This window comes from Bradyrhizobium japonicum USDA 6 (genome assembly GCF_000284375.1).
Taxonomy (GTDB): domain Bacteria; phylum Pseudomonadota; class Alphaproteobacteria; order Rhizobiales; family Xanthobacteraceae; genus Bradyrhizobium; species Bradyrhizobium japonicum.
Map to the genome: position 1 here is coordinate 6,485,687 of NC_017249.1, position 230,686 is coordinate 6,716,372.

Below are 230,686 nucleotides of genomic sequence, written 5' to 3' on the forward strand. Positions count from 1 at the left end.
CTCGCGCCGGTTCACGACGCGGTCGACGGTTGCGAGCGAAACGCCCGCCGCACGCGCGACGTCCTCCAGCGTGGCGCGAACCGCCGGCTGCGTCGAACCGGCTGTCATTCCCGCGCCGCCCACAGCATGCCGCGGGTCATCAACGTTCGGATCTCCGGCACGTCGAGCTCGTAAGCGCGGTGGCCGAGCGAGGAGTAAAACACCCTGCCCGCGCCGTATCGCTTCTTCCAGACCACAGGCATCACCACGCCGTCGATCCAGGGCGCGTGCTCGCCGGTGAAGGTCGTCGTCGCCAGCACCTCGTTGGCGGGGTCGACATGCATGTAGTACTGCTCGGAACGATGCTCGAAACTTTTCAGCCCCTTCATGATGGGGTCATCCGGCTTCGTCAAGTCGACCTTGTAGTCGATGATGTTGCCGGGATGCGCGACCCACTGCCCGCCGCACAGGAACTGGTAGTCGACGGACTCGCGGAACGCATCGCACATGCCGCCATGATGCCCGGCCAGCCCGACGCCGCCACGCACCGCCGCGCAGAGATTGAGCGCTTCCGCCTTCTCGATCTTCGACATGGTGTAGATCGGGATGATCAGCGACAAATCGTGGATCGCAGGATCGGCGAAAGCCGCCGTCGTGGTCTCGACCCGGACCTCGAAGCCTTCCGCCTTCAGCCAGCCGCGGATCATCGAGGCGCAGAGATCGGGGTCGTGTCCCGGCCAGCCGCCCCATACAATCATTGCCTTGCGCATGGTCATTCCCTCAGTCGATCTGTCCGGTTTCACGTCCGGCCGGCAGCATTGCCGGCCGCTCGACGCAGCTGCCGATCTTGACGCGGCGTCCTTCGTCGGCGGAGGTCTGGAACGCCTCCATCACCTCGAGCACATGAAAAGCGAGCGCACCGCTGGCGCGATGCGGGCGGTTATTCAGGATCGCGGAGGCCATGTCGGCGACACCGATGGAACGAAACTCGCCGTCGACATGATCGTGGGTCAGCGGCACCGGCTCCCATTCACCGCCAGTCTTCGCGACCTGCACCTCGCCGCCGAACCGGTTCGGGTCCGGCACCAGCATGCTGCCCTTGTCGCCATAGATCTCGATCGGCGCGTGCCGGTGCTTCGGTACGTCGAAGCTCATCGCGATCGAGACGACCGCCCCGCTCTCGAATTCGAGCGTGCCGGCGACATGGGTTGAAACCTCGACCGGGATAAGGGTGCCGTTCATCGGCTGGCTGGTGACCAGCCGCTCGGATTTCGGGCGCGCGGTCGAGCCCATCACACTCGCGACCGGGCCAAGCAGCTGCACGAGATCCGTGATGTAGTACGGCCCCATGTCGAGCATCGGCCCGCCGCCGCGCAAGTAATAGAAGCCCGGCGACGGGTGCCAGCGCTCATGGCCGGGACAGCCGAAGAAGACGCTGCCCGCCACAGGCGTGCCGATCGCTCCGTCGTCGATCAGCTTGCGCGCGGTCTGGTGCCCGCCACCGAGGAACGTATCGGGCGCGCAGCCGACGCGAAGGTCCTTCTGCGCGGCGAGATCCATCACCTTGCGGGCTTCCGTGACGTTGATGCCGAGGGGCTTCTCGGAATGAACGTGCTTGCCGGCGTTCAGCACCGCGAGGCTGACGTCGGTGTGGGCGAGTGGCACCGTGAGGTTGATGACGATCTCGACGTCGTCGCGTTTGAGCAGCTGGTCGACCCGCATCGCCGGCAGCCCGAAGGCGGCGCCCTGCCGCTCCGCCGCATCGCTGCGCATATCGGCGAGCGCCTTGATTTCCATGACCGGAAAGCGCTGGGCCGCCTTCAGATAGGCGGTGCTGATATTGCCGCAGCCGATGATTCCGATGCCGACTTTTCTCATTGTGATCTCCGTGAGGTATCGTTCATCCCTTGACCGCGCCTGCGGTGAGACCGGCGACGATGTGCTTCTGCGCCAGAAGAAACAGAATGATGGTGGGCAGGATGGTCAGCGTGATGAAGGCGAGGATCAGGTGCCACTCGGAGGAATACTCGCCCTGATAGACCATGATGCCGAGCGGCCAGGGATAGAGCGCATCGGTGTTCAGCATCACCAGCGGCAACAGATAGGCGTTCCAGCTGTTGACGAAAGTGATGGTCCCGACGGTCGCCAGGATCGGTCGCGACAACGGCAGCGTCACATAGCGGAAGAATTTGATGTAGCTGCAGCCGTCGACCAGCGCGGCCTCGAGCAGTTCATAGGGAATGTCCTTGAAGAAACGCCGCAGCAGCAGCACGCTCATCGCGAGGCTGAAGGCCACCTGCGGCAGTGCCACGCCAAAATAGGTGTCGAGCAGCCCGAGATCGCGCACCTTGATGAACAGCGGCAGCACCGCGGTCGCGGCCGGAAACAGCAGGCCGAGCGTCAAATAGCTCAGCAGCATCGATGAGCCGTAGAACCTGACATGGGCGAAGGTGAACGCCGCCATCGAGGCGACGATCAGGGTCAGGGTCACCGTGAGCGTCGAGATGATCAGCGAGTTGCGCAAGAGCTGCCAGTAGCGCGTGGAGAACAGGATGTCGGCATAGTTCTGCCACTCCCAGTGACGCGGCAGGCCGAACGGATTGACGCGCAGTTCGCCGAGCGATTTGAAGCCGCCGAGCAAGGTCGCGAGCAGCGGCACCAGCACGAAGACGGCAACGACGGCGAGGAACACCGCCTTGAACAGCACGGCGGGATCGAACGGCGTACGATTGGTCTCGGTGCTACTCATCCCGCATGAACCATCGCTTGTACGTGAAGGCAAACGTCACGCAGATCGTGAACAGAATGACCCCGATGGCACTGCCATAGCCGACCCGCATGCGGGAGATGCCGTTGTTGTAGAGGAAGCTCACCATCGTGTTGGAGGAATCCGCAGGCCCCCCGCGCGTCAGCGGCATGACGAGGTCGAACAACTGCAGCGAGCCGACGATGGCGAAGAACACCGAGAGGCGAATCGTCGGATAGAGCAAGGGGATGACCACGTGTCGCAGGGCCTGCGACCGCGTCGCGCCGTCGATGCGCGCGGCCTCGATCAGGCTCTTGTCGAGGCCCTGGAGCGCCGCGATGAACAGCATCATGTGGAAACCGAAGTATTTCCAGACGACGACGATCAGCACGGCCAGCATTGCCGTATCGGTCGAGGCCAGCAGATGCGGGGGCTCGGCGCCGAAGGTACGCCAGATCGAGGCGACAAGGCCGTAATCGCCATCGTAGACGAAGCTGAAGATCAGCCCGGTCGCGATCTCGGCCAGGATATAAGGCATGAAGAACAGCATGCGCAGCGCCACCGCCCCGCGAAAGCGTTCGGCGAGCATCAAGGCCAGCGTGAGCGCAAGCGGCAGCTGGATGGCGAGCGAAACAGCGATGATCAGCCCGTTGTTGCGCAGCGCGAGCCAGAAGGCGCGTGTCTCCAGCACGAAACGGTAATTGTCGAAGCCGATCCAGTTGACCGGCCTGCCGAACCCGTTCCAGTTGAAGGCCGAGTACCAGGCCGCCTCGCCAATCGGCAGCACCACGAACAGCGTGAACAGCAGCAGCGCCGGCGGCAGGAACAGGATCAGGACCGTCAGCCTGCCGTCCCAGCTCGGGCCGCGCTCGGCGACCTGCGGGACCAGCTCACCGGCAACATGCATCGCCGACACGCTCGCGGCCCGGCGTGCCACCGTCAGTTACCCTGCTTCCACGCCGCCTCGATCGCCTTGGCCGCGTCTTGCGGGCTCATGCTGCCGCCGGCGATCTCCGCGGTGACGTCGTTGACGACGCGGCCAACCGAGGGGCCGAGGCTCTGGTCATAGAAGTTCTGGTGGTAGTTCGACTTCGCCAGATTGGCCGCGATCAGCTTCATGAAGGCGTTGTTGAGACCGGCATCCGCGCCCTGCACCACCGGGATGATGAAGTTGCCCGCAGCAAGCCGCGTCTGCACATCCCTGGAGACGAAGTATTTCAGGAAATCGACCGCCTCCTTCGGCGAGCCCTTGGTGATCAGCCAGCCGGTGATTCCGCCGAGCGTATCGGTTGGCGCCCCCTTGCCGCCGGCCACGACCGGGAAGTCGAACCAGCAGATATTGTCTTCGCTCAATCCGACCTTGTCGGCGGCAAGCGCGCGCTGCAAATGATAGACCGTGCTGATGGCGAGCGTCATCGCCGCCTTGCCATCGCCGAAATAGCCGACCGCCTGCGGATTCTTGAAGCCGAGGAAACCATTCTGGAACGGCTGGAGATCGACGAGTTGCTTGAACAGATCGCCGGATTTCCGGAAGGTCTCGCCGGCGAAGCCACCATTCTCGCCGCGCAATGCAGCGTCGAAGGCCGGTTTACCGCCGACGCGCACCGCAAGATGCGTCCAATAGAAGTGCAGCGGCCATTTGTCGGCGCCGCCGACCACGATCGGCGTCACGCCGGCGGCTTTCAACGTTTTCACCGCGGCAAGCAGGTCGTCCCAGCTCTTGATCCCTGCGGGATCGACCTTTGCCTTCGCCATCAGCTCCTTGTTGCAAAGGAAGCCAACCTGCGACAGCGCGGTCGGAAGCCCGTAAACGCGGCCGTTGGCTGTGAAGGCGGCGAGCGCTGCCGGCGTGAGGCTGTCGCTGTATCCCTTCACCTGATCGGTGATGTCGTCGAGGACACCAGCCTCGATCTGCGTCTTCAGGACGCCGCCGGCCCAGCTGTAGATGATGTTCGGCCGGTCCTTGGATTGCAGGATGGTCGGCAGCTTGGCCTTGTAGGCCTCGTTCTCGAGGAACTGCATCTCGACCTTGATGCCGGGATGCGACGCCTCATAGGCCCGCGCAACCTCCTCCCAGATCTTCACCTGGGCCGGATTGGCCTCGATGTGCAGCCACTTGACCGTCGTGTCGGCCGCGGCGGAGTTGGCCCAAAGCAGGCATGCGGCGGCGGCGAGTCCCAGCTTCCCGAGCAGTCTCATCACATTCCTCCCAACCGGCTCTTATTCTTTGGCTGCAATCCTGCCTTCGATTTTTGAGGTACGCAACTAAAATTCTGATCTATGCACCTCACGCGGGGAATGGCTAAGTTTGGCGGGGACATTGGGCGGAGCTCGCTTCGCCGTTAACAAGCCGAGAGGTACCTATGACCGCTGTTTATTCCGACCTCGCCGGCCAGGTCGTTCTCGTCACCGGTGGCGCAGCGGGAATTGGCGCTGCGATCGTGCGGCGCTTCGCGCAGCAGAAATCCAAAGTCGTGTTCTTCGACATCAAGACGGACGAGGGCCAACGCCTCGCACGCGAACTGTCGGATCAAGGTCTCAGCGCGCATTTCATGCGCGTCGACCTGACCGATATCGCCGCGTTACGTACCGGCGTCGCGGAGGCGCGCAACGCGCAGGGGCCGATCAGCATCCTCATCAACAACGCCGCGCATGACGAACGGCACAAGACCGAGGAGATGACGCCGGAGTATTGGGACGATCGCATCGCGGTGAACCTGAAGCACCAGTTCTTTGCGGCGCAAGCCGTGTTGCCGGACATGAAGGCGGCGAACGCCGGCGCCATCATCAACTTCGGCTCGGTGTCGTGGATCGCCGGACAAGGCGGCATGGCCGCCTACACCGCCAGCAAGTCAGGCGTGGTCGGTCTCACGCGCTCTCTTGCGCGCGATTACGGTCCCTACAATATCCGCGTGAACGCGATAGCGCCGGGCTGGATCATGACCGAGCGCCAGCTCGAGAAATGGATGACACCGGCGGGCGAGATCGAACTCCAGCAGCGACAGTGCCTGAAGCGCCGGCTGGTGCCGGACGAGGTCGCGAAATTCACCGTCTTCCTCGCCTCCGACGAGGCCTCCGCCTGTACCGCTCAGCACTACATCGTCGATGGCGGCTGGGTCTGAGATGGTTTGAAGGTGATGGGCGGGACCAGAGCTCGAACTAGGGCCCCGCTGACTAAGAGGCAGCCCCTCTATGGGTATTACAGATACTTAGCTGTAAAAGCTCTCTCAGAGAGGTCATAAAACATGCCCTAGAATTTGCGCCTACCGGGGCTTAGTGCGCAACGAGTCCGGCGCCTCAGTATCGCTTTGGCGACAACGGATCGGGCATTCGAATGGCGGAATCAAAAGTGATTTCAAAGCGCATTTGGAAAAACTGGTCGAAACAGGCGCTAAGAGCGCCAAATTCACTGTCTGAGAGCCGTACGGTCCGCTGATGTCAACATCCGATCTCAACAGGAGTGCTCACGATCGACGACGACGAAGGTTGCTGATCGTGTTGGCTTTGGGATTTGTCGCCTTTGGCGCCGCTGGGGCCGCCCTCTTCTACGCCTTGCAGCCCGAGACCCTCCAGATCGCCGTCGGACCCGCAGGCAGCGACGATCATATACTTCGACAATTCCAAAATTCTGCTATACTGGCGGCTCGCTGGAACCGCCAGCGCACCCAGCAGCCTTCATGCGACCTCTCCGGTTTCGGTGCGGATCAATCCGAGATGATGAACCGGCTTTGGCGCGGCCACACCGTTCCGATTCGAAGCGCCTCTCAGCAGAAGCAGAGAAACGGCCGTTCTCAGGAGATAGCCGATGGCTCCGCCAGCAGACATCGCGTAGATGATATGCAGCGGATCCCATTTGCCGGAAACGCCGAGCAGGATAGGCGCGAACACAAGGAGGGCTCGCACCGAGTCGATTATGAGCCCGAGACCTTGCCGACGCAGCAGGCTCGGCACCTCCTGTACCGGAGTTGACAGGGCCTGCGCGGCGCCCGTCAGCGCCAGCGCTGTCATCAGGTTTCCTGTCGAAATCCAATCGGGGCCCAGTAGCGGGCCGACAAAATAAGGCGCCGCGGCTCCGATCGCCAATGCCGGCAAAGTTATGAGAGCGCCGGCGAGCAAGACAAGAAATACTCCACTCTTGTAGGAATGTTCACTTTTGCAGCGCTCGTTTCCCTTGGTTGCCTCGCTGACAAATACATTGCTGAGCGGCAGCGCAACCAGGCTGATGGGACTCGAAAACAACCGCGCGGCGACGCCGAAGTGTCCTGCCATGGATGTACCGAACAGCGACCCTATGAGAATGGCCGGGAGGTTGATTATCCCGAAATTCAGGATTGTCCCAGGCAAGTCGAACAGGGGAAATTTGTATTCGCCCCTGGCGACGGCCATCAAGTCCTTCCATGGAACTCGCGTCACGCGACACACCTCGTTCCATGTGAACACGCGGATGCTGAGAAAACCGATCAGCACCAGCTGGCTCAGTATGTGTGCCAGCACCATTGAATCGCCGCCCCACTGAAGGAGACCAAAGCTCACCTGCGATAACGCCATGAAAACCGGAGCGACAAGTCTGCCAATGGCAAAATCGCGAAGTCGACCGCGGCTGAGGCTCCAGCAGTTCAAGGCATCGACGATGCCCGTTGTTGCCATGCCAATTGGCACAAGATAGACGAGCGCAAGCAGCCGCTCCGGCGCTGACGACGCCAACAGAACGCCTGCCCCGGCGGTGAGCATACTCGTCGAGGCGATTGTCACAATTACAAGCTTGAACGCGGCATATGCCTGCTCTCCTACCACATAGAGCGATACGTTAAGCCGGAGTGCAGCGGCTGCCGCCAGGATATTCACGATCCCGAGATAGATGGTGAAAACGCCAAAATCCGACGGTGAATAGAGCCTCGTCAGGAGCGGAATGCTTGCAACTACCGTGAGCTGGCCGATGATGGAGAGAAGGGAGACACCGGATGCGGCATAGACAAGTCGTCCCATCAACTGACGAGTCGGACGGCTTTTCATTTCGGCAGCGCTTTCATCGGTAGTGGGCATCGAAAGACTATCGCGGGCGCACTCCTCGCTGGCATCATTCATTCGCATGAGGCGTCGATATCGGGATACCCATAATCTTGGGGCGGTCGGGCAGTGTGCTTGCCCCGCACCGCATTGGATATTGGCGGCCGGAACCATGCGGTGCCCGCTTGTCCCGGTTACTTCGTGTATGCACTTACGACCCGTCTGACTGAGAAGGATTGGCGACGATGATCAACGTCCAACTTCGGGGATTGCTCAAGCGGACCGTCAGACTCTGCGGCTACGACATTCACCGCTTTGACCCGGTACGATACGAGCCATACGATCAATCGAGTGTTACCGAGGGCAAGATCGTTCGATGTGCCATTGACGGGAGCGAGGTGTTTTTTTCGTGGTCGATGAGCAAGACACAATACAGCAAGAGCACCTGCATCAACGGTTCTATGAACCGGAAGAACTCGAAATCATCAAAGGCGCGTTTCGTGGCGGGGTCTTCCTGGACGTTGGAGCCAATGTGGGGAACCATTCACTGTTTGCGGCAATGTACCTTGGCGCATCCAAGGTGATCTCCGTCGAGCCAAACCCTATTGCCCACGGCATTCTTCGCGCAAACATCGCTCTCAACGGCCAACACGACAAAGTCACCCTTCTCCCCATTGGCTTGTCGGACGAGCGCTGCCTTGCGTCCATAAATATTCCACTCCACAATCTCGGTGGCGGAATGCTCGCTCCAGGCGCCGCCGATGCACGCATTCAGGTTTACACCGGAGACGAATTGCTGAGCGGATCAACTGTCGATTTCATCAAGATCGATACAGAGGGGATGGAACTGAACGTTATCAGGGGATTGGCAAATACGATCAGACGCGACCGTCCAAGTTTGTTTGTCGAAGTTGAAGACAAAAACGTCGATGCGTTTCTGCAACTGATGAAGACATTTGAATACACGATCAAAGGTCGGTATCGCCGCTACAACACCAACGAGAATTTCCTCGCTGTTGCCTGAGCAGGGCTTGCCGAACAGGTCTTGACTGACAGGTGTTGCTAAACAGGTGTTGGGGCATGCCGCCCGAGGTGGCGGAGATCCTCCACAAGGCCGTCGACAAGGCGGGGAGCAACCGAAGCTGGCGCCGGAAGCTGCTCTCAGCATCGACAACCTCCGCATGGAGGAGGCTGGCCGACGCGAACGTACAATACGGACCTTGATCGCGAGCCGGCGCGGTCCCTTGACTTTCCCCGCCTGGTAAGCGCCGCACGTTGCGCTTATCCGTGACCGATCCGGTAGCCTGAAAAGCTCGACGCGTGATGACCTGGCGCCACCTCTTCCGCCGCCCAATGCGAGCAACGAAGTAGCCGGTTGCCTTCCTGGCTTTACGATTGTCGATCCCGCCGAGCTTGACTTCGAATTCGTCGTCGACGCCGCGCGTGACGCAAGATCTTCTTGAGGAAGTAAGAGTCAGCGGGTGGCTCCGTCCAGGGGTTTGCACAAGCCGAGGCCGCGAAGCCGATTGGAAAAGATGCCAATGGCCCCTTCACCATATCGCCCCGATAGCGACCGTTCAGCCGTGTTGCTGCGCGGCGTCCGGACGTGCGGGGTGACGGCCTCGCGTATCATTCCGGCGACCAGCTTCGGCGCGGTGATCGGCGATGCATGATCGACTTTCTCGGAGCGAACCTGCGCACCCATCCGTCGTGCCAGGAATAGCTGTGTCGCCGGATTGATCATTCGATCCTCCTCGGCGACCAGGTACCACGACGGCTTTGCCTTCCATGCCGCTTTCGGAGCCTTTTCCTGGATTGCCGCGACGGCAATGGGACGCTGGATCGCAGCAAGGAGCGCAGCCTGCTCGGGTCGGGCATGCTGGCACCAGGCCGCGCCAAACCGGTCGTTCGGCATCCAGAGGAAACCATGACTGTCGGGGGTGAGTTTCGGCGCCTCCGGCGAAGGCTTGTCGCGATAGAATATCTGCGCGACTGTTTCGCCTTCGTCGGGGGAGAGAGCCGAAATGAAGACCAGCGACCGCACTCTGTCCTGCGTGATCGCACCTATCACGGCGCCGGCATAGGCATGCGCGACGAGGACAACCGGCCCGTCCGTCCGCTCCAAGGCGCGTTCAAGCGCCGCAACATCATCTGAAAGCGATGTGAGCGGAATCGGCGCCGCCATCGTCTTCAGTCCCTCGGACTGCAGCAGCGTAATGACGTGCGCCCAGCTTGAACCGTCGGCCCAGGCGCCGTGGACGAGAACCACGGTGGCGTCCATCCCCGCCGCTTGCGATCTTCCATTGACGTCGCGGACGACCTTCTTGCTCGCTCGGGTATTTGCAACCGCCGGCGCGATCACGCCGAATTGTGCTGCCGCAACCGTCGTTGCCGCAGCACCAACGAAACGCCGGCGGTCGTGGTTGATTTCGTCGGACATGGATCCTCCATTGCTCTGGCGGCTTGCGTCGACGCACCACCGCGCACCCTGACCTTCCGCTATTCGGCGACGCGACCACATTGGTTACAGGCGGAGGATCATTCCAGCGATCACTTCCCGACTGCCCCGCCTCTGCCCCGTCGCGCCAGCCGGATGACCGAAATCATCAGCACGAACGGTTCAGTGACGCTAATCCTGCGAAACCACGCTTCCACGCAGGTGCTAACATGTCTCACCGCGTCGTCATTGAGGGGCGTTTGCCAGGAGCGTCGCGCGAACCTCGAAGGACCTCAGGGATGACAGAAAAGACAAAGATCGAGCGCCGCACCTTCGTCCAGGTGATGACCGCTGCATCTAGCGCCGCTCTATCACTGGCGCTTCTGCCGCGGCGCGCGGCCGGCCAATCCCCAAACAACTCCGCCTCGAACGCTTCCGATCTCTTCGAGACAAAGGAGATCAAGACCGATGACAACACCATTTTCATCAGGCGCTACGGGAGCGGATCCCCACTGCTCATGGTCCATGGATTTCCTCGAACCAGCCTGATGTGGCGTCATGTGGCGCCGCATCTCGCCGGCAATCGCACGGTCATCTGCGTCGATCTTCGTGGATATGGCCGCAGCGGCGTTCCCCCATCCACGGAGGATCACTATCCCTATACGAAGCGGGCGATGGCGAATGAGCTTGTCGCCGTGATGGATAAGCTCGGCTTTTCCAAATTCGATCTGGTTGGTCACGATCGTGGCGGTCGCGTTTCCTACCGCCTTGCGCTCGATCACCCGGAGAAGGTGCAACGTCTCGCGGTGTTTGACGTGCTGCCGATCTCGGAAGCCTGGGGCCACGCCGACGCAAAGTTCGCCATGACGTACTGGCCATGGAGCCTCCTCTCGCAGAAGGCACCGCTTCCCGAAAAATACCTGATCGGTGCGCCGGACGCGGTATTCGACAATCCCTTCGGCCAGGGCTCATTCGGCCCCGAAGTGAAAGCGGAATACACCGAAACCTACCGCGATCCGGCTCGGGTGCATGCGATCTGCGAAGAGTACCGCGCGGCCGCAACCCTGGATATCGAGCATGACAAGGCGGACCAGAAGGAAGGCAGGCGCATCAAGTGCCCTATGCTGCACCTGTGGGCTTCCGGCGGCCCGCTCGATACATTCTACGAGCAGAATGGCGGCGCATTGGGAATTTGGAAGAAGTGGGCCGACAACGTACAAGGTCGGGCCGTCAAGGGCGGTCACTTCTTTCCCGAGGAAAACCCCGCCGACACAACGGAGCTTCTAACCAAATTCCTGTCGGCTTGAACGGCGGCTTCACCTCTGCGGCGATGTCGCCCTCGCCAATGAGGACGAATGTTCAACACGGTGAAACTGGTCCTTGAGCCGACGCCCGCGCAGATTTCGACCGGGCTGGCCACAGCCAGGCGATGGCCGGCGAACGAACCATCCTCGCCGGCCCAGCTTTGTTCAGCCGATCTCCCGCCGGACCATGGCCGCCGCATCGCACATCGCCTTCAGCTTTCCGAACGCGGTTGCGCGCGGCATGTACTTCATGCCGCAATCGGGCGCCGGGACCAGGCGGTCCGGCGAGACGTATTTCAGGCCGTTGCGGATACGGGCAGCCACGGTGTCGACGCTCTCGATCGCGGGGTCCGCGAGGTCGAGCACGCCAAGCATGATCTTCTTCGACGACAGGTCCTTGAGCACGCCGAGGTCGAGCTTCGGCTGCGCGGCCTCGATCGAGATCTGGTCGGCAATGGTGTCGTCGAGCTCGGCGAGGAAGGAATAGCCGGCCGGCTTGTTCGAACCCGGCACGACCGCGGCATAGCCGAAACAGAGATGCACGACGGTCGGCACCGTGATGCCCTGCAATGCGCGGTTGATCGCCTTGACGGCGTAGCGCTTGGCGAGATCCGGATTGTTGCGCACCCAGGGCTCGTCGAGCTGGATCACGTCCGCGCCGGCCTTTTGCAGATCGAGCGCCTCGGCATTGACGGCCTCGGCCAGGGCCATCGCGAGTTCCTCCTCGTCCTTGTAGAACTCGTTCTTGGCCTGCTGGCTCATGGTGAACGGGCCCGGTAACGTGATCTTGGCGGCGCGATCGGTATTCTTGCGGAGGAACTGCATGTCGTGCAGCTCGACGGGTCCCTTCCGCTTCACGGGACCCACGACGCGCGGCACCGGGGTCTGGGTGTTGCCGGTGCGCGCCACGATGATCGCGGGATTGTCCCCGTCGATGCCGTCGAGTGCGGTGGCGAAGCGGTTGGAGTAGCTCTCGCGTCGGATTTCGCCATCGGTCACGATGTCGATGCCGGCGCGCTCCATATCGCGGATCGCGACGATGGTCGCGTCGTCCTGCGCCTCCTCCAGATGCTCCGCCGGCAACCGCCACATGTCGTGCAGACGGGTACGCGGCACCACCTTCGACAGCATCGCGCGATTCACCAGCCATTCCGGCTGCGGATAGCTGCCGACCACCGTGGTCGGCAGGAGATGCTTTGGCATGGGCATGGGATTCTCCTTCTTATTGTTATCGAGCGCGGCTCTCACGCCGCGCGCGTCGTCGTGGCCGATCCCTCGTCCTTGACGGGATTGCGCAGGATGCCGATGCCGGAGATCTCGATCTCCACGACGTCGCCGCCCTTCATCCACAGCGGCGGCGTGCGATAGGCGCCGACGCCGCCGGTCGTGCCTGTGACGATGACATCGCCGGGCGCAAGCTCGGTGAACGTCGAGCAGTAAGCAATCAAGGCCTGCACGTCGAAAACGAGATCGGAGATCGGGGCCTTCTGCACCTCGACACCGTTAAGCCGGGTGATCAGCGTCTGCCTGGTCACGTCGGTCAATTCGTCGGCCGTCACCATCCAGGGCCCGAAGCCGCCGGTGCCGGCAAAGTTCTTGCCTGGCGCGAATTGCGAGGTGTGGCGCTGCCAGTCGCGGATGCTGCCGTCGTTGTAGCAGGCATAGCCGGCGACATGGCTCAGCGCAGCCTCGCGCGAGATGCGGCGGCCGGCCTTGCCGATGATGACGGCCATCTCGCCCTCATAGTCGAAACGTTCGGATTCCAGCGGCCGGATCATTGGCTGACCATGACCGACCTGGCTGTTGGCGAAGCGGGTGAAGATCATCGGATGCGCCGGCGTCGGGTGGCCGCTCTCGGCCAGATGCGTGGCGTAGTTGACGCCGATGCAGAAGATCTTGTCGGGATCGGGCACCGTTGGCAGCAGCGCGACATCCTGCAGCGCGTAGTCGGGCTTCTCACCGGCGAGTTTCTTGAGCTCGTCGAGCGATCCCTTCGCAAGCAGCGCCTTCAGCGTCGGATATGCCTTCAGGCGCTTGCCGGCATCTATGACGCCCTTGTCGGTGACGATGCCATAGCTCGCGGTGCCGGCGATCGTGAAGCTTGTAACTTTCATCAGTCAAACACTCTCTTCGATGGAGGAAACATAGTCGTTGATCGGAAGCGCAATCTCGCCGTTGCGGATCGGAACGCATTGCGGCGGGAAGTCCTGGCGGAACCGGGCGCCGGCCGCCTCGGCGGCGTCAAGGAACCGTTCGAGATGGTCCATCGCGCCGGTCGGGAGATCGTGCAGCACCATCAGCGTCCAGGGCTGCCGGTTGCACTGCTCGAGCGCTCGCTCGGTCCAGCCGTCGGGGTCGTCCCAGTCGCGCGGTATCGCATTCCAGAGCACGCAGCTGTGCTTGTTGCGGGCGAGATAGTCCACGACGGAGGGTTTCAACAGCCGCGCATCCAGATTACCGCCGCCACCGAATGGCCGGAACCAGCGCTGCGGATGCGCGAGATCGGAGATCGCAGACTGCGTGCGGCCGATTTCGTTCTCTGCCGTCTCGCGATCCGCCTGCTCGCCGAGCGGAATGGTGTGCGTGAACGTGTGATTTCCGATCCAGTGCCCCTCCCCGTGCGCACGCACCGCAAGGCCGCGCTGCGCGGGATCAACGAGCTTCTCGCCGATGACGAAGAAGGTTGTCTTGATGCCGCGCTCGGCGAGAATGTCGAGCACACGCGGCGTCACATCCGGATCGGGGCCGTTGTCGAATGTCAGGGTCAGGTCGTACACGCCAGTACCTCAGGTCGCCGGCTGCATCGCGCTCGACGCGATGTCGTCGTTGGCCTGACCGGCCCGTGTGCCGGTCTGCCAGATGGCCGCCTTGCGCTCGATCCAGCGGATCGCGGCGTTGAAAGCAATGGCGAGGAACAGCACGAGCAGCACGCCCGCGAACACGTGCGGACTGTCGAGAATTGTGCGGTAGCGCGAGATCAGATAGCCGATGCCGGCCGACGAGATCAGCATCTCCGAGACGACGACGCCGACGATTACCAGCGCGCCGCCGACACGCAGGCCCGACAGCACCGTCGGAATTGCCGCTGGGATGATGACACGGATCAACCGCTGGCTCAGCGTCGCGCCCATGCTGCGCGCGGCGAGCAGGAGCTGCGGGTCGATGGTCTGGATGCCGGCGGCGGTGGCGAGCATTGTCGGCAGGAAGCCATAGATCGAGGCAAACGCGATCTTGGACTCCGAGCCGATGCCGAGCCACACCGTGAAGACGGGATAAAGGATCACGAGCGGCACCGCATACAGGCTCGACACCATCGGCATGATCAAGACGCGCGGACGCGGCAGGCTGCCGACGATGGCACCGAGCAGGATGCCGCCGCCGCAAGCGAATGCCATGGAGACCACGACCTCGTAGAGCGTCACCGCGAGCGCATGACCGTATTCGGCAGCATCGGTCCATCCGGCGATCAGCGTCGACGACAACGACGGCAGGAACAGCTCGGGAATGAGCCCGGTGCGCGGCAGCAGTTCCCACAGCGCAATCAGGCCGGTCACGATCAGATACCGCAACGTTTTGGCGCTCATCTCCGCCTCACGCCGATTTGCGGATGTGCCGCCAGATGCGGTCGCGCAGCGCGCCAAAGGCGTCACCGCTCAGCATCTCGTAGGTGCGGGGTCGCGGCAGCTGGACCTGGAGATGGTCGACGATGCGGCCGGGCCGCGCCGACATCACGATCACCTCGTCGGCGAGATAGACGGCTTCGGTGAGGCTGTGCGTGACGAAGACGACCGTCTTGCCGGTCGCAGCCCAGATCCGCAGCAGCTCGTCGCCCATGGTCATGCGCGTCTGCTCGTCGAGGGCTGCAAACGGCTCGTCCATCAGCAGCACCGGCGGATCCTGCACCAGCCCGCGCGCAATCGAGACACGCTGCTTCATGCCGCCCGAGAGCTCATGCGGATGGCGCCTGCCGAAGCCGTCTAGGCCGACCAGCTTGAGGGCGTCCTGCGCCTTGGCGCGGCGCTCGGCCTTGGGCACGCCCCGCAGCGCCAGCGGAAACTCGACATTGTCCTCCGCCGTGAGCCAGGGAAACAGGCTCGCCTCCTGGAACACCACGCCGACTCGGTCGGGGTCGGGCTGGAGGATCGGCGCGCCGCTAATGGTGATCGTGCCGGAGGTCTGCTGGCGCAGACCCGCCATCATCATCAGAAGGGTCGACTTGCCGCAGCCGCTCGGGCCGACCAGCACGACGAAGCGGCCGGGCTTGACCTCGAGCGAGACGTTCTCCAGCGCGACGACGTCCTGCGATCTCGTCTTGAAGACCTGACCGACGTTCTTCACCTCGATCGCGCCAGCCCGCGCAGCGGGCTTCAACGGGGTCACGTTCGCCAATGGCTGCATCGCGTTTCCACCCATCTGACAAGTTCGTTGAAGGTCATGGCGATCGCGGCGACCATCACGACGCCGGCGAGGAGCTGCTTCATCTGGAAGTTCTCGCCCCAGGTCGCGATCTGGTGACCGATGCCATCACGCGAGGCGTACATCTCGGCCAAAATCACGCCGGTGAGGTTGAAGATCATGGAGATCCGCAACGCCTCCAGCAGCACCGGCAGCATGCTCGGCAGATAGACCCGGAACGCCGTCTGCCATGGCGTTGCGCCATAGGAGCGCGCCACCGTCAAATGCTCGACCTTGACCGATTCCACCGCCGTGGTGGTCGACATGATCACGATGAAGATCGTGGAAAAGAAGCCGAAGCCGACCTTCTGCGCAAAGCCGACGCCGAACACCAGGATGAACATCGGCAGGAAGATCGACTTCGGGATGCTGAAGGCGAAGAACAAAAGCGGCTTGGCCACCTCCGCGAAGTAGCGGTTCTCCGCGACCAGGAAGCCGATCACCGCACCGAAGGGCACGGCCAGCGCGAACGCGGCCAGCACCTCGGTCGCGGTCACCATCAGATCCTTCTGCACCGCCGCGCGCTGCAGCAGATCGCCGAGCGTTGCAAACGTATCGGACGCCGACGGCAGCAGGCGCGGATTGACAATGCCGGTGCGCGACAGCACCTCCCACAGCGCCAGGACCGCGATGATGATCGCGACCCGCGCAAGGTTGATGACGAACGTGCTTTGCATCGTTACGGCTTGGTCGGGACGGGCTTGAACTTGGCCGAGATCACGTCCTCGGCCGGCACGATGTCCTTGAGGCCGCCGAGCTTGGCGAGGTCGAGCGAGAGCTGCACGGCCGCATTGACGTTGGCCGCGCCCATGTCGCCGCTGGTCTCGAGCTTCATGATGGTGTTGTCGTACTCCAGGCCCGCGATCTCCGGCGGCATTTCATAGAGCTCGGCGATCAGCTTGACGGTGACGTCGCGGTTGGCGCGCATGAATGCGACCGCACCGTAGAGGGCGTTCACTGCCTTCTGCACCATCTGGGGCTTGGCCTCGGCGAATTTGTCGAGCACGATCCAGCCTGCGGTGAGGTTCGGCGGAACCGCGGTCGCGTAATCGAGGATGGTCTTGGCCTCGCCGGACTTCGAGATCTGGAAGCTCAGCGGCGAATAGACCACGGCCGCCTCGACATTGCCGGCCAGCAGGTTCGGCACCAGGCCACCGCCGCCGACGGGAACGCGCGTAAAATCGATCTTCTTGTCCTGGATGGTCCACAGCGCGAGCAGGTCGGAGCCGGAGCCGGCCGCGGTGATCGCCACCTTCTTGCCGTTGAGGTCCTTGACGTCGAGCGTCGACTTGGTCGGGACCATCAATTGCCAGCCGAAATTGCCCATCGCGGCATTGGCGACGATCCGTGACATCACACCCTTCTTGCGTCCGGCGGAGACCAGCGACGGCGGATCGAGAATGATGTCGGCCGCACCCGCCGCCATGCCTTCGAACGTCTCCGCGCCGCTGCGGTAGATCGTGAGCTCGGCCTGGATGCCTTCCTTCTCGAACAGTTTCTGCCGCACCGCCGTCTCGGCGATCGTCGTCGGCCAATAGGTTTTCGTCGGCAGGCCGACGCGGATGGTGTCGGCGGCGCTCGCAGGGCCCGCCAGAATTGCGGCGGCGATCAGCGACATCAGCGCGTGATTGATCTTCATTATTGGTTTCCTCCCCGTCTCTGTTTTTGGTGTGCCGGATTTTTCCGGATCGTCAGGTGGTACGGCTCACCTCCGCAATGCGAGAGGCGGCGAGCTCGACGAATTCTTTGGTGATGCCGAAGTGCTTTGACAACGCGCGAACTGCCGCATCAGCATCGCGCCTGATCACGGCGGCGACGATCGCCTTGTGTTCGGCTTCGACGTTGCGCAGCTTGCCACCGACCTCTCGGCGGATCGAGAGGCGGCGATATCGCTCGCTCTGCTCATGCAGCACGTCGCGGAAGCCGAGCAGCCATGGCGAGCCGCACGCGTTGACCAGCGCGCGATGGAAGATGCGGTGACGGACCACCCACTCCTCGTAGTGCACGGTCGGATCGTCGGGATAGCGATGGGGAACGGCCTTCAAATCCGCCCAGGCGGATTTCACCGATTCGAGCCAGGCCTCATCGCCCCGCTCGATCGAGCGACGGAGCGCAAGCCCCTCGATGTCGATCCGGGTCTGCGTCACGTCGGCGAGATCGGCGAGCGACACCGGGCTCACGCGAAAGCCGCGCTGGTCCGACGCCTGCACGAGCCCGTCCGCGACAAGTCGCGACAGCGCCTCGCGCACGGCGGCGAGGCTCACGGAAAACTGTTTGGCGAGCCCCGCGATATGCAGCTTCTGGCCCGGAGCCAGCCGCGTCGCCAGGATGTCGGCGCGCAGACGTTCGTGCAGCGCCGACGTCAGGCTGCGCGGACCATCCCCGGGGCTTCCGGACAACTGGAACTGAAGCGGACCCATGGTCGGATGATTGCAAGGCGGCGGCCGCGGGTCAACAGAAAATCGAAAATCGATTTTTCTAGCTTAGGTTACGCTACGCCCCGCCCAACCTCCTGGGAATGCGCGGCCCTGGACGGCGCCACGTCGAGACGAACCGCGACGCGCTCCAAATCCGGGCTTGGCGCCGGGTAGAGCTTCATGACGAGCGGATCGTGGCCGGGAACGATGTGGTCCGCGTCCGGCGCTGCGGCTCGCAGCTTGTCAAAGCCCACCAGCATGTCACCGACGTGAAATGCCGTCGTGAACGGACGCTCGCTCGTCATGTTCTCGTAGAAATGACTGACGTCCGAGGCGAGCACGACCGGGCCGCGGCGCGTGTTGACGCGGACGAACTGAAGACCGGCTGAATGCCCGCCCGCCGCGTGGACCGTCAGTCCGGGCGCGATCTCGGCGTCGCCGTCGTAGAACAGCACCCGGCGCGCATAGTTCAGCCGCACGATCCCGCAGACGTCCTCGACCTCGAAGGAATGCGACAGCCTCGGATACTGCATATAGCGCCCGGTGGCGTAGGCGAGCTCGCGCTCCTGAAGATGAAACCGCGCATTCGGAAACCGGTCGAAATTGCCGGCGTGATCGTAGTGCAGATGCGTGAGGATCACATCCTTGACGTCGGCCACGTCGATATCGAACGCGGCAAGCGTCTCCACCGGGCAGCGCAGGAATGTTCGCCTGCGCTGCTTTGCGATTTCGGCGTTGAACCCGGTGTCGATAACGAAGGTGCGGCCGCCTCCCCTCGCCAGCCACATGAAATAATCCATCGGCATCGGCCCGTCATGCGGGTCGCCGCCGATGAAGTGCTCGCTCCGCTGCGCATCCCGCGTTGCATAGCGGATGGCAAAGAGCTCATATTCCGGATCGGCCATGGGTCATCCAATCAAGCGGGCTCAGGAGCCCTTATCGACCTCGTTGAAGGCCTCGCGCGCGTTGCGGAAGGCGTCGATGCCCGCGGGCACGCCGCAATAGACCGCGACCTGGAGCAGGATCTCCTTGATCTCCTCCTTGGTCAGCCCGTTCTTCAGGGCGCCCTTGACGTGCAGCTTCAGTTCGTGGGGGCGGTTCAGCGCGCCCAGCATCGCCAGATTGACGATCGAGCGCGTGCGGCGGTCGACGCCGGGCCGCGTCCACAGCGCGCCCCAGCAGAATTCGGTCGACCACTCCGCCATCGTGCGCGTGAACTCGTCGGCACCGGCGATCGACTTGTTGACGTAGTCCTCGCCGAGCACCTCTTTGCGAACTTTGAGGCCCTTTTCGAACAGTTCGGTCTTGCTCATGATCGTCCCTTTCCGGTCTTGAGAGATTCTAGTTGGAAGTTATTTGGCGCGACGCCGATGGCGGCCGCAGCGATTGCAGCAGCGCCGCGACCTCGTCCGCCGTGTCGAGCCGCCAGACTGCATCGATGACGCGGTCCGCGTCCCAGTCGCTTCGACCGGTCCTCACGCCTTCGCGCAGCTTTTCCTCGAGGTCGCGACCTCCAAGCGGGGCAGCCCGGCTGCCGCGCGGCGAAGTCACGGTCTCTGTGAGAATTTCACCAGACGACAGGCGCAAGGCGATGCGCGCAGCGCCATCGGGCATCTGAGCATCAAGCTCCGCCCTCACCTTCTGCCGCAGCCGCGCGATATCGGGCCGAACCACGGTCTCCTGCGCGAACTCGGCAACGCCGGCCGTGCCGAGCAGCAGTCCGCAAGCCGCACAATGATGGATGCTGACGCGCGCATCGCGCTCGTTGTTGACCGGGCGATCACCGCGCGCGAGCAGCAGTGCCGAGCCCTGCACTGTCACCAAATCGATCTGGTCAACGCGTCGGCCAATTCGTTCGCGCAACAGCAGGCAGGCGTCGATGACCGAATGGAACACGATGCCGGCGGGATAGGGCTTGTAGGTGTTCTTCGCGATCTCCCAGGTCTTGCCGAGGCCATCGAGCATGCGGGCGAGATCCGGCTCGTCTCCCATGGTGCGCGCCCAGCCGAGCGGACCTTCGATGGCGCGGGGCGCAGCCTCATAGCCCTGCTGCGCGAGCAGCGCGGCGAACAACCCGTTGCGTGCGGCATTGCCCACGCTGACATTCTTGGCGGCGCTTGGCAGATTCTCGACATTGCCGGCCGACTGGCTCGCCGCAAGTCCGATCGCGTTCGCAATCCCTTCCGCTGGCAATCCCAACAGCTTCGCGCACGCCGCCGCAGCGCCAAAAATCCCGCAGGTCGAGGTGATGTGCCAGCCACGGGCGTAATGGCGCGGCGAGACCGCATTGCCGATGCGGCATTCAACATCCACGCCGAGGACGAACGCCGTCAGCACCGCGCGCCCCGTCAGCTTGCGCGTCTCAGCCAGCGCCAATATCGGCGCGGCGACCGGCGCGGCCGGATGGATGATCGTTTCAGGGTGCGTGTCGTCGAAGTCGAGCAGATTCGCCGAGACGGCATTGAGAAACGACGCGCACAGCGCGTCCATGGACTGCGAATGGCCGATGATTGTCGATGTCGCGGCGCCGCTGAACGGCGCCAGCGTTCGCATCGCGGCCGTGACCACCGGATCGCGTGCGGAGCCGAGCGCGGTCGCAAAGAAATTGAGGATCGATCGCTTCGCCTCGGCGCTCTGCGCCTCCACGTCTGCCCACGACGAGGACGCGACGAAATCGGCGAGCGTCTTGCTCACACTCGGAATTGAAGCTTGCGGCACGCGGGGCGTCTTCCTCGTTTTCCCGGACCTTATGACGATCCGCGGCAAACTGTCGACCCCAAATGTTATGCTTGACAGCTTGTCTGACAATCATAACAATCCGGCCCGTTGGCGCGGGATCCCGCAGCCACGACGACGGCGGCCGAGAAGGCCGGCCGGCGAATGCGTTTGACCAACGAGATCAAGAAGGCGCGCCCGTCACGGGTCGCGCGACAGGGAGTAGACGATGGCGGGAGAGATTCTCGGCGTAATCGGCACGGGCCGCATGGGCGGCCCCATGGCGGGGCGATTGATCGACGCGGGCTACTCGCTCGTCATATATGACACGCAGACCGAAGCGACCCAGCCGCTGGTCAAGCGCGGCGCCCAGCTCGGCAAATCGCCGGCCGATGTCGCCTCCCGCGCAGACATCGTGCTCGCGAGCCTGCCGACGCCCGACATCGTCAAGGCCGTCACACTCGGGCAAGACGGCATCAGCAGCGGCAGCCGCGCCAAGATCGTCATTGATCTCTCGACCTCCGGTCCCGGCGCGGCAAAGATCGTTGCGGAAGGCCTGAAGGCCAAAGGCATGACGCTGGTCGATGCACCCGTGAGCGGCGGCATCAAGGGCGCCGTCAACGGCACGCTGGCCGTGATGGTGTCCTGCCCGCAGGCGACCTACGAGACCGTGCAGCCGATCCTGAAGAATTTCGGCAAGCTGTTCTACACCGGCGACAAGCCCGGCGTGGCACAGACGGCCAAGCTCGCCAACAATCTGATGGCGGCCGCGGCGCTGGTAATCACGTCGGAGGCCGTCGCGATGGGCGTCAAGGGCGGCGTCAATGCCAAGGTGCTGATCGACATCATCAACGCCAGCAGCGGCCGCAACAGCGCCTCCGAAGACAAATTCCCCCGCGCGGTGCTGCCCGGCACCTTCGATTTCGGCTTCGCCACCGGCCTCTCCTACAAGGACGTCCGTCTCTGCGTCGACGAGGCCGAGGCCATGGGCGTGCCGATGGTCTGCGGCGCGGTGGTGCGGCAGATGCTCGCGATCACCAACGCCAAGTATGGCGCGTCGTCCGACTTCACCTCGATCGCCAAGGTGCTCGAGGAGTGGGCCGGGGTCGAGATGCGCGGCTGATCACGCAAGCCTTCGGGGAGAGCGATTGCGATGACGATCGGCCCGACCGGATCAGGCAAGGTCTCGCTCGCGCGCCAGATGGCGCGGAGCGGGCTTGCGCTTGATCTCGGAGATTTCGGGCCTGAAGTCGTCGCGAAGGCAAAACTCTGTCTGCTCGACTTCTTGTCCTGCGCCTTCGAGGCCGGCCATCATCCCTGGAGCCGTCAGGCGGTTGAGATCGCGCAGGCCGGCGGCAGCGCAACGATCATCGGCACCTCGCAGCTCTCCTCACCCGCCGATGCCGCCTTCGCCAACGCCGTGATGGGACACGGCCTCGTCCGCGAGGACATGCATGCGGCCAGCATCGCGCACCACGGCGTCGTGATCTGGCCGACGCTGCTCGCGCTGTCGGAGCAGACGCCGCTGCACGGAGCCAGACTGCTCTCGGCCGCCATCATCGGCTATGAGACCGGCGCGCGGATCGGCCGCGCGCTCCTGACCTCCGACCTCGCACGCCTCTATCGCCCGACTGGGCTGGTCACACCTCCGGGGGCGGCGCTGGCGGGAAGCTTCGCGCTCGGCCTGTCCGAGGACCAGGCAACCAGCGCCGTCGCGATCGCGGCCAATACGTCCAGCGGGCTGAACGAGTGGCCGCATGCCGGCGGCTCCGACATGTATTTTCATCCGGGTTTTGCGGCCAGCAACGCGATCAAGGCGGTCGGTCTTGCCGCGGCCGGCGCGTTCGGCTCGGAAGCCATATTGGAGGGCGAAGCCGGCCTGTTCGCCGCCTATCGACGCCAGGCCGCGCCCGACAGCATCACGCTCTTCCCCGATGGGGAGAGCGAGATCATGGCCGTCTACAACAAGCCGGTCCCGGCCTGCAATTTCGCGCAGACAGCGGCCCAAGCGGCGCTTCGTGTCTCGCACGAGCTCGTCGGCACTGAGGAGATCGACCGCGTCGTCATTCACGCACCCGATGCCGCCGTTCGCTATCCCGGCTGCGACTCCATGGGCCCCTATCGCAACGCGCTTCAGGCCAAGATGAGCATTCCGTTCAGCGTCGCTGCGACGCTGACGCGGGGCGAGATCGAGGAAGAGAACTATTCCGAACTCGATGATGCCGACATCATCCGCCTGGTCGCGGTCACCGATCTCAGGGCAGATCCCGGCTTCACCGCTGCCTTCCCCGGCAAGCAGGGCGCGGAGGTGACCGTGCATCTCCGCAGCGGCCGGACCATCCGGCACGCTTTGCCCGACGTCATCGCCGCAACGCCTTCAGATATTCGTGCGCGCTTCCGCGCCGCCGCGACCGGAGTCCTTGGCGAGGACCGCGCGCAGCGGCTCGAGCAACTCATCGACGGCTGCGAGCAGCTCGGCAATGCCGGCGACATCGCCGCGCAGTGTCGTTTGGATGCGCCGGAACGAGTTTTACGATCGGCATCATAAGAAATGCCAAACAATACGGGGGAAACATGGTCGACCGGGAGACCAGGCTAGAAGCGCCGACGGCGCACAATCGCCAGCCAGCCGGCGCTTGCGCCGCGCGGAGGCGGGGCTGATGGAAGGCTTCTTTCAAGCGCTCGCTGCGGGCCTTTTGATCGGCGCCGTCTACGGCCTGATGTGCGTCGGGCTCGGCCTGATCTTCGGCGTCATGCGCGTCATCAACTTCGCCCATGGCGATTTCATGATGCTCGGCATGTATACCGCCTTCTATCTCTTCACCGCGGCCGGCGTGCAGGCGGTGTTCGGCAATGCGGTCGGGCCGTTCGTCGCCATCCTGCTGGCCGGGCCCGTGCTCGCCGTGTTCGGCTATTTCGTCCATCGGACACTGATCTCGCACGTCTCGGGTACCCGCACCGCCTCGCTGGAAGGCGAAGGCCATTACGCCCAGCTGATCCTCACGCTCGGCATCGCCCTGATCCTGCAGAACGGCGGCCTCATCGTGTTCGGCTCGGTGCTGGCCTCGATCCGCACGCCGCTGTCGAGCTCGGCCTGGGAGCTCGGCCCCTTCTTCGACATGAGCATCTTCCTCAACAAGGCCCGCAGCATCGATGCGATCGTCTCGCTGGCGATCATGATCCTGCTTTCGCTGTTGATCACGCGGACCCGGATCGGCAAATCGCTCCGCGCCGCCGCCGACAATCCGACCGCCGCGACCTATATGGGCATCGACGTCGACCGCGCGCATCGCACCGCCTTCGCGCTCGGTTGCGGCATCACCGCGATTGCCGGCGGCCTGCTCGCGACCAACTATCCGTTCCATCCCTTCGTCGGCCTCGAATACGTCATCGTCATGTATGCCGGCGTCGTGCTCGGCGGCATGGGCAGCATCATCGGCGCCTTCTGGGGCGGCATGACGATCGGGCTCGTGCAGCAGATGTCCACGCTGATCCTGCCGACGCAATTGCAGAACGCCGCGATCTTCGCCGTGTTCCTCCTCATCATCTTCTTCCGTCCGCAGGGTTTCTTCGGGCGCATGGTCGAGAGGACGTGACCATGCTGCGGATGCGTTCACTGCTGCCTCCCCTGCTCTTCACGCTCGCTTACGCCGGGATCTCGCTCGGCGTCACCAACTCGTATTACCAGCTTATCTTGACGCTGGTGCCGGTGTGGGCGGTGTTCGGCCTGTCCTGGAACCTGCTCAGCGGCTACACCGGGCTGATCTCGTTCGGCCACGCCGCCTTCTTCGGGATCGGCGCCTATGCGACCGCGCTCGGGCAGATTTATTTCGACATCTCCCCCTGGCTGCTGATCCCGGTCGCCGCCATGCTCGGCGGCATCGCTGGTCTATTGATCGGATTTCCGACCTTCCGCCTCCAGGGCCACTATTTTGCGCTCGCGATGCTCGCCTACCCGCTCGCCATTCTCTACGTGTTCGAGTGGCTCGGCTTCCAGGAGGTGACGCTTCCGATCAAGCGCGACGCGCCGATCGCCTATATGCAGTTCTCCGATCCCCACATCTACACGCTGCTGGGGCTCGCCATCATGCTTGCCACCATCGTGCTCACGCAGGTGATCGAGCGATCCCGCTTCGGCATGGCGCTGCTCGCGATCAAGCAGAACGAGGCTGCAGCAGAAGCCGCCGGCATCAACACGCTGGCCTGGAAGCTGCGCGCGATCACGCTGAGCGGCGCGATCGCCGCCGCCATCGGCGGGTTCTATGTGCAGGTGCTGCTGGTCGTGACCCCGCAATCGGTGTTCGGCATGCTGGTGTCAGCGCAGGCATTGACGGTCGCGATGTTCGGCGGCGTCGGTACGGTCTGGGGGCCGGTCATCGGCTCCGTGATCCTGATCCCACTCGCCGAGATCCTGCACGCCGAGGCCGGTGCGCGCATCCCCGGCATTCAGGGCGTCATCTTCGGCCTGGCCATCGTTTGTGTCATCCTGCTCGCGCCGGAAGGCCTGTTCTGGAAACTGCGCGATCTCCTGCGCAAGCGAAATGCATCCAAGGCAACGGCTAGCGACACTCCGGAAGCGGCCGCCGCCAACGTCACGGCACTGAAGCCCGCCGCGCGGCAGCGTTCGGCCACCGGCGAAGTGGTGCTCGAGGTTCGCGACCTCTCGCGTTCCTTTGGCGGACTCAAAGCCGTTCAGGACGTCAGCTTCAAGCTGCACAAGAACGAGATTCTCGGCATTATCGGTCCCAACGGGGCCGGCAAGACCACGCTGTTCAACCTCCTCAACGGCTTTCTGAAGCCGAGCGAGGGCGAGGTGCTGATCGACGGCCGCAACATGTCCGGCCAACGGCCGCACACGATCTGCGAGGCCGGCGTCGGACGCACCTTCCAGGTGATGCGGCCATTCCTGCGCATGTCGATCCTCGACAATGTCGTGGTCGGCGCCTATGTGCGCGCCCGCTCCGACGCGGAGGCACGCAAGCTTGCCGCCGACGCGGTCGCCCGCGTCGGGCTCTCCGCCGTGGCCAACCGTGTCGCCGGCGAACTCTCGACCAAGGAGCTGCGGCTGATGGAGCTCGCCCGCGCGATCGCCGGCCAGCCCCGCATCCTGCTGCTTGACGAGACGCTTGCGGGCCTCGGCCACGGCGAGGCGGACGAGGTCGTCGCCGTGATCCAGCAGCTCGCACGCGACGGCATGACCATCGCTATCATCGAGCACACCATGCAGGCGATGGTCCGCCTGGTCGACAGATTCCTCGTGCTCGACCACGGCGCCGTCATCACCGAGGGCCTGCCGGAAGTGGTGACACGCGATAACCGGGTAATCGAGGCCTATCTCGGCAAGAAGTGGGTGGGCCATGCTGCGAATTGAGGGATTGAGCGCGGGCTATTCGGCAAAGCCCGTCCTGAACGACGTGTCGATCAATGTCGGTGCGGGCCAGTTCGTTGCGATCGTCGGGCCTAACGGTGCCGGCAAGACCACCCTGTTCAAGACGATCTCCGGCATCGTGAAGCCGAGCGGCGGGGCAATTACGTTCGACGGCGTCGACCTTCTTGCCGTGCCGCCGCCGCAGCGCGCCCATCTCGGCATCGCCCATGTCCCCGAGGGCCGCCAGGTCTTCCCGTCGCTGACGGTGATGGAGAACCTCGAAATGGGCGCGATGACCGAAAGCGGCCGGCGCGACTGGCAGGCCAACATCGAGCGCATCTTCGAATGGCTGCCGGTGCTGAAGGAACGCCGCAACCAGTTCGCCGGCACGATGTCCGGCGGCCAGCAGCAGATGCTCGCGATCGGCCGCGGCCTCGCCTCATCGCCGAAGCTGCTGATGCTGGACGAGCCCTCGATGGGGCTCGCGCCGTCGACCGCGGACTTCATCTTCGAACGGCTGATCGATATCCGGCGTCAGTCCGGCCTGACCATGCTGCTGGTCGAGCAGCGCGTGGCGGAGGCACTGGAGTCCGCCGACCACGGCTACGTCCTCGAAGCCGGACACGTCGTGCTCGAGGGCAACAACGACACGCTGCGCGCCGATGATCGCGTGCGCAAAGCCTATCTCGGCATGTGACGAACAAAAAACAAAGAGCAGGGAGACAACAAAATGAACAAGACATCGAAGGGCAGGATATCAAAAGGACTGACGCGCCGGACCGTGCTGTCGGGCGCTGCCGCTGTCGGCCTCGCCAGCGTGGCACGCGCACAGACACCGGCCGAGGTCAAGGTCGGACTGATCGTCCCGCTGTCAGGCATCTACACCCGCCCCGGCCAGGTGATGAAAATGGGCGCCGAGATGGGCATCGAGCACATCAACGCGCAGGGAGGCATCAAGGCGCTCGGCGGCGCCAAGCTGAAGCTGGTGGTGATCGACTGCGGCGACACCACCGAGAAGGCCAAGAACGCGGCGCAACGCATGGTGGCACAGGAGCCCGATCTCGTTGCCGCCACCGGCTCTTATCTCTCCTCCTTCACGCTCGCCGTCACCGAGGTCACCGAGCGCGCCGAACTGCCGGTGCTGACACTGTCCTATTCGGACCTGCTGACCGATCGCGGCTTCAAATACATCTTCCAGACCGCCGCGACCGCGAGCCGTCAGTCCGAGCTCGGCCTGCCGACGCTGATGAAGCTCGCCGAGAATGCGTCGGGCAAGAAGCCGAAGACCGTGGCGATGCTGATGGACAACACCGCGACATCCGTCGCCACAGCCAAGGCGCTCAAGGAAAAACTGCTCGCGCAGGAAGGCCTCCAGCTCGTCGTCGAGGAAGTCTGGACCCCGCCGCTGTCGGATGCCACCCCGCTGATCCAGAAGGTCCGCTCGGCCAAGCCAGACCTGCTGCTGTTCATGCCGAATGCGGTGTCGGACGCCAAGCTGGGGCTGGAGAAGATCAGCGAGTTCGGCCTCGGCCAGGGCAAGATCCCGACCGTGTCCTTCAGCATCACCATCGCCGAGCCGGACATGCTTCAGAGCGTGAGCCCGGAGACCGTGCAGGGCATCATGACCATCGTCGCCAACTGGGGCTCGAAGGGTCACGAGGCCCTGATCGCCGAGCTCAAGGCCAAATACAAGGAGCCCTGGATGACGCAGAACGTCATCTCGACCTATGGCGACATGTGGCTGATGAAGGAAGCGCTGGAGAAGGCCGGCAAGGCCGACCGCAATTCGGTCGCACAGGCATTCCGCACCATGGATGCCGGCCCGTCGAAATACTATCCGGGCGGCCAGCTCAAATTCGACGAGAAGGGCCGTCGCGTCGGCGCCGGCGTCGTGATCGCGCAATGGCAATCGGGCGTGCCTGTCACCGTCTATCCGCCCGAACTCGCTCAGGCGCAGCCGTTCTGGCCGAAGAAATCATAAAGGGGCGCGAGATTTTTCAGGGAGGAGAATTGTCATGACTGCAAAGACCAAAATCACGATCTCGCGGCGAACATTGCTTGCCGGCGCCTCCGGCACGCTGATCGCATCCCGCGCCTGGGCGCAGCAACCTTCCGAGGTGAAGGTCGGCCTGCTGGTGCCGATCTCCGGCCTCTACGCCCGACCGGGAACGGTGATGCGTGAAGGCGCCGAGATGGCGGTCGACCACATCAACGCGCAAGGCGGCATCAAGGCGCTCGGCGGCGCCAAGCTGAAGCTGGTCGTACTCGATTCCGGCGACACCACGGAAAAGGCAAAGAACGCCGCCCAGCGCATGGTCGCGCAGGAGACCGATCTGGTCGCGGCCAGCGGCGCATACCTGTCCTCGTTCACGCTCGCCGTGACGGAAGTCACCGAGCGCGCCAGCCTGCCCGTCCTCACCCTCTCCTATTCCGACCTGATCACCGACCGCGGCTTCAAATACGTGTTCCAGACGGCGGCCACCGCAGGTTCGCAGGCACGGCAGGCGTTGCCCCAGATCATCAAGCTGGCGGAGACGGCTTCAGGCAAGCGGCCGAAGACGGTCGCGATCCTGACCGACAACACGGGGGCCTCGATCGCCTCCGCAAAGGCGATGCGCGAGGGCCTGCTGGCGGAGAACCAGTTGCAGCTGATCGTCGACGAGACGTTCACGCCGCCGCTGGCCGATGCGACGTCGCTGGTGCAGAAAATCCGTTCGGCGAAACCCGATCTGCTGTTCTTCCTGCCGACGGTGATCTCGGACGCAAAGCTGCTGCTCGAGAAGATGAACGAGTTCGGCCTCGGCCAGGGCAAGATTCCGACCATCTCGTTCGGCATCGCGATCGCCGAGCCCGACATGCTGCAAACCGTCAGCCCCGAACTGCTCCAGGGCGTGCTGACCTGCGTCGCAAGCTGGGGCGCCAAGGGCCACGAGGCGCTGATCGCGGAATTGAAGACCCGCTACAAGGAGCCGTGGATGACGCAGAACGCGATCTCCACCTATGGCGACATGTGGGTGATCAAGGACGCGCTCGAGAAGGCCGGCAAGGCCGACCGCGTCGCCGTCGGCGAGGCGCTGCGCACCATGGATGCCGGCCCCTCGAAATACTATCCGCTGGGCGAGATCAAGTTCGACGAGAAGGGCCGCCGCGTCGGCGCCGGCATGACCATCGTGCAGTGGCAGTCCGGCGTGCCGGTGACGGTGTTCCCGCCCCAGCTCGCGCTGGCGCAGCCGTTCTGGCCCAAAAACTGAACTGAGAACTGACCTAAGAACTGACAACGCCCGAACGAGAAACGGAGAACAAGATGGACAAGGCGACCTACGACCGCGGGCTCGAAATCCGCAAGAGCGTGCTCGGCAACGAGTTCGTCGACAAGGCGATCGCATCCGCGGACGAGTTCAACCGTCCGATGCAGGACCTCACCACGGAGTATTGCTGGGGCTACGTCTGGGGCCGCGACGGCCTGACGCGCAAGACGCGCAGCTTCCTCAATCTGGCGATGCTCTGCGCGCTCAACCGTCCGCACGAGCTGAAGACCCATGTCCGCGGCGCGCTCGCCAACGGCGCCACCAAGGAGGAAATCCGCGAAGTCTTCATGCAGGTCGCGATCTATTGCGGCGTGCCGGCCGGCGTGGATGCGTTCCGGAACGCGAAGGAAGTCTTCGCCGAGCTCGACAAGAAATAACGGAGCGTGACGACGATGAAGGGCAAATGGGCACTCGTGACCGGTGCGACCGCGGGCCTTGGCCTCGCCGTCGCGGAAGGCCTTGCCGGCGCGGGCGCCAATATCGTCCTTCATGATCTCGTCGCGCCGAAGCAGGCCGCGGATGATCTCCGCGCCCGCTTCGGCGTCGAGGTCATCGCGGCCGGCGTCGATCTGTCCCGTCGCGAGGCGATCGAGGCCATGATGGCCGATCTGCTCGACCGCTGCGGCGCCATCGACATCCTGGTCAACAACGCCGTGGTCAGGCACTTCTCCGCCATCGAGCAGTTTCCGCCCGATCGCTGGGAGCAGGCGCTGGCCGTCAACCTGTCGGCTCCGTTCCATTTGATCCGCCTGGCGCTGCCGGCGATGAAGCAGCGCGGCTGGGGCCGGATCATCAGCATGGGCTCGATCTATTCGACCCGCGCAGTCGAGGATCGCATCGACTACGTCACCACCAAGACTGCGATCCTCGGTATGACCCGCGCGGTGGCGATCGAGACGGCGCGGAGCGGCATCACCTGCAACACGCTCTGCCCGGGCACGCTGCCGACGCCCGCGATCCTCAACAAGATCGCGACGATCGCGTCGAACAGCGGCCGTCCGGTCGACGACGTGACCAAGGAATATCTCGGCGAGCGCCAGCCGACGCAGCGTTTCGTCGAAATGAATGCGGTCGCCGCCATGGTCGTCTTTCTCTGTGGGCCCGCGGCAAACGATATCACCGGCGCCAGCCTGCCGATCGACGGCGGCTGGTCGGTCGCATGAAAGGATTGGGAGTGTTGCGATGACTGAACAATCGGGCCAGAGCGTCGTGCTGACGGGTGCCGCCGGCGGCATGGGACGCGCCATCACCAAGGCCTTGCTGGAAAGCGGCCGCCGCGTCGTGCTGGTCGATCGCGACGCCAAGGCGCTTCAGGAACTCGCGTCCTCGGCGGGCGACGCGGTGTTTCCGATCCAGCTGGACATTAGCGATGGGCAGGCCGTGGATCGCCTGCCGGACGCCATTCCCGCGCAGTTCAAGCCGGTCGACGTCCTCATCAACAACGCCGGACACGATATCGGCGGGCGGACGCGGTTCGATGCCGGCTCCGCCGACGACTGGTCCAACATCATCCAGACCAATCTGATCGGCCTGATGCGCGTCACCCGCGCGATCCTGCCCGACATGGTCAGGCGCAACGCCGGCCATGTCGTCAACATCAGCTCCATCAACGCGGTCCGGATCGTCCCCGATATGGCCGCCTACAGCACCAGCAAGGCGGGCGTGCACATGTTCACCGAGACGCTGCGGGGCGAGCTGGCGGAAACCGCGATCCGGGTCACCGAACTCCAGCCAGGCCTGACCCGGACCAACATCATCCTGACCCGCTATCGCGGCGACAGGCAGAAGGAAAAGGACTATTTCGACCAGTTCAGGATGGCGCTCGAGCCTGCCGATATTGCCCGTTCGATCGTCTTCGCCCTGGACCAGCCCGCGCACGTTCAAATTGCCGAAATGATGATTCTGCCTGTAAACCGGTACTGACTTTTCCCAACCAGGGTCCGGACATGGAAAGACGTAGCGAATTGCAGTCGACACTCCGCATCGAGGACGTCCCGACCGTCCGGGCGATGGTCGCGCAAAAGCTGCGCGAGGCGATCATGTCCGGAACACTCAAGCCCGGCCAGCGCCTGGTCGAGCGCGAGCTCTGCGAGATGATGGGCGTCAGCCGCCCCTCGATCCGCGAAGCGCTGCGGGCCCTCGAAGCCGACGGCCTCGTCAACATCGTTCCGCACCGCGGCCCCGTGGTCTCCACCATCAGCCTCGAAGAAGCCCGGCAGCTCTACGCGGCGCGCGCGGTGCTCGAAGGTTTCGCCGGCCGCGAATGCGCCAGACTCCACGATCCGGAAGTGGCTCGACGGATCGGGGAAGCCCTGGCACGGCTGAAGGCGGCCGCAGCCAAGCAGGACCTCGTCGGGAGCCTCGAAGCCAAGACCGACTTCTACGCCGCGCTGATCGGCGGCTGCCGCAACGCCTTCATCGAGCGCATGCTCAAGCCGCTGCACGACCGGATCCAACTGTTGCGGATCACGTCGATGTCGCAGCCGAAACGGATCAACAAGAGCCTGCGCGAGGTCACCGCGATCTGGCGCGCTATCCAGAACGGCGATCCGGATCTCGCCGAGCGCTGCTGCGTCGATCACATCAATGCGGCTGCGGTGGCCGCGCTCGACATGATTGAACGAAACGCCGCCAAGGAGGCGACGCCCTCCGACGACTAGAAAAACAAGAATTCAGGGAGTGTTCGATGTTGTCTCTGGTACGATCGCTGATCCTGTGTCTCCTGCTCTCGCCCTGTGGCGCGGCAATCGCAGACGACTACCCCACCCGCCCGGTCACGATGATCGTGCCGTTCTCCGCCGGCGGCCCCGGCGACGTCATCGCGCGGATTCTCGGCAACGCCATGAGCGCGACGCTGAAGCAGTCCATCGTCATCGAGAATGTCGTCGGCGCCGGCGGCACACTCGGCACCAACCGCGTCGCCAAGGCCGCGCCTGATGGCTACACGCTGCTCCTGATGCATGTCGGCCAGGCCACTGCGCCCGCGCTCTATGCCAAGCTGCCGTTCGATCCCGTCGGCGACTTCGCCATGATCGGGCTCGTCACGAACGTCCCGATGATCCTGGTGGCCCGGCCGAATTTCCCGGCCAAGGATCTCGGCGAGATGATCGCCCGCATCCGCAGCGAGGGCGACAAGATGACTTTCGGCAATGTCGGTCTCGGTTCGGCCTCGCAGCTCTGCGGCCTGATGTTCATGAGCACCACCGATACGAAACTCTCGCAAATCTACTACAAGGGCGGCGGGCCCGCGCTGAACGACGTCATCGCCGGCCATATCGACGTCTATTGCGATCCCGCGACGGGGCCGACGCCCTACATCCAGTCGAACACGATCAAGGGCTACGCGATCACGAGCAAGACGCGCGTCGCGACGCTGCCTGGCGTGCCGACCTCGGCCGAGGCCGGCGTTCCCGAATTCGATGTGACGACCTGGTATGGCCTCTACGCGCCGCGCGGCACGCCGAAGCCCGTGATCGACCAGCTCGTCGGCGCGCTCCAGACGGCGCTCAAAGACCCTGCTTTGATCAGCCGTTTTGCCGAGCTCAGCATGGCTCCGGTCGAGGCCGAGCGCGCGACGCCGGCTGCGCTCGAAGCCTTCCTGAAGGCCGAGATCGGCAAATGGGGACGGATCATCAAGGCGGCCGGAATCGAGCCGCAGTAGGTCAGCCTCACTCGTCCAGAAGCTCCAGGAATTCCTCGATCCGGCCGAACGGGTCCGCGTGCCCGCGGGCGGCGCAAACGACGCGATCGCCGTCGCGCTGGAGCGATCGCGCTCTGGATTTCCTCAGCCGCCCGGGGAGGAAGGTCGCGGCGACGGCCTCGGGCCCGACATCGAGCCTGACGATGCCACGCCGCTTGCAATCGATCCGGAGCCTCGCGGCCGCAAAGAAATCGCGCGCCTCCGGCGGGAGCCTGCCGAAACGTCGCGAGGTCTCCTCCTCCAGGTCTTCCAGGTCGTCGTCGCTCCGGCATCTGGCGGCGCGACCATAGATCTCGAGCCGCATTGCTTCCGATTGCACATAACCTTCAGGCAACATGTCGCCGACAGGCAGATTGAGATCGGGCACCCACAGAAAGGCGCCCGAGTCGTTCACTCTTTCCGAGGCGAGCTTCAGGAGATGACTGTAGAGCACCGGCCCGAACACCTGCACGTGCCCGGACTGCTGTTCGGAAAACAGATCGCCGGCGCCCCTGAGGTCCAGGTCGCGCTCGCTGATGGCAAAGCCGGCGCCGGGCTTGCTGAACTCCTCGAGGACGGCCAAGCGCTTCTCGGACTGCTCCGAGGTCGACTCCGTCAGCAGATAGGCGAAGGCGCGCGTTCCGCCGCGTCCCACCCGCCCCCTGAGCTGATGAAGCTGTGCGAGGCCGAACTTTTCGGGCCAGCACACCACGATGGTGTTCGCGCGCGGGATATCGAGACCGCTTTCCACGATGTTGGTCGCCAGGAGGACGTCCGCTTCGCCATCGACGAAACTCATCATGCGGTCGTCGAGGTCGTCGACGGGCATCTTGCCATGAAGGCAGACGATGCGGAGATCGGGCGCCAATGATTGCACGCGCGCCAGCATCGGCTCCAGATCCAGGATGCGCGGGCAGATCAGAAAACTCTGTCCGTGCCGCCGCCGCTCACGGAGCAATGCTCCGGCAATGGCCGCATCCGAAAGCGGAGCGATCTTGGTCACGATCGGAAGCCGGTGAACCGGCGGCGTCGCGATCACACTGAGATCCCGGAAGCCCGCAAGGCCGGCAGCGAGCGTGCGCGGGATGGGCGTCGCGCTCATCCAGAGCGTATGGGCATTCTTTGCCAGCCCTGAAAGCTTCGCCTTCTCCGCCGCTCCGAAGTGCTGCTCTTCGTCGATGATGACGAGGCCGAGATCGGCGAACTTCACATCCTTTGCAGAGAGCGCCTGCGTGCCTACAACGACTTTCAGCCTGCCGCTTCGCAGGCCCTCTTTGACCCCTCGCGTCTCCGGGCCGGAGGTCGCGCGCGACAGGCTTCCGACGTCGATACCGAGAGGCCCGAAGCGCTTGCGGAAGGTTTCGACATGCTGCCGTGCCAGGACGGTGGTCGGCACCGCGATCGCCACCTGTTTCCCGGACAGCGCCACGGCGGCTGCCGCGCGCAACGCGACCTCGGTCTTTCCAAATCCGACGTCGCCGCACACCACCCTGTCCATGGGGTGACCTGCCGCGAGATCATCGAGCACATCCTGAATGGCCTTCGCCTGATCGACGGTCGGGAAATACGGAAAGCGCGCAACGAACCTTTCATAGAGCGGCCCGGGTGCGACCAGTTTCGGCGCGCGGCGGCGGTGGCGCTGGCTGATGTGCTTTGCGAGCGCCTTGGCGGCGACCTGGATCTCCGCCTCGGCCTCGGTCCGCCGCGCCCACCATGTGCTTCCGTCCGCCTTGTCCCGTGCCAGCTTGCCGGGCTCGGCTGCATACGGCCAGATCAAGGCAAGATCGGCCGGCGGCACCAGAACGGCGTTGTCTCCCGCGAACGCAAGCCTGACCATCTCGCGCCGCGATCCCGTCCCCATGGCAAGGGTCTGCAAGCCGTCGAGCAGAGCGAGCCCGCGCTGCAAATGGACCACCGCCGCGCCGCGCTCCGGGACGTCGGGATGGTCGAACGCAGCCGTCCAGGCTCTCGCCATCGGCTGCGGATGATGGGCTCTGCTGCCGAGCACGTCGGACGCGGTGACGATGACGAGAGGCTTGCGGCCGGCCCCGATGAAGCCGGCATCGAAATCGGCCAGAAACGCCGTTTCGCGATCCCGTCCCTCTGTCGCCTCGCTCCAATCGGCGCAGCGCTCCGCCTTGATGCCGCTCATCCGCTCCATCGCTCGAAGGTCATCCTCGACGGCCGCGACGAACAGCACCCGCGACCCGGCGCGTTGCATGTCGTCGATAAATGCGCGGAGGATCTTTCTTGGCGAAGAGGCCTTCGAGAAATCGGGCGTCGGCGTGAAGGCCGATTTTTGCGGAAGCACGTTGATGCGCTTCTTCAGCCGCTTCCAGTCCGCCCGTCCGAGATACTCGCGCTCCGCATCCCTGCGGCCAGCGGCCTCCTCGATGGTGCTCAGCCAGATATCGGCATGGCCCAGCACGCCGGCATCCACGATCCACCGCGCGCGCGCGCAATAATCCGGCAGCGTCGCCCGCTGTCCGCGCTTGCCTCCGAGCGCAATCTGTTCGGACATCGGATCGATCAGCAATTCCCTGGTCTCGTAGACGACCTCATGCTCGACCGGATCGACGGCAACGATCTTGCGGATAACGCCATCGGAATGTTCGATCCTGAAAGGACCAAGTGCGCCCGCGGGAAACACCTCGAACGTCTTGCCGTGGAACAGGACGCCGCCCGGATATTCCGCCTCTTCGTCGAGGTCGTAGCCGAGCGCTTCCAGACGGTTCTCCAGCTCGGCTTCCGAATAGGCCGCGCCCACTTTCAGGGTGAGGCTGGTCTTTGACCAGCTCGCCGGCAGCGGCAGCCGCTCCATGATGGCCTCTGCGGTCGATACGAGGAAGACCGGCTTCCTTGCCTTGGCAATGCGCCGCAACACCGAGCTCCGCCTGCCCGCGATCTCGCGCGACGGCTCCAGACCATCGAATGGCAGATTGTTCAGTCGCGGGAACACCAGCACGTCGACCGAAGGGTCGAGCGCGTGGATCACGCCGCCCAGCCGCTCCGCCCTGTTCTCATTATCGCAGAGGAACACGAGGCCGTCGCGACCGGACTTCTCCCATTGCTCGCGCAGATGCAGCGCCAGCATGCCGAGCGGCGATGAGGACGAGACCGCAGAACGCGACGAGCTCTTGCCTTTCGAGCTCTTGCCCTTTGGGCTCAGGCTCTTTGGGCTCTGGCTTTTCGAGCTCTTGCTCTTAGAGCTCTTGCTCTTAGAGCTCTTGGCCTTTGTCTTTTTCGCGCCGGTCGCGGCCCGGGCTTTCCTGGTAGGCGCCAATTTGTATCCAACTTTGTTTCGCAAATAGAGGCGTGCGCCAACGAGCCCTCCCGTGAGCTCGGTCGATAACGCACATCGGGCCTAAGCGCCCAATGACGTCATTACAATTTCGCGATTGCGTTGGAAAGCAGAGACGCAAGCCCAGTCGACCGGCCTACACGCCAAAATAAGGCCTATTGCAGGACCTTCGGCAGCACCACGACCACGTCGACGCTCTGCCCGAGGATTTGCGTCGCGACCACAGCGAGGTGATGCGAGAATTCGTCTTCGATCTCGGCCGCGCAGTCCTCGTCCCGCGCGATAGCGAACAGCAGATTGCCGTCGACTTCGTCGAATCGGATACCGGCAAAAAGACGATCAAACGTCTCGGCGCCAGCGATGGATGCGATTCGCGCCTGGATGGCCTGATCTTCGACGAGTGACAGCTTCATCATAGCGGGAACATGGGGGCGCACCTCCCAAATGCAAGAGCGGAAGCGTGCTGGCGCGGCCCGCCGGGCGAACTATATTATTCGTGTCGTCCCGCCTGACCACCGTTCGCCCTTGAGGAAACTCTTGATTCTCTTCCTGCTGCTGGTGTTCGTGCCGATAGGACTGTCGGCCGGACGCTATTATCTGTTCGGCGATGGCCGGGGCAATTGGCAGACGGCGGATCGCTCGAGCGCCGGCTTGCTGCCGCCGGCATCCGCCAATCCGGACGCGCTGATCCGGGTCTTTGCCGCGCGCACGGTGCGGTGGCGCAGCATTTTCGCCGTCCACAGCTGGATCGTCGTCAAGGAGAAAGGTGCCAGCAACTACAGCCGATACGACTACACGGCGTGGGGCGACCCGATCCGGAACAACGGATTTGCACCCGACGGCCGCTGGTTCGGTGCCATGCCCGAAACCGTCGTGGCGCTCGACGGCGCGCGGGCCGAAGCGCTGATCCCCAAGATCCGCCACGTCGTCGAGACCTACAAGTTCCGCGCCTACGGCGATTACAGCGCATGGCCCGGACCGAATTCCAACACCTTCGTGCAGGCGGCGCTGGACGCCGTTCCCGAGCTTCGTGCTGTCCTTCCACCCACCGCGGTCGGCAAGGACTATCCGTACAGCGGACGCTGGGCCGGCATCACCCCTTCCCGCACCGGCGCCTACGCCTCGCTGTCGGGTTACCTCGGCATGACGGTCGGCTGGGTCGAAGGGTTCGAGATCAATTTCTTCGGCGCGGTGCTGGGCATCGACATCCGGCGGCCTGCGCTCAAGCTCCCCGGCATCGGCCGCCTGGGCGTCGCCGCCGGCCTGTAGAGCGCCCGCCGGGGCCTCGCCAAACAAAAAACTGAAAAACAACCCCATGCACAGTAGAACCGCCCTCGGCCGGTTGGTCGCGGCGGCGCGGCTTAAGTCGAGATGAGGCTTGGGTGAATTGACTTGCGCGCGCAGAACGAGAGGCATCTCTCCTGCAACGCGCGTCGAGCTGCTCGACGGGCCCGATTTCTTCAGAGCCCGGTCATTTGACTCGTCGGGCAAAACACTGGCAAAATTGCATCGTGGCAATCAGGCCAAGGATGCGCTCGACCAGGCCGGCCATGGGTCCAGCAAGCCTCCTTGAATCCTAGCCCCCAAGCGCCGGAATATTTTCGCGAAAGATGATCTCGCTGCGCGGCGCCTCGATGCCGTGCATGGCGCTGCGGCCGGCGCGCAGATTGTCGAAGATGCCGACACAGCTCATCATCGTGTTGAGCTGATTTTGAGTGATGACGGCATCCATCGTCCCATCGAGCAGAAAGCTGCGCGTATCCGAGGTCAGACCATGACCAATGAAGACCACGTCGCGCGCCCGGTTCATCTCGTTCAGGGCGCGAGCGACACCATCGGCGGCGCCGCCGATGTTGTAGATTCCGGCAAGATCCGGATGCTGGCCCAGCAGCATGCGCGTCTGGCGATAGTTGCGATCGGCGTCATCGTGGCCTTCGCGCAAACCCACGACCTTGATGGCCGGAAATAGTTCTTCGAAGACGTGCAGAAAGCCCATTTCGCGTTCTTCGTGCGCGCGGTAGCTGCGGCTGCCCGCGATCATCGCGACCTTGGCCGGACGCTCGCCCAGAAAGCGCGCGATCAGATAGCCGGCGGTGCGTCCGATCGAGCGATTGTCCAGTCCGATATAGGCCGCGCGGCGCGCGTTCAGGATGTCCGAGATCAGCGTCACCGTCGGCACGCCGTGCTCCGCAAGCCTATCGACGGCTTCCCGCACGACCGGATGTTCGAGCGCCATGAAAGCGATGCCGTCGGCCTTGTCGCGGGCCCGCCAGAGCTGGCGTGCCAGCCGGTCGGGATTGAAGCTCTTGATGGTGTCGACCTGACAATGGACGTTGAAGGGCGCGAGCCGGCCGTCGGAATGCGCGATCAGCTGCCCGAGCGTGGACAGGAAGCGGTTGGTGCCGGCCGGCAGCAGGAACAGCAGCCGCATCGGCTTGGGCCGCATCGCCGCCAGGAGGTTCTCGGCCGGCATGTAGTCGAGCTCGGACGCGGCGGCGAGCACCCGCTGCTGCGTAATCGCCCGCACACCGGGCCGGCGATTCAGCACGCGATCGACCGTCGCCGTGGAGACACCGGCCCGGCGCGCCACGTCAACGATGCGGCTCAGCGAAGGAGCGAGCGGTTTGTCCATCTCAAGGTCCAAACGTCAAAGACATCAAAAACCATCATCTTTATCGTTTGACATGATAGCTCTAAGTCGCAATTTTCGCATCAACATTGTCGCAGAAACATCAAATAACATCAAATCGCTGTTGGAGGAGAAGCCCATGTCCCTGACCCGTCGGCGCGCCCTGCAAGCCCTGTCCGCCCTGCCCGCCGCGGGCCTGATCGGCGGTCTCTCGCGCCCGGCCCGGGCGGCCGAGTTCTCGCTGAAATACGGCAACAACCTGCCGCTGACGCATCCCCTCAACATCCGCGCCCAGGAAGCGGCCGACCGCATCGCCAAGGAGAGCAATGGCCGGGTCGAGATGGTCATCTTCCCGAACAACCAGCTCGGCGGCGACACCGACATGCTCGCCCAGGTGCGCAGCGGCGCGCTGAACTTCTTCACGCCCTCCGCGCTCGTGGTCGCGACCCTGGTGCCGGTCGCCGCGATCAACGCGGTCGGCTTTGCCTTTGCCGATTACGATCAGGTCTGGAAAGCGATGGACGGTGGGCTTGGCGCGCATATCCGTGCCGCCATGGCCAAGGTCGGCCTCCATACGTTCGAGAAGATGTGGGACAACGGCTTCCGCCAGATCACCAGCGGCGCCAAGCCGATCGAGAGCGCCAAGGACATGGACGGCCTCAAGATCCGCGTGCCCGTGTCCCCGCTCAGCATCTCCATGTTCAAGGCGCTGTCGTCCTCGCCGACCAGCCTGCAATTCAGCGAGGTCTATTCGTCGCTGCAGACACGCATTGTCGACGCGCAGGAAAATCCGTTGCCAATCATCCAGGTGGCGAAGCTCTACGAGGTGCAGAAGTACTGCGCGATCAGCAACCACATCTGGGACGGCTTCTGGTTCATCGCCAACGCCCGCGCCTTCAACGCTCTTCCCGCCGATCTCAGGACCATCGTCAGCAACGCCATCAACGATGCCGGCTTGAAGCAGCGCGAGGACATCAAGGCCTTCAACGCGACCGTGCAGGCCGACCTCCAGAGCAAGGGAATGAACTTCACCAAACCTTCGCCGGACTCGTTCCGCGCCAAATTGCGCGACGGCGGCTTCTACGGCGAATGGAAGGGCCGCTTCGGCGACGAAGTCTGGGCGCTGCTCGAAGGTGCCGTCGGCAAGCTGGCCTGAGCGCGATGACGATCGCAGAGCATCAGATGACGGACTATCTGGCGGCGGCCGCGCACCCTGCTTCCGATAAGGGCACGCGCAAGCTTGCGAGAACCTTTGGCACCGTCGACCGCTGGCTCGGTGCGGTGGTCGAGACCGCCGCGGCCGCCGTCGTGCTGGTCGAGATCGGCATCATGCTCGCCGGCGTCATCATGCGATACGTCTTCCACAGCCCGCTGATCTGGTCGGACGAACTTGCCTCGATCCTGTTTCTCTGGCTCTCGATGCTGGGCGCGGTGATCGCGCTGCGCCGGGGCGAGCACATGCGCATGACAGGGCTCGTCAGCCATGTCGGCCCGGGCGCGCGCGCCTTTCTCGACACGATCGCGGCGGTGGCGCCGCTATTCCTGCTGGCGCTGGTCCTGCATCCCGCCTTCGATTATGCGAGCGAGGAACAGGTCATCGTCACCCCGGCGCTCGAGATCAGCAATGCCTGGCGCGCAGCCGCAATTCCCGTCGGGATGACCCTGATGGCCGTCGTCGCCGCGATCCGGCTCGCGACACATCACCGCCCCGCGTTGATCGTCGCGGCCCTCATCACCATCGCCGTCCTGATCGCCGCATTCTGGCTTGCCGGACCGCTGCTCGCCCAGCTCGGACGCTACAACCTCATCATTTTCTTCGTCGGCGTGGTCGCGGCCAACGTGTTCGCCGGCGTACCGATCGCCTTCTCCTTCGCGCTCGCGACCTTCGGCTATCTGGCGCTGACAACCAGCGTACCGATGATGGTGATGGTCGGCCGCCTCGATGAAGGCATGTCGCACCTGATCCTGCTCGCGGTGCCGCTGTTCATTTTCCTCGGCGCGCTGATCGAGATGACCGGCATGGCGCGGGCCATGATCCAGTTCCTAGCAAGCCTGCTCGGGCATGTCAGGGGCGGACTGTCCTACGTGCTGATCGGCGCCATGTATCTCGTCTCCGGCATCTCCGGCTCGAAGATCGCCGACATGGCCGCGATCGCGCCGGTGCTGCTGCCGGAAATGCAGCGGCGTGGCGCCAAGCCCGGCGACCTCGTCGCGCTGCTGTCGGCCACCGGCGCGCAGACCGAGACCATTCCGCCGAGCATCGTGCTGATCACCATCGGCTCGGTGACCGGTGTCTCGATCGCGGCGCTGTTCACGGGCGGGCTGCTGCCGGCCCTGGTCGTGGGCTCCGCCCTCTGCGTGGTGGTGTGGCGGCGCTACCGGCATGAGGATCTGAGCCATGTGCGGCGTGCCTCCAAGCGCGAGATCGCAAAGCTCACAATGGTCGCTCTGCCCGCCATCCTGCTGCCATTCGTGATCCGCACTGCCGTGGTCGAAGGTGTCGCCACTGCCACGGAGGTCTCGACCATCGGCATCGCCTACGCCGTGCTGATGGGCCTTGTGGTCTACCGCCAGTTTCCCTGGCGGCGGCTGAAATCCATGCTGGTCGAGACGGCCTCGCTGACGGGCGCGATCATCTTCATCATCGGCTGCGCCACGGCGATGGCCTGGGGACTGACGCAATCCGGCTTCTCGCAACAGCTGGCGAAAGCGATGGCGGCGATCCCCGGCGGCGCCTACGGCTTCCTCGCGATCTCGATCATTGCGTTCGTGGTGCTCGGCAGCGTGCTCGAAGGCATTCCGGCCATCGTGCTGTTCGGCCCATTGCTGTTCCCGATCGCCAAGCAGGCCGGCGTGCATGAAGTGCATTATGCGATGGTCGTGATCCTCGCGATGGGCATCGGCCTGTTCGCACCGCCGTTCGGCGTTGGCTATTACGGCGCCTGCGCGATCAGCAAGATATCGCCGGACGAAGGCCTCAAGCACATCTGGGGCTATGTCGCGGCGCTCTTCATCGGCCTCGCCATCGTCGCGGCCGTGCCGTGGCTGTCGATCGGCTTCCTCAAATTCTGAAGACAATGGGAATCATGCAATGAGCCGTTTTTTTGGTGAGATCCGGCAAGCCGGCTACGTCGTTGACGACATCGAGAAGGCCATGGATTATTGGAGCCGCGAGCTCGGCATCGGGCCGTGGTTCTATAATCCGCGGGTTCCAATCGTGAACTACCACTATCGCGGCAAGGCCTATGAGCCGCACAATTCGGTGGCGCTGGCCAACTCCGGTCCGCTGCAGATGGAGCTGATCCAGATCCGCAACGATGCGCCGTCGATGTATGCCGACTTCCTGAAAGCCGGACATAAGGGTCTGCAGCACGTCGCCTACTGGACCGAAGACTACGACGCCGATCTCTCCCGTCTCGAAGCCGAGGGTTTCAAGCCGGTCATGAGCGGCGAAGTCGGCGCGCGCGGTCGCTTCGTCTATTTCGACACGGAGTATCATCCGGGAACCGTGATCGAACTGTCTGAGGTCTCGGGACCCAAGGGCAAGATGTTCGATCTCATCCGCGCAGCCGCCAAAGGCTGGGACGGGCGCGACCCTGTGCGGCCGTTCCCCGATCTTACCAAGCTCTAGATTGTCTGCGCTCCCGTGACGCAAAATCCCGTTCGCATCGAAGCCGACTATCTGATCGAAACGCCTGAAGATCCGCGTCTTGCCGCGGAAACCATGGCGGGCGAGCAGTCGAGCGGCACGTTCGTTGCGGTGCCCGGCGAAACGCCGGAGCTGAAAGCGCGTGCGGCCGCCCGAGTCGAGAGCATCGCGTTGCTTGATGCAATCTCCACGCCGTCGCTCCCGGTCGCCCGCCCGATCAACCCGATGGTCCCTGGAATCGCGCGCGCGTGACGTTGTCATGGCCGCTCGACAATATCGGCGCGTCGCTGCCCAATCTGGTTACGGCGATCGCCGGCAATCTCTGGGAGTTGCGCCAGCTGACCGGCCTACGCCTGCTCGACCTGCGCCTGCCGCTCGCGTTTGCCGCGGCGTATCCGGGGCCGAAGTTCGGCGTCGCCGGCACGCGCGAGCTGACCGGCGTCAGCGGTCGTCCGCTGATCGGCACCATCATCAAGCCGAGCATCGGGCTGAGCCCGGCCGAGACGGCCTCTCTCGTCGCGACGTTGTGCGCGGCCGGCATCGACTTCATCAAGGACGACGAGCTGCAATCGGACGGCGCCTATTGTCCGTTCGACGCGCGTGTGCGCGCCGTGATGCGCGTCGTCAACGACCACGCCGATCGAACCGGCAAGAAGGTCATGATCGCCTTCAACCTTACCGGCGAGATCGACCAGATGCGCCGCCGGCATGATCTGGTGCTCAGCGCGGGCGGCACCTGCGTGATGGCGAGCATCAACTCGGTCGGGCTCACAGGCATGGTCGAGCTCGGCCGCCACACGCAGCTTCCCGTTCATGCGCATCGCAATGGCTGGGGCGCGTTGAACCGTCATCCCGCGCTCGGGTGGGATTATACGGCCTGGCACAAGATCTGGCGGCTGGCCGGCGCCGACCACATGCACGTCAACGGCATCGGCAACAAGTTCAGCGAGACCGATGACAGCGTGGTCGTCTCCGCAAAGGCGGCGCTGACGCCGATGTTCGCGCACAAGCCGTGCATCGCGATGCCCGTGTTCTCCTCGGGCCAGACGCCGGCTCAGGCGCTACCTACCTGGCGCGCGCTCGGCTCGACGGATCTGATCTTCGCAGCAGGCGGCGGCATTCTCGCCCATCCCGACGGACCGGCCGCCGGCGTTGCCGATTTGCGCGCAGCATGGGACGCCGCGATGGCGAGTCCGCAGCCGTGAACAGCGCGTCCGCCCTGCCCGACGGTCCACTCGTTGCCTTCTACGGCGACGATTACACCGGCTCGTCCGCGGCGATGGAGGCCCTCACCTTCGCGGGCCTGCCGACAATCCTGTTCCTGGAGACTCCGACGCCTGAACGTCTCGCTTCTATCGGTCAATACCGCGGTATCGGCATCGCCGGCACGGCGCGCGCGAAGGATCCGGCCTGGATGGAGCAAAACCTTCCGCCGGCCTTCGCGGTGCTCGCTGGTATCGGCGCGCCGATCGCACACTACAAGGTGTGCTCGACCTTCGACTCCTCGCCGCAGATCGGCTCGATCGGGCGTGCGATCGATCTCGCGGTGCCGCTTCTCGGCGGCAGCTGGCACCCGCTCCTCGTGGGATCGCCGGCGATGGGGCGCTATCAGATGTTCGGCCATCTGTTCGCGGCCGTGAATGGCGTCGGCCATCGTCTCGACCGGCATCCGACCATGTCGCGTCATCCGGTGACGCCGATGGACGAGTCCGATCTCGGCCGGCACCTTGCAAGACAGACGGCGCGATCGATCGGACTGATCGACTTCGTCACCATGGCCAATGGCGGCGCGGATCAAGCGCTCGCGCGCGCGAAGACCGCCGGTACCGAGATCATCTCGCTCGACGTGCTCAACCAGCCATCCCTGATCGAAGCCGGCCGCCTGATCTGGGAACATCGCGGCGAGCGGCTCTTCGTCGCCGGCTCGCAAGGTGTCGAGCAGGCCCTGGTCGCCTATTGGCGGTCGGCGGGCCTCATTCCCGACAACAAGCCCGATCTGCGCCTTGGCGGCGTCGAGCGCATCGCCTGCGTCTCCGGCTCCTGCTCGCCCGTCACCGCGGCGCAGATCGCCCATGCCGCGGACAACGGCTTCGACGTCGAACGGCTCGACGCGACACGCGCCGTCGACGCGGCCGGATGGACCAGGGAGATCGGCCGCGCCGCCGAACGCGCACTCACCGCACTCTCGTCGGGACGCGATGCGCTCCTGATCACCGCAAGCGGCCCCGACGATCCCGCCATCGGCGCGCTCAACGCGGCCATCGAGGCGAGCGGCGCAACGGCGAGCGCAGTGAACGAGCGCATCGGCGCGGGGCTCGGCCAGGCGCTGGACTCCATTCTGGAAACCGCGCGACTCCCGCGCGCCGTGGTCGCCGGCGGCGACACGTCCGGACATGCGCTGCAGGCAATGGGCATCTATGCGCTGACCGCGATCGCCCCTCTCGCGGAAGGCGCGCCACTCAACCACGCGTCGTCGGATCGCGCGCATGCGAACATCGAGATCGCGCTCAAGGGCGGACAGGTCGGCGGGACCGATCTGTTCTGCCGGGCCAGAGACGGCGGTTAGCCGTCACCGCAAGGCGATCGCGATCCAGCCGATATCGGCCGTGAACCGCGGCCTCAACGGGCCGGCGGGATCAGGGCGCGCAGGATGTCGGGCTTCCAGGCCTGACGGGCGCTGTCAAAGGCCGCGAAATCATGGTCGAACTGCCAATAGGCCCATGCCCAGCCGCGTCTGTCGGCGCTTCGCGCCACGAACGACAGGTATCTCTGGCGGCTCTCGGATGGAGCCCGCTCGTATACCCCGAACTCGCCGAGATAAATCGGGCGTTTCTCCCTCTCCGACCACCGGCTGACCTTCTCGAAATCAGCGGCCGCCTTGGCTTCGTCGTCCGGACTGCCCCAATCCAGCGGCCCGATGCGCGCGAACGTCTCGGACCATGGCGCACCCTGATGCGTGAAGCGTATCGGCGCGTAATAATGAAAGGTGACGATGAGGTTCCTGTCGTCGGCGGGGAGAGCCAGATCGTCGATGGGAATCTCGTCTGTGTTGAGAACGGCAGCAATGACCTGCCGCTCGGCGTTGGTGCGGCGGATGATGCCGATACAATCGTTGAGGAGCGAATTCCAGCCGGCGGACGTCATCTCTCCCCCCGGCTCGTTCAAGACCTCGAAGACGAGCCTGGGATATCTTCCGGCATAGCGCTCCGCGATCTGCCGCCAGAATGCCCTGAGCTTCTCGCCGCATTCGGATACATCACGCTGACAGACATGCGTGTCGTGCTCGTCGACGATGGGAACGAGGTTCCTGGCGAGGATTTCCTCGATGACGGCATCGAGCCTTCTCAGCACGACCTCATCCAGCACATTCGCGCGATCCATGAACTTGAAGCCGAAGAAATTGATCCTGACGTGCGAGAATCCGGCCTTTTTGATCGCCGTCAGATTGTCCAGACGGAACGGCGCGTTCTGACCGCCCTCCCAGATTCCATCATAACCGAGAATGTTGATCCCGCGCCCCAACCTTGCCGCATCGCGAGGCACGAGCTGGCCGGCGGCATGGACGTCGGAGAAGAACGATGCGACGACGAAAGCCGCGGCGGCAAGATTGAAGCTTCTCGACCAGCGAGCGCGGGGGCGGTCATCCTGCTTCCATTCCGTAAGGGTTAGAAATCGGTCTCCGGCACCGGCCTGCACGTTGCAAGGAGGAACGCCACGAGGAGCACCGACGTGAACATGGTCGAGCGAAGGAACGTCGTCTCGGTGAAATTGGTCTGAAAGCTGAGGGCGACAAATCCGATGATGAGGGCACAGTGCGCCCGGTGGATCGATCGCGCGGAAATCAAATAGAGCACCTTGTTCGAGAACAGAAGAACACTCGCGGCGAAAAGGACGTAGCCCAAGAACCCTGTTTCCATCAGAATCGCGATATAGCCGCTATGATAGTTGTCGAGCACCCAGCCGTGGTTCTGCTCGAAATAATCGTAGATCGACGGGATCGTCCAGAAGCCGTTGATTCCGAAGCCGAGCAGCGGCGCATCGTCGAAATGGCTTATCGCGTAGTGCCAGATGAAGGTCCGCTCGGTAAAATTGACGGTGGCATCGCCAATGTGGATCGCGTCGTATCCCGTCGCGTAAAAATAGACGATCAGGAGGCCGGCCATAACGCACATGACGAACGGCAGGATCGCATAGAGCCTCATGCAGCCGACCGACCACATCGACGTCACGAGCAGCGCACAAGCCGCCAGGGCGACAGCACCGGCGCCGCGCGATTCCGACGCGAGGACGCAGGTCGACGCCAGCAGGAACGCGACGAGGAACGCCAGCCACCCCTGCCCCGTCATCTTCCGGTAGCAGGAGAAGAACATCAGATACGCGCCGACAAAGCCCAGCGTCTGCTTCGATTCATAGACGCCCTGCCATTGACCATTGTGCATCCAGCTATGATCTACTCCGATATCGGGCACGACGAGTGCGCAAAGCGCCGATGCGGCGACCAATATGAAGAGCCCGGAGGACGTCGCCTTCACGACATCGTCGATATCGATCCGCGTGATCATACAGAACGCGCCAAACGTCGTCATTGCGAGAGCGGCGCTCTTCATGATGGCTGCGGCATTCAGGGTGGTCCACAACACCGAGGCGACCGCCAACGTGTAGAATGCGAGGAGCGCGATCAGATCGGGGTTGAACGCCAGCTGCAGGCGCGGGCGCACGAACGCGCTTGCGTAGATCAGGACGCTCCACATCAGCAGAGCGACCGCCTGTTGCAGATAAGTCAGTCCCGCCGGCAGTATCGCCGTATTGAATGTCCCCATCGACGCGACGACATTGACGGTGATCGATACGCAGATGACGAGCCTGGCAACCTTCTCGACGCCGGCACTGCGCGTCGTCCAGATCGCGCTCGTGAGTGCCTCGGAGTCTCTCTCGGTCTGCAGGATGGCCATGAGGTGACTTTCCCTTAAGCTTGGTTAATTATCTGCTACTGCGGGTTGATCTCCCGTGCCCCGGCACCATGAAATCTCGACACTTCGGGGGATTGATAACGATACGGCGCCTGCCCGATGCGTTAATGCAAATCGCACCCCGCTGGTGCCTCGGCCGTCACGACCCTGCTATACAAGCGCGGAATCCGGCTCGATCGATTTCTCCGGGTTATCTGGTTTCCGTGGTCACGCATGAATAAGCCGAGCAATACATTCGATATCGCCATCGAGCAGGCGTTCGACTTCCTGTCTCCGGAATACGCGGCGCTGTTCGATAGCTCTGCCGCGACCGCGTTTCAGCATCCGCTCTGGCTGGACAGCCTCTACGCCAGGCTCGCATCCCATGCAGGCGCGACGCCGCTGGTCGTCGTGGTCCGCCATCGTACGACGGGGGCGCTGGCGATGGTGCTGCCCCTGCTCCGAATCCGCCGCGGCCCGATCCGCACCATCGAATTCGCCGATCTGCGCGTATCCGACTATCTGGCGCCGGTCTGCAGTCCCGAGGTGTTCGCCAGCCTGCTGGAGGACGAAGCGGCCTGCGCGGAGATCAGGCGCCTCGTCCGCCCGTTCGACCTGCTCCGCATGACCAAGCTGCCCGACGGACGGCTTCCGATCGAGAGCCTCCTCGGCGCGCCACGCCGGGTCTCGATGGAGACGAACGCCTACGCGACCGTTCTCGTCGCGCCGTTCGAGCAATGGCGTGCCAGCGCGCTGGATCGCTCCTATCAGAAGGAGCTCGCCAAGAAATATCGCCAGCTCCAGAAGAAGGGAGCATTGAGCTTCTCGTGCTGCGACGACAGCGCCTCGATCTCCGAGGCGATGGACGCGATGAAGCAATATCGCGGTCCGCGCTTTCAGGCCCAGGGCGACGGCGATCTGCTCCAGCGCCCCGAATATTACAGCTTCTATTCCGACGTGGCGGCCCGTGGTCTCGGCTCGTTCGTCCGGCTCTACGCCATGAAGATGGATGGCGGCGTGATCGCCGCCGTGCTCGGACTGTGCCATCGCGGCAGCTTCCTCGTCATCATGAGCGCCTTCGATATCGACGGGTACAAGAGCCAATCCCTGGGCTCTCTGATGTTCGAGCAAGTGGCGAGGGATTGCATCGAGCGCGGCGATCAGATGCTCGACTTCACGATCGGCGACGAGCCGTACAAGAAATTGTTCGGCGGCCAGCCTTCGCCGATGTGGATGGTCACGCAGGCCGGCAGCACCGCGGGCGCCATCAGCCTGTTCGCGCTGAAGCAGGCGCCCTGGCTCAAGCTGGCGGCCAAGCGGCTGTCGTATTTCAGGCTATCGCCCGCGCGCACGCCGACGCCGACGCGCTGACCGAAGCGCAAGCGAGGGAGCGCGGAGCTCAGGCGCGGAGCGCGCCGCGGACGCGTCCAAGCCAGCCCGGGCGCATCTGATCGACACGATGGGTGAGACCGCGCCGCAGGAAGTGCAACCGCCGCCGCATATCCCATTTGATATCGTTGCGGGACGTCAGGGCCTGACGGAAGCGCGCCATTTTCAGCGACCGCTGGTCTGCCGCGAGCTTGTCGGGATCGGAATAGAACTGCGAGATCTTCTCCGTGCCCATGCCGGCGCTCGCGAGCCAGCGCGGCGCGTACTCCGTGCAAAGGCGATCGACGTCCACCAGCAGGCGGGCGACGCCCGTGCCGGCGGCGGGACAATTGGTCTGGAACGCATCGCCGATGAGGACGATTCCGGGCTGAAGGTGTCCCTCCACCACGGTCAGATCCATCACCCAGTTCTGCACCTTGTCGGTCACGTGGAAATCGCCGAGGTAAGGCCGCAGTCCCGGCAGCAGACGCAGGACGGTCGCTTCCGGTTCGCGGCGCAGCTCGCGCATGATCGGATCGGTCGGGTCGCGGAACATGAACAGATTGGCCCGCATGCCTGATGGCACCGGGAACAGGCTGAGATAGTCGATGCCGTCAGCGGTGCGCTCGCCGTAACAGGTCAGCGCCTGGAAATCGAACGGCGTGCCATCGCGGCGCGCGATCGTGAAGCCGAACGACACCGAATGGCGCTCGGCCAGCACGCGCCGCTTGATGCTGAGCTTGTAGCCGAGGGCTCCCGCCATGCCTGTGGCGAGCACGACGAGCCGCGCGTCCAGGCGTCGTCCGGACGCAAGCTCGATATGCTGGACATCGTCGCTGGGGTTGATTGCGGTGACTTCGTCGACGATCAGATTGGACGGATCAGGCAGCTGGCGGCGCGCCATGGCAACGAGGCCGGCGTAGGAAAACCCGTAGGCCTGGCCGACGCTGACGTCGACGACCTTGCCTTCCCGGATATTGAGCACCCGGTCATACCGGCAGGCGACGTTCTCGAGCGCATGGAGGAAGCCCAGCTTGCGGAACATGTCGAGCTGCTGGCCACCGAGCTTCTCGACCCGGAATTCGTCCGGATGCACGGCGCGCTTGTCGATGAGTGCGACGCGATGCCCCGCCCGCGCGAGCACGGACGCGGCGAGCGATCCCGCAAGGCCGCCGCCGACGATCACAATGTCTGCGACGATCGCCGCAGTCGCAGCTGCAGCGCTCGGCTCGGTCACGGGTTTATCCGTCGTCATGGTTTAGGGCTCCACGGTTAACGGTGGTTCCATGTGCAATTCTCTCGCCTGATGTCGTATCGCAGGGCCAAACGCGATCATTTCCGGCGATTGAGGTTAACGGGTCGCCGGACACATCCGTCCCGGCACGCGCCTTGCTCGGAACGACCTCGAAATACCGCGGTCTCGTCAGACCAAGGTGCCGAATTCGTTCCAGAGAGGCCATTCCAATGCTCGAACAGCCGCAGGCCGGCCGGCTTCGCCCCGCATCTTGCACCGGCACGACATCGCGCCGCTTTTCGAGCGACCCGGTGCCCGCTCAATCTGGCACATCACGGACGCCGCTGTTCCGCGGTGAAGCAGCGGCGCACGACCTTCGTCGACCATGGCCGACGGGACCTGAAGACCGCGCATTAACACTCGCATTTTTCCGACATGCTAGGCTCCCGTCGTCCTTGCAACGCCCATCTTCGGGGAACGCTCCGCATCTTCGATGATCGATCCCATTGTTCAATTTCTGCGGCGTGACGTCACGCGCGGTGTCGTCGGGACCATCCTCCTGAAGGTTGGCAGCGGCGCGCTCGCGTTTGCGTTGTTCTCGCTGGCAGCGCGAACGATGACGCCCGATGGATTCGGTATCTTTGCGACTTGGCTTTCGGTGGCCCAGATCGCCGCAGTCGTAGGACTGGTCGGTCAGGAAGCATTGCTGGTGCGATTTTTGAACGAGTATGAGGTCGGCGACAGGCCCGACCTCACCAAGGGCCTCCTGCTCTCCAGCTTCAGGATTTCCGCCGTCGCGATGCTGATCGCGATCGCCGCAGTTGCGCTGGTTGCGCATTTCAGAGGGGATTTGTGGCTGCTGATCCTCGCCGTCTCGGCCTACACCGCCGTGAGTGCCGGATTGATGCTCGGTAGCCAGATCGCGCGCTCGCTGGTCAGCATCATCATGGGCGAAGGCAACCGCGAGTTCTTCTGGCGGGTTTTCGTCGTGCTGTTTCTGCTCGCCATGCTGTTCGGACATCGGCAGCTCGATCCCGCCGAGCTGATCGCCGCAATGACGATCGCGATGTCGGTGGGCCTCGTCGCACAGATCATTGCGATCGCACGGGCGCTGCCGGATTTGCGCGCGACAGCAGCGAGTTCCGAAGCATCGCGCTGGCGATCGAGCGCGCTGCATTTCTGGCTTGCGTCCATCCTTGAAGTCGCGAACCAGTATTTCGACGTCATCCTGGTCTACTGGATGCTGGATCCGGCGACCGCCGGCATCTACTTCGCAGCATCACGCCTCGCCAACATCTTCGCCATGCTCTCCGCCGCGCTGTACTCGTTCGGCGCGCGCCGACTTCCTTCGCTCTACTTCAGCAAAAATCACCGGGAATTCGAGCGGACGCTGCAGCTCATGGCGGAAGTGACCGCGCTCTGCGTGGTCGCGGGCCTCGCGATGATCTGGATCGGCGGCCCCTATCTCCTCAACCTGTTCGGGCCTCATTTCACCGCGCAGCACTCGGTGCTGATCGTGCTCGCGATCGGAACAGCCATCCAGGCCGCGGGCGGTCCGTCGGCGGCGATCCTGCAGTTGACCGGCCATGAACGCATCTACGTCCCCGTCGTCGCCGCAAATGTCGCATTGAGACTGGTCGGATTCCTCGTCCTGATCCCCTGGCTCGGCGTGCTTGGCGCGGCGATAGCGGCCACCGTGTCGCTGGCGCTCACGACCGTCGCGCTCAATATCTTGTGCCGCCGGCGAACCGGGGTCGATCCTTCGGTTCTCGTGCTGTTGCGCTTCTCGGCGTTGCGACGCGGCCGCTATGCGGTTCGCGGCGCCGACTCCGCGGAATAGGCCTCAACCGTACGATCGGCCCGGTTGATCCGCGACGGCGCGCGCAGGTCCCGTTGGTTAACGCGCTCGCTGCGCACCATCCGGGAATCGGCAGAATTCCCGCGAGAACGCGGCAATCGGCGGTTCGCGCATTAACTCCGTTTGGTGCTAGTCGGTGTCTGCCCGATGCCTGCATGATAGGTACGGGGTTAAGAAGGTGAAGATTTCGTTTCTTTAGCGGTCGGGATCCGTGCTCCACTACCAGCCGAACAAGGAATTGGGCGAGACGACCGCGACAGAACTCGCGCGGCTGAACGGCAGCGAACGAAAGCTGCACGTCCTTCTCGTACAGACCCAGGCCGAGAACGCGGGCGCGCAGGAGATCTCCAGGCTTCTCGGCGCCGGCCTCTCCGCGCGCGGCCATCGCGTCTCCAACCTGTTTTTCTTCCGCAAATCCGATTCGTTCGACGAGCCGCCCGAGACGTTCTATTGCGCATCGAGCCGGCCGGGCAATCCGGTCGCGCTGCTGCGGATGCTGTGGACGCTTGGCGGCCATATCAGAGCCACGCGGCCCGACGCCGTCCTGACCTTCCAGCATTTCGGCAACGTCATCGGCGCGGGCGTGACGCGCCTCGTCAGCCGCGCCCCTGTCGTCGCCAATCAGGTTTCATCCGCGCTGTCGATGAGCTGGCCGATCCGCACGGCCGACATCGTCATGGGCAGCGCCGGCTTCTTCGACCGCATCACGCTGAACTCCAAGGACATGGAGCGCGAATATTCGCGCTACCCGCAGGCCTACCGGTCGCGCATGGTGCATGTCCCGCACGGCTTCGAGGACAAGGCCCTCATCCTGCCGAAGAGCGCCGCCCGACAGAAATTCAACCTGCCGCCGGACCGCGTCCTGCTCGGCTGCGCGGCGCGGCTGCATCCGCACAAGCGGCTCGATGCGGCGATACGCCTCCTGCCGGACGAGCCGTCGTGGCACCTTGCGCTCGCCGGCCAGGGCGCCGACGAAGCGCGACTGCGGCAGCTCGCGGACGAGCTGAACGTCTCGGACCGATTGCATCTGCTCGGCGAAATCGCGCCACGCCAGATCGCGGATTTTCTCGCCTGTCTCGACATATTCGTGTTTCCGACGCAGGCCGAGACCTTTGGCCTCGCCGCCGTCGAGGCCGCCAACGCCGGCGTTCCCTCGGTCGTCACCGATCTTCCCGTGCTGCGCGAGGTGCTGTCCTTCGAAGGAAAGCCCACTGCCCTCTTTGTCGATGCTTCAGATCAAGCGAAGCTGTCGGCTGCCGTCTCCAGACTCCTGACCGACCAAGCACTGAGCGATGAACTGCAACAAAACGCCAAAGGCCTGAGGCTGCGCTATTCGGTCGATGCGATGGTTGAGGAATACGTTCAAATCCTCAACCAGCTCATCTGAGCCGATGCGCTGGAATAGGTTGGCTCGACATGATCATCGAGTTTCGCTGCGAACGTAACCATGCGCGGCGGTGGATGCACCGCCAGACGCTGTCGATCGACGGCCGGGACGTTCCGGTTCAAATCGCGTGGACGGCGACGGCGGAACCGCGGCCTGCAGGTCTCGACGCGCTGTTCGGGCTGGAGCGCCTGGTGCTGCACAAAGGCAAGCCCGGCGACGCCGACCGACTGACGATCAATCCGGAACCGACGCACACCGGGACCGCCGACGTGATCGTCGATTTCACCGGTGCTCCGCGCGATCCGAACAGCCCTGCCCGGCTCTACCTCCGCCCGCTGTTCAATGGCACCGCAGGCGAGAACGCTGCGCTCGCCGCCATTCTCGCCGGCGATCTGCCGGTGATCGAGATCGTCAACGAGGTCGACGGTGCGGTGCTCGATCGCGGCCATCCGTCTGCAGAGATCGCGGCCGGTTTGAGCGGTGGGCTCGAAACGGTCATGGCGCGAACCCTGACCATGGTGGCGGCCGTCCTCTCGGGACGGTCGCGTATCGTGCCGCAGCTGGCACGCACGGCCCGAGCCGGCAACGGCCGGCGGCCGGCGGACTATGTCGTGCGCGGACTCGCCGTATCGATCGCCAAGGAGATCTACCGCCTCTGCTGCTATGCGCCGCACTGGCATGTCGGATGGCGTTTCAACGATGGCGCCGGCGTCTGGCAGACGGGAGATCTCTCCGGGCCTGGCTGGAACGTTCTCGCCGATCCCGGAAACCATTTCTACGCCGATCCCTTCCCCATCACATGGCAGGGACGAACATTCGTCTATTTCGAAGATCTCGATCACCGGGTTGGTAAGGGCATCATTTCGGCGGTCGAGTTCGGCGACGCCGGCCCGGTAGGCGAGGTCGTGCCCGTGCTGGAGGAGCCCTGGCACCTCTCCTATCCGTTCCTGATCGAGGACAATGGCGAGTTGTGGATGATCCCGGAGAGCTCGCTCCACGGGGACGTCGCGCTCTACAGATGCATTCGGTTTCCGGACAAATGGGAGCGGCACGCCACGCTCCTTTCAGGCCTCGAACTGGCCGATGTGACGATCACGCAGCACAACGGTTTGAACTATTTGTTCGGAGCTTGGCGAGACGGAACCGGCGGCTATTCGGATTCGCTTGCGATCTATTACGCCGAACACCTGCTCGGCCCCTGGTTGCCCCATGCCAGCAACCCGGTCCTGATCGATCGCGCAAGTACGCGACCTGCAGGCAATTTCGTCACCATCGATGACAAATTGTGGCGGCCGGTGCAGGATTGCGCCGACGGATATGGCGCCGCGCTCGGCCTCGCGGAAGTGGTCGAACTGTCTCCGACGACGTTCAAGCAGATCGTCCGCCACTCCCTCAGGCCCGGACCGGCATGGCCCGGCAGAAAGCTGCACACGCTGAACCGCTGCGGCCGGCTCGAGGTGATCGACGGATCGCGTGTTCAACCCAAGACCCGCGCTTTCGCAAGCAAATTTCCATCGGTCGTCTTGTCCCCGCGAACCAGTCCCCGTACCGCCTGCTAGCGCGTGGCACGACGGACGGCGTGGATCACAACGCCGCCCGTCATCTCGTGTTCAGACCGCTCCCGCGGGGGCGGCGTTCTACTGGGAACGATCCGAGGTCCAGCCCTTGTACTCGGCGACGTTGTCCCTGGTCACGAGCTTCGAGGGCAGGAGCTCGACGGTCGAGGCCGGCTTCTGGCCATTGAGAATGCCGACGCCCACCTGCACCGCGCGCCTCGCCATGAAGAACGGGTCCTGCGAAGCGGACGCCTGGATCTGCGGTGCCGCCGGATCCTTCAGCGCGGCCTCGATGTCGGGCGCGCCATCGACCGCGGTGATGACGATGCCGCTGCGGCTTTGCTGGCGCGCCGCGAGATCGGTGCCGATCGCCTGCGGATCGTTGATGGCGAAGATGGCGTCGATCTTGGGGAAGCGCGTCAGATAGCCCTGCGCGACGGTGAGACCGCCTTCACGCGAGCCTTTGCCGTCCTGGTCACTGGACAATACCTTGATCCCGGGATTCTTCGAGAGAACGTTCTTGCAGCCGACGACACGGTCAATCACGGCGGAGACCTGCGGCCCGTTCTCGATGATGACGTCGCCCTTGCCCCCCAGCTTGTCGACGATGTACTGGCATGAGATCTCGCCGGCCTGCACGTTGTTCGTGGTTATGGTGGCGTCAGCGCCTTCGGCTGCGGTGTCGACCGCGACGACCACGATGCCCGCCGCCTGCGCCTTCTTGATCGCCGGCCCGATCGCCTTGGGATCGCCGGGATTCAACAGGATCAGGTCGACGCCGGCGGCAATGAAATTGTCGATCTGGGTGACCTGCTTGCCGAGGTCGTATTCGAAGCCGACCGTCGTGATCTTCACATTGGGGTTGGTCTTCCTGGCCTCGAACTCGGCGCCCTTCGACAGCGCAACGAAGAACGGATTGCCCATCGAACCCAGCGAGACGCCAATCGACTTGAGTTCCTTGGCGAAGGATGGCGCGGTGCTTAGGGCAAGCGCCATCGCGGCGCCGGCGAGCGTGAACGTCTTCAACATTGGCTTCCTCCCTGGTCTGTATTCTTATCCGGCACGGCAGACCAGTTGCCGCAGCGGAACCTCGTATCACACCACGCGCACTCAGGTGCGCGCCGAACCCTTTCAGGTTCTGGCGGAGCCTTGCAGCCGGTAGCGGTCCAGCGCCACGGCGCCGATGATCACCAGGCCCTTGATCACGTACTGCCAGATGTCCGAGACGCCGACGAGGATCAGGCCGTTCGACAGGACGGCGATGATCAGCGCGCCGACCAGCGTGCCCCAGATCGAGCCGATGCCGCCGACGAACGAGGTGCCGCCCAGGATCACGGCGGTGATCGCATCGAGCTCGTAGGACTGGCCGAGCTGGAGACCGTTGGCCGCATAGAGCCGCGCCGCCTGCATGGCGCCGCCGAGTCCGGCGAAGAGTCCCGAGACGCCGTAGACGAAGATCAGCACGGCCCACACCTTGATGCCGGCAAGCCGCGCCGCGCTTTCATTGCCGCCGACCGCATAGATGTGCACGCCGAGCACCGTCCGCCGCAGCACCAGCCACGAGACGAGGATGACGAGCAAGGCGATCACCGAGAGCCACGGGATCGACGCCACGCCGGGAACGAGCGTCAGCGAGCCGTTGCCGATGAAGGCATAGGGAATCGAAGGATTGAAGACGGTGGTGTCGGCCCCGAGCAGTCGCGCCAGGCCGCGTACGGCGGTGAGAGAGCCGAGGGTGACGATGAAAGGCGGCAGGCGGAGGAGCGCAATCAGCGCGCCGTTGATGACGCCGAAGCCGAGGCCCGTGAGCAGCGCGGCCGGCAGCCACAGCATCCCGAGCTCCGGTAGCTTGGAGAGTGTCAACCCGGCCATCGCGGACGCCGCCAGGATCGAGCCGACCGAGAGGTCGATGCCGCCGGTAAGGATGACGAAGGTCATGCCTGCGGCGAGCACGGTGTTCACTGCGGCCTGCTGCAACACGATGCCGAGGTTTTGTCCGGTGAAGAAGCGGCCCTCCGACAGAAAATGGAAGCCGCCGCACAGGATCAACAACACCGGCAGCATGCCGGCGGCGCGGATCAGAAGCCGTATGCGCTGACGCTTGGTCTCCTGCGCGGCCGCGAGGCCCGTGGCGGCGGCAGTGTCCGTCTTTGGAGAGCCGTCATGCATCGAGTTGCTCCATCCCCGTGGCGAGCGCCATGATGTCTTCCTGGTTCAGGGGCGACGTCGCGCCACGCTCGATTTCACCGGCGATATGCCCCGCCCGCATGACGACGACGCGGTCGCAGATGCCGATGATCTCGGGCAGATCGGACGAGATGACGAGGATCGCGGTGCCGGATTTGGCAAGATTGTCGATGATCGAATAGATCTCGGACTTGGCGCCGACATCCACGCCGCGCGTCGGCTCATCGAGGATCAGGACCTTTGGCGTGGTGGCAAGCAGGCGCGACAGCAGCACCTTCTGCTGGTTGCCGCCGGACAATGCGCCGACGGTGACGTTGATATCGGCGGCACGAATGCCGAGCGCCGCGAACGCCCTGTTGGCGCGGTCGCGGGCCCTGTCGCGATCGAGGATGTAACCGATCCGGGCATCCCGGCCGAGCACCGCGAGGTTGATGTTGTCCAGACATGACATGTCCAGGAACAGGCCGAGCGTCTTGCGGTCCTCGGTCAGATAGGCGACGCCGATGTCGAGCGCCTCACCCGGCGTGCGGATATCGACCGGGCGTCCTTCCAGTTCGACACGGCCGGAGGTCCTGGGCGCCGCGCCGATGATGAGATGCGCAAGCTCGGTGCGACCCGCGCCGATCAGGCCGGCGAGGCCGACCACCTCGCCCGCATGCACGGTCAGCGAGCACCCCTTGACGCGCCGGCCATCGGCCATGTCGATCGCTGCGAGCACGGGATGCCCTCGCCCCGCCTCCGGATCATGATCCTTCTTGTAGAACGAGGAGACGTCACGCCCGACCATCAGCCGAACGATGGTGTCGGCGCGGATATCCTGCTTGTCGAGCGCCCCGACCAGCCGGCCGTCGCGCAGCACGGTGACGCGGTCGCCGAGCGCGTAGACCTCGTCCATGCGATGCGAGATGTAGATGATGGCAAGCCCCTCGGCGCGAAGCTGGCGGATCAGCGCGAACAGCCGCGCACTCTCGCCGGCCGACAACGCGGTGGTCGGCTCATCCATGATCAGGATTTTTGATCTGACGTGCAGCGCACGCGCGATCTCGACCAGTTGCCGCTGGCCCATGGAGAGGTGTGCCACCAGCGTCGACGGCAGAAAGTCCGCGCCCAGCCGTTTCAGGATGGAGCCGACGCCCTCGCGCATGGCGCCGCGCGCCAGCAAGCCTGCTCGCGACAGCTCCCGGCCGAGATAGATGTTCTCGGCAACACTGAGATTGGGAGCCAACGACAGCTCCTGGTAGATGATGGAGATGCCCGCCGCGCGGCCGCCGAGCGGACCTTCGATCCGTACCGGGCTTCCTTCGATGCGGATCTCGCCGCCGGGATCGGGCCTGTAGGCGCCCGACAAGATCTTCATCAGCGTCGACTTTCCGGCGCCGTTCTCACCCATCAGGGCATGAATTTCGCCGGCATAGACGGTGAGATCGACGGAACGCAGCGCCTTGATGCCAAAGAAGGATTTTGAGACCCCACGCATCTCCAGGATCGGATCGTTCATCGTGCCTCCCGACGCACAATGCGTTTCCTACCCGCGTCTCAGTGATTTTGTCAGCGCGGCTCACGCATTAAACAAAAGGCCGCGGCACAGAGCAATACCGAACACACGGGAATGCAACGTCGAGGCGATGCTAGTGGCGCGGCCGATACAGTTCGCGCCAGGCGGGAAGCCGCTCGGCATAAGCGCCGACCAGTCCAGCGTCGGGTTCGAACGTCTCGATGCGTTGCGGCCGCGTGCATACGGCGGCGATCGCCTCACCGGTGACAGCAAGCCGCCCCAATCTCGCCGCACCGAACGCCGCGCCGGTCTCGCCTCCGGCAAAGCGATGGATCGGAACATTCAGCACGTTTGCCAGCACCGAGAGCCAGAACCGGGACCGTGAACCACCGCCAATGGCGTCGGCTTCCGTCATCGCGATGCCGGCATCCGCGAGCGCGTCGCGGCAATCGGCAAGCGCGAAGGCAACGCCCTCGAGCACCGCCTGCACGATCGACCCGCGATCGGTGCCATGGCTCAAACCATCCAGCATGCCGTGCACGGCGGGATCGTCGTGGGGCGTCCGCTCACCCGCCAGATAAGGCAGGAAGCTCACAGCCGACGGCGCCTGCGGGCGCAATCCAAGCGGGGCCAGCAGCTCGGCCTCGGTGGCGCCGAACAGGCGCGCGATCCAGGCCAGGCAGGAGGCAGCCGAGAGGATCGCGCCGGCCTGAATCCACATGTCGGGAATGGCATGGCAGAACGTATGCACCGCGCGGTCCGGGTTGGCGGCGATTCTGCCGGTCGGCGCCAGCAAGGCACCCGAGGTTCCCAGAGACACGAACGCGGTTCCCGGCCGGATCGCGCCGATGCCGACCGCGCCTGCCGGATTGTCGCCGGCGCCGCCCGCGATCACCGGCTGTCCGGTCATGCCCCAGCGCCGCGCCAGCTCGCCGCGCAGCGTGGTCGCGGGCGCGCATCCCTCGACCAGACGCGGCATGTGATCGCGCGACAGGCCGGTCGCGGCCAGTGCTGCGTCCGACCAGTCCCGGCGCGCGGCGTCGAGCCACAGCGATCCCGATGCATCCGAGACGTCCTCGATGGCCTCGCCTGATAGCACCAGGCGCAGATAGGCCTTTGGCAGCAGAACGAGTTTCGTCGCCGCAAAGATCTCTGGCTCGTGCGTCGCGATCCAGAGCAGTTTTGGTGCGGTGAATCCTGCCATTGCCTTGTTGCCCGTCGTCGCGCGCAAGGCGGGCCAGCGCTGCTCCAGGATACGGCACTCAGCGGCAGAGCGTCCGTCGTTCCAGAGGATGCAAGGCCGTAGCGGATTTCCGCTCGCATCGAGCAGCGTGGCGCCATGCATCTGGCCGGACAGTCCGATGCCTTCGACGGCCGCCAGCTCGCCGGCATGCGTCGCCTTCAAGGCATCGAGCGTGGCGAAGGTTGCATCGATCCACTGCGCGGGATCCTGCTCGACATGGCCAGGCCGCGGCGAGAAGGTCGTCAACGGCCGGCTCTCGCTCGCAATAACGCGCTGGGCGCTGTCGACGAGAACGGTCTTGACCGCCGAGGTGCCGAGATCGATGCCGAGATACATGGCTGCTACCCGCTCACTTCGTCGCGTCCATCCAGATTCCCGGCTCCGAATGCTCGCGGATATGGGAGACGAGGAAGTCGGAAAAAGCCCTGATTTTGGCAGGCAGCCCGGCGCGGTTCTGGTAGGCGATGTTCATGGTGAGCAGCGGCAGCTCCCAATCCACCAGCACCGGGACGAGACGGCCCGCCGCGATGTCGCTTTGAACGATGTAGAGCGGCTGGATGAGGATGCCGAGCCCTGCCAGCGCCGCGCCGCGAATGACCTGGCCGTCATTGCTGTCGAGCGTCGGCGTGATGCGGACGGTCTGCGCGCCATGGCTTTTGCGCAGGCGCAGCGAATAGGGATCGTTCGCGAGATTGTAGACCAGCATGTTGTGGCGCGCGAGATCGGCGGGTTGCTCCGGCTCGCCGGCGCTTGCGAGATAGGAGGGCGCAGCGGCAAGCACGCGCCGCATCTGGCCGATGCGGCGGACGATGATGTTCGAATCCGGCTCCTGCTCGCGCGTCCGGATCGCGACGTCGATGCCGGCCTCGATGAAATCGGGATAGCGGTTGGCGGTCGTGATCTGCATGTTGAGCTTCGGATAGCGCGCGCGGAAGGCCGGCAGCATCGGCGCCAGATAGATCACCGCGAAGGACAGCGAACTCGTGACCCGCAACGTGCCCTGCGGCGACAGCGCGCGATCGCTGACGATGTCCTCGGCCTCGGCCAGCTCGCTCAGCACCCGGCCGGAGCGCTCCAGCAGTTCCTGCCCCGCCTCCGTCAACCACAGCCTGCGTGTGTTGCGCTCGATCAGCCTGACCGCAAGGCGCTCCTCGAGCGCGCTGAGATGGCGGCTCGCCGCCGCATTCGACATGCGCAAGGCCTCGGCGGCTTTTGACAGGCTGCCGAGCTCGGCCGTCTTGGAGAACACCTCCAATTGCAGCAGGCGATCCATTTTTCCACTTTTAGAAAAAGAGACTTACAAATATTGACCTTTATTTCCACATCCCGCAAGTCAAAATGGCCAGAACACAAGCAAGATTGCAGGCGAGGAAACTGGGAAATGTCGGGCCCGATCAGGCACATCGTGATGTGGCGGCTACGCGGGGAGACGCCCGCGGAGCGCTCCGCGGCGCGTTCCAAGGTCAAGACCCTGTTCGAGGGCCTGCGGGGCCGGATCGACGGCCTCACCCACATCGAGGTCGGCGTCGACGTCAGCGATGTCGACTACGCCTGCGACGTGGTGCTGTTCTCCGAATTCACCGACCAGGCCGCACTCGCCGCCTATGCCACCCACCCGGAACATTTGCGCGTCCGCGAGGCGCTGGGCGACTTGCGGATCGGACGCTTCCAGGTCGATTATCCCATCAAAGAGACCGGCGCATGATCGGTTCGTTCACCTTTGAAAACCTGCCCTGCCGCGTCGTGTTCGGCAGCGGAACGCTGGCCTCGGCCAAAGCCGAGATCGAGCGGCTCGGCGGCAAGCGCGCGCTGGTGCTGACGACGCCGCAGCAGGAGGCGCAAGGCAAGAGCCTCGGCGCAGCCCTCGGCCCGCTCTACGCCGGCATCTTTCCCGGCGCGACCATGCATACGCCGGTCGAGGTCACGGAGCGCGCGCTCGCGGCGATGAAAGCATGCGAGGCGGACTGCGTCGTCTCGCTCGGTGGCGGATCGACCACCGGCCTTGGCAAGGCGCTGGCCTTGCGCACCGGCATCAACCAGCTCTGCATTCCCACCACCTATGCCGGCTCGGAGATGACGCCGATCGTCGGCCAGACCGAGAACGGCCTGAAGACGACGGTGCGCGACGCCGCCGTGCTGCCGGAGACCGTGATCTACGATGTCGACCTCACCCTGACGCTGCCGGCGAGCCTGGCTGCAACATCCGGCATCAACGCGATCGCGCATGCGGTGGAAGCGCTCTATGCCCGTGACACCAATCCCGTGACATCGCTGATGGCGGAAGAAGGCATCCGCGCGCTGGCTCGCGCCCTGCCCGTGATTGCCGCCAAGAGCGATGACCGCGAGGCTCGCACCGAAGCACTCTACGGCGCCTGGCTGTGCGGCGTCTGCCTCGGCACCGTCGGCATGGCGCTGCATCACAAGCTCTGCCACACGCTCGGTGGCACCTTCGACCTGCCGCATGCCGAGACCCACACCATCGTGCTGCCGCATGCGCTCGCCTACAACGCGCCGGCGGTGCCCGATGCGATGGCGCGGATCTCGCGCGCGATCGGCGCGACCGATGCGTCCCAGGGACTCTACGACCTCGCGAAGCGGCTGGGCGCGAAGCTGGCGTTGCGCGACATCGGCATGCCCGAGAGCGGCATCGACAAGGCGGCCGATCTCGCCGTCACCAACGCCTACTGGAATCCGCGGCCGCTCGAGCGCAATGCCATCCGCGAATTGATTGCCCGCGCCTGGGCCGGCGAGCCGCCTGTTACCATCAAAGCGGCGGCCTGAAGCGATGCGGCGCACGCTGATCAAATCCGCGGTCATCATCAGCATGGATGAGGCGATTGGCGACCTCAACGCCGGCGATGTGCTGGTCGAGGGCAGCCGCATCGTCGACGTGCGTCCATCGATCGACCTCGGCAGCGGCGCTTCCGAAACCGAGATCGTGGACGGCACCGGGCGCATCGTCATCCCCGGCCTCATCAACGCGCACATGCACACCTGGCAAACCGCGTTGCGCGGCTATGCCGCCAACTGGACGCTGCTGGAATATTTCCGCCGCATGCATGCCGGGCTCGCGACCGTGTTCCGGCCCGACGACATCTACATTGCGACCCTCGCCGGTGCGCTGAACCAGATCAATTGCGGCACCACCACGCTGGTCGACTGGTGCCACAACAATCCGACGCTTGACCATACCGACGCCGCCGTGCGCGGCCTGATCGAGAGCGGCATCCGCGCCGCCTTCTTCCACGGCTCGCCAAAACCCGAGCCGAAGCCCGGCGAGCCGCATTTCTCCGAGATTCCGCATCCGCGCCGCGAGGTCGAGCGGCTACTGGCCGGTCCCCTCGCCGACCGCGATGGCCTCGTCACGCTCGGGCTTGCCATCCTGGGTCCGCATTATTCGACGCTCGACGTCGCCATGCATGATTTCCGTCTCGCGCGCGAACTCAACCTGATCGCATCCATGCATCAGGGCGGCGGTCCGGCCAAGACGCCCGGCGGCTGGGAGAAGTTGATCGAGGCCGGCCTCGTCGGCGCCGGCATCAACATCGTCCATGGCAACGATCTGCCCGACGATCTTCTCGACAAGATGGTCGACCTCGGCGTGTCCTTCTCGGTGACGCCCGAGAACGAGATGATCCAGGGCCACGGCTTTCCGATTACCGGGCGGCTGCTCAAGCGCGGCGTGCGACCGACGATCGGGATCGATCTCGAATCCGTGCTGGCCGGCGATCTCTTCTCCGTCGCGCGCGTCGCGCTGTCGATGCAGCGGGCTCTCGACAATGCGGAGTCGCGCACAGTGAGCGGCACCATTCCGGCGACGACCACGATTCCCGTCCGCGAGGCGCTGCGCTGGATCACGACCGAAGGCGCACGCATGCTCGGCCGCGAGGGCCAGATCGGCTCGCTGACACCGGGCAAGCTCGCTGATCTCGTCGTCATCGACGCATCGGATCTCAACCTTGTCCCGGTGCACGATCCCGTCGCGACCGTCGTGATGCAGACGAGCCTTGCCAATGTCGAGGCTGTGATGATCGGCGGCACCTGGAAGAAGCGGGACGGCCGGCTGCTGGTCGAGGGGCTGGAGACGAAGAAGGACCTGCTGGCCCAATCCGGCCGGCGGCTGGTACAGGACATCGAACGACAGGGACGCGCCGCCTGAAGGCGCCAACGGATGAAATCAATGACCGACGCTTCAAGGAATGTCGCTTTCATCGGGATCGGCAAGATGGGCCTGCCGATGTCGGCGCTCGTCGCCAAGGCCGGCTACGCAGTGACCGCATTCGATCAGAGCGCAGCCCGGATCAACGAGGCGCGTGCGCAAGGCATTTCGATTGCCGCTTCGCCCGCCGAAGCCGTGAGCGGCAAGGCCGCGGTCATCACGTCCCTGCCGGATGACGCCGCCTTGCGCGGCGCGCTGCTCGGCCCCGCCGGCCTGATCGCCGCGATGGCGGCCGGATCGGTTCTGATCGAGACCAGCACCGTGAGCGTCGAGGCTTCCACCGAAGTTGCGGCCGCTGCTCAAGCCCGCAGCATTGCCTATCTGCGTTCGCCGGTCTCCGGCAATGCCAGCATCGTTCACACGGGTGCGCTGACATGCTTCGTCTCCGGGCCGAAAGATGCCTTCGACAACGCCAAGCCGCTGTTCGCCGCCTTCACCCGCGCCCAGACCTATCTCGGGCCGGCCGAGGAAGCGCGCTACGCAAAGCTCTCGGTCAATCTGATGATCGCGGTGTCGGCGGCGATGATGGCCGAGAGCCTGGCACTGGCGCGCAAGGGCGGCATCGCCTGGCAGGACATCTTGAAGGTGCTCGACGATAGCGCGGTCGCCTCGCCGATGGTGAAGTACAAGACCGCACCGCTGCGGACACGCGATTTCGAGTCGACTTTCTCGTGCAAGCAGATGGCCAAGGATCTCGATCTCATCCTCGGCGCCGGCCACGCCGTAGGCGTGCCGCTGCAACTCGCGGCACAGGTGCGCGAGACCTATGGCTCGCTGGTCGCGCAGGGCGACGGCGACACCGACTTCATCGCGACCGTCAAGCACCTGGAACGTCTGTCCGGGCTTGGCGAGCCCAAACTCTGATCGCGGAGACACCGATGCGCAATTTCAACGAGACTACGATCACCGACGCGGTGCTGGAGCGGATCAAGGACGCAGCCGATCCACGCATCAAAGAGGTCAGCGAGGCGCTGGTGCGCCACCTTCATGCCTTCGTCCGTGAGATCCGGCCGACCCAGAAGGAATGGGAATACGGCATCGATTTCCTGACACGCACCGGTCACATGTGCGACGACAAGCGCCAGGAGTTCATCCTGCTGTCCGACACGCTCGGCGTCTCCATGCTGGTCGACGCGATCAACCATCCCGTGCCGGAAGGTGCGACCGAGACGACGGTGCTCGGCCCGTTCTTCGTCCAGGCCGCGCCGGAGAAGGACAGCGGCGCCGATATCTCGGGGCCGATGGAAGGCGATCCGATGCTGGTCACCGGCTCGGTCTCGACCGTCGACGGACAACCGCTTGCGGGCGCCATCGTGGATGTCTGGCATTCCGACGACGACGGCTATTACGACGTGCAGCAGCTCGACGACATCGGCGATCTCGCGATGCGCGCGCGCTTCCATACCGACGCCAATGGCCGTTTCCATTTCTGGTCGATCAAGCCGGCCGCCTATCCGATCCCGCATGACGGCCCCGTCGGCGAGATGCTGGAGGTACAGGGCCGCCATCCCTGGCGCCCCGCGCACGTGCATTTCATGATCTCGGCGCCCGGTTTCGAGCAGCTCGTGACCCATGTGTTCGTCGCCGGCGACAAATATCTCGACAGCGACGTGGTGTTCGGCGTCAAGGACAGCCTGATCCGCGAATTCACTGGCCACCCCGCCGGCCGTGCGCCGGATGGTCGCATGGTGGAGCGCGATTATTTCCACCTCAATTACGATTTCGGCCTGAAGCAGGTCGCGAGCAATGCGAGAGCCGCCTAGGCTAAACGAAGGACCAACAAGAGTCCGGCAACAGGGAGCAGACGAGGAGCAAGGATGGGACCGCGGGTCAGCACGAGCATATTGGCCGATCGCCTCACCGGCATGATCGGCCCGCGCGCGAGCGTTGCGCGCGGCGTGCTCGATCAGCACGGGCAGAGCGAATCGCATTATCGCAATTTGCCGCCGGACATCGTGGTCTTCCCCGAAACCACGCGGGAGGTTGCGGACATCGTGAAGCTCTGCGCCAGCGCGGGCATGCCGATCGTCCCGTTCGGTGCGGGCACCTCGCTCGAAGGCAATGCGGCCGCGGTCGCCGGCGGCGTCTGCTTCGACTTCGCGCGCATGAACAAGGTGCTGACGGTGCACGAGAGCGACATGGACGTCGTGGTGCAGCCCGGCATCACGCGAAAGCAGCTCAATGCGGAGCTGCGCGGCACCGGACTTTTCTTTCCGATCGACCCGGGTGCCGACGCCTCGATCGGCGGCATGACCTCCACGCGTGCGTCCGGCACCATGGCAGTGCGCTACGGCACCATGAAGGACAATGTCATGGCGCTGGAGGTGGTGCTGGCCGACGGGCGCGTGATCCGGACCGCAAGGCGCGCGCGCAAATCGGCCGCCGGCTATGACCTGACGCGGATGCTCGTCGGCGCGGAGGGTACGCTCGGCGTCATCACCGAAGTCACCTTGAAAGTGCACCCGGTTCCGCAGGCGATCTCGGCCGCTGTCTGCAGCTTCGACACCCTGCACGATGCCGTGGACACCGCGATCTCCGTGATCCAGTCCGCGATCCCCGTGGCACGCATCGAGCTGCTCGACGACGTCATGATGCGCGGCATCAACGCCTACGCGAAGCTCGGCTATCGCGAAGCCCCCACCCTGTTCTTCGAATTCCATGGCTCCGAGACCTCCGTTGCCGAGCAGGCCGAAGCCGCGCAGGCGATCGCCGCCGACCATGGCGGCCATGGCTTCGCCTGGGCCAAGGCGCAGGAAGACCGCAGCCGGCTCTGGCACGCCCGCGACAACACGCTTTATGCGGGCCTGGGCCTGCGGCCCGGCGCACGCGCCGTGATCACCGATGTCTGCGTGCCGATCTCGCGGCTGGCCGAATGCCTGACCGAGACCAGGCGCGACGCGGACGAGCACGGCTTTACCGCCCCGATCGTCGGCCATGTCGGCGACGGCAATTTCCACATGCTGATCCTGATCGACCCGGCCAAGCCGGACGAGGCCGAGGGCGCCAAGGCGCTTCAGGCCCGCATGGTCGCCCGCGCCATCGCCATGGACGGCACCTGCACCGGCGAGCACGGCATCGGGCTCGGCAAGATCGACTATCTCGCTGACGAGCTCGGCGAGGCCGTCGACGTGATGAAGTCGATCAAGACCGCGCTCGATCCTGATGGACTGATGAATCCCGGAAAGATCTTTGCGAGCGGAGTGCACGCATGAGCAGCGCCGCATTGGCCATCGAGCCCGCCTCACCCACGCCGCTGCTGGAGCTGCGCGGCATCAGCAAGGAGTTTCCCGGCGTCAAGGCGCTGGATGACGTGTCTTTCGCCGTCTTCCCCGGCGAAGTCCATATGCTGTTGGGGGAGAACGGCGCCGGCAAGTCGAGCCTGATGAAGGTGCTGTGCGGCGCCTACCGCGCCGATGCCGGCGAGTTCTATTATGAGGGCAACAAGGTCGCGATCTCTTCGACCGCGGATGCGCAGAAGCTCGGCATCGCCGTGATCTTCCAGGAATTCTCGCTGGTCCCCCATCTCGATATCGCGCAAAATATCTTCCTTGGCCGCGAGCCGAAGGGCCGCATTCCCGGCACCATCGACCGCCGCAAGATCCTGGCCGACGCGAGGCGCGTGCTCGGCACGATCGGATTCGACATCGATCCCTCCACCACCGTCGACAAGTTAGGGGTGGCACAGCAGCAGATGGTCGAGATCGCGAAGGCGATCAGCCAGAACGCGCGCATCCTGGTCATGGACGAGCCGACGGCGGCGCTGTCCGACCGCGAGACCGAGCTGCTGTTCGCCCTGATCGCGCGGCTGAAGGCCGACGGCGTGTCCATCGTCTACATCTCGCACCGGATGGCGGAGGTGTTCGCGCTCGGCGACCGCATCACGGTGATGCGCGACGGCCGCCGCATCGATGGCGTTCGCCCCGCAGACGTCACGCCGGACCAGCTCGTCCGCATGATGGTCGGCCGCAACGTCGACATGACCTATCCGCGCAGTTTTGCCGACAAGCCCGGCGAGCTGCTGCTCGAGGTCAAGGGCTTGAGCTCGTCGACCGGCATCTCCGACATCAACATCGAGGTGCGCCGGGGCGAGATCGTCGGCCTGTGCGGCCTCGTCGGTTCCGGCCGCAGCGAGGTCGCCCGCGCCATCTTCGGCGCCGATGCCGTGACATCAGGCGAGATCATTTTCGACGGCAAGGCCATCTCCGGCGAGCCTGACCTTGCCGCCCGCCGCGGCATCGCGCTGATTCCGGAGAGCCGCAAGAGCGAGGGCCTCGCCTTGCTGCGGTCGGTAAGCGACAATCTCGTCGTGTCGGCATTGAAGAAGCTGTTCCCGAGCGGCCTGTTCGATCAGCGCAGCGCGCAGCGCACCTCCGACAGCCTGATCCGGCAGTTGCGCATTGCCACGCCAAGCGCGCGCCAGACCGTCGGCCTGCTCTCGGGCGGCAACCAGCAGAAGGTCGTGATCGGCAAGTGGCTGGCGGCCGGCTCGAAGCTCTTCATCTTCGACGAGCCGACGCGCGGCATCGACATCGGCGCCAAGTCCGAGATCTTTGCGCTGATCGACCGGCTGGTCGCCGAAGGCGCGGCGGCCTTGATGATCTCGTCCGAGCAGGTCGAGATCTGCCATGTCTGCGACCGCGCTTATGTGATGCGCGAGGGTCGCATCGCCGGACACCTGACCCGCAGCGAGCTGACCGAGGAGAACATCGTGCGACTGGGGATGCATCATGCGTGAAGCCGCAGTCGTCTCACAACCCAATCCGCTGCAGCGCATTCCCGGCGTTGCCATTGTGCTGGTGCTGCTGATCGCGCTGTTCAGTGCGGTCGCGCCCGGCTTCCTGTCGGTCGCCAACCTCTCCAACGTGCTGGTGCAATCGACCATCCTGACCATGCTGGCGCTGCCGATGACCTTGATCATCATGACCGAGGGGTTGGACCTGTCGATGGGTGCGGTGCTGACGCTGACCTCGCTCTGCGTCGCCATCGTGTCGCTCGCGACCAAGTCGATGCTGCTGGGCCTCGGCGCCGGGCTTCTGGTCGGCGCAGCCTTCGGCTTCGCCAACGGCTGGCTGGTCGCCATCATCGGCATTCCGCCCTTCGTCGCGACACTCGGCACGCTCGGCATGGCGCAGGGCCTGTCGCTGATCGTCAGCGACGGCCAGAGCGTGGTCGGCATCCCCCACAGCGTGCGCGACATCTATTCGGCGACACTTCTCGGCGTGCCGATGCCCATCGTGATGGCACTGGTGACCTACGCGGCCTTCCACGGACTGCTCTACCACACCCGCTTCGGCACCTACATCTTCGCGCTCGGCGGCAACCGCGAGGCGCTGCGCTATGCCGGCCTCTCGCCAAACAAGCTGCTGATCGCGGTCTATGCGATCGGCGGCGCCATGGCCGGCATCGCGGGCCTGCTGATGACCGCGCGCATGAATTCCGGCCATCCCACCGCCGGCCTCGGCCTCGAATTCGATGCCATCGCAGCCGTCGCGGTCGGCGGCACCTCGTTCGAGCGCGGCAATGGCTGGCTGCTTGGCACCCTGCTCGGCGTGATCGCGGTCGGCGTGCTTCGCAACGGGCTCAACCTGATCTCGATGCCCTCTTCGGTGCAGGTCGCAAGCGTCGGCGTCCTCGTCATCGTCGCTCTGTTCCTCGACGGCCTCAGGAGCCGCGCATGACCGACATCTCCAAAGAGGCCCTCTCGCCGCCCCGCTCGTTCCTGTCGCAGGACGCGATCCAGGTGTTCTACCGCCTGCTCGCGGCGCTGCTGATCTGCGCGGTGCTGGCCGTGCTCAGCGATTCCTTCCTGAGCCTCGGCAACATCCTCAACGTGCTGAGACAAGCGAGCCTGACCTTCTTCATCGCCTCGGGCCTGACGCTGGTGGTGCTCACCGCCGGCCTCGATCTCTCCGTCGGCGCCAATGTCGCGCTGTCGGCCTGTATCGCCGGCACCGTGATCCACAAGACCGGCTCGCCGGCGCTCGGCATCCTCACCGGGCTCGCCTGCGGCGGCATCGTCGGCCTGCTCAACGGCATCATGGTCACCGCGCTGCGCATCCCCTCCTTCATCGCCACCTATGGCATGCTCTGGGTGCTGAACGGCCTCACCTACTGGTACATGGCGGGCGAAACCCTGCACGGCTTCCCGGCCGGCTTCCGCCAGATCGGCAGCGGCTATTTGTTCGGCCTACCGATCCCGGTCTATCTGCTGCTGGTGTTCCTCGGGATCGGGACGCTGTTCGCGCAACGCACGATCTGGGGTCAGGAGATCTATGCGATCGGCGCCAATCCGGTCGCCGCCCGCCTCTCCGGCATTCCGGTCGCACGGCGATTGCTGCTGGTCTACGCGGTATCAGGCACCATGGCGGGGCTGGCCTCGATCATCTTCCTGTCGCGCCTCAATTCGGCCGAAGCCGACATCGGCGAAAGCTTGACGCTGCCCGCGATCGCGGCCGTGCTGATCGGCGGAACCTCGCTGTTCGGAGGGGTCGGCACCGTGTTCGGCACCTTCATCGGCGCGCTGATCCTGACGCTGGTGCTGAACGGCATGAACCTGTTGTCGGTCAGCGCCAACTGGCAGCCGCTGGTCACCGGCATCATCGTCATTCTCGCGGTCTGGCTCGACATGAAGACCCGCCGACGCGCGCAATGAACTGTTAGAAATCCAACAAGCAAAATGAGGGATGGAGGCTACATGAAACAGACACTGGGTTATCTGGCGCTGCCGCTGCTGCTGGCGGCCGCGTTCACCACGCAAGCGCGCGCCGACGGCGAGACCATCGCCGTGTTCACAAAGAACCAGACCAATCCGTTCTTCCAGACGGTGCGGGTCGGTGCCGACAACATGGCGAAAGCGCTGAACGCGAAGACGCTGCAATACATTCCGACCAAGCCGGATTCGATCCCCGAGCAGCTCAGCCAGATCGAGGACGTCGTGGTGAAGAAGCCGAGCGCAATCGTCTTCACGCCGGTCGACTACAAGGCGATGGTGCCGGGCGTCGAGAAGATCAACGAAGCCAAAATCCCCGTCGTCAACATCACCGACCGCTCCGCCGGCGGCAAGTTCCTCTCCTTCGTCGGTGCCGACGATTACAGCCTTGGCCTCGAAACCGCGCGCTTCATGCTCAAGACACTCGGCGGCAAGGGCAACATCGTCATCATCGAGGGCGTCAAAGGCTCGCTGACCAATGTCGATCGCGTCCGCGGCTTCAACGACGCGCTGAAGGAGAATTCGGGCGCCAAGCTGCTGGCTTCGCAGCCCGGCAACTACCAGCGGCTGCAGGCGCTCCAGGTCATGGAAAACCTGATGCAGTCGAATTCGCAGATCGACGGGGTGCTGGCGGCCAACGACGCCATGGCGGTCGGCGCGATCGAGGCGCTCGACGGTGCCAATCGCAAGGCGCAGGTGATCGGCATCAACGGCACCAAGGAGGCGATCGACGCGATCAAGTCCGGCAAGCTGCTTGCGAGCGGCGACTACAACGGATTTGCGCAAGGGTGCCTGGGCACCATGATGGCGATCCGCAGCTTGCGCAACCAGCCTGTCATCGCCGAGATCGTGCTGAAGCCGACCGTTATCACCAAGGACAATTACCAGCCGTTCGACGTACCGCTGGAGCAGCGGACCTGCCCGACCTTCGAGGACGCCGGCAAGCTCGGCGCCAAGTAGCCCAACCGCTGATCACAAGCGCGGACGGCCGCCTTCGCGGCCGTCCCAAGAAGCGTCCCAAGAACACCGACACGTCAACGGAGACATCATGCTGTTCGCCATTCACGCCCTCGACCGCACCGGCGCGCTGCCGACCCGGCTCGCCAATTACGACGCGCACAAGGCCTTCCTGAGCGACACATCGCGCTTCGGCGTCAAGATCGTGATGTCGGGGCCGCTGGTCTCCGACGATGGCGCGAACATGATCGGCAGCCTGTTCCTGATCGAGGCGCCCGGCCGCGCCGAGGTCGAAGCCTTCAACCGCGCCGATCCCTTCGCCGCAGCCGGCATCTGGGAGAAAGTCACGATCACGGGCTTCCTGCGCCGCCAGGGTTGAAGGGCCTACGGCGCCTCTTCGAGGTGACAGGCCACCCATTGCTCAGGCCCGGTCGAACGCAGCGTCGGCTCCTCCGTCCGGCAGCGATCGAAGACGTATGGGCAACGGGTGTGGAAGCGGCACCCGCTCGGCGGGTTGATCGGGCTCGGCACGTCCCCCTTGAGGATGATGGGATTGCGCTGGGCGCCGGGCTCGGGCAGCGGGACCGCGGAGAGCAACGCCTTGGTATAGGGATGCCTTGGCGCGGCAAAGATCTCGCGGCGTGGCGCGACCTCGACGATCTTGCCGAGATACATCACCGCGACGCGGTGGGTCATATGCTCGACAATCGCGAGGTCATGGCTGATGAACAGCAGCGCCAGGCCGAACTCGCGCTGCAGGTCCTGCAGGAGATTGACGATCTGCGCCTTGACCGAGACGTCGAGCGCGGAGACCGCCTCGTCGCAGACGATCAGCTCGGGCTCGGCGGCGAGCGCCCGCGCGATACCGATGCGCTGACGCTGGCCGCCGGAGAATTCGTGCGGCCGGCGGTTGAGCGCCTCGCGCGGCAGCCGCACGGTGTCCATCAGCGCCGTCACACGGGTCTCTAGATCGGCTGCCGACTTGGCGAGGCCGAAATTGCGGATCGGCTCGGCCAGGATGTCGCGCACGCGCATGCGCGGATTGAGGCTCGAGAACGGATCCTGGAACACCACCTGCACGCGGCGGCGCATCTGGCGCATCGTGCTCGGATGCGCGTCGTCGATGCGCTGGCCGTCGAGGATCACCTGGCCCGCGGTGATGTCGAACAGCCGCAGGATGGCGCGGCCGACCGTCGACTTGCCGCAACCGGACTCGCCGACCAGCGACAGCGTCTCGCCCTTCGCGATTTCGAACGAGACACCGTCGACGGCATAGACATATTCGGACTTGCGGCCGAACAGGCCCTTTTTTACCGGAAAATGCTTCTTGAGGTCGTTGACCTGGAGCAGCGGAGGGCTCATGCCGCGATGGCCCCCTTGGCGGCGTAGTGGCAGGCGGCGACGTGGCGGGGCGCCTTCTCTTCGAGCCCAGGCGCATATTGGCGGCAGAGATCGGTCGCGAGCGCGCAGCGGCCGGCAAAGACGCAGCCGATGATGGGCTTGCGCAGATCAGGCACCTGCCCCGGGATTTCGGCCAGCCGCCGCGCGGTGCCCGTTAGAGACGAGCCGAGCCGCGGCACAGCGCCGAGCAGGCCCTGCGTATAGGGATGGCGCGGCGAGCGGAACAGCTCGGCCACCGGCGCCTCCTCGACCTTGCGGCCGGCATACATCACCATGACTCGCTCGGCGATCTCGGCGACGACGCCGAGATCGTGGGTGATCAGGATGATCGCCGCACCGACCCGGCGCTTGAGATCGAGCATCAGCTTCAGGATCTGCGCCTGGATGGTCACGTCGAGCGCCGTGGTCGGCTCGTCCGCGATCAGGAGTTTTGGATTGCAGGCCAGCGCGATCGCGATCATCACGCGCTGGCGCATGCCGCCGGAGAGCTGGTGCGGAAATTCGCGCACGCGCCGCTTCGGCTCGGGAATGCCGACCAGCGTCAGCATCTCGATCGCATGCGCCTCGGCCGCCTGCTTGTCGAGGCCCTGATGGATCATCAGCGTCTCGCGGATCTGGCGGCCGACCGTCAGAACCGGATTGAGGCTCGTCATCGGCTCCTGAAAGATCATCGAGATGTCGTTGCCGCGGATCGCGCGCATCTCGCGATCGGACAGTTGCAGCAGGTCCCTGCCCGCAAAGCGGACGGCGCCTGCGATCCTGCCCGGCGGCTCCGGAATCAGCCGCATCAGCGACATCGAGGTCACCGACTTGCCGCAGCCGGATTCGCCGACGATGGCGAGCGTCTCGCCTTCGTTGACATGAAAGGACACGCCGTCGACCGCGCGGTTGATGCCGCCGGGCGTGCGAAAGTGGGTCTGGAGGTTCTCGACTTCGAGCAAAGCCATCGCGATCAGCCTCTCGACATCAGAGGGTCTTGGCCATGCGCGGATCGAGCGCATCGCGAAGGCCGTCGCCGAGCAGGTTCACGGCGAGCACGGTGACGGAGAGAAACGCCGCCGGGAAGAACACGATGTAGGGCTTGACCTGCCACAGCGCGCGGCCTTCGGCCATGATGTTGCCCCAGGACGGAATGGTCGGCGGCGTGCCCGCCCCGATGAAGGACAGGATCGCTTCCGTGATCATGGCGCTGGCGCAGATGTAAGTCGCCTGAACCAGCATCGGAGCCAGCGTGTTGGGCAGGATGTGGCGCAGGATGATCATCGGCGTGCGCGTGCCACAGGCGACCGCGGCGTCCACATAGGGCTGCTCGCGCAGCGACAGCACCACACTACGGACAAGACGGGAAACCCGCGGGATCTCGGCGATGGTGATGGCAACGATGACGTTGCCGACACTGCCGCGCGTCAGCGCCATCAGCGCAATCGCAAGCAGGATCGGCGGGATCGACATCAATCCGTCCATGAAGCGCATCAAGATGCCATCCGCCCAGCGGATGAAGCCGGAGACGATGCCGATGGCGAGGCCCGCGGCGGATGCGAGGATCGCAACCGACAGGCCGACCGTGAGCGAGACCCGCGCGCCGAACATCACGCGCGAATAGATGTCGCGGCCGAGCACGTCGGTGCCGAACCAGTAGAGCGCCGAGGGCGCACGCGTGCGCTTTGCGGGCGCGAGTGCGGTCGGATCGACGGTCCAGAGATACGGCGCGAAGATCGCGATCAGAACCAGCGTCAGCAGCAGCGCACCGCCGATCGCGACGGTGGGATGGCCGCGCAAGAGGCCGATGAAACCGCGCCGGATCGTGACTGGCCGCAGGATTTCAGGCAGTTGCGGCGCGAGAACGAAGCCGGCCGGCAGCGCTTGCGGAGTGACGGTCGTATCGGTCAATAGCGGATCCTCGGGTCAACGAGCGTATAGACGACGTCGATCATCAGATTGACGAGGACGTAGACGAAACTGAAGAGAAGCACGATGCCCTGGATGACGGGATAGTCGCGGCGCAGGATCGCGTCGATCGTGAGCCGGCCGAGGCCGGGAATCGCGAACACGCTTTCCGTGACGACCGCGCCGCCGATCAGGAGTGCGATGCCGATCCCGATCACGGTCACGATCGGGACGGCGGCATTCTTCAACGCGTGAACGAAGAGGATGCCGCCCTGCCCGAGGCCCTTGGCGCGCGCGGTGCGGATATAGTCCTGCTGCAAGACTTCGAGCATGGTGGCACGCGTGATGCGCGCGATCAGCGCGATGTAGACGCAGCCCAGCGCGATCGACGGCAGGATCAGGTTTTGCAGCCATGGCCAGAAGCCCTCCGTGAGCGGCGTGTAGCCCTGCACGGGAAGCCATTCGAGCTCCAGCGCGAAGATGTAGGCCAGGACATAGCCGACGACGAACACAGGCAGCGAGAACCCGAACACGGCGAACGCCATGATGGCGCGGTCGATCAGGCTTCCCGCCTTCCACGCCGCCACCACGCCGAGCGGCACCGCGACCACGATCGTGAGCAGCAGCGTGACGGTCATCAGCGACAGCGTCGGTCCGAGACGCTGTCCGATCATCGCGGAGACCGGAAGGTTGGTGAAGATCGAGGTGCCGAGATCGCCGTGCAGGATGCGCCAGACCCAGCTTCCGAACTGGATCAGGAAGGGCCGGTCGAGGCCGAGGCCCTGGCGAATGCGCTCCACATCCTCCGGGCTCGCCTGATCGCCCGCGATCACCACGGCGGGATCACCCGGCGCGATGTAGAGCAGGCTGAACACGAACAGCGCGACGATTGCCATCACCGGCAAGGTCGAGACGATACGACGGAGGATGTAAGAGAGCATCTGGCTTCAGCGTACCATCATGCGGATTTCGACACGTTCCAGAAGAACGGCAGCGGCCCCTTGGTGATGCCGGAGACGTTCTTGCGCCAGGCCGTGTAGGTCAGGAAGAAGCCCGTCGGCGCGTAGACGACATCCTCGAGTGCCGCCTTGTTGACCTGCCCGATCGCGGCCTTCTCCTCCTCAAGATTCTTGGCGTCGAACCAGGCCGTGATCTCCTTCTCGGTGTTCGGGCTGTTGGGCCAGCCGAACCAGGCCTTGTCGCCATTGGCGCGGATGGCGGTGTAGGCGGCCGGATTGATGCAATCGGCGCCGGCGTGCCAGCTGTGGAACATATTCCAGCCGCCCTGCCCCGGCGGTGTCTTCATCGCGCGGCGCGCGCCCACCGTGCCCCAATCGGTCGCGACGAAATCGACATTCATGCCGAGCTTCTTGAGCAGATCCGCGGTGACGTCGCCCTGCGCCTTCGTGATCGACTGGTCCTGCGCGACCACGCATGTGACCGGCTGGCCGGAATAGCCGCTCTCGGCGAGCAGCTTCTTGGCCGCATCGAAATCGCGCTTTCCTTTCAGTATCTCGCCGCCCAACTCGGTGTAGAGCGGTGTGTCCGGCGTAAAAAAGCCGGGCAGCGGCTTCCACAACGTATCATCGTCGCCGACCAGCGCACGCATATAGTCTTCCTGGCTCAACGCCATCAGAACCGCGCGCCTCGCCTTCACATTGTTGAAGGGTGGGTGCAGATGGTTCATGCGGAAGGAGCCGATATTGCCGAGGGGATCGCCGATATCGACGTTGATGTTCTTGTTCTTCTTCAGCACGGGCACGAGATCGGAGATCGGGTTCTCCCACCAGTCGACCTCGCCGTTCTGCAAGGCGGCGGCGGCGGTGGCCGGATCCGGCATCACCAGCCACTCGACGCGATCGACCAGGATGTTCTTGCCGCCGGCAAGCCACGACGCCTTCTCCTGTCGCGGCACGTAATCGGTGAACTTCTCGAACACCGACTTGGCGCCGGGCACCCATTCGCTCTTGGCGAACTTCATCGGACCCGAGCCGACATATTCGGTGATCTGCTTGAATGGATCGGTCTTCGCGATGCGCTCGGGCATGATGAACGAGCACGGCGCGTTGTTCTTGGCCAGCGCGTACAGCATTTTCGGGAAAGGCTGCTTCAGGACCCATTTGAAGGTGCGGTCGTCGACCGCAGTCAATTCCTGCTGGATAGCGAGGATCATCAGGCCCATTGGATCGCGCGCGGCCCAGCGCGACAGGCTCGCGACGACGTCCTTGCTCAGCACGGGCTCGCCGTCATGGAACTTGAGACCCGGGCGCAGCTTGAAGGTCCAGGTCTTGCCGTCGTCGGTGGTCTCCTCGGACTCGACCATCTGACGCTGCGGCTGGAGCTTGGCATCGACGCCGTAGAGCGTGTCCCAGACCAGCGCTGCAGCATTGCGTACAACATATTGTGTACCCCAGATGGGGTCGAAATTGGCGAGGTTGGCTTGCGGCACGAAGCGCAGGGTGCGCGCAGAGGCGCCTTGTGCGATCGCCGGGGCCGAGATGCCGGTCAACGCCAGACCGCCTGCGCCGGCCAGTCCCTTCAATACGGTCCTGCGATCCATGAAATCCTCCCAGTAGTGCCGTGATGCCGGCCATCGTTGGCCAAAGGCAGGTGAAACCAGAACCCGTTGGCGTGCAAATGGTATGCCACTAGCCGGGCCTTCGCCAGCGGGATCTCATCGGGATTTCGACCGGTTCAGGCGTCAAAGCGCGGCCGCCAGCGCCGGTCCGGTCTCGATATGCGGAATCGCCTCGACCAGCTTGCGCGTGTAGTCGGTCTTGGGGTTGTCGAACAGCGCCCGGCTCTCCCCCTGCTCCACGATGCCGCCGTTACGCAGCACGATGGTGCGGTCGCAGAGCATGCGCACGACATTGAGATCGTGGCTGACGAACAGCAGCGCGATGTCATTCTCGCGGCGCAAACGGTCGAGCAGTTGCAGCACCACCGCCTGCACCGAAACGTCGAGCGCGGCGGTCGGCTCGTCCAGCACCAAGAGCCGCGGCCGGCAGGCGATGGCGCGGGCAATGCCGACGCGGGCCTTCTGGCCGCCGGAGAGCTGGTGCGGAAAGCGCGGCAGCAGATCGAGCGGCAAGCCCACCCGCTCCGCGCATTCCTCCACACGCTTGCGCAGCGCATCGCCCGCACGCATGCCGTCGAGCCGCATCAGGGGATGGGCGATGCAGTCGAACGCCGTGAAGCGTGGATTGAGGCTCTCGTTCGGGTCCTGGAAGACCATCTGGATGTCTTTGCGCAAGGGCGAACGGTGAAAGTCGCGCGAGGCGACGTGGCCGATCGACTGCCCGTCGAACACGATATCGCCTTCGCTCGGGTCGATCAGGCGGCAGATCATCCGCGACGTCGTGCTCTTGCCGGAGCCGGACTCGCCGACGAGCCCGACGCTCTCGCCGCCGGCCATCGTCATCGAGAAATCCGCGACCGCCGCGGAGCCCTGGTCAAAACGCTTGGCAAGCTTGCGCACCTCGAGGAGCGGCGGCGTCCCGTGCGGCAGCTCCTGCCTTGGCTTGCTGACGATCGTCACATGCCGCTCCCGCTCCTCTTCCGTCACGAGGTCCTCGATCCGCGACGTCGCGGTCGGCGATGCCGCCACGAGGCGGCGGGTATAGGCGTGCTGCGGTGCGCTGAAGAGCTTTTTGGGGCTCGCTTCCTCGACGATGCGGCCGCGCTCCATCACGGCGATGCGGCGGCAATAGCGCGCAGCGAGGCCGAGATCGTGCGTGATCAGGATCGTCGCCATGCCGCGCGCGGCGGCAATATCTGCGAGCAGATCCATCACCACCTTCTGGGTGGTGACGTCGAGGCCGGTGGTCGGCTCGTCGGCGATCAGCAGCGCAGGATTGCACGAGATAGCGATCGCGATCATCACACGCTGGCACATGCCGCCGGACAGCTCGTGCGGATAGGCGTTCATCCGCGTCTCGGGGTCGCGGATCTGGACGGCGCGCAGCAGCTCCAGCGCCTCGGCGCGTGCGGCGTCCTTCGATATCTTCTTATGCGTGAGGATCGCATCCGCGATCTGCAGGCCGATCGCGCGGATCGGATTGAGCGCCGCCCGCGGATTCTGAAAGATCATCGACATCGCGGCGCCCTGGAGCTGACGGAGGTCATCGCCCCTGAGTTTTGTGACGTCCCGCCCGCGAAACAGGATCTTGCCGCCGGTGACGCGCCCGGCCGCATCGAGCAGCCGCGTCGTCGCGAAGCCGGTGACCGACTTGCCCGAGCCGCTCTCGCCGACGAGGCCGAGCATCTCGCCCTTCCCGACCGAAAGCGTCACGCCGCGCACGGCCTCGACCATGCCGCGCCGCGTCGAGAACGAGACGTGGAGGTCGTTGATCCCTAGCAGTTCCTCGCTCATGTGCGCATCCGCGGGTCGAGAATGTCCCGCATCCCGTCACCGAGGAGATTGAAGCACAGCACGGCCATCATCAGCGCAAGACCCGGAAAGGCCACCAGCCACCACCGCCCGGTCGAGATGAAGCGCGCGCCCTCCGCGACCATGATGCCCCATTCCGGCGTCGGCGGCTTGACGCCGAGACCGATGAAGGACAGGCCGGCGGCATTGAGAATGGCCCAGCCGAGATTGAGCGAGATCTGCACCGCCATCGCCGGCAGGATGTTCGGCAACAGGAAGCGCAGCACCACCGAGAAATGGCTCTCGCCGCAGGCACGCGCGGCCTCCACCCAGCCGACATTGCGGCGGACGTTGACCTCGGCGCGCGCGAAGCGGATGTAGAACGGAAGATTGATGATCGCGGTCGCGATCACGATGTTCTCGATCCGGTTGCCCAGGGCGGCAACCATCGCCATCGCCAGCACGAACAGCGGAAAGGCCATCATCACATCGACGAAGCGGCCGACGCCGCGGTCGAGCTTGCCGCCGGCATAGCCGCAGAACGCGCCGACGACGGCGCCGATCACGAATGAGATGCCAACCGCGGAGACGGCAATGGCAAGATCGAGGCGCGCGGCGATGATGAGGCGGCTGAAGACGTCGCGCCCGAGCTGGTCGGTGCCGGCCAGATGCGCCGCGCTCGGCGGCAAAAGGGCCTCCGAGACATTGGAGACCACGGGATCATAGGGCACGATCCACGGCCCGAATATCGCGAGCAGGACGAACAGCGCAACGCCGGCCGCGGCAATGGCGGTGAGCGGATTGCCGCGCAGGATCCAGACCGAATGGCGGAGAGTTGCGCTGGTCATTCGATCGACACCCTGGGATCGGCGATGCCGTAGCAGATGTCGACCACGAGATTGACCAGCACGAACAGGCTGGCCATCAGCAGCACGAAGCCCTGCACAGGCGCATAGTCGGAGGATAAGAGCGCATCGAGCGCGTAGGAAGCGACGCCCGGCCAGGAGAACACCTTCTCCACCAGGACGTTGGCGCCAAGCATGGTCGAGAACACGATGCCGGCGATGGTGATGACGGGCAGGATCGCGTTCCGCAGCGCATAGGTGACGACCACCTTGCGCCAGGACAATCCGACCGAGCGCGCGGTGCGCACGAAATCGCTGCCGAGCGAGACCAGCATCGAGGCCCGCGTGATCCGCGCCAACGGCGCGATCACGAACAGGGCCATGCTCACCGCCGGCAGGATCAGCTGCTTGCAGGCGGCCCACCAGCCCTCGATATCACCCGCAAGCAGGAAATCGATCGACAGGAAGCCGGTACGCTGCGGCGGCAGCGAGGTGAAGACGTCGATGCGCCCGGTGGGATCCGGCGCGAGCCCGAGCAGGTAGTAGAAGACATAGATCAACAGCAGGCCCGAGACGAAGGTCGGCACGCAGACGCCGAGCGCGCAGAACAGCCGCACGCCGTGATCGACGATCGAGCCGGGCTTCAACGCCGCGACGACGCCAAGCGGCACCGCCGCGATCAGCGCGATCAGGAGCGCCGTGAAGGTGAGCTCCAGCGAGGCCGGCAGCCGCTCGCGCAGGTCCTTCAGCACCGGCTGTCCCGTCATCATGGAGCGGCCGAGATTGCCGTGGCCGATGTCGGAGAGATAGAACACGAGCTGCTCCGGCACGGACCTGTCGAGCCCCATCTGCTTGCGGATCTGCTCGATCTCCTCCTTGCCGGCATTGGGCCCCGAGGCGAAGAACACGGCGGGGTCGCCGGGCAGCACCCGCATCAGGAGAAAGGTGAAGACCAGCACACCGAACAACGCCGGCAGCGACGACAGAAGCCGCCTGCCCGCCCGCACCATGGTTGCACCAAGACCGGTCGTCACCTCTGGGAGCTCCTCTCGTTGTCCGATGTCACTTGCGGCTGACGTCGCGATAGTCGACCTGGCGGTGGAACTCGTAGGTGTAGCCTTCGACCGACGACGCCATCACCGCATCCTGGTTCGGCTGCCACAGCATGATCTGCGGCATCAGGTCGACATGCATCGCGTTGAGCTTGCGGCCGGCATCCTCATACTTGGCCTTGTCCGGCTCGAAACGCGCCTCCTGCGCGATTGCGGCAAGATCCGGGTTGTTGATCGAGCTGTAATTCCAGCGCTGATTGCCGGTGTAGAAGTTGCGGTAGAAGTAATCGGTCGACGGCAGCCACGCTACGATGCCCTCGGTGTAGAAGGGAAGCTTCTTCTCGTTGATCTGCGTCGACATCTGCGCATCCGGCAGTTTCTGGATGTCGACCTTGATCCCGATCTTGCCGAGCGACTCCTTCACCAGTGCGGCCATCGGCTCCGCGGTCGAGGATTGGCCGACGTTGAAGCTGAAGGTGGTCGAGAAGCCCTCGGGGAGCCCGGCCGCCTTGAGATATTCCCTGGCCTTGTCGAGGTCGAGCTTCACCGGCTGCTGGAACGGATAGATGCCGTTCAGCGGCTTGCCGTCCGGCCAGGTCGCGCCGAACAGCGGCGCGCCGCGGCCGAACAAAGCAGCCTTGAACATGTCGTCATAGGGCAGCGCGTAAGCGATCGCGCGGCGGACATTGACGTTGTCGAACGGCGGCATCTGGTTGTTCATCGAGACATAGGTGATCGCATTGTACTGCGGGGTCGAGACCACCTTGAGCTTGCCCTTGGCCTCGAGCGACTGCACGTCGCTAGCCTGAAGATCGACGACGAGGTCGGCATCGCCGCGCTCGACGAGGTTGGCGCGGGTCGCCGGCTCCGGCACCGACTGAATGATCACGCGCTTGAAGAACGCGGGCTTGTTGGCCGAACCGCGATTCCAGGCCTCATCCCGTTTGATGATGACCTGCTCGCCGGGCTTGAAGGTCTCGACCACATAGGCGCCGCTGCCGGCGGTGTGCTCCTTCAACCATGCGGTGGCCCAGGGGTCATCCGCCGTCGCGTGCTCCTTTGCCACCTTCGAGTTGATGATCATGGGATAGACGGTCGCCAAATTCGGCAGCGCAAGCTTGTCGGGCTTTGGCAGCGTCACCTCGATGGTGAGGGGATCGATCACCTTGAACTGGTCGGCCGAGGTCAACGACCCCGTCAGGAGCTGGGCCTTGCCGAGGATCGGCGCCGTCACGCAGCGATCGAGCGACCATTTCACGTCTTCCGCCGTGACAGGCGAACCATCCTGGAACTTGGCGTCCTTGCGCAAGCGGAAGGTCAGCTTCAGGCCATCGGGGCTGACGTCGTAGGATTCGGCGAGCTCGCCGGTGATCGTGTCGAGATCGAACACCCATTTGCCGTTGAGCTGCTTGCGGCCGAACGCCACCAGCCGATCATAGGTGCTCATGCTCAGCGCGAAGGATTCGCGCGTCGATCCGGGGATGTTGGGATCGAGCGTGTTGACGGCCGAGCCGGTGACATAGCGCAACGTCTCCGCCCTGGTCTGTGCCTGCGAAGGCGCGGTGGCAATGAGCAACAGCGCTGTGGTGGCGAGGACTGAGGCCGCGGGCCTGAAAGACACAAAACGCATTCGTTTTCCCCAAAATTTCGGCAAGTACGCCAGCAAGGCAGGCCAAGAAAGAAGCAAGTTGCGCGCCAATCCCGCGGAGGCGCTTCGTCGCGGCGGTGCATGGATGATCATCGCGATTCTCCTATGTTTCGCGCGGGCCGCGCAACTACGGCCTGCGGCACGTCATAGGCGCTGAGCGAAGCCCAATGACGTTCAACATCGGCGCGAAACAGGCCGCGCGTCAGGCCGTCGACCAGCTTGGGAACGGCCGTCGTCATCGCGTTGATCGACGATCCCGACGGACCAAAGCTCATGGTGGAGGCGATGGCGAACAGATGGATGTCGGAGATCCACGGCGTCTCGCCCGGCACGCGCTCGGTGAAGGCGTAATCGTCGTCGAGATAGGGAAAGCGACCGAGCCGCACGTTGTGCTCGCTCGCAGGCGGTTGGTAGCGGTCGCCCCAGGTCGCGATATTGCCGGCAAAGCGGCGCAGCTCGCCGCGGCCTGCAAAGTTCATGTCGATGCCGGTGCCGCAAATCACGAAATCCGCCGTGATCGTGCCGCGTGGCGTGTGCAATTCGACGCCGCCATCGGTCTGCCTGGCGCTCTCGACCGGCGCGCCCTCGTGCAGTGTGAAATTGGCGTGACGCGCGCAGCGATCGTAGGTCGGTTGCGGAAAGCCTTCGCGCATCTCAAGGATCTTGCGCATGAAGCGCCAGCGCCAGGCATCGTCGAGATCGCTGAGATGGCGCAGGAAGCCGCGAAAGGTCAGCCAGCGATAGGGCTGGATCACCTGGATCTGCGCGCGGCGGCAGAGCAGATGCACTTCGGCCGCGCCCGCCTCCAGCGCGGTCGCGGCATTGTCAAAGGCGGACGCGCCGGCGCCGATCACCGCGACGCGCTTGCCGCGCAGGCTTTCGAAGTCAATGTCGTCGGCGACGGTCGCGACAGAGCCGGCGGGTAGATCCCGCAGCGGCTCGGGGATCATCCAGTCGCCCATGCCCTCCTGCCCCGTCGCCAGCACGATCTTGCGGGCATAGAGCGTCTCGACGCCATCGGCACGCTTCACGCGCGCAGCGAGCAGGCCGTCTGATGCAGGCGCGATCTCCAGAAGCTCGCGGCCGTTGCGCACGGGCAGACCGATCGTGCGCCGCAGCCACAGCAGATACTCCGCCCAATGCTCTCTCGGGATCAGGTTCAGCGCCTGCCAGCTCTCCTTGCCGAAGCGGGCCTCGTGCCAGGACTGATAGGTCAGGCTCGGGATATCGAGGTCAGGTCCCGTATAGTCCTTCGGGCTGCGCAGCGTCGGCATGCGGGCATAGGTGAGCCACGGGCCCTCCTTCCCCTCCTCGGCCTTGTCGAGCAGCAGGATGTTGTTGACGCGCGAGCGCATCAGGCCGAAGCCGATGGCAATGCCTGATTGGCCGGCGCCGACGATCAGCACGTCGAGCGCGGGCTTGCCGTCCGGTCCCATCTTCGGTTCGAGCCACGCGGCGCCGGGATGCGCGATCTTGGCGAGATCGGCGCGAACGTCCGCTTCGAGGTCTGTCAGCACGTCGCTCATGCCGCGAGCCAGCCTCCGTCGACCACCATCACGGTGCCGGTCGTGAACGAGGACGCATCGCTGGCCAGATGCAACGCGGTCTGCGCGATCTCTTCCGCCTGGCCGAACCGCTTCATGGCGTGACGATTGCGGGAGGCTTCGCGCACCTCCTCCGAATTGGCGTGACGGGCGAAGCTGCGGCGCAGCATCGGCGTATCGATCGCACCCGGCGCAATCGCGTTGACGCGAATACCGTCGGCCGCGAAATCCACCGCCATTGTCCGGGTCAGGCTGACGATCGCGCCCTTGGCTGCGATATAGGCACTGTTGCCCTTGCCGCCGGCGATCGCAAGCTGCGATGCCAGCGTGATGATCGAGCCGCCCTTTTGCCGCTGCATCTGCGGCACCGCCGCCCGCGCCCACAGCCAGGTGCCGCCGACATTGGCGCGGAACACTGCGTCCCAGTCTTCCGGGCTCGTCGTCAGCACCGTCCCGCCGCAGGAGAAGCCCGCCGCGGTCATGAGGATATCGAGACGGCCGAGCCGCGCCATGATGTCGCCGACAACGGCCTCGGCGAAGCCGGCATCGCCGACGTCGCCGACATGCGTCGTCGCCTCACCCACAACGCTCAAAGTCTCCTGAAGGCCGGCGGCATCGCGATCGACCAAAGCAAGCTGGGCGCCTTCCTCCGCAAACAGCTTTGCGCTGGCGCGGCCAATGCCCGAAGCTGCTCCCGTGATGATGGCCGTGCGCCCCTGCAGCCGCATGTCAGATCCACTCCTTGTGCTGGGCCAACCAGGCGCTCATCGCCGCGGCGGACTCGGCACAGCCGAACCGCGCGCGCCAGCCGAACTCATCCGCCATCCGGTTCACCGCGAGCGCCGCGCGAGCCGGCCCGTGCAGCTTTATCGCGGTCTTTTCTCCGGGTGCCGCGAGCCGGCACTCCAGGCCGGGATGCAACGCCGCGAACGCCTCGCCCCATTGCAATGCGGGCCACACCCCGCCGTTCGAAATGTTGTACAGCCGGTGACGAGGGCGCTCTGCTTCGACCAGAATCGCGACCGCTTCGGCAGCGTCAGGCGCGTAGGTCCAGTCCCGCATGCCCGGCTCCGGCATGATCGCCGGCTCACCGCGAGCGAATGCGGCCAGAATCTGATACTGGAGGCTCGGTGTATCGCGCACTGAACCGGGGCGCTCCCACGGTCCGAACACCGCAGTCAACCGCACGCTCAGGAAATCGCCGCCAAAGAGCTCGGCATGGCGAGCGACAGAGCGCTCCGAGGTGAACTTGCTGATGGCGTAGAACGAGACCGGATCGCATGGCGTTTCCTCGTCGAGAATCTCGACCCGCGCGCCCGCGGCGCCATAGGCCGATGCCGACGAGAGATTGACGACACGGCGAACGCGATGACGTATCGCAGAGAGCAGGATCGGGATCTGCGCCATCACGTTGATCTCGAGGACGCGCGCGGTCGAGGCACGCTCGAGTTCATCGCCGGCCGTCACCGCGGCGCCCAGCACGATCGCATCGCAGCCCGCGGCAATGAGGGCGTCGATAGCGTCTGCGTCGGTGATATCACCCTGCACGGCCTTGAGCCGTGCACCGTAGTCAGCAAGCGATCGCCGCGCGGATGGCGGCAACTCTGCGCGGTCATACAGCGTCACGTCATGCCCGCGCGCGAGCAGCACCTCGGCAAGATTGAGGCCGACAAAGCCGGTGCCACCGAAGACGACGATCTTCATCGCGCGCGATCCGCCGTCACAGCAGTTTTGCCCCAAAATTCCGCTCGGGATCCATGTCGGCGACGAGCCGCCCCGTCGGCTTTGCCGCCTCACCGCCGCTCCGCGCCAGGAATTTTCCGCTGCCGGCAGTCGCGAGACACTTGTTGCCGTCGATGATCACCCGCCCGCGCGAGAGTACGCCAACCGGCCAGCCCTTCAGCTTGCGGCCCGCGAACGGCGTGTAGCCGGCGAGGTCGTGCATCATCTCGTCGGCGATCACGGTCTCGCGGCTGGGATCCCAGATCGCGATATCGGCATCGGCGCCGACCGCGATCGAGCCCTTGCGTGGATGCAGATTGTAGATCTTGGCCGGCGCCGTCGAGGTCAATTCCACGAACTTTTCCAGGCCGAGCCGGCCCTTCGACACCATCGCGTCGAACAGCAGCGGCAGCCGCAGCTCCAGCCCCGGCAGGCCGTTCGCGACCTGCTTGAAGTTCGGATTGGGGCCGGCGCGCAGCTTGCCGGTCTCGTCGTAGCGATAGGGCGCATGATCGGACGAGATGGTCTGGAGATCGCCGAGCGACAGCGCCTGCCAGAGCGCTTCCTGGTCGGAATGCGTGCGCGGCGGCGGGCTGCACATCCACTTCGCGCCCTCGGCGCCCGGCTTGTCGAGATCGTTTGCCGTGAGGAACAGATATTGCGGACAGGTCTCGGCGAAGACCTTCAACCCCTGCCCGCGCGAATCGCGGATGACCTTGGCGCCTTCGGCCGTGGACACATGGAAGATCATGATGGGCTGGTCGATCAGCGCCGCCATCCCGATCAGCCGGGTGAAGGCTTCCGCCTCCGACACGCGAGCGTGGCTGACGGCGTGGTATTTCGGCATGGTGTAGCCGCGCGCGAGCAGGCGCTTCACCATCCAGGCGATGATGCCGTGATTTTCGGCATGGGCGCACAACATCGCGCCCGACTGGCGTGCGGCCAGAAGAACGTCGAGCAGCGGCTCGTCGTCGACCTTGAGCCGATCATAGGTCATGAAGATCTTGATCGAGCCATGGCCCTGCTTCACCAGCGCTGGAATGTGCTCCTCGATTGTCTCCTTGGTCGCATCCGCAATGATCATGTGAAAGGCGTAGTCGATCACGGCGCCCTTCTTGGCCAGCGCGTGATAATCCTCGACCACCTGCGGCAGCTTCATGCCAACATGCTGGGCCGCGAACGGGATCACCGTGGTGGTGCCGCCGAACGCCGCAGAGACGGTCGCGCTTTCGAAGGTGTCGGCGTTCATGATGCCGGCCGCGGACAACTGCTCGATATGCGCGTGGCTGTCGACGCCGCCGGGCAACACCAGCTTGCCGCGCGCATCGATCTCGCGTTTCGCCGCCGGAAGCCCGCGGCCGATCGCTGCGATGGTCTCGCCGGAGATCGCAACATCGGCCTCGAACACATCGGTCGTGGTGGCGACGCGGCCGCCGCGGATGATCAGGTCGTAGGTGGGTTCAGTCATGAGGCACTCCGTGATAGGCTTACGGCACGTGATCGCAATTTCGTGGAAAGACCATCATGCCCCGGCCGCGCATTCTCGTCATCAATCCGAACTCCAACCCTGCGGTCACGCAAGGGCTGGAAGAGGCGCTGAAGCCGCTCGGTTTCGAGGGTGGGCCGGAACTGGTCTGCCAGTCGCTGGCCGAGGGGCCGTTCGGCATTGAAAGCCAGGCCGACGTCGACGGCGTTGCGATGCCGCTGCGAAAACTGGTCGAGGGCGACAACAGGTCGGCCGCCTTCGTCATCGCCTGCTACAGCGATCCCGGTCTTCAGGTCTGCCGCGAAGGCACCGATCGGCCGGTGTTCGGCATCGCCGAGTGCGGCGTGCTGACCGCGCTCGCCCGTGCCGAAACCTTCGGCGTCATCGCGATCGCCCAGCGCTCGATCCCGCGTCACATGCGCTATCTCAGGCAGATGGGATTGACCGATCGCCTCGCCGGCGAGCGGCCGCTCAACATGAGCGTTGCCGAAACCGCCTCGGGCGAGGGCACGCTGGCCAGGATGATCGAGGTCGGCCGCGCGCTGCGCGACGAGGACGGCGCCCGCGCCATCGTGATGGGCTGCGCCGGCATGGCGCGCCATCGCCGTCCGCTCGAAGACGCGCTTGGCATTCCCGTGATCGACCCGACACAGGCGGCCGTCACCATGGCGCTGGGTACGGTGCAGTTCTCGGCTCACTAGGCGTCCTTCAGCTCTCTGGCGTCCTGCCGCGCGAGCCATTGCGCGTGGCTCTCGCGCTCAAGCGCGAACGTATCCCGCTGCGTCGTGTAGAGATTGCCGAACATGCGGCCGATCGGCCGGTAGGCGTCGAGATCCACATACATGCTGGTCTCGTCGACGAGGCCCTCCCGGGCATGAACCCTGAGCACCTCGCCGACCAATAGCTCGCGATCAGGCGAAAAATTCAGCGCGACATGACGCCGGCATTCCAGCGCAAAGGGTGCCGCGGCCAAGCGCGGCACTTTCACATCGACCGAGGGAAGCGTCGCAAGCCCGGTCGCCGCGACCTCGCTGTCGCCGGAGGGAAAATCGACCGCGCAATCATTCATCGCGGCAGACAGCGCTTCGTCCACCATGTGAACCACGAACTCGCCGTCACGATGGATGTTGCGGGTCGTGTCCTTCGGGCTGTGATCCGGCTTGTGCTGGAGCCCGAGCACGATCAGCGCCGGACTCTCTGAAAACACGTTGAAGAAGCTGAAGGGCGCGGCGTTCACTGCCCCGTTCGCGTCCAGCGTCGTCACCAACGCGATCGGCCGCGGCACGACCACGCCGCACAGCAGCTTGTAGCGGTCGCGCGGATCGAGCTCGCCCAGGGAAATGCCGGATGCGTTGTTGCCTGCCATCGGCGTCACTTCTCGGGCGGCGGCACCGCGCCGGTTTGGCTGCTGATCAGGCCGTAATGCTCGATGCGGCGGTGCTGGGCAAAATTGAAGATCGTGGTCTTGCCGAACGTGGTGGCGTCGAGGTCGCAGGCGTGAACCAGGACCTCGTCGCCCTCCGTCTTGGCCTCGGCGACGATCTCACCATCGGGATCGACGATCAGGCTGCCGCCGAACAGCGGATGGCCGTCCTCGACGCCCGCCTTGGCCACCGCGACCACCCAGGTCGCGTTCTGATAGGCGCCGGCCTGCACCGAGAGGCGATTGTGGAACAGCCGCTTCTCGACGCCCTCCTCGCTCTTCTCCGCATTCACCGACGGCGTGTTGTAGCCGATCAGCACCATCTCGACGCCCTGCAGGCCCATGACGCGATAGGTCTCAGGCCAGCGCCGGTCGTTGCAGATGGCCATGCCGATGATGCCGCCCAGCTCGCGCCAGACGTTGAAGCCGAGATCGCCCGGCTCGAAATAGCGCTTCTCCAGATGCTGGTGCGAACGCGCGGTGTCGTATTCGACGTGGCCCGGCAGATGGACCTTGCGGTATTTGCCGACGATCTTGCCGGACTTGTCGGTCAGGATCGCGGTGTTGAAATGATGGCCGTCGGGCGTCAGCTCGGCATAGCCGAAATTCATCGCCATCTGATGCTGCGCCGCACGCTCGAACAGCGGCTTGGTCGCCGCATTCGGCATCTCGCGCTCGAACCAGATGTCGGCCTCCGCCCGGTCCTCCGAATACCAACGCGGGAAGAACGTCGTCAGTGCCAGTTCCGGATAGACGATCAGGTCGGCGCCTTTGGCTTTCGCCTCGTCCATCAGCGCGATCATGCGCTTGACCACGGCCTCGCGGCTGTCGGCCTTCTGGATCGGGCCCATCTGGGCGGCGGCAACAGTGACGATACGCATCAGCGAGTTCCTGATTTCCTGGTGAGGCTGGGGATCGCAGCTTGAGGGGCGTGCCGGCGCGCGCAGCATAACGCGGTCTTGCACCGTTTTTCCAGCCAAGCAGCATTCATGCCGTCCGCCCCCATTCGGCATCCTGCAAAAGCCGCCAGTTGATCTTGTTGCTGGCGGTGCGCGGCAGCTCATCGACGAAGACGACGGCGCGCGGCGCCTTGTAGCTGGCCATCGCGCCGCGAGCCCAACCGACGATGTCGTCCGCCGAAATCGTCGCGCGCGCGGCTTCATCGAGCACCACCAGCGCCTTGACGGTCTCACCGCGGTAGTCGTCGGGGGCCGAGACGATGCAGCATTCGCGGATGGCGCGGTTCTGGTACATCGCGGCTTCCACCTCGGCCGGCCACACCTTGAAGCCGCTGACATTGATCATCCGCTTCAGGCGGTCGACCGCGAAGAAATAGCCGTCGGCATCGCGATAGCCGAGATCGCCCGTGCGCAGGAACCGTTTTCCCGAGAGCTCGATGAAGGACTCAGCGTCGGCCCGCGGCCTGTTCCAGTAGCCTTGCAGCAGCTGCGGCCCGTGCACGACAATCTCGCCGACGACGTTGTCGTCGAGCTCGATCAGGCTTTCGGGATCGACGACCCTCGCATCGGTTTCGTGCACGGCAATGCCGAGGCACTGGCGCTTCGGGGCCGCCATCGGATTGAGATGGGTCGGCGACATCGTCTCGGTCATGCCGTAGCCTTCGACGAAATCGAGGCCGAAGCGGCCTTTGAGCCGTTCGGCCACCGCGGTCGGCATTGCCGCACCACCTCCGGTCAGCACCTTGAGTTTTGCAAAGCACCGATCGCGGAACCGCACGCTTGCGAGCACGTCGACGATCATGGTCGGCGCGGCGTTCCAGAACGTCACGCCGTAGGTCTCGAACAGATCCGGCAGCAGATCCTTGTCCCAGCGCGCCATCAACAGCAGCGTGGCGCCTGTGACCACAGCGGCATTCATCGAGCCCTGCATGCCCGCGACGTGGAACAACGGCATGAAGCCGGTCATCACATCGCTGCCGTCGAGCCCATACCAGCGTGCCTGCAGGATGGCCGTGAACAGCGCGCTGCGGTGGGTATGCATGCAGGCCTTGGGCTTTCCCGTCGTCCCCGACGTGTAGGGCAGGATCATGAGATCGTCCGGCCCCGCGGTCATTGCGCCTGGCTGCACGCCTTGCGCGATCGCAGATGTCCAGGAATGCCAGCCCGGCGACGGCGGCACCTCCGACGGCGCTTCGGTGATGCATGACGGCAACGTATAGGGCGTCGCGTCAGGGATCTCGTCGCGATACTGCGCGACGATCGTATGAGTGATAGCTTCGCCCGCCAGCGGCGCAAATATGTCGTTGAGCTCGCTTCCGATGATCGCGACCCTGGCGCCGCTGTCGGCGGCGAGATAATCGATCTCAGCCGTCTTGTTCATCGGATTGACCGGCACGATCACGGCGTCCGCCCGCATCACCGCGTAGTAGGCGATGACATATTGCGGCGAGTTTTGCAGCGCGATCATGACGCGATCGCCGCGCTTGACGCCGCAAGCGCTTTGCAGGAAGCCGGCCAAGGCATCGACCCGCTCGCGTAACTCGGCATAGCTCAGGCTCGCACCATAAAACACCGTCGCCGGATGCGATGGGCGATCCAGCGCGGCCCGAACAAGTGCGTCGTAAAGCGTCCCCTCCGGCATCGCGAGATGCCAGGGCTCATCCGCCGGCCAGGCCGGCGAGCGATGAGGTGTTGCGGGGTCTGCGCTCACCCGTGCTCCTCGTCTGCGATATCGAGGCCGTGATCGAGCGCATCCAGCAGGCGCTCGGCTTCATGCTCGGAGATCACCAGCGGCGGCGCCAGGAACAGCGATGTCTGCTCGCCGCTGGTGCCGATCACGGCGCCCGCCTCCAGCGCGCGCTCCGCCACGCGCGAGGCGATCGGCACCTCCGTGGTGTCGGCATGCCAGCTGCGCCAGTCCGGACCGTGCAGCTCCACCGTCCAGTGCAATCCCTGCCCCGCCACGCGCTGCACGCTCGGATGTTTTTGCGCGATCGCGAGCAGGCGGCGGGTGAACAGCTTTTCGAGCTTCTGGACGTGCTCCAAAATTTTGTCGTCGCTGACGACCTTCAGGTAAGCGCTGACGGCAGCCATGCTGATCGGATGGCCGCGCAGCGTGCCATAGTTCTGCCAGCTCGTGCCCTTGAGCCGCTCGACGATGTCTTTCGAAACCACGACCGCCGCGACCGCCGCCGCACCGCCGCCGAGCGATTTTCCGAGCGTCACGATATCGGGCCGGCTCTCCGCGCCCTGGAACGCGAACCAGCGCCCAGCGCGTCCCGCACCTGTGACGACCTCGTCCGCGATCCAGTACGAGCCAGCCTCCCGCGCGCAGCGTGCGACCTCGTCCTGATAGGCACCGTCGTAATAGATGCCGCCCTGGGTGTAGTCGATGATCGTCGCGGCCGTGTCCGAGAGCAGGCGCGTGGCATCCGCCAGATATTCGCGGGGCGGCGTATTGTTGGCCGGCGCACCGTAGATGGCGCCATCCGGCGCCGGGAGAATCCGCACCGGTGCCATAGGCGCCGGCAGCTTCGAGCCGCCCGCGTGCACCGCAAGCCCGCCATGCCATTGCGGCTGCACCGTCATGCTGCGCGACAGGCCGGTGATGCCGTGATAGGCGCGCTCGCGCGTCGCCAGTGCAGAGCGCTGAGTCAGCGCCTGGCAGAGCGACAGCGCCATGTCGTTGGCCTCGCTGCCGCTGATGCAGAAGCGCACCGCACCGACCCAGTCGTCCTCGCCTTTGAATGCGGTGGCCATCAGGTCGTCGGCGGCCTGCTCACGGCCGACCCAGGTCCAGCCCTCGTTCACGACCGGCGTATCTGCCGCGCGGCGGATCGCCTCCACCATCGCGGGATGGCGGTGGCCGAGGCCGCCGCCGGTGTTGCTGCCGTCGATCAGCTTGCGGCCGTCGGACAGGTGAAAATAGACGCCCTCGCCGCCGACGACGGCCATCGGCGCGCTGTCGCCTGCATTCAGCCCGGTTCGCAACAATTTGCTCATCGCAATCCCCTCACTCCGCAGCCGCGGCGCCGTAGCCGCCGCCGCCGCACATCTCGATCGTGACGAGATCGTCTTGTTGCAACACCAGGTTCGATTTGCCGTCGATGGCAACGTTAGCGCCATGCCTGACAAGCGAGATGCGGCAGGCCTTGCCGGATTCGCCGCCCTGCATGCCGAACGGCGCAATCACCATGCGCTCGATGCAGGTGGTCAGGTGCATCGAGGGTGCCAGGATGCGATAGGTGCGGACGGAGCCGTCACCGCCGCGATGGACGCCCGCGCCGCCGGACTGCCGGCGAATGGCCTGCTGCTCCAGGCGGATCGCGTAGTTCGCCTCGATCACCTCGACCGGCGTGTTCGACGTATTGGACAGATGCACGCGCGTCGCCGACATGCCGGCGCGATCATGCCGCGCGCCTTCGCCGCCGCCGTGAACCTCGTAGAGTATCTTCCACGAACCATTCTGTCGCGGCTCGGCAAAGAACAGCACGCCCGCGGTGGTCGCGCCTCCGGCCGACAGTCGTTCGGGGATGGTGTCCTGCATCGCGCGAAAAATCGCATCGACGATGCGCATCGACGTCTCGTGGTTGCCGGCGGCAACGGACGCCATCCAACCCGGCTCCAGGATCGAGCCCGGGCGCGTGATGATGGTCAGGGGCCGGAGCGCACCCGCGTTCTGATGCATGTCGCGCCCGCTCATGATGCGTGCCGCATAGGCGACAGCCGAGCGCGCCATGAACGGCGTCGTGTTGCAGAAATTGGAGACGCGATCGCAGCTTCCGGAGAGGTCGAAGGTCGCCTCGTCGCCGCGAATGGTGATTTTCACATGGATGCGCGCCGGTGCATTGTTGACGCTGCCGTCGTCGAGATAGTCCTCGCCCTCGTAGACGCCGTCCGGCAGCGCACGAAGCGCTTCGCGCATCTCGATCTCGGAGAGATCATGCAGGCGCGACTGCGTTGCCGTGAACACGGCCTTGCCGTGCTCGCGGCAGAGCTCGACGATGCGTTTCTCGCCGGCTTTCGTTGCCGCGATCTGGGCCAGCAGATCGCCCTCGCCGGATTCGGCATCGCGAATGTTGGCTTTGAGCAGCTGCACGATCGGCGTATTGACGCCGGCTGACGTGGCGATCAGCACCGGCGGAATCCTCATCGCCTCCTGGAAGGTGTCGATGGCTTTGGCAAAATAGCTGCCGGGCCAGGTGCCGCCGATATCGGGCCAATGCGCGAGGCTCACCGCGAACGCCACGATCTCGCCTTCGAAGAAGACCGGGCGCACGACCTTGACGTCGTTGAGGTGATTGCCGCCGAGCGGACCGACATTGTAGATCACGACGTCGCCGTCGTTCAGGCTGTCGCGCGGAATGACCTTCAGCAGCTCGGGGATCGTGTAGGCCATCGCGCCGAGATGGATCGGGATGTCGCGGCCCTGCCCGACCAAGCCGCCATGGCCATCGGTGATCGCGGAGGAAAGATCGCCGGCCTCGCGCAACAGCGGCGAGCGCGCCGAGCGCGTCATGACGAGGCTCATTTCCTCGGCCGCGGCCGAGAGCCCGTGCCTGATGACCTCGACGACGAACGGATCGAGCTTCATGCCGCCCTCCGCGTCAGAAATAGATTGCCGGCGGCGTCGGGTTTAGCTTGCCAGCCGGGCGGGACCACCACCGTCGACCATGCGTCCTCGATGATCGCGGGGCCGCTGACGACATCGGTCAATGTGGCGCGATCGATGATCGCGGTCGGGATATCGTGGAAGCCGTCGAATGAGCAGGCCCGCCTGCCTGACGACACCGCCCTCACTGCAGTCGCCGGCCGGCTCACCACCGTCGTCGACGGGCGCCGCGCCTGCACGCGCACAGATTCGATGACGCAGGGCTCGCTGGTCGCGTAGCCGAACAGCTCGTGATGCCGGGCCAGAAAGTCCTTCTTCAGCTTGGTCACGTCGAGCGGCAGCGTGAACGGCACCGGAATGGCATCATTCTGCGCCGCGTAGCGCATCAAGGCCACCAGCTCGACCTGGATCTCCGCCTGCGCAACGCCGTTGGCGATCAGCGGCGCCGATGCATCCTCAATCAACGTTCCGATCCGTTCCGACACGCGCGCGAGATCGATGCCGTCGAGGGCGGCGCGTAGCGTCTGCTGCTGGAGGAAGCTGAAATCAGCGGTGAGACAGCCCAGCGCCGAGAATGCGCTCGAGGCGCTGGGCACGACGACCTCTGCAATCCCGTAGAGATCGGCAAGGCCTGCCGCATGCATCGGGCCGCCGCCGCCGAAAGCGAGCAGCGTGCAGTCGCGGCCATCGATACCGCGCTCGACCGTGACGCGGCGAAGCGCACGGGCCATCGTCGCGTTCGCGACCTTGATGATGCCGAGCGCGGTTTCGGTCAGGCTCAGCCCCAGGGCGTGCGCGATCGGGTCGATGACGCGTTCCGCGGCCTTGATGTCGATGCCGATGCGGTCGCCAAGCTTGGTCTCGGGATTGAGATAGCCGAGCACGGCGTTCGCGTCGGTGATGGTCGGCTCAAGGCCGCCGCGGCCATAGCAGGCAGGCCCCGGCTCGGAGCCGGCGCTCTCCGGCCCGACCGTCAGGCCGCCGGGACCGTTTCGCACGATCGATCCGCCGCCGGCCCCGATGGAATGGACCGCAAGCATCGGCTGGCGCAGCGGCTTGTCGCCGAGCATGCGGCCGTCGGTCATCTCGGCCTGACCGTCGACGATCAGGCAGACGTCGGTCGTGGTGCCGCCCATGTCGAAGGTGAGCATCCGCGATGTGCCGAGCTGGCGCGCGATGCTGACCGATGCAGAGACGCCGGCCGCCGGCCCCGACATCGCCATCACCAGTGGCCGCCGCTTCACGGCCGAGATCGGGACCATGGCTCCGGCCGAATGAAACACCTGCAAGCCGGCGCCGATCGGCAGCCGCTGCTCCAGTTCGCTGAGATATTCGACGGCGATCGGCATCGCGGCCGCGTTGAACACGGTCGCCGACGTCCGTTCGTATTCGCGCGCCTCGGGATTGACCTCGTGCGACAGCGAGACATGGGCGACGACATCCTTGAGGCGCTCGCCCAGCATCTTTTCGTGGACGGGATTGGCATAGGCGTGAAGCAGCGCCACGGCGACGCTCTGCACGCCGGTCTGCTTCAGCCAGGCCACCAGGCGCTCGATCTCGGCCTCATCCAGCGCCTTCAGCACCCGGCCCTCGTGATCGAGGCGCTCGGCGAGCCCAAAACATCGTTCGGGCGGCACCAGCGGCGGCGATTTCGGCGGAATGTCGAGACGATAGAGATCGCGACGGCGATAGCGCGCGATCTCCAGCACATCGGCGAACCCTTCGGTCGCGACCAGCGCCACTTTCGGCAGCCGGTTCTCGACGATGGCGTTGGTGACGCGCGTGGTGCCGTGCACGAAGCGCCTGACCTCGCTCTTGCGCAGGCCCACCGCCTCGATCGCCTCCAGCATCGCCTGAACCGGTGCGTCGGGGCGCGACGGCACCTTTGCGATCCGCGCCTCCGCGGAGTCACGCCTGATGGCAATGATGTCGGTGAAGGTGCCGCCGATGTCGGTGCCGACTTCCCAGTGATCTTCGGAGGAGCTCATGTGCAGTCAGCTACGCGTGACGCCCGAACCGGACGCCGGTTCCTTGCCGTTCATCGCCACGTCCAATGCCAAACCGCGAGCGCTCATCATGCATCCCTTGTCATGCCACCGACAGAGAGCGTGCGACAGAGCGACTGGTTCAGGATAGGTCCAGAATTGTCGGAAACCACTAGACCAGCACGCGACCGCCGCTGCGCGGCGCGCCAGGCGCTGCACGTTTTGGTGCAGAGGTGCCCGCGCGGAGTGCAGACGAACGCGAACTGTTCCGGGCCCGAAACGTGCAGCGCACCACGGATTTCTCCGAGCAAATCGTCGCGCCCGCTGCACTGCAATCGGAGCGCTTGAAATCATCTGTCTAATTTGCAGGCGATTGGACGGCAGTGCGGGATAATCAGATGCCTACGAGCTATGCATAGCGGTCGGCTCAGCCTCTCTTTATTGTACGAACAGTAAGAGAGGATTTCGCCGGCTCGGATGGCGCATTGCGAGCGCCGCCGCCGATGCAAGCCGCGATTCTCGCAAGCAGCGGTGCGGCGTCCTCGACGTGCAGACGCCCGTAGCCGAACACCAGGCCCTCCCGCGTCGGCTGCTCCAGAAAGTTTTGCGAGAGCGGCTGGACGTGGATGCCGGCCTGCTTCAGGGCTGCGGCCGCCTCGCGGTCGCTCATCCGTGCCTGCATCGCGTCGGTGAACAGCGCCACCAGATGCAATCCGGTGACGGCGGAGGATACGGTGAGATCGTCAGGCATCAGCGCTGCGATCGCATCGATCAGCGCCTTCCGGCGTGCGGCGTAGATCCGCCGCATCCCGCGCAGATGTCGCAGCAGGTGCCCTTCCCGCATGAACTCGGCCAGTGCGAGCTGTCCGATGCCGGAGGTATGCACATCGATGCGCGCGCGGCCCCTGGAAAAGCCCTCGATGAAATGCCTGTTGGCGACGATGTAGCCGAGCCGCAAATTCGGCATCATGATCTTCGAGAAGGTGCCGAAATAGATCACCCGCCCCTCGCGATCGAGCGAGCGCAGCGAGGCGATCATGCTGTCCTGGTGCCTGAACTCCGAATTGTAATCGTCCTCGATCACCCAGACGTCGTTCTTGTTGGCCCAGTCGAGCAGCTCGAGCCGCCGCTCCAGGTGCATGCTGACGCCGAGCGGATATTGATGCGACGGCGTCACCACGATCAGCTTCGCGCCCGGCGCGCGCCGGACACCTTCGGAGACGACGAGGCCCTTGTCGTCGACCGGAATTGGAACGAGCTTCGCGCCGGCGGCCGTGAGCGCCCAGCGGGCCTCGACGAAGCCGGGCTCCTCGACCCAGACCTCGTCGCCGGGATCGAGGATCATGCGGCTACAGAAATCAAGCGCGCCCGATGTGCCTGAGGTAACGACGACCTCTTCCGGCGCGCAGACGAGCCCGCGCACCGAGCCGAGGAAGTTCGCGATCTCGCTCCGCAAGCGCGGATGGCCCTCCGAGGGAAGATCGAGACACTCCTGCTCTCTTGGATTTTGCCAGGTCTGGCGCAGCAGGCGCGACCATTCCTTGAATGGGAAGGTCGAGACGTCGGGTGCGCCGGGTGCGAACACAGACGGCCAATTGGTCTCGTAATCCAAACCAAGCAGCGAGCGCCAGCGCTCCGACATGTGGGCGGGCTTGGCCGCAGGCGGTATCGCGGACTTTGGCTCGGCATGTGGGGTCGCCACTGACGCCACCATGACACTGCCGCGCGGCATCGATTCAAGATAGCCCTCGGCGTAGAGCAGATCCCAGGCGGTCAACACCACCGTGCGCGAACAGCCCAGTTCGCGCGCGATCTCGCGCGAGCCGAGAAACTGCGTTCCGGCCGGAAAGACGCCACGCAAAATGCCGTCGCGGATGTGCGCCGCGATCTGCAGATGCAGCGGCACCGCCGAATTCCGGTCGATATGCATCCCGGCAAGGGACACGCGCTTGCTCGGGTGACGGCTGTTGTCCATGTTTCGCCCGTCAGGCAACGCAGGTCCTGTCCACCGTCATTCCGGGGCGCGCCACCTGGCGCGAGCCCGGAATCCATTCTCCCTCTTCACGCGCAGTGCGATGGATTCCGGGTTCGCGCTTCCGCCTTCGCTCTACGAGCTTCGGCGGACAGGTCGCACGCCCCGGAATGACAACGCGACCCTGTCTTACGCGCTCGCCTGCGTCACGAACTTCGTGTTCAGGTACCCCTCGATCGCCTCGAGGCCGCCCTCGGAGCCGTAGCCGGAATCCTTGATGCCGCCGAACGGCACTTCCGGCAGCGCGAGGCCGTGGTGGTTGATCGAGACCATGCCGCTCTCGATATCGGAGCCGATCGCCTGCATCGTCTTGGTCGAGGTGGTGTAGGCATAGGCCGCAAGGCCGTAAGGCAGGCGGTTCGCCTCGGCCACCACCTCGTCATAGCTGCGGAAGGAGGTGATCGGGGCAAGCGGCCCGAACGGCTCCTCGTTCATGATCCGGGCATCGCGCGGCACGTCGGTGATCACAGTCGGCTCGAAGAAGAAGCCTTCGTTGCCGATGCGCTTGCCGCCGGCCTGGACCTTGGCGCCGCGCTGCACAGCGTCGGAGACCAGACCTTCCATGGCGTCGACGCGTCGCGGGTTTGCCAGCGGACCCATGCGGGTGTCCTTGTCGAGGCCGTTGCCGACCTTGAGGCTCTTGGCCGCGGCGACGAACTTGTCGACGAAGGGCTGATAGACGCTCTCATGCACCAGGAAGCGCGTCGGCGAGACGCAGACCTGGCCGGCATTGCGGAACTTGTTGGCAGAAAGAATCTTGGCAGCGTTGTCGAGATCGGCATCCGCAAACACGATCGCCGGCGCGTGGCCGCCGAGCTCCATGGTGACGCGCTTCATGTGCAGGCCCGCGAGTGCTGCCAGATGCTTGCCGACCGCGGTCGAGCCCGTAAAACTGATCTTGCGGATGATCGGGTGCGGAATGAGATATTCGGACACTTCCGACGGCACGCCGAACACCAGCTGGACGACGCCGGCCGGAATACCCGCGTCGGCATAGGCGCGCACCAGCTTCATGCAGCTTGCCGGGGTTTCTTCCGGGCCCTTGACGATGATCGAGCAGCCGGCGGCGAGCGCGGCCGAGATCTTGCGGACCGCCTGGTTGATCGGGAAATTCCAGGGCGTGAACGCGGCGACCGGGCCGACCGGCTCCTTGGTCACGAGCTGGGAGACGTTGCCCATCCGCGGCGGCACGATGCGGCCATAGGCGCGGCGGGCTTCCTCCGAGAACCAGTCGATGAGGTCGCCGGCCAGCATGGTCTCACCCTGCGCTTCCACGACCGGCTTGCCTTGCTCCATGGTCATCACGGGTGCGATCTCGGCGGCGCGCGAGCGGATGATGTCGGCGGCCTTGCGCATCAGCTTGTAGCGGTCGAACGGCGAAGTCTTGCGCCAGATCTCGAAGCCGGCCTTGGCGGCCTCCAGCGCGCGGTCGAGGTCCTGGCGCGAGGCGTGCGGGGTCTTGCCGATCGGCTGGCCGGTGGCGGGGTTGAGGATGTCCTCCGACTTGCCGGAGGTGCCGTCGGTCCACTCACCGGCGATGAACATCTGAACTTTCGGGTACATCCCAGGTGTCTCCTGCATGATTTCGGCGGCGATCAGCATTGGCGCCCGGCCGCCTCATAAGTGGGCGCAGAGCTACACCGAAAGGCGGCCGGCGAAAAGGGATCAATGATGCCGCAGCAGCGCGAGGATGGTATGCGCAACAGACGGCATGGCGTCGTCCCGATGCGATTATTTTTCCGTCACACCAGGCTCGACTTGCCGCGGCTGAGCACCTCGCCCGCGCCCTTATCGCCGACGATCCTGCCCTGCTCGTACACCACGCGGCCCCGCGCGATGGTGGTGACGGGCCAGCCGGTGACGTCAAAGCCTTCCCACGGCGTATAGTCCGCGCCGTGGTGCAGGTCGGCCTGCCGGATCGGCTTCTTCAATTTGGGATCCCATAGGACGACGTCGGCATCGAAGCCGACGCCGATCGAGCCCTTGCGCGGATAGAGACCGTAGATCCGCGCGTGATTGGTCGCGGTCAGCTCAACGAATTTCTGCAAGCTGATCCGCCCCTTCGAGACGCCTTCGGAAAACAGGATCGGCAACCGGGTCTCGACGCCGGGGATGCCGTTCGGCACCCAGCGGAACGAGGTGCGGGAATTCGGCGTCAGCTTGCCCTTGGGATCGTCGTAGCGGAACGGGCAGTGATCGGACGAGAAGGTCTGGAACACACCCGTGGTGATGCCTTCCCAGATCGCCTGCTGGCTTTCGGGATCGCGCGGCGGCGGCGAGCAGACATACTTTGCTCCCGACATGTCCATGTTCAGGCCTTTCATGTCGTCGGCCGTCAGCGTGATGTATTGCGGACAGGTCTCGGCATGCACCGGCAGTCCGCGCTGCTGGGCCCAGCGCACCTGCTCCATCGCCTCGCGCCCGGAGACATGGACGATCATGATGGGGACGCCGATCACCTCGGCATGGCTGATGGCGCGGTGCGTCGCCTCGCGCTCGACGGCCTGCGGCCGCGAGGTGCCGTGATAATAGGGCGCGATATGGCCGTCGCGTTCGAGCTTGGCGGTGAGGAAACGGATCGCGTCGTAACCCTCGCAATGGACCATGACCAGCGCCTCCTCGCGGCGCGCGACATCGAACACCTCGAGCAGCTGCTTGTCGCTGAGCACGAGGTCGTCATAGGTCATGAACACCTTGAACGAGGTGTAGCCGTCCTTGACCAGCGCCGGCAGCTCCTGCCCGAGCACGACCGCGGTCGGATCGGAGATGATGAGGTGGAAGGCCGTGTCGATGTAGCACTCGCCCTCGGCGAGCTTGCGGTAATTCTCGACGCAGGTCCGCAGCGAGGTGCCCTTCTCCTGCAGCGCGAAGGGCAGCACCATGGTGTTGCCGCCGGCGGCCGCCGCGCGCGTTGCCGAAGCAAAATCGTCGGCCATCACCACGTCGGGGCCAGAGGCCTGGGAGATGTGGACGTGGCTGTCGATCCCGCCGGGCAGCGCCAGCAGCCCCGTCGCGTCGATCTCGCGCGCCGCGCCTTCAATGCGGTCGGCGATACTGACGATGCGTCCATCGCGAATGCCGATATCGGCGCGAAACTCGTCGCTGGCCGTCACGATGGTGCCGCCGCGAATGGCGAGATCGAGCTGCGTCACGGGCGTCTCCATCACTTGATGATCGCTGATGTCTGGAAGATCCGGCCCCATGCCGCAAGGGGCGCGATGTCGCCACCGGCGAGTTCGAGCGTCCGCCACAGCGTGACCGCGACCGAGTCCAGCACGGCGATGCCCAACTCCCGTTCGAGCGAGGCCGCCAGCGCGGCGCCGTCGAAATTGGTGCAGAGAATGACGACGGCATCGGCACCGTCCGCCGCGACCGCGCGGATCATGTCGGCGATCGTCGCGGGCATGACCTCACCAAAGGAAAAGTTATCGCGCAGGCCGAGATGCCGCTCGGCGTGAGGGGCGATCCCCTCCTCGGCCCAGACATCGCCGATCCGCCGTTGCACGTCGTCCGTATAGGGTGAGACCAGGCCGACACGTCCGGCGCCGAGCACGCGGACGGCGTCGATGCAGGCGAGCGTGGAGGTCGTCGCCGGGATTCCGGTCCGCGCTGCGATCGCTTCGCACAGGCTCCGGTCGCGGCCGATACCGAGCCAGCTCGCCGACGTACCGTTCCAGGCAATGGCATCGACCTTGGCGTCCGCCAGCAGATCCGCCGCCGGCAGCATCACCGAGGCGTCGAACTGGTTCAGCGCGGCGGCATCGAGCGCGATCTCGGTAACGCGGAAGCGCGAGAAATGAGCGGTGACGCCGGCAACGCCATGCAGCATGGAACTGGTGACGGGCTCCAGCACCGAGTTGGACGATGGGGTCATCATGCCGAGGCGCTTGCGCTGAATTGACATCGATCACGATCGCCCCATTGAGAGAGCGCACCGCTGCGCCCCCTCGGACGATCATCCGCGCCTGCCATCGCCCGTGCAACCCGCAATTTGCATGGCGCATATGATTTGTTCGATACGCAGCTCAATTGGCGAAGGTCGACCGCAAGCGCCGCCAGCCGATGACGATGCCAGTGACAGAAAATGCCAGCCCGAGCAAGCAGAGCCCGACGACCAGGATATCGCGCAGACGCGGATGCGCCATGAGAACGGGAAAATCGACCGTGTGAAGCGCGCTGTAGAACCAGCGATAGGCCCGCCGCGAGGCATCCAGTCTTTGCAGCACGCGGCCGTCGGCACCGTCGATGTCGAACCAGAGGTCGCCGCATCGGGAGCGATAGACGGGCGCTCCGGGGACGGCGGAGTGCGCGGGATAGTCGTCATTGTCGGCTAGAACGGACGGGGCGCCGCAGCCCGGCGCAAGGCGCATCGTCAGGTCATGGACATCCTTCTCGCCGAGGAATGCCACCTGCCGGCCGCGGATCGCCTCCCCCGTTTTGGTCAAGGCTTGACTGGCAAGGCCGGTCCGGTCGCGCCGGTAGACAACACCAGTGACGGCGAACCATTCGACTTCGCGAGCCGACGGCTGACCGACCGGCGAGGCCGTCGTCCAGTCCGGAGCGGCATACACCACGCCTGCTTCGGTGGGGGTCAGCTCACCGCGCGAGAACAGCCGGCCGTGATCCATCGAGAGCCAGCCACTGAAGCTCCAGGTCAGCACGAAAACGGTCGCGACGAGACCAATGATGTGGTGCAGTGCGTGCCAGCCGCGATAAGGCGACGAAACCCCGCACCTTCGAATCCTGATCCTGATAATTCCAAGCACCGCGCCGAGCGTCGCGGCGATAAAAGCCACCAGCGACAATGTCGAGACCACCTGATCCCAAAGGGACCAGTTGCTCCTCAGGACCGTCGGATAGATCCAGTGCAGGACGCTGCCGGCCAAATTCCATCCGCGCTCGCTGCGGGTCGTATCCAGCACGACTTCGCCGGTGCGCGAGGAGACATAGACCTCGGTTCCGGCCGCATCGCCAAGAGCGACGCGCAACAGAGGCCGGTGTCGATCAAACCCGTTCGGCACGCTCCATTGATCATAATCCGCGCCCGCCATCATCACCGCTCGCGCGGCATCGAGCCCGCGTTGCCGGGCATGATCGCGCGCGATAGCGACCGCGACGTCGGCGGACGTCACTGATGCATCCCGTCCGTCGGAGGCATGGACCGCGCCCACGCGCGACGGACTCGACACGACATAGACCGGCCCGTCGCTCCGCCGGAGCAGGCGAACGCGCGTGGCGTCCGCGATCCCGCTCGCGGCGACGGCATCCGCGACCGCAATCCTCACCTCTCCGCCAGCCACCGGCGCGAGCCCGGAAAAACGTTCCGCTTCCGTCAATGACGGAAACGGGACGAAGTGCATCACGATTCCGCTCGCGAACCACATCGCGAACAACAGGCAGAACGCGATCCCGAGCCAGCGATGTAGCAGGACGATCGCGTTCATCATGTGGTCAACGCCCTACCATTTGAACGCGGCCGAGAGCTCATAGGTCCTGGGCGCGCCGAGCAGGATCTGGTCGGGATAGAACGGATCGCCCCAGATCGCGTAGCGCTTATCAGTAATGTTGCGCACGCGGAAGGTCAGGCGGGCCTGGTCGACCGCGTTGAACACGGTCCTGGGGATGTCGACGAAGGCATAGACGTCAGCGACGGTATACGCCTTCATCGTCACGACGTTGGCGTCGGTGTTGTAGCGGTCGCCGACATAACGGCCGGTGATGCCGAGCTCTACCGGCCAGGGCGTGAAGAACCGGTACGACGCACCGGCATTGGCCACGACGCGCGGCACGTTCGGCGGCGTGTTGCCGGAGAACGAGCCGCCCACGAAGTTGTAGTCGGCATAGCGCGCGTCGACATAGGCAATATTGCCCCAGACACGCAAGGGATCGATCGGGCGCACCGCAGCGGCAAGCTCGACACCTTTCGATTCCTGCCGTCCCGCAATGTTGAGCGTCTGGCCGCCGGCTGCCGCATAGACGTTTTTGCGCACGATGTCATAGGCCGAGAACGACCACTCCGCCCGGTTGTCCCATAATAGATGCTTGACGCCGGTCTCGTAGGTGCGCGCGGTGGTCAGGTCCAGGTTCTGGGTCGGAGCAAGCAGGAAGATGTTGTTGGCCGAGATGTCGGCGCCGGTGGCATACTGGCTGAAGAAGGTTAAGCCGGGGACGGCGTCCCACGTGTAGCCGATACGGCCGGTGACGGGCGCCCAGCCCTTCGTGAACGGGAAATTCGCATTCACCAGGCCGTTCTGGTCAGTCGAGTTACGGTCAAGCCCGATATGCTCGACGCGCAGGCCGCCAATCAACGCGAAGGTCCGCGTGAGCTTCAGCCGGTCCTCGAACGACAGCGCCTCGTTATCGATGCGCGCGGTCTGTTGCTTGGTCGTGAGATCGCCGTAAAGGCCGCGATCAGGATCGACCAGCGAGACAAAATCGTTCGGGAAGTTCGCCGCGCCCGGCCTCACAAAGTCGAGGTAACTCGACGAGAGCGTCGTTGCCATGCGGTTGTCGAAGCCTGCGATATTGGCATCCCAGATCAGGTCCGTGATGTTGCCGACGAGGCGCTGGCTGTGCGCGACGTAGAAGCGCTCGCGATACACCTGGTTCTTGACGGAGTCGAACGCCTCGATCTCGTTGTTGAACCAGGTGCGCTCTGCGCCGTAACCATAGGCCTGGCTCTTCAGCGTCAGGTCAGGCGCCAACTTCAACTCGAAGCCACCGCGCAACCACACTTCCTGCGCGACGTTGCGGTTATCGAGGACGTTGTAATTGGTGTTGAAGGTGCGGTCGTCGATCGTGACGGCGCCAAGATCGGTCCTGTTGAAGTAGTTGCCCGAAACAATGCCGCTCGTCGCATGCGAGCCGCTGAAGGCGATCGGCACCAGCGGTGCGCCCCAATAGGCCTTCGAGCGATCTTCCCGGTACTCGATCGCACCCCAGATCTTGAGGCTGTCGGAGATGCGGTAATTGAGCTGGCCAGACACATCCAGCGTCTTGGTATTGGTGTCGTCGGCAAAGCCGTTGAGCGAGGCGCGGCTGACATCGAAGCGGTAGTCGAGCCCCTGCAAATTGGTGCTGCCGCCCGAGCCGTAATGGACGCCGAAAGAGTTCAGCGAATCCCAGGAGAAATCCGCCTCGTTCCGGATCGCCCCGGTGTGCGGCTGCTTGGTGACGAGGTTGATCGACCCGCCGGCCGCGCCCTCACCCGATATCAGCGAGGCCGGGCCCTTCAGAAATTCCACGGCTTCGAGATTGGCGGTGTCCGTGATCCGCGAGGTCATGTTCTGCGGACCGATCTTGATGCCGTTGTAGAGCATGTTGATCTGGCTGTTGGTGAAGCCACGCATGGAGAAAGCCGCGGGCTCGGCCGGATTGTCGCCGGAGGTGACGCCGACAGCGCCCTGCGCCACCTCGGACACGGTGCGATAGCCCTGCTCGCGCATGGTCTCGGCCGAGATCACCTCGACGGTCGCGGGTATCTGCCGTACGGTCAGGCCGAGCCGCGAGGCGCTTTCAGCCACAACATTCGTATTGAGGGGTGTCTGCACTCCCGCGCTCGCCGCGGCGGGCTTTGGCGCTGCTGTCGCCGCGGCCGCGGATCTGCGCGATTGCGCGCGGCGAGCGGTTTGCCCTTCCCGGCCTGCTGGCCTCGCCTGCTTGCGGGATTGGGCCGGCGACACCTCGACAGGCGGCAGCGGTTCGCGAGCCTGCTGCGCCACGGCGGCAGGCAGATCGAGGGCGGCAAAGGATGTGAGCGCGGCGGACGCGAGCAGGAAGCAACGCGGCCGTACAGGACGAATGGAAGACACAGTTCGGGACCTCGGTATGACGTCAGTGGCACGTCACAGCGAACCAGGTCCCACCTTCGGCCTTTCAGCCTTCCAATGAAGCCGAATGTCTGTACTCCCCGACCGACATCTTCGCGTGTGACCACGGCTGACGGCAGGTCTCCTGGCTCGCGGGTCAGTACCTTGCATCGCCTTCCCGGGACCGAGATACCCAGTGGCTCGTGACGCAAGATTCGCCGCTTACAGTTGCGGGGGCAGCCGCGGCATTGGGGACAAAATCCCCGCACCGCATTCCCTTTTCATCCCCACTCGGGGAAACCGTCAAAGCCATCTAGGATTACCGACAAGACAGAGTCAATGTGCCGGCGCGACGATATTACCACAGCGACCAACTTCCTTGGAGATAGGCATGGAAGGCGAAACCTTCCTCTGGCTGATACGGCATGCGCCCGTCGACGGCGTCAAGGGGACGATCCATGCGGCCGACGCGCCCGCCGACCTCGGCGATCGCGTGCAACTGCAGGCGTTGCGGCAGAGGCTCCCGCCAGATGCTGCGAGCTTTGCGAGCCCGGCGCGACGTACGGTTGAGACGGCGCGCGCGCTGGGACTCGAACCCGCGCTGGTGCCCGAATTCGGCGAGCAGGATTTTGGCGCCTGGACCGGCCGGCGGCATGACGAGCTCGCCGCGACTGGCGGCGAAGCCTATGTGCAGTTCTGGAGCGATCCGGCGCACGGGCGGCCGCCGGACGGCGAAAGTTTCGAGGATCAGGTCGCGCGCGTCCGGCTGGGTCTCGCGCAAATCGGCGCCGGCCCGGCGACGCTCGTCGTGCATTCCGGCACCATCCGCGCCGCGCTCTGCATTGCGCTGGATCTGACACCACAAGCGGCCCTGCGCTTCGTGGTCGATCCGTTGTCACTGACCCGGATCGACCGGCTCGCCGCGGGCTGGCGCGTCGTCGCGGTCAATCAGCGCGCGGCTTGAGCCGGATCAGGCCGGGCGATCCGGCACGTTGGCCTGCGCGAAGGTCGCCATGCCGTTGTGGAGGCTGCACGCGAGCCGCACCAGCGGCAGCGCGACGGCAGCACCCGATCCTTCGCCGAGCCTGAGATCGAGGCTGATCAACGGCTGCACGTTCAGCGCGCGCAGCACCAGCCGATGCCCCTGCTCCGCCGATTGATGCGACGGCAGCAGGAATGGCTGACACGACGGGTTCAGCCGCACCGCCGCCAGCGCTGCCACCGATACGATGAAGCCATCGATCAACACGGGAATGCGGGCTTGCGCAGCCGCAATGATGGCGCCGCAGATCGCCGCGATTTCGAGGCCCCCGACGCCGCACAGGATCTTTTCCGGCGAAGCGCCCGCAACGCCATGCCGCGCGATCGCAGCGTCGATCACGCGCGCCTTGTGCGCACGGCCGGCCGCATCGACGCCGGTACCGCTGCCCGCGATCTCCTCGGCACTGATGCCGAGCAGGCTCGCCGCAATCGCCGCCGACGTCGTGGTATTGCCGATGCCCATCTCGCCGAAGATCAGGAGATCGGGCCTGCCGGCGTCTGCGCGCGCGACTGCGCGCTGACCGGCTTCGAAGGCGAATGCCAGCTCCGTGGGGGTGAGTGCGGCTTCCACGCTGAAATCGCGCGTGCCCTGGCGCGGCTTGTCGGTGACGACGCCCGCGATCGCCTCTTGGGCCAGGGTGCCGGCGTCGACGACCTCAAGGTTTGAGCCGAGCTCACACGCCAGCACCGAGATCGCGGCACCGCCTGAGGCGAAATTCGCCATCATCGCGATGGTCACTCCTTGCGGATAGGCAGACACGCCCTGCGCGACGATGCCGTGATCGCCGGCGAAGATAATGATCGGCACCCGCGCGGCGCGCGGCTGCTCGGTCGCCTGCAGGCCCGCAAGCTCGACCGCAAGCTGCTCCAGCCGGCCGAGCGCGCCGGCTGGTTTTGTGAGTTGCGCCTGACGCGCGAGCGCCGCCTCGCGATGGACGGCGGAGACATCGGGGCATTTCCGGGTGACCCATTCAGGGAGCATGCTGCCTCGCTTACGGCCTGCGCTTGAGAATGTAGCTGTCCATGATCCAGCCATGCCGTTCGCGCGCATCCTGTCGCGCGGCGACGATGTGCGGGCCGATCTCGGCCAGAACGCCCGACATCACGATCTGATCGGGCATGCCGAGATAGGCGCCCCACCAGATGTGCAGTCTCGCCGGATCGAGCGACTGGAATGCCGTGCCGCCATCGAGCATCACCACCACGGTGTCGACGCCCTGCGGCCAGCCGCCTTCGCGCAAGCGGCGCCCGGTCGTAACCAGGAAGGGCTCGCCGATGTCGTTGAGCGGCAGCGCATGCGCCGCGCACAGCGCCTGGATCGAGGTGATGCCGGGCACGACGTCGATCCTTGGCAGGGGATCGAGCCGCCGCGCAATGCGCAGCGAGGAATCGTAGAGCGAAGGGTCGCCCCAGATCAGCAGCGCGACCTTGCCTTCACCTTCGAGCTGGCTCGCGATCGTCTGCGACCAGGCCGCGGCCACGGCGTCGTGCCAGTCGTCCACGCCCTTGTGATAGTCCGCTTCACCGGCATCGCGCACGGGAAGGTCGAACTCGGCAATGCGCGTCGTTTGATTGGTGAGCACATCCGCGCAGATCGTCCGCCTGAGATCTGCAAGATCGGACTTCGCCGTCCCCTTGCGCGGGATCAGGATGAGATCGGCCGCGTTGATGGCTTGAACGGCGGCGCGCGTGAGCTGCCCGGGATCGCCGCAACCGATGCCTATCAGGGAGAGCGTGAGCATCGCGCGTGCAGGGGCGGCCGTGACGGCCGCCCCTTTGTCTCTTAAGCCGCGTTGTGCAGGCGCGGCGTGACGAGGCCCGGCGCGGTGACGCCGCGCAGCGATTTCGCCAGTGCCAGCACGGCGAGATCGGCGAGCGGCTCGATCACGATGACGAGTGCGTAGGAGGCCGCGAAGGTCGCGATGTTGACGAGGTTGGTCGCACCGAAGCCGGAGCCATAGAGCGCCCAGAACGCGACCCAGGCGATGACGCCGGCCTGATACGTGGTCGAAAGCGCCAGCGCCTGGCGATAGCTGAGATCGACATAGGCGGTGTTGCGGGCAATAATCCGCGTGGCGATCGCCTGGATCGCGAACAGCGGCACCAGCAGCGTGGTGACGTTCATGCCGTATTGCGGCAGGTCGGGTGGCTCGAAGAACACGCCCTGGAACAGCAGGCCGAACGCGAGGCCGAAGGCCGCGGGCGCTGCCCCAAACAGCAGGAACAGGGTCGAGCCGAGGATGAAGTGCACCTCGGAGACGCCGACCGGGAAATGCGGCAGGATCTCGAAGAAGACGAACACGAGGCCCGTGGTGGCGAGCGTCCGCGCCGCGAACGAGGTAATGCCCTGCTCGCGCACGGTCTCGACCGCGAGCTTCAGCGCAACGCCGCCGACGGCGATGCCGGTTGCGTAACTCAACACGAGCTTGGCGCCCGAGACGACTCCGGGTTCGATATGCATGGTTCAGTTCCTTCCTGCCGTCACACCCGACGGCCTTGGCCACAAAACATGCACGGCCGGTCTCCTGGCTCGCGGTTCACTGGGGTTCTCCGGCCTTCCCGAGCCTCGCGGCCCAGTGGCTGATCGGAGCCCCTCACCGCTTACAGTCGCGGGGCGGCTGGGGTTTTGGGCGGCGCAACTGTCCGCCCACCCCCATTCCCGATTATGCTCCGGCGGTTTGCGCCGCCTCGAGCACCATGCGTCTCCTGTGTGCCCCTTTCGCCAGCCGGGCGTCAAGGGGCGAAGGGCGGCCGGGACGGTCATGACGGATAATCGCCCGCCAGCGCGCCGAACAGGATCACGGCGGCCGTCGAGGCAGCGCCACCCCGCGCAAGCTGTTCGGCCAGCTCGGCAATGGTGGTGCGGACCAGCCGCTCGTCGGGACGGCCGAGGGATTCGGCGAACAGGGCCGGGGTATCAGGGGCGAGGCCGTGCTCGATCAATTTTGCGACAAGCGCCGGAAAGGTGCGCCGGCCCATATAGACCACGGTGGTCGCTTCGGGATCCGCCAACGCCGCCCAGTTCAAATTCTGCGGCAGCTCGCCGGTGACATCGGCCCCGGTCACGAACTGCACCCGGCGCGAGGTGTGGCGCCGGGTCAGGGGAATGCCGGCTTGCGCGGCGGCGACACAGGCCGAGGTTATTCCGGGAATGATCTCGTAGCCGATGCCGGCTTCGCGCAGCGCCTCCAGCTCCTCCTCGAGCCGGCCAAAGATACCGGCATCGCCCGATTTCAGCCGCACCACACGGACGCCGGCCGCGGCATAGTCGACCAGCAGGCGGTTGACGTGGTGCTGCTTGGTCGAGGGCCGCCCTGCCCGTTTCCCGACCGCGACGAGATTGGCGCCGGGCCGGGCCAGATCGAGGATCGCGCCCGAGGCAAGATCGTCATAGAGCACGACGTCGGCATCGCGCAGCCGCGCGGCGCCTTTGACCGTGAGGAGCTCGGGGTCGCCGGGGCCGGCCGAGATGAAAGTGACAAAACCGCTCACCGGTCCTCCGCGATCAGATGGAAGAACGTGCCGGTGGCATAGCCGCGGCGCGAGCCGGTCTCGGCGATGACCGCGCCTGTTGCATCGTGCACGACCGCGAGCGGCGTATCCGGCTGCGCGACAATCGTCGAATAGTGGAACTCGTGGCCGCGCAGGCGGGCGCCGACCTGATGGCCCGGCATCGGCGCGGCGAGCGCAGCGAGACGATAGCCGAGATGCATGCGGCGCTTGGCAAAGCTCGTCTCCAGTCCGAGCAGGCCCGTCATCTCATGACGAATGCCGTCGGCATCGGTCAGAGCGGCTCCCAGCACCATATAGCCTCCGCATTCGCCGTGCACCGGCCGTGTGTCAGCGAAGGCGCGCAAGCCGCTGCGAAAGCGGGCATTGGCCGCGATCGTGCCGGCATGGAGCTCGGGATAGCCGCCGGGCAGCCAGCAGACATCCGCGCCCGCGTCAGGCGCTTCATCGGCAAGCGGCGAGAATATCGAGATCTCGGCGCCGGCCGCGCGCCAGGCCTCCAGCATGTGCGGATAGATGAAGGAGAACGCGGCATCGCGGGCCAACGCAATGCGCTGCCCGGGCGGCGTCACATTCATGCCGTTTGCCGCCGATTGCGGTGACCAGCTTGCTGCCGATCCCAGCACCGCATCGAGATCGACATGTTCGGCGACGAAGCGCGCGGCTTCGTCGATCAGCTTGCCGATCTCGGCCTGCTCCTCGGCCTGCACGAGGCCGAGATGCCGCTTCGGCAGGCTGATCTCGGCATGGCGCGGCAGCGCGCCGAACACGGCGATGCCGGCGTCGTTGAGCGCACGCCGCACGAGATCCTTATGACGTGGGCTGGCGACGCGATTGAGCACCACGCCGGCGAGGCGCACACCCGCGCGATAGTCACGAAGGCCTGCGGAGATCGCCGCCGCCGTCTGCGCCTGTCCGGAGGGATCGATCACCAGCAGCACCGGCCAGCCCAGCATCTCCGCAATGTCGGCCGTGGCGCCGGTGCCGGAGACGCCGCGCGCGGCGACGCCGTCGAACAGGCCCATCGAGCCCTCCGCGAGCACGACATCGGCGTCCGTGCCGCGACCGACGAGATGAGCAATCGTCCCGCGATCCATCGCCCAGCTATCGACGTTGACGGAAGCGCGCCCCGTCGCAGCGGCATGGAAGGCGGGATCGATATAGTCGGGTCCGCTCTTGAAGCACTGCACGTGCAATCCGCGATTGCGCCAGGCGCGCGCCAGCGCCAGCGTCAGCGTGGTCTTGCCGACGCCGGAGGCCGGTGCGGAGATGACGAGCCCTGCCGGCATCACGATGCCTCCGGAAAGCGCGGATCGGCGCCGACAGGCCGATAGCGGCGGTCGTAATCGGCGGCATAGAGACGGCTCTCGTCGAAATCCGCCGAGCCGAGCGTCTTGCCGACCAGGATCAGCGCGGTGCGCTCCATCTCGGTGCCGACGGCGGCATCGAGTGTCGCCAGCGTGGCGCGAACGATGCGCTGGTCCGGCCAGCTCGCGCGCCAGACGATCGCGACCGGGCAATCCGCGCCATAGTGCGGCGTGAGCTCGGCGACGACCTTGTCGAGCAGATGGATCGACAGATGGATCGCGAGCACCGCACCGGTGGCGGCAAACGCCGCGAGCTTTTCACCCTCAGGCATCGCGCTGGCGCGGCCCGGCGTGCGCGTCAGCACGACTGATTGGGCAAGACCGGGGAGCGTCAGCTCAGTCTCTAGTGCAGCTGCTGCGGCCGAAAAGGACGGCACGCCCGGCGTGACCGTGTAGGGAATACCGAGCGCGCGCAGACGTCGAAGCTGCTCGCCCATCGCCGACCAGATCGCGAGATCGCCGGAATGCAGGCGGGCAACATCCTTGCCGTCGGCATGCGCGGTCGCGATCTCCGCGATGATCCCGTCGAGCGACAGCGGCGCGGTGTTGACGACACGCGCACCGGGCGGGCAATGCGCCAGCACGCCCTCAGGCACCAGCGAGCCCGCATAGAGGCAGACCGGACAGGCCGCGATCAGGTCGCGTCCGCGCAACGTCAGCAAATCCGGAGCGCCCGGTCCCGCACCGATGAAGTGCACCGTCATGCGCCGTCTCCTTCCGCGATCGCGGCGGTCGCGGTGCGATCCCGCGAAACCGCCCGCGTCGCAATCAGGCGCGCGCGAGGGCCAGCGGCAACGAGCGCCACGGCTTCGGCGACCGAGCCTGTGCCGAATTTTTCCGCGACGAGCTCCGATTGCGTCGGCGTCTCGATGCCGGCCAGCGTGTCCGCCGGAACCGGCTTGATCGGTACGCCGCATTCACGCGCGAGCTGCTTCAGCGGCTCCGCATCGGCCTTGTCGCTGACAGTCGCGACCGCTGCGAGGCCTTCGAAACCACCGGCCGCCAGCAGCGCCTCGCGCAGCGAAGCCAGCGTGACATCCTTCTTGAATCCGAGACCAGCGATCTTCATCGGATCGCACTCCACTGCACCACGGGCCGCGACGCTTCCCAGGAGCGGTAACGGCCGAGCGGGCCGGCATGTGCGATTTCGACGCGCATCAATTCGCCGCCGTGACGCTGGTGCAGTTCGCCGAGCAGCGCTTCCGTTTCCAGCGTCACCGCATGCGCGACGAGCCGCGCACCCGGCGGGAGCCGTGACCAGATGGCATCGAACATTGCGATATCGAGACCACCGCCAATGAAGATAACATCCGGCGCTTCCAACGCAGCAAAAGCCTCCGGCGCGCTCCCCGTGATGACGGTGATCCGATGCGCCAATCCGAACGCTGCAGCATTGCTGCGGATATTCGCGGCACGATCCTCGCGCGCCTCGATGGCGGTCGCCGTCCCACCGCACAGAGCCCATTCGACCGAGATCGAGCCAGAACCCGCGCCGATATCCCACAGTCGCTCGCCGGGACGCGGCGCCAGCGCCGAGAGCGCCAGCGCGCGCACCGGCCGCTTGGTGATCTGGCCGTCATGCATGAAGAGATCGTCTGACAGGCCCGAGCTGCGGGGAATGCCTTGCCCGCCCCTCGCCTCGACGGCCACTGCGATCAGGTTTTCGGCGAGATCGCCCACAAAGCTGTCGGCACGATGCTCAGCGATGCTTTCGCGCGGCCCGCCGAGCGCGGCGAGAGTCCAGAACGTCGAGGCGCCCCATCCGCGCTCGTTCAGCCATTTGGCGAGCTCACCGGCCGCCTTGCCGTCACGCACAAGGCAAATGATGCGCGCACCTCGAACCAGATGCGGCAAGAGACGCTCGAACGGCGCGGCGTGAAGCCCGAGACAGGCAATGGCTTCGAGGCGCCAGCCGAGCCGCGCGGCGGCGAGCGAGAAGGTCGATGGCGCCGAATGCGCGATCCACTCGTTGGCATCGAGCTTCTCGGCGAGACTTGCACCGGCACCGTGCCAGAACGGATCGCCGGAGGCGAGCACCACCGTCGGCCGGCCGCGGCAGCTCAGCACGACGTCTGCGTCGAACGGCACCGGCCACGGGCGACCGCGCCCCCCCACATCGGCAAGCGCGAGATGACGCTCGCCACCAAAAACAGTTTCTGCCTTGGCAAGCGCCTTTCGGCTTGCCTCGGACAGCCCGGCGAGGCCATCTTCGCCGATACCGATGATGGTCAGCCAGGGATCAGCCATGACGCGCGCCCTCATTCTGGGCGGAACCGCCGATGCGAGCTTGCTCGCCGCGGAAATCGCACGCGCGCGCATCGACGCCGTGTATTCCTATGGTGGCCGAACCCGCGCGCCCGCCAATCAGCCGCTGCCGACCCGCATCGGCGGCTTCGGGGGCGTGAGCGGGCTTGCCGACTATATTCGCCTTGAGTGCATCACGCATGTGATCGACGCGACGCATCCCTTTGCTGCCGAGATGAGCCGCCACGCGGTCGAAGCGTGCGCGCAAACGGGAACGCCGCTGATCGCGCTCGAGCGCGCGCCCTGGACAAAGGCGCCCGGCGACATCTGGATCGAAGTCGCCGACGTCACCGCCGCGCTCGCCGCGCTGCCGGACACGCCGGCAAACGTGTTCCTCGCCATCGGCCGCCAGCACATCGCACCGTTCGCGGCGAAGCCGCAGCACGTCTACACGCTGCGGTTCGTCGACCCGCCCGAGGCGCCGCTGCCCCTTGCTGCGGACGTGATCGTCTCGCGCGGGCCGTTCACGTTCGACGGCGAGCTCGAAACGATGCGCGCGCGGGGCATCGCATGGATCGTCGCCCGCAATTCCGGCGGCGACGGCGCGCGCGCCAAGATCGACGCAGCCCGGATGCTCGGCCTGCCCGTAATCATGATCGCGCGGCCAAGACTGCCCGAACGGCTGCGGGTTGAGAGCGTGGCCGAGATCATGCAGTGGCTCGGTCATCGCGCCTGCCTCGGGGCATAGACCCAGCGACCGACACGGCGCGTCTGCGAATTGCCGACGATCACCAGCGTGCGCATGTCGGCCATCTCGGGCCGCGCGTCGTTCAGCGCAACAGTTTCGATCTTTTCATCTACAGCACTCACCGCGCGCGCAAAAATCACCAAGCGCTCGCCGCAGCCGGCGTGCTTCAGCACCGCAAGCGCGCGGCCAAAACCCTCCGGCCGGCTTGCCGAGCGCGGATTGTACATCGCAATGGCAAAATCGGCTTCTGCAGCGAGCCGCAGACGCTTCTCGATCACGGCCCAAGGCTTGAGATTGTCAGAGAGATTGATCGCGCAGAAATCATGGCCGAGCGGTGCGCCGGCGCGCGCGGCCGCCGCCAGCATCGCTGTAATACCAGGCAAAACGCGAATGGGAAGCTCGCGCCATTGCGGCGCCTGTTCGAGCGCCTCGAACACGGCCGACGCCATCGCGAAGACGCCGGGATCGCCGGAGGAGACGACGACGACCTGCCCGCCTTCGGCCGCGAGCCGCAGGGCCTCGCTCGCGCGCTGCAGTTCTTCGCGATTGTCGGAGGGGTGCAAGGTGAGCCCAACCCGCGGCGGTACGCGCGCAACATAGGGCGCGTAACCCAGAATGTCGGTAGCGGCGGCAAGGGCGGCGGAGACCTCGGGCGTCACCAGCGCATCGCTGCCCGGCCCGAGGCCCGCGATGGTCAGCGTGCCCGTCATTCGGCGGCGTCCAGATGCCGGCCCTTGCCGTGCACGAGCACGATCGCGAAATAAGGACAGTCGGCGGCATCGATCTCGGCGAGCCGCACCACGCGCTCGCCCGGCATAGTGCCGCGCTCGACCAGCCAGGCATCGTCCAGCCGGCCGGCGGTGGCGAGCGCGCGGCGCACCTTTGCGAGATTGCGGCCGGTCTTCATGATGACCAGCGCATCGGAATCGCGCATGCGCCGTTCGAGCTCGTCTTCGGGAAGCGTGCCCATCAGCACCGTCGTCACGTCGTCGCCGAGCGCGATCGGCCGGCCGACGCCGTTCCAGCAGCCGACCATGCCGGGAATGCCCGCGATCACCTCGATCTCGACACGGCCTTGCAGGCGCGTGTGCAGATGCATGAAGGAGCCGTAAAAGTAAGGATCGCCCTCGCAGAGCACGACGACATCGACCGCACGCGAAAGCCGCGCCAGCCGTTCCGCCCATTCGTCGTAGAAGCCGGCAAGCAGCTGCACATATTCCGGGCTGTCGAAGGCGAGCTCCGTCGTAACAGGATATTCCATTGCGTATTCGGTAACGTCGGAGGCCAACATGCCTTCGACGATCCGCCGCGCCTGGCCGGGCCGACCCTTCTTGCGGAAATAGGCGACATGCTTCGCAGCCCGCACCGTCCGGTCGGCGCGCACGCTCATCATATCAGGATCGCCGGGGCCGAGACCGCAGCAGATGATGCGTCCCATGGCTATTCGCTCCGGCTCGCGAGCGCATTCACGGCGGCGACCGTGATCGCGGAGCCGCCGAGGCGACCCTCCACCGTCAGCGCGGCGACCTTCGGATCGGCCATCAGCGCGGCCTTGGATTCGGCCGCGCCGACGAAGCCGACCGGGCAGCCGATGATCGCCGCGGGCCGCGGGCAGCCCGGGTCGTCGAGCATGTTGAGGAGATGAAACAGCGCGGTCGGCGCGTTACCGATCGCAACGATGGCGCCGTCGAGATGCGGCCGCCACAACTCCAGCGCCGCGGCCGAACGCGTGTTGCGCATCGACTGCGCGAGCGCGGGAACGGCCTCGTCGCCGAGCGTGCAGATCACGGCGTTGGCCGCCGGCAGTCGCGCGCGCGTAATTCCTTCCGAGACCATGCGCGCGTCGCACAGGATCGGCGCGCCTCTCTGCAAGGCCGCGCGCGCAGCAGTCGCCATGCCTGATGTGAAGCGGATATGCGCTTCAAGGCCCACCATGCCGGCGGCGTGGATCATCCGCACCACCACCTGCTCTTCGTCGGGCGTGAAGCGGGCGAGATCCGCCTCGGCCCGGATGGTCGCAAAGGACTGCCGGTAGATCGCCGCGCCGTCGGTCTCGTAGGTGTGCGGCATCAGTGCCCTCCGACCAGGATGGAGGGATCGCTGACGATGTCGGCACCGTTGAGGCCGCGCAGGACCGGCTCGTCGCGGGTCGAGCCGTCGCGGACGAGATCGAAGCCGGCGCTGGTCGCAACCAGCGTCACCGCGGACGCGCCGGAACGCGCGCAGCCCTTGGCGCAGCCGGAGACGTGAAGGCGCGTATCGAGGCCGATGCGCGGCGCAAGGGCGGAAGCGAGCGCGCGGGTGTCGGCATGCGCCTCGCGGCAACGCGGGGCGCCGCTACAAGCAATCACGCGCAACGCCGGATCGTAGGGCTCGGTGATGAGGCCCGCCCCGCTCGGCATCTCGCGCTTGCCTTCGCTCAGCACCATTCGCCATGGCGTCATGCGCAGCGCATGTCCGCAGCCGGAAAACTGATGGAGCGTCGTGTGCAGCATCTGCCCGAACGCGACGCCGACCAGGGCGCCGTGCGGATAATGCCCGGGTCGTGATGCGGCCATGACCGGAGCAGGCTCGGTTTCGCCGCTCAACGACTCCGGCAATACCGCGCCGGCCGCGACATGAGCCGCCATGCGCCCTCGCCCGCCCTTCGCGCCGCCGGACGAGATGAACCAGCTTGCGAGCGCGAGGGCCGTGCTCACGGCCTCTCCGCGTGCGACCGAGTGGCCCAGCCTTGCGCCATCGGCCCGCACCAGGAGCCGGCCGTCGCGATCGCGTTCGATGCGCACGTCGGCGGAATCGCCGGCGAGTACGCGCGACTTTCCATCATCGATGGCGAAGCCGAACTTTGTGGGAAGATCGAGCGCGCTGTCGGCGAGCGCTTCTTCAAGCTCCGCGGCGAGCGCCTGCGTCTCGTCAGCGCTGTTCCAGAACGGCGTCACCAAAATGTTGCGCCGGGCTTCGATGTCGGTATCGGGGTCGAGCAGCCGCAGCAACGCGAGTCCATCGAGCAGCCGGCGATGGCCCTGCTCGCTGACGCCCCTGATCTGGAGGTTGGCCCGACTCGTCACATCGATGAGACCATTGCCGTAGCGTTCGGCGAGCTCGGCAAGCCCGGCGACCTGCGTAGCTTCGAGGCGCCCGCCGAACGGGCGCACGCGAACCACGAGTCCGTCGCCCGATTGCATCGGGCGCAACGCGCCGGGACACCAGCCCTTGATCGCGGCCGCGCTCATGAGGCCTCCTTCAGCGCAGCCGCGATCGAATTGCGGCGCGTTCGCCAGAGCGAGGCCTCGTGCAGGCGCGTGAAGCAGGTCTCCATCGCGGCGAGCGCCGCCGGATTTTCGCGGGCCATGAAGGCGCGGACGTCAGCGTCGCCGAGCGTCGCGTCATAATAGAGATCGAACAGATGCGGCGGCACGGCGCCGGCCAGATGCGCGAAGGCGGCCATGTGCTCCAACGTCGCGGTGATCTCGGCGGCGCCGCGAAAACCGTGCCGCATCATGCCGGCGATCCAGGCCGGATTGGCCGCGCGTGCACGGACGACACGGGAGATTTCCTCGGTCAGCGTCCGCGCATGCGGCTGCTCGGGCCGCGCCGTATCGAGGTGATAGAGCGATGGTCCTGCCGCGCCGAGATGCGCTGCGGCGGCAGCGATGCCTGCTTCATGCGCGGCGTAATCCGCGGCGAGCAGAAGATCGGTCTCCGGCAGATCCTGGACGTGCACGAAAGCATCGGCGGATGCGAGCCGGGTCTCGATGCCGGCCCGATCCGGCTGCATCGCACCGTCCGCTGAGAACGCCCAGGACGATGCCGACAGCCAGGCTTCGCCGGCGGCATCACGCGTCTCGGCCGTGAAGGCATCCGGGATCGCCGAGAGGCCGACGCCGTATTGGCCAGGACGCGGCGCGAACACGCGCGAGGCGCGGTGGCGATAGGGATTCTCGTCGCCCTCATCCTCGCGCAACGCGAGCGCCTCGGCGGCGGCCTCGAACAATTGCGCGAGGCCGGAGAAGACATCGCGGAACAGGCCCGACACGCGCAGCGTGACGTCGATGCGGGGGCGCCCGAGCTCGGCCGGTGCGATGATGTCGTAGCCGGTGACCCGGCCGGAGGCGTGGTCCCAGCGCGGCGCAAGGCCGGCGAGATGCAGCGCCATGGCGAACTCCTCGCCGGCGGTGCGCATCGTCGCAGAGCCCCAGAGATCGACCACGAGGCCTTTCGGCCAGTCGCCGTGATCCTGCAAATGGCGACGCAGCAGCTCTTCCGCGAGCTTAATGCCTTGCGCATGCGCCGACGGGGTCGGCACCGCGCGGGGATCGACGGCAAAGAGATTGCGTCCGGTCGGCAGCACGTCCTGGCGCCCGCGATACGGCGAGCCCGACGGCCCCGGCGCAACGCGCCGCCCCGCGAGCGCGGCACGCAACGCATCGCGCTCCGCATCACCGCAGGCGCCGCGGCCGAACACGTGCAACCCGTCGCCGAACTGGCTCTCCTTGAGATCGCAGACGAAGCGATCGATCCGCGGGATCGCTTCCGCCGGTGCCGCCGCTGCATCGAGACCGAGATCGTCTTCGAGGCCCGCCGTGCGCGCCTCGTCGCGGATCGCGACGATCAGACGCTGACGTCGGGCGGGGTCGAGGCCATCGGCGGTCGAGTATTCGTCCAGCAGGCGTTCGAGCCGTCGCAGGCCTTCCGGCACCGCGGATTGTTCGAGCGGCGGCGGCAGGTGGCCGATGGTGACGGCACCGATGCGCCGCTTGGCCTGCGCAGCTTCGCCGGGATCGTTGACGATAAAGGGATAAATGACAGGGAGATCGCCGATCAGCGCTTCGGGCCAGCACGCGGACGACAGCGCCACGGATTTTCCGGGCAGCCATTCCAGCGTACCATGGGCGCCCATGTGCACGACGGCATCGATGGCCTGCCGGCGGAGCCAGAGATAGAACGCGACATAGGCATGGCGCGGCGTGCGGGCGAGATCGTGATAGTCGGCTTCGCGCGTGGCCGCATCGCCGCGCTCCGGCTGAACCGCGATGACCGACCGGCCACTTGCGATGGCCGCGAATTGAAATGCACCGTCGCGACAGCCCGGATCATCCTCCGGCGCGCCCCAGGCCTGCGCGAGATCATCCTGCAAGGCTTGCGGCAGGCGCGAGAGCGCGGCGCGGTAATCGGCGACGCTCCAGGTCAGTTGCTGCTTCAGCAATGTTTCGCCGAGCGCCTGAACCGGCGCAACATCGAAGCCGGCCTCCCCCAGATCGGACAACAGCGCCTCGACCGACGCCAGCGCATCGAGCCCGACCGCATGCGCGATCTGATGCGGACGGCCCGGGTAGTTCGAGAGCACGAGCGCCACCCGCTTCCCGGCGGCCGGCGTCTCGGCGAGGCGCCGCCGGGCCGCAACGCGCGCGGCGACGGCCTTGACGCGCTCCTCATCGGGCCGGTGCGCCAGATGCGAAAATTGCAGATCGGGATCGCGCTCCGCGGCCGATTTGAAGCTCACCACGCCCGCGAACAGGCGGCCGTCGACCTCCGGAAGCACCACGTGCATCGCGAGATCGCCGGGCGACAGGCCGCGCAGCGATTCCGCCCAGTCCTCGCGCCGTGCCGATGAGAGCGCGACCTGGAAGACGGGACACGATGCCGCATCGAACGGTGTCGTGCCGTCGTCGCCCATCGCCGAGAACGCCGTCGCGTTGACGATCGCGGCCGGAGGATTCGTCGCGAAATACGCCCGCAGCCAGTCCGCAACGCCGGGAGCCTTCAGCGAGGTGACGAACACGCCGTACGCGTCAAAGCCGCGCTCGCGCAGCGCCGCGATCAGGGCGTCGACCGGCCCGGTATCCGCGGCGGTGAGGTAGGAACGATAGAAGGTCACGAGCGCGAGCGGCCTTCCCTCGCCGGCCATCGGCGCAGCGATGACGCCACGCGCGGGCTCGTAAAAGCCCATCTCGGGCAGGTTCATCTCGCCGACGACCGGGCCCGCGTAAAGGCCCGAGGCCAGCGCGAGCTGCGCGATCGCGGCCTGGGCGGCAACGGGACCCCCGGTATCGCAGAGCACCTTGAGCCGGCGCAGCGTCGAAACCGGCAGGGTCGAATAGGCATCGAGCCGCGTGTCGTCGCGGCCGTCGGCCGGCAGCACGGCCAGCACAATGTTGCGGTCCTTCGCGAGCTGCTGCAGGGCCGCGAGCCCGTACGGCCAATAGGACTCACCGCCGATCAGGCGCACCAGAATGCCGCGTGCCTGCGACAGCGTGCGCTCGATATAGGTGTCGACCGACAACGGATGACGCAGCTCGGCGAGATTGGCGAGCCGCAGCGACGGCAGGCTGCTGCGGCCGCGCCGCCAGCCGGCCGCGAACGCCGCAAGGTCGGAATCCGAGTACGAGAGCACCACGAGATCGGCCGGGTCCTGGCCGATGTCCCTTGGCGTCGCGGTCTCCTCGAGACCGCGGCTCTCGCGGAAGACGACGTGCATCAGATACCAAGTCCTGAAAGACCAAGTCCTGCCTTGATCGCGGCCTCGTCGATATCGCCGTGCTCGCCGATCACGACGAGCTTCGACTGCCTGAGAGCTGCGCCCCAGGGCTTGTCGAACTGGTGGCGCACGCGCTCGCCGACCGCTTGCAGCAACAGGCGCATCGGCTTGCCCGCGACCGCGATATAGCCCTTGACGCGCAGCACGTTCTGCTCGCGCGAAAGACGCTGCACCGACGCGACCAGTACGTCGATGTCGCTGACCTCCGGAAGATCGATCACGACGGAGGCGAAATCGTCGTGCTCGTGATCCTCCTCGCCGTCGTGATGCGAGGGCCGCGCGGCGAGATCGTTCTCGGCGGCGGCGCCGAGGCCGAGGATGACGCGCGCATCGATCGCGCCATCGGTGACGGATAGCATCGGCACCCGGCGCGGCATCTCCGCGGTGATGGCGGCCTTGGCGGCTTCGATCCCTGCGGCCCCCGCAAGATCGGCCTTGGTCAGCAGCACGATGTCGGCGCAGGCGATCTGGTCCTCGAACACCTCCGACAGCGGCGTCTCGTGGTCGAGATTTTCATCCGCCGCGCGCTGCGCTTCCACGGCCGCCGGGTCCGGCGCAAAACGGCCGGCGGCAACAGCCTCGGCATCGGCGAGCGCGATCACGCCGTCGACCGTGATCCGCGAGCGGATCTCCGGCCAGTCGAACGCCTTCAGCAGCGGCTTCGGCAACGCCAGGCCCGAGGTCTCGATCAGGATGTGATCTGGCCGCACCGGCCGCGCCAAGAGCTTCTCCATGGTCGGAATGAAATCGTCCGCAACGGTACAGCAGATGCAGCCATTGGCGAGCTCGACGATGTTCTCCTCCGGGCAATTCGCATCGGCGCAGGATTTCAGGATCTCGCCATCGACACCCTCGCTGCCGAACTCGTTGACGAGCACCGCGAGCTTCTTGCCATCGGGGTTTGCGAGCAGATGCTGGATCAGCGTCGTCTTGCCGGAGCCGAGAAAACCCGTGACCACCGTCACAGGGACTTTTGCGAGCGAGTTCATTCGGCGGCCTCCGGCACAACGGCAATGGGGGGAATGCGGGCAAGCGATTGCTTGCGGAAGATTTCGGGACGGCTGCGCCAGGGCACGAGACCGTCGGGCGCGGCGGCATAGGCCGCGGCACCCGCGACCACGTCACTCGCATGGGCCTCCGACAGACGGCCATAGACATAGGACCAGCGGCCGGGCGCGCTGAGCGCAACCGAGCAGCCCTGGCTGCATGCCGACAGGCATTCAACGGGAACCACATTGACGCCCTCGGGCACGCCGGCGTCGAGGATCGCACCATGCAGGCGCTTGCCGGGCGTCGCCTCACCCTCGTCGAGCGTCTGGCCGGCACGGCAGGTAATACAGACGTGAAGTGTGACGGTCATCGCCTCTTCCAGGATAAACAGCGGGAGGCGAAGAGGCACACGGACCATTCCCCCGAAGGTCCGTTTCCCCGTCGCGGAACACCCCGTCCGCCGGTCCAAAACTCGTCCGCGCTGGCAGGTCTCCCGGCTTGCGGAGCAGGGCTTTTGGCCCTTCGATCCCCGCCTTCCCGATCCCCTGGGGGATCAGTGGCTTCGGGCATCTCTCCGGTCACGGTCGCGGGGGCGGCTGCAGTTTGGAGCCGAATCTTGTCGATTCGGACCCTATCGCATTCCCTCTTCGCCTGTCATAGGACAGGAACCAACGCCGGGCCACCATTTGCCCCCGGCCGCCTCTTGTCAAGCCGAAGGACCCTGTCAGATGACGCCTGAACCGGATACCCAAACGGCCGAGGAAACCGACGCCCGCCACGCCGCGAAAATGGCGAAAATCAAGGTCGCCCGCGACAAGATCATGGCGACCAAGAGCGGCGAAAAGGGCCTCATCATCGTCCATACCGGCGCCGGCAAGGGCAAGTCCTCATCCGCCTTCGGCATGATCGTCCGCTGTGTCGCCCATGGCTTCCCCTGCGCGGTCGTGCAGTTCATCAAGGGCGCCTGGGACACCGGCGAGCGGCGCCTGCTCACCGGCCATTTCGGCGAGCTCTGCCAGTTCCATGCGATGGGCGAAGGTTTCACCTGGGAGACGCAGGACCGCGCCCGCGACATTGCCGCGGCACAGGCCGGCTGGGCGAAGGCCAAGGAGCTGATATCAGATTCCAATCTTCGCATGGTCGTGCTCGACGAGATCAACATCGCGCTGCGCTACGATTATCTCGACATCGCCGAGGTCATCGACTTCCTGAAAACGCACAAGCCCCCCATGACCCATGTCGTGCTCACCGGGCGCAACGCCAAGGACGAGCTGATCGAGATCGCCGATCTCGTCACCGAGATGACGCTGGTCAAGCACCCCTTCCGCTCCGGCATCAAGGCGCAAGCCGGCGTCGAGTTCTGAATTCGATGGCGCGCGCATTGATGATCCAGGGGGCCGGCTCGGACGTGGGCAAGTCGCTCATCGTCGCCGGCCTCGCGCGCGCCTTCACGCGGCGCGGCCTGCGCGTGCTGCCGTTCAAGCCGCAGAACATGTCGAACAACGCGGCCGTCACTGTCGACGGCGGCGAGATCGGTCGGGCCCAGGCGCTCCAGGCGCTGGCCGCTGGCGTCGAGCCGCACACCGACATGAACCCGGTGCTGCTGAAGCCCGAAACCGATGTCGGCGCACAAATCATCGTCCAGGGAAAGCGCATCGCGACCGCGCGGGCGCGTGAATATGCGGCGATGAAGCCCTCGCTGATGGGCGCGGTGCTGGAGAGTTTCGAGCGGCTGAAGGCGCGCGCCGATCTGGTGCTGGTCGAAGGCGCCGGCAGCCCGGCCGAGGTCAACCTGCGCAAGGCCGACATCGCCAATATGGGCTTTGCGCGCAAGGCCGACGTCCCCGTCGTGCTGGTCGGCGACATCGACCGCGGCGGCGTCATCGCCCAGCTCGTCGGCATCAGGACGGTGATCGACCCCGACGATGCCGCGATGATCCAGGGTTTCGTCATCAACAAGTTCCGCGGCGACCCCTCGCTATTCGACGACGGCTACAAGCTGATCGAGCAAAAGACCGCGTGGCGTGGCCTTGGCGTGCTGCCCTGGTTCGCGCGGGCCGGCGAGCTGCCGGCCGAGGACGCGCTCGGCCTGAGCGACGCGCGCAAGCCGGGCCAGTGCAAGATCGCCTGCCTCGCACTGTCGCGGATCGCCAATTTCGATGATCTCGATCCGCTGAAGCTCGAGCCTGGCGTCGATCTCGTCATGGTGCGGCCGGGCGACGCCATCCCCGGCGATATCAGCCTCGTCATCATCCCCGGCTCAAAGTCCACCCGCGGCGATCTCGCCTTCCTGCGCGCGCAGGGCTGGGACATCGATCTCCTGGCGCATCACCGTCGGGGCGGCCATGTGCTCGGCCTCTGCGGCGGCTATCAGATGCTCGGGCGCAGCGTCACCGACCCCGGCGGCATCGAAGGCCCTGCCGGCGACACGCCGGGTCTCGGACTTCTGGACGTGGAAACGGTGATGAGCCCGCAGAAGACGCTGACGCGCGTCGCAGCCGTGCATGCCGCCACGGACCAGCCGATCGACGCCTACGAAATCCACATCGGCCGCACCGATGGGCCGGATCGCGCGCGCCCGTTTGCGAAACTGAACGGCGAGCCCGAAGGCGCGATCTCGCGCGATGGCCGCGTGCAGGGCAGCTATTTGCACGGCCTTTTCACCTCGGACGATTTCCGAAAGGCGTATCTCGCAAAGCTCGACATTCCGGCAGGCGAGGAGCCTTATCACAGCAGGGTCGGGAGTGCGCTCGACGCCCTCGCCGATCACATCGAACAGCATCTCGACGTCGATGGCCTGCTCGCGTTAGCGCGCTAGCGCCTCGGCAAGGCGCGTCCATTCGGCTTCGCTGCCGGGAAGCCCGAGGCGCAGCCATGCCGGCTCTCTCGCGAACACGCGCGACCAGATCTGGCTACGCGCCAGTTTCTCCTGCGCAGCAAGCGCATCAGGCGTCTCGTAGAGACGAAACAGCGGCGCACCACCGACGAGCCGCCAGCCTAGCGACCGCACGATGTCGTCCAGGCGGGCACAGTCGCGCGCAAGCCGCGCGGACGTGGCCTCGGCCCAGTGGTCGTCACGCAAGGCGCGGCACCCGATCGCGATCGCAGCTCCCGACACCGGCCACGGACCTGACGCCGCCCCGAGCTTCGCGATATCGGCCGCATGGCCGAGCGCAAACCCAAGTCGCAGGCCGGCAAGACCATAGAACTTGCCGAAGGAGCGCAGGACCAGCAGTCCAGGCCGATCCGCCTCGGATGCGAGCGACAGCAGCGGGGCAGCATCGGCAAAACTCTCGTCGATGACGAGACGGCCGACGCGCGGCAGCAGCGCCAGCAAATCCTGTGGCGCAAAACGCCGGCCATCGGGATTGTTGGGATTGACGACGACGGCGAGATCCGCGCCCGCCAGCGCGTCGAGCTCGCCGACCTCCTGGACATCCCAGCCTGCAGTCGACAAGACCCCGGCATACTCGTTGTAGGTCGGCGCGAGGATGCGCGCGCGGCCACGCGGCGCCAGTTGCGGCAGCAATTGAATGGCGGCCTGGGCACCACCCATCGCGACAATCGGTGCACTCGTGCGGTAGGCGTGCTGCGCTGCCTGATGCAGGCTCTCGATCTCGGCGCGCGACGGCAGCGCGTTCCATGCGCGCGCGCTCACCTCGCCCACGGGATAAGGCAGCCGGTTGATCCCGGTCGACAGATCGATCCAGTCCTCCGCGCGCCCGCCAAAACGCTGCTGGGCCAGATCGAGATTTCCACCGTGCTCGCGCATGCCCCGTTCTTTCACGCGAAGGCCAGGATCGCAAGGAGGCCGGCGAGCAGCAGCATGGCGCGGCGGTAGATCGTCAATCCCCGGCTGATGTCCGCGGCAAGCGGATCGCGCGCGCCTTCGTTGAGCCAGGGCTCGTTGGTGACGCTGCCGTGGTAGATGCGGGGGCCGCTGAGCCGCACGCCAAGCGCGCCCGCCATCGCCGCCTCCGGCCAGCCGGCATTGGGCGAGCGGTGACGGCGGGCATCGCGCGTCATGCAGGACAGCGCCTCCGATCGCCGCGACGCCAGCAGGACGAACAGAAAGCCGGTCAGGCGCGCCGGAATGAAGTTTGCGACATCGTCGATGCGCGCGGCGGCCCAGCCAAAAGCTTCGTGGCGTTCGTTGCGATGGCCGATCATGGAGTCCAGCGTGTTGATCGCCTTGTAGCCCAAAATGCCGGGCAGTCCGAACAGCGCGCCCCAGAACACCGGCGCCACGATGCCGTCGGAGGCGTTCTCGGCGAGGCTCTCGATCGCCGCGCGCGCGATGCCGGCTTCGTCGAGGGTCGCGGGATCGCGTCCGACGATGCGCGACACCGCTTCGCGCGCAGCGGCGATGTCGCCGGCCCGCAAGGGATTCGCAACCGCCGCGACATGATCGTGGAGTGAACGCAAAGCCACCAGCGGCCAGGCCAGCACTCCCGCCAGTACGATCTGCATCCATCCCCGGGGGAGCGAGGACTGAAGTACCCAGCCGATTGCGACCGAGATCGCGATCACCAGGAGCGCTCCGGCAACGCCCGCAGCACGGCGAAATGCCGGCGGATCGGACGCGCGATTCCAGGCGGCGTCGATGGCACCGATCAGCCGGCCGAGCCAGGTCACGGGATGGCCGATCCGCGCGAACAGCCACGACGGCCAGCCCAAGAGGGCATCCACCGCCATCGCCACCACCATCGCGCCCGCAAAGCCCACACCTGCCTCCTGTCCCGCCCCTGTTGCGCAAAGCGAAGGCGGAGCGCAAGCCCCTGCCCGCCTGATTTCGGCTTTGTCTTTGGCCGCGTTTGGTGATTAGTCAGGCCTACAGGAGACTTTGATGGCCGTCATCTTGATCACGGGCGGGGCGCGATCGGGCAAGAGCAAGCGTGCGGAAACGCGCGTCCGCGCGTTCCCCGGACAGCCCGTCTATGTCGCGACGGCCGAGGCGCTCGATGCGGAAATGGAAGCGCGCATCGCCGGCCACCGCGCGCGGCGCGGAACCGATTGGATCGAGCGTGAGGTGCCGCTCGATCTCGTGCCCGCGCTGGTCGCAAGCGATGGCGGTGGCCCGAGGCTGGTGGACTGCCTGACGCTATGGCTCTCCAACCTGATGCATGCCGGGCGCGACTGGGAACGCGAGGTAACAGAGCTCGCCAACGCCCTGCGCCGCTTGAAAAGCCCCGTCGTCCTCGTCACCAACGAAGTCGGCCTCGGCATCGTGCCCGACAACGCGCTGGCGCGCAGCTATCGCGACGCCGCCGGAATCATGAACCAGGTCATCGCGGCGGTTTCCGACGAAGTCGAGTTCGTCGTGGCCGGCCTGCCGATGAAACTGAAATGATGCCTCGCGCCGAGCTTTTCAAAGAGGTTATCGCCGATCTCAGGATGGCGGCATCGTTCGTGACGATCCTCCCCGTCGCATCATCGAGGTCCGCGGCTGACGGCGCCATCGCGCGCGCAACCTGGGCACTCCCCGTCGCAGGGCTGCTGGTCGGCCTCGCGGGCGCCTTGGTCTACAAGGTCTCCAGCCGGTTCGGACTGACACCGAACCTCGCCGCCCTGCTCACGCTGGCCACGACCGCGCTCATTACCGGCGCGCTGCATGAGGACGGCCTTGCCGATACCGCCGACGGGCTCGGCGGCGGCCGGACGCGCGAGCGCAAGCTCGAGATCATGCGCGACAGCCGGATCGGCACCTATGGCGTCTGCGCGCTGATCCTGTCGTTCGGTCTGCGCTGGAGCGCGCTCGCAGCGATCGCCAATCCTTGGGCCGTCGCGCTCGCGCTGTGCGCCGCGCACACTGCCGCCCGCGCGGGCGTGCCGGCTTTCATGTCGCTGGTCCCGCCGGCGCGGCCTGATGGACTGTCGGCAAACGCGGGCTCGCCGCCGGGCCGCAGCGTCGCCATCGCCTTCGCCGTTGGAACGCTCGCCCTCGCGCTCGCGCTCGGGCCTGGCAAGGCGCTGGTCAGCCTGATCCTGCTGTCCCTCGCCGGCTTGATGCTGGCGCGGCTTGCCATCCGCCAGATCGGCGGGCAGAGCGGCGACATTCTCGGCGCATTCGAGCAGATCGGCGAGATCCTCATTCTGCTGGTGGCGGCATCCTTCCGGACGGGAGGCTGATCCCATGGTCGAGTTCGACGACACCTTCCGCCAGCACTTGCGCGAGCTGTTCGTGTGGCGCCGCGACGTGCGCCGCTTCCGCGCCGATCCGCTGCCGGCCGGCGCCATCGATCGCCTGATCGAGACCGCCTGTCTCTCGCCTTCGGTCGGCCTGAGCCAGCCCTGGCGCTTCGTTGTCGTCGATGATGCCGCACGACGCCGCGCCGTGATCGACGACTTCAGGGCATGCAACGCCGATGCGCTGAATGCCTATGCCGGTGAGCGCGCCGCGCGCTATGCCACGCTGAAACTGTCCGGTCTCGAACAGGCGCCCGGCCACCTCGCCGTGTTCGCGGACAAGGCGAGCGACATCGGCCACGGCCTTGGCCGCGCGACCATGCCGGAGACGACGGAATATTCCGTGGTGGCCGCGATCACCGCGATGTGGCTCGCCGCGCGCGCCGACGGCATCGGCATCGGCTGGGTGTCGATCCTCAATCCGGAGCGCGTTCACACCACTCTCGACGTGCCTGAGACCTGGAAGTTCATCGCCTATCTCTGCATCGGCTATCCGCAAGTCGAATGCGACCAGCCGGAGCTTGAGCAGGCGAAGTGGGAGCACCGTCGCGGCGCGGGGGAATTCACGCTGCGGCGTTGAGACGCCGCGCCCCCGCTCCGTCCTCCGTCATTGCGAGCGTAGCGAAGCAATCCAGGCTGTCTCCGCGGAGGGATTCTGAATTGCTTCGTCGCACCAGCGCAAAATTGCTTTGCAATTTTGTCGCGGGCTCCTCGCGATGACGACGGAGAGAGAAGCGATCCGCCGCGCTACGACCTGCTCTTGCCGGCAACTGTCGCCACAGGCGCAGGGCTTTCCTGTTTCTGGAACATCAGCAGCGGCCGGAGAATGACGCGGCCATAGGCCTCGTAATGGTTCTGGGTCGAGACGGCCATCTTCAGCGGCGTCGCGTAATTCGCCTCGAACGTCATGAACGACGCGTAGGTCCATGAGAAGCCGACGCCGACCGAGCCCAGCTCGGTGATCCCCGGGAACGTCGAATAGACCGCACCCCAGTCGGTGAAGATGTAGGTGTCAAAGCCCTTCAGCCATTGCGACCAGTTGTAGTGCAGCTCGGCGTTGAAATAATAGCCGCTGTCGCCGGAAGCCGCGTTGGAGGGATAGCCGCGTACGGTGGTGGGACCGCCGATCGAAAAGACCTGGTCGCCCGGCAGCAGCTTTTCCTGCGTGTATTGCCAGCTCGCCAGCACGTTGGCGCTGAAATTCGCCGGTCCCGCGGCGCTGGTTGCGATCAGCGAACCAGTGTAGGTGTTGAACGTGCGGTTGTTGCTGAGCACATGGTCTTGCCACTCGATGTAGTTCACCGCCGGTGAGACCGTGATCGAATAGGCGTTGCCGGACTTCGTCACGGAGAGCCCGGCAGTGGCCTTGTCGTAATGGTCGTTGGTCACGTCGACCGTGGCAAAGCGGCTCACCGTCTTGCCCTCGGTCTCGGCGGCGTTGAACAGCACCAGCCAGTCCTGGCTCACCCAGAGCGGCTGGCTGAAATTGACCGCGGCCTGGCTCGAGCGTCCGGTGACGTCGAGCGCGACGAACGGGCCCTGGATGATCTTGATCTTGCCCTCGGTGTAGCTGACGCCGACGCGGCCGCCCCAGGGATTGACCGGAATATTGTAGGCGACATTGCCGTTGAGATTACCGTCGGCGCGGACGCCGTAGAAGGTCAGGCGGTCGTCGACGCCGAACAGGCCGTGGCGCTTGTAGAACGCGCCGCCCTCCCAACGCCCGGTGTTCTCGACGCCCTGGTTGTCGGTGAAGAGCTGCAGGGTGTCGACCGGCGGCTCGATCACCGCGAACTGGAGATCGGTCAGGCCGAAGCTCGTGCCGGGCTGGAGCAGCGCCTTGATCTGCACGTCGTTGGTCCGGTTGAACCAGATCACGTCGCGATTGAGTTTTGGAACGTCGAGAACCTCGCCTTCGGGCTCCCCAACGCGCCGAAGGATGTAATCGGTGCGGGTCTGCTTGTTGCCCTCGATGGTCGTCTTCTGGAGCCGGCCCTCGGTCAGCTTGATGCGGACGACCCCGCCCTTGGCATCCTGATCCGGCAGAGTCGCGATGCCCGTGACGATGCCGCGCTCGGTGTAGATGGCGTTGATGTCGGCAACGAGCTGCAACAGCGCGGCGATGTCGACGTTCTTGCCGACATACTTCTTCGCGATCTCGTCGAGCTCCGCCGGCGTGATGAACTTCGAGGAATCGAACTCGACCTTGCGTAGGCGGAATTTCGGCCCGCCCGGCTTCAGGAGCTGGGACTTCTCCCGCTCGCCGCCGATCACCGCAGGACCGGTGAGCTTGGGCGGCGCGCTCTGCTGTTCGAGCTGCCGGCGCTGCCGGTCAATGTCGTTCTGGATCACGCCGGGGTTGATCGACTGGGCGCGAGCGGAGGCGATGCAGCAAGCTGCAAGCCCCACTCCCAACGCTGCCCCCCAAATCCGCATCCCGAATCTCGTTACCATGCCTGTGCGAGACGGCCAACGGACGGCTTCGCCGTCTCGACCGCCGCATCCTTCCAGCCCGGACGACCCACGCGCTGCCCCTGACGGCGCAGCTTGCGCAGGTCGTTCAGTCCCTCGATGTTGACGGCGGGACCGGAGCCGATGGTCTCGACCGGACGCGGCGTCAGCAGCGCATCGAGCCGCGCCTGGCCGGAGAGGCCGAGCAGATAGAACGTCCCGCCATCCTTCTTCGCGAGCCAGGTCTCGATGGTCTCCTTGCCCTCGCCGTCGATCGCGATGTTGCGCACCATGCTGGCACCGGTGAAGTCGTAGCAGCAGGTGTGGCCTGGTCCATAGTTGGTGACGGTGGCCGAGACGCCGTCGGTGTAGAACACCACATAGGCGTTGCTGACATTGGCGTTGCCGATCTGGCTCATCGTGAACACGCCGCCCGGCTGGTAGAGCTGCAGCGTCGGCCAGCTGGACGGCGCCAGCGTGCGGTTGTTAAGCAGCACCTGCTGCGTGGCCGTGGTGAGCATCATCTGGCCCGGGACATAGCCGTTCAGGACCGCGACTGCTTGCGCATTGGTCAGAACATTGGCGTCTACCACCTTGAACTGGTTGAAGATGACGCTGGGGGCGTCGATCGAGATGTTGGCCGAGGTCGCGGCGCCGCCGTCGGAGCCCGTCACATTCACAACCAGCGGGATCGGCGGCGTCGAGCCGATCTGCTCGATGTTGACGTTGATCGTGGCCGCGGCGAGGTTGACCCCCTTCGTCGCGGTGATGGAGCGGATCGTCAGATCACCGGTCGAGCTCAGCTTGACAACGTCGCCGCTGATCCGGTCGAGCGAGAGCGGGCCCACCGAACTGAAACGTGTGTTGCCGTTGGCCGAGATCGATCCGCCGCGGATCGCGCCCACATCGGAGCGCAGGTCGATGTCGCCGGCGTCGCCCGGGATGCCCGTCGTGGTGAGCTGGCTGAAGACGATGTCGTTGACGGCATGCAGGGTCTGGGTGCCGCCGCTGATGGCGGTGCCGACGGTGATCCCTCCGGCCGTCGCGGTGACGTCGAGCGTGCCACCCACGTTGAGATTATCCCAACGAACGACGGTGCCGCTCAGGACCGCGTTGCCGGTCGTGGCCGTGAGGTTATGACCGGTGTTGGTCCCCGCCGCGATCAGCCGTGCCGAGCCATTGGCGGAGACCGAGCCCAGCGTCGGCACCCCGCCTGACATCACCGTCTGCGCCAGGATGAAGCCGTTGTCGGCGGTGACGTTGATGCTGCCGGCGTCGCCGTTGATGCCCGTCGCCGTCAGCGCGTTGAACGTCACGTTGTCGCGGGCGTGGATGGTCTGCGTGCCGCCGCTCTGCGCCGTCTGAAGCGTGATGCTGCCCTGGCCTGAAGTCACGCCCAGCGTCGTGCCGACATTGAGGACGTTCCAGTTGACCGGGCCGCTCGCGGTCAGCAGGCCCGAGCCGGTCGTGGCGGCGAGCGTGTTGCCCGTGATGGTCGTAGCAGCAAGCAGCGTCGCCGAGCCGTTGGCCGAGACCGAGCCCAGCGTGGTCACGCCGCCAGACGTCACCGTCTGCGCCAAAATGAAGCCGTTGTCGGCGGTGACGTTGATGCTGCCGGCATCGCCGGTGATGCCGGTCGTCGTCAGCGCATTGAACGTCACATTGTCATGGGCGCGGATGGTCTGCGTGGCGCCGCTCTGAGCGGTCTTGAAGTTGATGCTGCCCTGGCTTGCCGTCGCGCCCAGCGTCGTCCCGACATTGAGCGTGTTCCAGTCGATCGGGCCGGTCGCGGTCAGCAAGCCCGAGCCGGTCGTGGTGGCGAGCGTGTTGCCGGTGATGGTCGTGGCCGCCAGCAGCGTCGCCGAGCCATGGGCCGAGACCGAGCCCAGCGTGGTCGCGCCGCCCGATGTCACCGTCTGCGCCAGGATGAAGCCGTTGTCGGCGGTGACGCCAATGTTGCCGGCATCGCCGCTATTGCCGGTGGTCGCCAGCGACTTGAACGTCACGTTCTGGCTGGCATGGACCGTCTGCGAACCGCTGCTGTCGGCGGTGCCGATGACGATGCTGCCGTTGTTCGTGACCGCACTGAAGCTGCCGCTCGCGCCGGTCGCGGTCCCCGCCAGCACCTGGTCGAGCGTCAGCGCGCCGGTGCCGATGATGTCCACGTTGCCTTTCACCGCGGAGAGCAGGCTCGCCTCGGTGTCGGTCAGCGCCTTCAGGTAGATGCCGCCGGCGCTCGCGCTCGCCGACAATTGTACGGCGCTGAAGGCAATCCGGCTCGTCGCGCTGCCGATGCCGTTCGATCCGCTCAGCGACAGCTCGGCGCCCGCGCCGGATGCGACGAACTTGGTCTGGCCATCGCCATTGTCGAGGATCGCGCCGAGCGAGGCAACGCCGCCGGCGGTGACAATGATCGAAGGCGCGTTCGAGGCCGCCGCGTAGGACAGCGACGAATTCAGCTGGCCGATCGTCGCATCACCCGTGGTGGTCACCGAGATCAATCCGGCCGCGTTGATGGACGAATAGGCGCCCATCGTCAGCGTCGCGGCAACAAGGGTCACGCCGTCCGAGCTGCTGGTCGCAACCACCGGCGCCGCACTGGTGCCGGCCGCGAAATTCATGCCGCGGTTGGCGAGCAGCTGCATCAGGCCGCCGCTGGTGATGTCGGCATTGACGGTGAGCGCGCCGCGCGCAGCGTTCAGTGTCAGCGCGCCACCGGCCGTCAGCGTCCCATGGGTGCCGCTCGAGCCGACCATGAGATCGCCGGTGACGGCGAGGAGGCTGAGGTCGCCGACCGCAGAGCCCGTCACCGCGCCGGAGATGTTCACCTGGAGCGGCTGGAAGGACGAGCCGTTGAAGCCGATGCTGCCGCCGGCGCGCAGGTCGAGGTCGGCACCCAGGATGTGGATCGCGGTGCGGTCCGTGAACCCGGCCTCGGCATAGATGCTGCCGGTCGCGGCGAGCTGGATTGCGTTGCCCGCGGCGATGTTGCCGAGGATGAGATCGCCGGTGGTCTGCTTCACATAGATGCCCTGCGCCGACGAAACCTGGTCGAGCTGGTCGTTGGACGGATCGGCGAAGGCGATCTGGATCGCGTTCGCGTTGTTCGCAGGATTGCTTCCGGCAGTTCCCGAGGGAGCGCCGACATTGCCGTGCTCCGCGATCAGGGTCAGGTTGCCGATATCACCCGAGATCAAGGCGCCGCTCGCATTGTTGGAGATACTGTTGACGGCGTCGAGCTTGACGTCGCCGCGGCCCGTCACCTGGATGCCATTGGCCTGCGCGGCCGTGATCGGGCCGTAGTTCGCGGTGACGCCGCCGAGCGCGAGGCTGTTCTTGCTGCCGAGATAGATATTCGTCAGCGCCTTGGCCGAGATCGCGATCGGGTTGTCGACGACGACGAGGTTCTGCTGCGACAGGCTGACCGTATAGGTCGTGACATGGGTCGTCGGATCCGTGACCGCGCCGACGGTGAGCTGGCCGGGACCGGCCGTGGCGAGCAAGCCCCTCTGCTCCGGCGTCAGCGACGAGGAATCGACGCTGGTGAAGGTGAAGGTCTGGGGCGCTGCCGAATTGCCGACCGAGCCGCGCGGCGCGTAGAGCATGATCTGGTTGGCGCTGACATTGGCGACGACGTTCTCGTCGATCGGCGGCGGCGCCGCGCCGACGGCCGACGACGACACGGTGTAGGCGAGCTGGCTCTGCGTCCACTGCGAACCCGCGGTGATGATGCTGTAGACCCGCTCGGTCGATGCGAGCGTGTAGCTGTAGTTCGCATTGTAAGTGTTGAGCGCCGTTTGCAGCGCCGTGTTGCTCGGCATGCGCTGATTGGCTGTCGAAACGCCATCGAACAGCTTGGTGAACAGGGTCGTCGACAACGAGCTGCCGAACACGGTCCCCAGCGGATCCGCGGGCGCGGTGCCGAGCAACGTCGTCAGCGAGGTCTTGAGCTCGTCGGTGGTGATCTTGCCGAGCAGGAACTGGTCCCTCAGGAACCGCGTCGTGGCCTCGGTCTTCATCTGCGTCGTCGTGACGTTGGCGGGATCGATGCCGAGCTTGGCAGCCACCTGCGCCCGCAGCACCGTCTGCCCCACCGAGGTCGGGTTGTAGGTGCTGCCGTTCGGGAAGGCGATGTTCTTGAGCTGGAAGTAATCGTTGTAGGCCGACGTCACCATCGACTGGTAGCTGTTGACGGCGTTGGTGGCGGCGTTGCCGCTGAGCAGGTCGAGGCTCGCCTGGACGTCCTGGAGATGCTGGCTCTGCGCCTGGGTCAGACCAACCGCCGCCCGGCCGTTCAGGATGTTGGCCGGGTTGTTGTCGGAGCCCGCCGCCTCAAGGAAGACCGGGCCACCGGTCGACTGGACCGTGCCGAGGCGCAGATCGCCCTTGGACTGGATGATGTAGGTGCCGGTCACCGAGGCGCTGTCGAGAACGCCGCCATCGACGGCGCCGCTCGCCTGCGTCGTGCCCGTCGCCTGGATCACCAGCGGATTGATGTTGGTCAGGGTGGAGGCGCCGTTGACGACCGCGCTCGTCGCGCCGATCGCACCGGAGGTGGAGTTGATCTCGATGTTCTTGCCGATCACGATGGGATTGGCGATGTTGTAGGCGGACGCCGAGTTGATGTCGCCGGTCGCCGAGAGGAAGACGTTGCCCTGTGGCGTCGCGCCCGCCGAATTCACCTTGACCTGGTTGATCGACAGCGCGCCGATGGCCGAGATCGCGATGTCGTGGTCGATCGAGCTGGCGGTCAGGCTGCCGCCATAGATCTGCACCTGGACGGGAGCCTTGGTGGTGCCGAGCGTGCCGATGCCACCGTCACCCCGAAGCGTCACACTCGTCCCTGAAATCACCGGGTTGTTGGCATTGGCGCCGACGGTGATCGACGAGTTGGTGCCGGTGGCGGCAAGCGTCGTCGTGCCCTGCTGGTTGTTGATCGACCCGTTGATGACGATGCCGGAGGTCGAATTGACCACGACGTCGCTGCTGCTGCCGCCGATGAACTTGATGTTGATCGGGTTCGACGCCTTGACCGTGTTGGTCAGCGTGAGCGTCAGGTGATCATAGATCGCCTGGTACCAGTTGTACTGGGCGTCCGCGCCGCAGCACGCGTTGGAATGGGTGTTGAGTCCAACGGGGCTCCCATCCGGGTTCACGCCTCCCGCCCAGTGATAGCTGCCTGTGGCGGTGGTGACTTTCTGATAGTTGCTGCTCTGCGTGCCTGAAACCAGGCTGGTCGAGCGGGTCCAGTTCTCGCCGGTGACCTGATTGGGCGTGAAGCTCCAGCCGTAGTCGAACTGCGTGCTGGTGGGTAGACGATCCAGCGTCGCGGTGTCGACCCATTGATAGAGCATGTTCTCCTGCGTCGCGTACTGGACGCCCGCCGTACCGGTCCTGGCCGTAAGCATCGACGGGTCGATCGCGGCCGCAGTGACACTGTTGGTCTCGTACCGCGACACCTGCTGGCTGCTTGCAGCCTTGGGATCGTAAACCCACCACGTCGTCTTCCCCTTGAGCTGGTCGACGATCTCGACCACGCTCTGGGCAGTGACGCTGGTATTGATGGTGTTGGTGACGAGCTGGAGCCCGCTGGTGTTGTTGACGGTGACCGTGCCGGCGCCACCTTTGATCTCGATATTACCCTGGGTCTGGGTGTTGTCGGTCGAGGTCGAGATGATCTTGCCGTTGAGGTAGACGTAGCCGCCGGCGCCCTGCGCCACGCCATTCAGGATGAGCTGGTCGGTGAGAGCGTTGTACCTGACCCCGATCTTGGCGTCGCCGCTGGCCGACGCCGTCACGGAGCCCGAGATGTCGTAATAGACGCCGTTCCGCGCATTGGCCTGGGCCGCGGCAAAATCCGCTCCGCCGTTGCGATTCTTGAGGCCGTTGCCGCCATAGATGGCATCGTACGCCGCCGCGCCGATGTCGACCGAGTAATTGCTGCTCGAGCCGGCCTGGATGGTGCCGTTGATGTTGATCACCGACGCCGAGATGATGACCGCCTGACCGCTGATGGTCCGGGTGGCTGTCGCGGTGGCCGGCGCATCTGCGGTCTTGGGCGTGATCGCATCCGGCTGGATGTTGATCACCTGGAAGAAGCCCGAGCTGTCGCAGGCTGACGCACAGTTGAACGGCGTCTTGTACGGACCGCTATCGGTGTAGACGTTGCGGCCGTCATAAGTCGTTTTCTTCCACTGCGCGAGCACGACATTGGACGAGTCCTGCGACTGCCCCTCGATGATCTTGAGGGTCGCGATGTCAGGCACGCTGCCGGCATCGGGAGTGCTGGTGTTCCCAGGCGTACCCCTGCCCACCGGCAGGAAGATCGATGAATATAGGGAGAAGCCGTCGTAATACGTCATCAGCATGCGCGCGGTGAAGATCGTGCTGGCGTCGGCGTTGCCGACGGGTTGATACACGCCGTGGCTGCCGTCGGTGCAGCAGTAATAGAAATAGGGGTGATCGGTTCCCGAAGCGATATGCGGAGCGGAATAGTAGTCGCCGTAGGCGCCGAGATAGGTCGCCGCCGTCATCACCGCGGTCAGCGTGTCTTCCGGCCTGTTTTCAGTGGTGGCCCATTGCGAGGTGACCGCGCTGCCGCTGTCGTAGAAGCTCCCGATGCCGCCGAGGAAGGTGAAGGTGCCTTTGGGCACCACGATCTGGATGGTCGCGGCGCTGAGCGACTGCGATGCGACGACGCTGCCGAGATTGTTGATGATCTTGAGCAGGCCGTTCGCGTTGTTCACGGCGCCGTTGAAATAGATGTCGGGCGTGCGCGTCAGCACGTAGCCGTTCTGGTCGATGCCCTGGCCGCTGTCGGGATCCAGGCGGTTGTAGGTGGCGGAGACGTCGATGACCGGCGTCGCGCTCGGCATCGCGGTGAAGGTCACATTGGAGTGCGAATCCGGGTCGACATGGTCGATCTGGCGGTAGGTGATGTTTCCTCCGGTCACATCGGCGACCGTGAGATTGCCCAGGCTGATGAAGTCGAGACCCTTGTTCTCGATCTTGATCAAGGGCGAACTGCGCGCGATGACCGCGGGCGCGGCAGGATTCGTGCCGCTGTTTCCGGTCAGTTTCTGCGCCAGGATCGAGACGTTGCCGGCGGACACCAGAATGTCGCCGAACGCGAAAGCGTTGCCTGGCGCGTCGGAGGTGAACGGCGCCTGCTTGATCAGCGTGTCGATCTGACGCTGGATGTCGCCGGTCGGATCGGTCCCGGACGGCGTCATCGACGCGGGCGCCGTCGGCGTCGCCGCCGCGAGCTGCGAGCGGACCTGCGCTGCGCTCAGGCCGGTCAGCGTCGCCAGCTGGTTGACGACGAGATCGTAGGGATTGAAGTTGCCGACGATGGCATACTGGACCGTCTGGTGGTTCCAGCTCATCACCGGGCTCAAATTATTGGCGTTGGAGACCAGTTCGAGGACCGACGAAGAGCCGTTTGTCAGCAGGGAATACGGACTGGTCGTGCTCAATGTCGGCGTGGTTGCACCCAGATCAATCGTGATCGTCAGATCGTTGTTGACGCCGGCCACCACCAGGCCATTGAGCGCGACATCGCCGGTTCCGCTGGTGTGGCTGTGGTTGTCGCTGTTCTTAGCGCTGAAGATGTCCAGATACGGATTGTAGTTGCTGCCGTTGCCAGCCGCCGTGACCTGCCCCTGGGTTGCGCCCAGGTAGATGTCGCGCGCACCGAGCACGCTCGAGGTGGGCGCGAGCGTCAGGCTCGTGGTGTCGTCGGCGTTGGCCGTGCCACGGTAGAGCGCGGAGATCGGAATAGCGGTGTTGTTGTAGACGACCGTCGTGGCCGTCGCCTGCACGCTGCTGAAGACGCTGCCGTCACCGGCGAGGCCCGCATAGATGGTGATGTCGCGCCAGGCCGCGATCTTCGCGTTGTCGCCGACATTGACGGACTGGTTGGCGTGGACCCAGCTGTTGGTGCTGGCGCCGACGCCTGCGATCGCGCCGTAAAGGCTGGCATTGGCGTTGTTGGCCGCGGCCATCTTCGCAGCCGTGCCGATATAGATCTTGCCGACGCTGAAGAGCTCGCGGGCATTGATGTTGACCGCGAGCGTGGCGTTCGCGGTCATGTTGGATTCGGCGCCGCCGCCGGCGAAGAAGCTGGCCGTGGCCAGGCTCGCCGTGTCATTGGTGTTCAGCGTGTTGTAGGCCTCGATGTTGATATACGCCGCCGAGGTCTGCGGATCGCCGTTGAGGCTCAGCACCGTGCCGGCGCCGATATTGGTGTTGACGTGCTGGGTGACGGTCGAGGTGCTGAGCGCGGCAGCCCCCGAGAACGAGCCGCCGGAGCCCGACCGCGCGCCGCCGCCGCCCTGGTTGACGATGTCGTTGGCGATGACGACCATGTTGCCGCCCGCCGAATTGATGATCAGGTGCGTTCCGATCTCGGCGGTGGTGGTGGAGTCCACGTCGTTCTGCGCCTTGCCGGCCGAAACGCCGGCGGTGGACGCCTGATAGGCGTCGCCGCTCGCGGCATAATTCGTGGTGTGCTTGGCATTGATGCGGAGACCGCCGAAATAGAGCGTGTCATCGCTCGTGCCGCCGTCGAACCGCGCATCGGTCACGGCCGTCGAGCTGGTGGTCGCGACCGCCGCCGCGCCGGCATAGGTGCCGCCCGCGCCGACCGTCGCGTTGGAGACGTTGGTATCCGTTCCGGTCGCCGTGATGCGGAGGATACCCGTGTAGCTGCCATGGTTTAGAATATCCATGTCCGCGGGCGCCCCCAGATAGGCATAGGTGTGCGCGCTCGACGACGTCTGCGCGACGGTGGCGCCGAGGGCCAGGAAGCCGGACGAAAGACCCGTCCCTTCGGCGTATTGGGCGCTGTCGTTTTGAGCGGCGATGGTCACGTCGGCGTTGGGAAGCACGATCCCCGTCCCGCCATAGGCCTTCACCGTCGCGTTCTCGGATGCCACGGCCAGGCTGCCCTGCGCGCCGATCAGCGAGCCGCCGCCGCCGGCGAGCGCCTTGGCCCAGGTCGTCGTGCCGCTGGTGGGAACCAGCGCCATCGCGGTCACCCCGAGCGCACCGCCCGAGAAGCTGACATTATCGCCGACATCGGCCGTCACCGTGGCGCCGACCGTGGACTTGGCGATAGCGACGCCGACGGCGCCGCCGCCGACCGAAACGCCGATCGCCTCGCTCGAAAGATCGGGTGTGATCGACGCCGACACCAACGTGCCGACGCCGGACGCGGACGTCGTGATCGAGGCACCGGAGCCGATCTCCGCCAGCACGGACGAGTTCTCGTGGGCTTCCGCATCCGCACCGACGCCCGCGACGATGCCGCCGCCGAGCGCGGTGGCCGTCGTGGACAAGGTGCCGGCGCCGCTGGCGCCAACCGCCAGATTCGTGACGTTGACGGTGGAGCCGTCCAGAACCCGTGCTGCGACCGAGCTCGTCCGGCTTGCCATTGCGACCGAAGCGCCGACAGCCGCGGCGCCGGCGGTGACGCCGCCGGTGAAGACCACCTGGGTCGTTGAATCCATCGCCATGACGGTGGCGCCAGTGCCGGTGCCGCCCGCGCCGGTGATTTGACCGCCAAGCATCGCCACCACGGAGTTGGTGACATTGCCGACCGCGACAGCCGCCTGCGCGCCGAAATAAAGCGCCGCACCGCCGGCGATCGCCTCGGTGTCGATGGTCTTGCCGGCATAGGGTCCGGTGGTCGCGTCCTTAACGACCGCCGCAACGGTCACAATCGGCGCCGTGACGGCCAGGGGCGTATCCGCGGCCACCAGCGCGCCGGAACCGTCGCGCCCGTAGTCACTCAGATTGGCGAGGACGGTGCTGTTGACGCTGGTGTAGCCGATGCCGGCCCCGATGCCGACGTTCTTGGCGAAGCCGGCGCCGAGAAGATACATCTTGGCCGCATTGGCGCTGGTGGCAGTGACATTGACCTGCGTGCCCGTGACGTTGCCGCCCGCGATCTGCGCGACGACGGCGTCGTTGCCGCCGCTCAGCACGCTGCTGACGTCATAGGTCGACGTCACGTTGGCACTGTTCGGATTGCCGGCGGTGCCGCTCGCGACCGCGCCGCTGCCGTGCGCGTTGTTGGTGCCGCTGTTCACGGACGCGATGGTGCCGTTGTTGCCCTGGTTGAGCTGGCCGGTCTGCTGGCCCTGGGTGGCGGCATCGGCGGTGTTGGTGCCGATGATGATGACGCCGACCGTCGCGCCGATACCGACGCTGCCGCCGATGCCCGCGGTGACCGCGTAGGACAGCACCTCCTTGGTGCTGAGCGCATTGACGTTGATCGCGCCGGCCGAGTTCAGATTGCTGTTGCGGCTTTCCGCAATGGTCTGGCTCTTGAAGCTGATGACGTTGGCGGCGGCGCCGACGCCGACCCCTGCCCCGCTCGCCCCGACCGCGAGTGCACCTGCGATCTCCTTGATCGCGACGTCCTCGGTCGCGTTGATGGTCACCGCGCCGGCCGCTCCGCCCGTCACCGATTGCAATGTGGTGTCGTAGACGCCGGCGATGGTGGTGTTGTTGGCGATCTCGATGTTCGCCATGCCGGCGATCGCGGCCGTGCCGGTCGAGAGCGCACCGCCGATCGCATAGGCCTCGAAGCGGTTCTTGGTGGTGGCCTCGACGTCGAGCGCGCCGCTCAGATTGAGCGCGGTCGTATGCGCCGCGCCGTTGCCCTGATAGTGGAACTCGTCACCGACATAGGCTTCGGTCCGGTTCGAGGAGACCTGGACCAGGAACGCCGCACCGATCGCGGCCTGGCTGCCGTAGGCGCCGGAGCCGTTCGCGGAGAAGATGCCGGTGTTGTTGGTGGCGTTCACCGTCAGCGATGCGGCTGTCAGCGCGCCACCATCGACATATGCTTCCGTCGTCGCCTGGAACACGTTCAGCCCGACCGAGCCGGTGTTGAAGCCGATCGCGATCGAGGACGCGTCCTGCTCAGCATTGGCCTTCACGGTGACGGCGCCGACCGTCGCGCTCGACGACTGCACGCCACCGACCGTGGCATTGGTGATGGTGGCGAACGTTTCGCGCTGCATCGTGGTGCTGATGATGGTGGCGCCACCACCGCCATTGCCGGTCGGAGCCACGATGCCCGCACCGAACGCGCCGGAATAGGAGAAGCTCGACGCGGCCACTTCGATCTGCGGCGCCAGCGTCGTCGAGGTCAGGCGCGTGTCGATGGAAGCGCTGTCGATATAGGCCCGGGTCTGCCCGCTCATCACGTTGGTGATCGGGTTGATCATGATGGAGATGCCGCTGCTCGCGGCGACCGAGGCGACGTTGGTCACGACCGCCTGGTGCGAGCTCGCGACCACGGCAAGGCCGCGCACGGTGTCCTGGGTCTCGGTGAGGTCGGGCGTGGTGTCGGTCGGCGCGTGGGCGGTGCCGAGATCGAAGGCATGGGCGAGCGTGCCGCTGTTGACCGACAGCGTATCGGTGCTGCTGGTCCCGAGCGCGTCGACCTTGGTATTTGCCCCGCTGATATAGGCCGCGGTGGTTCCCGTGATCTGGTTGGTGACCAGCGAGCCCGCGCCGCCGGCGGCGCCCTTGCTGATCGACACGGCACCCGCAAACACGGCCGCCTTGTCGTTGTTGCCGGCGGTCACGCCGACGTTGTTGGTGGCGGTGACGTCGGCGCCGTTGATCCCGTTGGTGCCGGCGGCGGTGATGCTGGCGGTGACGTTGGTGCCCATCAGATTGGTGGCGACCGAGCCGGCGAGCCCGACCTGCGAGGACATCGCGATACCGACGGCAACGGTCGAGATGTTGGCGTTCGAGTTCGCACCGACGGCGACGTTGCCCGATGCGGTCAGCTTGGACCCGGTGACGCCGGCGCTGACATTGTTGGCGATGCTGCTGTAGACGAGCGCAAGGCCCGCGGCGCTGCCTTGCGTCGAGGCGCCCGCGACGGCGGCGGTTCCGGTGATGCTGGAATTGTCGGTCGCGTTGACGGAAATGTTGCGGGCCGTGACGGACGATTGTGTCGCGCTGGACAAATTGTTGCCGATGGCCGCCGAAACGGTGTTGGCAATCGAGCTGATCGTGGTGCCGCCGACGCCGGCGAACTGGCCGGTCGCAAGGCCGAAGCCGATCGTGACCGCCTGGATCTTCGAGGAGTCGACCGCGCTCACGCTGACATTGCCGTTGCTGCCGGCTGTCATCAGGACATTGGCGATATAGGCCGAATGCGTGGTCGCGATGGTGTTGTAGACGATCGAAGCGCCGACATTGTTCTTGCCGGCCTGGATCAGGCCCGCAACGGAGACGATGCTGGCGCCCGGACCGTTGCCCGTGCCATCGTTGAGCGCAGCCGCGCTGAAGTCGATGCAGTTCTGCCCGCCCGTGCCGCCGGCGACCGTGCAGGTATCCGTGGCGAGATGATTGTTGTTGGACTTCTTGACGAGGTTGCCGAGCGCGGTATCGAGCGCCGACACCGCGCCGCTGTCCGCCAGCACCGTCACGCGGCCGACATTGATGCTCACCGTCGAGCCGCTGTTGATATAGGCCGTCGTGGTCGGCGTGATCTCGCTGACGACGACCGCGCCGGCAAGCCCGTTGGCGCTGGCCCCGCCCCCGCCTGAGGCCGCACCGGCCGCAATCACGCTGGCGCTGTCGGCCATCACCAGCAGGGTGTCGTAGTTCGAGATCGCCGTGCTGCGGATATGCGCGTCGGTCGCGTTTCCGCCCGTGGGATCGGCGATCGACGCATAGGTCAACCCGATGCCGACGCCGGCCTGGCCACCCGAGATATAGAGCGAGCCGCCACCGATCGCGATGTTCGTGGTCTGGTAGGCGTCGACCTCGAGCGCGCGATTGACCCCGCTCGCCTGCCCCGTGATCGTCGAGCTCTCGATATAGGCGTTGGCGCTGTCGGTGATGATGCCGACGGAGGCCGACAGCGACGCCGAATTGGATTTCGATCCCGCCACGCCGATGGCGACGACGGTCTCCGAGCCGCCATTGAGCGCCTGCACCGTCACCGAACTCTGGTTGTTCATGGTGGTGCCGTAGATATAGGCGAGCGTCGCGTTGTTCGACATCGCCGCCGCGATCGCGCCGCCGATCGCAGCTCCCGTGGCGGACCCTCCGGCCAGATTGAGCGCCGCCGAGCCCGAACCATTGTTGAGCATGGTGTCGTTCAGCGCCTGAACAATCGTGTTGGTCACCACGGCGCCGGTCGTGGTGTATTTGTTGACGGTCGTGTTCTTGATGTAGGCGCTGGTGCCGAGCGAGACGTCGCTCACCGACGAGCTTCCGGCGAGATCGAGGCTGAAGCCGCTGGTGCTCGATCCCGAGGTCGAACCGATCTTGCCCGCCGCCGTCGTCACGCCGGCGGCGCCTCCGGTCGAGGCCGCGCCGGCAGCACCTGCCTTGTCGGAGAAACTCGACGACGCCGGGTCGGAGACGGCTGCCGCGACGGCGGCCGCCGTGATGCGCCCCGAAGTGGTCGCGCTGAGCGTGAGGTTGTCGACATTGACCGCCCCGCTTCCGCCGCTGGTGCCGGCGAACGGATCGTTGGCGCTGAACACGCCGGGCCGGATGTCGGAATGGTTGTCGCCGACATAGGCGGAGGTGTCGGTGTTTGCGCCGAGATAGGCGACCGACAAGCCGACCGCCGAACCGCCGCTCCCGTTATAGCTCATCGCGCCGGACAGCGTCACGACCGACAGATCCTGCTGCGCCAGGATGCCGACGGTCGGCGCGTAGACGGTGGCCAGGCTCGAGATCGACGCGTGCGTCGTGTTGTTCAGGAAGCCGAGCGAGGTGATGCCGTTCAGCGCCAGCGCGCCGGCAGCCTTGCCGGACGACGGTGCGACAGCGACGAACCGGTCGGAAGTGATCGCGTTGACGGCGATGTCGTCCGCCGCACGCAGCGTCGCACGGTCCGAAACGCCGGCGATGGTATTGGTGTTGAACTGGACGAGATTGAGCGCGCCGCCGACCGAGGAGCCGCCCGAGGTGTTGCCGAACAGGAAGCCGAGCGTGCCGACATTGCCGGCCGCGTCGATCGAGGCCATGGTCGTGGTCGCCGCGATCTGGATGGTGGCGTTGTAGGTGTGGAGGTCGCCATTATCCATCCCGACCGACCAGCTGCTGCCGCATGTCGCGGTCGTGCAGGTCGAAGTCAGGCTGGCGCTGCCGGCCACCCACGCGGTCGTGTTGTTGTTGACGACGAAATGGTTCAGCGAACCGGCGATGCCGATTGTGTCGCCGGCGTCCGCCGTGGCATTCGCATAGCTGGTCAGGATGTTGCCGCCGACGCCGAGATTGCCGTTGAGGTGGCCCAGAACCGCACCCAGCCCGTCCCATTTGAGCCAGGTATTGGTGATCGGCTGCTCGGTGGTGGCATCGACGGCGATGTTCGCCGCGTTGATCAGCGTGCCGTTGCCGACGTAGGCGTTCGAATTGTGGGTGAAGTTGCCCCAGGCAACGGCCGCGCTGATCGCGGTCCCCTCGCCTGTCGACACGTCCTTCGTGATCGCGCTGGACGTCGCATTGCTGCGAACGCCGCGATCGATGACGTTGCTGGCGACGGCGACGTTGCCGCTGGCATATATGCTCGGCGCGCCGCCGCTCGGACTCTGCGCGATCGCGGCGGTTGCGCTCTGCGTGCTGTTGGCCAGCGAGAGCGCGCCTGCAACCTTGAAATCGAAGCTCAGCGGCACCAGCGAGGTCATGTGGTCCATGACGAAGTGCGTCGGCGAAGCGACGTTCGAGACCGCGAATTCCTGGATCGCCGCGACCAGCGCCGGCAGGCCGGCGATGGACGAGGCCATCGTGGAATTGCTCGTGGTGTCGGACGTCGCCTCGACCAGAACGGAACCGTTCATCCGGTCGCCGGCACTGGTTCCGAGCGATGCGCCGAGCGTCGCGGTCGCGGACGTCGTGACGTCGCTGATGGCGACCGCCGCGCCGACAGCGCCGCTCGCATTCGGCCCGCTCGCCGCAACAGACGTTGCGCTGGTCGAGAACGAATTGTTGTTGATCGCGCGGACCTTCAGGGTGCTGCCGCTCGTGTTCACCGTGCCCGCCGCAATATGCGCGCCGGTCGCGACGTTGGCGGTCGTCGTCACCGATCCCGTGGAATAGGCCACTGTCGGGACGATCTGCGCGCTGGTCGACGCAGCGACGGCGGAGACCGCAATGGTCGCATCGTTGAGCGCCTTGATCTCGAGGTTGCCGCCGGCGTTGACCGTCGCACCCGAGGCCACGTTGGTCGTGGCAGTGCCGTCGATCTTGCCGACGACCACACCGGCCGCGACCGGCGTGAGGCTGCCGAGCAAGGTGGTGGCGACTGCCGGATCCGACACGGTCTCCGTGGCGTGTGCGGAAATGGTGACATCGCCGCGCCCGTTGATGTCGGCATGGCTGTTGATGTTGATGGTCGCCGTGGCGCTTGCGGCGAGATAGCCGCCATTGAGCCCGAGCACCGAGGCGGCAAGCGTCGAGCCGACGAGCGCGAAATCACCGGCCACAGAGCCGTTCAGGAAGCTCGACACGGCCGTCGAGGTTGCGGTGATCGAGACGATGCCGCCAGTGATCTTGCCGTCGACCGTGATCGACGTCGCGGCGGTGGCTTGGCCGGACAGCTTGATGTCGCTCGCCGTTGCCCTCAGCGTCACGTTGCCGTCGGCGTAGGTGGTCCCGCCGAAGTTGACTGACTGGGCCAGGATCTGCGCGCCATTCATGATCTCGATGTTCGGCGCGTCGATGATGACATTGTTGGCGTTGCCGGTCGAATGGCCGGAGCCATCGAGACGGCGGGCATCGATCATCGCATGCGCGGCGAGCGTGATGGAATGATCGGCCTGGATGAGGTAGTCGGCGCCGGCGCTGAGCCCGGCGAGCGCATTCACGATGGAGCTGTTCGACAGCGTCACGCCGGTGTCGCCCTGAGCGGCATCACCCACGACCACGTCGGTCGGGTCGATCAGCAGCGTGCCGGCCTTGCCGTTGTCCGCACTGAGATCGACCTTGATGCCTTTCCCAATGTCGATGATCCCGTTCGCGCTGAAGTCGACGAGACCGGCATTGCCCGTCTTCGCGCTGGCATCGAACCTGGCGCCGCCCGCGACGGTCAGGTTCTGCGCCGCCTTCAGGCGGATCTCTCCGGCATTGCCGTTTGCGCTTGCGATGTTGAGATTGGCCTTCTTGCCGACATCGATGTTGTTGCCGGCCTGAACCGTGATGTTGCTCGGCGTCGCGCTCTTGCTCTGCGCGGTCAGGCGCCCGTTGATCCTGGCGTTGTTGACGGCGCCGATATGGATCGAGCCGTTGCTGACGGTGATCGCGCTGGCGCTGCGCAGGCCCTTCGAGTTGACGGAGGCTGCGAATTTCGCGGCGTGATCGAGATTGGCGATGTCGCGCTGGCTGGCGCCGCCGACATAGACGTTCTGCCCGGTCAGGCGCACGCCGTCCTGGGCATTGACCCGGCCGTAGATGCGGATGTTGCCGTCAGGCGAGACCGGGAACGAGCCGGCCATGAGGTTGCCGACCGCCGATTGGTTGATCTGCCCGCCTGCGCCGATCAGGCTGTCGGTGAACTCGCGCGTCGGCGTCGAGACGTTGAGGCTGCCGACATTGACCGTGCCGGAACGGCCGACCACGAACCCCTTGGGATCGGCGAAATAGACGTTACCGCCGATCGCGCCGTTCATATAGGAGTTCAGCGTGCCGTTGACGTAAACTGGCGCGTCGCGAACGATGTTGACGAGGTTCTGCGTGCCGGTCGGCAGCTGCAGATTGACGGTGTTGCCCTGCCCGACGCTGAACTGCGAGAACGAGTTGAAGGCGTTGTTGCCCGAGATCGTCGACGTCGTGACGTTGGTCACGCTGCCGGAGGTTTGCAAGGACGTGCCCGTGCGGCCATCCGGGGTGATCACGTTCGCCGTCTGCGCCTGCAGGCGGACGCTGAACACCGGCAGGAAGACCATCTGCATCGCGCAGAGCAGCGACATCGAACGGAAGCGCGCCAGCCCCCGCAGCGTCGTCAGCTCGTCATTGTGTCGCGTCGCAGATGGTCCGCGCATTTCAGATCCTCTTCATCGGCATTCGCGCCGATCCACAACCGGGTGGGAGAATGTCGTGAGGTCGTCCGGTATCAGAACTGGCCGGGCGGCAGCTTGAAGATGTCGGGGCTCTTGGCGTCGGCCACGTAGAACAGCAGCAGGCTGGTCGGGGTCAGCACACGCTGGTTGTTCTCCTTGTTCTCGAACGTGCCCTGCAGAAGCAGGATCACCGAGCGATCCTTGGCGTCGCTGCCGCGGAACATCACGATGCCGCCGGCGACAGGCATGTTCATCGCGATCGAATCGGGCTTGAAGCCTTCGCCCATGAAATGGGCGCGCAGGATGTTGGCGTTGGAGAACAGCTTCTCCGGCGTCATCGCCGTGTCGGTCCCCTTCGACCAGACCGCGCCGATCTGGATCAGCGACTTGGACTTGTAGCCGAACACATAGGAGAGCTCGGCGGTGCCGCCGTTCGGCAGCAGCTCGGGAACGGAGAGCAGCAGGCTGTGCGTCAGCTCGGACGCGTTGTCCTGCGCCCTGATCGCGTCGGGCTTGGAGCTGAAGTCCTTGGTCATCGCCGCGCGCACGTCGGCTTCGCTCATGCCGAACTTGGCGGAGCGGAAGCCGTCGATCGCCTTGGTCGTCTTGTCGTCCGCACCGGCGGTCGGCGTCTCGGTCGCAGCAGCGACCGGCGCACCGGCGGCAGCCGGCGCCGCACCGGCAGCAGCGGCCCTGGGTGCCGGCGCAGCCTTCTGCTTCGGCACCACTCCCTGGGCCGCGAGCGGCCCGGCTGCAACAGAGGTCAGCAGGCCCACGAGGGCCGGAAGAAGATAGATTTTGCGCATCGAAAACCTTCGAAACAAACCTGAAACAACGCTTCAAAAAATCAGCCGCTCAGAAATCGACTTCTCCGAACTGTCGTCTCAACGAGACGGAAAATGTTGCAACGCCACAATGCGTTGCAGATCGTCACGGAGCAGACAAAGCTCGAAACAGCGACTCTTTGGCCGGGTAGGAATACGGTATCGGACTGCCGAATGCTGCGAATGAACATTCATAAGCGCATTTTTCATCAATTGTGGACACCGCCCTTTCGCGTTAAGCATCGGGCTTGGGACAGACCATCGTGCAAAGAATTCCATGACCGAACGGCCTTCCGCGTTCGGGCTCGATCGCCGCGGCTTCATTCGCCTTGCGGGTACAACCGCTGCAGGATGGATTGCGCTCGGCGCAACGTCAGATCGCATGCGGATCGTTGCCTCGCTGACGGGATTGCCGCTCGACGACGAACTGACCAGACGGAGCATGACCAACAGCCCGACCTCCCGCCTGGGTGGTCTCATCGTCGGCTTGAGGCAGCGAGGCTGGGTCGAAGGCGTCAACTTCCGCCTCGAACTTCGTTCGACCTTCGGCGGACCCGACAAGCTCAAGACCGCGGTCCAGGAGTTGCTAGAGCTCAAGCCGGACGTGATCCTGACCGGCTCGACCATCGAAACCGCCGCAGTCTTTGCCGCCACCAAAACCATCCCGATCGTTTTCGCGACCGCCAACGATCCGGTCGGCAACGGCTTCGTCGAAAGCCTCGCGCATCCCGGCGGCAACGTCACCGGCTTCACCAACAGCACCGCCGAAATGGGCGGCAAATGGCTTCAGCTCATCCGGGAGGCGGTGCCGGATCTCGCGCGCGTCGGCGTCCTCTTCAACCCGACTACCACGCCGCGCGCCGGGCGTTTCTTCCTCGACTCGATCGAGCAGGAGGCCGCGACATCAGGGGTGTCCGTGGCCCCCGCGCCCGTCAATGCGCCAACGGACATCGACGATACCATCAGGCGCTTTTCCGAATCGCCCAGGGCGGCGATGGTTGCGCTGGTCGACAGCTTCCTCGTGATCCACCGTCAGGCGGTCGTGGCGGCGGCGGCCAAACATCGCGTCCCCACGATCTATCCGTTCCATTATTTCGTGGATGCGGGCGGACTGATGAGCTACGGGCCGACACTGGAAGTGCGCTCGGCCGATTACGTCGATCTCATCCTGCGCGGCACCAAGGCCGGGGATCTGCCGGTGCAATCGCCACGGAAATACGAGCTCCTGATCAACCGCACGGTCGCCCGCTCGCTCGGATTGAACATTCCATTCACGCTGCTCGCGCGCGCCGACGAGATCCGCGAGTGAACGAGGCGATCGACCAGGGACATTTGCGGACGCCTCCGGGCCGGTTATTCCGAAAATATCTCTACTCGATCGTCGCCCTCGCCTTTGCAGCACTCGCCATCAACACCGGCTTCGACGTCTGGTTCTCCTATCGCGAGCAGAAGCAGCTGCTCGCCGCGACCCAGCGCGAGCAGGCTGCAAGCGCGGCCATTCAGATCGGCCAGTTCATCGGCCAGATCGAAAGCCAGATCAGATGGCTCTCGCGCCTGCCTCCGGAGCTGTCGAGCAACGAAGACGACCGCCTCAACGCCATCCGCCTGCTGCGCCTCTCGCCCGCGATCGCGGAGATTACCGAGCTCGACTCGCAGGGCCGCGAGCAGGTGCGCGTGTCGCGCCGCGTCGCGGACAGGGTCGGCAGCAAGGCCGATCTCTCGACCTCGCCGGCCTTCCGCGGCGCCAATGAAAGCCGGGCCTATTACGGGCCGGTCTACTTCTTCCGCGACACCGAGCCGTTCATGACGCTCGCCACGCGCGGGACCGGGCGGAATCCCAATGTGATCGTGGCCGACGTCAATCTGCGCTTCATCTGGGACCTCGTCGCCGGGATCAGGGTCGGCAACACCGGCAAGGCCTATGTGGTCGACCGCATGGGGGTCCTGATCGCGCATCCCGATCTGTGGCCGGCACTGCGCCGCAGCGATCTGTCCGGGCATGCGGACGTGCGCGCCGCGCTCGATGGCGTGGGACCGCCTTCGGGCGGCCTGGTCAAGGAGGATCTGTCGGGCCAGCGCGTGCTCTCGACCTATGCGACGGTCCCCTCGCTCGGCTGGCTGGTGTTCGTCGAGCTTCCGCTCAGCGAAGCCTACGCCCCGATCTATGCATCGATCGGACGCGCGACGTTTCTCCTGGTCGTCCTGCTCGCCTTCGCGGTCCTGGTGTCCCTCTGGCTCAGCCGGCGCATGACCGTGCCGATCCAGATCCTGACGCAGGGCGCGCGGCGGATCGGCAGCGGCGATCTCGGCCTGCGGCTCGCGATCAAGACCGGCGACGAGCTGGAAGCGCTCGGCGACCAGTTCAACCTGATGGCCGCTCACTTGCGCGAATCCTACGCGACGCTCGAGCGCAAGGTGATCGAGCGCACCTACGAGCTCGAGAAGGCCCGCGACCACGCCCTGGCCGAGCATGACGCGGCCGAGCGCGCGCGCAGGGCCGCCGTGCTGGCCAACGAGACCAAGTCGCGCTTCCTCGCCGTCGTCAGCCACGAGCTGCGCACGCCGCTGAACGGCGTCATGGGCGTGCTGCAGCTGCTCGACGACGGCAGCCTCGGCGAGGCCCAGCGCCGCCACCTCGCGACCGCGGAGGCATCGGGCGAAACACTGATCGCGCTGGTCGATGCCATCCTGGAATATGCCCGTCTGGAGGCCAGCACCGAAACTCTGGAGACGCGCGACTTCCGCCTCCAGCAGCTGATCGAAACCGCCGCGGAGCTGATGTGTCCGCAAGCCTTCGGCAAGGGCCTGACCTTCGACCTCACCTGCGATGCGACGGTCGACACCTCCGTGCATGGTGATCCGGTCAGGCTCAATCGCATCCTGCTCAATCTGATCGGCAATGCCATCAAGTTCACCCCGCACGGCGGGATTGCGCTCGCGGCGGCCGCCGAGCAACGTGACGATCATGTCATGCTGCGCGTCACCGTTCGCGATACCGGCATCGGCATTGCGCCCGACATGCACGAGCGCATCTTCGACGATTTCGTCCAGGCCGACGACAGCATCGCCCGGCGGTTCGGCGGCACCGGCCTCGGACTGGCGATCGCGCGCCGGCTCACGCGCCTGATGCGGGGCGAGCTGACGGTGGAGAGCACGCCGGGCGCGGGCAGCACGTTCACGCTTCAGGTGCCGCTCGGCCGTGCCGCAAGCGGCGTCGCGCAAGGCGCGGTCCCGCCGCCGTCGCGGCAGCTCCGCGTGCTGCTGGTCGACGACGATCCCGTTAATTGCGAGGTCGGCGAAGCCATTCTGAACCGGCTCGGCCATCGCGCGACGATTGCGAGAGACGGCGCGTCGGCCATCGCGCTCGCCCGCAATCAGGCGTTCGACATCATCCTGATGGATCTGCACATGCCCGACATGGACGGCGTCGAGGCGGCCTCGCGGATCGGCAAGCTCGATCTGCCAAAAATGCCGCGCATCATCGCCGTGACCGCCGACGTCTCCACCAGCGCCCGCGAGCGGCTCGCAGGCGCCGGCATCGCCAAAATCGTCAGCAAGCCGATCCTGATCAACGCGTTGCGCGAGGCGATCGAGGACGATCCAGCGCAGAAGACGCCCACGGCGCAGCTTGCGGCCGGCGCATTGATCGACCGGCATTTCCTCGACGACCAGCAAGAACTCCTGGGCGCCGCGCAAATCGAAAAGCTCCACCAGCTTCTTCGGCAAACGAGCGAACGACTGATCGACGACATCGCCAAGGCCGCGGAGATTGGCGATCACAGGCAGCTCGCGCGATCCGCGCACCAGCTCGGCAGTGCGGCAAGCGCGCTCGGCCTCGTCTGCCTGTTCGAGCGCAGCCGTGAGATCGAGCTGGCGGCGCCCTCGATGTCTCCCGCCGAGAGCGAGAGTGCCGCCCGCGAACTCGCTGCGCTTCGAGATGCGTCGATGAGTGCGCTCGACGAATTGCTCCGGCCGGCCGAGCAGCCTTCGGTCAGTTAGGGAGCCTCAGTTGAGGACCGCTTTTAACCCAAGGCCGACATGCGCGGCGCGAATCCTCTTCAAGGATACTTACGCTTTCCCAAGTCGGATATGGTGTTGACCAGAATCAAGGGGGCAAAGGTGCAATTTCCAATGAGGCAAATCATATTCTCAATAGTCGCTGTTTTGTCGTTCTCATCTGCGCGTGCTGAGATGGTCAAGATACCTTGGCATACTTCAGCGCAGTCCTTGCCTTGGATTCCCGGCAACGAATACATCGACGGCAGGTCGAAAAACTTCATGGACGGCACCGTCGAGGAAAAGGGCAAGGTAAAAGCCGAGGGCGAACTGTCGGCGGACATCATGCGGCCGCAGGGCGCCAAGGGACCAATCCCCTTCGTGATCATGCTGCACGGCTGCGACGGGTTCGGCCGGGTCGAGAGGAAATGGGGGCGCGACTACGGCGGCAGATTGGTCGGAGCGGGCTATGGTGTTCTCCTGCTCGACAGCTTCGGCAGCCGGGGATTGGGACCCGACGGCGTCTGCTCGGATCCCAGCCAGTTGACTTGGGCGCGGCGCCGGGCTGACGATGCGTATGCGGCGCTGGACTGGCTCATCGGACAGAAGATCGCCGATCCCAAGCGAGTCTACGTCCTTGGCCGCAGCAACGGTGCGACCACGACCCTGATCATCATGAACCGGGCGATCGGCGACCTGCACGAGCACATGTTCGCGGGCGGCTTCGCGATGCAGCCGTCCTGTTATTTGATGAAGAACGTCGAGTTCTACGCCCCGGTCCATCTGTTCCTAGCAGAGAAGGACGAGGCGACCAGCCCCATCCTCTGCGGCCAGATGGCCGAGAGCAAGCGGTCGATTCCCGTGAAGACGGTGCTGTGGAAGGGGGCGAACCACAGCTTCGAAGATCACGAGCCGATCCACGTTTTCCATGGCTACCATGTCGGATACAATGCCGCGGCTGCGGAAGGCACCATCAAGGCAATCATTAGTGCGTTGAACGAGGCCAAGAAAGCGGAAAACTGACCGCGCGGAGTCGCACAGCCTGTAGGTCTGCGACTCCGGCCGAATGGCGGCGGATAGATGCGGGAAGTCCGTCTGAACGACTTCCGCTCGTGGCCCGGAGGCGAAATCGCCGCACGTCCCCCTTCTCGGCGGCTGGCGGGGCGAAGCAGCCTTCGGCAGGATCACCGCTCGACGAGACCACGCCCCCAGCCTCAGCGCGTCCGCACGCCTGCCTCGTCCTCGCGGCCAAAACGTTCGACGAGGAAGTCAATGAACAGCCGCACCTTCACCGACAGATGCCGCGTCGGCGGATACACCGCGTAGAGCGCAAGCGGCGGCGCGGAATAATCGTCCAGCACCGTCCGCAGCTCGCCCTTCTTCAACGCATCGGCCGCGATGAACTCCGGCAGCAGCGCGAGCCCCCTGCCCTTGATCGCGACGTCGCGCAGCACCTCGGCGTTGTTGACGCAGAGCGACCAGGCCGGCTGGATCCAGTGATCGCCATCGGCGCCGGTGAGCTTCCACTGATTGCCGGTGAGCAGGAAGCCGTAGGTCAGCGAGGCGTGCTCGCGCAGATCCTGCGGATGCTTTGGCGTGCCGTGACGCGCGAGATAATCCGGCGAAGCGCAGATCATGCGCGCCACCGGCATGATTTTTCGCGCGATCAAGCTCGAAGATTCCAATTCCGCAATCCTCAAGGTCACGTCAAAGCCGTCCTGGACGGGATCGAGCAGATCGTCGCTGAGCACGATCTGAAGCTGAAGCTCGCCATAGCGCGCCATGAAGTCGGCCAGCACCGGTCCAAGTCGCATCGTGCCGAACGACATCGGCGCGTTAACCCGCAGCAAGCCGCGCGGCGCCGACTGGGCCTGCGTCACCGCCTGGTCGGCCGCCTCGATCTCCGAGAGGATCACCACCGCGCGCTCGAAATAGCGCTGGCCGTTCTCGGTGGGGCTTGCGTGCCGGGTGGTCCGGTTCAGGAGCTGAACGCCAAGGCTCTCCTCGAGGTCGGCGATGTATTTGCTGATCGCCGAGCGCGACAGCCGCAGCTGCCGGCCCGCCTCGGCAAAACTGCCGCTTTCGACCACTTTGACGAAGGCCCGGAGGCTGGCGACCTTATCCAAGGGCCGGCCCCGGCGATTGTTTCCAAATCGTAGACATAGACGTCATATTTGCATGGATTGTCTCCAATCCAAAGCGGAACGATATTTCCAGCCAGAGCAAGACCGCTCCCCGAATTCTGGAGGACGACAATGTCTGGACTGCACCACGTCACCGCGATCGCCGGCGACCCCATCCGCAATTTCGGCTTCTACACCCGGGATCTCGGCCTGCGCTTCGTCAAGAAGACGGTCAATTTCGACGATCCCGGCACCTACCACTTCTATTACGGCGACGAGACCGGCCGCCCCGGCACCATCCTGACCTTCTTCCCCTGGGCCGGCGTGCCCACCGGCCGCCGCGGAGTCGGCGAGACGCATCAGACCGCCTTCCGCGTGCCGCAGCGCTCGCTCGGCTACTGGACGCAGCGCTTCACGGAGAAGGGCATCGCCTATGAAGCCCTGGAGAAGCGTTTTGGCGAGTCCGTGCTGCCGTTCACGGACCCTGACGGCATGGCGCTCGCGCTGGTCGGCATTCCCGGCGCCGAGAACGAGCCTGGCTGGAGCAATGGCGACGTGCCGGCCGAGCACGCGATCCGCGGCTTCCACGGCGTGACCCTGCTGCTCGACAACGCGGCGAAGACGGCGGCCGTCCTCACCGACGTGTTCGGCTTCAAGGAGACCGGACGCGAGGGTTCTGTGATCCGCTTCAAGGCGCCGGGCAATGCCGAAGGCAGCGTCGTCGACATCTACGAAGCCAAGGGCTTCCTGCGCGGACATCAGGGCGGTGGCTCCGTCCACCACATCGCCTTCCGCGCGGCCGATGACGCCGAGCAGGGCCGGATGGCGCAAAAGCTCGTGAGCAATCACGGCCTGCACCCGACCGAGCAGAGGGACCGCAACTACTTCCGCTCGATCTACTTCCGCGAGCCCGGCGGCGTGCTGTTCGAGATCGCGACCGACATCCCCGGTTTCGCCGTCGACGAACCCGTAGCGACGCTGGGACGTGATCTGAAGCTGCCGAGTTTCCTCGAAGCGCAGCGCAAGCAGATCGAAAATGTTCTGCCAAGCCTGGAAGAAAGCGCGTCATGACCGAGAGCAAATTCATCCATCGTTTCGAGCCCGCGACCAACGCGGGCTCCCCCCCTCTGCTGCTGCTGCACGGCACCGGCGGTGACGAGAACGACCTTCTCGGGCTCGGCAAGATGATCTCGCCCGGCTCCGCGCTGCTCTCGCCGCGTGGCCGCGTGCTCGAGCACGGCATGCCGCGCTTCTTCCGCCGTCTCGCCGAGGGCGTGTTCGACGAGGACGACGTGCGCCGGCGCGCGCTGGAGCTCGGCGACTTCGTCGCGGATGCGCGGCAGCAATACGGCATCGCCGCGCCGGTTGCGGTCGGCTTCTCCAACGGCGCCAACATCGCAGCCGCGCTGTTGCTGCTGAAGCCGGACGTCCTGGCAGGCGCGATCCTGCTGCGTGCGATGGTGCCGCTGTCGGATCCGCCCAAAACTGATCTGCTAAAGCCGGAGCTTGGCGGCAAGCCGATTCTGCTGCTGTCCGGGCAGTCCGATCCGATCGTGCCGGCGACCAATTCGGCAAAGCTTGCGGCGCTGTTGTCGGAAGCCGGAGCGCGCGTCGACCACAAGGTGTTGCCGGCAGGCCATCAATTGTCGCAGGCCGACGTCACGCTGGCCCGCAACTGGATCGGCAGCGTCGACGCCAAAGCGGCATGAACCAAAGAGCGGCGCATCGTTCACGAACGGTGCGCCGCCCATTCGCCTTGCGAACCGTCAGGCAGATTTTCGAAGCGGTTGTTTCCTCGGTTGCGGTCTCGCCGCGCGGCCGGTGGCGGCGATCGCCTCCATCTCGTCGACGAGGCCGGACCGATCGATATCGACTTTCATGGCCTCGCCGAGGAGACGGGCCGCCTTCCTGAATTGCGGCTCTGCAATCAATCGGTTCACCGCCGCGGCAATTTCCGCTTCGGAGGCGGTTGGAGGCAATTGAAGCCCTGCCCCCTTCGCCTCGACGCGCGCGGCGTTGGCAGCCTGGTCCCGCCCCATTGGCAGGATGAGCTGCGGCAGTCCGTTGACGAGTGAACGCGTGGTGGTTCCGTGGCCGCCTTGCGAGATCACCACGGAAACATCCTTCATGACGAGGTCATGGGGAGCGCCGCGGACCAAATGCACATTGTTCGGAGTCCGGAGATCGGCGACGTCGACATTGGGACCGGCTGTTGCAAGGGCATCGATCTCGACCGCTTCCATCGCGCTGATAATGCGCTGAAACAGCTCGCGCTGACCTTGCGCGCCCGTGCTGCATGCGATCAGCCCGCGAGGACGACCCGACTGGGCCGACCATGGCGCTCGCCAAGCCTCCGTCTGCCGGGATTTTGACCAATTCGGTACATCGAGCAGCGGTCCGATGTAGCGGAAATTGTCGGGCAGCGAGTCAGCTTGAAAGTCGAACGCTCGACTGGTCGCCAGCAAGAGCCGGTTGGCCCGATCGAACAGATCGAAGACATCTGCCAGAAGCGGAAGACCCAGATCGGCACGCGCGCGGTTGAAACTAGGCAGAAACACATTGAGTGTTTCGGCAAGTCTGGCATTGGCGGCGTCGACTGCGGCGCGCTCTTCCGGCGTTTTCGGTTGACCCAGTCCGCCGACAGCCGGCGGCATTCCCGGCAGGGGCCGAATGCTGACATGAGGGGACAGAAGAGCGAAAGGCACGCCTGACGCCTCCGCCCCGAGCGCAGCACCAAACAGCACGTCGAGCACGAGAACGGCATCCGTCGGCATACGGCCGATCTCATCCCGGACATCGGCCGCGTAGAGCGCGGCAGGATCAAAGATGGCCTGGCGTAGAAAGTCTTTCACATCGGAGACGTCCACCGGATCCGCAGCCTTTCCGGTCGGGGCGCGGCGCCATGCTACAAATGCAAAACCGGAGGCCTCGACTTCAGAGCGCATCGCCGGATCCGCCATCACCCGGATGTGATGTCCATTCCGGTGCAACCTCCGCGCCGCAGTCAATAGCGGGCTCAAATTCCCGAGGGTCCCCCACGACACCAGCAGAAAATTATAAGACATCGGAGAACCCTTTCGTCACGGTTGCGAATTCGCTGTCGCAATCCATCCTGCACATCCCAATGCAGGCTTCCGGACCGACGCGCGGCCGCTTGTGTCTGCGCGGCCACGCCAAGAATGACGCGGCGCGCGCTACCGAACGATGTCTCCTCTGGGGGAGACGGTTACAGCCGTAAGGAGAGGATGGCCGCTTATGGGCCAAAGCGGACATTTGAGCTGATGGCCAGGTCCGCTAAGCGGCAAAAGCGGTTCAACAGTTCAGGACGCGGATTTGTCCGCTAAGGGCCACGCGCCGTGACTCAGCTCAGATCGCAGGAATTACGGTAATCTGGTGGACAACAATTAGAGCGGGGGCGGCTCCGGCTGCTTCGGCTTTGGGCCGAAAGCCCTCGCCGTATCCCGCTGAGGCCGGTTCACTTTGGATAGAGCGAGTTGCCGTGCATACTCCTGGTCACCAGTTACCTTGTACTGCGCGCTTGTCAGCGAGGCGAGGAACGCCACCATGTCATCGATCTCCGGCTCCGTCAGCGCTAACGGCTGCATGTCCTTGTCGAGCCAGGGGTTCGTGATTCCATCGCCCTTGTTGTAGTGATCCATTACGTCCCACAGGGTCTGCATCGATCCGTCGTGAAAATAGGGTCCGGTCACGAGAACATTTCGTAGGCCCGGCGTCTTGAACGACGCGATGTCGTCCTGCTTTCTCGTCACGAGGAAGCGCCCGAGGACAGACATCTCGCTCGTGATCGCCGCGGTGTCGATACCCGTCACATGTCCTTTCGCCAGCTCTCGCTCAGCCTGCTGCGCCAGGGGAACCACGTGATGCCGGAGGATGCCGATGCCAACGTTGTGAAAATCGCTATCCAAGAAGAGGGTTGCGTCCGGCTGGTTGTCCGTCAAAGCATGGCAGAGGTGGCAACGGGCCTTGGCGTTGAACAAATCCCAGCCGCGCCTGGCCGAGTCGCTGATGGCGTTGCCGTCTCCGGCGATGAAATGGTCGAACGGGGAATCGAAGGAAGCCAGTGTCCGTTCATACGCTGCGATTGCGCTCAACATATCCTGCTCGTTCACGTCCCGGCCGAAGGCCTGCATGAATTGAGCCTGATAGTCCTTGTCGCCGGCGATCCTGGACAGCGCATCGCCGATACTGGCCGAGCCCATCTCGAACGGATTCGTGATTGGCAGCGCAGCCTGCTGCTCTAGCGTATCGACCCGGCCGTCCCAGAATTGCGTTTTGTTATAGAGCGCATTCAACACGGTTGGGGCGTTACGTTGGCCGACGCGGCCATGGATACCGACTGCCAGGGGCCTGCCGTCGGTGAAGGCCCGCGCCGGATCGTGGCAGGTGGCGCAGGAGACCGTACCGTCGCCTGAGAGCCGAGGCTCGAAGAACAGCTTCTGACCCAATGCGACTCTGGCAGGTCTGAGCGTGGACGGCGAGATAACATACTCGGTCAAAACCGTGGGGAAGCCAACCTGAATTGATGAACGGGGCTGGGCTAACGGGCCCGGCTTGGGCAGGGGCGGTGCCTGCCCTGGCGCCAGTGCGGGCGGTGCGCCTGCACCGGCGTCTTGCTCTTGGGCTCGCGGAGCAACTACCGCGAAGGTATTCGATAGGAGCAATAGGATCACGAGAGATGTGGCGCGCATCATAAGTGGGCACCTCATAGCGGCGGCAGAGGCTCCAGCGGGCACACAAGGCGCGCGGGCGCGGTCGATGGGAATTGGAATGAGACCAGTCTTTCCCGACAACCGCGCGCACTCATGGGGGCAGACCCATGATGGGGAAAGTTCGCATGACCCTTTCGAGGTGTTCCGGCCTGTAAAATCGAGCGAGCTTTGGCGCGAGTGTGGAGACGCGCAGAGCCGGCCTCGCTTCCATCAGGCGCGCACCGATCACCCGGGCTTCCTCGACCCTTCCAGACATTGCGTGGCATGCCGCCAGAATGAATTGTGCGTTGAGATAGTTGGGCCGGTGCAGCACAGCCGACTTGGCCCATGATGCCCCGTCCTCATATCGATCCGTCAGGAAGTGCGCAAACGCTATGCCGGTCTGCATCAGGAAAAGAAACGGATCCATTGGGCTTAGACGCCCCCGGCATGGAACTGCTTAAGCGCCGCCTCTATGTCGCCGCGCCGTATGTGCTCCCAGCCGATGGTATACCGTGCGACAGCCAGGTTCGGGTTAAGTTCATACGCCCGGGAGACGAGGGCCACGCCATCGTCCATCTCGTATAATACGGCGGCAATCGCCTGCCCGGCTCTCACGAGTACGGTTGGATCATCCTTATCGAGCTCGATCGCACGCCTTGCCAACCGTCGGGTGTCGTTCAGTTCCTGATCCGCGTCGATCGTCCAGCCGAAGATCTTTCGTTGCAGATAGCAATAAGCACCAAGCGCGTATGCTGAGGCCAATCCGGGATCGATCTCGACAGCAAGCCGGATCAATCTGAGGGCCTCAATGTTCTGTTCGCGGGTGAATTCATAGAAGCTCGAGAGTGCACGAAGATAGTAGTCGTAGGCCTGAAGATTTTCGGTTGGCTTGCGCTTTGCGCGCTCTATCTCGGCGCGCTCCAATTGAGGAAAGAGTGCGCTAATCACGCTACTCGTCACTTGGTCCTGCAGATCGAAGATATCCTTGAGCTGGCTGTCGAACCGGTCCGCCCAAAGATGAGCACCCGTCGTGGCCTCGATCAACTGCCCGGCAATGCGAACCCGATCGCCGGATCTGCGCACACTGCCTTCGAGCACATACCGAACGCCCAGCTCGCGCCCGACCTGCCTGATATCGATAGCCTTGCCCTTGTAGGTAAAAGTGGACTGTCGCGCGATGACGAACAGCGACTTGGACCGTGAAAGGCCAGTGATGATGTCCTCGACCATGCCGTCGGCGAAGTACTCCTGCTCTGGATCGGAGCTCAGGTTGGTGAATGGGAGAACGGCCAGCGACGGCTTGTCGGGAAGTGCGAGGGCAGGTTTAACCGTCTCCCTCTGGATTTCTGTTCCTGCCACAGTCGGGGCGCCGTCAGCCTCCTGCACCATGCCAATAAAGCGATAGCCCTTCCTTGGCAGCGTCTTGATCAACCGCTGCTTCTCCCCGGAATCGCCAATTGCGGACCGAGCGGCATTCAGGCGGGTCGTCAGCGCGGCATCCGACACGCACCGTCCCTTCCAAATGGCTGTGATGAGCTCATCCTTGCAAACCACGCGCTCGCGGTTGCGGATGAGGTAGTCCAGAAAGTCAAAGGTCTGCGGCGCCAGGGCGACGACGTTTGTCTCGCGGTACAGCTCGCGGCGGCCGGGATCCAGTTCGTAGTCTTCGAAGAGATAGCGCAAGGCGCGAAATCCCTCTGGACGGTCTCCGGTCAGGCCCGGCAACACCTGGAAAGTAAAGAATAAGCCGTCCGTAAGGAAAATGTAAGCAGCGGATCAAGCGTGCCGGGCCGGATTTTGGCAGCATGTCAGGGTGGAAACAAGGTGCCCGAGGATGCTGCGATGAGCATGATTTATCAGACAACGGGCTTGGTCCAGACGACAGACTCTCAGCGACGCAATGTCAGCGTTTTCAGGAATTGCTGGAACGCTTTTCAAGAGTGGCGGAAATGGGAGCGGCTGCGGCGTGATCTTTGTAGCCTGAGCGATCAGGAGCTGAAGGATATCGGGATTACCTATGGCGAGATCGATTATGTGGCCTCGAACCGAAATACTGACCCGCGAGGCATACGATCGGCCGGATGATGTCGACCTCCGGCACCGCTTTTTCGAGTGGCCATAGTCAGACTCCACCGAGCGCGCAGCCACCTTTGGCGCGAAGCAGACAATGAACGATCCTGCTTGCCCTCGTTCCATCTGTCGGTGGTGAGCCTCCAGTCCTTTCCGTCCTTCTCCCAAACCCCGACATATTTTCCAGCCGGTTCCTGGCCGCCGGTCCCTTGGTGGCTGCCCGGCAGCCGCGCTCATTCAACCACCTCGTCGGCGCGTAGCAGGAATGACTCCGGTACTTTCAGACCGAGTGCCCTGGCGGTCTTCAGATTGATGACGAGGTCGAACTTGGTCGGCTGCTGGACTGGCAAGTCGGCGGGCTTCGCCCCGCGCAAAATCCTGTCGACAAAGGTCGCGGCAAGCCGCCATAGGTGGGTTGCGTCCACGCCGTAGGACATCAGCCCGCCCGCATCGACGAACTCCCGGTATTCAAACATCGTTGGAATTCGCGCGGTCAGCGCTCGGGGCGCAATGGCGAAGGTGAGTGGGACGCCGACGGCATAGAGTGCGTCCGCACGGTCCCTGAGGGCCTCGAAAGCCGATGCGACGTCGTCTGCGCGCCGGATTTCCAATATCGTCGCCTCGAGGCCGAGCGCGGAGGCCGCCGCCTGCACCTCATCCATCCTGTTTTTGAAACCGGGGCTATTGGCATTGACCATAACGGACAAGCGGCGGAAACCTGGGACAACCTCGCGCAACAGCTCGAGGCGCTTGCCGGCAAGACTGATGGGGTTGAGCGCCAGGCCGGTCGCATTGCCATCCGGTCTGGCCAAACTCGCGACGAGGTCGCTGCCGACAGGGTCGCCAGAAATGGAGACAATTGGGATGAGCGATGTCGCACGTTTTACCGCGAGGGTCGGAGATCCCCCCACCGTGACGATGACATTCACCTTGAGCCGGACGAACTCGGTCGCAATCTCGTTGGAGCGTTCGGTATGTCCCTCCGCAGAGCGATACTCGATCGCAACGGTCCGCCCCGCGATCCAGCCGAGTTCGCGCAACCGATCCTCGAAATCTTGGGCCGACCAGGCCGGACCCAAGAATCCGATGATGGGTAGCTTTCGCGACTGCTCCGCCCGCGCCGGGCTCGTGCCCATAACCGCGGCAACGCCGACGAGCGTGATGAACTCGCGCCGCCTCATGGAGTTACTCGTTTGAAGCGCCCGACTGAGGCATACAGCCTAGCATCTTTCAACCGGGAGCCGAGCGAGAAAAGGGCTGGCAGCCCGCCCTAACCGTGCGACGCAATGTCCGCAACGGGGTCACACGCGGAACAACTCAGGTTGAACGCATCGAGCCCGCTTCGCCCCCAAAGAGCGGACATCTGGCGGACATGTCGGGTCGGCAGCTTCGGGCCAAGAGCTGCTCTCCGCCCTCCACCAGCATTCTACCAGTTTAGCGAACCGGCGGAAATTTCCCGATCGACTGCGTCCCCGCTGACTTCCACTCGCGCTTGATGCTGATCGCGCTCAGTATCCGCGCGACGACGATCATCATCAGCACTCCGGCAACACTAACCACGATCTGCATCGCAAGCCCCTCCGAGAGGTCGAGCATCGTAAGTTGGCTGGCGAGCGCCAGAAGGACGCCGAAACAATAGATCGGCAGCGAATTCTGGCCACAGCACTTCGCGCAGCTCAACACCGGCGTCGATAGCCCTTCCCAATTCCGAGGAATGAATCGCAGCGCCACAATTGCAAGAGCCACAAAATGCAGCAGCCGCATCGGACTGAGATTCGATTTATCCGGTGGGGCCAGCAGATCCGTCAAGGTTTGCGGAACCAGCGGCTCGATGCTCCAACTTTGAGCAAGGACCAAGCCGACAATCAGATAAATAACGGCAAAAACAAGCGCCGGGCGCGACATTACCCAAGGCCGGAATTTCTCCCCCTCAATGACACACCATGCGCCCAGCACGATCAGAAGCTGCCAAGCCAGCGGATTAAAGAACCAGACGCCGTTGGGCCAGGCTGGAACTCTCCAACCGAAGACGTGCACGAGCGCGTAGAGCAGCAAGGACGCTCCGAGCGTCACATTCGGCGCTCGCAGCAGCAGCCACAGCAGCGGCGCGAACAGCACGTGAAAAATCACAAAGACTGGCAAGACGTCGGTGTTCACTGGCCGGTATTGCAGGATTGCGGCGTGCGCAAGCGTGGCGCCCGGATGCTCGAGCAGAATTCGCGTATTGCTCTCGTCGGCGAGTTCATTGCTGCCCGCAAGGTAGACGAGGATGGCGCAAGCGAGCGTGAGCAGTAGAAACGCCGCATAGATGTCCCATCCCCGGCGCAGTGAACGGCCGATCATGCCGCTCCAGCCCTCGCGCTCACGTGCCCTGCCGTAGGCCAGAGCGCAGGTTACGCCCGAGATGAACATGAATATCTCAGCCGCATCGCAGAAGCCGTAGTTTCGCGGCGTCAGCCAGCTCCCGATGTTATTGGGAACGTGATCGAGAAAGATCCACCATAACGCGATCCCGCGGCAGACATCGATACGCAGATCGCGGCCAGCCGCCCTGAACCCCGGCGGAGTCTCGCCGAACGATCGCGTCGAGGTGTGAACTCGATCATCCATCTGCCGGCCTTCTGCGTGCGCTCATGGAGTCGATAATGCGCGCCAGCTACCCGATGGATGATGGGGGCTCCTTCGCCCAGCTACTCCTCCGAGCGTCAGGGTCGGGAGGATCGTCGTCCTCCCAAGGCGCTTGCAGGAATTTGTCGCCGCCGCCCCGTATCAAGAGTTGCTTTCTCATTTCCGTGAGGCGGGCGCGGCAGTACTCGCGGTATAATATGTCGACTATGCTGGACATGATCGAACCCCTTCCTGATCACCACGGTTGACGTCCCATGTGACAGACCATTTCACCCGGCGACTGAAAAGGAGCAGTGCCGGGACGTAGTCTGTGTCCGACGGACCTTAATGGTGATGCAGCGATCAAGGCACGACAGGAAATCGGTATCAGAAAACAGTCTCGTTCTGCAGAACTTCTGCCCGCGGATCAATCAGCACGATTAGCCGCGAACAGCGTTGTTAAGTTGGATCTGGTCTTGCACCGTGCCAAGGATTTTAAATGGATCCGATGGCGGCAATTTGAAATAGAGCCATCACAATCACCTCCTCTTAAAGGAGATATTTGCACGCGACATTCGCAATCAAAGATTGTCGTAATTTTCTCGTCGCCACGTGAGCCAGTTCACATCAGCATCAATCACAGTTGAATGAGACTAGCAGACAAAGGATGTGGCTTCTTGGAATCCTGCGCACCTCAAGAGACGGTCGGTGCGCGAATTGCAAATTGCGGATACCGACAGCTGGCCTGTCGCAGCATTTGACCCGATGTCTTATCAAGGCCGGAGGTCACCATGTCTACGGACGTAGCCGATTTCGTCTCGCATCGGTTCTCGACGCGCGAGCATCCGGAGCAGATGCGACTTCCACTCTGGCGCGAGAGCTTTGTGCGGGGGATAGTCCACGCCGACGTCGAGCCTCTGGCGAACATTCCGTTTCGAGCCGACGCAACGTTGCAAGCGATCCGCGGTTTGCGCACGCTCGCACTGAAAGGCTCGCCCATGCGCTTCAAGCGCTTGCGGACCAGCATTGCTGACGGTGACGACTCGATCGGCCTCATCGTCTGCTCACCCGGCAAAAGTCGGCTGTCGCAACGTGGCCGGGACATCGAGCTTTGCGCCGGCGACGCAGTCTCGATTCTGCATTCGGAGCCCGCCACCGTCACCTATGTCGACGGATTACTATTCGGTCTGGCGGTGCCTCGCGAGGCGCTTGCACAGCGCGTGGCAGACGTCGAGGGCCTCGCCATGCGGCCAATCCCTCAGCGAAATGAACCGCTCCGCCTCCTCATGGCCTATCTGAAGTCGGCATTCAAGGAGGGGGCTCTGGCCGCCCCCAAGCTGCGTGATCTAGTCATGACTCACACCTGTGATCTCGTAGCGCTCGCAGTCGGCGAGTGCGCCCCTTTGGGCGAAAGCGACGCGAGTGCGGTCGTGGCCGCTCGCCACAGCGCCGTAATCGGCTACATCGCCGCGCACTTTAAGGAGCCGGGGCTCAGCGTCGAGACGGTAGCTCGTCGCCAAGGCATCTCACCTCGCTATCTGCAGCGCCTGATGGCGTTATCAGGATCATCGTTCACCGGGCACGTGAATGAGCTACGTCTCCAACTTGCGTTCAAACTGTTAACCGAAGCGCGCGTCAGCGCGCAGCTAATTTCCGATATCGCGCTGGAGGTCGGCTTCTCGGATGTTTCGCATTTCAATCGCCTGTTCCGATCTCGCTTCGGCGATTCGCCGCGTGGGGTTCGTTACGCCGGCAGGGATCCCGGCCGAGCCACGTGCCCCTGATCGGCGCGTGCGCGAGATCCTGCTAGCGAATCCGCATTGGGTTATAAGCTGCCCTCGGCTGCCTGCTTTACTTTGGTCGGCCCATCCCTCGGGAGCAGACATTGCGGGCGTTGATGAGCTCGTCCTTGCTGACGACGCGCTCCCTTCGGATCAGGTATTCGAGCAGATCGAACACCTGTGGTGTAATGGAAACGATCTCTGCCCCGCGATGAAGTTCGCGCCGGTCGATGTCAAATGCGAATTCCTCGAAGCGATAGCGCAAGTTGCCAACCCTCACGTTGTCCTTCCTTCGCAGGAAGGCATTTTCGCACGCCCAAAGAATATGCCGCTGGTATTAAAACTGTAAACCGAAGGTGGAGCGGGTTTTGAACTGTGGCATCGCATCTGACGCAGCGGAGCTCAACTTCCGGTTTGGCTCAAAACGGCGCTTGGGAGGTCGGCCGGTCACTTCCGGTCCGCGGACCGCTTCGCAGTTCGCTTGCACTTCGCGTTGGGGCCATCAGTAGAAGTAAGCCGTCCTCACTCGATCACTTCGTCGGTGCGGGCGAGAAGCCCTGGCGGTACAGCCACGTCGAGAGCCTTTGCCGTTTTGAGGTTGACTGCCAACCACAGCTTGCTTGGAAATTCGATGGGAAGATCGCCCGGGTGTGCCCCCCTCAGTATCTTGTCCACAAAATAGCCGGCGCGACGATAGCACCAGCGCAAGTCCACACCATAGCTCACAAGGCCGCCGTGGACAACGTGCTCGCGATATCCGAAGACGGTCGGCTGCCGCTTCTCGAGGGCGATAGCACCGATCTGCTCGCTCATGTTGAGCAGCAGGCTTGTCTGAAGGACAACGGTGACCTCCACCCCTTCGTTCGCCAGCGCAGCGAGCGCATTCGGAATGTCTTGCGCCGTACTGGCATCGGCTTCGACCACGCTGAGGCTCAAAGCCCCACAAGCTGCCCTCAAATCCCCGACTTGAGGCGGACCCTTGGGATCGTTCATGTTGGTGAGCAGTCCGACGCGCCTTGCCTTCGGCACGATTTCTCGCGCGAGTTCAATTTGCTTGGTCGGCAAACCCGCGATGTAGGGTTCAATGCCCGTTACATTTCCTCCCGGGCGAGCTTCGCTGGCAATCAAGCCGAGATGGACCGCATCGGCAAGCGCGGGACAGACAATTGGTATTGTCGATGTTGCGTTTCGGGCAGCGACGGCTTCCAGTGTTGCCGGCACAGCGATGATATCGGGTTTGAGCAGAGCCACCATCTCCTCAATCGATGGTACCCGGTCCCGGAAGATGTCCATTCGCCGAATGATATCGATGTTGCGGCCTTGCTCGTAGCCGAACTCCGAGAGCCCCTTAACGAAATTGCCGAACGCCAAGTCTACTATGAATTGGGGCAACTTCACCCCCGGAGGTGCAGCTCCTGCCCATGCGATGAGCGGACGTTTTCGCGCGGGCTGCGCGATTGAGCCTCGACCAAACAATGTCGATCCTGCTGTAGCGCCAAAAACGCCGAGATATCCGATGAACTCCCGCCGTCGCATGTGTCCCTCCTGTACGGGCCACGCTATTGGCTGGTGAGGTTAGCACCTTGCAGCGGTCTGTGCGGCAATTTAGCGAGCCCGTTGCCCAAGCCGCATTCGCCGGGGGATGGTCGAGATGGGTCAAAAGCCGACAGCGCGCCAACGCCCCAACACGTCAGCCTGGGGCACAAGCCGAAATCAGCATCGAGCAACGCCACGTCTGCGAAGGACCAGGAGCAGCCGTTGCACACCGGCCCATGAATGAGAGAGGTCGCCTCGCGAACGACCTCTCCTTCGTGCCCGGCAATGTACGCTTGTTGCGATCAGCGTTTTTGAACAGCGGCCGCGGAATGTCGTGCTGCCGGACATACCGATGTTCACGACACGGGTCTACGTCTTGCACGCATTCGGGCGGCAACTCCCCCCTGCGAGCCCGCCTGTTCATCGATTTTCTTGTCGAGGCCTTGGGCGTGTCGCGCAATTTGTCACTCTGAACTTTAGGAATTGGCCAGAACGCGGTCCGACGCGCGAGCAGGGATTTCCGCTACGGGCAAAAGCAGTCCTCAACCGACGTCGCTTGAATTGGCCAACACTTCAGACCAGCAATCCTGATCCTCTCGGCCCGGCGAAATCTAAAGCGCGGACAAGCCGGGCGGCGGCTTGCCCATGTTGGAGGCCTGCTCATAGGCATAGGCCAGACGCAGCAGCTTGTGCTCGCTCCAGGCACGACCCGCGAAGGTGATACCGAGCGGATAGTCAGGCGTGTCCCTGTCGTCGGCTCCCGAGATGAAACCGCCCGGCACCATGACGCTGGGATAGCCCGCCTTCGCTGATATCACGCAGCCCGCCGCGCCGGGAAACAGCACCGCGTCGAGCTTGTGCTGGTTCATGTATGCGTCCATGCCGCGCGTCTTGGCGGAGAGCAGGTCCATGGCCCGTGCCGATTTGTACTCGCGCTCGCTCAGATCGCCCCTGGTCATGTTGGCGGCGAGGAACAGGTCCTGGCCGAACCGCAGCGCCGTCTCCGCGTTCGCCTCGTTGAAGGCCACGATGTCGGCCATGGTCTTCATCTCTGTGTTCGTCGTCCAATCCCTGAGGTAACGGTTGAGATCGCGCTTCAGCTCGTAGAGGAAGACGATTGGCGGCGCCGCCAGATTACCCCTGTTGCGACTCAGGGGATTGCGGTTGAGCACATTCATGCTCGTACCAGGGCCGCCGATCCAGCCAGATGTTGGCATGTTGGCACGCACGATGGCGGCGCCCAGATCCTCGAGCACCTTGATCGCGTCGGCCATCACCTTGGCCGACCTTGGCGGCAGCTTGCCGTAGTAGCGATCGTTCAGCGGATCAGCCGGGTCGCTCGGCACACCGATGCGCGCGCCCTTCATCGCGTCGGTTGCGAGGTCGGCGGTGTAGTCGGCCGGCCGCCGCTGCCGCTGGGTCGCGGGGTCGAGTGGGTCTTCGGCCGCGAGCACGTTCAATAGCATCGCCGCGTCGCGCACCGTGCGCGTCATCGGTCCTGCAGTGTCCTGGCTGTGCGCGATCGGCACGATCCCGGCCCGACTGACCAGCCCGACGGTCGGCTTCACGGTGACGAGGCCGTTTTGGCTCGCGGGATACAGCAGCGAGCCCGACGTTTCGGTGCCGATCGAGGCTGCGCACAGGCCAGCCGCCACCGCGACGGCCGAGCCGGCGCTCGATCCGCCCGGCGGCACGACCGGGATGCCGCGATCATCCATCAGCGCCGGCGCGTAAGGGTTCTTCACCTGACCGCCTAGCGACGAATAGCCCGCGGGCATGTCGGTCGCGAGGATGTTGGCGAACTCCGTCAGGTTCGCCTTGCCCAGGATCACCGCGCCGGCCTTTCGCAGCAGCTTGACGACGGTCGCATCTCGTTTGGCGCTCGCGCCCTCCAGCGCCAGCGAGCCCGCCGTCGTCGGCTGCTTGTCGCCGGTCGCGATGTTGTCCTTCACCAGGATCGGGATGCCCGCCAGCGGCCGTTTGGCCGACGGCTTTCTGTCGTCGAGCTTGCTCGCGATCCCAAGCGCGTCGGGATTGATCGCGCGCACGGAGTTGAGCGCTGGCCCGTTGCGGTCATAGGTCTCGATGCGCGCGAGATAGGCTTTGGTCAGCGCCGTGGCAGTGACCTGCCCGCTGGCCAGCGCATGAGCGATATCGCTCATCGGCGCATTGTCGAGCTTCAGGGTGATCGGTGCTTCAGCGCTGACGGCAGCCGCGGCGATGCCGGCATCGCGGCGGGATGGCTTCTTCATGGCGTGCCTTGCCTGACGGCGCGTCCCGAACCATGACGCCGCGATGATCGCATATTGCCGGTGTTTTGCCCGACGGGTCAACCGCATCGCGCGGGCTCGGCAAGCCATCGAGCGGACCGTGCAAGCCAATGACGCAAGCCATTGAAATATCTAACCCCGGCTACTGTGCATGGGGTTGTTTTTCAGGTTTTTTTTTGGGTTGCCCAAAAAGATTGACCTCTCCCTGATGGGGAGAGGTCAACGTTGAAGCGACAGGTTCGACTTGATCGAACGGCCCCTACTCCCAGGACCAGGTCGAGAAATCGTTCTCGTATTGCGGGACGTCCTTCCAGACGCCCTTCAACTTCTTGTTGGTGATGGTGATGAGCTGCGGCTGGTACAGGAAGCCGGCGACCGCATCGGTGGCCAGCATGCGCTGGGCATCGCCGAGCAGCCTTGCGCGGCCGGCCTCGTCAGGCGTCGACACGATCTGCTTGTAGAGCGCGTTGAAGGCCTCATTGTTGTAGCCGAGGTAGTAGTCCGGCTCGGTGATCTTGACGAGGTCGAACGGCTCGACATGACTGACGATGGTGAGGTCGAAATTGTGCGGGCCGTTGCCGGCGAACACCTGCGACAGCCACTGCGCCCATTCGACATTCTCGATCTTGGCGATGATGCCGACCTTGGCGAGCTGAGCCGCCAGGATCTCGCCGCCCTGCCGCGCATAGGACGGCGGCGGCAGCTTCAGCGACAGTTCGAGCGGCGTGGTGACGCCGGCTTCCGCCAGGAGCTTCTTGGCCTTCTCGGGATCGTAGGGGTTGATGCCGGTGGTGTCGACGAAGCCGAGCGCGCCGGGCACGTAGAAGCTGCCGATCGGCGTGCCGAAACCGTCAGCCGCGCCGTCGATCATCGCCTTGCGGTCGATCGCGGCGAGGATGGCGCGGCGGACGCGGACGTCGTCGAGCGGCTTCTTGCGCTCGTTGATGCCGACGATGGTCTTGGCCCGGGAGCCGCCGACCATCACGTTGAAGCGCGGATCGGCCTTGAACTGTCCGATGGCGCGCGCTGCCGCAACGCGCGGGAACGCATCGACGTCGCCCGAGAGCAGCGCCGCGGTCTGCGCCGCCGGATCGGAGATGAAGCGGATCGTCACCTTCGACAGCTTGATCGCGGCGGCGTTGCGATAGTCGGCCCATTTGTTCAGCGTGAGCGAGGAACCCTTGGCCCAGGCCCCTAACTGATAGGGCCCGGTCCCGACCGGCTGCGTGCCGTTGGTCGGCGCGCTCTTCGGCTCGACGATCGATCCGCTCGCCTGCCCGAGCAGGAACGGCAGGTTCGGTTCGGAATATTTCACCATGATCACGACCGTGTCGGCGTCGGGCGCGTCGACCTTCTCGAAGGCCTGGAACAGGCTCTTGTCCTTGTTGGTGCTGGTCGGGATCGCGTTGCGCTCGAACGAGAACTTCACCGCCGCGGAATCGAACGGCTCGCCGTTCTGGAATTTGACGCCCTTGCGCAGCTTGAACGTGTAGGTCTTCAGGTCGGGCGAGGCCGTCCAGCTCTCGGCCAGCAAGGGCGACACGGAGCCGTCCTCGTTGATCTTGGTCAGCGTCTCATAGATGTTGTAGAGCGTCACTTCGGCGATCGCGGCCGCGGCGGCGATGGTGGGATCGAGCCCTGGCGGCTCCAGCGCCATCGCCATCACGACGCTGTCCTTCTTGCTCTGTGCCAGCACCGGCAGCGGTGCTGCGACAAGTGCGGCGGCAAATGCGACGATCGATAATTTCTTGAGCATGCGTAACTCCCCGGCCTTCTCTTGTCTCAGCCTACGCCAATTCCATAGGGGACACTAACCTTCCATGGCCGCGTGCGGCAATGCCATCACCGCCTCCGCCTTGTGGCAGGCGGCGAGATGGGCTTCGCCGACCGTGCGTAGCAAGGGCGGAACCTCGCGGCAATGCTGGTCGGCCAGCGGACAGCGCGCGACATAGGGGCATCCGCTTGCCGCCGCCGATTGCGAGGCGATCGCCTGGGCCCCGCGCCGCCGCCGGCCCCCGCCGGCGCGCGCCCGCGGCACGGCGTCCAATAGAGCCCGCGTATAGGGATGGGCACAGCGCTCGAACAGGTCCTCCGGCCTGCCCTGCTCGACGATCCGGCCGAGATACATCACCGCGACCTCGTCGCAGAGATAGTCGACCACGGCGAGGTCGTGGCTGATCAGGATGTAGCTGAGGCCGAACTGCTCCTGGAGGTCCTGCATCAAATTGAGCACCTGCGCCTGCACGGAGACGTCGAGCGCGGAAACCGGCTCGTCGGCGACGATGAGCTTCGGTTGGGTGATCAGCGCGCGCGCGATCGCGATGCGCTGGCGCTGGCCGCCGGAAAATTCGTGCGGATATTTGTCCATGTCCGCATCGCGCAGGCCGACCTGGCGCAGCACCGCGGAGACGCGAGCGCGAAAAGTGGTGCGGTCGGCATCTTCCAGCACGGTGAGCGGCTCGGCGACAATGCGCGCGATGGTCTGGCGCGGATCGAGCGATCCGTAAGGATCCTGGAACACCATCTGGAAATCGCGGCGCGCGCGGCGCAACTCGTCGGCCGAGATGCGGTTGAGATCGCGCCCGAGCAGCGCGACCTGCCCCGACGTCGGCCGCTCCAGCGCCATCACCACCCGCGCGAAGGTCGACTTCCCCGAACCGGACTCGCCGACGACGCCGAGGCTCTTGCCGGCTTCGACCCGCACGCTGACGCCGTTGAGCGCGCGCACCTGGCCCGGCGGGCGGAACAGGCTTTCGCGCGGCAGCGTGTAGCGCTGCTCGAGATTCTTGACGTCGAGAAGCGGCGCTGCGGTCATGCGGGCAGCGCTCCGACATTCGCGGCCATGGAGACATCGGTGCGCACGCAGCGCACGCCGTGACCGGGACCGACTTCGACCATCAGCGGCAGCGCCACGCGGCACTTGTCCTCGACCAGCGGACAGCGGTCGCCGAACGTGCAGCCGGCAGGCAAGTCCGCAAGTTCGGGCACCGTGCCCGAGATCGTCGTCAGCCGCGTCCCCTTGCGCGCGCCGAGCTTCGGCCGGGCGCGGAACAGGCCCTGCGTATAGGGATGACCCATGCGGCGGAACACCTCGTCGGTCGGCCCGCTCTCGACGACCGTGCCGCCATACATCACCATCATCCGCTGCACATTCTCGGCAATGACACCGAGATCGTGCGAGATCAGGATCATCGACATGCCGCGCTCCTCGACGAGATCGGCGATCAGGTCGAGGATCTGGCCCTGGATGGTGACGTCGAGCGCCGTGGTCGGCTCGTCCGCGATCAGGAGGTCGGGCTCGCAGGCCAGCGCCATGGCGATGGTGACACGCTGGCGCTGGCCGCCGGAGAACTGATGCGGATAGGCGTCGATCCGTCTTGCGGGATCGGGCAGTCCGACGCGGTCGAGCAAGGCGATCGCTTCACGCCGCGCCTGCGCCGCCGAATACCTCTTGTGACGCCGCAGCGGCTCGCCGACCTGATGGCCGATCGTGTGCATCGGGTTGAGCGCCGTCATCGGTTCCTGGAAGATCATGCTGATGCGGTTGCCGCGCAGCTTGCAATAATCCGCATCCGACAGACCGGCGAGCTCGCTGCCGTCGAGCCTGATGCTGCCGGTCACGACAGCACTGTCCGGCAAGAGGCCCATCAGCGACAGCGCCGTCACCGACTTGCCGCAGCCGGATTCGCCGACGAGACCCAGCGTCTCGCCGCGCTTGAGGGTGAAGCTGACGCCGCGCACGGCCTGTGCTGGTCCGCGGCTGGTGTTGAGGCGAACGCCGAGATTGGCGACCTCGATGAGCGGCAGAGTTGAGCGCTCCCCCATCGTCACCGCTCCCGCGCCAGTCGCGGATCGAGCAGATCGCGCAGTCCGTCGCCGAGCAGATTGAGCCCGAGCACGGCGATGGCGATCGCCGCGCCCGGATAGACCGCGAGCATCGGCGACTGGAACAGCAGGGTCTGCGCATCGTTCAGCATGCGTCCCCAGGACGGCTGCGGCGGCTGCGTGCCGAGACCGAGATAGGACAGCGCGGCTTCGGCAAGGATCGCGAGCGCGAACTGGATGGTGACCTGCACGATCAGGATCGACAGGATGTTGGGCAGCACGTGCTCGATGGTGATGCGGAATTTGCCCTTCCCCGACGCGCGCGCGGCCAGCACGAATTCGCGCGCCCAGATCGCGTTGGCCGACCCCCGCGTCAGCCGGGTCAGCGTCGGGATCTGGAAAATGCCGATCGCGATGATCGAGGTCACCATGCCCGGCCCGACGACCGCGGCGAGCATGATCGCGGACAGCACCGCCGGAAAGGCGAAGGTGAAATCGGAGAAGCGCATGATGATCTCTTCGGTCCAGCCGCGCTTGGCCGACGCAATCAGGCCGAGGCAGACACCGAAGGTGAGACCGATGCTCACGGCGATGATGCCGACCAGAATGGTCGAGCGGGCGCCTGCGAGCAGCAGCGAGACGATGTCGCGGCCGAAGGAATCGGTGCCGAGCCAGTGCGCCGCCGACGGCGGCCGGAGCTTCGAGGCGATGTCGATCTCGTAGGGCGACCACGGCGTCCACACCAGCGACAGCAGCGCCGAGGCGAGCACCAGCAGGCTCAGCGCGCCGCCCAGCACAAAGCTGCGGTGACGCAGCGCTCGGGCCCAGAAGGTGCGGGCCGGCGGCCGACGCGTTGCGATCGGGGCGTCGACCGAAGTGGTCAGTGGCGCGCTCACAAATCGTGGACCTTGATGCGGGGATCGATGAAGGCGTAGAGCACGTCGACCACGAAATTCACGATGACGACCATGGCCGCAAGCAGCATCACGCAATTGCGCACCACGATCAGGTCGCGGTTGGCGATCGACTGGAAGATCAGGCGGCCGAGGCCCGGCAGGTAGAATACGTTCTCGATCACGATGGTGCCGGCGAGCAGATTGGCGAATTGCAGCCCCATCACCGTCATCACGGGGATCATGGCGTTGCGCAGCACGTGGCTCCACAGCACCTCGCGCTTGCCGAGACCCTTCGCGCGCGCCGTACGGACGAAATCTTCACGCAGCACTTCGAGCACGGCCGAGCGCGTGACGCGTGCGAGGATCGCGGCCTGCACCACCGCGAGCGAGACCGCCGGCAGCAGCAGCGACTTGATGCCGAGCCAGATGCCATCCTCCCAACCGGGAAAGCCGCCCGCCGAGAGCCATTGCAGCCGCACCGAGAACAGGAGGACAAGGAGGATTGCGAACCAGAAGTTCGGCAGCGCGATGCCCACTTGCGTCAACGACATCACACCGACGTCGCCGAGCTTGTTGTGGTTGGCCGCGGTGTAGATGCCGGCCGAGAGCGCCAGCGTCACCGTGATCAGCATCGACATGATCGCGAGCGGGATGGTCAGCACCAGCCGCTCCGCGATCAGGCTCGCGACCGGCGTACCGTAGACATAGCTGTTGCCGAGATCGCCGACGAGGAGGCCCTTGATCCATTGCAGATAGCGAACCGCCAGCGGCTGGTCGAGCCCGAGCTTGACGGTAAGCGCGCGCACCGCGTCGGCCGAGGCATCGGCGCCCATCAGCATCTGCGCCGCGTTGCCCGGAAGAGCGTCCAGCACCAGGAAAATGATCACGGATGCGCCGACCAGCGTCGCCAGCAAGGTCAACAGACGTCGAAGAAAGAATACGCTCATGCGCGCTCGGCTTCAGGGCTCATCCGCCGCACGATCAACATGTCCGGGCGCCGGAGGCAAGTCCTTTGCGGCATGTGCCTCACCTCAGCCGGGCCGGCGGGACAGAAGATCGTGCGAGGCCTCGAACAGCGCGCTCACCCGCAGCAGTTCGGCATCGGCACGGAAGCGGCCGACGAGCTGAAGCCCGATCGGCAGGCCGTCGCGGCCGAAGCCGCAGGGAAGACTGATCGCGGGGTGCCCGGTCATGTTGAATGGCATGGTCCACGGGAACCAGTGCGGCCGGACGCTATCGAAGTGCTTGCCGTCGATCTCGATGGTGCCGAACAGGTCCTGGTCGATCGGCAGCGCGGTGCGGGTAAGGGTCGGCATCGCCAAAAGATGCCCGCGCGCAAGCAGGGATTGCACGCGGCGGAACAGCGCGGTGCGCGCGAACATCGCCTCCTGATAGGCGACGCCGCTGACATTGGTCGCGAGCGCGACCTGCTTGACGAAGGCCTCGCTGAGGACATCGCCGTGCTCGGCCACCAGCTTGGCAAAACGCGTGCGCCAGACGGTGTGGTTGATGGCGCGCCAGATCGGCTCGATGTCAAACCCCTCGCCGGAGAACTCCTCGAGCTCGGCACCGAGACCGGCCAGCCGGTCGAGGCTCGCCTTGAAGCTGGCCGCGACATCTGACGACACCGGGCGACCGAGCGGCGACGCACAGAACAGGATCTTTTGCCCGCGCAGATCGCCCCGAGGCGCGCCGGTCCCTATGAAATCGGGTACGGGCACGCCGATCGACCAGGGATCGCAGGAGTCCTCCCCGGCCATCGCCTGCATCATCAGCGCGGTGTCGGCGACGGTGCGCGTGGTCGGCGTGACGTAGGTCTGGTTGCCGAAGGCATCCAGCGCCTGGCTGTGCGCGATCACGCCGTTGCTCTGCTTCAGCCCGACCACGCCGTTGCAGGCGGCGGGAATTCGCGTCGAGCCACCGCCATCGGTCGCAATCGCAAGGGGCGCGATGCCGCTCGCAACGGCCACTGCGGCGCCGCCGGAGGAACCACCAGACGAGCGTTCCGCGCTCCACGCATTGCGGGTCCGGCCGAACAAGGGCGAGTCGGTCAGGCATTTGCTGCCGAATTCGGGCGTCGTGGTCTTGCCGATCAGGATCGCGCCTTCCGCGCGGAGTTTTGCGACCGCGACGGCATCCTCGGTCGGCACATTGTCCTTGTAGGGAACGGCACCGAAGGTGGTCGTCACGCCCCTGGTGTTGACGATGTCCTTGACGGTGACGGGAAGGCCGTGCAGCAGGCCAAGCGGCTCGCCCGCCATCACCTTGCGCTCGGCCGCGCGGGCCGCCGCCATCGCCTCGTCGCCGCAGAGCGTGATGAAACAGTTCAGCTCGGGCTGAAGCGCCTCGGCTCGCGCGAGCACGGCGCGGGTGACTTCGACAGGCGAAATCTTCTTCGTGGCAATGAGGCCGCGCAGTTCGGTTGCAGATAGCAGGCAGGGATCGCCGTTCATCGTCACATCACGCTCCGAAGCCGGCCCTCGTTGGCCCAGCCATTGCATTGACAGCGAGAATGACAGTTTTGTTAACTCGCCGTCCAATACGTTTTTGGACGCCAACCCATACGTTTTCGGTATGCCAATGGATCTTCGCCGGCTCCGTTACTTCGTCGCCGTGGCCGAGGCGCGTAGCGTCGGCAAGGCCGCCGAACGGCTGCGGATGGCGCAGCCGCCGCTCTCGGTCCAGATCCGCAAGCTGGAGGCCGAGGTCGGCGCGCCGCTGTTCCGCCGCGGCACGCGCGGCATGGACCTGACGGAAGCGGGCCAGGCCCTGCTGGTGCGCGCCGGCGAGGCGCTGTCGCTTGCGGCCGACGGCATCGAAGCCGCGCGCGCGGTCGCGGCCGGGAGTCGCGGCCGGATTTCCGTCGGCTACATGTTCGTGCTGGCGAACGCGATGCTGCCGCGCCTGATCCCCGAGCTGCGGCGATCCATTCCCGGCGTCGATCTCGACTTCGCCGAGCTCAGCGCCTCGACGCGCGAGGCGCGGCTGCTCGACCGCAGCGTCACCGTCGCGCTGTGCATGCCGGCGATCCACCATCCCGAGATCCAGGTGGCGCGGATCGGCGCGCAGCCGTTCATGCTGGCGATGCCGAAGCGCTCGCCGCTTGCGCGCCTGAGCACAGTGCCGATGGCGCGACTCCAGGGCCGCCCGCTGATCGCGCTGCCGCCGCCGGAGCAAGACCCCGCCTCCTCCGCGGTCTCAGCCCTGCTGCGGCGGCACCAGGTCGTGATGCCGATCGCGAGCCGGGTGGAGACGGTGCATTCGGCGATGAGCCTCGTTCTCGCCGGCGAGGGGCTTGCGATCCTGCCGGCCTGCGCGAAGCTCGGCGCGCCGCAGGGCATCGTGTTCAGGCCGCTGCGGGAGGCGAACGACTCCATCGATATCGCGGTGTGCTGGCGGCGGGATTCGCAGAGCCCGCTGATCCGCACCTTCCTCAAATGCGCCGAGAAGGTCGTCGCGCGGCTGTGATGCGGAGCCGGGCTAGACGCTCCACGTGACTTCATGGCTCCACGGCGGATCGGCGCCCGGGCGGGTACAGGTCAGGCCGGCGCATTTGGCGGCAAAGGACAGCGCGCGGCGAAGCTCGTCCGCGCCGGTGTCCTTCAGTTGCTGCCGGCCGATGCGGCCCTGCTTGTGCAGGGCGAACAGGAGCGCCGCCTGAAAACTGTCGCCGGCGCCGATGGTGTCGGCGATCTCGACCTTCGGCGCCTGAACTTCGATCTGCCCTGCGCTCGCGTGCCAGGCAATGGCCCCGTTGTTGCCGCGGGTGATGACGACGAGGCTCGTGCCCTGCCCCAACAGCACCTTCGCGCGCTGCTCGTGGGGCTCCTCGCCGAAGAGATACGCGAAATCGACATCCGACATCTTGATGAGATCGGCGTGGCCTGCGAACTCGGCCATGCGCGCGAGATAGGCCGGCTTGTTCTTGACCAGATTGGGCCTGCAGTTCGGATCGAAGGAGATCGTCGACGACGCGCGCGCGTCCGCGATCAGGGCTTTCGTCTCGGCCGCGCCCTGGTCGTTCACCAGCGTGGTCGAGCCGATATGGACGGCTTCGATACTCGCGAACGGAATTGCGCCGCGCCGGTAGGTCCAGTTTCGCGTCGCGGTCTCCGCGTCATAGAACGCATAATGCGACTCGCCCGCGACGATGCGCACGAAGGCGAGCGTGGTCTGGTGATCGCTGCGGGTGGCCAGCCCCAGTTCGACGTTCGACGCGGTGGCGTGGTCGGCGATCATGCGCCCGAACATGTCGGTCGAGACGCCGCCGACGAAGCCGGTCGGCGCGCCGAGCCGCGCCATGCCGATCGCGACGTTGAGACAGGAGCCGCCGACCGCCGGCATCACCGCCTCGCGCCCCTCAGTGTTTCGCGTCGGGACGAAATCGATCAGCGCATCGCCGCAGGCAATCAACATCCGTTTCAACCTCCAGCCCCCTCCCGCATCGCTTCGCGGCTGCCGCGATCGACCTCGCGCAGCAGCTTGTAGACCTCGCGCTTGCGGGCATGAAACGCGGCCATGCCGGGCGCGGTCGGCTCGCTCTTCCGTCCCAGCGCCGACATCTTCGCCATGGTCTCGCCGATCGAGGCATAGGCACCGCCGGCCACCGCGCCAAGCATCGCGGCGCCCAGCAGCACGGGCTCCTTCGTTTGCGGCAGCGCGACGGTGAGACCGGTGGTGTCCGCCATGATCTGCCGCACCAGCGGGCTGCGGCTCGCGCCGCCGCCCATGATCATGATGCTGGAATGGACGCCATGCGCGGCAAAGGCCTCGATCACCTCGGCGAGTCCATAAGCCAGACCGCAGAGGCCGGCGACGAACAGCCGCTCCATCGCACCAACGTCGCTGTCGAGATCGAGGCCCGCGATCACCGCGCGGGTGTCGGGGTCGGCGTAGGGCGAGCGGTTGCCGATGAATTCGGGAAGCACATGGACGTCGCGGGCAAGCAGCGCGGCGCGGCTGGCGTCACCGGGGCGCGCGATGATGCGCCGCTCGAGGTACTCGATGAGGTCGACGCCCTCGCTGCGCGCCGCCGCGCTCGCCTCGGCATGGCCGGGATGCGACTTGAGGAGATGGTCGATCGCCGCGCCGGCAGCCGACTGGCCGCCCTCGTTGAGCCAGAAGTCCGGCACCATGCCGGAATAATAAGGGCCCCATACGCCGGGCACGAAACACGGCTCCTTCGTCGTCGCCATGATGCAGGCCGACGTTCCCATGATGTAGGCGAGACGGTCGCCGACATCGGTCGCACCGCCTCCTCCGTCGCGCCCGCCGATCGCGCCGATGCCGCCGGCATGCGCATCGATCAGCGAGGCGCCGACCGGCGTGCCCGGCGCCAGGCCGAGCTCCGCAGCCGCCGCTCGGGTAAGGCCTTCGCCGAGCCGCGTGCCGGGCGCGACGATCTCGGTGCCGATGCGAGCGTATTTCTCGCTGACGAAATCGGAGAGGCCGATGCGCTTGAAGAACGGCGCGCTCCAGCCGCCGCCGTCGTGTGCGAGGTAGTTCCACTTGCAGGTGACCGTGCAGGTCGAGCGCTGCAGCGAGCCGGTCGCGCGCCAGGTCAGATAATCTGCCAGGTCGAAGAAATGACCGGCGGCCTCGAAGCTTGCGCGCATGTGCCGCTTCAGCCACAGCAGCTTCGGCATCTCCATCTCGGGCGAGATCGAGCCGCCGACATAGCGCAGCACCGCGTCCCCGGTCTCGTTGATCAGCCGTGCCTCGGCCGTGGCACGATGGTCCATCCAGACGACCACATTGCGCTGGCGGTCGCCGGAGGCACTGACGGTGACCGGCTCGCCTTGCCGATCGAGGACGACCAGCGAACATGTGGCGTCGAAACCGATGCCGCCGACGCTGTCGGGCGCGATGGCAGCTTCCGCCATCGCCGCTCGCACCGACTTGGCGCAGGCTTCCCAGATGTCCGAAGACGACTGTTCGACGATGTCGCCGGCCTCGTGCCAGATCCGGATCGGATGCTTGGCGGTGGCAAGGAGGGTGCCGGACTCGTCAAACACCCCTGCCCGCGTGCTTGTGGTCCCCACGTCGACGCCGATATACGCTCGCGGCATTGTCGCTCCCGGTCGCTCTCGTCAGTTTTGACGCAAGCCTACCAGCAAGTGTAGCCGCCATCCACCAGCACGATGCTGCCGGTCATCAGGCTCGCGGCCTCCGAGGCCAGGAACAGCACGACGGAGGCGATCTCCTCGACCTGCCCCATCCGCGCCATCGGGGTTCCACCGATCCAGGCGTCATACATTTTCGGGGTGCTTTTCACGAAAGCATTGAGCGGCGTGTCGATATAGGTCGGCGCCACCGCGTTGACGCGGATGCCGCGGGCGCCCCATTCGGCGGCCAGCGACTTGGTCAAATGGTGCACGCCGGCCTTGGAGGCGTTGTAGAAGCACTGTTCCTGCGGCTTGTTGACGATGAAGCCCGACATCGAGCCGACATTGACGATGGCGCCGCTCTTGGCCTTCAGCATGTGCTTGCCGAATTCGCGGCAGCACCAGAAGGTGCCGTTGAGATTGACGTCGATGACGTTGAGCCAGTGCTCGTCGGTGACGGTCTCGGCCGGCGTCTCGCTGCGGGCGATGCCGGCATTGTTGACGAGGATGTCGACCTTGCCGTGGCGGGCGACGAGGTCAGCCGCGACCTGCGCCACGCGCTTGGTGTCGGTGACGTCCATGATCGCCGTCTCGATGTCAAAACCCTTCGCCTTCAGGCTGGCCTTCGCGCTGTCGGCGACCTTGCTGTCGCGGTCGCCGATGATGACCTTCGCGCCGGCTTCAGCCAGCGCTTCCGCGCAGGCGAGGCCAATGCCTTGCCCGCCGCCGGTGATGAACGCGGTCTTGCCGCTCAGCTTGAATTTTTCGAGGTACATGGTGGTCTTTCCGTTTCTCGCCGTCTCTTGCCGTTTTTTGCCGTCTCTTGTCAGCCCCGAAGCGCGTTGCCGCTCTCGTCGAAGCGATGGATGCGCGCGGGATCCGGCACCAGCGATACACGGTCGCCGGCATGCAGGCTCAATTCGCCGATGTAGCGCGCCGTCAGCATGCCGAGCGGCCCGGCATCGACATAAAGGAAGGTGTCGCTGCCCAGATGCTCGGCAACCGCGATCGTTCCCTGCCAGCCGCCGGCACCGTCGCGCTCGATCTTGAGATGCTCCGGCCGCACGCCGATCGTCGCCGCGCCCTTCTGCAAGGCGTGCTCGCCAGTGACGAAGTTCATCTTCGGCGAGCCGATGAAGCCGGCGACGAAGAGATTGGCGGGCCGCTCATAGAGCTCCAGCGGCGAGCCATATTGCTCGATCTTGCCGCCGTTGAGCACGACGATCTTGTCGGCCATGGTCATGGCCTCGACCTGATCGTGGGTGACGTAGATCGCGGTGGTGCCGAGCTGCTTCTGGAGCCGCGTGACTTCTATCCGCATCTGCACGCGCAAGGCCGCATCCAGGTTGGACAGCGGTTCGTCGAACAGGAACGCCTTGGGCTCGCGGACGATGGCGCGGCCGATTGCGACGCGCTGGCGCTGGCCGCCGGAGAGCTCGCGCGGCTTGCGGTCGAGATAGGGCGTGAGGTTCAGCGTCGCCGCAGCAGCCTCGACCTTGCGGTTGGTTTCATCTTTGGAAAGGCCCGCCATCTTCAGGCCGAAACCGATATTACCGCGCACGCTCATATGCGGATAGAGCGCGTAGGACTGAAACACCATCGACAGCCCGCGCTTGGCCGGCGGCGTGTCGACGACGTTCTTGCCGTCGATCAGGATCTTGCCGCCTGAGACGTCTTCGAGCCCGGCGATCAGCCGCAGCAGCGTGGTCTTGCCGCAGCCTGAGGGACCGACGAACACCACGAAGGAGCCGTCGGCGATGTCGAGGTCGGCGCCCTTGATGATGTGCACGGGGCCGAAGGATTTCTGTACGTCCTGAAGTGTGATCTGACCCATGATCCGCCAGCCCCTTTACTTCACCGCGCCGAAGGTGAGCCCGCGCACGAGCTGCTTCTGGCTGAACCAACCGAGGACGAGAATGGGCGCGATCGCCAGCGTCGAGGCCGCCGACAGCTTTGCCCAGAACAGCCCTTCCGGGCTCGAATAGGAGGCGATGAACGTGGTGAGTGGTGCGGCGTTCGAGGTCGTCAAATTGAGCGTCCAGAACGCCTCGTTCCAGGCCAGGATCAGATTGAGCAGCATGGTCGACGCCAGCCCCGGGATCGCCATTGGCGTCAAGACGTAGACGAGCTCGCGGCCGATGGTGGCGCCGTCCATGCGCGCGGCTTCGAGGATGTCGCGCGGGATCTCCTTGAAATAGGTGAACAGCATCCAGATCACGATCGGCAAATTTCCGAGGCACAGGATGAAGACGAGGCCGATGCGGGAATCGAGCAGGCCGAAGGTCTTGAAGATGAGATAGATCGGCACCAGCACGCCGACCGGCGGCATCATCTTGGTCGAAAGCATCCAGAGCAGGATGTCCTTGGTGCGCTTGGTCGGCGAGAATGCCATCGACCAGGCTGCGGGGATCGCGATCAGCAGCGCAATGAGTGTCGAGCCGCCGGCGATGATGATCGAGTTCATCGCGTGGTGGAAATAATCGCTGCGCTCCTGCACGGTCGCGTAGTTTTCCGTGGTCCAGTGGAAGAACAGGAAGGACGGCGGAATGGCGAAGGCCTCTAACTCGGTCTTGAAGCTCGCCAGCACCATCCACAGGATCGGGAAGAAGATCAGGAAGCCGAAGAACCACGCTCCAATCGTCGATATCACCACCCGCTGCGTCGTTGCCATCCGCGCCATGTGTCACGCCTCCAGATTGCGGCCGACGATGCGGACGAGGAAGAAAGCGACGACGTTGGCGATCACGACCGCAACGAGGCCGCCTGCGGAGGCGCTGCCGACGTCGAACTGGATCAGCGCCTGCGAATAGATCAGGAAGGCGATGTTGGTGGTTTGCAGGCCCGGTCCGCCACCGGTGGTGACGAATATCTCCGCGAACACCGTGAGCAGGAAGATGGTCTCGATCAGGATCACCACGGTGATGGGCCGCGCCAGGTGCGGCAACGTGATGTAGATGAAGGTGGAGACGGCGCTGGCGCCGTCCATCTCGGCGGCCTCCTTCTGCTCCTCGTCGAGCGATTGCAGCGCGGTCAGCAGGATCAGGGTCGCGAAGGGCAGCCATTGCCAGGCGACAATCAGGATCACCGCGAGCAGCGGCGCGTCGGTGAACCAGTCGATCGGCGTCAATCCGACCAGCTTGGCGAGCCAGGCGAACAGGCCGGAGACCGGGTGCATCAAGAGGTTCTTCCAGACCAGCGCGCTCACCGTCGGCATCACGAAGAACGGCGCGATCACCATCAGCCGCACGATGTTGCGGCCGATCACGGGCTGGTCCATCAGCAGCGCCAGGGGGATGCCGAGCAGGATGGTCAGCGCCAGCACCGAGCCGACCAGCACCAGCGTGTTCTGGAGCGAGGCGAGGAAGGCGGGATCGGTGAGGAAGTAGCGGAAATTCTCCAGGCCGACGAACGCCTCGGAGCCGGGATCGAGCAGGCTGTAATGCAGGGTCGAGAAATAGATCGTCAGCGCCAGCGGAACGATCATCCAGATGAAGAGCAGCCCGACCGCAGGCGTCAGGAGCGAGCGCGCAAGAAACTGCGTCTGCCGGGTTGCCATCCTTGGCGTCTCCGCTGGAGGAAGAAGGCGGCCATCCATTCGGGGCTGGCTGGTGGATGGCCGCCAGTTTGAGCTCAGGAGGGAGAGCTCGGGTTCACTTGATGTAGCCGGCGCGCTTCATCTCGCGCTCGGTGGCGGACTGCGCCGCCGCCAGCGCGGCATCGACCGTCATCGATCCCGCGAGCGCGGCGGAGAATTGCTGGCCCACCTGGGTGCCGATGCCCTGGAATTCGGGGATCGCCGCGTATTGTACGCCGACGTAAGGCACCGGCTTCACGGTGGGCTTGTTCGGGTCGGCAGCATCGATCGAGGCCAGCGTCAGCTTCGCGAACGGCGCGACTTTCAGATAGTCCTCGTTCTGGTAGAGCGAGGTCCGCGTGCCCGGCGGCACGTTGGCCCAGCCCTCCTTCGACGCCACGAGCTTGGTGTAGTCCTTGCTGGTGGCCCAGGCGATGAACTTTTCGGCGGCTTCCGTCTTCTTGGAGCCGGCGGGGATCGCGAGGCTCCAGGCCCACAGCCAGTTGGCATTCTTGCCGAGGCCGGTGTTGGGCGCGAGCGCAAAGCCGACCTTGTCGGCGACCTTGGACTCCTTCGGATTGGTGACGAAGGACGCCGCCACTGTCGCGTCGATCCACATACCGCACTTGCCGGCGTTGAACAGCGCCAGATTCTCGTTGAAGCCGTTCGAGCTCGCGCCAGGAGGGCCGGCCTCCTTCATCAGATTGACGTAGGTCGTGAGCGTCGTCTTCCATTCCGGCGTGTTGAACTGCGGCTCCCACTTCTCGTCGAACCAGCGCGCGCCGTAGGAATTGGCCATGGCCGACAGGAACGCCATGTTTTCGCCCCACCCGGCCTTGCCGCGAAGACAGATGCCGTAGGTGCCGGCGCTCTTGTCCGTGAGCTTCTTGGCGGCATCGATGATGAAATCCCAGGTCGGCTTTTCCGGCATCTTCAGACCGGCCTTCTCGAACAGGTCGGTGCGATACATCACCATCGAGCTCTCGCCGTAGAACGGCGCGGCGTAGAGCTTGCCGTCCACGGAGACCGCGTCCTTGATCTTCGGCAGCAGGTCGGCGACGTCGTAATCGGCGCCGAGATTGGCGAGCGGCACCAGCCAGCCCTTCTTGGCCCAGATCGGCACCTCATAGGTGCCGATGGTCAAAACGTCGAACTGGCCGCCCTTGGTGGCGATGTCCGTGGTGACGCGCTGGCGCAGCACGTTCTCCTCCAGCGTCACCCATTTGACGGTGATGTCCGGGTTCTTCTTGGTGAATTCGCTGGTCAGCCCCTGCATGCGGATCATGTCGCCGTTGTTGACGGTGGCGATGGTCAGGGTCGTTTCGGCCATCACAGGGACGGCCAGCAACAGGCAAGACGCGCCGCAGACGGCGCCGAGGACGTGTTTCACGGTGACCTCCCTAGGATCGCGCTTCTGAGCATATGCCCACGCGTTGGGCGTATGTTCGGACGAGGTGCAGCGCTTGTCAAGCAGGCGCCGGGCGTTCCCGCAACTTATGAGTGCTGCGGTGCGGGAGGGATGGGAGGTGCTGCCTCACCCACACTGTCGTGCCCCGCAAAGGCGGGGCATCCAGTACGCCGTGTCGTGAGTGGCTTGCCTCAAGTGGGGCCGCGGCGTACTGGATCGTCCGCCCCAGTGCGCAATTGCGCACAAGGCGGACGATGACAGCGTTTGGTGGGGAAACACCGCCTGCTTCGCAGGCGCACGAAGAGCGACCGCCCGCCCTACCGCTCCAGAATCGCCCTTGCCGTCGCCTCGTCCGTGATCAGGCCGTTGATCAGGTGCCCGTTCAGTGCGGCCGCGATCGCCGGCACCTTGGCCGCACCGACCGCGGCGCCGATCGTCGTGGTCTTGGCCGGCACCTCCGGCGGAATGCTGGTGAGGCGCTTGTTGGTGCCGGCCTTGAGCAGGCGGCCCTTGGAATCATAGGCCCAGCCGGTGATTTCACCGATCGCCCCCTGCCGCATCATCTCGAACAATTCGTCGCGGGTAACGAAGCCGTCGATGTGGATTTGCGCCTTCTGGTCCATCTGACCGATGCCGACGAGGCGCAAGTCAGCCTTGGCCGCGACCGCCTTCACCTTCGCGATCGGCTCGATCCGCACCATCTTGTTGCGCTCGTCCTCCGACGACATCAGGAACGGCAGCGGCATCGGATAGTGCCGCGCGCCGGTGCGGTCGGCGAGCCGGCCGACAGTGTCGTAGAAGCTCGCCGAACCGTCGGCGGAGATGTTGCCGACCAGCGAGACGATCTGGTGGTTGGGCCGGTCGATCGGCGTCACGCGCTCGACCGCGGCGCGCACCGCCCGCCCCGTGCCGAGCGCGACGATGACGGGCGTTTCCGAACGCAACGTCGAATCCAGCAGATTGGCGCAGCGTTCGGCGATGCCCGCCGTGGCCTGCGGCGCGGCAGGATCGGCCGGCACCACCTCGCAATGGCTGAGGTCGAAGCGCGCCTTCAGGCGTGCCGCCAGTTCCATGCAGGCGGCGATGGGATGTTCGAGACGGAAGGTGATGAGACGCTCGGCGAGGCACAGCGAGACCAGCCGCTGCGCGGAGGCCCGCGAGACCTGGAGCATCTTTGCGATCTCGTCCTGGGTGTGACCGGCAATGAAATAGAGCCAGCCGGCACGTGCGGCATCGTCGAGCCTGGACTTTTCGTTCTCGACGGCCATGGCGGCCTATGCCTCCCAGAAATCGCTCATGTGCGCGAAGACCCGATCGGCCCCGGCGCCGGACAATATAGCCTGGCCGTCGCGCCCGCGATAATGGCTGCCGCCGACAAATCCCCAGACCGTCATGCCGGCGGCCTTCGCGGCCACCACGCCACTGACGCTGTCCTCGATCACCAGCGTGCGCGCAGGCCGCGCGCCCATCTTCTCCGCCGCGTGGAGAAAGAGATCCGGCGCGGGCTTGCCGTGCGTGACCATCTGCGCCGTGTAGATCCGGTCGCCGAAATGGGGCGCGAGACCGGTCACTCTCAGCGACAGCGCGACGCGGTCGAGATCACTCGACGAGGCCACGCAATTCGGTACGCGCAGGCCGGACAGGACGGTATCGGCATCGGGAATCGGATGGAGCGCCCTCTCGAAGGCGATCAGTACGCGCGACTTCAGCCGGACCGGAAAATCGGCTGGCATCGCCTGGCCGAGTTCGCGATAATGCTGCGTGACCGCGCTCGTGCTTCGTCCGAGAAACAGCTCGAGCGCCTGCGCAAGTGTCAGCGATATCCCAAATCCGGACAGCTCGTCCACAAGGCACTGGCAGCTCAAGAGCTCGCTGTCGACGAGCACTCCGTCGCAGTCGAAAATGACGAGATCGGGCCTTTGCCGGCTTCGGTCCATCCGGCCATTCGATCATATACCCATCCTTTGAGCAATAGTTCACCGAAGAGGGCGCGTGGCGGGTTCGCCGGGGTCAATGGGCGACCTGTCGATAGATCGCCGGCAACGCCGCAGGCAAGCGGCAGATGTTGCCGACGATGGCGTAGCCGCTGCGGCCGAACAGCGTCGGGACGTAGGATTGCGCCGTCGCATCGACCGTCACGCCGAAGACCGCGATGCCGAGCCGCCGCGCCTCCTGCACGGATTTGCGGGTGTCCTCGACCGCAAAGCGGCCCTCATAATGATCAACGTCGTTCGGCTTGCCGTCGGTGAGGACGAGCAGCAGCTTCTTGCGCTGCGGCTGGCGCGCCAGCTCGGCCGAGGCGTGACGTACCGCCGCACCGATCCGTGTGTAATAGCCAGGCTTCAGCGCGCCGATCCGGCGCTCGATCGCCCCACTCATCGGCTCGCCGAAGGCCTTGACCGTTTCGAGCCGCACCCAGGAACGCCGGCGCGAGGTGAAGGTGAGGATACTGTGGTGATCGCCGCAGGCCGACAGGCCGTGCGCAAGCACCAGCAGCGCCTCCTTCTCGACATCGAGCACCCGATAGCCGTCGACCCAGGCGTCCGTCGAGAGCGAGACGTCCACGAGCAGCGTGACGGCAAGATCGTCCCCTGGCGGTCGCATGGCGACATGGACGCGATCGAGACCGCCTCCGCCGCTTCCGGCGCGGAGATCGCACCGCGCGCGCACGAGTGCGTCGAGGTCGAGGTCGTGCCCATCGGCTTGGGCGCGCATCAATTCATGACGCGGTCGCAACACCTCGAAGCGGCGGCGCACCTGGCGGATATGCCGACGCATGGCGTCATCAGGCGTCCAGCCCTCACCCAGCTCGGAGGCCGCACCCGCGAGCACGCGGCAATGATCGGGCAGATAGGAGCCGCTGCGATAGTCCCATTCGGGATAGGTCAGGTCCGCGTGCAATCGCGATACATCGAGGGCTTCCGGTGGCAGGTCGAGATCGAATTTGAGCCGGCTCGCCGGCTTGCCGCTGCGGCGGCTGAGCGCGATCTCCTCGAGGTCGTCGGCTGCCTTCTGCGCATCCTCGTCCTCACTGTCGTCAGCCGGGCGGTCGACATTGATCATCTCGGCCATCGCGAGGATCTTTTCAAAGCGATTGAGCACGAAGGGATCGCGGCGATTGGTACCGTCTTCGCGCTCGCGGACGGCGAAACGCTTGCGATCGTCCGATGGCGCTGGCGCGCCGGTCGGCGCCCACTCGTCGTCGCCTTCATGTGTGGGCGACAGCGCCCGTGTCCAGCAATCGCCCCAGAGCGGGCATGGCAGGATCGAACGATAGCCCGGCGGCGCCCTGTCCGGCAGCGGCCCCGTCCCCATCATCGCCGGCCACAGTTTTCCCACCGGCGGCGTATCGGCGCCGAGCAGAGCAAGCACGATCTGCTCCATGTCCTGCTCGATACGCGGCAATGGCCGGTGTGGCCGCGCCATGGCCGTGGCCGCGGCCAACCGGGCGTAGTCCTCGGCAAGGCCGGGACATTCCGTCAGCACAAGCACCGCGATTTCGCTGGTCCGGCGCAGCGTCAGCAGATCGCGCCGCAGCGGATCGGCCTCGGCGATCGCGTCGACCGGTGCAAAGGCAAACCACGCGGCCAGCCACCGGTACAGCGCGGCATTCAGCCCGCGATCGGCGAAGATCGCGATGTTGTCGGGCAGGAAGATCGTCGCGGCATCGCGCCGGGGTTGCGCGAGCCGCTCGTCGCCGAGCCCGATGCGCTGCCGCCATCCAAGCCGATGCCCGGCCCGGCGGGCACTCGCGCTCGCGATCTGCACGCCTGTCTCCCCGCCAAGCGCGCGGAACATGATCGCGATCCGGCTGCGCACCTCCGCGAGCGACACCGCGTGTTCGGCATAGGCCGGATAGCTCGCGGTGCCGCCCACCAGGCGATGCCAGGCGCGACCGACGGTTTCTTCAAGCTCGAGGAAATCGAGCATCGCATCACTCTCAGGAGATAACGGCGCGTGCGACGTCGAGCAGCGCCGCCTTGACGTCTACGTCATCGGTGAGCGGTTCGATCATGCCGGCCAGCACCGCATCCGTAATTGAGGCTCCCGCCGCAATCAAGGTGGCGCAATAGACGACGAGACGGGTCGAAACGCCCTCCTCCAGGTCGTGCCCCTTCAGCGCGCGTAGCCGGCCGGCCAGCTGGACCAGCGGCCGCACATAATCGGGCGCGAGCCCGCTCTCGGCCGCGACCACCGCGATCTCCTGCTCCGGCGGCAGGAAGCCGAACTCGACAGCAATGAAGCGCTGCCGCGTCGACGGCTTCAACGCCTTCAGCAGGGTCTGGTAACCGGGATTGTAGGAGACCACGAGCATGAATCCCTTCGGCGCGACCAGCTCCTCGCCGGTCCGCTCCAGCGGCAGGATGCGGCGGTCGTCGGTGAGCGGATGCAACACCACCGTGACGTCCTTGCGCGCCTCCACGACTTCGTCGAGGTAGCAGATTCCGCCCTCGCGCACTGCGCGCGTCAGCGGACCGTCGGTCCACACGGTGTCGCCGCCCCTCAGCAGGTAGCGGCCGGTAAGATCGGCGGCAGTGAGATCGTCGTGGCAGGCGACGGTGTGAAGCGGCAATCCCAGCCGCGCCGCCATGTGGGCGACGAAGCGCGTCTTGCCGCAGCCCGTCGGTCCCTTCAGCAGGACCGGGAGCTGATGCCGCCAGGCGTGCTCGAACAGCGCGCATTCGTTGCCGCTCGGAGCGTAAGCCGGGAGCACGAGCGCGGGTGCCGACAAGGCGTGAAGTGCTGCTGTCATGGTTCTTCTCCGGAAATCATTCTGGAACGGCGGCCGCGACTTGCGCGGCCGCCTTGTGTCTATTCGGCCGGTTGCAAGGCGCCTGGGATAGTCGCCTGCTTCTCGCGGCCGGGCACCAGCACTGCCCAGACGAACATCAATGCAGAGATCGCGACGAACACGCCGGAGCCGAGCCGCACCCAGTAGAAGAAGGCAAGCTGGTCCTGCACGTCCATGTAACTCTGGCCAAGCACGCGCTGGAGATGGACCTGAATCACGCCGGCAAAGGTCAACGCGAAAGTCATGGTCATCATCGCCGTGCACATGATCCAGAAACTGGTCATGCTGAGCCACTGGTTATAGGGCGCACGTCCCTTGATCTGCGGGATCGCATAAGCCATCACCGACAGGTTCAGCATCACATAGGCGCCGAAGAAGGCGAGATGGCCATGTGCGGCGGTGACCTGCGTGCCGTGGGTATAGTAGTTCACCGAGGACAGCGTGTGCAGGAAGCCCCAGACGCCGGCGCCGAGGAACGCCATCACTGAGCAGCCGACCGACCACAAGAGCGCGGCGCGGTTCGGATGCTTGCGGCCGGCCTTCCAGGTCATCTGCACGGTGAAGATCACCATGGTGAAGAAGGGCGCGACCTCCAGCGTGGAGAACAGCGAGCCGATCCACTGCCAGTAACCGGGCGCGCCGATCCAGTAGAAATGGTGGCCGGTGCCGAGAATGCCCGAGAACAGCGCAAGGCCGATGATGACATAGAGCCACTTCTCGACCACCTCGCGGTCGATGCCGTTGAGCTTGATCATGAGATAGGCCAGCACGGAGGCCATGATCAACTCCCAGACGCCCTCGACCCAGAGATGCACGACATACCACCAGTACATCTTGTCGACCGCGAGATTGGCCGGATTGTAGAAGGCGAACAGGAAGAAGATGGCGACACCCCACAGGCCGAACAACAGGATGTTGGTGACCGTGGTCTTGCGGCCCTTCAGCGCCGTCATCGTCACGTTGAACAGGAACATCAGGCAGACCACGACGATCCCGACCTTGATGATGAAGGGCTGCTCGAGAAACTCGCGACCCTCATGGTAGTGGAAGAGATAGCCGGCCACAGCCACACCTGCCGCGCCGAAGAACATCCAGAACTGGATCTTTGCGAGCAGCGGGCTGTACAGCTCGGTCTCGGTTTCCTCCGGTAGCAGGAAGTAGGTCGCGCCCATGAATCCGATCAGCGACCACACGATCAACGCGTTGGTGTGAATCATCCTGACGATGTTGAACGGCAGCAGCACCGACAGCGTGTTGGGCAGGACGTAGATGGTTCCGGCAAGCAGGCCGAACAGGACCTGCGCCAGGAACAGCGTCAGCGCGCCGTAAAAGTACAGCATCGCGACTTTCTGGGTCTGATATTTCATCTCGGGTTCTCTCTGTCTTGAAGCGGATGCGGCGTGCTCAACCGGCCTTGTTCGGCGGCCATTCCTGGCGCTTGATCTTGCTGGTCCATTGCAGGAAGTCGGCGAGATCGTTGAGCTCCTGGTCGGTGAGGTTGAACTGCGGCATCTGGCGCCGGCCCTCCGCGCCCGATGGCTGCGATTGCATCCAGGCCTTCAACGTCTCGCGCGCACCGGCCGGATCCTCGTTGCCGCCCCAGCGATCCCAGACATTGCCGACTTCGGGGGCGAAATAGGCGCCCTCGCCCAGCAACGTGTGGCAATTGATGCAGGAGTTCTTCTCCCAGACATGCTTGCCGCGCGCGACCGACGATGTCAGCGTCGTCGCGTCCGTCGAGGTCGTCGCCATATAGTAGTGGCTGTGCGCCGTCAGCCCGATGAAGATGGCGAAGAAGAAGGCCGAGCCGCCGTAAAAGACGTTTCGAGCCGCCGACTTGGTCAGGCGTTCAGCCATTGCCAGTCCTTTCCGTTGTGAGTCCAGTCGTGAGGAAGCAGTGATGCTGTATCTTGCCGATTGGTGCCGACGGGTCTTTGTCCGGGCGCAATCAACGCTGCGTTGGCGGCGTCAGATCAATGCGATGACGGCGGAGGCGAGCCACGCAACCAGCACCACGATCAGGATCCATGCGCTCACCAGACCGCGCCAGAGCGCCGGCGCCGCGCGGAGATCCATGAAATCAAGCGCGATGCGGCGGCCCTTGATGGCGGCGAAGATCAGCAACAAAGCGTCGCCGAGCAGCGGTCGCGGCACCAGCTGTGGCACCAGCATGGTCGCCAGCGCGAGGCCGATCAGCGCTATCCAGGTGATGTCGAGGCGATCGGGCATCATCACCGCAGCAGATACAGAATCGGGAACATCACGATCCAGACCAGATCGACCATGTGCCAGAAGGCGGCCCCGGTCTCGACGCCCGATATGTCGGCGCGGCGGCAGACCACGGCGAGAATCACGATGCCGAGGCAGACGTGCAGGAGATGGAAGCCGGTCAGGAGGAAGTAGAGCGTGAAGAACGGGCTGGTCTCGAGGCCGATCCCACGACCGATCTCTTCGGCATATTCGGTCAGCTTGATCGCGATGAAGAGGCCGCCGAGCGCCATGGCGGTGAGGAGCCATCGGCGCGAGGCCTGCTTCTCGCTGGTCCGCGCGGCCTTCGTAGCCCGGGCCGCAGCCCAACCGCTGGTCACCAGCACGATTGTGTTGAGACCAGCGAGATTCGAATCGAGCACCGCCTGCCCCGCCGCGAACACTGCGGGGCGGATCGCGCGCGCGACCGTGAAGGCACCGAGAAACAGGCCGAAGGCGACGAGCTCGCTGAAGATCAGCACCCAGATCATGGGATCGCCGGGGAGATCTTCCAAGATTCCCCAGCCGGTTCCCTGTTGTTCGCAATCGGCCGCAGACATCGTCTTTCCGGATCAGGACACCGGCCAGACTTAGCTCAACCGTCCAGTTCGGAATTTGTCGCAGGACAAACTGGGCGGCCACCGGCGGAGATGTTTGCGCCGACGCAACGTCCCGCTCGCCGGAGCGCGGTACGAACAGACTCAGGGTTCGCAACGAGCGGTGAGCAATGACATGAGCGATGCACAGATCGGGCTAATGACCGCGACCCCCATCATCATCGCCTTTGCCATCGCGCTCCGGCGCATGGGCGTGCTGTCGACGGTGGCGACGGTATCGGCGGTGAGCCTCTCCGTCGCGATCGCGACGGTGCTGTTCACGACGCAGTAGCCGGGCACTGCCGATGAGGAAACGATCAGCTATCGCCGGTCGGGGGCCATTCTCGGCAGGATGAGCTGAAACCGCGTCCCCGCGCCGGGCAGGCTCTCGAGCCGGATCTGCCCACCCAGCCGGTCGACTACGATGCTGTGAACGATATGCAGACCGAGGCCGCTGGCGCCGTCGTGCCGGCGCGTGGTGAAGAATGGGTCGAAGGCCCGCCGTTCCACATCGGGAGCCATGCCGCAGCCGTCATCAGCAAACAGCAGCTCAACGTGGTCATCATTGAGCGCACGGACCGAGACGTTGATCGTCCCGGTCTCGCCATCGGAGAATGCGTGCGTCATCGCATTGACTGCGAGGTTGGTGAGCACTTGGCCGAAAGGCCCGGGATAGCTGTCCATGGCGAGATTCGTTTCGCAGTGGAGGCTGAACGCGATGTCGCGCACCCGCAACTGCCGCTCGAACTGCGACAGAACCTGGCCGGTCAGCTCGCCTGCGTCGAAGCTGCGCCGAAGCGACTCGGTCTGGTCAGCCGCCACCTGCTTGAAGGATTGCACCCGCTCGGCGGCGCGACCGAGATTCGTGACCAGCTGCGCCGACGCATCGCTGACCAGTTCCAGAAACCCTGTCAGGGTCGAGCGCTTGAGATTACCCCGCGCGACCTCCGCCGCGAACTGCTCCGCCTTGCGCTGGAGCGTCGATGCCACCGTCAGACTGCTGCCGAGCGGCGTGTTGATCTCGTGCGCGACACCGGCAACCATGCGCCCGAGCGCCGCAAGCTTTTCCGCCTCGATCAGGGTGTCCTGGATATCGCGCAGATGGCGAAGCGCGGTCTCAGCGGCGTCCCTCGCGCTGCGAATCTCCCGCTCGGCGCGCTTGCGTTCGGTGATCTCCTCCGCCGCCACGTTGACCGCGACAATCTCGCCATCGGGCATTCGCAGCGGGTGCCAATAAGTAACCCAGGAACGCTCCTCGACCTGATCGGCCCGCTGCCCCGCCACCTCGATACCGATCACGGGCTCGCCCGTCGCGACGATCGAGCGCACAATCTGCTCGACGGAATCCGCCAGGGCCGGCACGCAGTCCCTGACCGTACGTCCAAGATGGCCTTCGATGGATATGCCGCAGATCTCGGTCAGACGCTGGTTGATCAGCAAATAGCGGCAGTCCGGCGACAGACAGGCCAACCCGATCGGGGCGGTGTCGTAGATCAGCTGCAACGCCGGCAAAGTCGAGACCAGCATCACCTCCGAAGCCGGCGATAACCTCACTGTACTCGTCACTCAGGTTCCCCGTGGTCCCTTGCGTCGACCACATGAGATTAGCACGGAATTGGCGATCGGTTGATCTAGATCAAGAAGACGCGCCGGCGCCTCTCGTTCCGAGGCTCTGGAGTGAATTGCCTCGTTCAAAACAGAACAAAGGCGCCGATCAATAAACCTGCAGCAAAGGAGCCTAGCCCGAGGGTGCAGACGGAAACGATGCGCAAGAGGATGCGAAGCCGGCCCTCAAATTCATCGTCTGTCATCTCGTGGATATGAGCCGCCACTGGTGCTGCCCTGCCCGTGCCCTGCTCGGCACCCCCGGATCTAGCCCCCAAATCATGGTCATCGCGAGGCATCGGTTCCGGTCGCGATGCCATGATCGAAATTGACGAAAATTGTAGTCGCCTGGCGGGGCGGCGCCAGAGCCTCCCCCGCGACGTGATTTTGCGCCTACCGCCGCTGGTTATACACGTCGATGCACACGGCGCCGAGCAGCACCAGGCCCTTGATGACCTGCTGGTAATCGATGCCGATGCCGAGGATGGACATGCCGTTGTTCATCACGCCCATGATCATGGCGCCGACCACGGCGCCGCCGACGCGCCCGACCCCGCCATAGGCCGAGGCGCCGCCGATGAAGCAGGCGGCGATGACGTCAAGCTCGAAGCCGAGGCCCGCTTTCGGTGTCGCGGTGTTCAGCCGCGCGGCAAAGACGAGGCCGGCGAGAGCCGCGAGCACGCCCATGTTGACGAAGGTGAGGAAGGTCAACCGCTCGGTCTTGATGCCCGACAGGCTTGCCGCCTTGGCGTTGCCGCCGACGGCATAGATCTGCCGGCCAATCACGGTGCGGCGAGTGACGAAGCCGTAGAGCGCGATCAAGGCGCTCATGATCACCAGCACGTTCGGCAAGCCGCGATAGGTCGCGATCAGGTAGGTGAAGTAGAGCACGGCGCAGGCCAGCACCACGCTCTTGCCGAGGAAGAACGCGTAAGGCTCGACCTCGATGCCGTGCGACTGCTCGCGCGCGCGGCTCTTGGCGCTGGCATAGACCAGCCCCAGCGCCAGCACCGCGCCGATCAGCATCGAGGTCGGATGCAGCGTGCCCGCTTCGGGCAGGAACTCCGGAATGAAGCCCGACGACAATTTCTGGAAGGTCGGCGGAAACGGCCCGAGCGACTGCCCCTGCAACACCGCGAGCGCAAGTCCCTTGAACACGAGCATGCCGGCCAGGGTCACGATGAAAGACGGTATCTTGAAATAGGCGACCCAATAGCCCTGCGCCGCGCCGATCGCTGCGCCGACCACGAGGCAGGCGATGAAGGCGAGCGTATAGTCGACCTTGTACGTCACCATCAGCAGGGCAGCGACCGCGCCGACGAAGCCCGCGACCGAACCGACCGAGAGGTCGATATGGCCGGTGACGATCACGAGCAGCATGCCGAGCGCCATGATGACGATGTAGCTGTTCTGGAGCACCAGATTGGTCAGGTTGAGCGGCTGGAGCAGCGTGCCGCCGGTCATGACCTGGAAGAACAGCATGATCGCGATCAGCGACATCAGCATGCCGTAATTGCGCAAATTGTTCTTGATGAAACTACCGTTCCGGCGCTCCTCGGGCAGCGAAACCGTCTTGTCGGTCATGGCTGCAATCCTCCCATCTCCGCGGCCTCAGGCACGCCGTTTCCGTTGCTTCGTTCGTTGCGCATGATGGCGCGCATGATCTTCTCCTGCGTCGCCTCTGTGCCCTTGAACTCCCCGACGAAGGCGCCGTCGTTCATGACGCAGATGCGGTCGCAGATGCCGAGCAGCTCGGGCATCTCCGAGGAGATCACCACCACGCCGCGCCCGGCCTCCGCAAGCTCGTTGATGATACAGTAAATCTCGTATTTGGCACCGACGTCGATACCCCTTGTCGGCTCATCCAGGATCAGTACCTTGGGGTCGGTCATCAGCCATTTCGACAGCACCACCTTCTGCTGGTTGCCGCCGGAGAGCTGGCCGGTCTCCTGGTAGACGTCGGAGCAGCGGATGCGCATCCGGTTGCGGTAGTCGCTGGCGACTTTCAGCTCGGCGATGTCGTCGATCACCCGGCCGGGTGCGACCTGGTCGAGGCTGGCGAGCGTGATGTTCTTGCGGACGTCGTCGGCCAGGATCAAGCCGAGCTGCTTGCGGTCCTCGGTGACATAGGCAAGGCCGGCGTCGATCGCGGCCGCGACGCTCGGCAGCACGATCTCCCTGCCCTCTAGCCGGATCCGGCCGCTGATTGTGGTGCCCCAAGAGCGGCCGAACAGGCTCATGGCAAACTCGGTGCGGCCGGCGCCCATCAGCCCGGCAATGCCGACGACCTCGCCGCGCTTCACGCCGAAATTGACGTTCTTGATCACCTGCCGCTCGGGATGAATGGGGTGATAGACCGACCAGTTCTCGACGGTCAGGACAGGCTCGCCGATCTTGGCGCTGCGCTCGGGAAAGCGATGGGCGAGATCGCGGTTGACCATGCTGCGGATGATGCGGTCTTCCTGGATCGGCTCGCTGCGGCAGTCGATGCTGTCGACGGTGCGGCCGTCGCGCAGCACGGTGATGTGGTCGGCGACCTTGGCCACCTCGTTGAGCTTGTGCGAGATCAGGATCGAGCCGATGCCCTGCTCGCGGAAGGCCATCAGGCGTTCGAGCAGCGCGGCGCTGTCGGCCTCGTTGAGGCTCGCGGTCGGCTCGTCCAGGATCAGCATCCGCACCCGCTTGGACAGCGCCTTCGCGATCTCGACCAGCTGCTGCTTGCCGACGCCGAGATCGGTGATCAGCGTATCCGGCGATTCCTTCAGGCCGACTTGCGCCAGCAGCTCGCGGGTGCGCCGGTAGACCTCGTCGCGATCGATGACGCCGAATTTTGACGGCGGATGCGACAGGAAGATGTTCTCCGCGATCGACATCAGCGGGATCAGCGCCAGCTCCTGGTGGATGATGATGATGCCGAGCGCCTCGGAATCGTTGATGTCGCGGAAGCGGCGCTCCTCACCCTCGAAAACGATGGTGCCCTCGTAGCTGCCGGCCGGGTAGACGCCGCTGAGCACTTTCATCAGTGTGGATTTGCCTGCACCGTTCTCGCCGACAAGCGCGTGGATCTGCCCGGCCTCGACCGAGAAGTTCACGTCACGCAGAGCCTGCACGCCTGAAAAGCTCTTGCTGACGTTGCGCATCTCCAGCATGGCGGTCATTCTCATTGTCCTCTACTTCGCCTCTCCCCGCCTGCGGGGAGAGGCCGAAATGCGCGCGCAGCGCGGATTTCGGGTGAGGGGGAGTCTCCGCGAGGGCAGCTGTCACCGCCCCCGTGGAGAGCCCCCCTCACCCTAACCCTCTCCCCGCACGCGGGGAGAGGGAATAGACCTCTTACTGGAACTGCGACTTCTTGTAGTAGCCGCTGTCGACCAGAGTCTTCTCCCAATTGTCCTTGTAGACCACGACCGGCTTCAAGAGATAGGACGGCACCGTCTTGGCGCCGTTCTCGTAGGTCTTGGTGTCGTTGACGGTGACCTGCTTGCCGGCGAGTGCGGCGTCGACCATGTCGGCGGTCACCTTGGCGAGATCGCGGGTGTCCTTGAAGATGGTCGAGTACTGATCACCGCGCAGCATCGCCTTGATCGAGGGCACCTCGGCATCCTGGCCGCTGATGATCGGCATCGGCTGGCCGGCGCTGCCATAGCCCACGCCCTTCAGCGACGAGATGATGCCGATCGACAGGCCGTCATACGGCGACAGCACCGCGTTGACCTTCTTGTTGCCGTAGTAGGCGCTGAGCAGATTGTCCATGCGGGCCTGCGCGGTGGCGCCGTCCCAGCGGAGCGTCGCGACCTTGTCCATGCCCATCTGGCCGGAGACGACGACGAGCTTGCCGCTGTCGATGTACGGCTTCAGCACGCTCATCGCGCCGTTGTAGAAGAAGTAGGCGTTGTTGTCGTCGGGCGAGCCGCCGAAAAGCTCGATGTTGAACGGGCCCTTGCCGTCCTTGAGGCCGAGCCCCTGGACAAGCGACTCCGCCTGGAGCACGCCGACCTGGAAATTGTCGAAGGTCGCGTAATAGTCGACGTTCGGCGTGCCGCGGATCAGGCGGTCATAGGCGATCACGGTGATGCCTTTTGCCTTCGCCTGCTTGAGCACGTCGGACAGCGTGGTGCCGTCGATCGCGGCGATCACCAGCGCTTTCGCACCCTTGGTCACCATGTTCTCGACCTGCGAGAGCTGGTTCGGGATGTCGTCCTCGGCATATTGCAGGTCGGTGTTGTAGCCGCGCTCCTTCAGCACCTTGACCATGTTGTTGCCGTCGTCGATCCAGCGCGCCGACGATTTGGTCGGCATGGCAATGCCAACCGTTGCCTTGTCCTGGGCGGAGGCGGTGATGCCCGAGGCCATCGTCGCTGCGCCGGCAAGCGCCAGCGCGAGGAATGTCGTCTTCAGTTTCAGCATGTTTTACTCCCTTGGGTGTCAGACTGTTTCTTCGTTTCGTCGAGAACGCTGGTCGTGTGCGGCTTCGAGCCTCCTATGCGAGCATGACGTCAGGCTCCGCGCGGCCACGCGCAGATGCCTGTAACAGGAAAGTGCAGCCGGCCTGCGGATCGGCGGCGCGCGCCGCCGCGTCCATATCCTGCCAGGCCGACGTGACGAGGAGGCGCGACAGATCAGGGCCGACGAAGGCCGGGCAGCTCGACTGCTTTGCCGGCACGCGCAGCGAGCGCAGGCGCTCGCCTTGCGGAGAGTAGACATCGATCCGGCCCGCACCCCAGCAGGCGTTCCAGATCTGCCCGTCGGCGTCGCACACCGAGCCGTCGAGGCCGCCGATGCCGGTGTGGCGCAACAGAACGTCCGGCTCGCCTCGCGGCAAGCCGGTCGCCGGATCAAGCGGAACGGCGTAGAGCACGGCGCGCGCGGTGTCGGCGAAGTAGCCGGTCGCCCCGTCCGGCGAAAAGCAGATCGAATTGGGAATGGTGATGCGGGGGAACAGCATCGAGATCTTGCCGCGATGGAACGCGTAGATCGCGCCCGCTCCTGCTTCCGCATTGCGGCCCATGGTGCCGATCCAGAACGTGCCGGACTGATGCACGCGGGCATCGTTGGAGCGCGTCGCGGGATTGTCGGCTTCCAACGGACAGACCAGCGTCAACGCGCCGTCGGCGAGCTTGCGGATGTAGAGGCCGTCCTCGGCGACGATCAACTGGCGCGCGGCGTCGATGCGCCCGAGACCGCTCGCCATCCGGCCGAGCGCGTGGACGCGAATGCTGCCGCTGCCGAGATGCGCCTCGAACAGCCGCCCCTCGCGGATATCGAACCACCAGGCCGTGTCGGTGCTCAAATCATAGGTCGGCCCCTCGCCGAGATGGCATGGATCGTCCGAGAGAACCGAGGTCGGCACCTCTTCCATCATGGCGTCCTCACTCCAAAGCGATAGACCGTGTGATGGCGGTAGACCTCGCCGGGATTGAGGCGCGGGCTCGGAAAATCCGGCCGGTTCGGCGCATCCGGCCAGATGTGCGGCTCGAGACACATGGCATCCGACTGCCGGATGAGCTTGCCGCCCTTGCCCGAGATCGTGCCGTCGAGATAGTTGCCGGAATAGACCTGAAGGCCGGGCTGATTGGTCAGGAGCTCCATGATGCGCCCCGAACGCGGCGCCTCCAGCCGGGCCGCGAAAGCAAGCTTGCCATCTCGCCCGAGACGGTAGGTATGGTCGTAGCCCCTGCCGTTCCGCAATTGCTGATCGCTCTCGCGGATGCGCGCGCCGACGGCCTGGCCGTCGCGGAAGTCGAACGCCGTTCCGGCCACCGCGCGCGGGGGCCCAGGCAGCGGGATGGCGGTGGGATCGATGGCGAGGAAATGCTCGGCCGCGACCGTCAGCTTGTGGTCGAGAATGGGCGTGCCTGAGGTCGCGCCTTCCAGATTGAAGAAGCTGTGGTTGGTCAGGTTGACGACGGTCGGCCGGTCGGTTCGCGCCTCCATCGTCAACGACAGCTCGGCCGGGCCGGTGACGCGATAGGTCAGGCGCACGTCGAGCCGGCCGGGATAATTTTCTTCGCCATGCGGACTCGAATAGGTGAGCGTCACGCCCGGCTCCGCACCGTCGTCGATCCCGGCGATCTCCCAGAGCTTGCGATCGAACCCGTCGAGGCCGCCGTGCAGCGCATTCGGACCGTTGTTGACCGGAAGCTGCACCGTCTCGCCGTCCAGCGAAAATCGTCCGTTGGCAATGCGGTTGGCGTAGCGGCCGACCGTGGCACCGAAGAACTTTCGTTCGGCGAGATAACCGGCGAACGCGTCATGGCCGAGCACGACGTCGTCGCAACCGCCTTTGGCGTCTGGCGCGATGAGCGCCTGGATCACTGCGCCATGGGTGATGATGCGGGCTTCGAACCCGCCCTCCCCGCGCAGCACGATACGCTCGACGTTGCGGCCGTCCGGCAGCGTTCCGAAGATGTCTTTTGTTATTTTTGAGCCAGCCATGTTCAGTCCACAAACGGTTCGACGATGTTGCGCCTGCCGAGCAGGAAGGCATCGGCAACGAGACGCAGCGGCGCCAGGTCGACGTCGCGCGCGCCGGTTGCGACGAGCTTGACGAAACGCCCGTACAGCTCGCGATATTCCTGATCGGGCGCCTCGGCAACGGTCTCGCCGTCGATCACCATGCACCGGCCGCCGCCCGACAACGTCATTCGACCCTGGTCCGTTTCGACGAAGATATCCCAACTCTGCGGTCCGGTCTGGCGGAAATCGAACTCGGCGGTCACAGGCAGGCCGCCAATGTCGGTCAGCGTCAGGTTCGCGGCGATCGGGGCCTGGCAATTGGCTGGAAAGGCCAGCTCGGCTGCGGTGACGAACACCGGCCGGGGCAGAATACGGGTCAGGATCGAGAGCGCGTTGATGCCGGGATCGAACACGCCGAGCCCGCCCGGCTCCCAGATCCAGCCCTGCCCGGGATGCCAGACGCGAACGTCTTCCTTCCAGTTGATGTGCACTGACTTGATCCGCCGCGTGAGAAGCCACGTGCGCGCCGGCTCGACCGCGGGCGCATAGCGCGAATGCCAGGTCGCAAACAGCGTTCGCTTGGCCTCCTCCGCCATCGCGATCAGCGGGTCGAGCTCGGCGACGCCGGTGCCGGGCGGCTTCTCCAGCATCACGTGCTTGCCGGCAGCGAGCGCCGCGGCGGCCTGGGCACGCCGTACCTGAGGCGGCGTGCAAAGCGAGACGGCATCGATCGGCGGTCCCTTTTCCAGCAATTCCTCGATGGTCGCAAAATGCGGCACGCCCGGCAGCGATGCGTTGCGGCTCGCGACGGCCGCGAGCGTCGCGCCCGCCGTCGCGGCAATCGCACCGACGTGCTGGTCGCGCGCGATCTTGCCGAAACCGACGATGGCAATACGAAGTTCGGTCACGCTTTTTCTCCAGTATCCGCTGACGGCAGCGCCTCGGCCTCGTGGCGGCGCATACCGTTGTGAATGACATAAACCATCGCTTCCGAGGCGGTCTGGGCGTCGCCGGCGGCGATGCCATCGACGATCTTCTGGTGCCAGAGCAGCACGGTGTCACGGTCCTCCGGCTCGACCGGTGCGCTGAGCAGGAAGGAGGCGCGCAGGGCGGCCTCGATGACGTGGCCGATCGAGCGCATGAACAGATTGCCCGAAGCGCGCGCCACCGCAACATGGAGCGCGAGGTCGGCGTCGGCAAAGCCGACGGAATCGGAAGCCTCAAACCGCATGCGGTCCATGCAACGACGGAGTTCGGCGAGGTCGTCCTCGGACCGCTGCGCCGCCGCCAGCATGGCCGCGCGCGGCTCGACCGCGAGGCGAATCTCCGCGAGGTCGTTGAGGAAGCGCTTGTCGATGCCGGCGTCCAGATGCCAGGCCAGCACGTCGGCGTCGAACATGTTCCAGGCAGCGCGCTCGCGCACGACGGTGCCGACGCGGGCCTTGGTGGTGAGCAGCCCCTTGGCGACCAGGGTCTTCACGCTCTCGCGCAGCACCGGCCGCGACACGCCGAACATCGCAATCATCTCGGCATCACCAGGCAGGCGCGTTCCCTCGGCGTAGCGGCCGGCGATGATGTCGACGCCGATCGAGCGGGCCACTTCCGCATGGTTGGAGTGGGCCCGGCGCGTCGGGATGACGACGATGCGCGACGTCATGTGGCTGCTCCTGCGCGCTTCGCCGCCGGCCGCCGCGCGAGCGCGACCAGCCCCTGCTGCAAGGCGATGAAGGCGAACAGTAGCACGCCGGTCGCGATCTTGGTCCACCAGCTCGACAGCGTTCCGTCGAAATTGATGTAGGTCTGGATCAGGCCCTGGATCAGCACGCCAAGGAAGGTGCCGATCACCGAGCCCTGCCCGCCCGTGAGCAGCGTGCCTCCGATCACGACGGCCGCGATGGTGTCGAGCTCGACGCCGACCGCGGAGAGCGAGTAGCCGGCGCTGGTGTAGAAGGAGAACACGATGCCGGCGATGCCCGCGAGCAGGCTCGACAGCATGTAGATCTTCACCGTCATCTTGCCGACGGCAACGCCCATCAGGCTCGCGGTGGCCCGGCTGCCGCCGAGCGCATAGACATTGGCACCGAACCGGGTGAGATGCAGCAGCAAGGCGCCGCCGATCACGATCACGATCATAATGATCGCAATCGCCGTCAATCGCCCTCCGCCGGGCATCCGCAGCGCGAAGTCCGACACGGTGGAATAGACCGGCGCGGTGATCGGCACCGATTCCGTCGAGAGCAGGAAGCTCGCGCCGCGGGCCAGGAACATCCCCGCCAGCGTCACGATGAACGGCGGCAGATCGAAGACGTGGATCACCGCGCCCATCGCCGCTCCGAAGGCCGCCGAGAGCGCGAGGATCGCGACGAAGGCAAGCAGCGGCGGTACGCCCCAGCGCTCGATCGCAAGCGCGACGAACACCGTGGTGAAACCGATCACCGAGCCGACCGAGAGGTCGATGCCGCCGGAGATGATGACGAAGGTCATGCCGGTCGCGACGATGCCGAGAAAGGCGTTGTCGGTGAGGAGATTGCCGACCACGCGGGTCGAGGCGATGTTGGGGAATTGCACGGCGCACAGCGCAAAGCCGGCAACGAGCACGATGGCGGTGATGAGGACGGGCGGCAGGCCTCTCATGCTTTGGACCTCCGCAGCCGCGCGGCGATCCCGGCAATCCCCGAAAATTTCGGCGATTGCAGCAGCAGCACCGTCATCACCACCACGGCTTTGACCAGCAAATTGAACTCCGGCGGATAGCCCGACAGCAGAATTCCGGTGTTCATGGTCTGTATGATCAACGCACCGAGCACGGCCAGCACGAGGCTGAAGCGGCCGCCGAACAGGGAGGTGCCGCCGATCACCACCGCGAGGATGGCGTCGAGCTCCAGCCAGAGGCCGGCATTGTTGGCATCCGCGCCCATGATGTCGGCCGCTGCGATCACGCCGGCGAGCGCGGCGCAGATGCCGCACCAGACGTAGACCGCCAGGATCATCGCACGCGTGCCGACGCCGGCAAGCTCGCTCGCCCGCGCATTGCCGCCGGTCGCTTCGATCAGCAGTCCGAGCGCCGAGCCGCGCACCACCGCGCCGGTGAGAATCAGCATACCCAGGGCGATCGCAACCGGCACCGGCACGCCGAGCACGGCGCCATTGCCAAGCCAGACCAGATCCGGCGAGGAGAAGGTCACGATACGCCCCTCGGTAATGAGCTGCGCGATGCCGCGTCCCGCCACCATCAGGATCAGCGTCGCCACGATCGGCTGCATGCCGAGCACCGCGACGAGAAATCCGTTCCACAATCCGCAGATCAGGCCGGCGCCGAGCGCGGCCGCCAGCACGACGGCCAGACTGTGAGTGTCAGCAAGGCTCGCCGCGATCGCGCCCGAGATGGCCATGACCGCACCGACCGACAGATCGATGCCGCGCGTCGCGATCACCAGCACCATGCCGAGCGAGAGCAGCGCCACCGGCGTACCGCGGTTGAGCACGTCGATCAGGCTGCCGAACAGCCGGCCGTCCTGGAGGCGCAGATCAAAGAATTGCGGCGACACGATGCGATCGACCGCCAGGATGACGATCAACGCGAGGATCTGGGCAAGGCCGCGGCGCGGCAACAGCGCTGTCATGCCCGGCCCTCATGCGCGACAGCGGCGCCATCGGCGGCGATGGCCGCGAGGATATTGCCGACGTCGATCGCCTCGCCCGCGAGCTCCTCGACATGGGCGCGGTCGCGCAACACGACGACGCGGTCGGAATAGGTCACGATCTCATCCAGCTCGGAGGAGATCACGAGCAGCGCCAGCCCGTCGTCGCAGAGCTCGCGGATCAGGCGGATGATCTCGGCATGCGCGCCGACGTCGATCCCGCGGGTCGGCTCGTCCAGCACCAGGAGGCGCGGCGAGGTCGCGAGCCAGCGTGCCAGCAGCACCTTCTGCTGATTGCCGCCGGACAGCAGCCCCACGGCGCGCTCCTGATCGGGCGGGCGAATGTCGAGCATCTTGACGTAGCGGCCTGCGATTTCGTCCTGCTCGCGGCGCGACAGCGGCCGGTGCAGGCCGCGCTTGGCCTGGAGCGCAAGCACGATGTTCTCGCGCACGGTGAGCTCGGCGACGATGCCGTCGGTCTTGCGCTCTTCCGGGCAATAGCCAAAGCCGTGGCGCACGCCGTCGCGCGGCGATTGCAGCCGCACGGGCGCCCCCTCCACCCTCGCTTGCCCGCCATCGGCGCGCTCGGCGCCGAACACCAGCCGCGCCGTCTCGGTCCGGCCCGAGCCGAGCAGGCCGGCGAGACCCACGACCTCGCCATGGCGCAGCTCGAGATTGAACGGCGCGACATAGCCGACCTTGCCGTAGTTCTCGAAACTCGCGCAGACCTCGCGCGCCTGATGCTCTCCCGCCGACGCGCGGGCGCTGGTGGTCTCGGCCAGCTCGCGGCCGAGCATCATCCGGATCAGCTCGAGCCGCGGCAGCGAGGCGGTCTCGCGCTCGCCGACCAGGCGGCCGTTGCGCAACACCGTGATTCGGTCGGAGATCTCGTAGACCTGATCGAGGAAATGGCTGACGAACACGATGCCGATGCCGCGCTTGGCGAGCTGGCGCATGATGCCGAAGAGAATCTCGACCTCGTGACGGTCGAGGCTCGCGGTCGGCTCGTCCAGGATCAGCACGCGGGCGGAAAGATCGACCGCGCGCGCAATCGCGGTGACGTGCTGGATGGCAACAGAATAGCTGCCGAGCGGCGCGGCGACGTCGATATCGAGGCCGAAGTCCGTGAGAAGCGCCTTGGCGCGACGCCGCATCTCGCCTTCACGCACGATGCCGAAGCGCATCGGCTGTCGGTCGAGGAACAGGTTCTGCGCGACCGAGAGATTCGGCAGCAGATTGACCTCCTGGTAGACGGTGGCGATGCCGGCCTGAAGCGCGGCCTTGGCCGAGCGCGGCGCGACCTCCTCGCCGCCGAGCCGGACGATGCCGGCATCGCGCGGGAATACGCCGGTGATCACCTTGATCATCGTGGATTTGCCGGCGCCGTTCTCGCCGAGCAGCGCATGAATCTCGCCGACACGAAGCGTGAAGTCGACCTCCTGCAACGCACGCACAGCACCGAAGCTTTTGCTGATCCCGCGCACCTCCAGCAGGGAAGGAGCAGGATCGGGGCTGTTCTCCATAACGACGTCACTCCCACCGGTGCCCGCTTATGCTGCGGACACCCAGCCTATTCGTTCGCGCAACGGTTTCCAAAGAGGGGAGCGCCGGACCGCGGGGGAGCGGTCCGGCACGGCACCCCGCCTCAGTAACCGAGGCCCTTCTTGCTGTCGTAGATCTTCTGCGGATCGTCGGCCGCGGTATAGAGCTTGGAGTCGGTCTGGATCCATTTGGGCGGAACGGTGCCCTTGTCCTTGAAGGCCGCGATGGCATCGAGCGCGGGGCCGGCCATGTTCGGGGTCAGCTCGACGGTGGCGTTGGCTTCGCCGGCAGCCATGGCCTTGAAGATGTCGGGGACGGCGTCGATCGAGACGGTAAGGATCTCCTTGCCCGGCTTGAGGCCGGCTTCCTTCATCGCCTGGATCGCGCCGACCATCATGTCGTCATTGTGCGCATAGACGGCGCAGATCGACTTGCCGCCGCCTTCGGCCTTGATGAAGCTCTCCATCACCTCCTTGCCCTTGGCGCGGGTGAAGTCGCCGGTCTGGCTGCGCACCACCTTGAGGTTCGCATGCTTGGCGATGGCGGTGTCAAAGCCCTTCTTGCGGTTGGCGGCGACGCTGGCGCCGACCGTGCCCTGCAATTCGACGACGTTGCACGCCTTGCCGCCGACGGTCTTGGCCAGCCAGTCGCCGGCAACCTCGCCTTCATGCACGCTGTCGGAGGTCACGGCGGTGAGATAGAGCTCCTTGCCGGAGGGATCGATGTCGCGGTCGAGCAGCACGACCGGGATCTTGGCTTCCTTGGCTTCCTTCAGCACCGAGTCCCAACCGGTCGAGACCACAGGTGCAAGGAAGATCGCATCGACGTTCTGCGCGATGAAGGAGCGGATCGCCTTGATCTGGTTCTCCTGCTTCTGCTGCGCGTCGGCGATCTTGAGATTGACCTTTCGCTTGGCAGCCTCCTGCTTGGAGACCGACGTCTCGGCCGCGCGCCAGCCGGATTCCGATCCGATCTGCGAGAAGCCGATGGTGAGCTCGGCGGCGCTGGCCGGCAGCGCGAGCAGCAACGCGGCCGTGGCGCTGGCCGCAAAGAGGGCTTTGAGGGTCATCAGGCGTGTCTCCCAAGAAGTCATCTTGTGTTATCTCGGGCGCCGATTGGTAGCATGGCACCCGCAGGCCGGCCCTTGAGGCGGCGGGAGGGACTATTTCACGGAAGATGAGTTCCGACTAGTCATATTATTTGACTATTAGCACGAAACTTCGATTTGACGGGATGGACGGTTTCTATGACACGCCCAGAGCGATTTTGTTCCGTGGATGCAACGGGGAGATGAAGGTGTATGTACGGCTCGCTACCTCTCCTCCGCGTCATTGCGAGCGCAGCGAAGCGATCCAGAAACTGTCCACGGAGGGACTCTGGATTGCTTCGCTGCGCTCGCAACGACGGTGTGGATAGGGTTCGGCCTAGGTCGACCAAATCGACTCGCGGAGAGTCCGGCTCACCTGGACTGCATATTCGATGCAATCCGGCCTCTCCCCCGCGTGCGGGGAGAGGCGAAGGGCAGCGGAGCTAGATCAGCTTCCGTTGCGCGAGGTTCTTCATCAGCGCACCGATTCCAAACGTCCAGGGCTCGCACTCGTCGCTGGTGCGCATGCGGTTGACGAGCTTGCCGAGCTGAGGCGCTGCGATCGTGACGATGTCGTCGCGCTTGTGGGTGAACCCCTGCCCCGGCGCATCGCGATCCTTGACGGGGGCGAACATCGTGCCGAGGAACAGCACGAAGCCGTCGGGGTATTGATGGACCTTGCCGATCGTCTGCTCGACGAGGTCCGTCGGATCGCGGCTGATCATGCTGATCGAGGAATGGCCGTCGAGGACGAAGCCGTCCGCGCCCTTCACGTTCAGGCTGATATCGAGCTTGCGCGCGTCGTCGAGTGTGAAGGTGTCGTCGAACAGACGCAGCAGCGGGCCGATCGCGCAGGAGGCGTTGTTGTCCTTGGCCTTCGACAACAGCAACGCCGAACGCCCCTCGAAGTCGCGCAGATTGACGTCGTTGCCGAGCGCGCCCCCGACGATCTTGCCGCGGCTCGAGACGAACAGCACGAGCTCCGGCTCGGGATTGTTCCAGGTCGATTTCGGATGCAGGCCGGCATCCATGCCAGTGCCGACTGACGACAGCGTCGGCGCCTTGGTGAAGACCTCGGCATCCGGACCGATGCCGACTTCGAGATATTGGCTCCAGGCGTTCTGATCGATCAGCACCTGCTTCAAATGCATCGCCTGGTCGGAGCCCGGCTTGAGTTTTGACAGATCGTCGCCGATCAGCCGCGTCACTTCTTTCCGGATCGCTTCGGCCGAGGCCGGATTGCCCTTGGCCCGCTCTTCGATGACGCGCTCCAGCATCGAGATGGCGAAGGTGACGCCGGCGGCCTTCAGGGTCTGGAGATCGAGGGGCGCAAGCAGCCACGGCTTTTTCGGATCGCGCCCATCCGGCGCCGTGTTAGCCACGATCGCTTCGAGATCGCCGATGCGCTCGCCCTTGACCGCGGCGAGCGCCTTGGCCGGATTGTCTTCCTCGCAGAGCGCGCTGACGGTCGGAAACTTGGCGGTGACGTCGAAGACGCCGTCTCCACGGACGGCGACAACGGCCGGACCGTTCGCCTGCGGCAGCCAGACGCGGCCGACCAGCGTCCCCTTCGTTCCATCCTCGGGGAGAAGATCTCTAACAGTCAGTGTCGTCATGGCCGCGTCCTCGCTCTTTCTCGGATCGGCCGCGCTGAAATAGCAGCCGATCCCATTGGCGAAGACCAATAAACGTCTGGCAGGGGAAGTCCAGACCGGCCGCGAAGAGCCGCTATGCCCCTGCCCGGGCCTTTATGCGCCTGCTCGCGCTTTGCGCGCCGCGATCTGCTGGAGCGCCCAGCGCGCGTTCTTGCGAACGTCAGGGTCGGCATCGTCGGCGATGACGGCAAGGAATGCCTCGCCGTCGGGATGGGCAATCTCGCCGAGCGCGGCGGCCGCCTCCTTCCGCAAATTGGCCTGGTCGTGGTGGATGCAATTGCCGATCGGGCGTACCGCGCGCTCGATCTTCATCTTGCCGAGGCTGCGGATCGCCTTCAGCCGCACCTGCCAGAATTCATCGGCGAGCGAACCGACAAGCTGATCGGCCGCGAGCGAACCGTTGACGTTGAGGCCCAGCGTTTCCGCGGCCATCTCGCGTACCATCCAGTCCGGATCCTTCAGCCCGCGTGTGATCGTCTCGGCCGCGGGCTTCAACTGCGAGAACGCCAGCGCGCTCACCGCGGCGCGGCGCACATGGGCGTCGGGATCATTGATCAGCGCGGTCAGCGCGGGAATGGATTCCTCCAGCTTGAGGAAGCCGATCACGCCGATCGCCTGCACGCGAACGGCCGCATCTTGATCCAGGAGCGCTTCCAGCGCCGGCTTCAGCGTGTCCTTGCAGCGCAGCTCCTTCAGCGCGCGCAGCGCGCCCATGCGGACGAAGGCATGGGCGTGCTTGACCAGCGGCAGGATGATCTCGGCGCAGGCCGGATCCTTGAACTCGGCCATGCTGTCGGCCGCGGCCGCCGCCACGATTCTTTCGGGATCGACCAGCAGCTTGACCAGCCCACTCGCAGCCTCCGGCCCGTCGAACTCGCCGAGCGCCATCGCGACCTGCTGGCGCACGCCGGCGTCGGGATCTGCGACCATGTTGGCGAGATGTGCGACGGCTGCGGGATCTCCGGAATGCCCGAGCGCGATGATGGCGACACGGCGCTCGGCGGGATCGGCGGCCTGCAACCGTTCATCGGCGTCTTCGAGGTCGTCATAGGACTCGAACGGGCTCGACATGATCACCTCAGCAGATAGGGAATGTTGACGGTGACGGCGCCGGTCGGGCAATCGGCCTCGCACGGCATGCAATACCAGCACTCGTCATAGGCCATGTAGGCCTTGCCGGTCATGTCGCTGATGCGGAGCACGTCAAGCGGGCAGACGTCGACGCACACGGTGCAGCCCTTGTCGGCGATGCATTTGGCGTCGTCGACGACCACCGGAACCGATGTCTGATAGGACGCGAGAGGCATTTTATGTCTCCTGTTGCGATGTTGCGGTGGATCAGGCGGAGGCGCGGATGCGTTGCTTGTCGTAGAGGTCCTTCTCGTCGTCGGCGATCGGCACGACATAGGGCTCCACGGCGCGCTTCTCGCTGGTCATCTTGCCGTTCTGCTTGGAGAGCAGCGTGTGGCAGAACCAGTTCTCGTTGTCCTTCTCCGGGAAATCCGTGCGCCAGTGATAGAGGCCCCAGCGGCTCTCCTCGCGGTACAGCGAGGCGTGCACCGCCATGTCGGCGCAATCCATGATCGACTGCACTTCGAGCGCGCGAAGCAGCTCGTGTGCGTTGCGCGCGATCATGTGTTCCTGCATGTCCTGTCGCGTCTCGGCGAGGCGGCGCATGCCGAGCTCGTATTTGCGCGTGACTTTCGGCGGCTGGAGATAGTCGTTGACGAGGCGACGGGTCTTGTACTCGACCTGGTTCGGCGGAATGCCGTCTTCGCGTTTGGTCGGCGCCAGCACGCGGTCGCGCTCCAGCGCGACATCGGCCGCATCGAACTCCGCAAAGTCGTGGTTGTCGGCGAATTCCATGGCGTCGATGCCGGCGACCGAGCCGTTGGTAAAGGCGCCGAGCATGTAATTGTGCGGCACGCTTGCCATGTCGCCGGCGGCATAGAGGCCGGGCACCGTCGTGCGCGCATTGTCATCGACAAATACGCCGGAGGCGCTGTGGCCGGAGCAGAACCCGATCTCGGAGATGTGCATCTCGATCGACTCGCTGCGGTAATCGACCCCGCGCCCCTGCTGAAACAGGCCGCGCGTGGGACGCTCGACCTTGTGCAGCGTGGATTCGATCTCCGAGATGGTGTCGGGATGGAGATGCTTGAGCTGGAGGAACACCGGGCCCTTGCCTGACAGCAGCTCGTTGTAGAATTCCAGCATCATCTGGCCGGACCAGTAGTCGCACTCGATGAAGCGTGATCCCTCGTTGTTGGCGGTGAAGGCGCCGAAGGGACCGGCGACATAGGCGCAAGCCGGGCCATTATAGTCCTTGATCAGCGGATTGATCTGGTAGCATTCGAGGTTCGCCAGCGCTGCACCGGCGTGATACGCCATGGCATAGCCGTCGCCGGAATTGGCGGCGTTCTCGTAGGTGCCGAACATGTAGCCGGAGGTCGGAAGGCCGAGGCGGCCGGCGGCGCCCATGCAGAGGATCACGGCCTTGGCCTTGATGACGAGGATCTCTGCCGTGCGCGTGTTGACGGAGATCGCGCCGGCGATGCGGCCGTCGGACGATTTGAGCAGCCGCGTCGCCATGTAGCGGTTGGAGATCAGGATGCGGGCGCGGCGAAGCTGGCGATAGAGCGCCTTCTTGACGGTCTCGCCGTTCGGCATCGGAAGGACGTAGGTGCCGATATGGTGCACCTTCTTGACGGCGTAGTCGCCGTTCTCGTTCTTCAGGAAGCGGATGCCGAAACTGTCGAGCTCTTCGATGATCTTGTAGCAATTTTGCGCGTATTTATAGACCGCCTTCTGATCGACGATGCCGTCGTTCGCGATGGTGATTTCCTTGGTGTACTGCTCCGGGGTCGCATAGCCGGGAATGACGGCGTTGTTGAGCCCGTCCATGCCCATCGAGATCGCGCCGGAGCGCTTGACGTTGGCCTTTTCGAGCAGGACGACATTGGCCTTCGGGTTCTTCAGCTTCGCCTTCAGCGCCGCCATCGGACCGGCCGTGCCGCCGCCGATCACCAGCACATCGCAGGAAACCTCCGAAAGTCCGTCGACGATCTCATCTAGTGCCATCGCTTGCTCCTGGTTCGCCGGTCCGGCGCCTTCGCATCAGATTTGTTCAGGTGGTCGTCCGACGATAGCAATTAGTTGTCGCCGGGACGCGATTTGCGGCTCAGCGCTCGACGAAGGCCTTTTCAATGACGAAATGGCCGGGCTGGCTGTGATTGCCCTCGACAAAGCCGCGCGCGGAAAACATCGCGGGCAGTTCCTCGAGCATCGCCGGGCTGCCGCACAGCATGATGCGATCGGTCTCGATATCGAGGCCGGGTTGCCCGATGTCGTCGAACAGTTGGTTGGAGCCGATCAGGTCGGTGATGCGACCGCGGTTTTTGAACGGCTCGCGGGTCACGGTCGGGTAGTAGACGAGCTTGTCGCGGATCAGCGGACCAAAGAATTCGTGATTGCGCAGGCCGTCGACGAGGTGCTCGCCATAAGCGAGTTCCGAAACCTGGCGGCAGCCATGGGCAAGTACGATGGTCTCGTAATTCTCATAGACGTCGGGGTCCTTGATCAGGCTGGCGAAGGGCGCGAGGCCGGTGCCGGTCGAAAGCAGCAGCAGGCGTTTGCCCGGGATGAGGTTGCCGGTGATCAGCGTGCCCGTCGCCTTGCGGCCGACCAGGATGATGTCGCCCTCCCGGATCTTCTGGAGGCGCGAGGTCAGCGGGCCGTCCGGCACCTTGATCGAGAAGAATTCGAGCGCCTCCTCGTGATTGGCGCTCGCCATGCTGTAGGCCCGCATCAACGGCTTGCCCTCGACTTCCAGCCCGATCATCGCGAACTGGCCGTTCTGGAAACGGAAGCCCGGATCGCGCGTCGCCGTGAAGCTGAACAGGGAGTCGGTCCAGTGCCGGACTGACAAAACCGTTTCCTTCTGAAATGCGCTCATGGTCTCTCCTCAGCCATCGTTGGCGCACAAGGTTTCGGAGAGAGCAGAGTCCGGCAATTCGGAAGTGAAATTCCCGGTCGATTAGTTTCACATTTGGTGGGCGGTGACTGAAGAGGAGGCAGACGGCCACGCGTCCGCGCTGGCAATTAGTTGCTATTCGTGCGCGTCCGCGCCGACATAGAAGGAAGCTGGAGGTTCGTCATGACCATGACCTTGGTGGCGCCGACTGTGGCCGACTATGAAGCCAGCGCCGATCTCGCGACGCTCGTCATCCGCACCACACGGGACGATGCGGTCGGAATCACTGCCGAGCAGCTCCGCCTCTCCTGTAAATGCGCCCATTGCACACGCGCCCGCTTCGACGATCGCTTCCCCGAACGCTTTCCCGGCATCGCCATCACCGAGATCGGCGATCTCGGCTATGGGCTGAACATCTCGTTTTCGGATGGGCACAACAGGGGGATTTACCCGAAGCCGTATCTGCTGAGCTTGGCGGGGCGCTAGGCTCCGCAAACTCCGCCGTCATTCCCCGCGAAGGCGGGGAATCCAGTACGCAGCGCCCCCTCCGTATCCCATTGACGTCTCTGGAATACTGGATCGCCCGCCTTCGCGGGCGGTGACACCGATGTGAGCGGCAGCGGCGTGCTACAAGCGCCCCCCATCTGGCACGGACATTGCTCCTCTTTAGAACGATTTGAACGTTCCGGAGGCAGACGATGTTGCAGGCCGCCAATGTGGTTCGCGGGACGGTTCCCGCAACGGTCCGGCCGGCCGGCAGCTCGTCGCTGCTGCTCACCGAGAACCAGCAATGGATCGGCGGACCGCCGCCGCTGATGGACAAGCTGTCACCGCGCGAGCGGGAGCTGGTGCTGAAGCAGGGCCGGCGAAAGGTGCTCAACCGCGGCCAGACGCTGTTCAGCCAGGGCGGCAAGCATGACGGTATCTGGCTGATCGAGAGCGGCCGCATCCGCGTGTTCTACACCTCGCCGCTCGGACGCGAGATCACCCTGGCCTATTGGCACGTCGGCAATTTCGTCGGCGGGCCCGAAGTGTTCGAGGGCACCGTGCATCAATGGTCCGGCGTCGCATCCAGCAATTGCAGCGTCGTGCACCTGCCCGGAAAGGAGCTGCGGTCGCTTGCCGCAGAGATCCCCAACCTCGCCATCGGCCTCATTGAAGGCCTCACCTTCAAGGGCAAATGCTATTCGGCGCTGGCGCAGATGCTGGGAACACGCTCGATCACCCAGCGCCTCGCGCATCTTCTGCTGCATCTGGTCGAACTCTACGGCGTCGAGGATGCCGACGGCCGGGTGATCGCGGCGGCCTTCACTCATGCCGACATCGCCCACATGGTCGGCGCGACCAGGCAATGGGTCACGATCAGCCTGAAACGGATGCAGGAGAAGGGAATCGTCGTCACCAAGCGCTCGCAGATCGTGGTGTGCCGGGCCGACGCTTTGGAGGAGATGCGCGGCCAGAGCGGCGACTAGGGTCGATGCACAGGCAAGCGGCTTTATAGTGCAGGACTGCCCAAGGAGTATGCAATCAGCTTTTCCCGGCAACTAATCGACTGCGGCGGTCACTCCGGATTTGCCCTGCCCGCGGCCTCACCCAATCATGGCAACCACAGCACATCCAACCGAATGAGGATGAGAATGGTCCGCCATCTTCCCACGCTCTCGATCGCGATGTCGGTGACCTCGCTGGCGCTACTCTTGGCGCAGCCGGCCTTGGCGGAAACCGTCACGCTCGGCATTGGAACGCAGGACACCACGACCAACACGGTGACCGCCGGCGTCGTCATCCGGCAGCTGCATCTCCTCGAGAAATATCTGCCGAAGGACGGCAAATACGCCAACATCAAGTTCGAGCTGGAGTGGCAGAATTTCACCTCCGGCCCGCCCGTCACCAACGCGATGATGGCGAACAAGCTGCAGATCGGCATGATGGGCGACTATCCGCTGATCGTGAACGGCTTCACCTTCGAGAGCAATCCGGAGAGCAAGAGCCGCCTGATCGGCGTGGCCGCCTACAGCCTGTCCGGCTCCGGCAACGGGCTCGTCGTCCACAAGGACTCGCCCTATTACGATCTCGCCGATCTCAAGGGCAAGCTCGTCAGCGTGCCGTTCGGCTCGGCCGCCCACGGCATGGTGCTGAAGGCGATGCAGGACCGCGGTTACGCCTCCGACTTCTTCCAGCTCGTCAGCCAGAGCCCCGAGGTCGGTTCGACCAATCTGCAGGAGAAGAAGATCGACGCGCACGCCGACTTCGTCCCCTTCGCCGAGCTGCTGCCCTTCCGCGGCTTCGCGCGAAAAATCTTTGACGGTGTCGAGACCAATCTGCCGACCTTCCACGGCATCGTGGTCCGCACCGACTTCGCCGAAAAATACCCTGAGGTCGTCGTTGCCTACTTCAAGGCGCTGATCGCCGCCAACCAGTGGCTGCGCGACGATCCCAAGCTCGGCGCCGAAAAGATCCAGGAGTGGACCGGCATCAACAAGGAAGTCGTCTATATCTTCCTCGGTCCCAGCGGCAACATGACCACCGATCCCACGGTGAAGCCGGCGCTGATCGATGCAGCCGCGACCGACGTCAAGGTGCTGCAGAATCTCGGCCGCATGAAGGAGTTCGATCCGAAGAAGTGGGTGGATGATTCCTACATCCGCAAGGCCTATGCCGAGATGAAGCTCGACTATGACGCCCAGCTTGCGAGCACCAGGAATTACGAGATCACGGGCGAAGATTCCTTCTGCAAGAAGCCGATCACCGACCCGCGCAAGGCCGGCGAGGTCTGGGTCGACGATGCCGGCATCCTGCCGTTTGCGTCCGCAGCGTGCACATTAGGGGCCTATGCCGACTACAAGGCCAAAGGCAAGAAGATCAACGTCGCCTACGTCTTCGACACCACGCGCGGAATCAAGCTGTTCGCCGACCAGGCCTTCTTCGCGGTCGGCAACGGTGAGGTCGCGCCGTTCCTGCTGAAGAAGGACGCGGAAGCCCATGCCGCCAAGATCAATGGCAAGGTGCTCGGCTTCGACGACGCGGTGAAGGCGGCGGTCGGCGGAGGCAAGACGTGAGCAGTCCCGCCCTCGTCAGACATCCCGAGGACAGCATGCCGGCAGCAACAGCAATCGCCGAGGCGGGCCCCGTGCCCGCCCCTTCCCCGCCCGCGACACCGCCTTCGTTCGGCACGCTCGCGCTGCGCTGGTACCGGCTCAATCGGGCGGGGCTACGCGCGACGGCGATCGGCATCATATCTCTGCTCGCCTTCCTGCTGGTGTGGCACCTGCTCACGACCTATCGCGTCGTGTTCTTCGTGCGCTTCACCAACGTGCCCTCGCCGCTCGCGGTCTATGCGAGCTTCACCAAGGCGATCCACGATCCCAAATTCCTGCTGCACATCCTCTTGAGCTGCCGGCGCATCCTGTTCGGCTTCTCGCTCGCGGCGGTGGTCGGCGTACCGCTCGGCCTGATCATGGGCCGCTTCAAGCTGGTGCATGAAATCATCTTCCCGGTGGCGGAGGTACTGCGGCCGATCCCGGCAATCGCCTGGGTGCCGATGGCGATCATGCTTTGGCCGACCAACGAGCAGAGCATCGTCTTCATCACCTTCCTCGGCGCGTTCTTCCCGATCCTGGTCAACACGCTGCATGGCATGTCGCTGGTCGATCCCGTGCTGGTGCGCGCCGCGCAATGTCTCGGCGCGCGAGAACGGTCGATCTTCCGCGAGGTGTATTTTCCAGCTTCGATGCCGCACATCTTCACCGGCCTCACCGTCGGCATGGGCGTGGCCTGGGTGTCGCTGATCGCCGCCGAGATGATCTCGGGTCAATACGGCATCGGCTATTTCACCTGGGAGGCCTATTCCCTTGTCCAGTATGCCGACATCGCGCTCGGCATGATCGCGATCGGCGTGCTTGGCCTTGGATCGAGCCTGCTTATCAGGGGCGCCGGGCAGTTGGTGATGCCGTGGAGGCTAAAATGAACGAAATCCTGACCAAAGCACCGCAGGGCCATATCGAGGTCAGGAATTTCTCCCTCAGCTATGAGAGCATCGATGGACCGGTGCAGGCCGTCACCGATACGCAGATTCATGTGAAGCCCGGCGAGTTCGTCTCGATTGTCGGCCCCTCCGGCTGCGGAAAGTCGACGCTGCTCAATGCCGTTGCCGGCTTCCTCAAGCCGACCACCGGTGTAGTCACCGTCGACGGCGAGCGGGTCAACGGCCCCAGCGCCGAGCGCGGCATGGTGTTTCAGCAATATTCGCTGTTTCCGTGGAAGACGGTGCGGGAGAACGTCGAGTTCGGCCTGAAGATGCGCGGCATGCCGCGCTCCCAGCGCGAGCGCGCGGCGCGCACGCTGCTCGGGCTCGCGGGGCTCGAGGCCTTCGAAAAGCATTATCCGGAAAAACTCTCCGGCGGCATGAAGCAGCGCGTCGGCATCGTCCGCGCGCTCGCCACGGGCCCGAAGGTGCTGCTGCTGGACGAGCCCTTCGGCGCGCTCGACGCGCAGACGCGCGTGATCATGCAGCAGATCCTCACCAACATGTGGCAACGGCTGAAGATCTCGGTGCTGTTCGTCACCCACGACATCGACGAAGCCATTTTCCTCTCCGACCGCGTCTACTGCATGACGGCCCGCCCCGGCTCGATCAAGGCGGAAATCCCGATCCCGCTGGAGCGGCCGCGGCAGCAATCGATGATGATGTCGTCGGAGTTTTTGGCGCTCCGCCGCGGGCTGATGTCGCTGATCCGCGAGGAGAGCCTGAAGGCGATGGGCGGCGAGATCAGCGACATGGGCATGCAAGGGCTGAACATCGAGCTGCATGGGCATTCGCTGGCGGATGTGATTTAGGCGTTGCCGAGAGACGCGATCTCGTAGGGTGGGCAAAGCGGAGCGTGCCCACCAATCTTGTACATGTGCCGAATTGAATGGTGGGCACGGCGCTTCGCGCCTTTGCCCACCCTACGGCAGTTTCGCTTAATCACTTAAACCAGTGCACCAGCGCGATGCTGATGCCGAGCAGCAGCATCAGCGACAATGTCACCGCCGCGGTTACGCGGCCGCCGACATTCGCCAGCACCTTCACATCGACGCCCAGCCCCAGCGCGGCCATGGAGACGACGGTGAGGAAGCTCGTGATCTTCGTCACCGGTCCCACCACCGTGCCGGGCACGATCTCCAGCGAACGCAGGGTCGCCAGCGCAAGGAAGCCGAGGATGAACCAGGGGACCAGGCGGAAGAAGCCGACATTGGATTTCTTGGCGCCGGCATGCCAGCGCGAGGCGACCAGGGAGAGACCGACGACGACGGGCCCGAGCATCAACACGCGCATCAGCTTCACTAGCGTGCCGATCTGCGTCGAGATGAGCCCGGCCGGCACCGTCGCGGCCAGAACCTGCGGCACGGCGTACACGGTGAGGCCCGCGAGGATGCCGTACTGCGTGGCCGACAATTGCAGCAGCGGAATCAGCAGCGGCAGGCCCAGCACCATCATCACGCCGAGGATGGCGGTGAAGGAGATCGAGGATGCGATCTCGTCGCTGTTGGCGCCGATGATCGGCGCCACGGCTGCGATCGCGGAATTGCCGCAGATCGAGTTGCCGCAGGCGATCAGGATCGACAGGCGCGTCGACAGGCCGAGCAGCCGGCTGATCCCGAAGGAGACGCAGAGTGCGACCACGACGACCGCGGCGATCGAGGCGAGCAGCGCGATGCCGGAAGCCGCGATCGCAGCAAAGCTGATGGAGGCCCCCAGCAGCATGACCGCGACTTCGAGCAGCTGTTTCGCGCTGAAGGCGATGCCGGCCTGCCAGCGCGGCGCGGGTTTCCAGAAGCTGCGCAGCGCCATGCCGAGTAGGATGGCCATGACCAGCGCCTCGACATAGGGATGCTCGAAAACGCCCAGCTCCAGGTGCTCGAGCAGGGCCGAGACACCGGCGACGGCGATGCAGAGGAGGATGCCGGGAATCAGCGCGACGACGCGGCTAAGGGCAGTGGTCGGCTTGGCGTCGGTCGGGCTGGATGCTTGATTCTGCGACACAAATCTCTCCCAGAGGAGAAAGATTTATACGCACCACGCTCTCACTGGGGAACAAGTTTTCGGCATATCAGGGCCGAGAGAAATTCTCTCCTCAGCCCGGAATAAGCGGGATCAGAAGATCAGGCTCTTGGCGAGCGAGGCGACCCGGCTGAAGCCGTCATAGATGCCCGGCTCGAAGAAGGCCGCGCGCGCCAAAACGATGCCCGCGACCAGCGACCAGAACACCGTGGTGCCGGCCCGCAGCAGGAGCTTTGAGGCGCGCGACTTCGGCTGGGCGTCCGTTGCGGACACCAGCTGCTCGCCGAAGGGTTCAAATCCGGTGCGTTCCATGGCCGTCAATCCATCAAATCGTGATGGGAATGTCGTCGTTTCGGCCCCAAACGGCAATGGAAGCGATTGGCGTTTTTGCCCTGCGGAGGGGAAACTCCTTCCGTCGGGCACCCCCGAGGCAATAGTTTTCTTCTTTTGCCCTATTCGGGCACCGTAACCACGGCTTAGAGGGCCAGATAACGCCGCCGGATCGCGTCGTTGGCCTTCAGCTCGTCGATCCCGGCGGCATAGACGATCTGGCCCTTGTCGATGACCGTGGCGTGGCTGGCAAGCCCGAGACAGAAATGCATGTTCTGCTCGGCGATCAGGACGGTCGCACCGAGCTGGCGGAGCTGCCGCAACAGCTCGCCGATCCGCTGCACGATGATCGGCGCGAGGCCTTCGCTCGGCTCATCGAGCAGCAACAGCGCCGGGTTGCCCATCAGCGTGCGCGCGATGGCGAGCATCTGCTGCTCCCCGCCCGAGAGACGTCCGGCAATGCGATGGCGCAGCGGCTCCAGCAGCGGGAAGACGTCGTAGATGCGCCTGATCGGCCACTCGTCCTGGCCTTCCGGCCCCTTCTTGCGACCGATGACGAGATTGTCCTCGACCGTGTGCTCCGGAAAGATCTGGCGATCCTCCGGCACGAAGCCGAGACCGGCGCGCGCGATATGGTGCGGCTTCTGGCCCGAGATCACCGCGCCGCGCAGGCTGATCCTGCCCCGCCGCGGTGGCGCCAGTCCCATGATCGCCTTCATGGTCGTCGATTTGCCCGCGCCATTGCGGCCCAAAAGCGCCATGGTCTCGCCCTGCCGCACCGAGAGGCCGACGCCGAACAGGATCTGGCTCGTGCCATAGTAGACGTCGAGATCGGCGACTTCGATAATGGTCGCGCTCATGCGGCAGCCCCCGCATGTTCGGTGCCGAGATAGGCCTCGATCACGGCACTGTTGTTGCGGATTTCGTCGGGCGTGCCGGTCGCGAGGATGCGGCCGTAGCAGAGCACGACGATCTTTGGGGCGATCTTGAACACGATGTCCATGTCGTGCTCGATGAAGACGACCGTGATTTTCTGCGTCTCCCAGAGCTCGCGCACCTTGTCGATCATGCGCCAGCGCTCTTCCGGGCCCATGCCGGCAGTCGGCTCGTCCAGCAGCAGAACCTTTGGTTCGAGCACCAGCGCAAGTGCGATGTCGAGCAGTTTCTGGTCGCCATGCGACAGCGTTGCGGCCGTGCGATTGCGCTTTCCCGCGAGGCCCAGCAGCTCCATCACATGCTCGGCGCGGTCGCGCGTCTCGGGCAACGGAAAGCGCTTGTGCAGCACCGCGGACGAGCGCTGATCGGCGCTGACGGCGGCGAGCATGGTCTCTTGCACCGTCAGTGACTTGAAGATGCTGGCCACCTGGAAGGCGCGGCCGATGCCGTGGCGCACGATCTCCGGCGGCGAGCGGCCGGCGAGATCGATGCCGTCGAGCAGAACCTGACCGGAATCCGGCCTCAAGGCGCCCGTAATCAGGTTGAAGAACGTGCTCTTGCCGGCGCCGTTCGGGCCGATCACCGCGGTGAGCGAGCCGTCGGGAAAGTCGAGCGTGACGTCGTTGGTCGCCTTCACGCCGCCGAAGGATTTTGCGAGGTTGCGGATCTCGAGCATCGCTAGCGCCCCTCGCCTGCGTCGCGCCGGTGCGAAAACCAGTCGGCGACGAAATCCAGCAGGCCTTTGCGCAGGCCCAGCGCGAAGAACAGGATGACCACGCCGAGCACGATGCCGTGGTACTCGGTGAAGCGCGTGACGGTGTCGTTGAGCAGAAGCAGCAGCACGGTGCCGACCATCGGCCCCAGGAAGGTCGAGACGCCGCCGAGCATGTTGATGAAGATGCCCTCGCCCGAGATCGTCCAATAGGCGAATTCCGGATAGGCGCCGGAGACGAACAGCGCCATCACCATGCCGCCCATCGACGCGAACAGCGCCGCCAGCACGAAGACTGTCAGCTTTGCCCGCCAGACGTCGATGCCGAGGAAGCTCGCGCGCGCGGCGTTGTCGCGGATCATGCGCAAGGTGTAGCCGAACGGCGATTGCGCGATCTGGCGCATCGCGAGCAGGCCGAGGATCAGGAGCGCGCAGCTCGCGACATAGAGATGGACGTGGTTGGCAAGATCGATGCCGAGAAACACGGGTCGCGGAATGCCGCCGCGCAGGCCCTGGTCGCCGCCGGTGAAAGACGCCCAGGACAAGATGGTCGAGTGGATCAGCATCTGGAAGGCGAGTGTGACGAAGGCGAAATAGATCTCCTTCAGCCGCACGCAGATCGCGCCGATGATTGCCGCGATCACCGCCGTGATCGCCAGCGTCGCGATGAAGGCCACGGGAATCGGCACGCCCAGCTTCTGCATGATCAGGCCGAAGCCGTAGGCGCCAAGGCCGAAGAACATGCCGTGGCCGAACGAGGTCAGACCGGTGTAGCCGACCAGCAGGTTCAGCGAGGTCGCGAACAGGCCGTAAGCCGAGCAGCGGATGACGAAATCGAGCAGCGCCTTGCTGCCCGTGAACAGCGGCAGGCTCGCCAGCACGGCGAACGCGATCACGGCGATCAGGACGTCGCGATAGCGTTGCAGCGCCGCACCGCTGCGCACCGGCGCCAGCGTCTCGGCGCGTCCGGCCTCGAGCTCAGTCATGCCGCCTCCTTGCCGAACAGGCCGGTGGGCTTGGAGACCAGCACGATCACCATGAACAGATACATCAGGCCTTCCGTGAACAGGGGAAAGCCGAGCGAGCCGAAGGAGCGGATAAGGCCGAGCAGCAGCGCGCCGATCAGAGCGCCCAGGATCGATCCCATGCCGCCGATCACGGTGACGATGAAGGATTCGATCAGCACCGAAAATCCCATGCCGGGCGTGAGCGAACGCACGGGCGCCGCGAGCGCACCGGCAAGGCCAGCCAGCATGCCGCCGAGCGCGAACACGCCCCCATAGATCAGGCCGGTGTTGATGCCGAGCGCCGAGACCATGCCGGGATTATGTGCCGCCGCCCGGATCACCTTGCCGATGCGGCTGCGCGAGAGCCCGATGCCGAGCACGATCGCCGCGACCAGCGCGACGCCGATCAGCAGCAGGTAATAAGGCGGAACAACGCCGCCGGCGATGAACAGCGGCATCACCTGGAATGCCGCGGGCATGCCCATCGACCTGAATTCCGGCCCCCAGATGATGCGCACGACATCGTCGAAGATCAGCACGAAGGCGTAGCAGACGAGCAGCTGCATCAGCACGTCGGCGCCATAGACGCGGCTCATGAAGACGCGCTCGAAGATCAGGCCGAGAAGCGCGGTCCCGGCCGCCCCCGCGAGCATCGCAAGCGCAAAGCTCCCGGTAAGCTGATAGGCCGTCATCGCGAAATAGGCGCCGAACATATAAAAGGCGCCGTGGCTGAAATTGACGACCTTGAGCACGCCGAAGATCAGCGTCAGCCCGACTGCGACCAGGAACAGGAGCATGCCGATGATGAGGCCGCTGGTGGTTTGCGTCACCAGGCAGGCGGAGCTGGAGAGGCAGCCGGCGAGCGCGTCGAGATCCACGGGAGCACTTTCATTGCGACGCGCCGGACCTGGCGCGGAGAGCCAAATAGAAACGGCGGAGACGGTCGCCCGTCCCCGCCGCGCATCGGATCAGGTGTAGCCCTTGCTCTTCTTCCACTCGGCCTCGAGCTCGAAGATGGTCTTCCAGTCGCCGGCCCTGACCTCGGGCACGTAGGGCTCCTGCGGGATCGTGGTGCCCCAGCCGATGGCATAGCCGACCAGCGTGTGGTCGTCGCCGCGCATCGTTACGGTGCCGTCGGCGCCGAACGGGCACTTGATGGTGAGGCCCTTCAGCACCTCCGCGATCTTCTTGCCGTCGGTGGAGTTGGCCTTCTTGGCGGCTTCGGCCAGGAACATCACGGCCGTTGCGTTCTGCCACGACCAGTTGGTCGGGTACTCGTTGTATTTGGCCTTGTAGGCATCGCCCCAGGCGGCGTTCTCCGGCGTGGTCGGGAAGGTCTTGATGTAGCGGTTGCCGGAGTGGATGCCTTTGGGCAAGTTCTTCACCACGGTGAGCGCGGTGTAGTCGGCCATGTTGACCGCGAACACCTCCATCTGGCCGAACATCGCGTAGATGTTGGCCTGGTCGATATAGGAGGTGAGATCGCCGCCCCAGAGGCAGGAATACAACGCCTGCGGCTTGGCCTGGAGGATCTTCGTCACCACTTCGGTGTAGTCGGGCTGGAACAGTTTTGGCCAGGACTCGCTGATGATTTCGACGTCGGGCGCAAAGCGCTTCAGGTACAGCGTGAACTCACCGGTGGTGTCGCGGCCATAGGCATAGTCCGGCGAGCAGGTCGCCCATTTCTTCAGGCCCTTGGCTTTCGCGATCGAGGCGGCATAGCTGCCGCCGACGATGGAATCGTGGATGCCCTGGCGCACGCAGCGGAACGCGTTCGGGATGTGCTGCTTCGGATCAGCCGTGAGCGAGGACGCCTCCGAGCAGGTGTGGACGCAGAGCACACCGAGATCGCGCGCCACTTCGTGAACCGCAAACGATCCGGACGACGCCTCGCCGTCGATCAGCCACTCGCAACCATCCGTGTTGACGAGCTCGCGCGCGACGCGGGCGGCTTCCTGCGGCTGGCCCTTGGAGTCGCGGATCACCATCTCGATCTGACGGCCGGCAAGTCCGCCGGCAGCGTTGACCTTGTCGACCTCGAGCATCACCGCATTGCGCGACGATGTGCCGAGCTGCGCGACGCGGCCCGACAGAATCGTCGGCATGCCGATCTTGATCGTCTTGGCTTGCGCGCGCGCCACCCACGGTGCGGCAACACTCATCGCACCGGCACCCATCAGCGCCAGCGTTGAACGGCGGCTGATGCCCGGCATGCGGGTTCTCGTCATTTTCCCCTCCCTCTTTCGGGTCGGCGTTTCCTGGTCCCTTGCCGGAGATCGTCTCGTCTCCGTGTTCCCAACAATTTCAGAGGCAGGGGGTGACGTCAAGCCAAAGATGAATTACGAGTCATAATTCATCAAAGGAGGAAGCGAGGCCGGTAATCGGCCCAAAACCCGCAAAATGATCAATCTTTCGAGCTTCATCACCTTTCATGCCCGGCGCACGCCGGACCGGCCCGCGCTGAAATATCGCGGCGAGGAGATCTCCTACGCCGATTTCGATGCGCGCATCCGGCAAGCGGCCGGCTGGCTCGTCGCGCAGGGCATCGGCGCTGACGACGTCGTGGCCGTGCTGATGAAGAACAGCGCGGCGTTCCTGGAGCTCATCTTCGCCACCAGCCATCTCGGCGCGGTGTTCTTGCCGATCAATTTTCGACTGTCACGCGACGAGGTCGGCTTCATCGCCGGCAATGCCGGCGCGCGGTTGTTGATCGTCGATGAAGAACTCGCCGCGAATGCAGCGGGCGCGAAAATTGTCGTGCTGAACGAAGCCGCGCAGCAAAGCATCACGCACCTCGCGGGCGAGGCCGCACCCGCGCCGATGCACGTCCGCGCGCCGTCCGACCTGATGCGGCTGATGTACACCTCGGGTACGACCGACCGCCCCAAAGGGGTGATGCTCACTTACGATAATTTCTACTGGAAGTCCGCCGACCAGACCATCGCGCTCGGCATCAGCGCCGAGACCCGACTGCTCGTCGTCGGCCCGCTCTATCACGTCGGCGCGCTCGACCTGCCGGGCATCGCCGTGCTCTGGCATGGCGGCTTCATCCGCATCGAACGCAGTTTCGAGCCGGAGACCGCGCTTGCGGCGATCGCCGAGGACAAGCTCAACGCCGCATGGTTCGCGCCTGTGATGACCACCGCGATGCTCACCTGCCCCACCCGCGATCGCTACGACGTCTCCAGCCTGAGATGGGCGATCGGCGGCGGCGAGAAGACGCCGGAGGTGCGCATCCGCGCGTTCTCGGAGTTCTTCCGCCATGCGCGCTACATCGATGCCTATGGCCTCACCGAGACCGTCGGCGGCGACACTTTCATGGAAGCCGGCCGCGAGATCGAGAAGATCGGCTCGACCGGGCGCGCCATCGCCCATGTCGAGATCGAGATCCGTGACGAGGACGGAGAGAGGCTGCCGCCGAACGTCAATGGCGAGATCTGCCTGCGCGGACCGAAAATCACGCGCGGCTATTGGAAGGATTCGCAGAAGACGGCGGCGGCCTTCTTCGGCGATTGGTTCCGCAGCGGCGATGTCGGCTATCTCGACGAGGAAGGCTTCCTGTACCTGACCGACCGCAAGAAGGACATGATCATCTCGGGCGGCGAGAACATCGCCTCCTCCGAGGTCGAGCGCGTCATCTACGATTTGCCCGAAGTGCGCGAAGTCGCAGTGATCGGGCTGCGCGATGCGCGCTGGGGCGAGCGGCCGGTCGCCATCGTCGTGCTGGCCGAAGGCGCGAGCCTTGAACTCCCTGCCCTCACCGAGCACTGCCGCGCGCGCCTGGCGAGCTTCAAGGTGCCGAAGGAGCTCGTCATCCGCGACAGCCTGCCGCGGAATCCGAGCGGAAAGATCCTCAAGCGCGTGCTGCGCGCCGAGCTGGAGACCTCTGAATGACGCAAGCGAATGCCAAGGTCACAAAGCTCAACCGCGTCGAGCGCAACGCCTGGACCAAGCAGAAGATCTTTGACGCCGCCACGAAGGTCGTCGGCAAGCATGGCTACGCCGAGGCCTCCGTCGCCCGCATCACGGAAGAAGCCGGCGTCGCGCAAGGCACCTTCTACAATCATTTCGAGAACCGGCAGCAGCTGCTCGACCAGCTGCTGCCGAAGATCGGCCTCGACATGGTGGAATTCATCCGCGCCCGCACCGGCACCGCCGATGCCGCGCGGCAGGAGATCGCGCGCTTTTCCGCCTTCTTCGACTTTATCCGCGAGGTGCCGGAGTTCCTGCGCATCCTCAACGAGGCCGAATTCTTCGCGCCCATCGGCTACCAGAAACATCTCGACAACATCTCGGTCGCCTATGTCCGCATCTTGCGCCGCGCGCGAACGGCCGGCGCGATCGAGGATTACAGCGACGAGGAATTCGAGGCCATCGTCCACATGCTGATGGGCGCGCGCGGCTATCTCAGTCGCCGCTACTCCTATTCGGCAGGCGGCGTCACCGCCGTGCCCGACCACGTCATCTCCGCCTATCGCAAGCTGATGACGCGCGGCCTCTTCAGTGCATCCGGAGATCAGGACACGCCATGAACATCGCATCTCCACCAAAGCCGCTCGATCTCGTCTCCGCGATCGCCGAAGGCGATATCCGCTGCCTGCTGATGGTGCTGGTGCACATGACCGGCGATGAGCGCTGGCTCGAGCCGCCGTACCTGCCCAAGCGCGACATCCGCCTCATTCCCGATCCGGAAGCCGGCGTGCCCCGGGAGGTCCAGGACGAGATCCGCGCCGCAGTGGTCAAGCTGTTTGCCGGCGACACGCCAAAACCTGTCATCACCGATCCCGGCGAAGCGCTGCTGCTCAAGATGATGCGCGCCTGCCTCGGCGAGAACGTCGCGCCGGAATATGCACCGCTGATGCGCGAGGAGATGGGCTTTGTGGCGCGCGAGCCGCAGTGGACGAAGCGTCCTTCCGACGAGAAGCTTGCCGCCCAGCATGTGCTGATCGTCGGCGCCGGCGTCTGCGCCATCGCGCTCGGCGTCGCACTCGGCCATCTCGGCATCCCCTACACCATCGTCGAGAAGAACGAAGAGCTCGGCGGCACCTGGTGGATTAACCGCTATCCCGGCTGCGGCGTCGATACGCCGAACCATTCCTATTCCTACTCGTTCGGCTCGGGCAATGCATGGACGCGCTATTTCTGCCAGCGCGAGGAGCTGCTCGGCTATCTGCTGACAGTCGCCGAGGAATACGGAATCCGCAAGCATTTGCGGGTCAATACCGAGCTGACAGCGTCGCGCTGGGACGAAGGCAAGCGGCGCTGGATCTCGACGCTGAAGACCCAGAACGGCGAAGAGACTTTTGAATCCACCGCACTGGTCTCAGCCATCGGCCAGCTTAACGATCCCTCGCGCGCGCATTTCAAGGGCGAAGACAATTTCAAGGGTACGATCCTGCATTCGGCCCTGTGGTCGGACGACGTCAATCTCGAAGGCAAGCATGTTGCCGTGATCGGGACCGGCGCGACATCGATGCAGCTCGTGCCGTCAATCGCCGGCCGCGTCGCCTCCGTCACGATCTATCAGCGCAGCGCGCAATGGGCGCGCCCTGTGAAGGGCTATTCCGATCCGATCAGCGAGGGCGCGCGCTGGCTGCTCGCGCACCTGCCGTTCTATGTGCAGTGGTATCGCTTCAACATGTTCTGGCGCTATGGCGACGGCCTGCTGCCGTTCCTGCGCAAGGACCCGGCCTGGCCGCATCCGGAGCGCGCCGTCAACAAGGGCAATGACCGGCATCGCCAGGAGCTGACCGATTTTATCCTCACCGAGCTGAAGGACCGCCCCGACTTGATCGCCAAATGCGTGCCGACCTATCCGCCCTATGGCAAGCGCATCCTGCTCGACAATAACTGGTTCAGGACGCTCACGCGGGACAATGTCGGGCTCGTCACCGACACGATCGATCATTTCGATCGCGACGGCATCGTCACCGCTGACGGCGAGCACCGCCCCGCCGACATCATCGTCGTCGCCACCGGTTTCAAGGTGACGGAGATGGCGGCACGCCTCAACATCAGCGGCCGCGGCGGCAAGGATCTGCGCGAGGCCTGGGCCAACGACAATCCGACGGCGTTCCTCGGCCTCACCGTGCCGGACTTTCCGAACTTCTTCTGCATGCTCGGCCCGAACTCCGGCCCCGCCCATGGCGGCAGCGTCATCTTCCAGTCGGAATGTCAGAGCCGCTATATTTCCGCCTGCCTCGCCGACATGATCGAGCAAGACGTCGCCGCCATCGACGTCCGTCAGGACGTGCTCGACGACTACGTCCGCAAGGTCGATGCCGAGCACGAGGCGATGATCTGGACCCATCCCGGCATGAGCACCTATTATCGCAATTCGAGCGGCCGCGTGTTTTCGGCAATGCCCTGGCGGTTCGTGGACTACTGGCGCATGACGCATGACCCGGATCTGGGGCAGTATAGGCTGACGAAGGGGTAATTGTTGTCGCCACCGCCCAGCTATAGCGTTGGCGCTGCGCTCTCACCACGTCGTCATTGCGAGCGCAGCGAAGCAATCCAGAGTCTTTCCGCGGAGACAGTCTGGATTGCTTCGCTACGCTCGCAATGACGGAATATGCGGCATGAGCCTCCCGTATGGCAGGCAACGCCGCGCGTTCGAAAGGAAGTACGCCAATGCCCAGGCCGCTTGTCCGCATCTACACCGACTACAAGAGCCCTTACGCATTCGTCGCCAACAAGCGCCTGTTCGAACTCGAGGAGACGCGCGGCGTCGAGCTCGAATGGCTGCCCTATACGCTGCGCGTCGCCGAATTCATGGGGACGGTCGAGGAGCGCACGCCGCATTTCTGGCGCAAGGTGCGTTACGCCTATATGGACGCGCGGCGCTATGCTAATGCGCAAGGGCTCGTCATGAAGGGGCCACGCCGGATCTACGACGCCTTCTATTCCAGCGTCGGCATGCTGTTCGCACAACGGCTCGGCATCTTCCGCCCTTATCACGACACGGTGTTCCGCAAATTCTGGAGCCATGAGCTCGAGATCGACGATCTCGCCGCAATCACGGACGTCATCACCGCGTGCGGCGGCTCGGCGAGCGAGTTCGAAGCCTACGTCAACGGCTCTGCCCGCGTCGAGCACGACCGCATCATCGACGAGGCCGAGGCACTCGGCGTGTTCGGCGTGCCGACCATGGTGTTCAACGGCGAGCTGTTCTGGGGTGGTGATCGCATCGACATGCTGATCGAGCGGATCGAGCGTCCGGAAACGATCGAAGCCGCGCTTGGCAGCCGCCACCGCAAATCAGTGTAGCCATTACGCGGCGAGGCCGCTCTCGA

The 230,686-nt window shown here is 65.0% G+C and carries 190 protein-coding genes, 3 pseudogenes and 3 riboswitches (2 of these 196 cut by a window edge); of the genes and pseudogenes, 62 read left to right on the forward strand and 131 right to left on the reverse strand.

Annotation, left to right across the window (positions count from 1 at the left end):
• The 6 genes in view from BJ6T_RS30650 to BJ6T_RS30675 are tightly spaced (at most 22 nt apart) and all read right to left on the reverse strand, a layout consistent with a single transcriptional unit that may run on beyond the window.
• A protein-coding gene (locus BJ6T_RS30650; RefSeq protein ID WP_014496438.1) for a LacI family DNA-binding transcriptional regulator crosses the window boundary here: on the reverse strand, nt 1–108 show its 5' end (the start). Its footprint begins 942 nt before the window's first position; 108 of the gene's 1,050 nt are visible here — the first part of the coding sequence; the start codon lies at nt 106–108; its stop codon lies off the left edge, out of view.
• The gene (locus tag BJ6T_RS30655) at nt 105–749 is read right to left on the reverse strand and encodes a ThuA domain-containing protein (RefSeq protein WP_014496439.1); all 645 of its coding nucleotides are present in this window, start codon (nt 747–749) and stop codon (nt 105–107) included. Before BJ6T_RS30655 ends, BJ6T_RS30650 begins: the two co-directional genes overlap by 4 nt.
• A 10-nt stretch (nt 750–759) precedes the next feature.
• Nucleotides 760–1,857, reverse strand: a complete 1,098-nt coding sequence (locus tag BJ6T_RS30660) for a Gfo/Idh/MocA family protein (protein WP_014496440.1) — start codon at nt 1,855–1,857, stop codon at nt 760–762.
• A gap of 22 nt (nt 1,858–1,879) precedes the next feature.
• The gene (locus BJ6T_RS30665; protein ID WP_014496441.1) at nt 1,880–2,728 is read right to left on the reverse strand and encodes a carbohydrate ABC transporter permease; all 849 of its coding nucleotides are present in this window, start codon (nt 2,726–2,728) and stop codon (nt 1,880–1,882) included.
• Nucleotides 2,721–3,662 (reverse strand): carbohydrate ABC transporter permease, encoded by a 942-nt coding sequence (locus BJ6T_RS30670; protein ID WP_014496442.1) that lies wholly within the window; start codon nt 3,660–3,662, stop codon nt 2,721–2,723. Before BJ6T_RS30670 ends, BJ6T_RS30665 begins: the two co-directional genes overlap by 8 nt.
• Nucleotides 3,663–3,664: 2 nt before the next feature.
• Complete coding sequence (locus BJ6T_RS30675; protein WP_014496443.1) at nt 3,665–4,924, reverse strand: extracellular solute-binding protein; 1,260 nt, start codon at nt 4,922–4,924, stop codon at nt 3,665–3,667.
• Nucleotides 4,925–5,088: 164 nt separating this feature from the next.
• On the opposite strand from BJ6T_RS30675, the gene BJ6T_RS30680 reads away from it, so the two are divergent.
• Nucleotides 5,089–5,847 carry an SDR family NAD(P)-dependent oxidoreductase gene (locus BJ6T_RS30680; RefSeq protein WP_014496444.1) on the forward strand — a complete coding sequence of 253 codons (759 nt, stop codon included), beginning with the start codon at nt 5,089–5,091 and terminating at the stop codon, nt 5,845–5,847.
• Between the two features lie 316 nt (nt 5,848–6,163).
• Here the strand turns inward: BJ6T_RS30680 and BJ6T_RS49720 are convergent, their stop codons facing one another.
• A complete protein-coding gene (locus BJ6T_RS49720; protein WP_174770117.1) occupies nt 6,164–6,331 on the reverse strand; it encodes a hypothetical protein in 168 nt (55 codons plus the stop codon).
• A gap of 69 nt (nt 6,332–6,400) precedes the next feature.
• Nucleotides 6,401–7,810: a lipopolysaccharide biosynthesis protein gene (locus BJ6T_RS30685; protein ID WP_225894987.1), complete on the reverse strand. Its 1,410-nt coding sequence runs from the start codon at nt 7,808–7,810 to the stop codon at nt 6,401–6,403.
• 331 nt (nt 7,811–8,141) lie between these two features.
• On the opposite strand from BJ6T_RS30685, the gene BJ6T_RS30690 reads away from it, so the two are divergent.
• Nucleotides 8,142–8,756, forward strand: a complete 615-nt coding sequence (locus BJ6T_RS30690) for an FkbM family methyltransferase (protein WP_014496446.1) — start codon at nt 8,142–8,144, stop codon at nt 8,754–8,756.
• A 450-nt stretch (nt 8,757–9,206) separates the two neighbouring features.
• Here BJ6T_RS30690 and BJ6T_RS30695 read toward each other — a convergent pair whose 3' ends face one another.
• Entirely contained in the window at nt 9,207–10,172 is a 966-nt protein-coding gene (locus BJ6T_RS30695; RefSeq protein ID WP_014496447.1) for an alpha/beta fold hydrolase, read from the reverse strand.
• A 296-nt stretch (nt 10,173–10,468) separates the two neighbouring features.
• On the opposite strand from BJ6T_RS30695, the gene BJ6T_RS30700 reads away from it, so the two are divergent.
• Nucleotides 10,469–11,476 carry an alpha/beta fold hydrolase gene (locus tag BJ6T_RS30700; protein WP_014496448.1) on the forward strand — a complete coding sequence of 336 codons (1,008 nt, stop codon included), beginning with the start codon at nt 10,469–10,471 and terminating at the stop codon, nt 11,474–11,476.
• A gap of 162 nt (nt 11,477–11,638) precedes the next feature.
• Here the strand turns inward: BJ6T_RS30700 and BJ6T_RS30705 are convergent, their stop codons facing one another.
• From BJ6T_RS30705 to BJ6T_RS30755, 11 genes are all read right to left on the reverse strand, one after another.
• The gene (locus tag BJ6T_RS30705; protein WP_014496449.1) at nt 11,639–12,682 is read right to left on the reverse strand and encodes a 5-methyltetrahydropteroyltriglutamate--homocysteine methyltransferase; all 1,044 of its coding nucleotides are present in this window, start codon (nt 12,680–12,682) and stop codon (nt 11,639–11,641) included.
• A gap of 35 nt (nt 12,683–12,717) precedes the next feature.
• The gene (locus BJ6T_RS30710) at nt 12,718–13,587 is read right to left on the reverse strand and encodes a fumarylacetoacetate hydrolase family protein (protein WP_014496450.1); all 870 of its coding nucleotides are present in this window, start codon (nt 13,585–13,587) and stop codon (nt 12,718–12,720) included.
• Between the two features lie 3 nt (nt 13,588–13,590).
• Nucleotides 13,591–14,250, reverse strand: a complete 660-nt coding sequence (locus BJ6T_RS30715; protein WP_014496451.1) for a polysaccharide deacetylase family protein — start codon at nt 14,248–14,250, stop codon at nt 13,591–13,593.
• A 9-nt stretch (nt 14,251–14,259) separates the two neighbouring features.
• Nucleotides 14,260–15,057 carry an ABC transporter permease gene (locus BJ6T_RS30720; RefSeq protein WP_014496452.1) on the reverse strand — a complete coding sequence of 266 codons (798 nt, stop codon included), beginning with the start codon at nt 15,055–15,057 and terminating at the stop codon, nt 14,260–14,262.
• 7 nt (nt 15,058–15,064) lie between these two features.
• Nucleotides 15,065–15,871 carry an ABC transporter ATP-binding protein gene (locus BJ6T_RS30725; RefSeq protein ID WP_043900440.1) on the reverse strand — a complete coding sequence of 269 codons (807 nt, stop codon included), beginning with the start codon at nt 15,869–15,871 and terminating at the stop codon, nt 15,065–15,067.
• The gene (locus BJ6T_RS30730) at nt 15,850–16,605 is read right to left on the reverse strand and encodes an ABC transporter permease (RefSeq protein ID WP_014496454.1); all 756 of its coding nucleotides are present in this window, start codon (nt 16,603–16,605) and stop codon (nt 15,850–15,852) included. Before BJ6T_RS30730 ends, BJ6T_RS30725 begins: the two co-directional genes overlap by 22 nt.
• A gap of 2 nt (nt 16,606–16,607) precedes the next feature.
• Nucleotides 16,608–17,567 (reverse strand): ABC transporter substrate-binding protein, encoded by a 960-nt coding sequence (locus BJ6T_RS30735; protein ID WP_014496455.1) that lies wholly within the window; start codon nt 17,565–17,567, stop codon nt 16,608–16,610.
• Between the two features lie 52 nt (nt 17,568–17,619).
• Nucleotides 17,620–18,348, reverse strand: coding sequence for a GntR family transcriptional regulator (locus tag BJ6T_RS30740; protein WP_014496456.1), 729 nt, complete (start codon nt 18,346–18,348; stop codon nt 17,620–17,622).
• Between the two features lie 68 nt (nt 18,349–18,416).
• Nucleotides 18,417–19,250: an N-acyl homoserine lactonase family protein gene (locus BJ6T_RS30745; RefSeq protein ID WP_014496457.1), complete on the reverse strand. Its 834-nt coding sequence runs from the start codon at nt 19,248–19,250 to the stop codon at nt 18,417–18,419.
• Between the two features lie 21 nt (nt 19,251–19,271).
• Complete coding sequence (locus tag BJ6T_RS30750) at nt 19,272–19,658, reverse strand: carboxymuconolactone decarboxylase family protein (protein ID WP_014496458.1); 387 nt, start codon at nt 19,656–19,658, stop codon at nt 19,272–19,274.
• Nucleotides 19,659–19,686: 28 nt separating this feature from the next.
• Nucleotides 19,687–21,063, reverse strand: coding sequence for an MmgE/PrpD family protein (locus tag BJ6T_RS30755; protein WP_014496459.1), 1,377 nt, complete (start codon nt 21,061–21,063; stop codon nt 19,687–19,689).
• Between the two features lie 226 nt (nt 21,064–21,289).
• On the opposite strand from BJ6T_RS30755, the gene BJ6T_RS30760 reads away from it, so the two are divergent.
• The 12 genes from BJ6T_RS30760 to BJ6T_RS30815 all read left to right on the forward strand — a co-directional run bounded on the left by BJ6T_RS30760 (nt 21,290) and on the right by BJ6T_RS30815 (nt 33,397).
• Complete coding sequence (locus tag BJ6T_RS30760) at nt 21,290–22,183, forward strand: NAD(P)-dependent oxidoreductase (RefSeq protein ID WP_014496460.1); 894 nt, start codon at nt 21,290–21,292, stop codon at nt 22,181–22,183.
• Nucleotides 22,184–22,213: 30 nt separating this feature from the next.
• Nucleotides 22,214–23,608: an MmgE/PrpD family protein gene (locus BJ6T_RS30765; RefSeq protein ID WP_014496461.1), complete on the forward strand. Its 1,395-nt coding sequence runs from the start codon at nt 22,214–22,216 to the stop codon at nt 23,606–23,608.
• A gap of 112 nt (nt 23,609–23,720) precedes the next feature.
• The gene (locus tag BJ6T_RS30770; protein WP_014496462.1) at nt 23,721–24,656 is read left to right on the forward strand and encodes a branched-chain amino acid ABC transporter permease; all 936 of its coding nucleotides are present in this window, start codon (nt 23,721–23,723) and stop codon (nt 24,654–24,656) included.
• A gap of 2 nt (nt 24,657–24,658) precedes the next feature.
• Nucleotides 24,659–26,431 (forward strand): branched-chain amino acid ABC transporter ATP-binding protein/permease, encoded by a 1,773-nt coding sequence (locus BJ6T_RS30775; protein WP_014496463.1) that lies wholly within the window; start codon nt 24,659–24,661, stop codon nt 26,429–26,431.
• Entirely contained in the window at nt 26,418–27,125 is a 708-nt protein-coding gene (locus BJ6T_RS30780) for an ABC transporter ATP-binding protein (RefSeq protein WP_014496464.1), read from the forward strand. Before BJ6T_RS30775 ends, BJ6T_RS30780 begins: the two co-directional genes overlap by 14 nt.
• 33 nt (nt 27,126–27,158) lie before the next feature.
• Nucleotides 27,159–28,409 (forward strand): ABC transporter substrate-binding protein, encoded by a 1,251-nt coding sequence (locus tag BJ6T_RS30785; protein ID WP_014496465.1) that lies wholly within the window; start codon nt 27,159–27,161, stop codon nt 28,407–28,409.
• A 34-nt stretch (nt 28,410–28,443) separates the two neighbouring features.
• Nucleotides 28,444–29,679: an ABC transporter substrate-binding protein gene (locus BJ6T_RS30790; protein WP_014496466.1), complete on the forward strand. Its 1,236-nt coding sequence runs from the start codon at nt 28,444–28,446 to the stop codon at nt 29,677–29,679.
• Between the two features lie 53 nt (nt 29,680–29,732).
• On the forward strand, nt 29,733–30,113 hold the full coding sequence (locus BJ6T_RS30795; RefSeq protein ID WP_014496467.1) for a carboxymuconolactone decarboxylase family protein: 381 nt from the start codon (nt 29,733–29,735) through the stop codon (nt 30,111–30,113).
• Nucleotides 30,114–30,128: 15 nt separating this feature from the next.
• The gene (locus BJ6T_RS30800) at nt 30,129–30,899 is read left to right on the forward strand and encodes an SDR family oxidoreductase (protein ID WP_014496468.1); all 771 of its coding nucleotides are present in this window, start codon (nt 30,129–30,131) and stop codon (nt 30,897–30,899) included.
• A 19-nt stretch (nt 30,900–30,918) separates the two neighbouring features.
• Complete coding sequence (locus BJ6T_RS30805; RefSeq protein ID WP_014496469.1) at nt 30,919–31,659, forward strand: SDR family oxidoreductase; 741 nt, start codon at nt 30,919–30,921, stop codon at nt 31,657–31,659.
• Between the two features lie 23 nt (nt 31,660–31,682).
• Nucleotides 31,683–32,396, forward strand: coding sequence for a GntR family transcriptional regulator (locus BJ6T_RS30810; RefSeq protein WP_014496470.1), 714 nt, complete (start codon nt 31,683–31,685; stop codon nt 32,394–32,396).
• A 26-nt stretch (nt 32,397–32,422) separates the two neighbouring features.
• Nucleotides 32,423–33,397 carry a tripartite tricarboxylate transporter substrate-binding protein gene (locus BJ6T_RS30815; protein WP_014496471.1) on the forward strand — a complete coding sequence of 325 codons (975 nt, stop codon included), beginning with the start codon at nt 32,423–32,425 and terminating at the stop codon, nt 33,395–33,397.
• A gap of 7 nt (nt 33,398–33,404) precedes the next feature.
• Here BJ6T_RS30815 and BJ6T_RS30820 read toward each other — a convergent pair whose 3' ends face one another.
• Complete coding sequence (locus BJ6T_RS30820) at nt 33,405–36,509, reverse strand: DEAD/DEAH box helicase (protein ID WP_014496472.1); 3,105 nt, start codon at nt 36,507–36,509, stop codon at nt 33,405–33,407.
• Between the two features lie 362 nt (nt 36,510–36,871).
• Entirely contained in the window at nt 36,872–37,132 is a 261-nt protein-coding gene (locus BJ6T_RS30830) for a hypothetical protein (protein WP_039150621.1), read from the reverse strand.
• Nucleotides 37,133–37,253: 121 nt separating this feature from the next.
• Between BJ6T_RS30830 and BJ6T_RS30835 the strand changes: the two genes are divergently transcribed.
• Nucleotides 37,254–37,985 carry a DUF3750 domain-containing protein gene (locus tag BJ6T_RS30835; RefSeq protein ID WP_014496475.1) on the forward strand — a complete coding sequence of 244 codons (732 nt, stop codon included), beginning with the start codon at nt 37,254–37,256 and terminating at the stop codon, nt 37,983–37,985.
• A gap of 307 nt (nt 37,986–38,292) precedes the next feature.
• Here the strand turns inward: BJ6T_RS30835 and BJ6T_RS30840 are convergent, their stop codons facing one another.
• A complete protein-coding gene (locus BJ6T_RS30840; protein ID WP_014496476.1) occupies nt 38,293–39,348 on the reverse strand; it encodes a LacI family DNA-binding transcriptional regulator in 1,056 nt (351 codons plus the stop codon).
• A gap of 136 nt (nt 39,349–39,484) precedes the next feature.
• Between BJ6T_RS30840 and BJ6T_RS30845 the strand changes: the two genes are divergently transcribed.
• The 5 genes and pseudogenes from BJ6T_RS30845 to BJ6T_RS30865 all read left to right on the forward strand — a co-directional run bounded on the left by BJ6T_RS30845 (nt 39,485) and on the right by BJ6T_RS30865 (nt 45,560).
• The gene (locus BJ6T_RS30845) at nt 39,485–40,501 is read left to right on the forward strand and encodes a TRAP transporter substrate-binding protein (RefSeq protein WP_014496477.1); all 1,017 of its coding nucleotides are present in this window, start codon (nt 39,485–39,487) and stop codon (nt 40,499–40,501) included.
• 5 nt (nt 40,502–40,506) lie between these two features.
• Nucleotides 40,507–42,417: a TRAP transporter large permease gene (locus BJ6T_RS30850; protein ID WP_014496478.1), complete on the forward strand. Its 1,911-nt coding sequence runs from the start codon at nt 40,507–40,509 to the stop codon at nt 42,415–42,417.
• Nucleotides 42,418–42,436: 19 nt separating this feature from the next.
• Complete coding sequence (locus tag BJ6T_RS30855) at nt 42,437–42,976, forward strand: VOC family protein (protein ID WP_014496479.1); 540 nt, start codon at nt 42,437–42,439, stop codon at nt 42,974–42,976.
• Nucleotides 42,977–44,184 (forward strand): annotated as a pseudogene (locus BJ6T_RS30860) (ribulose-bisphosphate carboxylase large subunit family protein); the annotation flags it as partial. It abuts the gene before it with no gap.
• 11 nt (nt 44,185–44,195) lie between these two features.
• Nucleotides 44,196–45,560, forward strand: coding sequence for a four-carbon acid sugar kinase family protein (locus BJ6T_RS30865; protein ID WP_014496482.1), 1,365 nt, complete (start codon nt 44,196–44,198; stop codon nt 45,558–45,560).
• Between the two features lie 53 nt (nt 45,561–45,613).
• On the opposite strand, the gene BJ6T_RS30870 is transcribed toward BJ6T_RS30865, so the two are convergent.
• On the reverse strand, nt 45,614–46,516 hold the full coding sequence (locus tag BJ6T_RS30870; protein ID WP_014496483.1) for a glycoside hydrolase family 5 protein: 903 nt from the start codon (nt 46,514–46,516) through the stop codon (nt 45,614–45,616).
• A 143-nt stretch (nt 46,517–46,659) separates the two neighbouring features.
• The gene (locus tag BJ6T_RS30875) at nt 46,660–47,946 is read right to left on the reverse strand and encodes an O-antigen ligase family protein (RefSeq protein ID WP_014496484.1); all 1,287 of its coding nucleotides are present in this window, start codon (nt 47,944–47,946) and stop codon (nt 46,660–46,662) included.
• A gap of 231 nt (nt 47,947–48,177) precedes the next feature.
• Here BJ6T_RS30875 and BJ6T_RS30880 point away from each other — a divergent pair, with 231 nt between their 5' ends.
• Complete coding sequence (locus BJ6T_RS30880; protein ID WP_014496485.1) at nt 48,178–49,314, forward strand: GNAT family N-acetyltransferase; 1,137 nt, start codon at nt 48,178–48,180, stop codon at nt 49,312–49,314.
• A gap of 28 nt (nt 49,315–49,342) precedes the next feature.
• Here BJ6T_RS30880 and BJ6T_RS30885 read toward each other — a convergent pair whose 3' ends face one another.
• Nucleotides 49,343–50,566, reverse strand: a complete 1,224-nt coding sequence (locus BJ6T_RS30885) for an FAD-dependent oxidoreductase (RefSeq protein ID WP_014496486.1) — start codon at nt 50,564–50,566, stop codon at nt 49,343–49,345.
• 472 nt (nt 50,567–51,038) lie between these two features.
• Between BJ6T_RS30885 and BJ6T_RS30890 the strand changes: the two genes are divergently transcribed.
• The 3 genes from BJ6T_RS30890 (at nt 51,039) to BJ6T_RS30900 (ending at nt 55,349) form a co-directional block, all read left to right on the forward strand.
• The gene (locus BJ6T_RS30890; RefSeq protein ID WP_014496487.1) at nt 51,039–52,385 is read left to right on the forward strand and encodes a lipopolysaccharide biosynthesis protein; all 1,347 of its coding nucleotides are present in this window, start codon (nt 51,039–51,041) and stop codon (nt 52,383–52,385) included.
• A gap of 229 nt (nt 52,386–52,614) precedes the next feature.
• Nucleotides 52,615–53,790, forward strand: a complete 1,176-nt coding sequence (locus BJ6T_RS30895) for a glycosyltransferase family 4 protein (RefSeq protein WP_014496488.1) — start codon at nt 52,615–52,617, stop codon at nt 53,788–53,790.
• Between the two features lie 29 nt (nt 53,791–53,819).
• Nucleotides 53,820–55,349 (forward strand): glucosamine inositolphosphorylceramide transferase family protein, encoded by a 1,530-nt coding sequence (locus tag BJ6T_RS30900; protein WP_014496489.1) that lies wholly within the window; start codon nt 53,820–53,822, stop codon nt 55,347–55,349.
• Between the two features lie 78 nt (nt 55,350–55,427).
• On the opposite strand, the gene BJ6T_RS30905 is transcribed toward BJ6T_RS30900, so the two are convergent.
• The 5 genes from BJ6T_RS30905 to BJ6T_RS30925 all read right to left on the reverse strand — a co-directional run bounded on the left by BJ6T_RS30905 (nt 55,428) and on the right by BJ6T_RS30925 (nt 61,544).
• Complete coding sequence (locus BJ6T_RS30905) at nt 55,428–56,375, reverse strand: ABC transporter substrate-binding protein (RefSeq protein ID WP_014496490.1); 948 nt, start codon at nt 56,373–56,375, stop codon at nt 55,428–55,430.
• Between the two features lie 102 nt (nt 56,376–56,477).
• A complete protein-coding gene (locus tag BJ6T_RS30910; RefSeq protein ID WP_014496491.1) occupies nt 56,478–57,515 on the reverse strand; it encodes an ABC transporter permease subunit in 1,038 nt (345 codons plus the stop codon).
• Nucleotides 57,508–59,031 carry a sugar ABC transporter ATP-binding protein gene (locus BJ6T_RS30915; protein WP_014496492.1) on the reverse strand — a complete coding sequence of 508 codons (1,524 nt, stop codon included), beginning with the start codon at nt 59,029–59,031 and terminating at the stop codon, nt 57,508–57,510. Before BJ6T_RS30915 ends, BJ6T_RS30910 begins: the two co-directional genes overlap by 8 nt.
• A 130-nt stretch (nt 59,032–59,161) precedes the next feature.
• Nucleotides 59,162–60,607, reverse strand: coding sequence for a xylulokinase (gene xylB / locus BJ6T_RS30920; RefSeq protein WP_014496493.1), 1,446 nt, complete (start codon nt 60,605–60,607; stop codon nt 59,162–59,164).
• Between the two features lie 13 nt (nt 60,608–60,620).
• Entirely contained in the window at nt 60,621–61,544 is a 924-nt protein-coding gene (locus tag BJ6T_RS30925) for a LysR family transcriptional regulator (RefSeq protein WP_014496494.1), read from the reverse strand.
• A gap of 108 nt (nt 61,545–61,652) precedes the next feature.
• Here BJ6T_RS30925 and BJ6T_RS30930 point away from each other — a divergent pair, with 108 nt between their 5' ends.
• The 11 genes from BJ6T_RS30930 (at nt 61,653) to BJ6T_RS30980 (ending at nt 72,535) form a co-directional block, all read left to right on the forward strand.
• Entirely contained in the window at nt 61,653–61,976 is a 324-nt protein-coding gene (locus tag BJ6T_RS30930) for a Dabb family protein (RefSeq protein WP_014496495.1), read from the forward strand.
• Nucleotides 61,973–63,052 (forward strand): maleylacetate reductase, encoded by a 1,080-nt coding sequence (locus tag BJ6T_RS30935; RefSeq protein ID WP_014496496.1) that lies wholly within the window; start codon nt 61,973–61,975, stop codon nt 63,050–63,052. The genes BJ6T_RS30930 and BJ6T_RS30935 overlap by 4 nt, the downstream gene beginning before the upstream one ends.
• 4 nt (nt 63,053–63,056) lie before the next feature.
• Nucleotides 63,057–64,430, forward strand: coding sequence for an amidohydrolase family protein (locus BJ6T_RS30940; RefSeq protein ID WP_014496497.1), 1,374 nt, complete (start codon nt 63,057–63,059; stop codon nt 64,428–64,430).
• A gap of 21 nt (nt 64,431–64,451) precedes the next feature.
• Nucleotides 64,452–65,354 (forward strand): NAD(P)-dependent oxidoreductase, encoded by a 903-nt coding sequence (locus tag BJ6T_RS30945; RefSeq protein WP_028169619.1) that lies wholly within the window; start codon nt 64,452–64,454, stop codon nt 65,352–65,354.
• A gap of 14 nt (nt 65,355–65,368) precedes the next feature.
• Nucleotides 65,369–66,253: an intradiol ring-cleavage dioxygenase gene (locus BJ6T_RS30950; protein WP_014496499.1), complete on the forward strand. Its 885-nt coding sequence runs from the start codon at nt 65,369–65,371 to the stop codon at nt 66,251–66,253.
• A 54-nt stretch (nt 66,254–66,307) separates the two neighbouring features.
• Nucleotides 66,308–67,702, forward strand: a complete 1,395-nt coding sequence (locus BJ6T_RS30955) for an FAD-linked oxidase C-terminal domain-containing protein (RefSeq protein ID WP_014496500.1) — start codon at nt 66,308–66,310, stop codon at nt 67,700–67,702.
• The gene (locus tag BJ6T_RS30960; RefSeq protein ID WP_014496501.1) at nt 67,699–69,225 is read left to right on the forward strand and encodes a sugar ABC transporter ATP-binding protein; all 1,527 of its coding nucleotides are present in this window, start codon (nt 67,699–67,701) and stop codon (nt 69,223–69,225) included. The genes BJ6T_RS30955 and BJ6T_RS30960 overlap by 4 nt, the downstream gene beginning before the upstream one ends.
• On the forward strand, nt 69,218–70,168 hold the full coding sequence (locus tag BJ6T_RS30965; protein WP_014496502.1) for an ABC transporter permease: 951 nt from the start codon (nt 69,218–69,220) through the stop codon (nt 70,166–70,168). Before BJ6T_RS30960 ends, BJ6T_RS30965 begins: the two co-directional genes overlap by 8 nt.
• Nucleotides 70,165–71,142, forward strand: a complete 978-nt coding sequence (locus tag BJ6T_RS30970; protein WP_014496503.1) for an ABC transporter permease — start codon at nt 70,165–70,167, stop codon at nt 71,140–71,142. The genes BJ6T_RS30965 and BJ6T_RS30970 overlap by 4 nt, the downstream gene beginning before the upstream one ends.
• Before the next feature lie 42 nt (nt 71,143–71,184).
• A complete protein-coding gene (locus BJ6T_RS30975; RefSeq protein WP_014496504.1) occupies nt 71,185–72,159 on the forward strand; it encodes a sugar ABC transporter substrate-binding protein in 975 nt (324 codons plus the stop codon).
• A gap of 88 nt (nt 72,160–72,247) precedes the next feature.
• Nucleotides 72,248–72,535, forward strand: coding sequence for a YciI family protein (locus BJ6T_RS30980; protein WP_014496505.1), 288 nt, complete (start codon nt 72,248–72,250; stop codon nt 72,533–72,535).
• Nucleotides 72,536–72,540: 5 nt separating this feature from the next.
• Here the strand turns inward: BJ6T_RS30980 and BJ6T_RS30985 are convergent, their stop codons facing one another.
• The 13 genes from BJ6T_RS30985 to hydA (BJ6T_RS31045) form a co-directional block, all read right to left on the reverse strand.
• Nucleotides 72,541–73,518 carry an ABC transporter ATP-binding protein gene (locus BJ6T_RS30985; protein ID WP_014496506.1) on the reverse strand — a complete coding sequence of 326 codons (978 nt, stop codon included), beginning with the start codon at nt 73,516–73,518 and terminating at the stop codon, nt 72,541–72,543.
• Nucleotides 73,515–74,504: an ABC transporter ATP-binding protein gene (locus BJ6T_RS30990; protein WP_014496507.1), complete on the reverse strand. Its 990-nt coding sequence runs from the start codon at nt 74,502–74,504 to the stop codon at nt 73,515–73,517. Before BJ6T_RS30990 ends, BJ6T_RS30985 begins: the two co-directional genes overlap by 4 nt.
• 19 nt (nt 74,505–74,523) lie before the next feature.
• The gene (locus tag BJ6T_RS30995; RefSeq protein ID WP_014496508.1) at nt 74,524–75,447 is read right to left on the reverse strand and encodes an ABC transporter permease; all 924 of its coding nucleotides are present in this window, start codon (nt 75,445–75,447) and stop codon (nt 74,524–74,526) included.
• The gene (locus BJ6T_RS31000) at nt 75,444–76,385 is read right to left on the reverse strand and encodes an ABC transporter permease (protein WP_014496509.1); all 942 of its coding nucleotides are present in this window, start codon (nt 76,383–76,385) and stop codon (nt 75,444–75,446) included. Before BJ6T_RS31000 ends, BJ6T_RS30995 begins: the two co-directional genes overlap by 4 nt.
• A 17-nt stretch (nt 76,386–76,402) precedes the next feature.
• Entirely contained in the window at nt 76,403–78,004 is a 1,602-nt protein-coding gene (locus BJ6T_RS31005) for an ABC transporter substrate-binding protein (protein ID WP_014496510.1), read from the reverse strand.
• A 141-nt stretch (nt 78,005–78,145) separates the two neighbouring features.
• A complete protein-coding gene (gene nikE / locus BJ6T_RS31010; protein ID WP_014496511.1) occupies nt 78,146–79,816 on the reverse strand; it encodes a nickel ABC transporter ATP-binding protein NikE in 1,671 nt (556 codons plus the stop codon).
• Nucleotides 79,813–80,661: an ABC transporter permease gene (locus tag BJ6T_RS31015; RefSeq protein WP_014496512.1), complete on the reverse strand. Its 849-nt coding sequence runs from the start codon at nt 80,659–80,661 to the stop codon at nt 79,813–79,815. Before BJ6T_RS31015 ends, nikE begins: the two co-directional genes overlap by 4 nt.
• On the reverse strand, nt 80,658–81,692 hold the full coding sequence (locus BJ6T_RS31020) for an ABC transporter permease (protein WP_014496513.1): 1,035 nt from the start codon (nt 81,690–81,692) through the stop codon (nt 80,658–80,660). Before BJ6T_RS31020 ends, BJ6T_RS31015 begins: the two co-directional genes overlap by 4 nt.
• A 28-nt stretch (nt 81,693–81,720) precedes the next feature.
• On the reverse strand, nt 81,721–83,340 hold the full coding sequence (locus tag BJ6T_RS31025; RefSeq protein WP_014496514.1) for an ABC transporter substrate-binding protein: 1,620 nt from the start codon (nt 83,338–83,340) through the stop codon (nt 81,721–81,723).
• 107 nt (nt 83,341–83,447) lie between these two features.
• Entirely contained in the window at nt 83,448–84,884 is a 1,437-nt protein-coding gene (locus BJ6T_RS31030; protein WP_014496515.1) for an NAD(P)-binding domain-containing protein, read from the reverse strand.
• Nucleotides 84,881–85,630 (reverse strand): SDR family oxidoreductase, encoded by a 750-nt coding sequence (locus BJ6T_RS31035; RefSeq protein ID WP_014496516.1) that lies wholly within the window; start codon nt 85,628–85,630, stop codon nt 84,881–84,883. The genes BJ6T_RS31030 and BJ6T_RS31035 overlap by 4 nt, the downstream gene beginning before the upstream one ends.
• A 1-nt stretch (nt 85,631) precedes the next feature.
• Nucleotides 85,632–86,606: an NAD-dependent epimerase/dehydratase family protein gene (locus BJ6T_RS31040; protein WP_014496517.1), complete on the reverse strand. Its 975-nt coding sequence runs from the start codon at nt 86,604–86,606 to the stop codon at nt 85,632–85,634.
• Nucleotides 86,607–86,622: 16 nt separating this feature from the next.
• The gene (gene hydA, locus BJ6T_RS31045) at nt 86,623–88,092 is read right to left on the reverse strand and encodes a dihydropyrimidinase (protein ID WP_014496518.1); all 1,470 of its coding nucleotides are present in this window, start codon (nt 88,090–88,092) and stop codon (nt 86,623–86,625) included.
• A gap of 56 nt (nt 88,093–88,148) precedes the next feature.
• Here hydA (BJ6T_RS31045) and BJ6T_RS31050 point away from each other — a divergent pair, with 56 nt between their 5' ends.
• Nucleotides 88,149–88,811, forward strand: a complete 663-nt coding sequence (locus BJ6T_RS31050; protein ID WP_014496519.1) for an aspartate/glutamate racemase family protein — start codon at nt 88,149–88,151, stop codon at nt 88,809–88,811.
• On the opposite strand, the gene BJ6T_RS31055 is transcribed toward BJ6T_RS31050, so the two are convergent.
• From BJ6T_RS31055 to BJ6T_RS47555, 12 genes are all read right to left on the reverse strand, one after another.
• A complete protein-coding gene (locus BJ6T_RS31055) occupies nt 88,808–89,476 on the reverse strand; it encodes a flavin reductase family protein (protein WP_014496520.1) in 669 nt (222 codons plus the stop codon). The genes BJ6T_RS31050 and BJ6T_RS31055 overlap by 4 nt on opposite strands.
• Before the next feature lie 5 nt (nt 89,477–89,481).
• Entirely contained in the window at nt 89,482–90,414 is a 933-nt protein-coding gene (locus BJ6T_RS31060) for an N-carbamoyl-D-amino-acid hydrolase (protein ID WP_014496521.1), read from the reverse strand.
• Between the two features lie 106 nt (nt 90,415–90,520).
• Complete coding sequence (locus BJ6T_RS31065; protein ID WP_014496522.1) at nt 90,521–92,203, reverse strand: long-chain-fatty-acid--CoA ligase; 1,683 nt, start codon at nt 92,201–92,203, stop codon at nt 90,521–90,523.
• Nucleotides 92,200–93,495 carry a class-III pyridoxal-phosphate-dependent aminotransferase gene (locus BJ6T_RS31070; RefSeq protein ID WP_014496523.1) on the reverse strand — a complete coding sequence of 432 codons (1,296 nt, stop codon included), beginning with the start codon at nt 93,493–93,495 and terminating at the stop codon, nt 92,200–92,202. Before BJ6T_RS31070 ends, BJ6T_RS31065 begins: the two co-directional genes overlap by 4 nt.
• A 10-nt stretch (nt 93,496–93,505) precedes the next feature.
• Entirely contained in the window at nt 93,506–95,086 is a 1,581-nt protein-coding gene (locus BJ6T_RS31075; RefSeq protein ID WP_014496524.1) for a hydantoinase B/oxoprolinase family protein, read from the reverse strand.
• The gene (locus tag BJ6T_RS31080) at nt 95,083–97,092 is read right to left on the reverse strand and encodes a hydantoinase/oxoprolinase family protein (protein WP_014496525.1); all 2,010 of its coding nucleotides are present in this window, start codon (nt 97,090–97,092) and stop codon (nt 95,083–95,085) included. Before BJ6T_RS31080 ends, BJ6T_RS31075 begins: the two co-directional genes overlap by 4 nt.
• 424 nt (nt 97,093–97,516) lie before the next feature.
• Nucleotides 97,517–99,064: a MocR-like pyridoxine biosynthesis transcription factor PdxR gene (gene pdxR, locus BJ6T_RS31085; RefSeq protein WP_014496526.1), complete on the reverse strand. Its 1,548-nt coding sequence runs from the start codon at nt 99,062–99,064 to the stop codon at nt 97,517–97,519.
• A gap of 186 nt (nt 99,065–99,250) precedes the next feature.
• Entirely contained in the window at nt 99,251–100,684 is a 1,434-nt protein-coding gene (locus BJ6T_RS31090; RefSeq protein WP_028169617.1) for an NAD-dependent succinate-semialdehyde dehydrogenase, read from the reverse strand.
• A 179-nt stretch (nt 100,685–100,863) separates the two neighbouring features.
• Nucleotides 100,864–102,324, reverse strand: a complete 1,461-nt coding sequence (gene hydA, locus BJ6T_RS31095) for a dihydropyrimidinase (protein ID WP_085973059.1) — start codon at nt 102,322–102,324, stop codon at nt 100,864–100,866.
• On the reverse strand, nt 102,285–103,025 hold the full coding sequence (locus tag BJ6T_RS31100; RefSeq protein WP_014496529.1) for a maleate cis-trans isomerase family protein: 741 nt from the start codon (nt 103,023–103,025) through the stop codon (nt 102,285–102,287). The genes hydA (BJ6T_RS31095) and BJ6T_RS31100 overlap by 40 nt, the downstream gene beginning before the upstream one ends.
• Before the next feature lie 121 nt (nt 103,026–103,146).
• Nucleotides 103,147–104,568, reverse strand: a complete 1,422-nt coding sequence (locus BJ6T_RS31105) for a PepSY domain-containing protein (protein WP_014496530.1) — start codon at nt 104,566–104,568, stop codon at nt 103,147–103,149.
• Nucleotides 104,569–104,580: 12 nt separating this feature from the next.
• Nucleotides 104,581–106,932 (reverse strand): TonB-dependent receptor, encoded by a 2,352-nt coding sequence (locus tag BJ6T_RS47555; protein ID WP_028169615.1) that lies wholly within the window; start codon nt 106,930–106,932, stop codon nt 104,581–104,583.
• Nucleotides 106,933–107,047: 115 nt separating this feature from the next.
• A riboswitch (cobalamin riboswitch) is annotated at nt 107,048–107,249 on the reverse strand.
• Between the two features lie 71 nt (nt 107,250–107,320).
• On the opposite strand from BJ6T_RS47555, the gene BJ6T_RS31115 reads away from it, so the two are divergent.
• Nucleotides 107,321–107,893, forward strand: coding sequence for a histidine phosphatase family protein (locus BJ6T_RS31115; protein WP_014496532.1), 573 nt, complete (start codon nt 107,321–107,323; stop codon nt 107,891–107,893).
• 6 nt (nt 107,894–107,899) lie between these two features.
• Here BJ6T_RS31115 and cobT read toward each other — a convergent pair whose 3' ends face one another.
• The 8 genes from cobT to BJ6T_RS31155 all read right to left on the reverse strand — a co-directional run bounded on the left by cobT (nt 107,900) and on the right by BJ6T_RS31155 (nt 115,094).
• Nucleotides 107,900–108,952: a nicotinate-nucleotide--dimethylbenzimidazole phosphoribosyltransferase gene (gene cobT, locus BJ6T_RS31120; RefSeq protein WP_014496533.1), complete on the reverse strand. Its 1,053-nt coding sequence runs from the start codon at nt 108,950–108,952 to the stop codon at nt 107,900–107,902.
• A 10-nt stretch (nt 108,953–108,962) separates the two neighbouring features.
• On the reverse strand, nt 108,963–109,712 hold the full coding sequence (cobF, locus tag BJ6T_RS31125) for a precorrin-6A synthase (deacetylating) (protein ID WP_014496534.1): 750 nt from the start codon (nt 109,710–109,712) through the stop codon (nt 108,963–108,965).
• A 41-nt stretch (nt 109,713–109,753) separates the two neighbouring features.
• Nucleotides 109,754–110,431 carry an energy-coupling factor ABC transporter permease gene (locus BJ6T_RS31130; RefSeq protein WP_014496535.1) on the reverse strand — a complete coding sequence of 226 codons (678 nt, stop codon included), beginning with the start codon at nt 110,429–110,431 and terminating at the stop codon, nt 109,754–109,756.
• A 37-nt stretch (nt 110,432–110,468) separates the two neighbouring features.
• Nucleotides 110,469–110,685: riboswitch (cobalamin riboswitch) on the reverse strand.
• A 45-nt stretch (nt 110,686–110,730) separates the two neighbouring features.
• On the reverse strand, nt 110,731–111,462 hold the full coding sequence (gene cobA, locus BJ6T_RS31135; RefSeq protein ID WP_014496536.1) for a uroporphyrinogen-III C-methyltransferase: 732 nt from the start codon (nt 111,460–111,462) through the stop codon (nt 110,731–110,733).
• Nucleotides 111,459–112,769 carry a cobyrinic acid a,c-diamide synthase CobB gene (locus BJ6T_RS31140; RefSeq protein WP_014496537.1) on the reverse strand — a complete coding sequence of 437 codons (1,311 nt, stop codon included), beginning with the start codon at nt 112,767–112,769 and terminating at the stop codon, nt 111,459–111,461. Before BJ6T_RS31140 ends, cobA begins: the two co-directional genes overlap by 4 nt.
• Nucleotides 112,769–113,551, reverse strand: a complete 783-nt coding sequence (cobM, locus tag BJ6T_RS31145; protein WP_014496538.1) for a precorrin-4 C(11)-methyltransferase — start codon at nt 113,549–113,551, stop codon at nt 112,769–112,771. The genes BJ6T_RS31140 and cobM overlap by 1 nt, the downstream gene beginning before the upstream one ends.
• On the reverse strand, nt 113,548–113,916 hold the full coding sequence (locus BJ6T_RS31150) for a cobalamin biosynthesis protein (RefSeq protein WP_014496539.1): 369 nt from the start codon (nt 113,914–113,916) through the stop codon (nt 113,548–113,550). The genes cobM and BJ6T_RS31150 overlap by 4 nt, the downstream gene beginning before the upstream one ends.
• Nucleotides 113,913–115,094: a bifunctional cobalt-precorrin-7 (C(5))-methyltransferase/cobalt-precorrin-6B (C(15))-methyltransferase gene (locus BJ6T_RS31155; RefSeq protein WP_014496540.1), complete on the reverse strand. Its 1,182-nt coding sequence runs from the start codon at nt 115,092–115,094 to the stop codon at nt 113,913–113,915. Before BJ6T_RS31155 ends, BJ6T_RS31150 begins: the two co-directional genes overlap by 4 nt.
• Here BJ6T_RS31155 and BJ6T_RS31160 point away from each other — a divergent pair.
• A complete protein-coding gene (locus BJ6T_RS31160; RefSeq protein WP_014496541.1) occupies nt 115,093–115,839 on the forward strand; it encodes a cobalt-precorrin-6A reductase in 747 nt (248 codons plus the stop codon). The genes BJ6T_RS31155 and BJ6T_RS31160 overlap by 2 nt on opposite strands.
• Here the strand turns inward: BJ6T_RS31160 and cobJ are convergent.
• Genes cobJ through BJ6T_RS31195 form a run of 7 tightly spaced genes read right to left on the reverse strand, consistent with a single transcriptional unit; the run spans nt 115,815 to nt 123,737 of the window.
• Complete coding sequence (gene cobJ, locus BJ6T_RS31165) at nt 115,815–116,549, reverse strand: precorrin-3B C(17)-methyltransferase (RefSeq protein ID WP_014496542.1); 735 nt, start codon at nt 116,547–116,549, stop codon at nt 115,815–115,817. The genes BJ6T_RS31160 and cobJ overlap by 25 nt on opposite strands.
• Nucleotides 116,546–117,277: a precorrin-2 C(20)-methyltransferase gene (locus BJ6T_RS31170; protein ID WP_014496543.1), complete on the reverse strand. Its 732-nt coding sequence runs from the start codon at nt 117,275–117,277 to the stop codon at nt 116,546–116,548. Before BJ6T_RS31170 ends, cobJ begins: the two co-directional genes overlap by 4 nt.
• A 2-nt stretch (nt 117,278–117,279) precedes the next feature.
• Nucleotides 117,280–117,909, reverse strand: a complete 630-nt coding sequence (locus BJ6T_RS31175) for a precorrin-8X methylmutase (protein ID WP_014496544.1) — start codon at nt 117,907–117,909, stop codon at nt 117,280–117,282.
• Nucleotides 117,909–119,072 (reverse strand): precorrin-3B synthase, encoded by a 1,164-nt coding sequence (cobG, locus tag BJ6T_RS31180; protein ID WP_014496545.1) that lies wholly within the window; start codon nt 119,070–119,072, stop codon nt 117,909–117,911. Before cobG ends, BJ6T_RS31175 begins: the two co-directional genes overlap by 1 nt.
• Entirely contained in the window at nt 119,069–122,317 is a 3,249-nt protein-coding gene (cobN, locus tag BJ6T_RS31185; RefSeq protein WP_014496546.1) for a cobaltochelatase subunit CobN, read from the reverse strand. Before cobN ends, cobG begins: the two co-directional genes overlap by 4 nt.
• Nucleotides 122,317–123,366, reverse strand: a complete 1,050-nt coding sequence (gene cobW, locus BJ6T_RS31190) for a cobalamin biosynthesis protein CobW (protein ID WP_014496547.1) — start codon at nt 123,364–123,366, stop codon at nt 122,317–122,319. Before cobW ends, cobN begins: the two co-directional genes overlap by 1 nt.
• A complete protein-coding gene (locus tag BJ6T_RS31195; RefSeq protein WP_028155673.1) occupies nt 123,363–123,737 on the reverse strand; it encodes a DUF1636 family protein in 375 nt (124 codons plus the stop codon). The genes cobW and BJ6T_RS31195 overlap by 4 nt, the downstream gene beginning before the upstream one ends.
• Nucleotides 123,738–123,833: 96 nt before the next feature.
• Nucleotides 123,834–124,055, reverse strand: a riboswitch (cobalamin riboswitch).
• Nucleotides 124,056–124,095: 40 nt separating this feature from the next.
• Here BJ6T_RS31195 and cobO point away from each other — a divergent pair.
• Both cobO and BJ6T_RS31205 read left to right on the forward strand, forming a co-directional pair.
• A complete protein-coding gene (gene cobO / locus BJ6T_RS31200; protein ID WP_014496549.1) occupies nt 124,096–124,731 on the forward strand; it encodes a cob(I)yrinic acid a,c-diamide adenosyltransferase in 636 nt (211 codons plus the stop codon).
• Nucleotides 124,732–124,736: 5 nt separating this feature from the next.
• The gene (locus BJ6T_RS31205) at nt 124,737–126,185 is read left to right on the forward strand and encodes a cobyric acid synthase (protein WP_014496550.1); all 1,449 of its coding nucleotides are present in this window, start codon (nt 124,737–124,739) and stop codon (nt 126,183–126,185) included.
• Here BJ6T_RS31205 and cobD read toward each other — a convergent pair.
• The gene (cobD, locus tag BJ6T_RS31210; protein ID WP_014496551.1) at nt 126,174–127,139 is read right to left on the reverse strand and encodes a threonine-phosphate decarboxylase CobD; all 966 of its coding nucleotides are present in this window, start codon (nt 127,137–127,139) and stop codon (nt 126,174–126,176) included. The genes BJ6T_RS31205 and cobD overlap by 12 nt on opposite strands.
• An 11-nt stretch (nt 127,140–127,150) precedes the next feature.
• Nucleotides 127,151–128,092 (reverse strand): adenosylcobinamide-phosphate synthase CbiB, encoded by a 942-nt coding sequence (gene cbiB / locus BJ6T_RS31215; RefSeq protein WP_014496552.1) that lies wholly within the window; start codon nt 128,090–128,092, stop codon nt 127,151–127,153.
• Between the two features lie 121 nt (nt 128,093–128,213).
• On the opposite strand from cbiB, the gene cobU reads away from it, so the two are divergent.
• From cobU to bluB, 3 genes are read left to right on the forward strand one after another with little or no spacing between them, the layout of a single operon-like run.
• Nucleotides 128,214–128,717, forward strand: a complete 504-nt coding sequence (cobU, locus tag BJ6T_RS31220) for a bifunctional adenosylcobinamide kinase/adenosylcobinamide-phosphate guanylyltransferase (RefSeq protein WP_014496553.1) — start codon at nt 128,214–128,216, stop codon at nt 128,715–128,717.
• Nucleotides 128,714–129,496 carry an adenosylcobinamide-GDP ribazoletransferase gene (gene cobS, locus BJ6T_RS31225; RefSeq protein WP_014496554.1) on the forward strand — a complete coding sequence of 261 codons (783 nt, stop codon included), beginning with the start codon at nt 128,714–128,716 and terminating at the stop codon, nt 129,494–129,496. Before cobU ends, cobS begins: the two co-directional genes overlap by 4 nt.
• Nucleotides 129,497–129,500: 4 nt before the next feature.
• Nucleotides 129,501–130,133, forward strand: coding sequence for a 5,6-dimethylbenzimidazole synthase (gene bluB / locus BJ6T_RS31230; protein ID WP_014496555.1), 633 nt, complete (start codon nt 129,501–129,503; stop codon nt 130,131–130,133).
• A gap of 167 nt (nt 130,134–130,300) precedes the next feature.
• On the opposite strand, the gene BJ6T_RS31235 is transcribed toward bluB, so the two are convergent.
• The 3 genes from BJ6T_RS31235 to BJ6T_RS31245 all read right to left on the reverse strand — a co-directional run bounded on the left by BJ6T_RS31235 (nt 130,301) and on the right by BJ6T_RS31245 (nt 149,852).
• Complete coding sequence (locus tag BJ6T_RS31235; protein ID WP_014496556.1) at nt 130,301–131,989, reverse strand: ShlB/FhaC/HecB family hemolysin secretion/activation protein; 1,689 nt, start codon at nt 131,987–131,989, stop codon at nt 130,301–130,303.
• An 11-nt stretch (nt 131,990–132,000) separates the two neighbouring features.
• Nucleotides 132,001–149,028 (reverse strand): leukotoxin LktA family filamentous adhesin, encoded by a 17,028-nt coding sequence (locus BJ6T_RS31240; RefSeq protein ID WP_014496557.1) that lies wholly within the window; start codon nt 149,026–149,028, stop codon nt 132,001–132,003.
• Nucleotides 149,029–149,099: 71 nt separating this feature from the next.
• On the reverse strand, nt 149,100–149,852 hold the full coding sequence (locus tag BJ6T_RS31245) for a hypothetical protein (RefSeq protein WP_014496558.1): 753 nt from the start codon (nt 149,850–149,852) through the stop codon (nt 149,100–149,102).
• Between the two features lie 295 nt (nt 149,853–150,147).
• Between BJ6T_RS31245 and BJ6T_RS31250 the strand changes: the two genes are divergently transcribed.
• The 3 genes from BJ6T_RS31250 to BJ6T_RS42730 all read left to right on the forward strand — a co-directional run bounded on the left by BJ6T_RS31250 (nt 150,148) and on the right by BJ6T_RS42730 (nt 154,889).
• Entirely contained in the window at nt 150,148–151,179 is a 1,032-nt protein-coding gene (locus tag BJ6T_RS31250) for an ABC transporter substrate-binding protein (protein WP_028169614.1), read from the forward strand.
• The gene (locus tag BJ6T_RS31255) at nt 151,176–153,869 is read left to right on the forward strand and encodes a hybrid sensor histidine kinase/response regulator (protein ID WP_028169613.1); all 2,694 of its coding nucleotides are present in this window, start codon (nt 151,176–151,178) and stop codon (nt 153,867–153,869) included. Before BJ6T_RS31250 ends, BJ6T_RS31255 begins: the two co-directional genes overlap by 4 nt.
• Before the next feature lie 96 nt (nt 153,870–153,965).
• A complete protein-coding gene (locus tag BJ6T_RS42730) occupies nt 153,966–154,889 on the forward strand; it encodes a dienelactone hydrolase family protein (protein ID WP_160321082.1) in 924 nt (307 codons plus the stop codon).
• Between the two features lie 191 nt (nt 154,890–155,080).
• On the opposite strand, the gene BJ6T_RS31270 is transcribed toward BJ6T_RS42730, so the two are convergent.
• Complete coding sequence (locus tag BJ6T_RS31270) at nt 155,081–155,992, reverse strand: LysR family transcriptional regulator (RefSeq protein ID WP_014496562.1); 912 nt, start codon at nt 155,990–155,992, stop codon at nt 155,081–155,083.
• A gap of 129 nt (nt 155,993–156,121) precedes the next feature.
• On the opposite strand from BJ6T_RS31270, the gene BJ6T_RS31275 reads away from it, so the two are divergent.
• Nucleotides 156,122–157,060 (forward strand): ring-cleaving dioxygenase, encoded by a 939-nt coding sequence (locus BJ6T_RS31275; protein WP_014496563.1) that lies wholly within the window; start codon nt 156,122–156,124, stop codon nt 157,058–157,060.
• Entirely contained in the window at nt 157,057–157,698 is a 642-nt protein-coding gene (locus tag BJ6T_RS31280; protein WP_014496564.1) for an alpha/beta hydrolase, read from the forward strand. Before BJ6T_RS31275 ends, BJ6T_RS31280 begins: the two co-directional genes overlap by 4 nt.
• A gap of 57 nt (nt 157,699–157,755) precedes the next feature.
• Here BJ6T_RS31280 and BJ6T_RS31285 read toward each other — a convergent pair whose 3' ends face one another.
• From BJ6T_RS31285 to BJ6T_RS31295, 3 genes and pseudogenes are all read right to left on the reverse strand, one after another.
• Entirely contained in the window at nt 157,756–158,934 is a 1,179-nt protein-coding gene (locus BJ6T_RS31285) for a glycosyltransferase (RefSeq protein WP_225894988.1), read from the reverse strand.
• 459 nt (nt 158,935–159,393) lie between these two features.
• On the reverse strand, nt 159,394–160,455 hold the full coding sequence (locus BJ6T_RS31290; protein WP_197538864.1) for a cytochrome-c peroxidase: 1,062 nt from the start codon (nt 160,453–160,455) through the stop codon (nt 159,394–159,396).
• Between the two features lie 355 nt (nt 160,456–160,810).
• A pseudogene (locus BJ6T_RS31295) lies at nt 160,811–162,384 on the reverse strand (winged helix-turn-helix domain-containing tetratricopeptide repeat protein).
• Nucleotides 162,385–162,549: 165 nt separating this feature from the next.
• On the opposite strand from BJ6T_RS31295, the gene BJ6T_RS44020 reads away from it, so the two are divergent.
• Nucleotides 162,550–162,786 (forward strand): DUF1127 domain-containing protein, encoded by a 237-nt coding sequence (locus tag BJ6T_RS44020; protein ID WP_225894994.1) that lies wholly within the window; start codon nt 162,550–162,552, stop codon nt 162,784–162,786.
• 218 nt (nt 162,787–163,004) lie between these two features.
• On the opposite strand, the gene BJ6T_RS31300 is transcribed toward BJ6T_RS44020, so the two are convergent.
• Nucleotides 163,005–163,952, reverse strand: a complete 948-nt coding sequence (locus BJ6T_RS31300) for an ABC transporter substrate-binding protein (RefSeq protein WP_014496570.1) — start codon at nt 163,950–163,952, stop codon at nt 163,005–163,007.
• A 253-nt stretch (nt 163,953–164,205) separates the two neighbouring features.
• Complete coding sequence (locus BJ6T_RS31305) at nt 164,206–165,381, reverse strand: OpgC family protein (RefSeq protein WP_014496571.1); 1,176 nt, start codon at nt 165,379–165,381, stop codon at nt 164,206–164,208.
• Nucleotides 165,382–166,169: 788 nt separating this feature from the next.
• Here BJ6T_RS31305 and BJ6T_RS31315 point away from each other — a divergent pair.
• The gene (locus BJ6T_RS31315) at nt 166,170–167,162 is read left to right on the forward strand and encodes a helix-turn-helix transcriptional regulator (protein ID WP_014496573.1); all 993 of its coding nucleotides are present in this window, start codon (nt 166,170–166,172) and stop codon (nt 167,160–167,162) included.
• Nucleotides 167,163–167,268: 106 nt separating this feature from the next.
• Here BJ6T_RS31315 and BJ6T_RS31320 read toward each other — a convergent pair.
• The 9 genes and pseudogenes from BJ6T_RS31320 to BJ6T_RS31360 all read right to left on the reverse strand — a co-directional run.
• A pseudogene (locus tag BJ6T_RS31320) lies at nt 167,269–167,424 on the reverse strand (winged helix-turn-helix domain-containing protein); the annotation flags it as partial.
• A 257-nt stretch (nt 167,425–167,681) separates the two neighbouring features.
• Nucleotides 167,682–168,695 carry an ABC transporter substrate-binding protein gene (locus tag BJ6T_RS31325; RefSeq protein ID WP_063623572.1) on the reverse strand — a complete coding sequence of 338 codons (1,014 nt, stop codon included), beginning with the start codon at nt 168,693–168,695 and terminating at the stop codon, nt 167,682–167,684.
• 611 nt (nt 168,696–169,306) lie between these two features.
• Nucleotides 169,307–170,947, reverse strand: coding sequence for an amidase family protein (locus BJ6T_RS31330; RefSeq protein WP_014496576.1), 1,641 nt, complete (start codon nt 170,945–170,947; stop codon nt 169,307–169,309).
• Between the two features lie 277 nt (nt 170,948–171,224).
• Nucleotides 171,225–172,721: an ABC transporter substrate-binding protein gene (locus BJ6T_RS31335; RefSeq protein ID WP_014496577.1), complete on the reverse strand. Its 1,497-nt coding sequence runs from the start codon at nt 172,719–172,721 to the stop codon at nt 171,225–171,227.
• A gap of 54 nt (nt 172,722–172,775) precedes the next feature.
• Nucleotides 172,776–173,780: an ABC transporter ATP-binding protein gene (locus BJ6T_RS31340; protein ID WP_014496578.1), complete on the reverse strand. Its 1,005-nt coding sequence runs from the start codon at nt 173,778–173,780 to the stop codon at nt 172,776–172,778.
• Nucleotides 173,777–174,790 (reverse strand): ABC transporter ATP-binding protein, encoded by a 1,014-nt coding sequence (locus BJ6T_RS31345; protein WP_014496579.1) that lies wholly within the window; start codon nt 174,788–174,790, stop codon nt 173,777–173,779. Before BJ6T_RS31345 ends, BJ6T_RS31340 begins: the two co-directional genes overlap by 4 nt.
• A gap of 2 nt (nt 174,791–174,792) precedes the next feature.
• Nucleotides 174,793–175,686, reverse strand: coding sequence for an ABC transporter permease (locus BJ6T_RS31350; protein WP_014496580.1), 894 nt, complete (start codon nt 175,684–175,686; stop codon nt 174,793–174,795).
• On the reverse strand, nt 175,683–176,633 hold the full coding sequence (locus BJ6T_RS31355) for an ABC transporter permease (protein WP_014496581.1): 951 nt from the start codon (nt 176,631–176,633) through the stop codon (nt 175,683–175,685). The genes BJ6T_RS31350 and BJ6T_RS31355 overlap by 4 nt, the downstream gene beginning before the upstream one ends.
• An 84-nt stretch (nt 176,634–176,717) precedes the next feature.
• The gene (locus BJ6T_RS31360; RefSeq protein WP_014496582.1) at nt 176,718–178,139 is read right to left on the reverse strand and encodes an amidase; all 1,422 of its coding nucleotides are present in this window, start codon (nt 178,137–178,139) and stop codon (nt 176,718–176,720) included.
• A gap of 127 nt (nt 178,140–178,266) precedes the next feature.
• Between BJ6T_RS31360 and BJ6T_RS31365 the strand changes: the two genes are divergently transcribed.
• Nucleotides 178,267–179,154, forward strand: a complete 888-nt coding sequence (locus BJ6T_RS31365) for a LysR family transcriptional regulator (protein ID WP_014496583.1) — start codon at nt 178,267–178,269, stop codon at nt 179,152–179,154.
• A gap of 12 nt (nt 179,155–179,166) precedes the next feature.
• Here BJ6T_RS31365 and BJ6T_RS31370 read toward each other — a convergent pair whose 3' ends face one another.
• The 15 genes from BJ6T_RS31370 to BJ6T_RS31440 form a co-directional block, all read right to left on the reverse strand.
• Nucleotides 179,167–180,102: a carbohydrate kinase family protein gene (locus BJ6T_RS31370; RefSeq protein ID WP_014496584.1), complete on the reverse strand. Its 936-nt coding sequence runs from the start codon at nt 180,100–180,102 to the stop codon at nt 179,167–179,169.
• Nucleotides 180,103–180,107: 5 nt separating this feature from the next.
• Nucleotides 180,108–181,754: an FGGY-family carbohydrate kinase gene (locus BJ6T_RS31375; RefSeq protein ID WP_014496585.1), complete on the reverse strand. Its 1,647-nt coding sequence runs from the start codon at nt 181,752–181,754 to the stop codon at nt 180,108–180,110.
• Between the two features lie 38 nt (nt 181,755–181,792).
• Complete coding sequence (locus BJ6T_RS31380) at nt 181,793–182,566, reverse strand: SDR family NAD(P)-dependent oxidoreductase (RefSeq protein ID WP_014496586.1); 774 nt, start codon at nt 182,564–182,566, stop codon at nt 181,793–181,795.
• 50 nt (nt 182,567–182,616) lie between these two features.
• Nucleotides 182,617–183,624, reverse strand: coding sequence for an ABC transporter ATP-binding protein (locus BJ6T_RS31385; RefSeq protein ID WP_014496587.1), 1,008 nt, complete (start codon nt 183,622–183,624; stop codon nt 182,617–182,619).
• Between the two features lie 15 nt (nt 183,625–183,639).
• On the reverse strand, nt 183,640–184,470 hold the full coding sequence (locus tag BJ6T_RS31390) for a carbohydrate ABC transporter permease (protein ID WP_014496588.1): 831 nt from the start codon (nt 184,468–184,470) through the stop codon (nt 183,640–183,642).
• Between the two features lie 3 nt (nt 184,471–184,473).
• A complete protein-coding gene (locus BJ6T_RS31395; protein WP_014496589.1) occupies nt 184,474–185,346 on the reverse strand; it encodes a carbohydrate ABC transporter permease in 873 nt (290 codons plus the stop codon).
• A gap of 94 nt (nt 185,347–185,440) precedes the next feature.
• On the reverse strand, nt 185,441–186,694 hold the full coding sequence (locus tag BJ6T_RS31400) for an ABC transporter substrate-binding protein (RefSeq protein ID WP_202557055.1): 1,254 nt from the start codon (nt 186,692–186,694) through the stop codon (nt 185,441–185,443).
• A 395-nt stretch (nt 186,695–187,089) separates the two neighbouring features.
• Nucleotides 187,090–188,040, reverse strand: a complete 951-nt coding sequence (locus BJ6T_RS31405) for a sugar-binding transcriptional regulator (RefSeq protein WP_014496591.1) — start codon at nt 188,038–188,040, stop codon at nt 187,090–187,092.
• 6 nt (nt 188,041–188,046) lie between these two features.
• Nucleotides 188,047–188,709, reverse strand: a complete 663-nt coding sequence (locus BJ6T_RS31410) for an HAD family hydrolase (protein WP_014496592.1) — start codon at nt 188,707–188,709, stop codon at nt 188,047–188,049.
• A 73-nt stretch (nt 188,710–188,782) separates the two neighbouring features.
• Nucleotides 188,783–190,702 carry a nitric oxide reductase activation protein NorD gene (locus BJ6T_RS31415; RefSeq protein ID WP_014496593.1) on the reverse strand — a complete coding sequence of 640 codons (1,920 nt, stop codon included), beginning with the start codon at nt 190,700–190,702 and terminating at the stop codon, nt 188,783–188,785.
• A 10-nt stretch (nt 190,703–190,712) separates the two neighbouring features.
• The gene (locus BJ6T_RS31420; RefSeq protein WP_028169609.1) at nt 190,713–191,525 is read right to left on the reverse strand and encodes a CbbQ/NirQ/NorQ/GpvN family protein; all 813 of its coding nucleotides are present in this window, start codon (nt 191,523–191,525) and stop codon (nt 190,713–190,715) included.
• 59 nt (nt 191,526–191,584) lie between these two features.
• Nucleotides 191,585–192,931: a cbb3-type cytochrome c oxidase subunit I gene (locus BJ6T_RS31425; RefSeq protein WP_014496595.1), complete on the reverse strand. Its 1,347-nt coding sequence runs from the start codon at nt 192,929–192,931 to the stop codon at nt 191,585–191,587.
• 37 nt (nt 192,932–192,968) lie between these two features.
• Nucleotides 192,969–193,421 (reverse strand): c-type cytochrome, encoded by a 453-nt coding sequence (locus tag BJ6T_RS31430; protein ID WP_014496596.1) that lies wholly within the window; start codon nt 193,419–193,421, stop codon nt 192,969–192,971.
• Between the two features lie 111 nt (nt 193,422–193,532).
• Entirely contained in the window at nt 193,533–193,793 is a 261-nt protein-coding gene (locus BJ6T_RS31435) for a cytochrome C oxidase subunit IV family protein (RefSeq protein WP_014496597.1), read from the reverse strand.
• A gap of 2 nt (nt 193,794–193,795) precedes the next feature.
• The gene (locus tag BJ6T_RS31440) at nt 193,796–194,371 is read right to left on the reverse strand and encodes a cytochrome c oxidase subunit 3 family protein (RefSeq protein ID WP_028169608.1); all 576 of its coding nucleotides are present in this window, start codon (nt 194,369–194,371) and stop codon (nt 193,796–193,798) included.
• A 172-nt stretch (nt 194,372–194,543) separates the two neighbouring features.
• On the opposite strand from BJ6T_RS31440, the gene BJ6T_RS47560 reads away from it, so the two are divergent.
• The gene (locus BJ6T_RS47560) at nt 194,544–194,699 is read left to right on the forward strand and encodes a hypothetical protein (protein WP_085965373.1); all 156 of its coding nucleotides are present in this window, start codon (nt 194,544–194,546) and stop codon (nt 194,697–194,699) included.
• 29 nt (nt 194,700–194,728) lie between these two features.
• Here the strand turns inward: BJ6T_RS47560 and BJ6T_RS31445 are convergent, their stop codons facing one another.
• From BJ6T_RS31445 to BJ6T_RS31530, 17 genes are all read right to left on the reverse strand, one after another.
• Entirely contained in the window at nt 194,729–195,934 is a 1,206-nt protein-coding gene (locus BJ6T_RS31445) for a sensor histidine kinase (RefSeq protein WP_014496600.1), read from the reverse strand.
• 471 nt (nt 195,935–196,405) lie between these two features.
• Nucleotides 196,406–197,596 carry a multiple monosaccharide ABC transporter permease gene (gene mmsB / locus BJ6T_RS31455; protein ID WP_014496601.1) on the reverse strand — a complete coding sequence of 397 codons (1,191 nt, stop codon included), beginning with the start codon at nt 197,594–197,596 and terminating at the stop codon, nt 196,406–196,408.
• Nucleotides 197,593–199,170: a multiple monosaccharide ABC transporter ATP-binding protein gene (mmsA, locus tag BJ6T_RS31460; RefSeq protein ID WP_014496602.1), complete on the reverse strand. Its 1,578-nt coding sequence runs from the start codon at nt 199,168–199,170 to the stop codon at nt 197,593–197,595. The genes mmsB and mmsA overlap by 4 nt, the downstream gene beginning before the upstream one ends.
• A gap of 172 nt (nt 199,171–199,342) precedes the next feature.
• A complete protein-coding gene (gene chvE, locus BJ6T_RS31465) occupies nt 199,343–200,416 on the reverse strand; it encodes a multiple monosaccharide ABC transporter substrate-binding protein (protein ID WP_014496603.1) in 1,074 nt (357 codons plus the stop codon).
• A gap of 73 nt (nt 200,417–200,489) precedes the next feature.
• A complete protein-coding gene (locus BJ6T_RS31470) occupies nt 200,490–201,368 on the reverse strand; it encodes an SMP-30/gluconolactonase/LRE family protein (protein WP_014496604.1) in 879 nt (292 codons plus the stop codon).
• Nucleotides 201,368–202,444: an aldose epimerase family protein gene (locus tag BJ6T_RS31475; protein ID WP_014496605.1), complete on the reverse strand. Its 1,077-nt coding sequence runs from the start codon at nt 202,442–202,444 to the stop codon at nt 201,368–201,370. The genes BJ6T_RS31470 and BJ6T_RS31475 overlap by 1 nt, the downstream gene beginning before the upstream one ends.
• A 2-nt stretch (nt 202,445–202,446) precedes the next feature.
• On the reverse strand, nt 202,447–203,373 hold the full coding sequence (locus BJ6T_RS31480) for a Gfo/Idh/MocA family protein (protein WP_014496606.1): 927 nt from the start codon (nt 203,371–203,373) through the stop codon (nt 202,447–202,449).
• Complete coding sequence (locus BJ6T_RS31485) at nt 203,370–204,122, reverse strand: FadR/GntR family transcriptional regulator (RefSeq protein ID WP_014496607.1); 753 nt, start codon at nt 204,120–204,122, stop codon at nt 203,370–203,372. Before BJ6T_RS31485 ends, BJ6T_RS31480 begins: the two co-directional genes overlap by 4 nt.
• Nucleotides 204,119–205,099, reverse strand: coding sequence for a galactofuranose ABC transporter, permease protein YjfF (gene yjfF / locus BJ6T_RS31490; protein ID WP_014496608.1), 981 nt, complete (start codon nt 205,097–205,099; stop codon nt 204,119–204,121). Before yjfF ends, BJ6T_RS31485 begins: the two co-directional genes overlap by 4 nt.
• Nucleotides 205,096–206,088 carry an ABC transporter permease gene (locus BJ6T_RS31495; RefSeq protein ID WP_014496609.1) on the reverse strand — a complete coding sequence of 331 codons (993 nt, stop codon included), beginning with the start codon at nt 206,086–206,088 and terminating at the stop codon, nt 205,096–205,098. Before BJ6T_RS31495 ends, yjfF begins: the two co-directional genes overlap by 4 nt.
• The gene (locus BJ6T_RS31500) at nt 206,085–207,629 is read right to left on the reverse strand and encodes a sugar ABC transporter ATP-binding protein (RefSeq protein ID WP_014496610.1); all 1,545 of its coding nucleotides are present in this window, start codon (nt 207,627–207,629) and stop codon (nt 206,085–206,087) included. The genes BJ6T_RS31495 and BJ6T_RS31500 overlap by 4 nt, the downstream gene beginning before the upstream one ends.
• 122 nt (nt 207,630–207,751) lie before the next feature.
• A complete protein-coding gene (gene ytfQ / locus BJ6T_RS31505; protein ID WP_014496611.1) occupies nt 207,752–208,717 on the reverse strand; it encodes a galactofuranose ABC transporter, galactofuranose-binding protein YtfQ in 966 nt (321 codons plus the stop codon).
• A 461-nt stretch (nt 208,718–209,178) separates the two neighbouring features.
• Nucleotides 209,179–210,351, reverse strand: coding sequence for a fumarylacetoacetate hydrolase family protein (locus BJ6T_RS31510; RefSeq protein WP_014496612.1), 1,173 nt, complete (start codon nt 210,349–210,351; stop codon nt 209,179–209,181).
• Nucleotides 210,352–210,483: 132 nt separating this feature from the next.
• Nucleotides 210,484–211,461 carry a HEAT repeat domain-containing protein gene (locus BJ6T_RS31515; RefSeq protein WP_014496613.1) on the reverse strand — a complete coding sequence of 326 codons (978 nt, stop codon included), beginning with the start codon at nt 211,459–211,461 and terminating at the stop codon, nt 210,484–210,486.
• Between the two features lie 2 nt (nt 211,462–211,463).
• Nucleotides 211,464–211,697, reverse strand: coding sequence for a 4Fe-4S dicluster domain-containing protein (locus tag BJ6T_RS31520; protein ID WP_008141081.1), 234 nt, complete (start codon nt 211,695–211,697; stop codon nt 211,464–211,466).
• Nucleotides 211,698–211,728: 31 nt separating this feature from the next.
• On the reverse strand, nt 211,729–213,471 hold the full coding sequence (locus BJ6T_RS31525; RefSeq protein WP_014496614.1) for a fumarate reductase/succinate dehydrogenase flavoprotein subunit: 1,743 nt from the start codon (nt 213,469–213,471) through the stop codon (nt 211,729–211,731).
• Nucleotides 213,472–213,571: 100 nt separating this feature from the next.
• Nucleotides 213,572–214,345 (reverse strand): ferredoxin--NADP reductase, encoded by a 774-nt coding sequence (locus tag BJ6T_RS31530; RefSeq protein ID WP_014496615.1) that lies wholly within the window; start codon nt 214,343–214,345, stop codon nt 213,572–213,574.
• A 207-nt stretch (nt 214,346–214,552) separates the two neighbouring features.
• On the opposite strand from BJ6T_RS31530, the gene BJ6T_RS31535 reads away from it, so the two are divergent.
• From BJ6T_RS31535 to BJ6T_RS31555, 5 genes are all read left to right on the forward strand, one after another.
• Nucleotides 214,553–214,849, forward strand: a complete 297-nt coding sequence (locus BJ6T_RS31535; protein WP_028169606.1) for a gamma-butyrobetaine hydroxylase-like domain-containing protein — start codon at nt 214,553–214,555, stop codon at nt 214,847–214,849.
• A gap of 212 nt (nt 214,850–215,061) precedes the next feature.
• Complete coding sequence (locus BJ6T_RS31540; RefSeq protein ID WP_014496617.1) at nt 215,062–215,835, forward strand: Crp/Fnr family transcriptional regulator; 774 nt, start codon at nt 215,062–215,064, stop codon at nt 215,833–215,835.
• Between the two features lie 165 nt (nt 215,836–216,000).
• Entirely contained in the window at nt 216,001–217,422 is a 1,422-nt protein-coding gene (locus tag BJ6T_RS31545) for an ABC transporter substrate-binding protein (protein ID WP_014496618.1), read from the forward strand.
• On the forward strand, nt 217,419–218,330 hold the full coding sequence (locus tag BJ6T_RS31550) for an ABC transporter permease (RefSeq protein WP_014496619.1): 912 nt from the start codon (nt 217,419–217,421) through the stop codon (nt 218,328–218,330). Before BJ6T_RS31545 ends, BJ6T_RS31550 begins: the two co-directional genes overlap by 4 nt.
• A complete protein-coding gene (locus tag BJ6T_RS31555) occupies nt 218,327–219,199 on the forward strand; it encodes an ABC transporter ATP-binding protein (RefSeq protein WP_014496620.1) in 873 nt (290 codons plus the stop codon). The genes BJ6T_RS31550 and BJ6T_RS31555 overlap by 4 nt, the downstream gene beginning before the upstream one ends.
• Before the next feature lie 130 nt (nt 219,200–219,329).
• Here BJ6T_RS31555 and BJ6T_RS31560 read toward each other — a convergent pair whose 3' ends face one another.
• The 7 genes from BJ6T_RS31560 to BJ6T_RS31590 all read right to left on the reverse strand — a co-directional run bounded on the left by BJ6T_RS31560 (nt 219,330) and on the right by BJ6T_RS31590 (nt 225,619).
• Nucleotides 219,330–220,388 carry a YeiH family protein gene (locus BJ6T_RS31560; RefSeq protein ID WP_014496621.1) on the reverse strand — a complete coding sequence of 353 codons (1,059 nt, stop codon included), beginning with the start codon at nt 220,386–220,388 and terminating at the stop codon, nt 219,330–219,332.
• A 111-nt stretch (nt 220,389–220,499) separates the two neighbouring features.
• On the reverse strand, nt 220,500–220,718 hold the full coding sequence (locus BJ6T_RS31565; RefSeq protein ID WP_014496622.1) for a hypothetical protein: 219 nt from the start codon (nt 220,716–220,718) through the stop codon (nt 220,500–220,502).
• Between the two features lie 164 nt (nt 220,719–220,882).
• On the reverse strand, nt 220,883–221,596 hold the full coding sequence (locus BJ6T_RS31570; RefSeq protein ID WP_014496623.1) for an ABC transporter ATP-binding protein: 714 nt from the start codon (nt 221,594–221,596) through the stop codon (nt 220,883–220,885).
• On the reverse strand, nt 221,593–222,348 hold the full coding sequence (locus BJ6T_RS31575; RefSeq protein ID WP_014496624.1) for an ABC transporter ATP-binding protein: 756 nt from the start codon (nt 222,346–222,348) through the stop codon (nt 221,593–221,595). Before BJ6T_RS31575 ends, BJ6T_RS31570 begins: the two co-directional genes overlap by 4 nt.
• Nucleotides 222,349–222,350: 2 nt before the next feature.
• Nucleotides 222,351–223,370, reverse strand: coding sequence for a branched-chain amino acid ABC transporter permease (locus BJ6T_RS31580; protein WP_014496625.1), 1,020 nt, complete (start codon nt 223,368–223,370; stop codon nt 222,351–222,353).
• A complete protein-coding gene (locus BJ6T_RS31585) occupies nt 223,367–224,269 on the reverse strand; it encodes a branched-chain amino acid ABC transporter permease (protein WP_014496626.1) in 903 nt (300 codons plus the stop codon). The genes BJ6T_RS31580 and BJ6T_RS31585 overlap by 4 nt, the downstream gene beginning before the upstream one ends.
• 90 nt (nt 224,270–224,359) lie before the next feature.
• The gene (locus BJ6T_RS31590; protein ID WP_028169605.1) at nt 224,360–225,619 is read right to left on the reverse strand and encodes an ABC transporter substrate-binding protein; all 1,260 of its coding nucleotides are present in this window, start codon (nt 225,617–225,619) and stop codon (nt 224,360–224,362) included.
• 172 nt (nt 225,620–225,791) lie between these two features.
• On the opposite strand from BJ6T_RS31590, the gene BJ6T_RS31595 reads away from it, so the two are divergent.
• The 4 genes from BJ6T_RS31595 (at nt 225,792) to BJ6T_RS31610 (ending at nt 230,660) form a co-directional block, all read left to right on the forward strand.
• Nucleotides 225,792–227,285, forward strand: coding sequence for an AMP-binding protein (locus tag BJ6T_RS31595; protein WP_014496628.1), 1,494 nt, complete (start codon nt 225,792–225,794; stop codon nt 227,283–227,285).
• The gene (locus BJ6T_RS31600) at nt 227,282–227,923 is read left to right on the forward strand and encodes a TetR/AcrR family transcriptional regulator (RefSeq protein ID WP_014496629.1); all 642 of its coding nucleotides are present in this window, start codon (nt 227,282–227,284) and stop codon (nt 227,921–227,923) included. Before BJ6T_RS31595 ends, BJ6T_RS31600 begins: the two co-directional genes overlap by 4 nt.
• Entirely contained in the window at nt 227,920–229,830 is a 1,911-nt protein-coding gene (locus BJ6T_RS31605) for a flavin-containing monooxygenase (protein WP_014496630.1), read from the forward strand. The genes BJ6T_RS31600 and BJ6T_RS31605 overlap by 4 nt, the downstream gene beginning before the upstream one ends.
• A gap of 194 nt (nt 229,831–230,024) precedes the next feature.
• Complete coding sequence (locus BJ6T_RS31610; RefSeq protein WP_014496631.1) at nt 230,025–230,660, forward strand: 2-hydroxychromene-2-carboxylate isomerase; 636 nt, start codon at nt 230,025–230,027, stop codon at nt 230,658–230,660.
• Between the two features lie 3 nt (nt 230,661–230,663).
• Here the strand turns inward: BJ6T_RS31610 and ald are convergent, their stop codons facing one another.
• Nucleotides 230,664–230,686, reverse strand: partial view of an alanine dehydrogenase gene (ald, locus tag BJ6T_RS31615; protein ID WP_014496632.1) — the final stretch only. 1,093 nt of this gene lie beyond the right edge of the window; only the last 23 of its 1,116 coding nucleotides appear in the window; its start codon lies beyond the right edge, outside the window — the gene reads right to left on this strand; the stop codon is at nt 230,664–230,666.

Excerpts from the sequence above, each read along its gene's own strand:
- BJ6T_RS30655 (WP_014496439.1), bottom strand. The coding sequence starts at position 749 with ATGCGCAAGGCAATGATTGTATGGGGCGGCTGGCCGGGACACGACCCC.
- BJ6T_RS30660 (WP_014496440.1), bottom strand. The coding sequence starts at position 1,857 with ATGAGAAAAGTCGGCATCGGAATCATCGGCTGCGGCAATATCAGCACC.
- BJ6T_RS30665 (WP_014496441.1), bottom strand. The coding sequence starts at position 2,728 with ATGAGTAGCACCGAGACCAATCGTACGCCGTTCGATCCCGCCGTGCTG.
- BJ6T_RS30675 (WP_014496443.1), bottom strand. The coding sequence starts at position 4,924 with ATGAGACTGCTCGGGAAGCTGGGACTCGCCGCCGCCGCATGCCTGCTT.
- BJ6T_RS30680 (WP_014496444.1), top strand. The coding sequence starts at position 5,089 with ATGACCGCTGTTTATTCCGACCTCGCCGGCCAGGTCGTTCTCGTCACC.
- BJ6T_RS49720 (WP_174770117.1), bottom strand. The coding sequence starts at position 6,331 with ATGATCGTCGCTGCCTGCGGGTCCGACGGCGATCTGGAGGGTCTCGGG.
- BJ6T_RS30685 (WP_225894987.1), bottom strand. The coding sequence starts at position 7,810 with ATGAATGATGCCAGCGAGGAGTGCGCCCGCGATAGTCTTTCGATGCCC.
- BJ6T_RS30695 (WP_014496447.1), bottom strand. The coding sequence starts at position 10,172 with ATGTCCGACGAAATCAACCACGACCGCCGGCGTTTCGTTGGTGCTGCG.
- BJ6T_RS30700 (WP_014496448.1), top strand. The coding sequence starts at position 10,469 with ATGACAGAAAAGACAAAGATCGAGCGCCGCACCTTCGTCCAGGTGATG.
- BJ6T_RS30705 (WP_014496449.1), bottom strand. The coding sequence starts at position 12,682 with ATGCCCATGCCAAAGCATCTCCTGCCGACCACGGTGGTCGGCAGCTAT.
- BJ6T_RS30710 (WP_014496450.1), bottom strand. The coding sequence starts at position 13,587 with ATGAAAGTTACAAGCTTCACGATCGCCGGCACCGCGAGCTATGGCATC.
- BJ6T_RS30720 (WP_014496452.1), bottom strand. The coding sequence starts at position 15,057 with ATGAGCGCCAAAACGTTGCGGTATCTGATCGTGACCGGCCTGATTGCG.
- BJ6T_RS30725 (WP_043900440.1), bottom strand. The coding sequence starts at position 15,871 with ATGCAGCCATTGGCGAACGTGACCCCGTTGAAGCCCGCTGCGCGGGCT.
- BJ6T_RS30730 (WP_014496454.1), bottom strand. The coding sequence starts at position 16,605 with ATGCAAAGCACGTTCGTCATCAACCTTGCGCGGGTCGCGATCATCATC.
- BJ6T_RS30735 (WP_014496455.1), bottom strand. The coding sequence starts at position 17,567 with ATGAAGATCAATCACGCGCTGATGTCGCTGATCGCCGCCGCAATTCTG.
- BJ6T_RS30740 (WP_014496456.1), bottom strand. The coding sequence starts at position 18,348 with ATGGGTCCGCTTCAGTTCCAGTTGTCCGGAAGCCCCGGGGATGGTCCG.
- BJ6T_RS30745 (WP_014496457.1), bottom strand. The coding sequence starts at position 19,250 with ATGGCCGATCCGGAATATGAGCTCTTTGCCATCCGCTATGCAACGCGG.
- BJ6T_RS30750 (WP_014496458.1), bottom strand. The coding sequence starts at position 19,658 with ATGAGCAAGACCGAACTGTTCGAAAAGGGCCTCAAAGTTCGCAAAGAG.
- BJ6T_RS30760 (WP_014496460.1), top strand. The coding sequence starts at position 21,290 with ATGGCGGGAGAGATTCTCGGCGTAATCGGCACGGGCCGCATGGGCGGC.
- BJ6T_RS30765 (WP_014496461.1), top strand. The coding sequence starts at position 22,214 with ATGACGATCGGCCCGACCGGATCAGGCAAGGTCTCGCTCGCGCGCCAG.
- BJ6T_RS30770 (WP_014496462.1), top strand. The coding sequence starts at position 23,721 with ATGGAAGGCTTCTTTCAAGCGCTCGCTGCGGGCCTTTTGATCGGCGCC.
- BJ6T_RS30775 (WP_014496463.1), top strand. The coding sequence starts at position 24,659 with ATGCTGCGGATGCGTTCACTGCTGCCTCCCCTGCTCTTCACGCTCGCT.
- BJ6T_RS30780 (WP_014496464.1), top strand. The coding sequence starts at position 26,418 with ATGCTGCGAATTGAGGGATTGAGCGCGGGCTATTCGGCAAAGCCCGTC.
- BJ6T_RS30785 (WP_014496465.1), top strand. The coding sequence starts at position 27,159 with ATGAACAAGACATCGAAGGGCAGGATATCAAAAGGACTGACGCGCCGG.
- BJ6T_RS30790 (WP_014496466.1), top strand. The coding sequence starts at position 28,444 with ATGACTGCAAAGACCAAAATCACGATCTCGCGGCGAACATTGCTTGCC.
- BJ6T_RS30795 (WP_014496467.1), top strand. The coding sequence starts at position 29,733 with ATGGACAAGGCGACCTACGACCGCGGGCTCGAAATCCGCAAGAGCGTG.
- BJ6T_RS30800 (WP_014496468.1), top strand. The coding sequence starts at position 30,129 with ATGAAGGGCAAATGGGCACTCGTGACCGGTGCGACCGCGGGCCTTGGC.
- BJ6T_RS30805 (WP_014496469.1), top strand. The coding sequence starts at position 30,919 with ATGACTGAACAATCGGGCCAGAGCGTCGTGCTGACGGGTGCCGCCGGC.
- BJ6T_RS30810 (WP_014496470.1), top strand. The coding sequence starts at position 31,683 with ATGGAAAGACGTAGCGAATTGCAGTCGACACTCCGCATCGAGGACGTC.
- BJ6T_RS30815 (WP_014496471.1), top strand. The coding sequence starts at position 32,423 with ATGTTGTCTCTGGTACGATCGCTGATCCTGTGTCTCCTGCTCTCGCCC.
- BJ6T_RS30820 (WP_014496472.1), bottom strand. The coding sequence starts at position 36,509 with ATGCTGGCGCTGCATCTGCGCGAGCAATGGGAGAAGTCCGGTCGCGAC.
- BJ6T_RS30830 (WP_039150621.1), bottom strand. The coding sequence starts at position 37,132 with ATGATGAAGCTGTCACTCGTCGAAGATCAGGCCATCCAGGCGCGAATC.
- BJ6T_RS30840 (WP_014496476.1), bottom strand. The coding sequence starts at position 39,348 with ATGGACAAACCGCTCGCTCCTTCGCTGAGCCGCATCGTTGACGTGGCG.
- BJ6T_RS30845 (WP_014496477.1), top strand. The coding sequence starts at position 39,485 with ATGTCCCTGACCCGTCGGCGCGCCCTGCAAGCCCTGTCCGCCCTGCCC.
- BJ6T_RS30850 (WP_014496478.1), top strand. The coding sequence starts at position 40,507 with ATGACGATCGCAGAGCATCAGATGACGGACTATCTGGCGGCGGCCGCG.
- BJ6T_RS30855 (WP_014496479.1), top strand. The coding sequence starts at position 42,437 with ATGAGCCGTTTTTTTGGTGAGATCCGGCAAGCCGGCTACGTCGTTGAC.
- BJ6T_RS30875 (WP_014496484.1), bottom strand. The coding sequence starts at position 47,946 with ATGGCCATCCTGCAGACCGAGAGAGACTCCGAGGCACTCACGAGCGCG.
- BJ6T_RS30880 (WP_014496485.1), top strand. The coding sequence starts at position 48,178 with ATGAATAAGCCGAGCAATACATTCGATATCGCCATCGAGCAGGCGTTC.
- BJ6T_RS30885 (WP_014496486.1), bottom strand. The coding sequence starts at position 50,566 with ATGACGACGGATAAACCCGTGACCGAGCCGAGCGCTGCAGCTGCGACT.
- BJ6T_RS30890 (WP_014496487.1), top strand. The coding sequence starts at position 51,039 with ATGATCGATCCCATTGTTCAATTTCTGCGGCGTGACGTCACGCGCGGT.
- BJ6T_RS30900 (WP_014496489.1), top strand. The coding sequence starts at position 53,820 with ATGATCATCGAGTTTCGCTGCGAACGTAACCATGCGCGGCGGTGGATG.
- BJ6T_RS30905 (WP_014496490.1), bottom strand. The coding sequence starts at position 56,375 with ATGTTGAAGACGTTCACGCTCGCCGGCGCCGCGATGGCGCTTGCCCTA.
- BJ6T_RS30910 (WP_014496491.1), bottom strand. The coding sequence starts at position 57,515 with ATGCATGACGGCTCTCCAAAGACGGACACTGCCGCCGCCACGGGCCTC.
- BJ6T_RS30915 (WP_014496492.1), bottom strand. The coding sequence starts at position 59,031 with ATGAACGATCCGATCCTGGAGATGCGTGGGGTCTCAAAATCCTTCTTT.
- xylB (WP_014496493.1), bottom strand. The coding sequence starts at position 60,607 with ATGTATCTCGGCATCGATCTCGGCACCTCGGCGGTCAAGACCGTTCTC.
- BJ6T_RS30925 (WP_014496494.1), bottom strand. The coding sequence starts at position 61,544 with ATGGATCGCCTGCTGCAATTGGAGGTGTTCTCCAAGACGGCCGAGCTC.
- BJ6T_RS30930 (WP_014496495.1), top strand. The coding sequence starts at position 61,653 with ATGTCGGGCCCGATCAGGCACATCGTGATGTGGCGGCTACGCGGGGAG.
- BJ6T_RS30935 (WP_014496496.1), top strand. The coding sequence starts at position 61,973 with ATGATCGGTTCGTTCACCTTTGAAAACCTGCCCTGCCGCGTCGTGTTC.
- BJ6T_RS30940 (WP_014496497.1), top strand. The coding sequence starts at position 63,057 with ATGCGGCGCACGCTGATCAAATCCGCGGTCATCATCAGCATGGATGAG.
- BJ6T_RS30945 (WP_028169619.1), top strand. The coding sequence starts at position 64,452 with ATGACCGACGCTTCAAGGAATGTCGCTTTCATCGGGATCGGCAAGATG.
- BJ6T_RS30950 (WP_014496499.1), top strand. The coding sequence starts at position 65,369 with ATGCGCAATTTCAACGAGACTACGATCACCGACGCGGTGCTGGAGCGG.
- BJ6T_RS30955 (WP_014496500.1), top strand. The coding sequence starts at position 66,308 with ATGGGACCGCGGGTCAGCACGAGCATATTGGCCGATCGCCTCACCGGC.
- BJ6T_RS30960 (WP_014496501.1), top strand. The coding sequence starts at position 67,699 with ATGAGCAGCGCCGCATTGGCCATCGAGCCCGCCTCACCCACGCCGCTG.
- BJ6T_RS30965 (WP_014496502.1), top strand. The coding sequence starts at position 69,218 with ATGCGTGAAGCCGCAGTCGTCTCACAACCCAATCCGCTGCAGCGCATT.
- BJ6T_RS30970 (WP_014496503.1), top strand. The coding sequence starts at position 70,165 with ATGACCGACATCTCCAAAGAGGCCCTCTCGCCGCCCCGCTCGTTCCTG.
- BJ6T_RS30975 (WP_014496504.1), top strand. The coding sequence starts at position 71,185 with ATGAAACAGACACTGGGTTATCTGGCGCTGCCGCTGCTGCTGGCGGCC.
- BJ6T_RS30980 (WP_014496505.1), top strand. The coding sequence starts at position 72,248 with ATGCTGTTCGCCATTCACGCCCTCGACCGCACCGGCGCGCTGCCGACC.
- BJ6T_RS30985 (WP_014496506.1), bottom strand. The coding sequence starts at position 73,518 with ATGAGCCCTCCGCTGCTCCAGGTCAACGACCTCAAGAAGCATTTTCCG.
- BJ6T_RS30990 (WP_014496507.1), bottom strand. The coding sequence starts at position 74,504 with ATGGCTTTGCTCGAAGTCGAGAACCTCCAGACCCACTTTCGCACGCCC.
- BJ6T_RS31000 (WP_014496509.1), bottom strand. The coding sequence starts at position 76,385 with ATGCTCTCTTACATCCTCCGTCGTATCGTCTCGACCTTGCCGGTGATG.
- BJ6T_RS31005 (WP_014496510.1), bottom strand. The coding sequence starts at position 78,004 with ATGGATCGCAGGACCGTATTGAAGGGACTGGCCGGCGCAGGCGGTCTG.
- nikE (WP_014496511.1), bottom strand. The coding sequence starts at position 79,816 with ATGAGCGAGGAACTGCTAGGGATCAACGACCTCCACGTCTCGTTCTCG.
- BJ6T_RS31015 (WP_014496512.1), bottom strand. The coding sequence starts at position 80,661 with ATGACCAGCGCAACTCTCCGCCATTCGGTCTGGATCCTGCGCGGCAAT.
- BJ6T_RS31025 (WP_014496514.1), bottom strand. The coding sequence starts at position 83,340 with ATGCGTTTTGTGTCTTTCAGGCCCGCGGCCTCAGTCCTCGCCACCACA.
- BJ6T_RS31030 (WP_014496515.1), bottom strand. The coding sequence starts at position 84,884 with ATGAGCGACGTGCTGACAGACCTCGAAGCGGACGTTCGCGCCGATCTC.
- BJ6T_RS31035 (WP_014496516.1), bottom strand. The coding sequence starts at position 85,630 with ATGCGGCTGCAGGGGCGCACGGCCATCATCACGGGAGCAGCTTCGGGC.
- BJ6T_RS31040 (WP_014496517.1), bottom strand. The coding sequence starts at position 86,606 with ATGAAGATCGTCGTCTTCGGTGGCACCGGCTTTGTCGGCCTCAATCTT.
- hydA (WP_014496518.1), bottom strand. The coding sequence starts at position 88,092 with ATGACTGAACCCACCTACGACCTGATCATCCGCGGCGGCCGCGTCGCC.
- BJ6T_RS31050 (WP_014496519.1), top strand. The coding sequence starts at position 88,149 with ATGCCCCGGCCGCGCATTCTCGTCATCAATCCGAACTCCAACCCTGCG.
- BJ6T_RS31055 (WP_014496520.1), bottom strand. The coding sequence starts at position 89,476 with ATGGCAGGCAACAACGCATCCGGCATTTCCCTGGGCGAGCTCGATCCG.
- BJ6T_RS31060 (WP_014496521.1), bottom strand. The coding sequence starts at position 90,414 with ATGCGTATCGTCACTGTTGCCGCCGCCCAGATGGGCCCGATCCAGAAG.
- BJ6T_RS31070 (WP_014496523.1), bottom strand. The coding sequence starts at position 93,495 with ATGAGCAAATTGTTGCGAACCGGGCTGAATGCAGGCGACAGCGCGCCG.
- BJ6T_RS31075 (WP_014496524.1), bottom strand. The coding sequence starts at position 95,086 with ATGAAGCTCGATCCGTTCGTCGTCGAGGTCATCAGGCACGGGCTCTCG.
- BJ6T_RS31080 (WP_014496525.1), bottom strand. The coding sequence starts at position 97,092 with ATGAGCTCCTCCGAAGATCACTGGGAAGTCGGCACCGACATCGGCGGC.
- pdxR (WP_014496526.1), bottom strand. The coding sequence starts at position 99,064 with ATGGACAACAGCCGTCACCCGAGCAAGCGCGTGTCCCTTGCCGGGATG.
- BJ6T_RS31090 (WP_028169617.1), bottom strand. The coding sequence starts at position 100,684 with ATGTACCCGAAAGTTCAGATGTTCATCGCCGGTGAGTGGACCGACGGC.
- hydA (WP_085973059.1), bottom strand. The coding sequence starts at position 102,324 with ATGGGGCCGGATCTTCCAGACATCAGCGATCATCAAGTGATGGAGACG.
- BJ6T_RS31100 (WP_014496529.1), bottom strand. The coding sequence starts at position 103,025 with ATGTCAATTCAGCGCAAGCGCCTCGGCATGATGACCCCATCGTCCAAC.
- BJ6T_RS31105 (WP_014496530.1), bottom strand. The coding sequence starts at position 104,568 with ATGATGAACGCGATCGTCCTGCTACATCGCTGGCTCGGGATCGCGTTC.
- BJ6T_RS31115 (WP_014496532.1), top strand. The coding sequence starts at position 107,321 with ATGGAAGGCGAAACCTTCCTCTGGCTGATACGGCATGCGCCCGTCGAC.
- cobT (WP_014496533.1), bottom strand. The coding sequence starts at position 108,952 with ATGCTCCCTGAATGGGTCACCCGGAAATGCCCCGATGTCTCCGCCGTC.
- cobF (WP_014496534.1), bottom strand. The coding sequence starts at position 109,712 with ATGCTCACGCTCTCCCTGATAGGCATCGGTTGCGGCGATCCCGGGCAG.
- BJ6T_RS31130 (WP_014496535.1), bottom strand. The coding sequence starts at position 110,431 with ATGCATATCGAACCCGGAGTCGTCTCGGGCGCCAAGCTCGTGTTGAGT.
- BJ6T_RS31140 (WP_014496537.1), bottom strand. The coding sequence starts at position 112,769 with ATGCCGGCAGGGCTCGTCATCTCCGCACCGGCCTCCGGCGTCGGCAAG.
- cobM (WP_014496538.1), bottom strand. The coding sequence starts at position 113,551 with ATGACGGTGCACTTCATCGGTGCGGGACCGGGCGCTCCGGATTTGCTG.
- BJ6T_RS31150 (WP_014496539.1), bottom strand. The coding sequence starts at position 113,916 with ATGAAGATCGCTGGTCTCGGATTCAAGAAGGATGTCACGCTGGCTTCG.
- BJ6T_RS31160 (WP_014496541.1), top strand. The coding sequence starts at position 115,093 with ATGACGCGCGCCCTCATTCTGGGCGGAACCGCCGATGCGAGCTTGCTC.
- BJ6T_RS31155 (WP_014496540.1), bottom strand. The coding sequence starts at position 115,094 with ATGGCTGATCCCTGGCTGACCATCATCGGTATCGGCGAAGATGGCCTC.
- cobJ (WP_014496542.1), bottom strand. The coding sequence starts at position 116,549 with ATGACGGGCACGCTGACCATCGCGGGCCTCGGGCCGGGCAGCGATGCG.
- BJ6T_RS31170 (WP_014496543.1), bottom strand. The coding sequence starts at position 117,277 with ATGGGACGCATCATCTGCTGCGGTCTCGGCCCCGGCGATCCTGATATG.
- BJ6T_RS31175 (WP_014496544.1), bottom strand. The coding sequence starts at position 117,909 with ATGCCGCACACCTACGAGACCGACGGCGCGGCGATCTACCGGCAGTCC.
- cobG (WP_014496545.1), bottom strand. The coding sequence starts at position 119,072 with ATGAGCGCGGCCGCGATCAAGGGCTGGTGTCCCGGCGCGTTGCGCCCG.
- cobN (WP_014496546.1), bottom strand. The coding sequence starts at position 122,317 with ATGCACGTCGTCTTCCGCGAGAGCCGCGGTCTCGAGGAGACCGCGACG.
- cobW (WP_014496547.1), bottom strand. The coding sequence starts at position 123,366 with ATGAACTCGCTCGCAAAAGTCCCTGTGACGGTGGTCACGGGTTTTCTC.
- BJ6T_RS31195 (WP_028155673.1), bottom strand. The coding sequence starts at position 123,737 with ATGACCGTCACACTTCACGTCTGTATTACCTGCCGTGCCGGCCAGACG.
- cobO (WP_014496549.1), top strand. The coding sequence starts at position 124,096 with ATGACGCCTGAACCGGATACCCAAACGGCCGAGGAAACCGACGCCCGC.
- BJ6T_RS31205 (WP_014496550.1), top strand. The coding sequence starts at position 124,737 with ATGGCGCGCGCATTGATGATCCAGGGGGCCGGCTCGGACGTGGGCAAG.
- cobD (WP_014496551.1), bottom strand. The coding sequence starts at position 127,139 with ATGCGCGAGCACGGTGGAAATCTCGATCTGGCCCAGCAGCGTTTTGGC.
- cobU (WP_014496553.1), top strand. The coding sequence starts at position 128,214 with ATGGCCGTCATCTTGATCACGGGCGGGGCGCGATCGGGCAAGAGCAAG.
- cobS (WP_014496554.1), top strand. The coding sequence starts at position 128,714 with ATGATGCCTCGCGCCGAGCTTTTCAAAGAGGTTATCGCCGATCTCAGG.
- bluB (WP_014496555.1), top strand. The coding sequence starts at position 129,501 with ATGGTCGAGTTCGACGACACCTTCCGCCAGCACTTGCGCGAGCTGTTC.
- BJ6T_RS31235 (WP_014496556.1), bottom strand. The coding sequence starts at position 131,989 with ATGCGGATTTGGGGGGCAGCGTTGGGAGTGGGGCTTGCAGCTTGCTGC.
- BJ6T_RS31240 (WP_014496557.1), bottom strand. The coding sequence starts at position 149,028 with ATGCGCGGACCATCTGCGACGCGACACAATGACGAGCTGACGACGCTG.
- BJ6T_RS31245 (WP_014496558.1), bottom strand. The coding sequence starts at position 149,852 with ATGCGCAAAATCTATCTTCTTCCGGCCCTCGTGGGCCTGCTGACCTCT.
- BJ6T_RS31250 (WP_028169614.1), top strand. The coding sequence starts at position 150,148 with ATGACCGAACGGCCTTCCGCGTTCGGGCTCGATCGCCGCGGCTTCATT.
- BJ6T_RS31275 (WP_014496563.1), top strand. The coding sequence starts at position 156,122 with ATGTCTGGACTGCACCACGTCACCGCGATCGCCGGCGACCCCATCCGC.
- BJ6T_RS31280 (WP_014496564.1), top strand. The coding sequence starts at position 157,057 with ATGACCGAGAGCAAATTCATCCATCGTTTCGAGCCCGCGACCAACGCG.
- BJ6T_RS31285 (WP_225894988.1), bottom strand. The coding sequence starts at position 158,934 with ATGCGCTCTGAAGTCGAGGCCTCCGGTTTTGCATTTGTAGCATGGCGC.
- BJ6T_RS44020 (WP_225894994.1), top strand. The coding sequence starts at position 162,550 with ATGATTTATCAGACAACGGGCTTGGTCCAGACGACAGACTCTCAGCGA.
- BJ6T_RS31300 (WP_014496570.1), bottom strand. The coding sequence starts at position 163,952 with ATGAGGCGGCGCGAGTTCATCACGCTCGTCGGCGTTGCCGCGGTTATG.
- BJ6T_RS31305 (WP_014496571.1), bottom strand. The coding sequence starts at position 165,381 with ATGGATGATCGAGTTCACACCTCGACGCGATCGTTCGGCGAGACTCCG.
- BJ6T_RS31315 (WP_014496573.1), top strand. The coding sequence starts at position 166,170 with ATGTCTACGGACGTAGCCGATTTCGTCTCGCATCGGTTCTCGACGCGC.
- BJ6T_RS31325 (WP_063623572.1), bottom strand. The coding sequence starts at position 168,695 with ATGCGACGGCGGGAGTTCATCGGATATCTCGGCGTTTTTGGCGCTACA.
- BJ6T_RS31330 (WP_014496576.1), bottom strand. The coding sequence starts at position 170,947 with ATGAAGAAGCCATCCCGCCGCGATGCCGGCATCGCCGCGGCTGCCGTC.
- BJ6T_RS31335 (WP_014496577.1), bottom strand. The coding sequence starts at position 172,721 with ATGCTCAAGAAATTATCGATCGTCGCATTTGCCGCCGCACTTGTCGCA.
- BJ6T_RS31340 (WP_014496578.1), bottom strand. The coding sequence starts at position 173,780 with ATGACCGCAGCGCCGCTTCTCGACGTCAAGAATCTCGAGCAGCGCTAC.
- BJ6T_RS31345 (WP_014496579.1), bottom strand. The coding sequence starts at position 174,790 with ATGGGGGAGCGCTCAACTCTGCCGCTCATCGAGGTCGCCAATCTCGGC.
- BJ6T_RS31355 (WP_014496581.1), bottom strand. The coding sequence starts at position 176,633 with ATGAGCGTATTCTTTCTTCGACGTCTGTTGACCTTGCTGGCGACGCTG.
- BJ6T_RS31360 (WP_014496582.1), bottom strand. The coding sequence starts at position 178,139 with ATGAACGGCGATCCCTGCCTGCTATCTGCAACCGAACTGCGCGGCCTC.
- BJ6T_RS31365 (WP_014496583.1), top strand. The coding sequence starts at position 178,267 with ATGGATCTTCGCCGGCTCCGTTACTTCGTCGCCGTGGCCGAGGCGCGT.
- BJ6T_RS31370 (WP_014496584.1), bottom strand. The coding sequence starts at position 180,102 with ATGTTGATTGCCTGCGGCGATGCGCTGATCGATTTCGTCCCGACGCGA.
- BJ6T_RS31375 (WP_014496585.1), bottom strand. The coding sequence starts at position 181,754 with ATGCCGCGAGCGTATATCGGCGTCGACGTGGGGACCACAAGCACGCGG.
- BJ6T_RS31380 (WP_014496586.1), bottom strand. The coding sequence starts at position 182,566 with ATGTACCTCGAAAAATTCAAGCTGAGCGGCAAGACCGCGTTCATCACC.
- BJ6T_RS31385 (WP_014496587.1), bottom strand. The coding sequence starts at position 183,624 with ATGGGTCAGATCACACTTCAGGACGTACAGAAATCCTTCGGCCCCGTG.
- BJ6T_RS31390 (WP_014496588.1), bottom strand. The coding sequence starts at position 184,470 with ATGGCGCGGATGGCAACGACGCAGCGGGTGGTGATATCGACGATTGGA.
- BJ6T_RS31395 (WP_014496589.1), bottom strand. The coding sequence starts at position 185,346 with ATGGCAACCCGGCAGACGCAGTTTCTTGCGCGCTCGCTCCTGACGCCT.
- BJ6T_RS31400 (WP_202557055.1), bottom strand. The coding sequence starts at position 186,694 with ATGGCCGAAACGACCCTGACCATCGCCACCGTCAACAACGGCGACATG.
- BJ6T_RS31405 (WP_014496591.1), bottom strand. The coding sequence starts at position 188,040 with ATGGCCGTCGAGAACGAAAAGTCCAGGCTCGACGATGCCGCACGTGCC.
- BJ6T_RS31410 (WP_014496592.1), bottom strand. The coding sequence starts at position 188,709 with ATGGACCGAAGCCGGCAAAGGCCCGATCTCGTCATTTTCGACTGCGAC.
- BJ6T_RS31415 (WP_014496593.1), bottom strand. The coding sequence starts at position 190,702 with ATGCTCGATTTCCTCGAGCTTGAAGAAACCGTCGGTCGCGCCTGGCAT.
- BJ6T_RS31420 (WP_028169609.1), bottom strand. The coding sequence starts at position 191,525 with ATGACAGCAGCACTTCACGCCTTGTCGGCACCCGCGCTCGTGCTCCCG.
- BJ6T_RS31425 (WP_014496595.1), bottom strand. The coding sequence starts at position 192,931 with ATGAAATATCAGACCCAGAAAGTCGCGATGCTGTACTTTTACGGCGCG.
- BJ6T_RS31430 (WP_014496596.1), bottom strand. The coding sequence starts at position 193,421 with ATGGCTGAACGCCTGACCAAGTCGGCGGCTCGAAACGTCTTTTACGGC.
- BJ6T_RS31435 (WP_014496597.1), bottom strand. The coding sequence starts at position 193,793 with ATGCCCGATCGCCTCGACATCACCTGGATAGCGCTGATCGGCCTCGCG.
- BJ6T_RS31440 (WP_028169608.1), bottom strand. The coding sequence starts at position 194,371 with ATGTCTGCGGCCGATTGCGAACAACAGGGAACCGGCTGGGGAATCTTG.
- BJ6T_RS47560 (WP_085965373.1), top strand. The coding sequence starts at position 194,544 with ATGAGCGATGCACAGATCGGGCTAATGACCGCGACCCCCATCATCATC.
- BJ6T_RS31445 (WP_014496600.1), bottom strand. The coding sequence starts at position 195,934 with ATGCTGGTCTCGACTTTGCCGGCGTTGCAGCTGATCTACGACACCGCC.
- mmsB (WP_014496601.1), bottom strand. The coding sequence starts at position 197,596 with ATGACCGACAAGACGGTTTCGCTGCCCGAGGAGCGCCGGAACGGTAGT.
- mmsA (WP_014496602.1), bottom strand. The coding sequence starts at position 199,170 with ATGACCGCCATGCTGGAGATGCGCAACGTCAGCAAGAGCTTTTCAGGC.
- chvE (WP_014496603.1), bottom strand. The coding sequence starts at position 200,416 with ATGCTGAAACTGAAGACGACATTCCTCGCGCTGGCGCTTGCCGGCGCA.
- BJ6T_RS31470 (WP_014496604.1), bottom strand. The coding sequence starts at position 201,368 with ATGGAAGAGGTGCCGACCTCGGTTCTCTCGGACGATCCATGCCATCTC.
- BJ6T_RS31475 (WP_014496605.1), bottom strand. The coding sequence starts at position 202,444 with ATGGCTGGCTCAAAAATAACAAAAGACATCTTCGGAACGCTGCCGGAC.
- BJ6T_RS31485 (WP_014496607.1), bottom strand. The coding sequence starts at position 204,122 with ATGACGTCGCGCATCGTCGTCATCCCGACGCGCCGGGCCCACTCCAAC.
- yjfF (WP_014496608.1), bottom strand. The coding sequence starts at position 205,099 with ATGAGAGGCCTGCCGCCCGTCCTCATCACCGCCATCGTGCTCGTTGCC.
- BJ6T_RS31495 (WP_014496609.1), bottom strand. The coding sequence starts at position 206,088 with ATGACAGCGCTGTTGCCGCGCCGCGGCCTTGCCCAGATCCTCGCGTTG.
- BJ6T_RS31500 (WP_014496610.1), bottom strand. The coding sequence starts at position 207,629 with ATGGAGAACAGCCCCGATCCTGCTCCTTCCCTGCTGGAGGTGCGCGGG.
- ytfQ (WP_014496611.1), bottom strand. The coding sequence starts at position 208,717 with ATGACCCTCAAAGCCCTCTTTGCGGCCAGCGCCACGGCCGCGTTGCTG.
- BJ6T_RS31510 (WP_014496612.1), bottom strand. The coding sequence starts at position 210,351 with ATGACGACACTGACTGTTAGAGATCTTCTCCCCGAGGATGGAACGAAG.
- BJ6T_RS31515 (WP_014496613.1), bottom strand. The coding sequence starts at position 211,461 with ATGTCGAGCCCGTTCGAGTCCTATGACGACCTCGAAGACGCCGATGAA.
- BJ6T_RS31520 (WP_008141081.1), bottom strand. The coding sequence starts at position 211,697 with ATGCCTCTCGCGTCCTATCAGACATCGGTTCCGGTGGTCGTCGACGAC.
- BJ6T_RS31525 (WP_014496614.1), bottom strand. The coding sequence starts at position 213,471 with ATGGCACTAGATGAGATCGTCGACGGACTTTCGGAGGTTTCCTGCGAT.
- BJ6T_RS31530 (WP_014496615.1), bottom strand. The coding sequence starts at position 214,345 with ATGAGCGCATTTCAGAAGGAAACGGTTTTGTCAGTCCGGCACTGGACC.
- BJ6T_RS31535 (WP_028169606.1), top strand. The coding sequence starts at position 214,553 with ATGACCTTGGTGGCGCCGACTGTGGCCGACTATGAAGCCAGCGCCGAT.
- BJ6T_RS31540 (WP_014496617.1), top strand. The coding sequence starts at position 215,062 with ATGTTGCAGGCCGCCAATGTGGTTCGCGGGACGGTTCCCGCAACGGTC.
- BJ6T_RS31545 (WP_014496618.1), top strand. The coding sequence starts at position 216,001 with ATGGTCCGCCATCTTCCCACGCTCTCGATCGCGATGTCGGTGACCTCG.
- BJ6T_RS31555 (WP_014496620.1), top strand. The coding sequence starts at position 218,327 with ATGAACGAAATCCTGACCAAAGCACCGCAGGGCCATATCGAGGTCAGG.
- BJ6T_RS31565 (WP_014496622.1), bottom strand. The coding sequence starts at position 220,718 with ATGGAACGCACCGGATTTGAACCCTTCGGCGAGCAGCTGGTGTCCGCA.
- BJ6T_RS31570 (WP_014496623.1), bottom strand. The coding sequence starts at position 221,596 with ATGAGCGCGACCATTATCGAAGTCGCCGATCTCGACGTCTACTATGGC.
- BJ6T_RS31575 (WP_014496624.1), bottom strand. The coding sequence starts at position 222,348 with ATGCTCGAGATCCGCAACCTCGCAAAATCCTTCGGCGGCGTGAAGGCG.
- BJ6T_RS31580 (WP_014496625.1), bottom strand. The coding sequence starts at position 223,370 with ATGACTGAGCTCGAGGCCGGACGCGCCGAGACGCTGGCGCCGGTGCGC.
- BJ6T_RS31590 (WP_028169605.1), bottom strand. The coding sequence starts at position 225,619 with ATGACGAGAACCCGCATGCCGGGCATCAGCCGCCGTTCAACGCTGGCG.
- BJ6T_RS31595 (WP_014496628.1), top strand. The coding sequence starts at position 225,792 with ATGATCAATCTTTCGAGCTTCATCACCTTTCATGCCCGGCGCACGCCG.
- BJ6T_RS31600 (WP_014496629.1), top strand. The coding sequence starts at position 227,282 with ATGACGCAAGCGAATGCCAAGGTCACAAAGCTCAACCGCGTCGAGCGC.
- BJ6T_RS31605 (WP_014496630.1), top strand. The coding sequence starts at position 227,920 with ATGAACATCGCATCTCCACCAAAGCCGCTCGATCTCGTCTCCGCGATC.
- BJ6T_RS31610 (WP_014496631.1), top strand. The coding sequence starts at position 230,025 with ATGCCCAGGCCGCTTGTCCGCATCTACACCGACTACAAGAGCCCTTAC.